This is a genomic window from Nonomuraea sp. NPDC001699 (genome assembly GCF_053596455.1).
Window position 1 is genome coordinate 560,601 of the sequence record NZ_JBSFGF010000002.1, and the last position, 228,535, is coordinate 789,135.

The 228,535-nt window shown below is 72.6% G+C and carries 205 protein-coding genes (2 of these 205 only partly in view); 113 read left to right on the forward strand and 92 right to left on the reverse strand.

Annotated elements, in window-relative coordinates; translation table 11 throughout:
• The 8 genes from ACWCSU_RS08125 to ACWCSU_RS08160 all read right to left on the reverse strand — a co-directional run.
• Window positions 1-68 carry the start of an MFS transporter gene (locus tag ACWCSU_RS08125; RefSeq protein ID WP_449934391.1) on the reverse strand. It extends 1,198 nt beyond the left edge of the window, so only the first 68 of its 1,266 coding nucleotides appear in the window; it begins with the start codon at window positions 66-68; the stop codon falls past the left edge of the window.
• A gap of 77 nt (window positions 69-145) precedes the next feature.
• The gene (locus ACWCSU_RS08130; RefSeq protein ID WP_449934393.1) at window positions 146-961 is read right to left on the reverse strand and encodes an MOSC domain-containing protein; all 816 of its coding nucleotides are present in this window, start codon (window positions 959-961) and stop codon (window positions 146-148) included.
• Window positions 962-976: 15 nt separating this feature from the next.
• A complete protein-coding gene (locus tag ACWCSU_RS08135) occupies window positions 977-2,167 on the reverse strand; it encodes a Cmx/CmrA family chloramphenicol efflux MFS transporter (protein ID WP_449934395.1) in 1,191 nt (396 codons plus the stop codon).
• 66 nt (window positions 2,168-2,233) lie between these two features.
• On the reverse strand, window positions 2,234-2,806 hold the full coding sequence (locus tag ACWCSU_RS08140) for a TetR/AcrR family transcriptional regulator (RefSeq protein WP_449934397.1): 573 nt from the start codon (window positions 2,804-2,806) through the stop codon (window positions 2,234-2,236).
• Window positions 2,807-2,854: 48 nt separating this feature from the next.
• A complete protein-coding gene (locus tag ACWCSU_RS08145) occupies window positions 2,855-5,026 on the reverse strand; it encodes a serine/threonine-protein kinase (protein ID WP_449934399.1) in 2,172 nt (723 codons plus the stop codon).
• 178 nt (window positions 5,027-5,204) lie between these two features.
• Complete coding sequence (locus tag ACWCSU_RS08150) at window positions 5,205-6,575, reverse strand: YlbE family protein (protein WP_364089855.1); 1,371 nt, start codon at window positions 6,573-6,575, stop codon at window positions 5,205-5,207.
• A 55-nt stretch (window positions 6,576-6,630) separates the two neighbouring features.
• Window positions 6,631-7,884 carry an FdrA family protein gene (locus ACWCSU_RS08155; protein WP_449934771.1) on the reverse strand — a complete coding sequence of 418 codons (1,254 nt, stop codon included), beginning with the start codon at window positions 7,882-7,884 and terminating at the stop codon, window positions 6,631-6,633.
• An 80-nt stretch (window positions 7,885-7,964) separates the two neighbouring features.
• A complete protein-coding gene (locus ACWCSU_RS08160; protein ID WP_449934402.1) occupies window positions 7,965-8,813 on the reverse strand; it encodes a DUF2877 domain-containing protein in 849 nt (282 codons plus the stop codon).
• A 130-nt stretch (window positions 8,814-8,943) separates the two neighbouring features.
• Between ACWCSU_RS08160 and ACWCSU_RS08165 the strand changes: the two genes are divergently transcribed.
• From ACWCSU_RS08165 to ACWCSU_RS08205, 9 genes are all read left to right on the forward strand, one after another.
• On the forward strand, window positions 8,944-10,554 hold the full coding sequence (locus ACWCSU_RS08165; RefSeq protein WP_357698205.1) for a PucR family transcriptional regulator: 1,611 nt from the start codon (window positions 8,944-8,946) through the stop codon (window positions 10,552-10,554).
• Between the two features lie 11 nt (window positions 10,555-10,565).
• Window positions 10,566-10,775 (forward strand): RNA-binding S4 domain-containing protein, encoded by a 210-nt coding sequence (locus tag ACWCSU_RS08170; protein ID WP_352363868.1) that lies wholly within the window; start codon window positions 10,566-10,568, stop codon window positions 10,773-10,775.
• A 102-nt stretch (window positions 10,776-10,877) separates the two neighbouring features.
• Window positions 10,878-12,206, forward strand: coding sequence for a uracil-xanthine permease family protein (locus ACWCSU_RS08175; RefSeq protein ID WP_357698207.1), 1,329 nt, complete (start codon window positions 10,878-10,880; stop codon window positions 12,204-12,206).
• Between the two features lie 150 nt (window positions 12,207-12,356).
• Window positions 12,357-13,769: a uracil-xanthine permease family protein gene (locus ACWCSU_RS08180; protein ID WP_357698209.1), complete on the forward strand. Its 1,413-nt coding sequence runs from the start codon at window positions 12,357-12,359 to the stop codon at window positions 13,767-13,769.
• The gene (locus ACWCSU_RS08185) at window positions 13,766-14,638 is read left to right on the forward strand and encodes an FAD binding domain-containing protein (protein WP_357698211.1); all 873 of its coding nucleotides are present in this window, start codon (window positions 13,766-13,768) and stop codon (window positions 14,636-14,638) included. Before ACWCSU_RS08180 ends, ACWCSU_RS08185 begins: the two co-directional genes overlap by 4 nt.
• Entirely contained in the window at window positions 14,628-15,104 is a 477-nt protein-coding gene (locus tag ACWCSU_RS08190) for a (2Fe-2S)-binding protein (RefSeq protein WP_357698213.1), read from the forward strand. The genes ACWCSU_RS08185 and ACWCSU_RS08190 overlap by 11 nt, the downstream gene beginning before the upstream one ends.
• 37 nt (window positions 15,105-15,141) lie before the next feature.
• Window positions 15,142-17,493, forward strand: a complete 2,352-nt coding sequence (gene cutA / locus ACWCSU_RS08195) for an aerobic carbon-monoxide dehydrogenase large subunit (RefSeq protein WP_449934406.1) — start codon at window positions 15,142-15,144, stop codon at window positions 17,491-17,493.
• 8 nt (window positions 17,494-17,501) lie between these two features.
• Window positions 17,502-18,515 carry a leucine-rich repeat domain-containing protein gene (locus ACWCSU_RS08200; RefSeq protein ID WP_449934408.1) on the forward strand — a complete coding sequence of 338 codons (1,014 nt, stop codon included), beginning with the start codon at window positions 17,502-17,504 and terminating at the stop codon, window positions 18,513-18,515.
• A gap of 32 nt (window positions 18,516-18,547) precedes the next feature.
• Window positions 18,548-18,964: a hypothetical protein gene (locus ACWCSU_RS08205; protein WP_364089828.1), complete on the forward strand. Its 417-nt coding sequence runs from the start codon at window positions 18,548-18,550 to the stop codon at window positions 18,962-18,964.
• Window positions 18,965-18,970: 6 nt separating this feature from the next.
• Here the strand turns inward: ACWCSU_RS08205 and cydB are convergent, their stop codons facing one another.
• The 3 genes from cydB to ACWCSU_RS08220 form a co-directional block, all read right to left on the reverse strand.
• A complete protein-coding gene (cydB, locus tag ACWCSU_RS08210) occupies window positions 18,971-19,852 on the reverse strand; it encodes a cytochrome d ubiquinol oxidase subunit II (RefSeq protein ID WP_357698220.1) in 882 nt (293 codons plus the stop codon).
• Window positions 19,853-19,864: 12 nt separating this feature from the next.
• The gene (locus tag ACWCSU_RS08215; RefSeq protein ID WP_357698222.1) at window positions 19,865-21,208 is read right to left on the reverse strand and encodes a cytochrome ubiquinol oxidase subunit I; all 1,344 of its coding nucleotides are present in this window, start codon (window positions 21,206-21,208) and stop codon (window positions 19,865-19,867) included.
• 172 nt (window positions 21,209-21,380) lie between these two features.
• On the reverse strand, window positions 21,381-22,292 hold the full coding sequence (locus ACWCSU_RS08220) for a polysaccharide deacetylase family protein (protein WP_449934411.1): 912 nt from the start codon (window positions 22,290-22,292) through the stop codon (window positions 21,381-21,383).
• 96 nt (window positions 22,293-22,388) lie between these two features.
• Between ACWCSU_RS08220 and ACWCSU_RS08225 the strand changes: the two genes are divergently transcribed.
• The 4 genes from ACWCSU_RS08225 (at window position 22,389) to ACWCSU_RS08240 (ending at window position 25,148) form a co-directional block, all read left to right on the forward strand.
• A complete protein-coding gene (locus ACWCSU_RS08225; RefSeq protein WP_357698226.1) occupies window positions 22,389-23,024 on the forward strand; it encodes an SRPBCC family protein in 636 nt (211 codons plus the stop codon).
• A gap of 55 nt (window positions 23,025-23,079) precedes the next feature.
• Window positions 23,080-23,976: a hypothetical protein gene (locus ACWCSU_RS08230; protein WP_397036810.1), complete on the forward strand. Its 897-nt coding sequence runs from the start codon at window positions 23,080-23,082 to the stop codon at window positions 23,974-23,976.
• A 61-nt stretch (window positions 23,977-24,037) separates the two neighbouring features.
• Entirely contained in the window at window positions 24,038-24,709 is a 672-nt protein-coding gene (locus tag ACWCSU_RS08235) for a DsbA family oxidoreductase (RefSeq protein ID WP_357698229.1), read from the forward strand.
• A 34-nt stretch (window positions 24,710-24,743) separates the two neighbouring features.
• Window positions 24,744-25,148 (forward strand): MarR family winged helix-turn-helix transcriptional regulator, encoded by a 405-nt coding sequence (locus tag ACWCSU_RS08240; RefSeq protein WP_357698231.1) that lies wholly within the window; start codon window positions 24,744-24,746, stop codon window positions 25,146-25,148.
• Between the two features lie 43 nt (window positions 25,149-25,191).
• On the opposite strand, the gene ACWCSU_RS08245 is transcribed toward ACWCSU_RS08240, so the two are convergent.
• Window positions 25,192-25,833 carry a thymidine kinase gene (locus tag ACWCSU_RS08245; RefSeq protein WP_449934415.1) on the reverse strand — a complete coding sequence of 214 codons (642 nt, stop codon included), beginning with the start codon at window positions 25,831-25,833 and terminating at the stop codon, window positions 25,192-25,194.
• Between the two features lie 108 nt (window positions 25,834-25,941).
• On the opposite strand from ACWCSU_RS08245, the gene ACWCSU_RS08250 reads away from it, so the two are divergent.
• The 4 genes from ACWCSU_RS08250 to ACWCSU_RS08265 are packed head-to-tail and all read left to right on the forward strand — an operon-like array spanning window position 25,942 to window position 30,700.
• Complete coding sequence (locus ACWCSU_RS08250; RefSeq protein ID WP_364089812.1) at window positions 25,942-26,280, forward strand: hypothetical protein; 339 nt, start codon at window positions 25,942-25,944, stop codon at window positions 26,278-26,280.
• A 6-nt stretch (window positions 26,281-26,286) separates the two neighbouring features.
• Window positions 26,287-28,287 (forward strand): hydantoinase/oxoprolinase family protein, encoded by a 2,001-nt coding sequence (locus ACWCSU_RS08255; protein WP_449934418.1) that lies wholly within the window; start codon window positions 26,287-26,289, stop codon window positions 28,285-28,287.
• The gene (locus ACWCSU_RS08260) at window positions 28,280-30,088 is read left to right on the forward strand and encodes a hydantoinase B/oxoprolinase family protein (protein ID WP_357698237.1); all 1,809 of its coding nucleotides are present in this window, start codon (window positions 28,280-28,282) and stop codon (window positions 30,086-30,088) included. Before ACWCSU_RS08255 ends, ACWCSU_RS08260 begins: the two co-directional genes overlap by 8 nt.
• A gap of 45 nt (window positions 30,089-30,133) precedes the next feature.
• Complete coding sequence (locus ACWCSU_RS08265) at window positions 30,134-30,700, forward strand: hypothetical protein (protein ID WP_449934420.1); 567 nt, start codon at window positions 30,134-30,136, stop codon at window positions 30,698-30,700.
• Window positions 30,701-31,053: 353 nt separating this feature from the next.
• Here the strand turns inward: ACWCSU_RS08265 and ACWCSU_RS08270 are convergent, their stop codons facing one another.
• The gene (locus ACWCSU_RS08270) at window positions 31,054-31,923 is read right to left on the reverse strand and encodes an NAD(P)-dependent oxidoreductase (protein ID WP_449934422.1); all 870 of its coding nucleotides are present in this window, start codon (window positions 31,921-31,923) and stop codon (window positions 31,054-31,056) included.
• A 71-nt stretch (window positions 31,924-31,994) separates the two neighbouring features.
• On the opposite strand from ACWCSU_RS08270, the gene ACWCSU_RS08275 reads away from it, so the two are divergent.
• Window positions 31,995-32,675: a histidine phosphatase family protein gene (locus ACWCSU_RS08275; RefSeq protein ID WP_357698243.1), complete on the forward strand. Its 681-nt coding sequence runs from the start codon at window positions 31,995-31,997 to the stop codon at window positions 32,673-32,675.
• On the opposite strand, the gene ACWCSU_RS08280 is transcribed toward ACWCSU_RS08275, so the two are convergent.
• The 3 genes from ACWCSU_RS08280 to ACWCSU_RS08290 are packed head-to-tail and all read right to left on the reverse strand — an operon-like array spanning window position 32,653 to window position 34,191.
• A complete protein-coding gene (locus ACWCSU_RS08280) occupies window positions 32,653-33,102 on the reverse strand; it encodes a hypothetical protein (RefSeq protein WP_449934424.1) in 450 nt (149 codons plus the stop codon). The genes ACWCSU_RS08275 and ACWCSU_RS08280 overlap by 23 nt on opposite strands.
• On the reverse strand, window positions 33,092-33,613 hold the full coding sequence (locus tag ACWCSU_RS08285; protein WP_449934427.1) for an RNA polymerase sigma factor: 522 nt from the start codon (window positions 33,611-33,613) through the stop codon (window positions 33,092-33,094). Before ACWCSU_RS08285 ends, ACWCSU_RS08280 begins: the two co-directional genes overlap by 11 nt.
• Window positions 33,614-33,660: 47 nt before the next feature.
• Complete coding sequence (locus tag ACWCSU_RS08290; RefSeq protein ID WP_449934429.1) at window positions 33,661-34,191, reverse strand: uridine kinase family protein; 531 nt, start codon at window positions 34,189-34,191, stop codon at window positions 33,661-33,663.
• Window positions 34,192-34,266: 75 nt separating this feature from the next.
• On the opposite strand from ACWCSU_RS08290, the gene ACWCSU_RS08295 reads away from it, so the two are divergent.
• Window positions 34,267-35,424 (forward strand): CaiB/BaiF CoA transferase family protein, encoded by a 1,158-nt coding sequence (locus ACWCSU_RS08295; protein ID WP_449934431.1) that lies wholly within the window; start codon window positions 34,267-34,269, stop codon window positions 35,422-35,424.
• A gap of 73 nt (window positions 35,425-35,497) precedes the next feature.
• On the forward strand, window positions 35,498-36,982 hold the full coding sequence (locus ACWCSU_RS08300) for a carboxyl transferase domain-containing protein (protein WP_364089785.1): 1,485 nt from the start codon (window positions 35,498-35,500) through the stop codon (window positions 36,980-36,982).
• A gap of 4 nt (window positions 36,983-36,986) precedes the next feature.
• Here ACWCSU_RS08300 and ACWCSU_RS08305 read toward each other — a convergent pair whose 3' ends face one another.
• From ACWCSU_RS08305 to ACWCSU_RS08325, 5 genes are read right to left on the reverse strand one after another with little or no spacing between them, the layout of a single operon-like run.
• The gene (locus ACWCSU_RS08305) at window positions 36,987-37,382 is read right to left on the reverse strand and encodes a hypothetical protein (protein WP_357698255.1); all 396 of its coding nucleotides are present in this window, start codon (window positions 37,380-37,382) and stop codon (window positions 36,987-36,989) included.
• Window positions 37,379-37,825 (reverse strand): hypothetical protein, encoded by a 447-nt coding sequence (locus tag ACWCSU_RS08310; RefSeq protein WP_357698257.1) that lies wholly within the window; start codon window positions 37,823-37,825, stop codon window positions 37,379-37,381. The genes ACWCSU_RS08305 and ACWCSU_RS08310 overlap by 4 nt, the downstream gene beginning before the upstream one ends.
• Before the next feature lie 4 nt (window positions 37,826-37,829).
• A complete protein-coding gene (locus ACWCSU_RS08315) occupies window positions 37,830-38,639 on the reverse strand; it encodes a carbon-nitrogen hydrolase family protein (protein WP_449934434.1) in 810 nt (269 codons plus the stop codon).
• Window positions 38,599-39,540, reverse strand: coding sequence for a DUF418 domain-containing protein (locus ACWCSU_RS08320; protein WP_364089779.1), 942 nt, complete (start codon window positions 39,538-39,540; stop codon window positions 38,599-38,601). The genes ACWCSU_RS08315 and ACWCSU_RS08320 overlap by 41 nt, the downstream gene beginning before the upstream one ends.
• A complete protein-coding gene (locus ACWCSU_RS08325; RefSeq protein WP_449934436.1) occupies window positions 39,537-41,207 on the reverse strand; it encodes an alpha/beta fold hydrolase in 1,671 nt (556 codons plus the stop codon). The genes ACWCSU_RS08320 and ACWCSU_RS08325 overlap by 4 nt, the downstream gene beginning before the upstream one ends.
• A gap of 73 nt (window positions 41,208-41,280) precedes the next feature.
• On the opposite strand from ACWCSU_RS08325, the gene ACWCSU_RS08330 reads away from it, so the two are divergent.
• Window positions 41,281-42,450, forward strand: coding sequence for a pyridoxal phosphate-dependent aminotransferase (locus tag ACWCSU_RS08330; RefSeq protein WP_449934438.1), 1,170 nt, complete (start codon window positions 41,281-41,283; stop codon window positions 42,448-42,450).
• A 6-nt stretch (window positions 42,451-42,456) separates the two neighbouring features.
• On the opposite strand, the gene ACWCSU_RS08335 is transcribed toward ACWCSU_RS08330, so the two are convergent.
• Window positions 42,457-43,011 (reverse strand): TetR/AcrR family transcriptional regulator, encoded by a 555-nt coding sequence (locus ACWCSU_RS08335; RefSeq protein WP_357698267.1) that lies wholly within the window; start codon window positions 43,009-43,011, stop codon window positions 42,457-42,459.
• A gap of 89 nt (window positions 43,012-43,100) precedes the next feature.
• Between ACWCSU_RS08335 and ACWCSU_RS08340 the strand changes: the two genes are divergently transcribed.
• Both ACWCSU_RS08340 and ACWCSU_RS08345 read left to right on the forward strand, forming a co-directional pair.
• A complete protein-coding gene (locus tag ACWCSU_RS08340) occupies window positions 43,101-44,117 on the forward strand; it encodes an aldo/keto reductase (RefSeq protein ID WP_357698269.1) in 1,017 nt (338 codons plus the stop codon).
• 77 nt (window positions 44,118-44,194) lie between these two features.
• Complete coding sequence (locus tag ACWCSU_RS08345; protein ID WP_449934441.1) at window positions 44,195-44,398, forward strand: CopG family transcriptional regulator; 204 nt, start codon at window positions 44,195-44,197, stop codon at window positions 44,396-44,398.
• Window positions 44,399-44,573: 175 nt separating this feature from the next.
• Here the strand turns inward: ACWCSU_RS08345 and ACWCSU_RS08350 are convergent, their stop codons facing one another.
• On the reverse strand, window positions 44,574-45,518 hold the full coding sequence (locus ACWCSU_RS08350; protein WP_357698273.1) for a LysR substrate-binding domain-containing protein: 945 nt from the start codon (window positions 45,516-45,518) through the stop codon (window positions 44,574-44,576).
• 95 nt (window positions 45,519-45,613) lie between these two features.
• On the opposite strand from ACWCSU_RS08350, the gene ACWCSU_RS08355 reads away from it, so the two are divergent.
• Both ACWCSU_RS08355 and ACWCSU_RS08360 read left to right on the forward strand, forming a co-directional pair.
• A complete protein-coding gene (locus ACWCSU_RS08355; protein WP_357698274.1) occupies window positions 45,614-46,165 on the forward strand; it encodes a peroxiredoxin in 552 nt (183 codons plus the stop codon).
• Window positions 46,162-46,698: a carboxymuconolactone decarboxylase family protein gene (locus ACWCSU_RS08360; RefSeq protein ID WP_357698276.1), complete on the forward strand. Its 537-nt coding sequence runs from the start codon at window positions 46,162-46,164 to the stop codon at window positions 46,696-46,698. Before ACWCSU_RS08355 ends, ACWCSU_RS08360 begins: the two co-directional genes overlap by 4 nt.
• Before the next feature lie 146 nt (window positions 46,699-46,844).
• On the opposite strand, the gene ACWCSU_RS08365 is transcribed toward ACWCSU_RS08360, so the two are convergent.
• The 3 genes from ACWCSU_RS08365 to ACWCSU_RS08375 form a co-directional block, all read right to left on the reverse strand.
• On the reverse strand, window positions 46,845-47,930 hold the full coding sequence (locus tag ACWCSU_RS08365) for an FUSC family protein (protein WP_449934444.1): 1,086 nt from the start codon (window positions 47,928-47,930) through the stop codon (window positions 46,845-46,847).
• Between the two features lie 34 nt (window positions 47,931-47,964).
• Window positions 47,965-48,612: a TMEM175 family protein gene (locus ACWCSU_RS08370; protein WP_357698280.1), complete on the reverse strand. Its 648-nt coding sequence runs from the start codon at window positions 48,610-48,612 to the stop codon at window positions 47,965-47,967.
• Window positions 48,613-48,702: 90 nt separating this feature from the next.
• Entirely contained in the window at window positions 48,703-49,371 is a 669-nt protein-coding gene (locus tag ACWCSU_RS08375) for an alpha/beta fold hydrolase (protein WP_449934447.1), read from the reverse strand.
• 180 nt (window positions 49,372-49,551) lie between these two features.
• Here ACWCSU_RS08375 and bar point away from each other — a divergent pair, with 180 nt between their 5' ends.
• Both bar and ACWCSU_RS08385 read left to right on the forward strand, forming a co-directional pair.
• Window positions 49,552-50,643: a barbiturase gene (bar, locus tag ACWCSU_RS08380; protein WP_449934449.1), complete on the forward strand. Its 1,092-nt coding sequence runs from the start codon at window positions 49,552-49,554 to the stop codon at window positions 50,641-50,643.
• A 79-nt stretch (window positions 50,644-50,722) separates the two neighbouring features.
• Window positions 50,723-51,259 carry an SseB family protein gene (locus ACWCSU_RS08385; RefSeq protein ID WP_357698286.1) on the forward strand — a complete coding sequence of 179 codons (537 nt, stop codon included), beginning with the start codon at window positions 50,723-50,725 and terminating at the stop codon, window positions 51,257-51,259.
• Between the two features lie 94 nt (window positions 51,260-51,353).
• Here ACWCSU_RS08385 and ACWCSU_RS08390 read toward each other — a convergent pair whose 3' ends face one another.
• Together ACWCSU_RS08390 and ACWCSU_RS08395 are read right to left on the reverse strand one after the other, a co-directional pair.
• Window positions 51,354-51,734, reverse strand: coding sequence for a hypothetical protein (locus ACWCSU_RS08390; RefSeq protein WP_449934451.1), 381 nt, complete (start codon window positions 51,732-51,734; stop codon window positions 51,354-51,356).
• Between the two features lie 25 nt (window positions 51,735-51,759).
• Entirely contained in the window at window positions 51,760-52,143 is a 384-nt protein-coding gene (locus tag ACWCSU_RS08395) for a hypothetical protein (RefSeq protein WP_357701340.1), read from the reverse strand.
• Between the two features lie 267 nt (window positions 52,144-52,410).
• On the opposite strand from ACWCSU_RS08395, the gene ACWCSU_RS08400 reads away from it, so the two are divergent.
• Genes ACWCSU_RS08400 through ACWCSU_RS08425 form a run of 6 tightly spaced genes read left to right on the forward strand, consistent with a single transcriptional unit; the run spans window position 52,411 to window position 57,002 of the window.
• Window positions 52,411-52,992, forward strand: a complete 582-nt coding sequence (locus ACWCSU_RS08400) for an A24 family peptidase (RefSeq protein ID WP_357701338.1) — start codon at window positions 52,411-52,413, stop codon at window positions 52,990-52,992.
• A 43-nt stretch (window positions 52,993-53,035) separates the two neighbouring features.
• Window positions 53,036-54,217: a chorismate synthase gene (gene aroC / locus ACWCSU_RS08405; protein WP_357701336.1), complete on the forward strand. Its 1,182-nt coding sequence runs from the start codon at window positions 53,036-53,038 to the stop codon at window positions 54,215-54,217.
• Between the two features lie 37 nt (window positions 54,218-54,254).
• Window positions 54,255-54,755, forward strand: coding sequence for a shikimate kinase (locus tag ACWCSU_RS08410; protein ID WP_364089746.1), 501 nt, complete (start codon window positions 54,255-54,257; stop codon window positions 54,753-54,755).
• A complete protein-coding gene (gene aroB, locus ACWCSU_RS08415; RefSeq protein WP_357701332.1) occupies window positions 54,752-55,822 on the forward strand; it encodes a 3-dehydroquinate synthase in 1,071 nt (356 codons plus the stop codon). Before ACWCSU_RS08410 ends, aroB begins: the two co-directional genes overlap by 4 nt.
• Window positions 55,819-56,253 (forward strand): type II 3-dehydroquinate dehydratase, encoded by a 435-nt coding sequence (aroQ, locus tag ACWCSU_RS08420; RefSeq protein ID WP_357701330.1) that lies wholly within the window; start codon window positions 55,819-55,821, stop codon window positions 56,251-56,253. Before aroB ends, aroQ begins: the two co-directional genes overlap by 4 nt.
• Window positions 56,250-57,002: an SGNH/GDSL hydrolase family protein gene (locus ACWCSU_RS08425; RefSeq protein ID WP_357701328.1), complete on the forward strand. Its 753-nt coding sequence runs from the start codon at window positions 56,250-56,252 to the stop codon at window positions 57,000-57,002. The genes aroQ and ACWCSU_RS08425 overlap by 4 nt, the downstream gene beginning before the upstream one ends.
• A gap of 175 nt (window positions 57,003-57,177) precedes the next feature.
• On the opposite strand, the gene ACWCSU_RS08430 is transcribed toward ACWCSU_RS08425, so the two are convergent.
• Window positions 57,178-59,151 (reverse strand): ATP-dependent DNA helicase, encoded by a 1,974-nt coding sequence (locus ACWCSU_RS08430; protein ID WP_449934456.1) that lies wholly within the window; start codon window positions 59,149-59,151, stop codon window positions 57,178-57,180.
• Between the two features lie 391 nt (window positions 59,152-59,542).
• Here ACWCSU_RS08430 and ACWCSU_RS08435 point away from each other — a divergent pair, with 391 nt between their 5' ends.
• Window positions 59,543-60,571, forward strand: coding sequence for a hypothetical protein (locus ACWCSU_RS08435; protein ID WP_449934458.1), 1,029 nt, complete (start codon window positions 59,543-59,545; stop codon window positions 60,569-60,571).
• Between the two features lie 63 nt (window positions 60,572-60,634).
• Window positions 60,635-62,242 (forward strand): Na+/H+ antiporter, encoded by a 1,608-nt coding sequence (locus tag ACWCSU_RS08440; protein WP_357701322.1) that lies wholly within the window; start codon window positions 60,635-60,637, stop codon window positions 62,240-62,242.
• 66 nt (window positions 62,243-62,308) lie between these two features.
• Here the strand turns inward: ACWCSU_RS08440 and ACWCSU_RS08445 are convergent, their stop codons facing one another.
• Window positions 62,309-62,566, reverse strand: a complete 258-nt coding sequence (locus ACWCSU_RS08445) for a ubiquitin carboxyl-terminal hydrolase 14 (RefSeq protein WP_357701320.1) — start codon at window positions 62,564-62,566, stop codon at window positions 62,309-62,311.
• A 162-nt stretch (window positions 62,567-62,728) separates the two neighbouring features.
• On the opposite strand from ACWCSU_RS08445, the gene ACWCSU_RS08450 reads away from it, so the two are divergent.
• The 6 genes from ACWCSU_RS08450 (at window position 62,729) to ACWCSU_RS08475 (ending at window position 66,151) form a co-directional block, all read left to right on the forward strand.
• Window positions 62,729-63,913 (forward strand): aminotransferase class I/II-fold pyridoxal phosphate-dependent enzyme, encoded by a 1,185-nt coding sequence (locus ACWCSU_RS08450; protein ID WP_449934460.1) that lies wholly within the window; start codon window positions 62,729-62,731, stop codon window positions 63,911-63,913.
• Window positions 63,914-64,068: 155 nt separating this feature from the next.
• Window positions 64,069-64,455 (forward strand): hypothetical protein, encoded by a 387-nt coding sequence (locus ACWCSU_RS08455; protein WP_357701316.1) that lies wholly within the window; start codon window positions 64,069-64,071, stop codon window positions 64,453-64,455.
• A 47-nt stretch (window positions 64,456-64,502) separates the two neighbouring features.
• The gene (locus ACWCSU_RS08460; RefSeq protein ID WP_357701315.1) at window positions 64,503-64,829 is read left to right on the forward strand and encodes a YidH family protein; all 327 of its coding nucleotides are present in this window, start codon (window positions 64,503-64,505) and stop codon (window positions 64,827-64,829) included.
• A complete protein-coding gene (locus ACWCSU_RS08465; protein WP_352324107.1) occupies window positions 64,830-65,159 on the forward strand; it encodes a DUF202 domain-containing protein in 330 nt (109 codons plus the stop codon).
• 50 nt (window positions 65,160-65,209) lie between these two features.
• Entirely contained in the window at window positions 65,210-65,524 is a 315-nt protein-coding gene (locus tag ACWCSU_RS08470) for a hypothetical protein (protein WP_357701313.1), read from the forward strand.
• A gap of 174 nt (window positions 65,525-65,698) precedes the next feature.
• Window positions 65,699-66,151, forward strand: coding sequence for a hypothetical protein (locus tag ACWCSU_RS08475; protein WP_357701311.1), 453 nt, complete (start codon window positions 65,699-65,701; stop codon window positions 66,149-66,151).
• A gap of 36 nt (window positions 66,152-66,187) precedes the next feature.
• On the opposite strand, the gene ACWCSU_RS08480 is transcribed toward ACWCSU_RS08475, so the two are convergent.
• Both ACWCSU_RS08480 and ACWCSU_RS08485 read right to left on the reverse strand, forming a co-directional pair.
• On the reverse strand, window positions 66,188-68,020 hold the full coding sequence (locus ACWCSU_RS08480; RefSeq protein ID WP_449934464.1) for an ABC transporter ATP-binding protein: 1,833 nt from the start codon (window positions 68,018-68,020) through the stop codon (window positions 66,188-66,190).
• The gene (locus ACWCSU_RS08485; protein ID WP_357701307.1) at window positions 68,017-69,798 is read right to left on the reverse strand and encodes an ABC transporter ATP-binding protein; all 1,782 of its coding nucleotides are present in this window, start codon (window positions 69,796-69,798) and stop codon (window positions 68,017-68,019) included. Before ACWCSU_RS08485 ends, ACWCSU_RS08480 begins: the two co-directional genes overlap by 4 nt.
• 220 nt (window positions 69,799-70,018) lie before the next feature.
• Between ACWCSU_RS08485 and ACWCSU_RS08490 the strand changes: the two genes are divergently transcribed.
• Entirely contained in the window at window positions 70,019-70,498 is a 480-nt protein-coding gene (locus ACWCSU_RS08490) for a nucleoside deaminase (RefSeq protein ID WP_449934466.1), read from the forward strand.
• Window positions 70,499-70,524: 26 nt separating this feature from the next.
• Here the strand turns inward: ACWCSU_RS08490 and ACWCSU_RS08495 are convergent, their stop codons facing one another.
• Window positions 70,525-71,643 (reverse strand): ferritin-like domain-containing protein, encoded by a 1,119-nt coding sequence (locus tag ACWCSU_RS08495; protein ID WP_449934469.1) that lies wholly within the window; start codon window positions 71,641-71,643, stop codon window positions 70,525-70,527.
• 88 nt (window positions 71,644-71,731) lie between these two features.
• On the opposite strand from ACWCSU_RS08495, the gene ACWCSU_RS08500 reads away from it, so the two are divergent.
• Complete coding sequence (locus tag ACWCSU_RS08500; RefSeq protein WP_357701301.1) at window positions 71,732-72,364, forward strand: TetR/AcrR family transcriptional regulator; 633 nt, start codon at window positions 71,732-71,734, stop codon at window positions 72,362-72,364.
• A gap of 43 nt (window positions 72,365-72,407) precedes the next feature.
• On the opposite strand, the gene ACWCSU_RS08505 is transcribed toward ACWCSU_RS08500, so the two are convergent.
• The gene (locus ACWCSU_RS08505) at window positions 72,408-72,719 is read right to left on the reverse strand and encodes an aggregation-promoting factor C-terminal-like domain-containing protein (protein ID WP_357701299.1); all 312 of its coding nucleotides are present in this window, start codon (window positions 72,717-72,719) and stop codon (window positions 72,408-72,410) included.
• A 477-nt stretch (window positions 72,720-73,196) separates the two neighbouring features.
• Entirely contained in the window at window positions 73,197-73,592 is a 396-nt protein-coding gene (locus ACWCSU_RS08510) for an aggregation-promoting factor C-terminal-like domain-containing protein (RefSeq protein ID WP_364089708.1), read from the reverse strand.
• A gap of 187 nt (window positions 73,593-73,779) precedes the next feature.
• On the opposite strand from ACWCSU_RS08510, the gene ACWCSU_RS08515 reads away from it, so the two are divergent.
• Window positions 73,780-74,265 carry a glutathione peroxidase gene (locus ACWCSU_RS08515; RefSeq protein ID WP_449934474.1) on the forward strand — a complete coding sequence of 162 codons (486 nt, stop codon included), beginning with the start codon at window positions 73,780-73,782 and terminating at the stop codon, window positions 74,263-74,265.
• A 6-nt stretch (window positions 74,266-74,271) separates the two neighbouring features.
• On the opposite strand, the gene ACWCSU_RS08520 is transcribed toward ACWCSU_RS08515, so the two are convergent.
• The 3 genes from ACWCSU_RS08520 to ACWCSU_RS08530 form a co-directional block, all read right to left on the reverse strand.
• Complete coding sequence (locus tag ACWCSU_RS08520; RefSeq protein WP_449934476.1) at window positions 74,272-75,489, reverse strand: acyltransferase family protein; 1,218 nt, start codon at window positions 75,487-75,489, stop codon at window positions 74,272-74,274.
• On the reverse strand, window positions 75,482-76,420 hold the full coding sequence (locus ACWCSU_RS08525) for an alpha/beta hydrolase (RefSeq protein WP_449934479.1): 939 nt from the start codon (window positions 76,418-76,420) through the stop codon (window positions 75,482-75,484). Before ACWCSU_RS08525 ends, ACWCSU_RS08520 begins: the two co-directional genes overlap by 8 nt.
• Window positions 76,421-76,560: 140 nt before the next feature.
• Window positions 76,561-77,649, reverse strand: coding sequence for a LacI family DNA-binding transcriptional regulator (locus ACWCSU_RS08530; RefSeq protein ID WP_357701290.1), 1,089 nt, complete (start codon window positions 77,647-77,649; stop codon window positions 76,561-76,563).
• Window positions 77,650-77,823: 174 nt separating this feature from the next.
• On the opposite strand from ACWCSU_RS08530, the gene ACWCSU_RS08535 reads away from it, so the two are divergent.
• On the forward strand, window positions 77,824-79,035 hold the full coding sequence (locus tag ACWCSU_RS08535; protein ID WP_357701288.1) for an ABC transporter ATP-binding protein: 1,212 nt from the start codon (window positions 77,824-77,826) through the stop codon (window positions 79,033-79,035).
• Between the two features lie 111 nt (window positions 79,036-79,146).
• Here the strand turns inward: ACWCSU_RS08535 and ACWCSU_RS08540 are convergent, their stop codons facing one another.
• Window positions 79,147-79,899 carry an SDR family NAD(P)-dependent oxidoreductase gene (locus ACWCSU_RS08540; protein WP_357701286.1) on the reverse strand — a complete coding sequence of 251 codons (753 nt, stop codon included), beginning with the start codon at window positions 79,897-79,899 and terminating at the stop codon, window positions 79,147-79,149.
• 46 nt (window positions 79,900-79,945) lie between these two features.
• Here ACWCSU_RS08540 and ACWCSU_RS08545 point away from each other — a divergent pair, with 46 nt between their 5' ends.
• Window positions 79,946-81,103, forward strand: a complete 1,158-nt coding sequence (locus ACWCSU_RS08545; protein ID WP_449934482.1) for a PQQ-dependent sugar dehydrogenase — start codon at window positions 79,946-79,948, stop codon at window positions 81,101-81,103.
• Here ACWCSU_RS08545 and ACWCSU_RS08550 read toward each other — a convergent pair.
• Window positions 81,063-81,398, reverse strand: a complete 336-nt coding sequence (locus tag ACWCSU_RS08550) for a carboxymuconolactone decarboxylase family protein (protein WP_357701282.1) — start codon at window positions 81,396-81,398, stop codon at window positions 81,063-81,065. The two genes, ACWCSU_RS08545 and ACWCSU_RS08550, sit on opposite strands and share 41 nt — an antisense overlap.
• Window positions 81,399-81,660: 262 nt before the next feature.
• On the opposite strand from ACWCSU_RS08550, the gene ACWCSU_RS08555 reads away from it, so the two are divergent.
• From ACWCSU_RS08555 to ACWCSU_RS08565, 3 genes are read left to right on the forward strand one after another with little or no spacing between them, the layout of a single operon-like run.
• Window positions 81,661-82,338, forward strand: coding sequence for an LptM family lipoprotein (locus ACWCSU_RS08555; RefSeq protein ID WP_357701280.1), 678 nt, complete (start codon window positions 81,661-81,663; stop codon window positions 82,336-82,338).
• A 10-nt stretch (window positions 82,339-82,348) separates the two neighbouring features.
• Entirely contained in the window at window positions 82,349-85,387 is a 3,039-nt protein-coding gene (locus tag ACWCSU_RS08560) for an AAA family ATPase (RefSeq protein WP_449934486.1), read from the forward strand.
• Window positions 85,388-85,414: 27 nt separating this feature from the next.
• A complete protein-coding gene (locus ACWCSU_RS08565; RefSeq protein ID WP_364089685.1) occupies window positions 85,415-86,875 on the forward strand; it encodes an MFS transporter in 1,461 nt (486 codons plus the stop codon).
• Here the strand turns inward: ACWCSU_RS08565 and ACWCSU_RS08570 are convergent.
• Window positions 86,862-88,040, reverse strand: coding sequence for a TerC family protein (locus ACWCSU_RS08570; protein WP_449934488.1), 1,179 nt, complete (start codon window positions 88,038-88,040; stop codon window positions 86,862-86,864). The genes ACWCSU_RS08565 and ACWCSU_RS08570 overlap by 14 nt on opposite strands.
• A gap of 14 nt (window positions 88,041-88,054) precedes the next feature.
• Complete coding sequence (locus ACWCSU_RS08575) at window positions 88,055-89,509, reverse strand: LLM class flavin-dependent oxidoreductase (RefSeq protein WP_449934490.1); 1,455 nt, start codon at window positions 89,507-89,509, stop codon at window positions 88,055-88,057.
• Between the two features lie 206 nt (window positions 89,510-89,715).
• Here ACWCSU_RS08575 and glnII point away from each other — a divergent pair, with 206 nt between their 5' ends.
• Entirely contained in the window at window positions 89,716-90,735 is a 1,020-nt protein-coding gene (gene glnII / locus ACWCSU_RS08580; RefSeq protein WP_357701270.1) for a glutamine synthetase, read from the forward strand.
• Window positions 90,736-90,789: 54 nt separating this feature from the next.
• Here glnII and ACWCSU_RS08585 read toward each other — a convergent pair whose 3' ends face one another.
• The 7 genes from ACWCSU_RS08585 to ACWCSU_RS08615 form a co-directional block, all read right to left on the reverse strand.
• Window positions 90,790-92,301: an aldehyde dehydrogenase family protein gene (locus tag ACWCSU_RS08585; RefSeq protein ID WP_449934493.1), complete on the reverse strand. Its 1,512-nt coding sequence runs from the start codon at window positions 92,299-92,301 to the stop codon at window positions 90,790-90,792.
• 89 nt (window positions 92,302-92,390) lie between these two features.
• On the reverse strand, window positions 92,391-93,281 hold the full coding sequence (locus tag ACWCSU_RS08590; protein WP_449934495.1) for an aminoglycoside phosphotransferase family protein: 891 nt from the start codon (window positions 93,279-93,281) through the stop codon (window positions 92,391-92,393).
• A gap of 83 nt (window positions 93,282-93,364) precedes the next feature.
• On the reverse strand, window positions 93,365-93,607 hold the full coding sequence (locus ACWCSU_RS08595) for a dsRBD fold-containing protein (RefSeq protein WP_449934497.1): 243 nt from the start codon (window positions 93,605-93,607) through the stop codon (window positions 93,365-93,367).
• Window positions 93,608-93,687: 80 nt separating this feature from the next.
• A complete protein-coding gene (locus tag ACWCSU_RS08600) occupies window positions 93,688-94,287 on the reverse strand; it encodes an Rv1733c family protein (RefSeq protein WP_357701263.1) in 600 nt (199 codons plus the stop codon).
• A gap of 78 nt (window positions 94,288-94,365) precedes the next feature.
• The gene (locus ACWCSU_RS08605) at window positions 94,366-95,292 is read right to left on the reverse strand and encodes a hypothetical protein (RefSeq protein WP_449934500.1); all 927 of its coding nucleotides are present in this window, start codon (window positions 95,290-95,292) and stop codon (window positions 94,366-94,368) included.
• A gap of 240 nt (window positions 95,293-95,532) precedes the next feature.
• Entirely contained in the window at window positions 95,533-98,775 is a 3,243-nt protein-coding gene (locus ACWCSU_RS08610) for an NACHT N-terminal Helical domain 1-containing protein (protein ID WP_449934502.1), read from the reverse strand.
• A gap of 27 nt (window positions 98,776-98,802) precedes the next feature.
• On the reverse strand, window positions 98,803-99,354 hold the full coding sequence (locus ACWCSU_RS08615) for a cupin domain-containing protein (protein WP_357701257.1): 552 nt from the start codon (window positions 99,352-99,354) through the stop codon (window positions 98,803-98,805).
• Between the two features lie 125 nt (window positions 99,355-99,479).
• Here ACWCSU_RS08615 and ACWCSU_RS08620 point away from each other — a divergent pair, with 125 nt between their 5' ends.
• Genes ACWCSU_RS08620 through ACWCSU_RS08640 form a run of 5 tightly spaced genes read left to right on the forward strand, consistent with a single transcriptional unit; the run spans window position 99,480 to window position 106,563 of the window.
• Window positions 99,480-100,802, forward strand: coding sequence for an SWIM zinc finger family protein (locus ACWCSU_RS08620; protein WP_364089661.1), 1,323 nt, complete (start codon window positions 99,480-99,482; stop codon window positions 100,800-100,802).
• Complete coding sequence (locus tag ACWCSU_RS08625; RefSeq protein ID WP_449934506.1) at window positions 100,799-102,136, forward strand: DUF5691 domain-containing protein; 1,338 nt, start codon at window positions 100,799-100,801, stop codon at window positions 102,134-102,136. The genes ACWCSU_RS08620 and ACWCSU_RS08625 overlap by 4 nt, the downstream gene beginning before the upstream one ends.
• A complete protein-coding gene (locus tag ACWCSU_RS08630) occupies window positions 102,133-103,197 on the forward strand; it encodes an ATP-binding protein (protein WP_449934508.1) in 1,065 nt (354 codons plus the stop codon). The genes ACWCSU_RS08625 and ACWCSU_RS08630 overlap by 4 nt, the downstream gene beginning before the upstream one ends.
• On the forward strand, window positions 103,194-105,419 hold the full coding sequence (locus tag ACWCSU_RS08635) for a DUF5682 family protein (protein WP_449934510.1): 2,226 nt from the start codon (window positions 103,194-103,196) through the stop codon (window positions 105,417-105,419). The genes ACWCSU_RS08630 and ACWCSU_RS08635 overlap by 4 nt, the downstream gene beginning before the upstream one ends.
• 4 nt (window positions 105,420-105,423) lie before the next feature.
• The gene (locus tag ACWCSU_RS08640; RefSeq protein WP_357701348.1) at window positions 105,424-106,563 is read left to right on the forward strand and encodes a VWA domain-containing protein; all 1,140 of its coding nucleotides are present in this window, start codon (window positions 105,424-105,426) and stop codon (window positions 106,561-106,563) included.
• A 55-nt stretch (window positions 106,564-106,618) separates the two neighbouring features.
• Here ACWCSU_RS08640 and ACWCSU_RS08645 read toward each other — a convergent pair whose 3' ends face one another.
• Complete coding sequence (locus ACWCSU_RS08645; RefSeq protein ID WP_357701247.1) at window positions 106,619-108,067, reverse strand: MFS transporter; 1,449 nt, start codon at window positions 108,065-108,067, stop codon at window positions 106,619-106,621.
• A 100-nt stretch (window positions 108,068-108,167) separates the two neighbouring features.
• Here ACWCSU_RS08645 and ACWCSU_RS08650 point away from each other — a divergent pair, with 100 nt between their 5' ends.
• The 4 genes from ACWCSU_RS08650 to ACWCSU_RS08665 all read left to right on the forward strand — a co-directional run bounded on the left by ACWCSU_RS08650 (window position 108,168) and on the right by ACWCSU_RS08665 (window position 112,128).
• Complete coding sequence (locus ACWCSU_RS08650) at window positions 108,168-108,896, forward strand: TetR/AcrR family transcriptional regulator (protein ID WP_449934512.1); 729 nt, start codon at window positions 108,168-108,170, stop codon at window positions 108,894-108,896.
• A gap of 62 nt (window positions 108,897-108,958) precedes the next feature.
• Window positions 108,959-110,350, forward strand: a complete 1,392-nt coding sequence (locus ACWCSU_RS08655; RefSeq protein WP_364089643.1) for an MFS transporter — start codon at window positions 108,959-108,961, stop codon at window positions 110,348-110,350.
• A gap of 102 nt (window positions 110,351-110,452) precedes the next feature.
• Entirely contained in the window at window positions 110,453-111,457 is a 1,005-nt protein-coding gene (locus ACWCSU_RS08660; RefSeq protein WP_357701241.1) for an enolase C-terminal domain-like protein, read from the forward strand.
• Window positions 111,454-112,128, forward strand: coding sequence for a class I SAM-dependent methyltransferase (locus tag ACWCSU_RS08665; RefSeq protein ID WP_449934516.1), 675 nt, complete (start codon window positions 111,454-111,456; stop codon window positions 112,126-112,128). Before ACWCSU_RS08660 ends, ACWCSU_RS08665 begins: the two co-directional genes overlap by 4 nt.
• A gap of 28 nt (window positions 112,129-112,156) precedes the next feature.
• On the opposite strand, the gene ACWCSU_RS08670 is transcribed toward ACWCSU_RS08665, so the two are convergent.
• On the reverse strand, window positions 112,157-113,131 hold the full coding sequence (locus tag ACWCSU_RS08670; RefSeq protein WP_449934518.1) for a BtrH N-terminal domain-containing protein: 975 nt from the start codon (window positions 113,129-113,131) through the stop codon (window positions 112,157-112,159).
• Between the two features lie 103 nt (window positions 113,132-113,234).
• Between ACWCSU_RS08670 and ACWCSU_RS08675 the strand changes: the two genes are divergently transcribed.
• The gene (locus ACWCSU_RS08675) at window positions 113,235-114,116 is read left to right on the forward strand and encodes an alpha/beta fold hydrolase (protein ID WP_357701236.1); all 882 of its coding nucleotides are present in this window, start codon (window positions 113,235-113,237) and stop codon (window positions 114,114-114,116) included.
• Here ACWCSU_RS08675 and ACWCSU_RS08680 read toward each other — a convergent pair.
• Together ACWCSU_RS08680 and ACWCSU_RS08685 are read right to left on the reverse strand one after the other, a co-directional pair.
• Window positions 114,102-114,374 (reverse strand): hypothetical protein, encoded by a 273-nt coding sequence (locus ACWCSU_RS08680; RefSeq protein ID WP_449934520.1) that lies wholly within the window; start codon window positions 114,372-114,374, stop codon window positions 114,102-114,104. The two genes, ACWCSU_RS08675 and ACWCSU_RS08680, sit on opposite strands and share 15 nt — an antisense overlap.
• A 76-nt stretch (window positions 114,375-114,450) precedes the next feature.
• Window positions 114,451-115,968 carry an LCP family protein gene (locus tag ACWCSU_RS08685; RefSeq protein WP_449934522.1) on the reverse strand — a complete coding sequence of 506 codons (1,518 nt, stop codon included), beginning with the start codon at window positions 115,966-115,968 and terminating at the stop codon, window positions 114,451-114,453.
• Between the two features lie 138 nt (window positions 115,969-116,106).
• Here ACWCSU_RS08685 and ACWCSU_RS08690 point away from each other — a divergent pair, with 138 nt between their 5' ends.
• Together ACWCSU_RS08690 and ACWCSU_RS08695 are read left to right on the forward strand one after the other, a co-directional pair.
• Window positions 116,107-116,982 carry an enoyl-CoA hydratase-related protein gene (locus ACWCSU_RS08690; protein WP_449934524.1) on the forward strand — a complete coding sequence of 292 codons (876 nt, stop codon included), beginning with the start codon at window positions 116,107-116,109 and terminating at the stop codon, window positions 116,980-116,982.
• A 1-nt stretch (window position 116,983) separates the two neighbouring features.
• A complete protein-coding gene (locus ACWCSU_RS08695) occupies window positions 116,984-117,901 on the forward strand; it encodes an alpha/beta hydrolase (RefSeq protein ID WP_449934526.1) in 918 nt (305 codons plus the stop codon).
• Here the strand turns inward: ACWCSU_RS08695 and ACWCSU_RS08700 are convergent.
• The gene (locus tag ACWCSU_RS08700) at window positions 117,874-119,367 is read right to left on the reverse strand and encodes an alpha/beta hydrolase family protein (RefSeq protein ID WP_357701226.1); all 1,494 of its coding nucleotides are present in this window, start codon (window positions 119,365-119,367) and stop codon (window positions 117,874-117,876) included. The two genes, ACWCSU_RS08695 and ACWCSU_RS08700, sit on opposite strands and share 28 nt — an antisense overlap.
• 107 nt (window positions 119,368-119,474) lie before the next feature.
• On the opposite strand from ACWCSU_RS08700, the gene ACWCSU_RS08705 reads away from it, so the two are divergent.
• Window positions 119,475-120,584 carry an exonuclease SbcCD subunit D gene (locus ACWCSU_RS08705; RefSeq protein WP_357701224.1) on the forward strand — a complete coding sequence of 370 codons (1,110 nt, stop codon included), beginning with the start codon at window positions 119,475-119,477 and terminating at the stop codon, window positions 120,582-120,584.
• Window positions 120,585-124,103, forward strand: a complete 3,519-nt coding sequence (locus ACWCSU_RS08710; RefSeq protein WP_449934529.1) for an AAA family ATPase — start codon at window positions 120,585-120,587, stop codon at window positions 124,101-124,103. It begins immediately after the preceding gene.
• Here ACWCSU_RS08710 and ACWCSU_RS08715 read toward each other — a convergent pair.
• Entirely contained in the window at window positions 124,096-125,145 is a 1,050-nt protein-coding gene (locus tag ACWCSU_RS08715) for a LacI family DNA-binding transcriptional regulator (RefSeq protein WP_357701221.1), read from the reverse strand. The two genes, ACWCSU_RS08710 and ACWCSU_RS08715, sit on opposite strands and share 8 nt — an antisense overlap.
• Before the next feature lie 75 nt (window positions 125,146-125,220).
• Here ACWCSU_RS08715 and ACWCSU_RS08720 point away from each other — a divergent pair, with 75 nt between their 5' ends.
• Window positions 125,221-125,415 (forward strand): hypothetical protein, encoded by a 195-nt coding sequence (locus ACWCSU_RS08720; RefSeq protein ID WP_449934532.1) that lies wholly within the window; start codon window positions 125,221-125,223, stop codon window positions 125,413-125,415.
• A gap of 147 nt (window positions 125,416-125,562) precedes the next feature.
• Here ACWCSU_RS08720 and ACWCSU_RS08725 read toward each other — a convergent pair whose 3' ends face one another.
• On the reverse strand, window positions 125,563-126,195 hold the full coding sequence (locus ACWCSU_RS08725) for an HAD family hydrolase (RefSeq protein WP_449934534.1): 633 nt from the start codon (window positions 126,193-126,195) through the stop codon (window positions 125,563-125,565).
• A 123-nt stretch (window positions 126,196-126,318) separates the two neighbouring features.
• Between ACWCSU_RS08725 and ACWCSU_RS08730 the strand changes: the two genes are divergently transcribed.
• Window positions 126,319-127,608: an MFS transporter gene (locus tag ACWCSU_RS08730; RefSeq protein WP_357701215.1), complete on the forward strand. Its 1,290-nt coding sequence runs from the start codon at window positions 126,319-126,321 to the stop codon at window positions 127,606-127,608.
• Window positions 127,609-127,683: 75 nt separating this feature from the next.
• Window positions 127,684-129,000, forward strand: a complete 1,317-nt coding sequence (locus tag ACWCSU_RS08735; RefSeq protein WP_449934537.1) for an NAD(P)/FAD-dependent oxidoreductase — start codon at window positions 127,684-127,686, stop codon at window positions 128,998-129,000.
• A 35-nt stretch (window positions 129,001-129,035) separates the two neighbouring features.
• Here ACWCSU_RS08735 and ACWCSU_RS08740 read toward each other — a convergent pair whose 3' ends face one another.
• The 3 genes from ACWCSU_RS08740 to ACWCSU_RS08750 are packed head-to-tail and all read right to left on the reverse strand — an operon-like array spanning window position 129,036 to window position 134,631.
• The gene (locus ACWCSU_RS08740; RefSeq protein ID WP_449934539.1) at window positions 129,036-132,077 is read right to left on the reverse strand and encodes a chromosome partitioning protein ParA; all 3,042 of its coding nucleotides are present in this window, start codon (window positions 132,075-132,077) and stop codon (window positions 129,036-129,038) included.
• 44 nt (window positions 132,078-132,121) lie between these two features.
• Window positions 132,122-133,435 carry a hypothetical protein gene (locus tag ACWCSU_RS08745; protein ID WP_449934542.1) on the reverse strand — a complete coding sequence of 438 codons (1,314 nt, stop codon included), beginning with the start codon at window positions 133,433-133,435 and terminating at the stop codon, window positions 132,122-132,124.
• Entirely contained in the window at window positions 133,432-134,631 is a 1,200-nt protein-coding gene (locus ACWCSU_RS08750) for a hypothetical protein (protein ID WP_357701208.1), read from the reverse strand. The genes ACWCSU_RS08745 and ACWCSU_RS08750 overlap by 4 nt, the downstream gene beginning before the upstream one ends.
• 212 nt (window positions 134,632-134,843) lie before the next feature.
• On the opposite strand from ACWCSU_RS08750, the gene ACWCSU_RS08755 reads away from it, so the two are divergent.
• The 8 genes from ACWCSU_RS08755 (at window position 134,844) to ACWCSU_RS08790 (ending at window position 145,279) form a co-directional block, all read left to right on the forward strand.
• Window positions 134,844-136,934, forward strand: coding sequence for a fibronectin type III domain-containing protein (locus ACWCSU_RS08755; RefSeq protein WP_449934544.1), 2,091 nt, complete (start codon window positions 134,844-134,846; stop codon window positions 136,932-136,934).
• Between the two features lie 14 nt (window positions 136,935-136,948).
• Window positions 136,949-137,977, forward strand: a complete 1,029-nt coding sequence (locus ACWCSU_RS08760) for an AAA family ATPase (RefSeq protein WP_357701204.1) — start codon at window positions 136,949-136,951, stop codon at window positions 137,975-137,977.
• On the forward strand, window positions 137,978-139,072 hold the full coding sequence (locus tag ACWCSU_RS08765; RefSeq protein WP_449934548.1) for a DUF58 domain-containing protein: 1,095 nt from the start codon (window positions 137,978-137,980) through the stop codon (window positions 139,070-139,072).
• A gap of 152 nt (window positions 139,073-139,224) precedes the next feature.
• Complete coding sequence (locus ACWCSU_RS08770; RefSeq protein WP_449934551.1) at window positions 139,225-141,255, forward strand: DUF3488 and transglutaminase-like domain-containing protein; 2,031 nt, start codon at window positions 139,225-139,227, stop codon at window positions 141,253-141,255.
• A gap of 8 nt (window positions 141,256-141,263) precedes the next feature.
• Window positions 141,264-142,217: a winged helix DNA-binding domain-containing protein gene (locus ACWCSU_RS08775; protein WP_449934553.1), complete on the forward strand. Its 954-nt coding sequence runs from the start codon at window positions 141,264-141,266 to the stop codon at window positions 142,215-142,217.
• A 58-nt stretch (window positions 142,218-142,275) separates the two neighbouring features.
• On the forward strand, window positions 142,276-142,863 hold the full coding sequence (locus tag ACWCSU_RS08780; protein WP_357701196.1) for an RNA polymerase sigma factor: 588 nt from the start codon (window positions 142,276-142,278) through the stop codon (window positions 142,861-142,863).
• Complete coding sequence (locus tag ACWCSU_RS08785; protein WP_449934555.1) at window positions 142,856-143,710, forward strand: hypothetical protein; 855 nt, start codon at window positions 142,856-142,858, stop codon at window positions 143,708-143,710. The genes ACWCSU_RS08780 and ACWCSU_RS08785 overlap by 8 nt, the downstream gene beginning before the upstream one ends.
• A 69-nt stretch (window positions 143,711-143,779) precedes the next feature.
• Complete coding sequence (locus ACWCSU_RS08790; RefSeq protein WP_449934557.1) at window positions 143,780-145,279, forward strand: heparinase II/III domain-containing protein; 1,500 nt, start codon at window positions 143,780-143,782, stop codon at window positions 145,277-145,279.
• A 529-nt stretch (window positions 145,280-145,808) separates the two neighbouring features.
• Here ACWCSU_RS08790 and ACWCSU_RS08795 read toward each other — a convergent pair.
• The gene (locus tag ACWCSU_RS08795; protein ID WP_357701191.1) at window positions 145,809-146,630 is read right to left on the reverse strand and encodes a fumarylacetoacetate hydrolase family protein; all 822 of its coding nucleotides are present in this window, start codon (window positions 146,628-146,630) and stop codon (window positions 145,809-145,811) included.
• Window positions 146,631-147,729: 1,099 nt separating this feature from the next.
• Here ACWCSU_RS08795 and ACWCSU_RS08800 point away from each other — a divergent pair.
• The gene (locus tag ACWCSU_RS08800; RefSeq protein ID WP_357701189.1) at window positions 147,730-148,491 is read left to right on the forward strand and encodes an IclR family transcriptional regulator; all 762 of its coding nucleotides are present in this window, start codon (window positions 147,730-147,732) and stop codon (window positions 148,489-148,491) included.
• A 37-nt stretch (window positions 148,492-148,528) separates the two neighbouring features.
• On the opposite strand, the gene ACWCSU_RS08805 is transcribed toward ACWCSU_RS08800, so the two are convergent.
• The 6 genes from ACWCSU_RS08805 to ACWCSU_RS08830 all read right to left on the reverse strand — a co-directional run bounded on the left by ACWCSU_RS08805 (window position 148,529) and on the right by ACWCSU_RS08830 (window position 154,956).
• Complete coding sequence (locus tag ACWCSU_RS08805) at window positions 148,529-149,065, reverse strand: hypothetical protein (protein ID WP_449934560.1); 537 nt, start codon at window positions 149,063-149,065, stop codon at window positions 148,529-148,531.
• Window positions 149,062-151,116: a hypothetical protein gene (locus tag ACWCSU_RS08810; RefSeq protein WP_449934562.1), complete on the reverse strand. Its 2,055-nt coding sequence runs from the start codon at window positions 151,114-151,116 to the stop codon at window positions 149,062-149,064. The genes ACWCSU_RS08805 and ACWCSU_RS08810 overlap by 4 nt, the downstream gene beginning before the upstream one ends.
• Window positions 151,117-151,124: 8 nt before the next feature.
• Window positions 151,125-151,361 carry a hypothetical protein gene (locus tag ACWCSU_RS08815; protein ID WP_357701183.1) on the reverse strand — a complete coding sequence of 79 codons (237 nt, stop codon included), beginning with the start codon at window positions 151,359-151,361 and terminating at the stop codon, window positions 151,125-151,127.
• A gap of 1,077 nt (window positions 151,362-152,438) precedes the next feature.
• On the reverse strand, window positions 152,439-153,557 hold the full coding sequence (locus tag ACWCSU_RS08820; protein WP_364097967.1) for a magnesium and cobalt transport protein CorA: 1,119 nt from the start codon (window positions 153,555-153,557) through the stop codon (window positions 152,439-152,441).
• Window positions 153,558-153,575: 18 nt separating this feature from the next.
• Complete coding sequence (locus tag ACWCSU_RS08825; RefSeq protein WP_449934566.1) at window positions 153,576-154,064, reverse strand: nuclear transport factor 2 family protein; 489 nt, start codon at window positions 154,062-154,064, stop codon at window positions 153,576-153,578.
• A gap of 4 nt (window positions 154,065-154,068) precedes the next feature.
• Window positions 154,069-154,956 carry an amidohydrolase family protein gene (locus ACWCSU_RS08830; RefSeq protein ID WP_397036914.1) on the reverse strand — a complete coding sequence of 296 codons (888 nt, stop codon included), beginning with the start codon at window positions 154,954-154,956 and terminating at the stop codon, window positions 154,069-154,071.
• Window positions 154,957-154,990: 34 nt separating this feature from the next.
• Here ACWCSU_RS08830 and ACWCSU_RS08835 point away from each other — a divergent pair, with 34 nt between their 5' ends.
• Together ACWCSU_RS08835 and ACWCSU_RS08840 are read left to right on the forward strand one after the other, a co-directional pair.
• Window positions 154,991-155,695: a M50 family metallopeptidase gene (locus ACWCSU_RS08835; protein WP_357701175.1), complete on the forward strand. Its 705-nt coding sequence runs from the start codon at window positions 154,991-154,993 to the stop codon at window positions 155,693-155,695.
• Between the two features lie 48 nt (window positions 155,696-155,743).
• Window positions 155,744-157,294 carry a protein kinase domain-containing protein gene (locus ACWCSU_RS08840; RefSeq protein WP_449934570.1) on the forward strand — a complete coding sequence of 517 codons (1,551 nt, stop codon included), beginning with the start codon at window positions 155,744-155,746 and terminating at the stop codon, window positions 157,292-157,294.
• On the opposite strand, the gene ACWCSU_RS08845 is transcribed toward ACWCSU_RS08840, so the two are convergent.
• Both ACWCSU_RS08845 and ACWCSU_RS08850 read right to left on the reverse strand, forming a co-directional pair.
• On the reverse strand, window positions 157,283-159,418 hold the full coding sequence (locus tag ACWCSU_RS08845) for a thiamine pyrophosphate-dependent enzyme (protein ID WP_357701171.1): 2,136 nt from the start codon (window positions 159,416-159,418) through the stop codon (window positions 157,283-157,285). The genes ACWCSU_RS08840 and ACWCSU_RS08845 overlap by 12 nt on opposite strands.
• Window positions 159,419-159,650: 232 nt before the next feature.
• Entirely contained in the window at window positions 159,651-160,202 is a 552-nt protein-coding gene (locus tag ACWCSU_RS08850) for a TetR/AcrR family transcriptional regulator (RefSeq protein ID WP_449934772.1), read from the reverse strand.
• Between the two features lie 109 nt (window positions 160,203-160,311).
• Here ACWCSU_RS08850 and ACWCSU_RS08855 point away from each other — a divergent pair, with 109 nt between their 5' ends.
• Genes ACWCSU_RS08855 through ACWCSU_RS08880 form a run of 6 tightly spaced genes read left to right on the forward strand, consistent with a single transcriptional unit; the run spans window position 160,312 to window position 169,337 of the window.
• Window positions 160,312-161,880 (forward strand): carboxyl transferase domain-containing protein, encoded by a 1,569-nt coding sequence (locus ACWCSU_RS08855; RefSeq protein ID WP_449934573.1) that lies wholly within the window; start codon window positions 160,312-160,314, stop codon window positions 161,878-161,880.
• 2 nt (window positions 161,881-161,882) lie between these two features.
• On the forward strand, window positions 161,883-163,832 hold the full coding sequence (locus ACWCSU_RS08860) for an acetyl/propionyl/methylcrotonyl-CoA carboxylase subunit alpha (RefSeq protein WP_449934575.1): 1,950 nt from the start codon (window positions 161,883-161,885) through the stop codon (window positions 163,830-163,832).
• Complete coding sequence (locus ACWCSU_RS08865; protein WP_357701165.1) at window positions 163,832-164,737, forward strand: hydroxymethylglutaryl-CoA lyase; 906 nt, start codon at window positions 163,832-163,834, stop codon at window positions 164,735-164,737. The genes ACWCSU_RS08860 and ACWCSU_RS08865 overlap by 1 nt, the downstream gene beginning before the upstream one ends.
• A 2-nt stretch (window positions 164,738-164,739) precedes the next feature.
• A complete protein-coding gene (locus ACWCSU_RS08870) occupies window positions 164,740-165,876 on the forward strand; it encodes an acyl-CoA dehydrogenase family protein (protein ID WP_364097945.1) in 1,137 nt (378 codons plus the stop codon).
• Between the two features lie 55 nt (window positions 165,877-165,931).
• Complete coding sequence (locus tag ACWCSU_RS08875; RefSeq protein ID WP_357701161.1) at window positions 165,932-166,366, forward strand: GNAT family N-acetyltransferase; 435 nt, start codon at window positions 165,932-165,934, stop codon at window positions 166,364-166,366.
• Window positions 166,367-166,424: 58 nt separating this feature from the next.
• Window positions 166,425-169,337, forward strand: a complete 2,913-nt coding sequence (locus ACWCSU_RS08880) for a helix-turn-helix transcriptional regulator (RefSeq protein ID WP_449934578.1) — start codon at window positions 166,425-166,427, stop codon at window positions 169,335-169,337.
• A gap of 18 nt (window positions 169,338-169,355) precedes the next feature.
• Here ACWCSU_RS08880 and ACWCSU_RS08885 read toward each other — a convergent pair whose 3' ends face one another.
• The 4 genes from ACWCSU_RS08885 to ACWCSU_RS08900 form a co-directional block, all read right to left on the reverse strand.
• Window positions 169,356-171,605 (reverse strand): hypothetical protein, encoded by a 2,250-nt coding sequence (locus ACWCSU_RS08885; RefSeq protein WP_449934580.1) that lies wholly within the window; start codon window positions 171,603-171,605, stop codon window positions 169,356-169,358.
• Between the two features lie 82 nt (window positions 171,606-171,687).
• Entirely contained in the window at window positions 171,688-172,617 is a 930-nt protein-coding gene (locus tag ACWCSU_RS08890) for a carbohydrate kinase family protein (RefSeq protein ID WP_449934581.1), read from the reverse strand.
• On the reverse strand, window positions 172,614-173,540 hold the full coding sequence (locus ACWCSU_RS08895) for a pseudouridine-5'-phosphate glycosidase (protein WP_357701153.1): 927 nt from the start codon (window positions 173,538-173,540) through the stop codon (window positions 172,614-172,616). The genes ACWCSU_RS08890 and ACWCSU_RS08895 overlap by 4 nt, the downstream gene beginning before the upstream one ends.
• A 119-nt stretch (window positions 173,541-173,659) precedes the next feature.
• A complete protein-coding gene (locus ACWCSU_RS08900; RefSeq protein WP_449934582.1) occupies window positions 173,660-174,751 on the reverse strand; it encodes a YeiH family protein in 1,092 nt (363 codons plus the stop codon).
• A 70-nt stretch (window positions 174,752-174,821) separates the two neighbouring features.
• On the opposite strand from ACWCSU_RS08900, the gene ACWCSU_RS08905 reads away from it, so the two are divergent.
• From ACWCSU_RS08905 to ACWCSU_RS08915, 3 genes are all read left to right on the forward strand, one after another.
• The gene (locus tag ACWCSU_RS08905; protein ID WP_357701149.1) at window positions 174,822-175,712 is read left to right on the forward strand and encodes a LysR substrate-binding domain-containing protein; all 891 of its coding nucleotides are present in this window, start codon (window positions 174,822-174,824) and stop codon (window positions 175,710-175,712) included.
• Window positions 175,713-175,827: 115 nt separating this feature from the next.
• Window positions 175,828-176,130 carry a hypothetical protein gene (locus tag ACWCSU_RS08910; RefSeq protein ID WP_357701147.1) on the forward strand — a complete coding sequence of 101 codons (303 nt, stop codon included), beginning with the start codon at window positions 175,828-175,830 and terminating at the stop codon, window positions 176,128-176,130.
• An 82-nt stretch (window positions 176,131-176,212) separates the two neighbouring features.
• Entirely contained in the window at window positions 176,213-177,718 is a 1,506-nt protein-coding gene (locus tag ACWCSU_RS08915) for a phytoene desaturase family protein (protein WP_357701145.1), read from the forward strand.
• An 83-nt stretch (window positions 177,719-177,801) separates the two neighbouring features.
• On the opposite strand, the gene ACWCSU_RS08920 is transcribed toward ACWCSU_RS08915, so the two are convergent.
• On the reverse strand, window positions 177,802-178,314 hold the full coding sequence (locus ACWCSU_RS08920; RefSeq protein WP_449934584.1) for a TetR/AcrR family transcriptional regulator: 513 nt from the start codon (window positions 178,312-178,314) through the stop codon (window positions 177,802-177,804).
• Window positions 178,315-178,333: 19 nt separating this feature from the next.
• On the opposite strand from ACWCSU_RS08920, the gene ACWCSU_RS08925 reads away from it, so the two are divergent.
• The 6 genes from ACWCSU_RS08925 (at window position 178,334) to ACWCSU_RS08950 (ending at window position 185,472) form a co-directional block, all read left to right on the forward strand.
• A complete protein-coding gene (locus ACWCSU_RS08925) occupies window positions 178,334-179,461 on the forward strand; it encodes a cytochrome P450 (protein WP_449934585.1) in 1,128 nt (375 codons plus the stop codon).
• Window positions 179,462-179,525: 64 nt separating this feature from the next.
• Window positions 179,526-180,224: a response regulator transcription factor gene (locus ACWCSU_RS08930; protein ID WP_357701139.1), complete on the forward strand. Its 699-nt coding sequence runs from the start codon at window positions 179,526-179,528 to the stop codon at window positions 180,222-180,224.
• Window positions 180,221-181,600 (forward strand): sensor histidine kinase, encoded by a 1,380-nt coding sequence (locus ACWCSU_RS08935; protein ID WP_449934587.1) that lies wholly within the window; start codon window positions 180,221-180,223, stop codon window positions 181,598-181,600. The genes ACWCSU_RS08930 and ACWCSU_RS08935 overlap by 4 nt, the downstream gene beginning before the upstream one ends.
• Before the next feature lie 24 nt (window positions 181,601-181,624).
• Window positions 181,625-182,800 (forward strand): bifunctional glycosyltransferase family 2/GtrA family protein, encoded by a 1,176-nt coding sequence (locus ACWCSU_RS08940; protein WP_357701136.1) that lies wholly within the window; start codon window positions 181,625-181,627, stop codon window positions 182,798-182,800.
• The gene (locus ACWCSU_RS08945; protein WP_449934588.1) at window positions 182,797-184,797 is read left to right on the forward strand and encodes an ArnT family glycosyltransferase; all 2,001 of its coding nucleotides are present in this window, start codon (window positions 182,797-182,799) and stop codon (window positions 184,795-184,797) included. Before ACWCSU_RS08940 ends, ACWCSU_RS08945 begins: the two co-directional genes overlap by 4 nt.
• A gap of 57 nt (window positions 184,798-184,854) precedes the next feature.
• The gene (locus ACWCSU_RS08950; protein WP_449934589.1) at window positions 184,855-185,472 is read left to right on the forward strand and encodes a TetR/AcrR family transcriptional regulator; all 618 of its coding nucleotides are present in this window, start codon (window positions 184,855-184,857) and stop codon (window positions 185,470-185,472) included.
• Between the two features lie 57 nt (window positions 185,473-185,529).
• Here the strand turns inward: ACWCSU_RS08950 and ACWCSU_RS08955 are convergent, their stop codons facing one another.
• From ACWCSU_RS08955 to ACWCSU_RS08975, 5 genes are all read right to left on the reverse strand, one after another.
• Window positions 185,530-185,796, reverse strand: coding sequence for a hypothetical protein (locus ACWCSU_RS08955; protein ID WP_357701130.1), 267 nt, complete (start codon window positions 185,794-185,796; stop codon window positions 185,530-185,532).
• Window positions 185,797-185,865: 69 nt separating this feature from the next.
• Window positions 185,866-186,717 carry a helix-turn-helix domain-containing protein gene (locus ACWCSU_RS08960; protein ID WP_357701128.1) on the reverse strand — a complete coding sequence of 284 codons (852 nt, stop codon included), beginning with the start codon at window positions 186,715-186,717 and terminating at the stop codon, window positions 185,866-185,868.
• A gap of 59 nt (window positions 186,718-186,776) precedes the next feature.
• Window positions 186,777-187,037 carry a hypothetical protein gene (locus ACWCSU_RS08965; protein WP_357701126.1) on the reverse strand — a complete coding sequence of 87 codons (261 nt, stop codon included), beginning with the start codon at window positions 187,035-187,037 and terminating at the stop codon, window positions 186,777-186,779.
• A gap of 86 nt (window positions 187,038-187,123) precedes the next feature.
• A complete protein-coding gene (locus ACWCSU_RS08970; protein ID WP_357701124.1) occupies window positions 187,124-188,137 on the reverse strand; it encodes a phosphotransferase family protein in 1,014 nt (337 codons plus the stop codon).
• A 63-nt stretch (window positions 188,138-188,200) separates the two neighbouring features.
• Window positions 188,201-189,007 carry a GNAT family N-acetyltransferase gene (locus ACWCSU_RS08975; protein WP_449934591.1) on the reverse strand — a complete coding sequence of 269 codons (807 nt, stop codon included), beginning with the start codon at window positions 189,005-189,007 and terminating at the stop codon, window positions 188,201-188,203.
• 48 nt (window positions 189,008-189,055) lie between these two features.
• On the opposite strand from ACWCSU_RS08975, the gene ACWCSU_RS08980 reads away from it, so the two are divergent.
• A complete protein-coding gene (locus ACWCSU_RS08980; RefSeq protein ID WP_449934593.1) occupies window positions 189,056-189,961 on the forward strand; it encodes an ROK family protein in 906 nt (301 codons plus the stop codon).
• Here the strand turns inward: ACWCSU_RS08980 and ACWCSU_RS08985 are convergent.
• The 7 genes from ACWCSU_RS08985 to ACWCSU_RS09015 all read right to left on the reverse strand — a co-directional run bounded on the left by ACWCSU_RS08985 (window position 189,887) and on the right by ACWCSU_RS09015 (window position 200,355).
• On the reverse strand, window positions 189,887-191,605 hold the full coding sequence (locus tag ACWCSU_RS08985) for an acyclic terpene utilization AtuA family protein (RefSeq protein ID WP_449934594.1): 1,719 nt from the start codon (window positions 191,603-191,605) through the stop codon (window positions 189,887-189,889). The two genes, ACWCSU_RS08980 and ACWCSU_RS08985, sit on opposite strands and share 75 nt — an antisense overlap.
• A complete protein-coding gene (locus ACWCSU_RS08990) occupies window positions 191,605-192,366 on the reverse strand; it encodes an enoyl-CoA hydratase-related protein (protein ID WP_357701116.1) in 762 nt (253 codons plus the stop codon). The genes ACWCSU_RS08985 and ACWCSU_RS08990 overlap by 1 nt, the downstream gene beginning before the upstream one ends.
• Window positions 192,363-194,252 (reverse strand): ATP-binding protein, encoded by a 1,890-nt coding sequence (locus tag ACWCSU_RS08995; RefSeq protein WP_449934596.1) that lies wholly within the window; start codon window positions 194,250-194,252, stop codon window positions 192,363-192,365. The genes ACWCSU_RS08990 and ACWCSU_RS08995 overlap by 4 nt, the downstream gene beginning before the upstream one ends.
• Complete coding sequence (locus ACWCSU_RS09000; RefSeq protein ID WP_357701345.1) at window positions 194,249-195,781, reverse strand: acyl-CoA carboxylase subunit beta; 1,533 nt, start codon at window positions 195,779-195,781, stop codon at window positions 194,249-194,251. The genes ACWCSU_RS08995 and ACWCSU_RS09000 overlap by 4 nt, the downstream gene beginning before the upstream one ends.
• Window positions 195,782-195,834: 53 nt before the next feature.
• Complete coding sequence (locus ACWCSU_RS09005) at window positions 195,835-196,464, reverse strand: TetR/AcrR family transcriptional regulator (RefSeq protein ID WP_357701112.1); 630 nt, start codon at window positions 196,462-196,464, stop codon at window positions 195,835-195,837.
• 60 nt (window positions 196,465-196,524) lie between these two features.
• Entirely contained in the window at window positions 196,525-198,831 is a 2,307-nt protein-coding gene (locus ACWCSU_RS09010) for a serine/threonine protein kinase (RefSeq protein WP_449934598.1), read from the reverse strand.
• Between the two features lie 162 nt (window positions 198,832-198,993).
• Window positions 198,994-200,355, reverse strand: coding sequence for an FAD-binding oxidoreductase (locus tag ACWCSU_RS09015; RefSeq protein ID WP_449934599.1), 1,362 nt, complete (start codon window positions 200,353-200,355; stop codon window positions 198,994-198,996).
• Between the two features lie 69 nt (window positions 200,356-200,424).
• Between ACWCSU_RS09015 and ACWCSU_RS09020 the strand changes: the two genes are divergently transcribed.
• Window positions 200,425-200,979 (forward strand): hypothetical protein, encoded by a 555-nt coding sequence (locus tag ACWCSU_RS09020; protein ID WP_357701106.1) that lies wholly within the window; start codon window positions 200,425-200,427, stop codon window positions 200,977-200,979.
• On the opposite strand, the gene ACWCSU_RS09025 is transcribed toward ACWCSU_RS09020, so the two are convergent.
• Window positions 200,976-202,181 (reverse strand): aminotransferase class I/II-fold pyridoxal phosphate-dependent enzyme, encoded by a 1,206-nt coding sequence (locus tag ACWCSU_RS09025; RefSeq protein WP_357701104.1) that lies wholly within the window; start codon window positions 202,179-202,181, stop codon window positions 200,976-200,978. The genes ACWCSU_RS09020 and ACWCSU_RS09025 overlap by 4 nt on opposite strands.
• Before the next feature lie 183 nt (window positions 202,182-202,364).
• Here ACWCSU_RS09025 and ctaD point away from each other — a divergent pair, with 183 nt between their 5' ends.
• From ctaD to ACWCSU_RS09040, 3 genes are all read left to right on the forward strand, one after another.
• The gene (gene ctaD, locus ACWCSU_RS09030) at window positions 202,365-204,098 is read left to right on the forward strand and encodes an aa3-type cytochrome oxidase subunit I (protein WP_449934602.1); all 1,734 of its coding nucleotides are present in this window, start codon (window positions 202,365-202,367) and stop codon (window positions 204,096-204,098) included.
• Between the two features lie 222 nt (window positions 204,099-204,320).
• The gene (locus ACWCSU_RS09035) at window positions 204,321-207,071 is read left to right on the forward strand and encodes an immune inhibitor A domain-containing protein (RefSeq protein ID WP_449934603.1); all 2,751 of its coding nucleotides are present in this window, start codon (window positions 204,321-204,323) and stop codon (window positions 207,069-207,071) included.
• A 79-nt stretch (window positions 207,072-207,150) separates the two neighbouring features.
• Complete coding sequence (locus ACWCSU_RS09040) at window positions 207,151-208,089, forward strand: diacylglycerol/lipid kinase family protein (protein ID WP_357701098.1); 939 nt, start codon at window positions 207,151-207,153, stop codon at window positions 208,087-208,089.
• Window position 208,090: 1 nt separating this feature from the next.
• On the opposite strand, the gene ACWCSU_RS09045 is transcribed toward ACWCSU_RS09040, so the two are convergent.
• Both ACWCSU_RS09045 and ACWCSU_RS09050 read right to left on the reverse strand, forming a co-directional pair.
• Window positions 208,091-208,936 (reverse strand): SWIM zinc finger family protein, encoded by an 846-nt coding sequence (locus tag ACWCSU_RS09045; RefSeq protein ID WP_449934605.1) that lies wholly within the window; start codon window positions 208,934-208,936, stop codon window positions 208,091-208,093.
• Window positions 208,937-208,938: 2 nt separating this feature from the next.
• Complete coding sequence (locus tag ACWCSU_RS09050; protein ID WP_449934607.1) at window positions 208,939-211,839, reverse strand: SNF2-related protein; 2,901 nt, start codon at window positions 211,837-211,839, stop codon at window positions 208,939-208,941.
• Between the two features lie 79 nt (window positions 211,840-211,918).
• Between ACWCSU_RS09050 and ACWCSU_RS09055 the strand changes: the two genes are divergently transcribed.
• From ACWCSU_RS09055 to ACWCSU_RS09075, 5 genes are read left to right on the forward strand one after another with little or no spacing between them, the layout of a single operon-like run.
• Window positions 211,919-212,083: a hypothetical protein gene (locus tag ACWCSU_RS09055; RefSeq protein ID WP_357701092.1), complete on the forward strand. Its 165-nt coding sequence runs from the start codon at window positions 211,919-211,921 to the stop codon at window positions 212,081-212,083.
• Window positions 212,084-212,134: 51 nt separating this feature from the next.
• The gene (locus ACWCSU_RS09060) at window positions 212,135-212,515 is read left to right on the forward strand and encodes a phage holin family protein (RefSeq protein WP_357701090.1); all 381 of its coding nucleotides are present in this window, start codon (window positions 212,135-212,137) and stop codon (window positions 212,513-212,515) included.
• Window positions 212,512-213,147: a DUF3618 domain-containing protein gene (locus ACWCSU_RS09065; RefSeq protein WP_357701088.1), complete on the forward strand. Its 636-nt coding sequence runs from the start codon at window positions 212,512-212,514 to the stop codon at window positions 213,145-213,147. Before ACWCSU_RS09060 ends, ACWCSU_RS09065 begins: the two co-directional genes overlap by 4 nt.
• Window positions 213,148-213,149: 2 nt before the next feature.
• The gene (locus tag ACWCSU_RS09070; protein WP_449934610.1) at window positions 213,150-214,106 is read left to right on the forward strand and encodes a YihY/virulence factor BrkB family protein; all 957 of its coding nucleotides are present in this window, start codon (window positions 213,150-213,152) and stop codon (window positions 214,104-214,106) included.
• Entirely contained in the window at window positions 214,103-214,549 is a 447-nt protein-coding gene (locus ACWCSU_RS09075; RefSeq protein WP_449934612.1) for a protease inhibitor I42 family protein, read from the forward strand. Before ACWCSU_RS09070 ends, ACWCSU_RS09075 begins: the two co-directional genes overlap by 4 nt.
• Here the strand turns inward: ACWCSU_RS09075 and ACWCSU_RS09080 are convergent.
• Window positions 214,536-215,120: a TetR/AcrR family transcriptional regulator gene (locus tag ACWCSU_RS09080; protein ID WP_397036972.1), complete on the reverse strand. Its 585-nt coding sequence runs from the start codon at window positions 215,118-215,120 to the stop codon at window positions 214,536-214,538. The two genes, ACWCSU_RS09075 and ACWCSU_RS09080, sit on opposite strands and share 14 nt — an antisense overlap.
• A gap of 5 nt (window positions 215,121-215,125) precedes the next feature.
• Window positions 215,126-216,682: an MFS transporter gene (locus tag ACWCSU_RS09085; protein ID WP_397036974.1), complete on the reverse strand. Its 1,557-nt coding sequence runs from the start codon at window positions 216,680-216,682 to the stop codon at window positions 215,126-215,128.
• Between the two features lie 52 nt (window positions 216,683-216,734).
• On the opposite strand from ACWCSU_RS09085, the gene ACWCSU_RS09090 reads away from it, so the two are divergent.
• From ACWCSU_RS09090 to ACWCSU_RS09115, 6 genes are all read left to right on the forward strand, one after another.
• Window positions 216,735-217,442, forward strand: coding sequence for a DUF1838 family protein (locus ACWCSU_RS09090; RefSeq protein WP_449934615.1), 708 nt, complete (start codon window positions 216,735-216,737; stop codon window positions 217,440-217,442).
• Window positions 217,439-217,855, forward strand: a complete 417-nt coding sequence (locus ACWCSU_RS09095) for an HIT family protein (protein WP_357701076.1) — start codon at window positions 217,439-217,441, stop codon at window positions 217,853-217,855. Before ACWCSU_RS09090 ends, ACWCSU_RS09095 begins: the two co-directional genes overlap by 4 nt.
• 69 nt (window positions 217,856-217,924) lie before the next feature.
• Entirely contained in the window at window positions 217,925-219,103 is a 1,179-nt protein-coding gene (locus tag ACWCSU_RS09100; RefSeq protein ID WP_357701074.1) for a sensor histidine kinase, read from the forward strand.
• Window positions 219,104-219,212: 109 nt separating this feature from the next.
• Window positions 219,213-219,962 carry a LytR/AlgR family response regulator transcription factor gene (locus ACWCSU_RS09105; protein WP_357701073.1) on the forward strand — a complete coding sequence of 250 codons (750 nt, stop codon included), beginning with the start codon at window positions 219,213-219,215 and terminating at the stop codon, window positions 219,960-219,962.
• The gene (locus ACWCSU_RS09110) at window positions 219,959-220,405 is read left to right on the forward strand and encodes a hypothetical protein (RefSeq protein WP_357701071.1); all 447 of its coding nucleotides are present in this window, start codon (window positions 219,959-219,961) and stop codon (window positions 220,403-220,405) included. Before ACWCSU_RS09105 ends, ACWCSU_RS09110 begins: the two co-directional genes overlap by 4 nt.
• A gap of 19 nt (window positions 220,406-220,424) precedes the next feature.
• A complete protein-coding gene (locus ACWCSU_RS09115; protein ID WP_357701069.1) occupies window positions 220,425-221,912 on the forward strand; it encodes a sodium/solute symporter in 1,488 nt (495 codons plus the stop codon).
• 66 nt (window positions 221,913-221,978) lie between these two features.
• On the opposite strand, the gene ACWCSU_RS09120 is transcribed toward ACWCSU_RS09115, so the two are convergent.
• Window positions 221,979-223,319: a hypothetical protein gene (locus ACWCSU_RS09120; protein ID WP_449934617.1), complete on the reverse strand. Its 1,341-nt coding sequence runs from the start codon at window positions 223,317-223,319 to the stop codon at window positions 221,979-221,981.
• A 73-nt stretch (window positions 223,320-223,392) separates the two neighbouring features.
• A complete protein-coding gene (locus ACWCSU_RS09125; protein ID WP_449934618.1) occupies window positions 223,393-224,385 on the reverse strand; it encodes a LacI family DNA-binding transcriptional regulator in 993 nt (330 codons plus the stop codon).
• A gap of 11 nt (window positions 224,386-224,396) precedes the next feature.
• Between ACWCSU_RS09125 and ACWCSU_RS09130 the strand changes: the two genes are divergently transcribed.
• The 4 genes from ACWCSU_RS09130 to ACWCSU_RS09145 form a co-directional block, all read left to right on the forward strand.
• Window positions 224,397-225,575, forward strand: a complete 1,179-nt coding sequence (locus ACWCSU_RS09130) for a trans-sulfuration enzyme family protein (protein WP_449934619.1) — start codon at window positions 224,397-224,399, stop codon at window positions 225,573-225,575.
• A gap of 165 nt (window positions 225,576-225,740) precedes the next feature.
• The gene (locus tag ACWCSU_RS09135; protein ID WP_357701062.1) at window positions 225,741-226,070 is read left to right on the forward strand and encodes a DUF485 domain-containing protein; all 330 of its coding nucleotides are present in this window, start codon (window positions 225,741-225,743) and stop codon (window positions 226,068-226,070) included.
• Between the two features lie 17 nt (window positions 226,071-226,087).
• Window positions 226,088-227,707: a solute symporter family protein gene (locus tag ACWCSU_RS09140; RefSeq protein WP_357701343.1), complete on the forward strand. Its 1,620-nt coding sequence runs from the start codon at window positions 226,088-226,090 to the stop codon at window positions 227,705-227,707.
• A gap of 128 nt (window positions 227,708-227,835) precedes the next feature.
• A protein-coding gene (locus ACWCSU_RS09145) for a SpoIIE family protein phosphatase (RefSeq protein WP_449934621.1) crosses the window boundary here: on the forward strand, window positions 227,836-228,535 show its start. Its footprint extends 2,723 nt past the window's final position; 700 of the gene's 3,423 nt are visible here — the first part of the coding sequence; the start codon lies at window positions 227,836-227,838; its stop codon lies beyond the right edge, outside the window.

Below are 228,535 nucleotides of genomic sequence, written 5' to 3' on the forward strand. Positions count from 1 at the left end.
AGGGTCCGGCGTTGGACGTTGACGAGGTCAGGCAGGGAGACGGGGGGTTTCGTGGGGGTGCTGGTCACCTGTGAAGTCTCGCATATACCCCGACATCACCCTAAAGAGGACAGGCATCCATTTCTCTTGGGAAAGGTGCCTTCTATCAGAAGATGGTGACGGAATCCCCCACGGTGATCGTGCCGGGGGCGTCCGGGATCAGGTTGACGCCGAACCAGACCTTGCCGTCCCACTTGCGGTGGCGGGACAGCGTCCTGATGGGCTCCTTGCCCTTGGCGTAGGTCGCGGTGTCGATCGTGGTCAGCACGCAGCGGTCGCAGCCCTTGGTGACCCGGAAGGAGACCTCGCCGATGCGCAGCCGCCGCCACTCGTCCTCGGCGAACGGCCGTTCCGCCCCGTCGATCACCACGCTGGGCCGGAAGCGGCCCATGGGCAGGGGCGGCCGGACCTCCTCGCCGCGCTCGGCCGCCGTCTCGGCGATCCAGTCGTTGAGCCGGTCGAGGGACGCGGTCGTGGTCAGCAGCAGGGGGTAGCCGTCGGCCAGGCTCACCCGGTCGCCGGGCAGGCCGTACTCGGGGTTGACGGGACGGCGGGTCGGGTCGTCGAGCCAGGCCAGCCGCGCCGGACGGCCGATCAGGTCCGACAGCCAGCGGGCCGCGTCGTCGCCGCAGTCGGTGAGCTCGACCGGCGTGCGCCAGACGGTCACCGTGGTCAGGGTGTCGGCAGGGGTGACGCGCAGTGGGGGCGCGTGCGGGCCGGTCAGGGTGAGGGTGTCGCCGTCCAGCTCGGCGACGCAGGCCAGCAGCATCGGGTGCTCGCGGGCGGTCAGCAGGCCGCCCTGCCCGTCGGTCACCAGGTACCGCCGGTCGCCGGCCAGCCCCCACGGCTGCACCTCGGCCCGGTGGACGTCGTGTCCGGCGGTGGACTTGACGGGATAGAAGTGGATGCTCGCCAGTTCCATGGCCAGGACGGTACCTCACGGCCTCGGGACGGCCTCGGCCCGGTGGGCCGCGGCGACCGGCTCCCGGCGCGTACGGGCGGACAGGGCCACCGTGCCCAGGGCCGCGACGCCGAGCACGGCCCCGATCCAGCCCACGGACGGGTACCCGGCGCCCGCCCCGATGGCCAGCCCGCCGAGCCACGGGCCGACGGTGATGCCGACGTTGAAGGCGGAGACGTTCATCGCGGCGGCCATCGTGGGGGCGTCCTTGGCCAGGGTGAAGGCGCGGGTGTTCAGCGTCGGGTTGGTGGCGAAGCCGAACGCCCCGAGCAGCACGATCAGCGGGACGGCCAGCACCGCGACCGGCGCCGCCAGGGCCAGCAGGACCGAGGTCACGACCAGGCCGGCGATGCCCGCGTACAGGGTCGGGAACGGGCGCGCGTCGGCGGTGCGCCCGCCGATGGTGATGCCGATCGTCGCGCCGACGCCGTACAGGGCCAGGACGGCGGGCACCCAGGCCGCCTCCATGCCCGTGGTGTCCACCAGCATCGCGCTCAGGTAGCTGAAGGAGACCAGCAGCGCGCCGGTCGCCAGCGAGGTGGTGGCGAGGGCGATCCACAGGCGCGGGTTCAGCGTCGAGCGCAGTTCGTCGGCGATGCGCGGCGCGTTCTCCCGCTCCGGCCGGTCGCCGGGGATCGTGGCCAGAACGCCCACGGCCGCCAGCGCCGACAGCGCGGCCACGGCCCAGAACGCGGCGCGCCAGCCGAGGTGCTGGCCGATGACCGTGCCCAGGGACAGCCCGAGGACGGTGGCCACGGTCAGCCCGCCCACCAGCACGCTCATGGCCTTGCCCCTGGCGTTCGGCGGCACCAGGCCGATCGCCGTGGAGGCCGCGACCGCCCAGAACCCGGCGTAGACGACCGCGCCCGCCACGCGGGTGGCGAACAGCAGGCCGTAGCTCGACGTCAGGGCCCCGGCCACGTGCGTCAGCGTGAAGACCAGCATGAACGTCAGCAACGCCGTACGGCGCGGCCACCGCAACGTGACCACCGCCAGCACCGGCGCCCCCACCAGCATCCCGATCGCGAACGCCGAGATCAGCAGCCCCGCGTCCGGGACGGACACGCCGAGGTCGGCGGCCATCTCCGGCAGCAGTCCGGCCAGCATCAACTCCGAGGTGCCCTGGGCGAAGATCGCCAACCCCAGGATGAACACCGCCAAAGGCATGATCGACACTCCTGTTTTAGAACGTTCAGTACAAAATTCGGGCACCAAAAAAAGAACGACGCGAGGTCAGAAGGCGGTCAGCGCGGTCGTGGCGATGGATTCGAGCACCGCCCGGTCGGCCCCGCCCCTGGCCGCGACGCGCAAGCCGCTGATCGTGGCCACGACGAAGTGCGCCAGCGCCAGGGCGTCCTTGTCCGCGTCGATCTCGCCGAGGGCCTGCCCGCGCTCGATCGCGCCGCGCAGCGCCTCCACCCGTCGCTCGCCGTCGCGGCGCAGCAGGGCGGCGATGCCGGGATCGTGCGGGGCCACCTCCACCAGGGCGTTGACCACCAGGCAGCCGGCCGGGTCGTCGGCCTCCGGATCGACCGCCTGCCACAGCACGGTCCGGATCTTCTCCACGACCGGCAGGCCGGAGTCCATGAGCTCGATCAGCGCGGACGTGCGCTCCTCGTGGTAGTGGCGAAGGGCCCGCTCGTAGAGATCGCGCTTGCTCGCGAAGGTGTTGTAGATGCTGCTGCGGCCGAGGCCGGTGGCCGCGCACAGGTCCTGGGTCGAGGTGCCTTCGTAGCCCGCGTCCCAGAACGCGCGCATGGCTGCCTCGACGGCGCGGTCCTCCTCGAACGTGCGTGGTCGTGCCATGACGAGCACGCTAGCACGTTTTGGACTGATCGATACAAATATGGGGGGTCAGGTGGTCTGGCGGAACGTGTCCAGGAACACCTTGCGGGCCTCGGCCTGGTCGTCCCACTTCAGCTCGGGCATGTCGAACGAGATCGTGAAGGCGGTCTTGTCGTCGAGCGTGACGTACCGGGTCAGGGCGTGCATCGGGACGCCGTCCGCCGAGGTGTAGGTGTACTCCCAGTCGGCGGCCTTCCAGCCCCGGTAGTCCGTGGCCTGGAGCTGCACCTGGATGTAGCCCTCCACGCCGCCGTCGGCCTCGCGCCGGCTCAGCTCGGCGAGGCCGTCGGCCTGCGGGGCGGCCTGCTCGACCGTGATCCGCGTGCCGGAGTCCCTGGGGCCGGTGAACGTGGCTGCGTCCCCCGAGGTGGCGAGCTTCCAGCCGTCCGGCGCCGCCGCCGCGAAGCCGGGCGCGGTGTGCTCCTTGTAGCCGTCGGGCACCGGGGACGGTCCGGCCTTGCTCGGCGCCGCGCTCGCGGAGGCGCCCGGCGACGCGACGGGCGAGACCTGGGGCGAGCCGCCGGACAGGATGACCGCGATCGCGCCGATCACCACGGCCACGCCCGCGACCGCGCCGGCGATCAGCAGCGGCGTGGGCCTGCCGTCACGCGTCCAGGGGCCGCCGCCCTCCTGGGCCCGGCGGCGGCTCGTGCCGGAACGCGAGGAGCCGGAGCGCGAGGGACCCGTCCGCGCGGAGCCGGTTCGCGTCGAGCCGGTGCGTGTGGAGCCGGTGCGTGTGGAGCCGGTCCGCGACTGGCCGGTGCGCGTGGCGCCGGAGCGCGGCGAGGAGCCGGGCAGGGTCGCCAGGCGGCTGTGGCTGATGTCGTGCGACAGGTCGCGCGAGTGCTCGCGCAGGTCGTCGGCCGAGGCCAGCGGCCACGGGGCCGAGGTGGCCGCCGCCCTGCTGTCCGAGGTCAGCGGCAGGATCGGCTGCGGCGCGGGCGGGACGGGCGCGTCGAGGTCGTCGGGGTCGTCGGCGGGCGGCTCCATCCGGTGCGGCCCCGAGGGGCCGCCGAAGGCGTCGAAGCCGCCGGCCGGGGACGGGAGCTGGTCGGTGCGGTGGCTGCCCGACGGGCTCGACAGCCCGTCGTAGGGCGGCATCGCGTACCCGCCCGCCGGGCCGGCCAGCGGGTCGTACGGCACCCGCACCGGCCCCGAAGGGGTCTCCACGATGCGCGACGGCATCGGCCCGGACGGGAACTCCAGCGGCGGCATCAGCCCCAGCGGCGTCTGGTCCGGCTCGCCCGGCAGCGTCTCGACCGGGCGCGGCCGGGCCGAGCCGTGGGCGCGCAGCACCGCTTCGAGCATCTCGGCGACCTGCTCGGAGGCGAGTCGTTCGGCCGGGTTCTTGCGCAGCAGGCCCTCGATCACCGGCAGCAGCGAGCCGGCCCGCTGCGGCCTGACCGGCTCCTGGGTGAGCACCGCGCCCAGCACGGCGATCGCGTCCGGCCCCTCGTACGGCGGCCGCCCCTCCACGGCCGCGTACAGCGTCGCGCCGAAGGACCACAGGTCGGCCGCCTGCCCGATCGGCTGACCGGACAGCCGCTCCGGCGGCACGTACGCGGGCGAGCCCATGAGCAGCCCGGTCTGCGTGATCGTCACGTCGCCCTCGATGGCGGCGATGCCGAAGTCGGTCAGCACCACCCGGTCCGAGGTCAGCAGCACGTTGCCCGGCTTGATGTCGCGGTGCAGGATGCCGGACGCGTGCGCGTGCCGGAGGGCGTCGAGCACGCGGATGCCGATCTCGGCGGCCTGGATCACCGGCAGCGGCCCGCTCTGCCGTACGGCCTGCTCCAGCGACCAGGCGCGGACCAGTTCCATCACGATCCACGGACGGCCGTCCTCCTCGACGACGTCGTGGACGGTGACGATGCCCGGATGCGTCAGCCGCGCGGCCGACCTGGCCTCGCGCAGCATGCGCCGGTGCGCCGTCTGCGTGCCCGCCTGATCCAGCCCGTACGGCAGGATCAGCTCCTTCACCGCGACGTCCCGGTCGAGCAGTACGTCGTGGGCGTGCCACACCATCCCCATGCCGCCCCTGCCGACCGGCGACATCAACCGGTAACGCCTGCCGACCAGACGCCCCTGGCTCTGCGGGTCACCCCCCGGTGCACCCTGGTCCGGGCCGGGCCCGCCGAGCAAGCGGTCGGCTGCCATCTTGCCGCCCCCATTCAGCCTCATCTGTCACATCAGAGCGTGACCACTTCGTGCGGTAGATCGCCGTACGCGACACCGTGCGCCATGCGCTACTTGCAGATTATGAGGTTCGCCACGATATCGGCGGAAAATCGGTAATGGAAGGCGATGGCCCTTTACAACTGTCCTGACCTGCCGATATACGGCTTTTCAAACTGATCACTTACTCAGCGGCGAGCGCGATCAAGGCGCTGGTGAACGCCTGTGCGGGCGGCTCGACCAGCCCCGCCCCGACCTGACCGGTGCCCGCCACCCGCCCGGCGATCCCGGTGTTGACGACCGGCAGAATGCCCGTCCTCGCGACGAGCGTCACGTCGATGCCGACGGGCGTGCCGCGGAATCCGAGCCCGGGAATCTGGTAGGCGGGGTGCTCGGCGAGCGTGATCTCGTACATCGAGCGGGTGGCCCGTACCGCGTCGGCGACCTCGCCGCCGACGAAGCGCACGATCGCGGGGGCGGCGGCCATCGCGAAGCCGCCCAGCCCGGAGGTCTCGGTGATCGTGGAGTCGCCGATGTCGGGGTTGGCGTCCTGGGGGCCGTACGCGCCGAGGTAGAGCCCGTCCGGCACCCCGGCGGGGCCGGTGAACCAGCGTCCGCCGAGTCCGGAGACCTGCACGCCGAAGTCGGTGCCGTTCCTGGCCATGGCCACGACCAGCGACGAGCCGGGGATGTCGCGGGCGGCGTCCGTGCTCACCTTGCCCGCGGCCATGCCCGCGTTGAGGAAGAAGTGGTCGTTGCCGTTGATGAAGCGCAGCACCTGCGCCGCCTGCGCGGGCGCGGCCTCGACGACGGCCGGGGCCAGCTCGCGCAGCAGCAGGGAGGTGGCCGCGCGGTTGCGGTTGTGCAGCTCGTCGCCCATCTGCAGGGCCTGGGCGATCAGCGAGCGCAGGTCCACCGGGCCGGTACGGGCCAGCGTCGCCGCCAGGACCGGGCCGAGCACCTCGTCCATCCAGCGCAGCCGGTCGAGCACCTCGGGGCCGTACGCGCCGTACCTGAGCACCTTGCCCAGGCCCTCGTTCAGCGAGCAGTAGGCCGTGCCGCCGTGCTCCTCGTCGCGGACCTCCAGCAGCCACATCGACGGGCTCACCACGCCCGCCATCGGCCCCACCGTGGCGTGCTCGTGACAGGGCCGCAGGGCGACCGCGCCCGCCGCCAGCCCGGCCTCGGCCTCCCGCTCGTCGCCGGCCAGGCCCTCCAGCAACATCGCGCCGATCAGCGCGCCGCGCATCGGGCCCGAGGCGCGTTCCCACTCGATCGGCGGCCCGGCGTGCAGGAACGTGCCCACGGGCAGCACCTCGGCGGCCCGCCGCAGGCCCACCAGGTACGGCCGCGCGCCGGTGAGCCGGCGCACGGCCAGCTCGTTGGCGGCCGTCCTGCGCGGGTCGGCCAGCACCTTGGCCAGGGCGTCGGCGGTGCCGGGCAGCGGCGGACGCCAGGCGACGGGCGTCGTCGGCACGGCCTGGGCCGCCAGCGCCTCGTCGAGCAGCCCCGCGCCGACGGTGATCACCCGCGGCGGCCCCGACAACAGGCTCACGACACCCTCCCGGCGACACGGCGAACGGCAACGGACGGAACCAGGGCGGCGGGGGTCACAGGAGGCTCCGGGCGTGTCGGGCGGCCTCGGCGTTGGAGACGAACACGGCCGCCCCGGCCTCGCGCAGCGCGGCGGCCTGCCGGTGCAGGTCCTGCGGGTCGCCCGCGCTGCCGACGAGGGCCACCACGACGGTGGCGGGCGTACGGGCGACGGCCGGCGCCAGCGACGCCGCCGGGTCGGGGTCGGCGACGTGGCCGAGCACGACGTCCAGGAGCACCACCTCGTCCGCCCGGACGCGTGACAGGGCCTCCAGGCGCAGCGTCGGGTCGATCATCGGGTGCGCCCTGCCCCTGGTGTAGGCGTCGTCCCCGAAGTCGGTGAACTCGCCGGGCCCGGCGAGGACGGCGGCCTCCGCGCACAGCGTGCCGCCCGCGTACAGCCCCCTGACGCTCCGCGGCTCCCCGCGCAGCGCCCCCGGCCACGACGGCCACTCGGGCACGCTCCGGCCCAGGGCCCGCAGCGTCCGCGCGGCGGCCTCGGTGAGGTCGGTCTCCGGCAGCATCGCCTCCACCACCGGCGTGCGCATCCCGGCGGCCACCTCCCGGACGGCCCGCGCCACCTCCGGGTCCGGCGGCTTGCCGACCAGCACGACCAGCTCGGTGGCCGGATCGTCGTCGAGCAGCCGCAGCGCGCGCATCGTGGACAGCCCGCCGACCTCGGCCGACAGGTCCCTGCCGCCCACGCCGATGATGTGGCTGACGCCCGCCTCCGCCCAGTCGAGCAGGCACGACACCTGCTGGGCGCCCGTGCCGGAGGCGGCGACCAGGCCGACGGGCCCCGGCCGCAGCACGTTGGCGAAGCCGAGCCCGACGCCCGCGACCACGGCGGTGCCGCAGTCGGGCCCCATGACCAGGACGCCGCGCTCCTCGGCCAGCTCCTTGAGCCACCGCTCCTGGGCCGGGGGCACGCCGTCGCTGAAAATCATCACCGGCAGCCCGGCCTCGACGGCGTCGTACGCCTCGCAGAAGGCGTGCTCGCCGGGCACGGACACCAGGACCAGGTCGGCCGGCGTCCTGGCGGCCGATCGGGTGGTGCGCGGCGGCTGCTCCCCGGCGGTGGTCGTACCGGCGGTGGTCCGGGCGGCCAGGCGGGCGTCCAGCTCCTCGACGGCCCGCGTGGGATCGCCGCCGCGGACGGCGATCAGCAGGTCGCCGGGCCCCGCGGGCGGGGGAGTGAACCCGAGGTCGCGCACGATGGCGAGGTTGAGCTCGGTGGCCATGGCCACCATCGCCACCTCCACGCCCGGCATTTCGGTCAACGTACGACTTATTCGCATCAGGGTGACTGAGTCGTGGTACGTCCCTTTTCGGAGCTGGATCAGGTCGTCGCTCACCGGCGCCCGCTCAACGCCCGGACCGAGTCCAGCCCGATCGAGATGCCCTGCGCGAGATCGGCGCCCGAGGTGTGGCCCAGCCGGTGCAGCCGCCGCAACGCCGGTTCGAGCGCCTGCCTGCCCGCGATGCCGCGCAGCACGCCGGTCACCTCCGGGCTGGCCTCGCCCCTGGCCGCGCAGTGCAGCAGCGTCGCCGAGATCGGCGTCGTACGGGTGCGCGCGTCGAAGGTGACGGTGGCCGCGAGCCAGTCGGCCAGCCAGACCGCCCGTTCCGTGCCGGTCGCCGCGCCGAGGTGCCTCAGCGTCACCAGCAGCCCGGCCAGCACGTCGTCGCCGCTCGGCGTGAGCCCGGGACCGAGCCCCACGAGCCGTTCCGCCGCCGTCACCGCGCCCAGCAGCCGGGCCTGCGCGCAGCTGCTCGCCAGCAGCTCGACCGCGTCGTTCCCGGTCAGGCCGGGCCGTCCCGGGCCGTCCAGGACGATGCCGGCCAGGCTGAGCGGGTCCACCGGGCCCAGCGCGGGAGCCGGGTCCCACCAGCGGCGTACGCCGAGGCTCAGCGAGCCCAGCTCGACGCCGCGGTCGCCCACGGAGGCGTCGTCACCCACGGTGACATGGGGGAGCGGCGTGGCCATCAGCACCGAGTTGGGCAGCCGGGCCGCCTCGCCGGTGATGAGGGCGATCACCGACGGCTCGCAGTCGGTCCTGACCTCCAGGTATATCCCCGCCGAGAACGCCGCGAGCACCCGGGCAGGGCTGCGCGGCCCCTCCAGCACGGGACGCACGGCGGTGCTCGCCGCGCCCGTCACGCGGACGCGGGAACGCCGCGCATGAGTACTGACGGTCACCGAACCTCCCATCGGACCCTGGTCCTGACCGTAGAACGGCCGGAGAACCCTCCGTACGGAGAAATTTGCCAACAGTCAGCGGGAAGGTTGGCTCTTCCTGACAGACCACCTGTGGAGTCACAATCACCACATGGAGCCCCCCGTGCGTCTGGCCAGCACCGGAACGATCATCCACGGCGTCTCCGTCGGAGAGGTGCTCGGCGTCTCGACACTGGCCGAGGCCAGGCTGATCGCGGGGGAGAGCGGGCTCGGACGCATCGTGCAGCGGCTCAACGTCATGGAGGTGCCCGACATCCTGGCCTGGGTCAAGCCGCACGAGCTGCTGCTGACCACCGGCTACCCGCTGCGCAACACGCCGCAGTCGCTCGGCCGCCTGGTCGCCGACCTGGACGAGCGCGGCCTGGCCGCCCTGGCGATCAAGCTCGGCCGGTACGTGGACGAGCTGCCCGCCGAGATGACCGAGCAGGCCGACCGGCTCGGCTTCCCGCTCATCCTGCTGCCCAACGACGTCGGCTTCGACGACATCCTCAACCAGGTGCTCACCGACATACTCAACCGCCAGGCCGCCGTGCTCGCCCGCGCCGAGGAGGCGCACCGGGCGCTGGTCCACGTGGTGCTGGCCGGCGGCGGGCTGAACGAGGTCGCCGCCGAGGTGGCCCAGCTCCTCGACGTGGCCGTGGCCGCCGTGGACGGCTCCGGCCGGGTCCTGGCCACCGCCGGGGCGGCCGAGCACGTCGCCGCGCTGCGCGAGTCGATCTCCCGCGAGGGCCCGCCGCCCGCGCGGACCGCCGACGCGTCCGGGCGCGGCAGGTCGTTCGCCTCGGCCCCCGTGCTGGCCGGCGGCCACCACCACGGCCGGATCGTCGCCTACAGCGCCACCGGCGCGATCAGGGACAGCGACATCGGCATCCTCGAACGCGCCGCGACCGTCGCCGCGCTGGTGGTGACCCGGCAGGAGGCGGTCAACGCCGTCGAGAGCAAGTACCGGGCCGACTTCCTGCGCGACGTGCTCACCGGCCGGGCCGGGACGGCCGAGCGGGTCGACGCCAGGGCCAGGGCGTTCGGCTGGGACCTGGCGCGGCCGGTGATCGTGCTGGTGGCCGAGCTCGACCCCGACGGCGACGAGCGCAGCGCCCAGGACCGGCTGGTGTCCTGCTGGACGGCGGCCGTCCGGCGGCACGACCCGCGCGGCGCGGTGGCCGGGTTCTCGCACGAGGTCGTCGCCGTGGTGGACGCCTCGCTCGACGCCGCCAGGGTGGCCAAGGACGCGGCCTCGGCGTTCGCCGACGTGCCGCCCGCGACGTTCTCGACCGGGACCTCGCGGCCGAGCCCGGGGGCCGGGACGCTGCCGGAGGCGTACTCGCAGGCGCTGAAGGCGGCCCGGGTGGGCCGGCAGCTCCACGGGCCGGGCGCGGTCGCGCACTTCGATCAGCTCGGCGTCTACCGGCTGCTGTCGCTGGTGAACGACACCGGCGAGCTGCACGCGTTCGTCCGCGAGACGCTGGGCCCGCTGGCCTGGGACGAGGACGCCGAGAACGCCGACCTGCGGCGCACCCTCCAGGTGCTCCTGGAGACCAATCTCAACGTCGCCGAGACCGCCCGCAGGCTGCACTTCCACTACAACACGCTGCGCTACCGGATCGGGAAGCTGGAACGCCTGCTCGGCAACTTCACCGACGACCCCCACCTGCGGCTCAACCTGACCCTGGCCCTGCACGTGCTGCGCATGCGCGGCATCTAGGCTTGGGGCTCGTGGATCTGGATTTCGAACTGCGTTCCGAGTACATCCCGCTGTGCGACCTGCTGAAGTACTGCGGGGTCACCGAGACCGGCGGCATGGCCAAACATCTCATCGCCGAGGGCCTGGTCCAGGTCGACGGCGAGGTCGAGCTGCGGAAGACGGCCAAGATCCGCACGGGCCAGGTGGTCAGCGGCGACGGGTTCACGATCCACGTGCAATAACGGCCCGCCGTATCCGGATGGTCGCGACACCCCTTATTGTGCTCTCCGACATGTTCGGAAGACGTCGCCGCTGGTCAGGCGGAAGATTGAGGTGGGTTCGCGGTGTTCAGGTGGAAGCTGCACGGCGACGGGAAACATCTGACGCCGGGAGAGGTCGTCAAGCCTGACGAGCGGCTCTCCTGGCCCAGGATGGTGGGCATCGGCGCCCAGCACGTCATCGCGATGTTCGGCGCGACGTTCGTGTTCCCGCTGGTCATGGGGCTCGACGCGAACCTGGCCGTGATGATGTCCGGCGTCGCGACGATCCTGTTCCTGCTGATCGTCAAGGGCAGGATCCCCAGTTACGTCGGGTCCAGCGCGTCCTTCGTGGGGGCCGTGGTGGCGATCCGGGCGGCCGGGGGCGGCGACGCGACCGTCACCGGCGCGCTGCTGGCGGTCGGCGTCGTGCTGGGCCTGTGCGGGCTGGCCATCCACCTGCTGGGCGTGCAGATCATCCACCGCGTCTTCCCGCCGATCGTCACCGGCGGCGTGGTGATGCTGATCGGGTTCGGCATGGCCTACGTCGCGGCCGACGTCTACTGGCCCAAGGACCCGTGGGTGGCGCTGCTCACGATGGCGGCCACGTTCGTGTTCATCGGGGTCTTCAAAGGCTTCCTCGGGCGGATCGGCGTGCTGCTCGGCCTGGTCTTCGGGTTCGTGCTGTCGTGGGTCTGGGACCTGGTGGGCGGCAAGATCCTGTCCCCCGACGCCACCGGCAAGGTGACCGAGCACTTCCGCGTCGACCTCCAGGGCGTCGCCAAGGCCGACTGGATCGGCCTGCCGTCGCTGCACGGGCCCGTGTTCGAGGTGTCGGCGATCGTGCTGGTGCTGCCGGTCGTGATCGCGCTCATCGCCGAGAACGTCGGCCACGTCAAGGCCGTCGGCGAGATGACCGGCGCGGACGTCGACGGCTACATGGGCCGCGCCATCATGGCCGACGGCGTCGGCACCGTGGTCGCCACCTCGGTCGGCGGCCCGGCCACCACCACGTACGCCGAGAACATCGGCGTCATGGCGGCCACCAAGGTCTACTCCACGGCCGCCTACTACATCGCGGCGGTCATCGCGATCCTGTTCGGCCTGTGCCCCAAGTTCGGCGCGCTCGTGGCCGCGACCCCCGACGGCGTGCTCGGCGGCGTCACCACCATCCTGTACGGCATGATCGGCCTGCTCGGCGCCAAGATCTGGATCGAGAACAAGGTGAACCTGTCCGACCCGGTCAACCTGGTCCCGGTCGGCGCGGGCATCATCATCGCCATCGGTCCGGTCGCGTTCCCGATCACCAGCACGTTCTCCCTGAGCGGCATCGCGCTCGGCACGATCGTGCTGCTCGTCGGCTATCACCTGCTGCGCGCCACGCGCCGCGAACCGGTGCCCGAAACCGGCCGATAACCCCTCTCTTTCCGGCCGGCGACCCTCCCGTACGAGAGGTTCGCTCTGGTGACCGCGGGATGTTTGGCAGATCATGCCCGTGTAGCCGCCTTGCGGCGGTCCTAATGTGCCCGCAAAGGCACGGTCGCCGGCCCGGAAGAGAGGGCGCAGATGGTTTTCGGATGGACCAGACACGGTGACGGCAGGCATCTGGCGCCCGGCGAGGTGGTCAGGCCCGACGAGCGGCTGAGCTGGCCGCGCATGGTCGGCTTCGGCGCCCAGCACGTGATCGCGATGTTCGGCGCCACGTTCGTGTTCCCGCTGGTCATGGGGCTCGACCCGAACGTCGCCGTGATGATGTCGGGCGTCGCGACGATCATGTTCCTGCTGATCGTGAAGGGCAAGGTGCCCAGCTACCTGGGCACCAGCGCGTCGTTCGTCGGCGGCGTGTTCGCCATCAGGGCCGCCGTCGGCACCGACCAGTCCGTCGCGGACGCCCTCGTGACCGGCTCGATCCTGGTGGCCGGGCTCGTGCTGGCGCTCGCGGGGCTGGCCGTGCACCTGCTCGGGGTGCAGATCATCCACCGGATCTTCCCGCCCGTCGTCACCGGCGCGGTGGTGATGCTCATCGGGTTCGGGCTGGCGTACGTGGTCGCCGACGTCTACTGGGGGCAGGACCAGTGGGTGGCGCTGGTGACGATGCTGGTGACGTTCGTGGTGATCGTGGCGTTCAAGGGGTTCGCCGGGCGCGTCGGGGTGCTGATCGGGCTGGTCGCCGGGTTCGCGCTGTCGTGGGTGCTGGACCGGGCGGCCGGTCCGGTCACCTCCGTGCTGCCCGGCCAGAACCTGCGCGACGCGGCCGGCGCGGCCTGCCCGGCGGAGGGCACGTACTGCGTGGCCACGGCCTTCCCGCACGACCGGGTCAGCTTCGACGCCGTGGCCAAGGCCGACTGGTTCGGGCTGCCGGACTTCCACGCGCCCGACTTCCGCTTCTCCGCGGTGCTGCTCGTGCTGCCCGCGGTGATCGCGCTCATCGCCGAGAACGTCGGTCACGTCAAGGCCGTCGGCGAGATGACCGGCACCGACGTCGACCCCTACATCGGCCGGGCGATCATCGCCGACGGCGCCGCCACCGTCGTCACCAGCGCCGTCGGCGGCTCGCCCACCACCACCTACGCCGAGAACATCGGCGTCATGGCCGCCACCAAGGTCTACTCCACGGCCGCCTACTACATCGCCGGCGTGATCGCGATCCTGTTCGGCCTGTGCCCGAAGTTCGGCGCGCTGGTCGCCGCCACGCCGGGCGGCGTGCTCGGCGGCGTCACCGTCATCCTGTACGGCATGATCGGACTACTCGGCGCCAAGATCTGGATCGAGAACCGGGTGGATTTCGCCGACCCGGTCAACATGGTCCCGATCGGCGCGGGCATCATCCTGGCGATCGGACCGGTGACGCACATGATCGGCGGAGACTTCTCCCTTGAGGGCATCGCGCTCGGCACCGTCGTGGTGGTGGGCGGCCACCACCTGCTGCGCGTCATCGCCGGACGCTCCCCGCGGCCGGTCCAGGGCGAGGCCGGGTGAAGCCGCCGCCGTTCGCCTACCACGCGCCCCGCGACCTCGGCGAGGCGCTGCGGACGCTCGCGGAGGTAGACGGCAAGGTGCTGGCCGGCGGCCAGAGCCTGATCCCCATGCTCAACATGCGGCTGGCCGCCCCCGGCCACGTCGTCGACATCAACCGCCTGGCCGTCCTGGACACCGTGGAGGCGGGCGGCGACGGGGTGCGCGTGGGCGCGCTGGCCCGGCACTCGCGGGTGGCCCGGTCCGGCGCGCACCCGCTGCTGACGAAGGCGCTGCGGCTGGTCGCCCACCCCGTGATCCGCAACCGGGGCACGGTCGTCGGGAGCCTGGTGCACGCCGATCCGGCCGCCGAGCTGCCCGCGGTGCTGGCCGTCCTGGGCGGCTCGGTACGGCTGGCCCGCTGGAGCGCCGCCGGGATCACCGAGCGGGACGTGCCGGCCCGGGAGTTCTTCGTCGGGCCCATGGAGTCCGACGTCCGCCCCGGCGAGCTGGCCGTGTCGGCGTACTTCCCTGCGCTCGGCGGCCGGGCCGGGACGGCGTTCCAGGAGGTGTCCCGGCGGCACGGCGACTACGCCCTGGCCGGCGTCTGCGCCGTGGTCACGCTCGACGACGACCTGCGCATCGCCGCGGCCCGGGTCGCCTGCGTCGGCGTGGGCCCGGTCCCCGTCCTGATGGACGTGACGCGCGAGTGCGGCCACCGGCCGGCCGCGAGCGTCGACTGGCCCGCCGTCGCGCGGACCGTGCGGGAGGGCACCGACCCCGAGGGGGACATCCACGCCACCGCGGCCTACCGGCGGCACCTGGTGGGCGTGCTGGCCGAACGGGCACTGCGCGAAGCGGCACGGGAGGGGACGGCGACCGGTGGAACATGAGATCACGCTGACCGTGAACGGCACGGCCAGGCGGGTCAGCGTCCCCGGACGCCGCCTGCTGTCCGACTGCCTGCGTCACGACCTCGGCCTGACCGGCACCCACGTCGGCTGCGAGCACGGCGTCTGCGGCTGCTGCACGGTGCTGCTCGACGGCGAGCCGGTCCGGTCGTGCCTGACGTTCGCGGTCACCGTGGACGGGCGCGAGATCACCACCGTCGAGGGCCTGGCCGGCCCGGACGGGCTCTCGCCGGTGCAGCGGGCCTTCGCCGAGTGCCATGGCCTGCAGTGCGGCTTCTGCACCCCGGGCTTCCTGTGCACGGTGACCGCCCTGCTGGCCGACAACCCGGCGCCCACCCACGAAGAGGTGCTCGAAGGCGTCTCCGGCAACCTGTGCCGGTGCACCGGCTACCAGAACATCATCAAGGCCGTCCACCGCGCCGCCGAGCTGCTGGCGGAGGAGTCATGAGCCTGGTTCCAGCCGGTGGGCCGTGTGTGGAGGTGTCGTGAGCACCAGACTGTTCGGTGAGCCGGTGCAGCGGCGGGAGGACCCGAGACTGCTCACCGGCCAGGGCCGCTACCTCGACGACCTCGGCGGCGACGCGCTCGCCGCCGCGTTCGTCAGGTCGCCCCACGCCCACGCCCGCGTCGGCGACATCGACGTGTCCGCCGCGCTCGACGTGCCGGGCCTGGTCGCGATCTACACCTGGGAGGACCTGCCCGAGCGGGTCGGCCGGCCGCTGCCGCTGCTCATCCCGCACCCGGCGCTCACCCACGGGCGCACGGCGTACCCGCTGGCCAGGGAGGTCGTGCGGCACGTGGGCGAGCCCGTGGTCATGGTCGTGGCCGCCGACCGGTACGCCGCCGAGGACGCCTGCGCGCTCATCGAGGTCGCCTACGAGCCGCTCAAGCCGGTCGTCGGCCTGGCCGAGGCGGTGCAGGGCGCCCAGCTCGTGCACGAGGACGTGCCGGGGAACGTGGGGGCGCACCTCGTCCAGGAGGTGCCGGGGGCCGACGGCAGGGGCGCGCGCGAGGCCGTCGAGGGCGCGCCGCACACGCTGGCCTTCCGGCTCGACATCGAGCGCAGCGCCAGCACGCCCCTGGAGGGACGCGGCGTGCACGCCCGCTGGGACGGCCGCGACCTGCGCGTGCACTCCAGCACCCAGACCTCCACCAGCGTGCGCATGGCCGTCGCCGCCGCGCTCGGGCTGCCGCTGCCGCAGGTCGAGGTGATCGCGCCGGACGTCGGCGGCGGCTTCGGCGTCAAGATCGTGCACCCGTGGCCGGAGGAGATCCTGGTGCCGTGGGCCGCGATGACGCTCGGCCGCGAGATCAAGTGGACCGAGGACCGCAGGGAGCACTTCATCTCCTCGGCCCACGAACGCGCCCAGATCCACCACGTGCGCGTCGGCTTCGACGACGACGGCCGCGTCCTGGGCCTGGACGTGACGATCCTGCACGACCACGGCGCCTACACGCCGTACGGGATCATCGTCCCCATCGTTACCTCCACGCAGTTGCTGGGGCCGTACAAGCCGGGGGCCTACCGGGTCGAGTTCACCGCGGTCTACACCAACACCGTGCAGGTCACGCCCTACCGCGGGGCCGGCCGCCCGCAGGGCGTGTTCTGCATGGAGCGGACCATGGACAAGATCGCCCGCTACCTCGGCAAGGACCGGACCGAGGTGCGCGCGGCCAACTTCATCCGGCCCGAGGAGTTCCCGTACGACCAGGGGATGATCTTCCAGGACGGCCGCCCGCTCGTCTACGACAGCGGGAACTACCCGGAGATGCTCCGCATGATCAAGGAGCTGATCGGCTGGGACACCTTCGAGCGGCGTCCCGGCCGGGGGATCGGCATCGGGTGCTACGTCGAGGGCACCGGGGTCGGCCCGTACGAGGGCGGGCACGTGCAGATCACCTCCGACGGCCGGGTGCACGTCTCGACCGGCCTGACCTCCCAGGGGCAGGGCCACGAGACCGCCTTCGCCCAGATCGCCGCCGCCGAGCTGGGCGTGCCCATCGACCGCGTCAGCGTGGTCACCGGCGACACCCGCAGGTTCGGGTACGCGGTGGGCACCTTCGCCTCCCGGGCCGCCGTCGTCAGCGGCAACGCCATCGCCCTGGCCTGCCGGAAGGTCAAGGAGAAGGCCCTGCGCATCGCGGCCGAGGCGCTGGAGGCCGACCCGGCCGACCTGGAGATCGACGACGGCATGGTGCACGTCGTCGGCGCGCCGACCGCCGCGATCCCACTCTCGACGGTGGCCGTGCTGGCCAACCCGCTGCGATACGCCTTCGACGAGGAGACGGCCAGGGCGACCCAGTTCTCCGGCGTGGCCGACCCGTCCCGGCCGCCGGTGGCCGAGGGCGACGAGCCGGGCCTGGAAGGGCGCGGCTACTACTCGCCGATCAGGTCCACGTTCGCCTCCGGCATGCACGCGGCCATCGTGGAGACCGACCCGGACACCGCCGAGATCAAGGTCGTCAGGTACGCCGTCGTGCACGACTGCGGCCGGCTGATCAACCCGATGATCGTGGAGGGCCAGATCCACGGGGGAGTGGCCCAGGGCATCGGCGGCGCCCTGTACGAGCGCATGGAGTACGACGTCCACGGCCAGCTCGTCAACGCCTCCTTCATGGACTTCCTCATGCCGTACGCCACCGAGATCCCCCCGATCGAGACCGCCCACCTGGAGACGCCCTCGCCGCTCAACCCGCTCGGCATCAAGGGCGCGGGCGAGGCCGGCGTGATCCCGGTGTCGGCGGTCATCGCCTCGGCGATCGAGGACGCCGAGGGCATCGAGATCGACCGCATGCCCATCTCGCCGTCCGACCTGTTCGGGCTGCGTATGCGATGATCTGCGGCATGCTCGCTCCCGGCGCCGGCCTGACCGCCTTCCCCAACGTGCCCGACGACGTGCGGACGATCGACCTGGCCTGGAACGGGATCACGCACGTGCCCGACCGGGTGGCCGGGCTCGGCTCGCTGGAGGAGCTGCGGCTCGACGGCAACCGGCTGCGCGAGCTGCCCGGCCTGTCCGGCCTGACCGCGCTGCGCGCCCTGCACCTCGACGGCAACGAGCTGAGCGAGGTCCCCGCCTGCCCGCCCGGGCTGGAGACCCTGTTCCTCTACGGCAACCGGATCGAGCGCCTGCCCGGCGACCTCGGCCCGCGCCTGCGCCACCTGGCGCTCGGCGGCAACCGGCTGACCTCCGTGCCCGCCGCGTTGTGGAAGCTGACCGCGCTCGAATCCCTCAACCTCGCCGAGAACGCCCTCACCAAGATCTCCCCGGACATCGGCGGCCTGACCCGGCTGCGCATGCTCGACCTCGGCCACAACCGGCTCGCCTCGATCCCGCCCGAGGTGGGCGACCTGCCGCTCACCGACTACCTCTACCTGAGCGACAACGGCTTCACCGACGTCCCCGCCGCGCTCGGCCGCCTCGACCGGCTGGCCTACCTCAACCTGACCGACAACCGGCTGACCAGGCTCCCGGACGCGCTCGGGTCGATGACGTCCCTGGTGGAGCTGCGGCTGTACAACAACCGGCTGGAGGCGCTGCCCGAGACCGTCGGCGGGCTCGGCAGCCTGCGCGAGCTGCACCTGCAGGGCAACCGGCTGACCCGGCTGCCCGCCTCCCTCGCGGCGCTGACCGGGTTGCGCGTGCTCGACCTGCGCAACAACCACCTGAGCGAGCTGCCCGTGCTGCCGTCCGGGCTCACCCATCTCGACCTGCGCAACAACCGGCTGCGCGAGCTGCCCGACTCGCTCGCGGCGCTGACCGGGCTGCGCAAGCTCGACCTGCGCTGGAACAAGCTCTACGACGACCCGCCGGTGCTCGGTCTCCTGCGCGCCCGGGGCTGCGTCGTCCTGCGCTGAACCGGCGCGGGCGGCCGTGCGTACCTCCGCACATGACGACATTTCCACGTCTGGCCGCTCTCGCGCTGCTGGCCGGGCTGGTCGCCGCCTGCTCCTCCGGGGGCGGCTCCGCGGCGCCCGGTCCAAGCGCCCCGCGGGCGGCGGCGCCGCAGACCGTCGAACAGCTCGCCGCCAAGGTCGGCTGCAAGCCGCGCATGCAGGTGGACGCCGCCGAGATCCGTACGGGCTACTGCCGCACCCCCGACGGCCAGTTCTTCGTCACGACGTTCGCCAGCCAGTCCGGCAAGGACGCCTGGATGGACGCCGCCCCCGAGTACAACCCCCACCTGGTCGGCAACCTGTGGACCGTGCTGTCCAGCCGCAAGGTGCTGGAGCTGCTGAAGGAGCGGCTCGGCGGCGACCTCCACCTGAAGGACCACCGCACGAACCAGATGCGCAAGGTCGGTTAGCGGGCCCTACGCCGCCGTCAGGATGACCCGCTTGCGGAACACCCAGTACGTCCAGCCCTGGTAGACCAGCACGAACGGCAGCGTGATCAGCCCGATCCAGCTCAGCATCGTCAGCGTGTACGGCCCCGAGGCGGCCTGCGCCAGCGTCAGCCCCGGCAGCGGCGCGACGCGCAGCTCTATGAAGACCGCCAGCGTGGCCAGCACGATGCCCGCGGCCGTCGCGCCGAACGCCCAGCCCTCCCTGCGCCGCCAGATCAGCGCGGCGGCGGCGGCCAGCGCGGCCATGGCGGCCAGGGCAGGCGGCGAGCCCAGGTTCGACAGGGCGAGCACAGCCACCGGGATGGCCACCGCCGCCGCGGCCATGGCGGCGGTCCTGGCCCGGCGGCGCACCGGGCCGGTGGTCCGCAGCGCCAGGAAGACCGCGCCGTGCAGCACGCAGAGCGTCAGCGTGAACGCCCCGCCGACCAGGGCCGCCGGGCCGCTGTCGAACAGCACGTCGGCGAAGATCGCGCCCCACAGGAACGCCGGGAGGCCGCTGCCGACCAGGATGCCGACGTCGCACCAGATCGGATTGGCGACCTTGCCGCGCCATTCGAGCCCGACGCCGCGCACGATCAGGCCGACCAGGATGAGCGTGACGGGCAGGTAGAAGGCGCTGAACAGGCCGGAGTACCAGGCGGGGAACGCGGCGAACATGGCGCCGACCGCCGTGATCAGCCACACCTCGTTGCCGTCCCAGACCGGGCCGATGGTCTGCAGGCTCTGACGCTGCTCGGCGGCGTTCCTGCTCAGGAGCGGCGCCAGCAGGCCCACGCCGAAGTCGAAGCCTTCGAGGACGAAGTACCCGGTCCAGAGGAAGGCGATGATGACGAACCACAGGTTGATCATGGTCTGGTCCCTCTAGTACATCAGCGACGGTTCGAGCGGCTGCGCCTCGGGAGCCGGCTGCGGCTCCTCGACGCCCTTGCGTACGTGCTTGGCCAGCAGGACGACCTCGGCCACGGCGAGGCCGCCGTACAGGAGCGTGAAGACGGTCAGCGAGATGGCGACCTCGGCCAGGGTCACGCCGGGCGAGACGCTGGAGGCGGTCAGCAGCTCGCCGGCGACCGTCCACGGCTGCCGGCCGATCTCGCTCAGCAGCCAGCCCGCGATCACCGCGGCGAACGGCAGCGGCAGCGCGAGCAGCAGCGCCCGCGCCAGCCAGGACGGCACCTCGCGCCTGCGCCGGGTCAGCCAGAGCCCGAGCAGCGCCAGCCCCGCCGTGGCCATGCCGAACACGATCATCACGCGGAACGACCAGAACACGATCGTCTGGTCGGGCCGGTAGTCGCCGGGGCCGAACTGCTGCTCGAAGCGCTTCTGCAGGTCCTCGGTGCCCTGGACGGTGGCGTTGAGGTCGTTGGTGGCCAGGAAGCTGAGGACCTTCGGGATCTCGATGCCGGGCGCGAGGGAGAAGGCCGCCCCGGCGGTGTCGCGCTCCAGGCCCTCGGCGGAGGCCAGCTTCATGGGCTGCTGCTCGTACATCAGCTTGGCCGACATGTCGCCGGTGCCCGCGACGACCGCCCCCGCGATCGCCGTCATGACCAGCGCGCCCCGGGCGGCGCTGCGCCACATCGGCGCGCGCGTCCTGAGCAGCCAGTAGCCGCTGACCGCCAGCACGAACCCGCCCGCCACGATGAACGCCGCCCCGATGACGTGGGGGACCTGCGCGACCGCCGTGGAGTTGGTCAGCACCGCCCACAGGTCGGTCATCCTGGCCTTGCCGTCCACGACCTCGTAGCCGACCGGGTGCTTCATCCAGGCGTTGGCCGCGAGGATGAAGTAGGCCGACAGGTTCGATCCGATGGCGGCGGCCCAGATGCTGGCCAGGTGCGCCTTCTTCGGCAGCCGGTCCCAGCCGAAGATCCACAGGCCGAGGAACGTGGACTCCATGAAGAAGGCCAGCAGCGCCTCCATGGCCAGCGGGGCGCCGAACACGTCCCCGACGAACGTGGAGTACTCACTCCAGTTCATGCCGAACTGGAACTCCTGCACGATGCCGGTCACCACGCCCATGGCGAAGTTGATCAGGAACAGCTTCCCGAAGAACTTCGTGAGCTTGAGGTAGTGCTCCTTGCCCGTACGGTGCCAGGCCGTCTGCAGGCCCGCCACGAAGATGCCCAGACCGATGGTCAGGGGTACGAACAAGAAGTGGTACACGGTGGTGACCCCGAACTGCCACCGTGCCAGGTCAAGCGCGTCCATCTGTTCCCCACCCGCTCATCGCTCTACAGGCTGTAGTACTTCTACCTGTAGTAGTACTACAGGGCGTAGAGCATCGCGATGCGACCTTGGTCACATCCCCCGTTTTCTGGCTACTCGTCGAGGATTCCGTACGGGTACGTCCCGGCGCGTCACCCGCCGGGCGGATCGTTCTCTACCCCGCCCGGCGGACCCCGCCGGAGGCGTCCAGGTAGGCCTGGAGATTGCCCAGCTCGAACCCGCGCCGCCGGATCTTGTCGATCAGCACGCGGAAGTCCGCCGCCAGGTTGGGGCGGAAGTGCAGGAGCAGGATGTCGCCGGGACGCAGGCGCTTGTCGGGCACCTGGTAGGCGATCTTGCCGCCCGGCTGGACGGTGGCCGTCCACAGCAGCACGGCCTTCATCCCGCAGCGCCGGGCGGCCCGCAGCGTGTCGGTGTTGTAGCTGCCGAACGGCGGCCGGAACAGGGACGGCCGGGCCCCGATCTCCCTGCCGACCACCTGGGCCGAGCCGCAGATCTCGCGGCGCTGGCCGTCGAAGGGCAGGCGGCGCAGGTCGGGGTGGGTCAGCGTGTGGTTCTCGATGGGCACGTGGAGATCGCGGAGCTGGCGGAAATATCCCCACTTGCCGGCGCCCACGTAGCGGCCGGGGCCGCCCGCCGGGTCGGGGCTGCCCTTGGCCTCGACCGCGTCGCGCATGGCGAAGGCGGTGATGGGCACGCGCCGGTCGCGTACCAGCTTGACGAAGCCGGGGTCCTGCTCCCAGCCGTCGTCGATGGTCAGGAAGACGACCTTGCGCTTGGTGGGGATCGAGCTGATCACCGGGGGCAGGCCGTCCTCGCCCCTGATCGGGCCCACCTCGCCCGCGCGCGGCAGCGCCCCCGGCGCCCCCGGCGGGCCCTGCGGGGTGGGCCGGGGAGTGCGCGCGCCGGTCGCGGACGGCTTCGCCGACGGCTCCGGCTCGACGTCGCCGGTCGTGCCGCCCTGCGCGCACCCGGCGACCAGCGCCGACAGCACCCCGGCGAGCACGACGGGACCCAGCCCGCCACGCCCGGCCCCGCCCCAGACCGTTCCACGCCCCCAGCACATGGAGCACCATCTTGCCAGCCCTGATCCGCACGACGCGTCGCGCGACTGGCAGGTCTTGCCCTTAACCAGCCGCTCACCGGTGCCTAGAGTGGCCGCATGAAGGTGGCGGGCAGCGCCGTGATCGGCGTACAACGTGATCGAGTGTGGGCCGCGCTCCAGGACCCGGCGGTGCTCGTACGCACCATCCCGGGCTGCGAGCGCCTGGAGGAGACCGGGCCGGACACCTACAGGATGACGGTCAACGCGGGCGTGGCGTCCGTCAAGGGCGTCTACCAGGGGGAGGTGGCGCTGGCCGAGCCGCACGCGCCGGAGAGCTTCACCCTGCGGGCGCGCGGCCAGGGCGCGCCCGGCACGGTCGAGGCCACCGTCCAGGTGCGCCTGAGCGAGATCGACGGCGGCACCCGCGTCGACTACGACGCCGACGCCGTGATCGGCGGGATGATCGGCGGGGTCGGGCAGCGCATGCTCGGCTCGGTGGCCCGGCGCACGGCGGGGGAGTTCTTCTCCGCCGTCGAGGGCCACCTCTGCGCCCCGCTCCCCGCCGCCCAGGCGCCGGCCGACGCCGCACCCGCCCAGGCCGCTCCCGCGGTCTTCCAGCGGCCGCCCGGACGGGCCGCCGAGACCCGCCCGTGGGCGCTGCTGGCCTCCTTCGGCATGGGCGCGGGCGTCGCCCTCACCGGCGTCGCCGTCGGCTGGCTGCTCGCCCGAGGCGGACGCGGCCGGCGCGGCTGAGGGACGCGCCCCGACGACCCTCGCGGAAAAGGATCTCCGGGCGTAGCGTGGCGGTATGCGGCAGGCACACGCTGAAGACGCACGGACCGAAGCCAGGCGCATCGTACGCAACCTGCTGGGCGACGAGCGCCCGACCGCCGAGACCCTGGTCGCCGACGTGCGGCCGGTGCTCGGCGACGAACGGACCGACCGCGCGCTCGGGCTCGCGCTCGGCGCCTCCCTCACCCGCAGATCGGCCGAACTGGCCGCCATCGCCGCGCTCCTCGTCGGCACCCGCGAGCTGGGCGACGGCTGGTGGACGCGGCCCAGGGGCGGCAAGCTGCCCTCTCCCGACGAGGTGCTGCGCACGGCCGTCGCGATCGAGCCGTGGACGGACCTGACCGCGCTGGAGATGCTGGCCGCCTGGAGCGCCGACGACGCCGCCGACCAGCTCTGGGGCCGTCCCGCCGCCGCGGTCGACCTCAACTCCTGGCAGGCCGAGGACCGCTTCTCCCTGCCGCCGGGGGTCAGGCCGGGCCAGCGGCTCGTGGTGCACTTCGACGCGGGCGGCCGGCTCGACGCGGTCGTCGCCCGCCGTTCCGACGACGCGCTCGGGTCCAATCTGGACTTCCAGTCGCTGCGCTACTCCAGGCCCGCCGAGGCCCAGTGGAGCTGGGGGGTGGCGGCCGGGCTGGGGCCCCACCGGCTCCCCGGCGAGAAGCCCGACCCCTACGCCCGCGAGATCCCGGCCGCCGCCGCGGGCGTCCTGCGGGCCTGGGCCGTACGCCACGGCGTCACCCGGGAGGAGCTGGGCGAACGCTGGGGGACCGTGGGCGACGTGGTGGCCGCCATCGAGCGGGTCGACTGGATGTGGCGCAGCGGCGAGTGGTTCGGATGGTGGCGCGGCGCGTCCGCGCTGGTGGACGACTCGGCCTACCTGCCCTACCGCCTGGAGGAACTGGCCGCCGGCTGATCGGCTCCTTGCGGGAGCGGCCCGCAGGAATCGCCGTGCGGGCCGCGTGGTTGTGGCTGAGGTGAAAGTCGAGATTTTCTCCGATGTCGTGTGCCCTTGGTGTTACATCGGGCATGTCAGATTCGCCCGCGCCGCCGAGCGCTTCCGGGCCAAGGGCGGCACGATCGAGGTGACCATGCGCCCGTTCCAGCTCAATCCCGACGCCCCCGCCGAGGCCGAGCCGCTGATCCCGGCCCTTGAGCGCAAGTTCGGGCCCGGCGCGCGGCAGATGACCGAGCGCGTCGGGTCCGTCGCCGCCGAAGAGGGCCTGGCGATGGACTACGAGCGGGCCGTCAGCGCCAACACCTTCGAGGCCCACCGGCTCATCGAGGTCGCCACCGCCCAGGGGCTCGGCAAGGAGATGGCCGACCGGCTGTTCGGCGCGTACTTCGGCGAGGGCGCGGACGTGGGCGACCCCGGCGTGCTGAGCCGCCTGGCCGCCGAGGTCGGCGTCGAGGACACCGGCGAGGGCGCCGAGCAGGTGCGCGAGCAGCTCGGCCGGGCCGGGGCGCTGGGCATCAGCGGGGTGCCGCTGTTCCTGTTCGAGGGCAAGTTCGCGGTGTCGGGCGCGCAGCCCGAGGACGCCTTCGCGGCGGCCATCGACGAGGTCGCCGAGCGTACCGGGCAGACGCCGATCACCCAGCTCGCGCCGCCGGCCGACGGGTGCGACGACGACGGCTTCTGCGCGGTCTGAACGGCCCCGCCCGCGGCGGTGCGAGAATCGGGGGGTGTCCAGCCGTCGCCTTGGTTACCTGCTCAAGCATGCCGCGCTGCGCCTGGCCGAGTTCACCGGCCCGGCGCTGGAGCCGTACGGCCTCGACGGGCGGGAGCTCGCCGTGCTGGCGGTGATCGACGCCCCCGAGCCGCTGTCGCAGCAGGAGCTGGCCCAGCGGCTCGGCATCGACCGCACGACCATGGTCGCCATGGTCGACGCGCTGGAGGCCAAGAAGCTGGTGGCGCGGCGGCCCCACCCGGGCGACCGCCGCAAGAACGCGGTGGAGCTGACCGACGGCGGCCGCGAGACCATGCGCCTGGCGGTGCCGGCCGTGGAGGCCGCCGAGCGCGCCTTCCTCTCCACCCTGCCGGAGGACGAGCAACGCCTGTTCAGGGACGCCCTGCACCGGCTGGTGTGAGACCGGAGCGGCGCCCTGCGCCGGCTGGTGTGCGGCGCCGGGGTCAGGCCGGGGTGGCGCCCTCGCCGAGCTGGCCGGAGCGGTGGTGGCGGCGGCAGAGCACCTGGTAGCGCACCGCCGAGGCGTCGGTGTCGCCGATCACGACCTGCTCGCCCGTCCGCGCCAGCACGCCGCCCACCACGCGCGCGTTGAGCTGCCCGGGGCGGCCGCACCAGCACAACACCTCGACCTGCAGCCGGCACACCTCGTCGGCCAGCTCGAACAGCCGCTGCGCGCCCGGGAACATGACCGACCGGAAGTCGGAGGCCAGCCCGAAGGCGTAGACGTCGATGCCGTGCTCGTCCACCAGGTCGGCGAGCTGCTCGATCTGCTCGACCGTGTAGAAGCAGGCCTCGTCGCAGATCAGGTAGTCGATGCGCTCGTGCGAGGTGACCAGGCGCACGAGGTCGAGGGTGTCCTCCACCTCGATCGCCTCAAGGCCCAGCCCGATCCGGCTGGTGACCTTCGGGCCGCCGGAGCGGTCGTGCTTGGTCAGGACCAGCCCGCGCCGCCCTTGGCGGCCGTGGTTGTAGTTCATCTGGAGCGCCAGAGTGGACTTCCCGCAGTCCATGGGGCCGAAGTAGAACTTCAGCACGGCGTCCCGCGCTCCAGAAGGCACGGCAGACAAGGCAGACAGTTCGGTCACGGGAGGCCAGCTTAGCGGCTTGGCTTGTCCCATGACCTCGTGGGACATTTCTCCCCTGGACTATCAGGAGGAACTGTGGTCACCGACAATCCACCGACGCTCGACGCGATGCTGACACAGGACGACGTGACGGCCGCCCAGGCCGACGCCACCCGATGGCGGTACGGTTTCCTGGTCGTCGTGGCGGGCATCGTCGCGATCCTGATCGCCTTCGGCGCCGCCGTGTTCGCCACCAAGGAGTTCGCCGCGCTGTTCGCGGGCGTCGCCGGGGTGGTGGGCACGATCATGGGCGCCTATTTCGGCGTGCAGGCGGGGCAGTCGGGGAAGGCCAAGGTCGAGGCCGAACTGGCGAAGTCCCAGGAGCTGGTGGTGCGCCTGGCGGCCTATGTCGGCACCCAGAACGCGCCCCGGGTCATCGACGAAGTTCTCGGCCGTCGCCGAAGCTGAGGAGCCATGCGTAGCGTCCGTATCGGAGTGGACACCGGGGGCACGTTCACCGACGTCGTGGCGGTGGACGAGCAGACCGGTGAGATCGTCACCACCAAGACCCCCTCGACCCCCGCGAACCCGGCCGACGGGTTCGTCGCGGGCATCGGGAAGCTGGGCGAGCTCGACGTCGCCTCCATCGTCCACGGCACCACCGTCGCCACGAACCAGTTGCTCGAAGACCGCATCGCGAACCTCGGGTTCATCACCACCGAGGGCTTCGAGTACGTCCTGGAGATCGCCAGGCAGAGCGTGCCGGACGGCTACGGCAACTCCTACTTCTGGGTCAAGCCGCCGCGGATCGTCCCCGTGCATCTCGTCAGGACGGTCGGCGGGCGGCTGGACCACCTCGGCAACGAGGTGCGGCCCTTCTCCGAGGAGCAGGCCGTCGAGGCGGCGCGCTGGTTCAGGTCGAAGGGCATCAACGCGGTCGGCGTGTGCTTCCTGCACTCCTACGCCAACCCCGAGCACGAGCGCCGCATGCGCGAGGTGCTCTGGCGCGAGCACCCGGAGGCGGTGATCTCGCTGTCCAGCGACGTGCTGCGCGAGTACCGCGAGTACGAACGCTCGATCACCACCCTGGTGGACGCCGCCGTCAAGCCCGCCATGCGCGGCTACATCGCCAACCTGTCCAACCGGCTGGGCATGCCGTTCTCGGTGATGAAGTCCAACGGCGGCGTGCTGTCGGCCCGCGAGGTCGTCAACCAGCCGATCACCACCGTGCTGTCGGGCCCGGCGGCGGGCGCGCTCGGCGCGGCGCTGATCGCCTCCACCGCCGGGCACCCCTCGGTGATCACCCTGGACGGCGGCGGCACCTCGACCGACGTGGCCGTGGTGATCGACGGCGAGCCGTCGCTGACCACCGAGGGCACGGTCGGCCGCTACCCGTGCAAGATCCCGATGATCGACATCGTCACGGTCGGCGCGGGCGGCGGCTCGGTGGCCTGGATCTCGCCCGAGGGCACGCTCAAGGTCGGCCCCCGCTCCGCCGGCGCCGATCCGGGGCCGCTCTGCTACGGCAAGGGCGGCTCGGAGGTCACCGTCACCGACGCGCACGTCTTCCTCGGCCGCATCCCGCCCCACCTGCTCGGCGGCGAGATCCCGCTCGACGTGGAGGCCGCCCGCCAGGGCGTCGAGGCGCTGGCCGCCAAGCTGGGGCTCACCCCCGAGCGCACCGCGACCGGCATCCTGGAGATCAGCGCGTTCAACCAGAGCAACGCGATCCGGCAGCTCACCGTCAAGCGCGGCCTCGACGTACGCGACTTCCCGCTGGTGACGTTCGGCGGGTCGGGGCCGCTGCTGGCCTGCCGCCTGATCGACATCCTGGGGCTGCCGACCGTCGTCGTCCCGCGCGACCCGGGCAACGTCTCGGCGTTCGGCCTGCTCACCGTGGACGTCAAGAACGACTACGTGCGCACGTACGTCACCCGCGACCTCGCGCTCAAGACCGCCGCGCAGATCTTCCAGGAACTGGAGGGCCAGGCCGCCGAGGCGCTCGACCGCGAGGGCTTCGACGACCCGGTCTACGTCCGCAGCGCCGACCTGCGCTACTACGGGCAGGCGTTCGAGGTGCGCGTCGCCGCCCCGGCGGGCCCGCTCGACGACGACTGGAAGCGCACGGTGATCGACGGCTTCCACGACGCCCACGAGAAGCTGTACGGCTACGCCTACCGGGACGACCCCCGCCACGGCGTCGAATGGGTCAACCTGCGCGTCTCGGGAATCGGTCCGATCACCCGTCCGGCCGTCCGGCGGCTGGAGGGGCCGGGCAGCGGGGCCACCTCGGTCCGTCCCGTGCATTTCGACGAGACCCGCGACACGCCGATCCACCAGCGCGCCGCCCTCGGCCCCGGCGCCACCGTCCAGGGCCCGGCGGTCATCGAGGAGTACGGATCGACGATCCCCGTGCACCCGGGCTTCACCGCGAAGGTGGACGAATACGGAAATGTGGAGATCCGACGTGATTGATCCGATCCTGGTGGAGATCGTCGAGGGCACGCTGGCCTCCGTCGAGCAGGAGGTCGAGACGGCCATCGCCCGTACCGCCCGCTCCCCGATGATCCGCGACGCGCACGACTTCCGCGCCGGCATCCACGACGCCCGCCTGCGCAAGCTCACCGGCCGCTCCTACAGCGCGCTCGTCCAGCCGATCGTGCGCGACTTCCCGATCGAGACGATGAAGCCCGGCGACGTCTACTTCCACAACGACGTCTACCTGTCCGAGGGCGGCATCGGCCACCTGCCCGACCTGTGCGTCACCGTGCCGGTCTTCCACGACGGGGCGGTGGTGGCGTTCGTGCAGGCGTTCGGCCACCACGACGACATCGGCGGCGCCGTGCCCGGCTCGATGCCCTCGCACGCCCGCTCGGTGTACGAAGAGGGCCTGATGATCCCGCCGATCAAGCTGTGGGACCAGGGCGTCCCCAACGAGACCGCGCTGCGCATCATGACCCGCAACTCCCGCATGCCCGACTCCCTGGCCGGCGACCTCGACGCCGAGTGCTCGGCCTGCCTCATGGGCGCCCGCCGCCTCGGCGAGCTGTTCGACCGGTACGGCAGGCAGGCCGTCGAGGAGTGCTTCGACGCGATCGTCTCCAAGACCACCGAGACCTTCCGCAGGGAACTGCTCGCCAAGATCCCCGAAGGCACGTACGTCTGGGAGGACTACGCCGAGCACGACGGCGTCGACGAGCCCCGCCTGCACGCCCAGCGCATCACGCTCACCGTCGACCACGCCGCCGACGCGCCGCTCACGATCGACTTCACCGGCACCTCGCCCCAGGCCAAGGGCCCGATCAACCACGCGGGCGACTACGCCGACGGCGTCTTCCTGAAGAAGTGGCTCGCGCCCGTGCTGCGCAACCTCGCCGACACGCCCGAGCGCATGGCCGAGCTCGACGTCAACGAGGGCGTCGTCCCGCTGATCAAGATGGTCTTCCCGGAGAAGGGCACGCTGCTCACCCCGGTCTTCCCCGCCCCCACCAACGCCCGCACGTTCGTCATCCTGCGCCTGCTCGGCGTGCTGGCCGGCGTGCTGGCCAAGGCCACCGGCGGACGCATGCCCGCCGACCAGGAGACCATCCGCTACACCGGCGTGTACGGCACCGACGCCGACGGGATGCCGTACCTGATGCGCGAGGTCCTGGGCGGCGGCTCGGGCGGCCGCTGGTACGCCGACGGCGAGGACACCATCCACATCGTCCCCGACTCGCGCAACATCCCGGTCGAGTTCGCCGAGGCGCGCTGGCCGTTCCGGGTGGAGCGGCTGGGGCTGGCCTGCGACTCGGGCGGTCCGGGCATGTTCCGCGGCGGGCTGGGCTACGACAAGCACATCAGGATGCTCCGGGACGCGTCGTACATGTCGATCGCCGACCGGTCGATCCTGTCGTGCTGGGGCGTCAACGGCGGCCTGGCCGGGCGCCCGTTCCGGGTGGAGATCGCGGGCAAGGAGATGGACGGCCTGGTGGACGACCACCCCGTCCAGGCCGGCGACCTGATCCGCATCCGCACGACGGGCGGCGGCGGCTGGGGCTCCCCCTACGACCGCGACCCGAGGGCGGTGGCGGCCGACGTCCGCGACGGCAAGGTCTCGATCGCCGGCGCCCTCGGCGACTACGGCGTGGTCCTGGACGGCGACCGCATCGACGAACGCGGCACCGCCGAACTCCGCGCCCGCCTCCGTCCCCCCGCGGACCGCTTCTTCGACCGCGGCCCCGGCTACCCGAGGCTGTCCGGCGGAAGAACGTTCGCCGAGGTGGACGAACTGTAAAGACATCATCACTCTTCGTTATGAACAGGGCTACCATGGCCCCTCGTGAACCCCCCGTCCTCGGCGTACGTCGACGAGTCCATGCTGCTCACGCATGGTGTGTACCTGATGGCCGCGATGCTCGTGGCTCCCCATCAGGCGGACCACTGTCGGACCGAGTTGCGCGCTTTTCTGTTCCGGAGGCAGCCACGGCTGCACTGGCGCGACGAGAACGACAAGCGGCGGATGCAACTCATCGAGGCGGTGGCTGCGCTGCGGCCCGCGGGCATCGTCGTGGCGTCCACCGGCCTGGACGCCAAGCGACAGGAGCGGGCCCGGCGCAAGTGCATGGAGTGCCTGCTCTGGGAGCTGGGCGATCACCACGTGAATGACGTGGTCTTCGAGCGTCGGGGCCAGCTTGATCGGCGGGATCACGAACTGGTCGCCGCCCTCCAAGGTCGCCACGCCATGCCGTCGAAGCTGGTCGTGTCGTGGTGTGACCCCATGATCGAGCCGTTGTTGTGGTTGCCGGACATCGTCGCGGGGGCGAAGTCTCTGGCCGAGCGCGGCGATCACCGCTTCTGGAGCCAGGTGGAGAGCGGAATGCTCGTGAGAGCCATCGACGCCCGTTGACATGCGCGAGCCCGGGCTTCCGTCGTCCGGCGGCCTACCCGGGCTCACTTCCGATCCCCCCGCAGGAGGTCGGCGTTGTCTTGCCGGCGCGAGGTCCGGGCTCCTGTCAATTCCGGCAGTACACCCGGTTCACTTCCACCTCCCCGTAGGAAGGCGGCGTGCTCCTACTGTACCTGGATGCGCACACAGTGTCACCCTCGATCTCTGGGCAGGGAAGCCGCCTGGTGGGGGAGCGGGACCGTCGGGACGGTGCCGGGGGAGCAGACGTGGGCGATCCTGGAGGTCCGGGTCTCAGAGCGGGAGCAGGACAGGACCGGCTGACGGCGGCCGAGGCCCGCCTCCCGGCCTGAGGCTCACTTCTCCTCGAAGCTCGCGAAGTACGTGGCCGCCATGTCCTGGTCGCCGTGTCCCTGGGCCTCGGCGCGGCGCAGGCGTTCGCCGGCCGCCGCCACCATGTCCAGTCGCACCCCGGCCGACTCGCCCGCCTGGGTGATCAGCCGGGTGTCCTTCTCGGCGTTGTGGACGGTGAAGGACGGCTCGAAGTCGCCCTCCAGGATGGCCTTCGACTTGGCCTGGAAGTAGACGTTGTCCATCGGGCCGCCGGTCACCACCTCGCGGACCAGGCCGGGGTCGAGGCCGAGCCCCTTGGCGAGGGCCAGGGCCTCGGCCACGATGCCGGTCATCGAGATGCCGTAGCTGACGGCGGCCATCTTGAGCTTGGTGCCGGTGCCCTGAGAGCCGTCCTCGCCGAGCCAGAGCGTGCGCGAGCCGACGGCGTCGAAGACCGGGGCGAGCGCCTGCCGGGCCTGTTCGGGGGCCGCCGCCAGGATGACCAGCTTGCCCTGCTCGGCCGGCTGCCTGGTGCCCTGGACGGGCGCGTCGGCGAAGGTCAGCCCGTGCTCGGCGGCCAGCGCGGCCAGGCGGTCCACCGCGGCCACGCCGACCGTGCTCATCTGCGCCCACACCTGGCCGGGGCGGAACGCGGGCGCGGCGGCGGTCATCGCGTCGTGGACGGCGTCGCCGTCGCTGAGCATCGTGACGATCACGTCGGCGCCCTCGACCGCCTCGGCGGGGGAGCCGGCGACGAGCGCGCCGTCGGCCGCCAGCGGCTCGGCCTTGTCCCGCGTACGGTTCCACACCCTGACCGACAGACCGGACTTGAGCAGGTTGCGGGCCATGGGGGCGCCCATGAGCCCGGCCCCGAGCACTGCGACTTCAGTCATGAGATCACCCTACGACGGGCCGTTCCGGCGACCCCGGCCAGGTGCGGCCTCCGGATGCGAGGATGTCCGGCATGGGACCTTCGCGGATCATCGCCGTACGACACGGGGAGAGCCAGGCGAACCTGGCGCACGCGCAGGCCGGCGACCGGCCGCTGGTCTACGAGCGGGGCGACGACGAGGTGTCGCTGACCGACCTCGGCCTGCTCCAGGCGCAGGCGCTCGGCCGCAGGCTGGCCGGGCTGCCCGACGGCGAGGCGCCCGAGGTGGTGTGGTGCTCGCCGTACCTGCGGGCACTGGACACCTGGAACGCCGTCCGGGAGTCCTGGGGAGCCGCCGCGCTGCCGGTGACCGTGGACGAGCGGCTCAGGGACCAGGAGTCGGGCGCGTTCGCGCCCTTCAACCTGGCCGCCATCAGCGAGCGCTTCCCCGGCGAGGTGCGGCGGATGCGGGCCGAGGGCCCCTACGCCTACCGGCCGCCCGGCGGCGAGTCGCTGGCCGACGTGGTGGTCCGGCTCAAGGACTTCCTGGCCGGGCTGCGCGAGGCGGCCGACGGGCGGCGGGTGCTGATCGTCGCCCACGACTCGGTGGTGCTGGGGCTGCGGCACGTCATGGCCGGGCGGGACGACGCCGCGCTGGCCGACGTCCTGCGGTTCGCGCCGGTGCTGAACGCGTCACTGTCGGTCTGGCGGGCCGCGGGCGGAGGGTTCGAGGTGGTGGCGTTCAACGACGTCACCCACCTAGATCCCGCTTGAGCCGCAGCAGCCGCGCCCGCCGCGCGTGGGCCTGCCCGGTCAGCACGGCGCTCGCCGCCACGAACGCGAGCCCGAGCACCAGCGCGCCGGTGGCCACGGCGGCGACGAGCGCGGTGGTGAGCAGGGCGGCGGCCAGGGCGATCCAGCCGGCGATCACCCGGTCGCGGGCGAACAGCGGCGTCCTGCGCGTGCTCAGCCAGCCGCCGTAGCAGGCCCAGGCCAGGCAGAACGCGGTGAGGGCGGCGAAGGCCAGGTGGGTGCGGCCGGGCAGTGGGCCGGGCTCGGTCCACCACAGGGCGCAGACGAAGACCGTCCCGGCGGTCCCCGCGAGCAGGGCGGTCAGCGCGCGCACGCGCCGCCACGGCGACAGCGACGGTTCGAGGCGCTCGATGATCTCGTCGGCGGTCAGGCGCGGCTCATCGGTCATGGTCGATCTCCTTCAGGTGGTCGCGCAGGAGGCGGCGGGCGCGGCTGAGTCTGGACTTGACGGTTCCGGCGGGGATGCCGCAGATCTGGGCGCACTCCTCGACCGGCAGGTCCTCCAGGTAGTGCAGGACGAGGATCTCCCGCTCGGGAAGGGGCAGGGCGGACAGGGCGGCCACCAGGCCGGCGCGGTCCACGACGGCCCCGGCGGGGTCCTCGGTCACCGGCTCGGGCTCGGCCGCGCTCTCCGCCCTCGCGTACTCCTCGCGCAGGCGGTCGGTGACCGCCCGGCGGGCGATGGTGAACAGCCAGGGCGCGAACCGTCCGGGGGCGCGCAGCCGGGGCAGGCCGCGCACGACGGCCGCCCAGATCTCCTGGGCGACGTCGTCGGCCCGTTCGGCGTCCAGCATGCGCCGGACGTAGGTCCAGACCGGGGTGTGCCACCGGTGCACGAGTTCGGCGATCGCCGTACGTTCGCCCAGCTGGGCGCGTACGACGAGCAGCTCATCTGTCATGTCGTCCTTCCGTCACCCTGCTCAGTCGGACGGGAGGGCGACCCGGTTCACGTCTCGACGGCGAGATCGGCGCGCTCGCGGGTGCGGTCGGCGGCGAACCAGGCCCGTTCGGCCGCGAACCACTTCCGCCAGCGGGGTTCGAGCTCCGGGCCGTCGCGGTCGAGGACGCGCCGCAGCCGCACGGCTTCCGGGGCCTCGACCCAGACGGTGAAGGCCAGCAGGCCGGCGGCCGACCGGCGGGCGGTGCCGACGCCCTCGACGACCAGGACGGGCCCGGCCGGCACGGCGACGTGCTCGGCATAGCGCTCGCCCAACCAGTCGTACCTGCGGAAACCGGCCGGGCGGCCGTGCCGGAGCGGTTGCAGGACCTGCTCGTCCAGCAGGCGGAACCAGGCGCCGGGGCCGTCGTCCCAGTGGACTGGGAAGTCGTCGCTGTGGATCACCTGGCAGCCGAGCGCCGCGCCGAGCCGGCCCGCGTACGTGGTCTTGCCCGAGCCCGCCGGGCCGTCGACGGCCACCAGGCGGACGGGCCCGCAGGAGGGCGGCAGGGCCTGGATGCGGCGGGCCAGGGATTTCACCGGACCAGGGTAGGCGATGGGCGACGGCCGCCTGAGAGAATATTCTTCCGGCCCAACGCAAGCTGGAGGTTGACCTTGCTCGGACCCCTCGGCGACGTCGTCGTGCTCGATCTGTCCAGGGCCCTCGCGGGGCCGCACGCCGCGCAGATGCTCGGCGACCTGGGCGCGCGGGTGATCAAGGTGGAGCATCCCGACGGGGGTGACGAGTCGCGCGGCTGGGGGCCGCCCTTCGTCGGGCCCGACCATGACATCTCGACCTACTTCCTGGCGGCCAACCGCAACAAGCAGTCCATCGCGGTCGATCTCAAGTCCGCCGAGGGCAGGGAGCTGATCGAGCGGCTCGTCCGGCAGAGCGACGTGCTGATCGAGAACTTCCGCACCGGCGTGCTCGACCGGCTCGGCTTCCCCGTCGAGCGTCTTCACGAGCTCAACCCGCGCCTGGTCGTCCTGTCGATCACCGGGTTCGGCCACGACGGGCCCGAGGGCGGCCGGCCGGGCTACGACGTGATCGCCCAGGGCGAGGCGGGGCTGATGTCGCTGACCGGGCCCTCGCGCGAGGAGCCGTACCGGGTGGGGGCCTCGATCGCCGACCTGCTGGCCGGCATCCACGGCGCGTACGGCGTGGCGGCGGCCCTGTACGAGCGCGAGCGGACCGGCCGGGGCCGGGTGGTGCGCACGTCCCTGCTGGCCGCGGTCACCGGCGTCCACTCCTACCACGGCACGGCCTGGACGGTCGGCGGCCAGGTCCCCGGCGCCAACGGCAACCACCACGCCTCCATCGCCCCCTACGGCGCCTTCCGCTGCGCCGACGGCCTGCTGCAGATCGCCGTGGCGAACGACGGCCAGTGGAAGAAGGTCGCCCAACTACTCGACATCGACCCTGATGTGGCGAAATATGCGACCAACAGGCAGAGATTCGCGCACCGGGATGAGCTGATCGCCGACATGGAGAAGGCCCTGGCCGACCACGACCGCGCCCACTGGCTGGCCAGGCTGGGCGAGGCCGGCGTGCCCGCGGGCGCGATCAGGTCGATCGACGAGGTCTACGCCTGGGAGCAGACCCGCTCCCAGGGGCTGCTGGTCGAGGTGGACCACCCCGTGCTCGGCCCGATCGAGCTGCCCGGGCCGCCGCTGCGCTTCGACGGCCTGCCCGCGGCCGAGCACACCGCGCCCCCCGCGCTCGGCCAGGACGGCGAGGCCGTGCTCGCCTGGCTCGAAGAGCGGGAGGGATGATCGGCAATTCCCGGCTCCGGCATGTACCCTCGTGCGTCACCATGGCATCATCGGTTGATCGTTAGGAGCGATAGTGAGCCGTCCGGACGCGCGCACACTGATCGAAGCGGTCCTCGACAGGGGGTCGTGGAAATCGTGGGACGCGCCGCCCGCCGACCCGGCGGAGCCCGGCTCCTCCTATGCCGAGGAGCTGGCGGCGGCCCGCGCGAAGTCCGGCTACGACGAGTCGGTGATCACCGGCGAGGGGTTGCTCGACGGCCGCAGGGTCGCCGTCGTGGTCTGCGAGTTCTCCTTCATGGCCGGATCGGTCGGGGTCGCCGCGGCCACCCGCATCGCGGCCGCGATCGAGCGGGCCACGCGTGAGCGGCTGCCGTTGCTGGCCTCCCCGGCCTCGGGCGGCACGCGGATGCAGGAGGGCGCGCTGGCGTTCGTCCAGATGGTCCGGATCACCGTCGCGGTGCAACAACATCGCGCGGCGGGGCTGCCGTACGTCGTCTACCTGCGCCACCCGACGACCGGCGGCGTGCTGGCCTCCTGGGGGTCGCTCGGGCACGTCACCGCGGCCGAGCCGGGGGCGCTGATCGGCTTCCTCGGGCCGCGGGTGTTCGAGGCGCTGCACGGCTACCCCTTTCCCGAGGCCGTCCAGGTGGCCGAGAACTTCTACGACCACGGCCTGGTCGACGCCGTGGTGTCGGCCGACGACGCCCGCAGGGTCGCGATCAGGGCCCTTTCCGTGCTGTGCGCGGGCCGCGCCCCCGTCGAGGCGGGCGAGCCGCCCGAGGAGGACCTGCGGCCCGTCGAGGCGTGGGAGGCGATCACCCGCTCGCGCCGCGACGACCGTCCGGGCGTGCGCACGCTGCTCAAGCTCGCCGCCACCGACGTGACGCCGCTCAGCGGCAGCGGCGCCGGCGAGAACGAGCCGGGGCTCGTGCTGGCGCTGGCCAGGTTCGGGTCCGCGCCCGCCGTGGTGCTCGGCCAGGACCGGCGCAGGCAGCGCCAGCGCTCGCCGCTCGGCCCGGCCGGGCTCAGGGTGGCCAGGCGCGGCATGCGCCTGGCGGCCGAGCTGGGGCTGCCGCTGGTCACCGTGGTCGACACCGCGGGGGCCGACCTGTCGAAGTCGGCCGAGGAGGGCGGGCTGGCCGCCGAGATCGCCCGCTGCCTGGCCGAGCTGGTCACGCTCGACGCCCCGACCGTCTGCCTGCTGCTCGGCGAGGGCGCGGGCGGGGCGGCGCTGGCGCTGCTGCCGGCCGACCGGGTGCTGTGCGCGCAGCACGCCTGGTTGTCGCCGCTGCCGCCGGAGGGCGCCTCGGCCATCCTCTACCGGTCGGTCGACTTCGCCCCCGAGATCGCCCAGGCGCAGCGCATCCGCGCCACCGACCTGCGGCGTGACGGCATCGTCGACCGGGTGATCCCCGAGCTGCCCGACGCCGCCTACGAGCCCAGGCAGTTCTGCGAGCGCGTGGGGCGGGCGCTGGAGCACGAGATCGCCGAGCTGCTGAAGGTGGGCCCGGCCGACCGCCTGGCGGCCCGCCTGGCCCGCTACCGCGGCCTCGGCTGAGAGGCTACGGCACGGGCACGCGCTCGACGCGGATGGAGAAGACCTCCTCGCGCGGCACGACGACCTCGTACGCGCCGTGGTCGACCATCCAGTAGCCGAGCGCCTCGGCCTTCATGCCGCTGTGGCCGGTGTAGGCGATGTGCAGGCCGTCGTCGTCCTCGTCGAGCACGATGCACGGCTCGCCGCCGAAGGCGCCGACGGTGCGGATGAGCACCAGCCACTCCAGCTGCGACCTGGCCACCACCCGCCGCCAGTAGCCCGAGGAGGGCTCGAAGCCGTCGAGGTCGACCTCGCTGAACAGCACGACCTGGTCGTTGTCGGGGCCGAGCGCGGCCGGCAGCGTACGCTCGCCGAAGCGGGCCACGAAGCCGGAGGCGACCGGCGTGATCTCCTCGCTCATGCGGCGGGCCGCCAGGTCAGGCCGTCGTAGCCGGCGAAGGGCCGCTCGCCCTCGCCGGTGACGTGGACGATCTCCGCGCCCGCCGGGATCGGCATCGGGACGGTGTGGAACTGCGGCACCACGTGGTCGGGCGAGGTGGTGAACCCGTTGCCGGCGAACGGCGGCACGTCGCTCCAGTCACCTCCCATGTGCGGGCCGTAGGGCACCGCGTAGGTGTCGACGTCGCGGGCGTGCCAGCGCATGACGTAGAGCTCGGGGACCTCGGGGAACAGCTCCGAGCCGTCGAAGGACAGGTCGAGGCCGTAGTAGAGGGCCGCCGGCGTGGTCAGCCTGACGCAGTCCTGGACCCGGTAGACGTAACCGGAGATCACGGTGCGCTTGCCCGACAGGTACGGCACGAGCAGACGCGGCGGCACGACCTTCTGCATCTGCGTTCCGCTCATGGCTCTACTTTACGGTCGGTTGACCCTTGAGCACCCGATGATCCAGACACGGGAGCATGGCCCTGGCGGTGGCCGTCCATTCGGTGTCGAGGCGGACGAGCTGGACCCCCGGGCCGGTGCCGAGGTCGGCCCGTACCACCCCGAGCGGGTCGACCAGCATGCTGCGCCCCACGCCGAACCTGTCCTTCGACTCCTCCGGGTTGGGCGCCTGGCCGACGGCGGCGGTCCACATCGTGTTCTCCAGGGCCCGTGCGCGGACCAGCGTGACCCAATGGTCCTCCTTCAGCGGGCCCGACCCCCAGGCGGCGATCACCGCGAACAGGTCGGCGCCCTTGTCGACCAGCGCCCTGGTCAGCTCGGGGAAGCGGATGTCGTAGCAGGTGACCAGCCCGACGCGCAGCCCGGCCAGCTCGACCACGGTCGGCTCGGCGCCCGGCGCCACCATGTCGGACTCCTTGGAGCCGAAGGAGTCGAACAGGTGGATCTTCCGGTACGCGGCCTTGATCGCGCCGTCCGCGCCGATCGCCACGGCCGTGTTGTGCACCTTGGACCCGGCCGGGCCCTCGCCCGGCTCGAACACCCCGGCGATCACCGCCAGGCCGTGCGTGCGGGCCGCCTCCGACAGCCCCGACACGAACGGCCCGTCCAGCGGCTCGGCCAGCTCGGTGACGCGCCTGCCGTAACGGGTGAGCGTGGCCTCGGGGAAGATCGCCAGGTCGGCCCCCTCGGCGCGGGCGAGCGCCTCCCTGGCCCTCTTGAGGTTGGTGGCGGGGTCAGGAGAGACCGGAATCTGGCAGAGGGCGATTGTGGTCACGGCCCGACTCTAACCGGTTGGGCACCAGTCGAAACCAGGTCAGGCACCGCCAGATCCACTCAAGGGGGCCGTACCGAAATCTGGTGAGCCACCACCCGCTGATCAACGTCTGCGCCACCACGGTCGTCAGCGCCACCGCGAGCACCGGCCAGCGGGTGGCGCCGGTCTTCAGCGGGACCGTGCACAGCGCGATCACCGCCGTGCCCGTGACGTAGTTGGTCAGCGCCATCCGGCCCAGCGGTTCCAGCAGGGCCGACAACCACGGCCGCAGCGCCAGCAGCAGCCCGCTGGTGTACGCCGCCGCCCCCGCCAGCGCGGCCACGCTGTAGACGGTCCAGTCGCCCGCCCCGGGCACGTCGGCGACGCCCGCCCAGGTGGCCGTCAGCACCAAGGACGTCAGCGCCGAGCCCGCGAACACCGGCGCCAGCAGGCTCCGCGGCGGACGCAGCCGCATCAGCCCCATGCCGACCAGGAACAGGCCCGGGATGAGCGTCGGGCCCGCGCCGTGCCAGGTGGCCCAGACGGTCGCCACGACGCCGAGCGCCAGCACCGGCAGGCCGCCCGGCAGGAAGGAGGCGGGCAGCAGCACCACCAGGCCGTAGAGGGCGTAGTCGGTCAGCACCTCGCCCTCGTAGAAGGTGTGCTGGAGCAGGCCGAAGCAGGCCAGCCAGGCCAGCCGGCGGGCCAGCGCCCAGCGGCTCTTCGAGCGGTCGAGGAACAGCACGAAGCTGATCCCGAACAGCAGCGAGAAGATCGGGTAGAAGCGGCTCTGGAACAGGGCCTCGATCGCGCGGTCGATCCCGGTGTACGGCTCGTGGCTCGCGTGCTGCCAGGTGTTGACCAGCATGATGCCGCCCACCGCGAAGCCGCGGAGGGCGTCCAGCTCACGGATGCGCGTCACAGGAACCAGGTGAACCACCATACGAGGAATCCGGCGCCGGCGACCGCCGCCACGATGTGCGGCCACCGCCGATCGTGGAACAGGGCCGCGACACTCAGCACGGCCGAGGCCACCGCGATCCACGTGTACAGGCCGATCGTGCCCGGGACGCCGACGGCCAGGGCCGTCTCGTTCCTCTGGGCCATGCCGTAGACGGCCTGGCCGGTCAGCCCGGCGAACGCGACGCCGGCCAGCCCCGCGAAGGCGGTCACCGACCGGCCGCGCAGCGCGCCGGCGGCGAGCTGGACGAGCGAGACGAGCGCGAACAGCCCGAAGGGCGCGGCCAGCCAGGGAGCCTTCGAGATCAGGTACGGCGCGCCGGTGACGTGCGTGTCGGCGAGCCGCAGCGTGGGCGGCTGGGCCGGGTCGTGCTCGCAGGGCTTCGGCCAGGCGCGGTCGGGGGCCTCGACGAACTCCGCGATGTGCTTCCTGGCGCACGCGCTGGTGAGGAAGACGGCGTGGCTGCCGCGGAACGTCTCGAAACGGGCGCCGGGGATGGCCCTGGCGGCGGCCCCGGCGGTCCGCGCGGGGGTGGTGGGATCCCGGTCGCCGCCGACGACGTAGACGGGGGCCTTGGGGACGGCGTTCACGGGGGTGGACTGGGGGAGCCGCCAAGCATCACACACCGCTTTGTCCACATTTACCGTGAAAAGTCGGGATCTGGTGGTGAAGGTGTTGAACGGCACCTCGTCCTGGCACTGCACCGCGTGGTACAGCCCGAACTCGTGCGACACCAGCCCCTGGCCCACCGCGTCGGCCAGCGGCCGCAGCAGCTCGTCGTGCCCCTCGGCCAGGCCGCCGACCAGCGCGGGCGCGACGGCCGACACGTCCGCCTCGTGCAGCGCCTCGGCGAGCACCGTGGCCACGTCGTCGCCGGACATCGTGGCCGTGAACGGGCGGCCGAGCAGCGGATCGGTGGCCGGCACCCGGGCGGGGGCGCGGTTGAGCCGGGACACCAGCCGGTCGAAGGCGTCGCCCGTGCCGAGCGCGGCCATGGTGTCGCGCAGGTTGCGGTCGGCGTCGTCGTACCAGGCCACGGACTCGGGCAGGAACGAGTCCAGCACGACCGCGCGCACGCCGTCCGGGTCGGCCGCTGCGGCGTCCGTCATGACGCGGGTCGAGTAGCTGACGCCGAACAGGTTCCAGGAGGGGTAGCCGAGCGCCTGGCGCAGGGCGACCACGTCGGCGGCGATCTCCTTGGTGTTGTAGCCGCGCAGGTCGATGCCCTGCTCCTGGAGGCGGGCCCGGCAGCGCCGGGCCGCCGCGGCGACGTCGGCGCGCGGCCTGCGCAGCCGTCCGAGCATCGCCTCGGCCGTCTCGGGGCAGCCCAGCACCGGACGGGAGTACTTCCCGCCGCGCTGCTCGATCGTCACCACGTCGCGGTCGGGGAACATCTGGCTCAGGAACCCGGTGAGCTGCAACGACGACGACGCGGGCCCGCCGCCCATGTACACGATCGGGTCGGGCCTGCGGGCGGGGGCCGTCGAGGTGTGGACGGCGTACCCGACCTTGACCGTCCGGCCCGGCGTGTCGCGGCGCTCGGGCACCGCCAGGAAGCCGCAGACGGTGTGCTCCGGCACGGCGACCGGGCAGGGCGCGGCCTCGACGGGAGGGGGCGTGTCACGCATGGGAAGGGGAACGCTCAGGGCGAGGGCTAGCACGACCCGGATGATCACGAGACGAGACTAATAGTGTGGGGGCGTGACGGAACCACTTGTTTCCAGAATGCGCGCCTTCGGCACGACGATTTTCGCCGAGATGAGCGCGCTCGCCGTGCAGACCGGGGCCATCAACCTCGGACAGGGCTTTCCCGACACCGACGGCCCGGCCGCCATGCTCGACCGCGCGGTGCAGGCGATCACCTCGGGCGCCAACCAGTACCCGCCGGGGCCGGGGGTGCTGGAGCTCCGGCAGGCGGTCTCGGAGCACCGGATGGCCCACTACCGGCTCGACTACGACCCCGCGGGCGAGGTGCTGGTCACCGTGGGCGCCACGGAGGCCATCGCGGCGAGCGTGCTGGCGCTGTGCGAGCCGGGCGACGAGGTGATCGCCTTCGAGCCGTACTACGACTCCTACGCGGCCTCGATCGCGCTGGCCCAGGCCAGGCTCGCGGCAGTGACGCTGCGGCCGGTGGACGGCAGGTTCACCTTCGACCCCGACGAGCTGCGCGGGGCCGTCACGCCGCGTACCCGGGCGATCCTGGTCAACTCGCCGCACAACCCGACGGGGACCGTCTTCACCAGGGACGAGCTGACCGTCATCGCCGAGCTGTGCCAGGAGCACGGCCTGATCGCGATCACCGACGAGGTCTACGAGCACCTCACCTTCGACGGCGTCGAGCACGTCCCGCTGGCCACGCTGCCCGGCATGCGCGAGCGCACGGTCATGATCTCCTCGGCGGGCAAGACGTTCTCGGTCACCGGCTGGAAGACCGGCTGGATGTGCGCGCCGCCCGAGCTGGTACGGGCGGTCTCGACGGTCAAGCAGTTCCTCACCTTCACCGCGGGCGCGCCCTGGCAGCTCGCGGTGGCGTACGGGCTGCGCACCGAGCTGGAGTGGGTGGCCGCCCTGCGCGCCGGGCTCCAGGACAAGCGCGACCGGCTGATGGACGGGCTCGCGGCGGCGGGGTTCGAGGTGCTCAGGCCGGCGGGCACGTACTTCGTGCAGACCGACATCCGGCCGCTGGGCTTCACCGACGGCCTGGAGCTGACCCGTCGCCTGCCGGAGCTGGCCGGGGTGGTGGCCATCCCCACGCAGGTCTTCTACGAGCACCCCGAACGCGGCAGCCACTTCGTCCGCTTCGCCTTCTGCAAGAAGGACGAGGTCATCGACGAGGCCGTCACCCGGCTCAAGCGCCTGTCCCAGGGGTAGCCGGGCTCAGGCGCCTGACGCAGAAGTGGGTCTGCGCAGGCCGTCGAACATCACGGCCAGGGCTCTGGTCCGCAGGTCGTCGCTCCAGTTGTTGTGCTGCGCCGCCAGGCAGGCGGCGCTGAGCAGGGCGAGCAGCTCCGCCATGCCCACGTCCCCCCGCACCGCCCCGGCCTCCTGCGCGCGCACCAGCAGCGCGCTGATCGCGCCCTTGATGTCGGGCGCGCCCGCCTTGGCGTCGATGCCGGCGCTGGCCAGGGCGTCCACCAGGATCCTCTTGACCGTCGAGTGGGCCACGATGCGGTCGAAGAACTCGAAGAAGGCCGCACCCGCGTCGGCGGCGCCGGCCAGTTCCTCGGCCATCGCGGCCAGCCGCTCCTGCCGGTCGGTCACGATCGCCTGGTACAGGGCCTCCTTGGTGGGGAACTGGCGGTAGATCGTCCCCACGCCCACCCCGGCCAGTGTGGCGATCTCGCGCATCGAGGCGTCGAGCCCGTCGCGGGCCAGCACGACCTCGGCCGCCTCCAGCACGCGGGCACGGTTGCGCCGGGCGTCGGCACGCATGGCTCCTCCTCGCGTTGACATCCGGAACCGTTGTTCCGTATCGTTCCCGGCATCCAAGCGGAACAGTCATTCCGATTCTAGGGGCTTTCGTGGACTTCCAGACCATGGGACGTTCCGGGCTGCGCGTCTCCCGCGCGTGCCTCGGCACCATGAACTTCGGCACCGAGTACGGCCTGGCTGCGGGCGACGAGGCCGAGGCGGGCCGCGTCATCGACGCCTACCTCGACGCGGGCGGCAACTTCATCGACACCGCCGACCTCTACCACCGGGGCGAGACCGAGGAGATCGTCGGCCGGGCGCTGCGCGGCCGGCGCGAGTGGGTCGTGCTGGCCACCAAGGGTGCCATGCCGGTCGGCCCGGAGGGGCGGGGCCTGTCCCGGCGGCACCTCACCCGCGCCCTGGAGGCCAGCCTGCGCCGCCTCGGCACCGACTACATCGACCTCTACCAGTGCCACCAATGGGACCCTGGCACGCCCATCGAGGAGACGATGGCCACCCTCGACGGCTTCGTACGCTCGGGCAAGGTGCGCTACCTCGGCTGCTCCAACTTCACCGCCGCCCAGCTCGTCGAGGCGCAGTGGGCCGCCGAACGGGTGGGCGGCACGCCGTTCGTGAGCCTGCAACCGCAGTACTCGCTGATCCAGCGGGTCGTCGAGGCCGAGATCCTGCCCGCCTGCGCCCGGTTCGGCCTCGGCACGGTCGTGTACGGCGCGCTCGGCGGCGGCGTCCTGACCGGCCGCTACCGGCGCGGCGAGATCCCCGACCCGGACAGCCGCATGGGCCGCCTGCTCGGCGCCGCGATGCCCGGTGCGACCCGCTGGGCGCAGTCGCTGCTCAACGACCGCAACCTGGCCGTCGCCGAAGGGCTGGCCGAGGTCGCGTCCGGACTCGGGGCCGACCCCGCCGCGGTCGCCCTGGCCTGGGTCGCGGGCCGTCCGGGCGTCACGTCGGTGCTGCTCGGGCCGCGCTCGGTACGGCAGCTCCAGGAGAACCTGGCCGCCTTCGACCTCGCCCTCCCGTCCGACGCGACCACCCGCCTGGACGACCTCTCCGACCCCACCCCCACCCCCACCGACGGCTCCTTCTTCCACCTCGTCCCCCGCTGACCCCGAACCGACGTAACCGGAAGGTCGCGGAGAGTGGAGTATTCGCCGTAATGCCGCCCCTGACCTGCGATGAGGGCATGGCCATGACCTTTCGCCTGAACGACGAACAGATCGAGGCGCTGCGCAAGCGTGCCGAGTCGGAGGGGCGCAGCATGCAGCAGATCGTGCCGTGTGAGATCGAGGAGCACCCGGAGCGCGCCTCTGACGACGAGATCACCGACGCTCTGGCGGAGAAGGGTGCCAAGCGATTCGCGGACCTGTTGCGCAGGCTGGGCGAGTGATCCGCCACGTCAGCCTCGAACAGGGGCTGCGCATCGCCCGTGTCGCGGTGGGCGGCCTCGTTCAGGTGTGCGACCTCGGGCTCCTGGAGGCCGCGGACCTCGCTGTTCGGGCGTGACGCCCATCCCGACCTGATGACCAAGGCCGCGGCGGAGATCGCCGCGGCGCTGCGTGGGTTCAGGAGGTGAGTTTGACCGGGAGGCGGCGTTGGCGGATGGCGGTGCGGATGGCCTTGGCGAGCTGGGCGTACTCGCTCACGCGGGCCGAGGAGGCGCGGTAGGCCAGGCCGATCGTGCGGCCCGGGGCCGGGGCGGCGAAGCGGCGCAGCGACAGGCGTACCCGCTTGCCGGTCTCCACCGGCACGGCCGACTCCGGCAGCAGCGTCACGCCCAGACCGCCCGCCACGAGTTGCACCAGCGTCGGCAGGCTGGTCGCGTACGTGGTCGCGGTGGCTCGCGCGCCCACCTCGCGGCACACGTCGATGGCCTGTTCGCGCAGGCAGTGGCCCTGGTTGAGGAGGACGATGTCCAGGCCCTTGAGCGCGTCGCGGTCGAGCGGGGCCGGGTCGGCGGCCAGGGGGTGGTCGCGGGGGAGGGCCAGCAGGAACTCCTCGTCGTAGAGCGGCGCCTCCACCAGGCCGCCCACGTCCGTCGGCAGGGCGAGCAGGACCAGGTCGAGCCGCCCCTCGCGGATCTCCTCCACGATCGTGTCCGTCTTGGCCTCGTGGACGGTCAGCTTCAGGTGCGGGAAGCGCTGGGCGAACATGGGCAGCAGCGCGGGCAGCACGTACGGCGCCACGGTGGGGATCACGCCGAGGTGGGCCGGGCCGCTGAACGGCTCGCGGTTCTGGGCGGCCTCGCCCATCAGGTCCTCCACGGCGGCCAGCACCCGCCAGGCGTGCTCGGCCACGCGCTCGCCGGCGGGGGTGAGCAGCACCTTCCGGGTGGTCCGCTCCAGGAGCTGTGTGTCCAATATCTCCTCCAATGAGGCGATATTTCCGGACAGGGTGGGTTGGCTCATCCTCAGTGCCGTCGCCGCCTCCCTGAAGTGGAGATGCTCGGCCACGGCGAGGAAGGAGCGCAGCTGAGCGAGGGTGGGCGTGGGCTCACTGATAGGAATCACCTCTCAGATTGGTTCGACTGCTCGATTTCTCGAATCAATGGTAGGTGCGGCAACGTAGGTGCCCTGACCCGCACTTCCTCCAAAGGAGAAGGAACTTGCTCACCGTCGGTGACCGCTTCCCCGAGTACGAACTCACGGCCTGTGTCGACCTCGACCCCGACAAGGCGTTCGCTGAGATCAACCACAAGACCTACGAGGGCAAGTGGCGCGTGGTGTTCTTCTGGCCGAAGGACTTCACGTTCGTCTGCCCGACCGAGATCGCCGAGTTCGGCCGTCTCAACGGCGAGTTCGCCGACCGTGACGCCCAGGTGCTCGGTGTCTCCGTCGACTCCGAGTTCGTGCACCACGCCTGGCGCAAGAACCACGACGACCTGCGCGACCTGCCCTTCCCGATGCTGAGCGACATCAAGCGCGAGCTGTCGGAGGCCTGCGGCGTTCTCGGCCAGGACGGCGTCGCCCAGCGCGCCACGTTCATCGTCGACCAGAACAACGAGATCCAGTTCTCGATGGTGACCGCCGGTTCCGTGGGCCGCAACGTCAAGGAGGTCCTGCGGGTCCTCGACGCCCTGCAGTCCGACGAGCTGTGCCCGTGCAACTGGAACAAGGGCGAGGCCGGCCTCGACGCCCAGAAGCTGCTGGCCCAGTGAGCGTCGACAACCTGAAGTCGCTCCTGCCCGACTACGCCAAGGACACCAGGCTCAACCTGGGCTCGGTCACGACCACCTCGTCGCTGACCGACCAGCAGCTCTGGGGCGCGGTCCTGGCGTGCGCGCTGGCCACCAGGTCGGCGCGGGTCATCGCCGAGCTCTCGCAGGACGCCGCCGACCACCTGTCGGCCGAGGCGTTCACCGCCGCCAAGGCGGCCGCGTCGATCATGGCGATGAACAACGTCTACTACCGCGCCACCCACCTGATCGGCGACGAGACGTACGCGACGCTGCCGGCCAGGCTCCGGATGTCGGTGATCGGCAACCCGGGCGTGGACAAGACGGACTTCGAGCTGTGGTGCCTGGCGGTCTCCGCGGTCAACGGCTGCGGCCGCTGCCTGGAGTCGCACGAGCAGGTGCTGCGGGGCGCGGGCATGCCGCGTGAGCAGGTCCAGGAGGCGCTGCGGGTGGCCGCGGTGATCAACGCCACCGCCGCGACCCTGGAGGCCGAGGCCGCACTCCTGACGGTCTGACCTCCTCGCGAGACCTCGAAGGCGGGCGCCCGTACGGGCGCCCGCCTTCGACGTGCGGGGGCCCGACGTGCGGGCTGGACGCGTGGGGGCGGACGTGCGGGCCCGACTTGCGGGGCTGGACGTGCTGCGGGGGCGGACGTGCGGGGCTAGCCGGCCTGGGGCTCGTCGAGCGGTGTGAGCGCCTGGCTGGCCTCCTCGTGCTCCAGGCCCGTGGCCTGCAACAGGTCCACCGCGATCGAGCGCAGCTGCGCGATGATGACGTGCGCGGAGAAGCCCAGCCGCTCGGGCCGTTCCCGGCCGGCCACCGCGAGCAGCGCCTGCCGGGCCAGCAGGGGATCACGCCCGGCGGCCAGCTCCAGTTGCAGCAGCAGCGCCGCCTCCGAGACCTCCCGCATCGCCTCGGCCAGCGCCGTGGGCGGCGGGCTCGCCTCGCCCAGCGCCGCCAGCGTGCGGCGGACCATCACCCGGGCGTTGCGCAGGGCCAGGTCGACGGGCACGGCGGCGGTCTCGTACCGGGCCAGCGCGGCCCGGCGGTGCCAGTGCAGCGGCGAGATCATGGTGATCTCCTTGCTGGTCTCCAGCGCCATCGCGAACTCCTCGACGGCCGCCTGCGTCGTGCGCGCCTCGTCCAGCGCCTCGGTGGCCAGGTCGACGTCCCGCTTCTCGATCGCCTCGGCCGCCTGCTCCAGGACGGTCGACAGCGCGTCCAGCACGCCGGACAGATGCTTGGCCGCGATCGTGAACGGGCTGGCGGGCATCAGCGCGACCGCTGCGACGCCGATGACACCCCCGGTGAGGGCGTCGGCCATGCGGTCGAGGCCGCCGGCGTTCTCGCCGGGCAGCAGCGTGGCCACCAGCACGGCCGAGGACCCCGCCTGCGCGACGAACAGCGCCCCTCCGTTGAGCAGCAGCGCGACGGCCATGGCCAGCCCGACGACCAGCGCGAGCTGCCAGGGCCCCGAGCCGATCCACGACACGAGCAGGTCGCCGACGCCGACGCCGAGGCTCACGCCGACCACCAGCTCGGCGACGCGCCGCAGCCGCTGGCCGAGCCCCACGCCGACGCAGATCAGCACGGAGATCGGCGCGAAGAACGGCCGGGCGTGCCCGAGCAGGTCGACGGCGACGATCCAGGCCAGTGCCGCGCCCACCGCGCACTGCACGATCGAGGGCGCCATGAGGCCGAACGTGCCCAGTCGTTCCCTTACGTGATCGCTGAGCCTCGTTCGCACCTTTCCACCTTGGCGGATCTTTGTGACATTGGGGTCACGTTTGCCCCGTAACACCCGGCTGAATCGCGGCCGGCGCGAGCCGCCTGCGGACGAACACGATGACCGCGACCACGACCGGCGTGGCCATCCACGCGTACGTGGAGTTCTCGCCGACGCCGAAGGCCAGGACGGCGCTGGCCGCCCACAACACGCCGCACCCCCAGTACACCCAGGCCGAGGTGCCCATGCGCCGCCTGTTCGCGTTGCCGTTGAGCAGCCCCTGCGACAGGGCCAGCGTGAACAGCGCGCCCTGGCAGAACATCAGGATCGCCTCCGTCCCCGCGAACAGCGCCAGCGCGACCCCCTTGGACGCCTGGACGTCGACGTCCGCCGCCGACATCTCGCTCCACAGGTTCATCGTGTACGGCAGGAACGCCGAGAACAGCAGCAGCGGCACGTGCAGCAGCAGGACCGGCTGGGAGACCCGGTGGAGCTGGTCGAAGAGCGTGTGGTGGGCCCGCCAGCTGAACCACAGCATGAGGAAGGCCAGCACGAACGCCACGAAGGAGCCCTGGTGGTGGCCCAGGAAACCGGCGAGGTCACGGAAGTCCTCCTCGGCCGGGCGGGGGATCTCCAGGACGAGCAGCGTGATGGCGATCGCGAACACCGCGTCGCTGAACATCCCGACCCGCTCCGGGGTCATGCCGGGACGGGGGGCCGGTGGGGGGCTGGACACAGCGGGTCTCCGAGAATCGTGGGGGGTGACCAGCATAGAGCTCCGGACGTCCGGGGCTCACCCGTCCAGGAAGGCGTCCACCGCGTCCAGGAAGGCGGCCCGCTCGGTGGCGTGGACGAGGTGCCCGGCCTCGATCGTGACCAGTTCGGCGCCGGGGATCAGGCGGGCCAGCGCGGGGGCGTCGAACGGGCTCTGCCGCCCGCCCGACAGCACCAGCGTGGGCGCCGTGATCCTGCCCAGCTCGGCGGCCAGCGCCGGGTCGGGATCGACGATGTACGGCTCGGTCTGGTGCATCATCCGCCAGTCGAACGCGGTGGAGTCGTCCTCCACGAGAGGCTGCCGCCCCTCGATCGGGTACGGCGGCGTGACGTCCTCCAGCACCAGCCGCTCGACGCGTCCCGGGTGGCGCATGGCCACGTGGTAGGACACCATGCCGCCCAGCGAGTGCCCGACCAGCCGGACGCGGCCGAGGCCCAGATGGTCGAGGAGCGCCACGATGTCCTCGGCCATCGTGCTCACCGCGTACTCGCCGGGCCGGTCGCTGGCCCCGTGGCCGCGCAGGTCGGGGGCGAGGACGTGGTGGCGGGCGGCGAAGTGCTGGGTGATGCCGTTCCAGTCGTTGTGGTTCGCGGTCCTGCCGTGGACGAGGACCAGCGGGGGAGCAGCGGGGTCGCCCTCCTCGCGGTAGACGAGCTTGATGCCGTTGACGTGGGCTTCGCGAATCACATCCGGGAACACTACCTTCGGTGCTTTTGTGAGCTTCGAGGTTCCGCCGAGAGCTTGAGAGGCGAGCGCACCTTGACATCGCGGCGGCCGTTCATGGGCAGACATTGCCCATGAACCTCGCCGGGCCGCTCGGCTAGCGTCGCGACGGTGGGGAAGCCGGTACTGGAGAAGGGGCAACGCATGCCGGACCCGATTGAAGTGCGAAAGGTGCCGATCGAGAGCGTGACCGACGCCTCCGGGCTGTCACGGCTCATCGCGGACGGGGTGATCGAGGCGCGCCGGGTGCTCGCGGTGATCGGCAAGACCGAGGGCAACGGCGGCGTCAACGACTACACGCGCATCCTGGCCGACCGCGCCTTCCGCGAGGTCCTGGCCGAGCACGGCCACCCGTCCCCCGAGAGCGTGCCGCTGGTGTGGTCGGGCGGCACCGACGGCGTCCTCAGCCCGCACGCCACCGTCTTCGCCACCACGGCGGACGCCCCGGCCGGCGACGAGCCGCGCCTGTCGGTGGGCGTGGCGATGAGCGAGGTGATCCTGCCGGAGGACATCGGCCGCCCGGCGATGGTGGAGAAGGTGGCCGCCGGGGTGCGGGAGGCCATGAAGATCGCCGGCATCGACGACCCGCGCGACGTGCACTACGTGCAGACCAAGACGCCGCTGCTCACCCTGGCCACGATCACCGAGGCCAGGAGCCGCGGCCAGGACACCGCCATCGAGGAGACCGGCCCGTCGATGGACCTGTCCAACTCCACCACCGCGCTCGGCATCGCGGTCGCGCTCGGCGAGATCGACATACCGGCCGCCGACCAGATCCACAAGGACCTGTCGCTGTACTCGTCGGTGGCCTCGTGCTCGTCCGGGGTGGAGCTGGACCGGGCGCAGATCGTGCTGGTGGGGAACGTGCGCGGCATCGGCGGGCGCTACCGCATCGGGCACAGCGTCATGAAGGACGCGCTCGACGCCGACGGCATCTGGGACGCCATCAGGGACGCCGGTCTGCCGCTGCCCGACCGCCCCCACCCCTCCGACCTCGGCGGGCGGCTGGTCAACGTGTTCATGAAGTGCGAGGCCGACCCGTCGGGGCGGGTGCGCGGGCGGCGCAACATCATGCTGGACGACTCCGACGTGCACTGGCACCGGCAGATCAAGGCGGCCGTCGGCGGGGTGGCGGCCTCGGTCACCGGCGACCCCGCGGTGTTCGTCTCGGTGGCCGCCGTGCACCAGGGGCCCTCGGGCGGCGGCCCGGTCGCGGCCATCGCCGACCTCGGCTAGCGCCAGGGCATCACGCCCCGCACCGGCAGGACCACGCCGGGAACCGGGGCGTGGGCAGCCGCGGGTAGTCTCATTCGCTGTGCCGACCATCCCGCAACCACTCGACCCCGACGACGACGGCAGCGCCGCCCCCGCGGTGGCCGCCGCCCTGGCCGCCTACGAGGCGGGCACGTGCGGCCCCGCCGACGTGCTGGCCGCCCTGAGCGGCGCGCGGCTGCTGGTGCCGGTGGTCGCCCTGCTGACCGAGTCCGAGGTCGGCGAGCACGGGCTGCGCCAGGAGAAGGAGAGCGAGATGGCGCTGCCCAAGCTCGTCGGCGCGGACGGCAGGCACGCGGTGCTCGCCTTCACCGGCACCGACGCGCTGACCAGGTGGCGCGAGGACGCCCGGCCCATCCAGACCGGCACGCTCCAGGTCTGCCGGGCGGCCGTGCACGAGGAGGCCGCAGCGGTCGTGGTCGACGTGGCCGGGCCGGTGCAGTTCGTGATCGAGGGCGAGGTGCTGCGGGCGCTGGCCGCGGTCGAGTCCGGCACCGTCGACCAGCTCAGCGGCGTCACCGTCGCCAGGATGGAGCCGGCCCCGCCCCGCCGCCGCTGGTTCTCCCGCAGAAGCGGCTGACGCCGCCCTCCACGCGCCCGTCCCCGCGGACGGCCGGACGCGCCGACGCCCCCGGCCGGTGCAGGTCACCGGCCGGGGGCGTCCGCGGACGTCCTCAGGAGACGGTCAGGTAGAACCCGGTGTCGGCCGCCACGCCGTTGGCGAGCTGGCTGTAGACGGCGACCGCCCGGTAGTGGCCGCCGCAGATCGCCGCCCCACGCTGCACCGCCAGCGAACGCGGGTAGGTGGCCCGGCCCGTCGGCGTCACGTGGATCACCACGGCGCCGTCGTAGTCGATGTCCTCACCGAGGATCACGCAGTACGTCCCGCGGAACAGGCGCTTGACCTCCTCGACGTTCTTGCCGTCGGCCACCGTGCCGTCCGCCTCGACGACGGCCGAGGCCTGGGCGTACGGGGTGTCCGCGTGCGCCGCCGCCGGAGTGAGGACGGCGGCCGCGGCGAGCGCGGCGACTGCGGCGCGCCGGATGATGTTCATATCGGGTGCTCCTTCGGTTCTCGGATCAGGAGATGGTCAGGTCGAAGCCGCCGTCGGCGAGCCGGCCGGTGCTGGTGTCGTAGACGCCGACGGTGATGGTGTTGGTCTCGTGGCAGGTCGCCGACGGGCTCCGGTAGGCGATGAACGGCAGGCGGCGGGGCGCCCGCGGAGTGATCTGGATCACCGCGGCGGACGTGGTGACGTGCTTGTCGACCATCACGCAGTAGCGGCCGGTCGAGGCCCGCCACGTCTTGAGGATGTTCTTGCCGTTGTTCAGCTCGCCGTCCGCGTCGACGATCGCCGCGGCCCGCGCGTACGGGGCCTGCAGGTCGGCGTACGCGGCGGGGCCGGTCATGATGAGGCTTGCGGCGCTCAGCGCGAGGCCGCCGGCCAGGATGCCACGGAACATGGGTCTTCCTCTCGGTCACTCTTCCGGGGGGGCCACGACAGAAAGTAGGTTCCCGACGACCCTCCGGAGCGCGTGCCACCCCGGCCCGGACGATCAAAGTTCCTTGGGGGATCGCCCCCGAACCCATGACCGCCGGAGTGCGTCGTGGCCCACCGTCCGGAGCGCGAAGGCCCGCCGGGGCGCGGCTTCGCGCTTGGCGAGCGCCATACCCGGACCGCCCGGCGCGATCCCGGGACGGCCGCCGGGCCGCCGCATTAAGGTCGGCTCGTGGTCGCACTGATGGCGCTGCTCGGTCTGGTCGCCGGACGCCAGGTCAGGGCCCTGGCCGACTCCTACGACGACCTCGCGCCCCCGCCGCCCTGGCCGCCCGGCGTGGAAGTGCTGACCGCCGCCGTGACGGCGCTGACCGCCTGGCTCGCCGGGCCGCCGTACGCCGGTCTCGCGCTGGCCGGCACGGCGCTGGCGGTCATCGACTGGCGCACCACCCTGCTGCCCGACGCGATCACGCTGCCCGCGTACCCGATCATCGCACTGACCCTGCTCCCCACCGGGGAGCTGCCGCGCGCGCTCCTTGGCGCGGCGGCGCTGGCGGCCGTCTACGGCCTGCTGTGGTTCGCCCGGCCCGACGCGATGGGGCTCGGCGACGTCAAGCTGGCCGGTCTCATCGGCATGGCGGCGGCCGCGACGAGCTGGCAGGCGTGGGTGGCCGCGGCGTTCGCCGGGCAGGCGCTCGGCGCCCTGTACGCGGTCGCGCTGCTGCTCACCCGGCGGGGCGACCGGCACACCCAGTTCCCTTTCGGGCCGTTCATGCTGCTCGGGGCTTTTGTGGTGCTCTGTCTCGGCTGGTGAACGACGGACATCCCACCCGGCCGCACGTGGAAGACTTGGAGTCATGTTGCGCTGGTTGACGGCCGGAGAGTCCCACGGCCCCGAACTCGTTGCCATCCTCGAAGGACTGCCCGCCGGGGTCGAGGTGACCACGGCCGCGATCGACGAGGCCCTGCGCCGCCGCCGGCTCGGCTACGGCCGCGGCGCCCGGATGAAGTTCGAGCAGGACCAGGTCACGATCGTCGGCGGCGTACGCCACGGCCGCACCATGGGCAGCCCGGTCGCCGTCCGCGTCGGCAACACCGAGTGGCCCAAGTGGGAGAAGGTCATGTCGGCCGACCCGGTCGACCCGGCCGAGCTGGAGGGCCTGGGCCGCAACGCGCCGCGGTCCCGCCCCCGCCCCGGCCACGCCGACCTGGCCGGCATGCAGAAGTACGGCTTCGACGACGCCCGCCAGGTGCTCGACCGGGCCAGCGCCCGCGAGACCGCCGCCCGCGTCGCGCTCGGCGAGGTCGCCAGGCGCTTCCTGAAGCAGGCGCTCGGCGTCGACATCCTCAGCCACGTCACCTCCATCGGCGGCGCGCAGACACCCACCGAGATCCTGCCCGGCCCCGGCGACCTGTCCAGGATCGACGAAGACCCGGTCCGCTGCTCCGACGCCGAGGGCAGCGCCGCCATGGTCGCCGTGATCGACCAGGCCCACAAGGACGGCGACACGCTCGGCGGCGTCGTCGAGGTGCTCGCCTACGGCCTGCCGCCCGGCCTGGGCAGCTACACCCACTGGGACCGCCGGCTCGACTCCCGGCTCGCCGCGGCCCTCATGGGCATCCAGGCGATCAAGGGCGTCGCGGTCGGCGACGGCTTCGAGACCGCCCGGCGGCCCGGCTCGCGCGCCCACGACGAGATCGAGTACACCGCCGCGAGCGGCGTCAAGCGCGTCACCAACCGCGCGGGCGGCGTCGAGGGCGGCATGACCAACGGCGAGGTTCTGCGGGTCAGCGCCGCCATGAAGCCCATCTCCACCGTGCCGAGGGCCCTGGCCACCATCGACGTCAAGACCGGCGAGGCCGCCAAGGCCCACCACGAGCGCTCCGACGTGTGCGCCGTCCCGGCCGCGGGCATCGTGGCCGAGGCCATGGTCGCGCTGGTGCTGGCCGACGCGGCCCTGGAGAAGTTCGGCGGCGACTCGGTGGAGGAGGTCGCCCGCAACCTGTCCGGCTACCTCTCCTCGATGGTGATCAAGTGACGGCCTCGCGGCGCGAACGAGAAGAGGTGAGCGACCAATGACCAGAGCCGTGCTCATCGGCCCGCCCGGATCCGGCAAGACCACGCTCGGACGGCTGCTCGCCGAGCGGCTCGGCGTCGCCTTCCGCGACACCGACGCCGACGTCGAGGCCGTGGCCGGCAAGCCGGTCGCCGACATCTTCGTCGAGGACGGCGAGGCCCGCTTCCGCGAGCTGGAGCACGAGGCCGTGCGCCGCGCCCTGGCCGAGCACGACGGCGTCCTGTCGCTCGGCGGCGGCGCCGTGCTCAACGAGGAGACCCAGGCCCTGCTCGCCGGTCACCACGTGGTCTACCTCCAGGTGGGCCTGGCCGACGCGGTCCAGCGGGTCGGCCTCGCCTCGGCCAGGCCGCTGCTCGTGCTCAACCCGCGCAGCCAGCTCAAGAAGCTGATGGAGGAGCGGCGGCCGGTCTACGAGCGGCTGGCCGTCGTCACGCTCGCCACCGACAAGCGCGAGCCCGGCGAGCTCGCCGACGAGATCCTGGAGGGCCTGCCGGCATGACCGCGACGCGGATCTCCGTCTCCGGCGACAGCCCCTACGACGTCGTGGTGGGCAGCGGCGTGCAGGCCGAGCTGCCGGGCCTGTTCAGGCCGGGTGTGCGCACGGTCGCCGTCGTCCGCCCGCAGGGCCTGCCCGAGCTGTCCCGCCCGGTTCTCGCGGCGCTGGCCGAGGCCGGCTACGAGGTGGCCGACCTGCCCGTCCCCGACGGCGAGGCGTGCAAGACGCCCGAGGTGGCCGCCGGCCTGTGGTCCGCGCTCGGCCGCCACGGCCTGACCCGCTCCGACGCCGTCGTCGGCGTGGGCGGGGGCGCGACGACCGACCTGGCCGGGTTCGTGGCCGGCACCTGGCTGCGCGGCGTGCAGGTCGTGCTCGTGCCGACGACGCTGCTGGCCATGGTCGACGCCGCCGTCGGCGGCAAGAACGGCATCGACACCCCCGAGGGCAAGAACCTGGTGGGCACGTTCCTGCCGCCCGCCGGGGTGCTCTGCGACCTGGCCGTGCTGCCCGGCATGCCGAAGGCCGACTACGTGGCGGGGCTCGCCGAGATCGTCAAGGGCGGCTTCATCGCCGATCCGGAGATCCTCGCGCTCGTCGAGGCCGACCCCGAGGGCGCCACCAGGCCCGACGGCCCCCACACCCGCGAGCTGATCGAGCGCAAGATCCGCGTCAAGGCCGACGTCGTGGGCGCCGACCTGCGCGAGCAGGGCCTGCGCGAGATCCTCAACTACGGCCACACGCTCGCCCACGCCATCGAGCGCGACGAGCACTACACGATCCGCCACGGCGAGGCCGTCGCCGTCGGCATGGTCTACGCCGCCGAGCTGTCCCGGCTGTCCGGCCGCGCCGACCTGGTGGGCCGCACCCGCGCGATCCTCACCTCCGTGGGCCTGCCGGTCTCCTACCGCGCCGACGCCTGGCCGCGGCTGCGCGACCACATGCGGCTGGACAAGAAGAACCGCGGCGCCAAGCAGCGCTTCGTCGTCCTCGACGACCTGGCCAGGCCCGCCCGGCTCGAAGACCCCGCCGAAGAGCTGCTCGAAGCCGCCTACAAGGAGATCGCGCGATGATCCTCGTGCTCAACGGCCCCAACCTGAGCAGGCTCGGCACCCGCGAGCCCGACGTCTACGGGGCCGAGACGCTTGAGGACCTCGCCGAGCTGTGCCGCGACACCGGCCGCAAACTCGGCGAGCACGTCGAGGTGCGCCAGACCGACGACGAGGCCGAGCTGATCGGCTGGCTGCACGAGGCCGCCGACGGCCGCATCCCCGTCGTGCTCAACCCGGCCGCCTTCACCCACTACTCCTACGCCGTGCGCGACGCCATCGCCCAGCGCACCGCCCCGCTCGTCGAGGTGCACATCAGCAACCCCGCGGCCAGGGAAGAGTTTCGCCACACCTCGGTCGTCGCCGGGGTGGCGACGGGCACGATCGCCGGATTCGGACTACAGTCCTACGTCCTGGCGCTACACGCTATCGCGGAGATGAACAGCAGCTCATGAGGCAATACAAGTCCTTCGTCGCCCTCGGGGACAGTTTCACGGAAGGACTGAACGATCCAGGCCCCGACGGGCACTACCGCGGCTGGGCCGACCGGGTCGCCGAACGGCTCGCCGCGGACGACCCGGCGTTCCGCTATGCGAACCTGGCCGTCCGCGGCAAGCTGCTCGACCAGATCATCGCCGAGCAGGTGCCGAGGGCCGTCGAGATGGGCCCCGACCTGGTGAGCTTCTGCGCGGGCGGCAACGACCTGCTGCGGCCGGGCAGCGACCCCGACGTGATGGCCAAGCGCCTGTCCCGCGCGGTGCGCGACCTGCGGGCCGGAGGCGCGGACGTGCTGCTGTTCACCGGGGTCGACCCGCGTGACACGCCGCTGATGCGGCGGCTGCGCGGCCGGTTCGCCATCTTCTACCTGCACATCCGCTCCATCGCCGACCTCTACGGGTGCCGGCTGGTCGACCAGTGGTCGATGCAGGGGCTGCGCGACTGGCGGGCCTGGAGCGCCGACCGCCTGCACATGAACGAGGACGGACATCGGCTGGTGGCCGCCCGCGTGCTCGACGTGCTGGGGGTGCCGTTCGACGACTGGCGCAAGGAGTGGCCGGAGCGCATGGTCGACCCTCGGGCGCGGCGCCGCGAGGACGCCCTGTGGATCCGCGAGCACCTGATGCCGTGGATGTCCCGCCGCCTGCGCGGCACCTCCTCCGGCGACGGCCTCACCCCGAAGCGCCCCGACCTCACCCCGTTCTAGCTCTCCCGCCGCCGGGTCAGGGCCTTTTTCCCGTACGGCTTCGCCTGGTCGGCCCACCCGCCGTACTCCGGCCCGGGGCCGTCCAGGAAACGCCCGCTGACCCTTCACCGGCGGGCCGCCGCGACGCGAGCCCGCCTTGCCCCTCTCCGTGGTGTGCCGTGACCTGCGTGAAAGGTCAGGACTCGGTGGACAGGCGCTTGAGGGCGGCGCGGGGGACGGCCGGGTCGGTGGTGCGCCAGAAGGGCGGCAGCGAGCCCAGGAGGAAACCGCTGTAACGGGCCGTGGCCAGGCGCGGGTCGAGGACCGCGATGACGCCCTTGTCGTTCTGGGCGCGCAGCAGCCGGCCGGTGCCCTGGGCCAGCAGCAGGGCCGCGTGGTTGGCGGCCACCGCCATGAATCCGTTGCCGCCGCGCGCCGCCACGTGGCGCTGGCGGGCCGAGGTGAGCGGGTCGTCGGGACGCGGGAACGGGACCCGGTCGATGATGACCAGCCGCAGCGACGGCCCCGGGACGTCGACCCCCTGCCACAGCGACAACGTGCCGAACAGGCAGGTCGGCTCGTCCTCGGCGAACTGCTTGACCAGCAGCATGGTGGAGTCGTCGCCCTGGCACAACAGCGGCACGTCGAGCCGCTCGCGCAGCGCCTCGGTGGCGGCCTTGGCGGCCCGCATCGAGGAGAACAGCCCCAGCGTGCGCCCGCCGGCCGCCTCGATCAGCTCGGTGATCTCGTCGAGATACTGCTCCGGAAGCCCGTCGCGGCCCGGCTGGGGGAGGTGTTTGGCGACGTAGAGGATGCCGGCGCGCGGGTGGTCGAACGGCGAGCCGACGTCGATGCCCTGCCAGCGCTTGCTGTCGCCCAGCCCCCACTGCGCGGCCAGCCCCTCGAACGTGCCGCCGAGGGCGAGCGTGGCGGAGGTGAGCACCACCGTGCGCTCGCCGAACAGCCGGTCGCGCAGCATGCCGCTCACGCTCAGCGGCGCGACCCGCAACATGGGCGGACGGCGGTCGGTGGCGCCGTCGAGCCAGACCACCTCGGCGCGGTCGGCCTCGGAGGCGTGGCCGTAGGCGTCGAGCATGCGGACGGCGGTGTCGTGCACCTCGTCGAGCGCGGTGAAGGCGGCCTTGCGCTGGCCCGCCTTGTCGGGGTCGTCCTTGTCGGCGTTGCGCGGGCCCATGGCGGTGACGCAGCGCCAGGCGGTGTCGCGGATGAGCTGCAGCGTGAGCCCGAGCACCTGCGGCAGCTCGTCGATGCGGCCGGGCGGTGCGGCGGCCAGCAGCGCCTTGAGGTCTTCGCCCGCCTCCATGAGCTGGTCGGCGAGCGGCTGCTCGATCAGCCGGCCGACGCGGCGCACGGCCAGCATCACCGACGCCTCCGACAGCTCGGCGGTGACCACCGAGGTCACCCGGTCGACCAGCTCGTGGGCCTCGTCGACGACGACGACGTCGTGCTCGGGCAGCACCGGCAGGTCGCCCATGGCGTCGATGGCCAGCAGCGCGTGGTTGGTCACCACGACGTCGACCTCGCCCGCGCGCGCCCTGGCCAGCTCGGCGAAGCACTCAGGGCCGCTCGGGCAGCGGGTGGCGCCCAGGCACTCCTGCGCGCTCACCGAGAACTGCCGCCAGGCCTGCTCGCTCACCCCGGGCACCAGCTCGTCGCGGTCGCCCGTCTCGGTCTCGTCGGCCCACTCCTGGATGCGCTGGACCATGCGGCCGGTGGCGCTCACCTCGCGCGGGTCGAAGAGCTGGTCCTGCTCGTCCTCCTCGGGCCAGCCCGCCGTCGCCTTGTAGCGGCACAGGTAGTTGCGCCGGCCCTTGAGGATGGCGAACGTCGGCTCGTGCGGCAGCTCCTTGCCCAGCGCCTCGGCCAGCCGGGGCAGGTCGCGGTCGACGAGCTGGCGCTGCAGCGCGATGGTGGCCGTGGAGATCACGACGGGCGTGTCGCTGTCCATGGCGTGCCGGATCGAGGGCACCAGGTACGCCAGCGACTTGCCGGTGCCCGTGCCCGCCTGGACGGCCAGGTGCTCCTCGTCGTCGATGGCCTTCTGGACGGCCTTGACCATGGTGATCTGGCCTTGCCGTTCGCTCCCTCCGAGAGCGCCGACCGCGATGCTGAGCAGTTCGTCCGTTGACGGGAGATGGGAGTCCGGCACGGTCGTCAACGGTACCCGCAATCCCGGGCCGACGCGCCGGACGCGGTGTGTTCGGCCATGCGCATCCCGGCGTTCACGGGCCCCTTTCGCGGGTCGCGTGGCACACTGTCGATCGGAACTCCAACTGGTCAGGACGATCTTGCTCGTGTGGTCAGTGGGGTTTACGGTCTCAGTGGTGAGACCGTTTAGGTAGGGTTTTCCGGGGTTGAGTGGACGAATAAAGGCTGGTTAAAGCAGTATGTCTGCCATGTCGGAAGTTGTCCCGTTGCCGTCGTTCGGCGAAGTCTTCTTCGATGCACGAGGTCAGGAGCGGTGCCTCCGGGTCACGTGGCATGAGGGCACATTGGTCCTCAGCCTGTGGCGAGGGGAGATGTGCACAGCGAGCTTCCGCATGCCGATGGAGGACGTCGGCAGGCTGCTCGACACGCTCGACGACGGCTTCGCCGAGGCCACGGGCGAGCAGCCCGCGGTGCCCGCGGCCGATCCGGGCACCGAGGTCATGCCGGGCACCGGCACGTACCACCGGCCGTCCCACCATGCCCAGCAGCAGCCTCCGCCCGCGCTCGACGAGCGGCCCACCGCGTCGTTGTCGCCCAACGACGTGCTGGTCGCGCGCGGCCCGGCGCCGCAGGACAAGCTGGTGGCCTCCTACAGCGAGACCACCGGGCCCAGGGAGACGCCGTCGTACGGCGAGCGCAACCCCTTCACCGGCCCCCAGTACGTCGAGCAGCCCGCCGCCCAGTACCCCGGCGACCCGCACAGCGGCGCCCACTACACCGGCGACCCGTTCAGCGGCCCGCAGTACACGGGCGATCCGCTGAGCGGCCCCCAGTACACGGGTGACGCCTACAGCGGCCCGCAGTACACGGGTGACCCGCTGAGCGGCCCCCAGTACGCCGGCGACCCCTTCACCGGTCCCCAGTACGTCGACAGCAGCGAGCCGATCTACCAGCTCCCCGGTGACCAGCGCCGCCCGCAGCCGCTGAGCACCGACCCGCTCGGCTTCCCGTCCCAGGCCGCCGACCCCTTCCCGCCGGCCCAGCAGTACCACTCGGACTCGTACGGCTCCTACCAGCAGCCGGCTTCCCCGTCTCCGTCCCAGCCGCAGGCCCAGGCCCAGAGCACGGCCGGGCTCGGCACGCCCATGCACGGCATCCCCGGCGCGGGCCGCAGGCACAACCCCGCGCCCGCCCAGGACTCCTACCGCGCGGCCGACACCTACCAGGGCTACCAGCAGTCCCCGCCGCCCAACCCGGTGGACCCGCTGCTGGCGCTCGGCCGCCAGGAGTACCCGCCGCAGTCGTCCGACCCGAACATGGGCCGCCCCTACGTCGGCGACCCCCTGTTCTCGACCGGCGAACGCCTGCGCCCCGACCAGCAGCAGGACTACGACGACGGGCGCGACCGCCGGGAGTGGTGACACCCTCCTCCCGCCCGCCCGGTACGCTCTCGGCATCCACCCGGGTGAGCTGGAGGAGCGTCCTTGAATCCGACCATGGGCCTGCAACTGCTGCTGATGGCCGGTGGCGCGGTCGCGGTGGCGGCCGTGGCGCGGCGGCGGGGCTGGCCGGCCCCGTTGTTGCTGGTCGCGGCCGGGTTGCTGGTCTCGCCGCTGGTGCCGTCGGTGCCGTTGCAGCCCGAGCTGGTGCTGTTCGTGTTCCTGCCGCCGCTGCTCTACTCGGCCGCGCTCGACAGCTCCTACCTGCGCCTGCGTGACGTCAAGCGGGCCGTGGCGCTGCTGTCGATCGGCCTGGTGCTGTTCACCACGGCCGTGGTGGGGCTGGTCGTCCACCTGCTGCTGCCGCAGCTCCCGCTCGCCGCCGCCTTCGCGCTCGGCGCGATCATCGCGCCGCCCGACGCCGTGGCGGCCGTCGCCGTGGGCCGGCGGCTCGGGCTGCCGCGCAGGTCGCTGACGATCCTCATCGGCGAGAGCCTGTTCAACGACGCCACGGCGCTGACGGCCTACCGGGTGGCCATCGGGGCGGCCGTGGGCGGCAGCATCGACCTGCTCCAGGGCGTGGCGCAGTTCCTGTTCGCGGCGCTGGGCGGGGTGGCGATCGGGCTGGCGCTGGCGTTCGTGTTCGCGTGGGTGTTCCAGCACACCCGCGACTCGCTGGTCGAGAACACACTGATGTTGCTGATCCCGTTCGCGGCCTACCTCGCGGCCGAGTCCGTGCACGTCTCCGGGCTGGGTCCCGAGCCGGTGCACGCCTCGGGCGTGATCTCCGTCGTGGTCGTCGGCCTCTACCTGGGCAACCGCATGCACCAGCGGGGGTTCGGCACCCGGCTGGTGTCCGACGCCGTGTGGAAGGTCACCGACTTCTTCCTGGAGTCGATCGTCTTCGCGCTCATCGGGCTGCAGCTGGTGACCGTGGTCAAGGGCATCACCGGCTACGGCCCCTGGCAGGTGGCCGGATACGCGCTGGCGGTGCTCGGGGTGACGATCGTGTCCAGGTTCGTGTGGGTGTTCGCCTTCACCCCGCTGGTCAAGCTCGTACGGCGGGGCGCGTCGCCGCCCAGCCCGCAGCAGACGGTGATCCTCGGCTGGGCCGGCATGCGCGGCGTGGTGTCGCTGGCGGCGGCCTTCTCCATCCCGCCGGAGATCCCGGCCCGCGACCGGGCCATGCTGCTCTTCCTGACGTTCACCACGGTGATCGGCACCCTGCTGATCCAGGGCATGACGTTCCCCGCGCTGATCAGGAAGCTGCGCGTGTCGAGCGAGCAGGAGCGCTACGAGGACACGCTGGCCGAGGCGGCCGCCCAGCAGGCCGCGCTGGAGGCGGGCCTGGCCGAGCTCGAACGGCTGGTACAGCAGGAGGGCGAGCCCGACGAGATCAAGAAACAGGTCATCGACCAGCTCAAGGAGAAGTCGTGGCGGCGTTCGCTGACCGCGTGGGAACGTCTGGGCGGCGGCACCGCCCAGGGCGGCGCCGAGACCCCCAGCAGCCTCTACCGGCGGCTGCGCCGTGACATGCTCACGGCCGAGCGCGAGGTGTTCGTGCGGCTGCGCGACGAGCGCCGCCTCGACGACGAGGTGCTGCGCGAGGTGATGGCCCAGCTCGACTTCGAGGAGGCCATCCTCGAACGCTGACCCCGACAGACGCCTTCCTCAGAGCCGCCGCCCTGCGCGTGCAGGGCAGGGCAGGGCCTCGCGAGGTCAGCCCATCTGGTTGTCCACGAAGCACCAGCGCCAGCTCTCGCCCGGTTCGTACGACTGCATCACCGGGTGCGTGGTCTCGTGGAAGTGCTTGGTCGCGTGCTTGTTGGGCGAGGAGTCGCAGCAGCCGATGTGGCCGCACTCGAGACAGCGCCGCAGGTGCACCCACCGGCTGCCGATGGCCAGGCACTCCTCGCAGCCCTCTGGGGTCTTCGCCGCCGGGTCGTCGGCCTGGGAAAGATGCTCGCACATTGCCATGAACCAGATCCTAGAACGCGGGCGTCGTCCTCTGCCGTCCGGACCTCTTGTGCGTGTCCTGACCAGCGACGACATCCGGAGGACCGCTGCCAGGCGCGCGGTTCGCAGGGTGGTCGATCAGACTTCTTCTCAGGGGCCCGCACCCAAGGGGAGCGAGAAGTCATGACCGATGTGTTCGCGAAGTGTCGTCTGCCCGAGTATCGGCCGGTCAAGGATCTGGGCGTCTATCCCTACTACCACCCCGTCGAGGAGCGGCCGGGCGACGGGGAGGTGGTGGTCGGCGGGCGGGTGCTGGTGCAGGCCGGGTCCAACGACTACCTCGGGCTGTCGGGGGATCCCCGCGTCAAGGAGGCGGCCGTCGCGGCGGTCCGGCGATTCGGGACGGGCAGCGGCGGGTCGCGGCTGGCGAACGGCTCCCTCGCGCTGCACGAGGAGCTGGAGGCGCGGCTCGCCGCGTTCCTCGGGCGTCCGGCGGTCATGGTGACCAGCGCGGGCTACCTGGCCAACCTCGCACTGGGCGCGCTGCTGGGGCCGGGCGACGTGGTGATCGGCGACCGGCTGGTGCACGCCTGCCTCATCGACGCCGTATGCCTGGGCGGGGCCCGCTTACGCCGCTACCGGCACAACGACCTGGACCACCTGGAACGCCTGCTGGACGCGTGCGACCCGGACGCCGGACGGATGATCGTGACAGAAGGCATGTTCTCCACCTCCGGGGACGTGTGCGACCTGCCGGGCATCGCCAAGCTCGCCCGCGCGTACGGCGCCCGCGTCGTGATGGACAGCGCGCACGACGTCGGCCTGCTCGGGGACGGCGGACGCGGCGCCGCCGAGGCGCACGGCCTGGAGGAAGCCGTGGACGTGCAGACCATCACCTTCTCCAAGTCGCTCGGCACGGTCGGCGGCGCCGTCGCGGGGCCGGAGGAGATCATCCTCTACCTGCGTCATCACGCGCGGTCCATGGTGTTCACCGCCGCGCTGCCCCCGGCCTGCGCCGCCGCGGCGCTGGCCGCCCTGGACATCGTCGCGGCCGAGCCCGAACGGCGACGGCGGCTGCGCGCGGCGGCCGGGCGGCTGAGCGGTGAGCTGGCGGGGCTGGGGTACGCGGTCGTGCCGTCGGAGCGTCCGGTCATCGCCGTGGCGGTGGGGGAGGACCTGCTGTGCTTCCGGTTGTGGCGGGAGTTGTTCGACGAAGGGGTGTTCACCACGGCCATGGTGTCGCCGGGGGTGCCGCCGGGGCAGGCGCTCATCCGGGTCAGCATCACCGCCACCCACACCGACGCGCAGCTCGACCGCATCACGGCCGCCTTCGCGTCCGCCGGCCACCGAGCGGGCCTCCTGTCCTGAAGGTCCGGACGCCTCGACCCGGGCCCTCCCGGGAGATACAGCCGTGATCCAAGGGCGGCAGGGCTGGCGTGTCGGGGGTGGTGTGGGTGGAGATCAGGGGATTCCCAGGGTTTCGGGGCCGCCGCGTGCCCAGGAGCGCTGGGTAAGGTCGAGGTATGCGACTCATCAAGAGCCGGTTCGTTCCCCTGGCGCTCTTCGCCGTATGCGTCCTGGCCGCCGGGTGCGGCGAGGTCAACGACACGATCGACAAGGCCCAGGCGTGCCTGGAGGCGCCGAAGATCGTCACCGACCTGGCCGCCAAGGTCAAGGACCTCACCGACGACCCCAAGGCCATGGACAAGGCGCTCGACGACGCCGCGGGCAAGCTCAACGACGTGGCCGACAAGGCCGCCAACACCACGCTCAAGCAGGCCAGCGAAGATCTTGCCAAGACTTTGAGCGGGATCGACGTGCAGAACGTCAACGACGCCGTCGACGCGGCCCAGAAGGTGGCCGGCGAAGCGGTCGACTACGCGCAGCAGGTCGCCAAGGCGTGCAGCTGAAATCCCGGCTTCTCTAGGGGAAAAGGGGACGAATTACCATATAAGGCATGGAGCCCGACCCGCGTTTCACCTTGGCCAACGAACGCACCTTTCTCACGTGGCTGAGCACGGCGCTGGCGCTCAGCGCGGGCGGGGTGGCCATGGCGGCGGTCCCCGCGGACGTGTTCGTGCCATGGGTCCGCACAGTGCTGGCCGTCATGCTCGTGTCGCTGTCCGCGCTGGCCGCGGGCATGGCCTATCCGCGCTGGCGCAACATCCAGCGCGCCCTGCGCAACCAGGCGCCGCTCCCGCCGCCCGCCCTCGCGGCCGTCTTCGGGTACGGCGTCGCCACCGTCGCCGTCATCGCCCTCGTCCTCATCATCCTGTCGGTGTAGATGTCACAGGAGATCTGGGACGAGGGCCTGCAGAGCGAGCGCACCCGGCTCGCCTGGGTGCGTACCGCCGTGGCGCTGGCCACGGGCGGGCTCGGCGCCGCCGGGCTCGCGGTGCGCCACGGCCTGCCCGCCGTGGCCGTCGCGGGGTTCGCGCTGGCCGCACTCTGCGGCGCCGTCCTGCTGATCAGGACCGGGGTGCGGTTCCGCCGGGTCCAGGAGGCCCTGCACGGCGGACGGCCCATCGACGCGGGTCTCGACGCGTTGTTCGCCTGGCTCGGCACCCTCAGCGTCGTGCTGGGGGCCGCCACCTTCGTGCTCACGGTTCGGTGACCCCCGGCTTGCGGCAGGCGGGAGGGGAGGCGGACACTCGAAGGGAGGGGGTGACCTCAGTGGAGGAAGAACGCAGGACCCTGCCCTTGGAGTGCCGCGGCTGCTGGCACGTCTGGGAAGAGGACTACCTCGTCAGGCACGTCGACGACGAGCACGGGAACGCCGCCGAGATCTGGCTCAGGGACGGGTTGGTGGTGCCGCCGCCGTCGTCCGGGGTGATCTGCCCGCATTGCGGCTGTCAGCAGACCACCACGTTCCCGGCCGGGTATCTGGCCCGTCATCCGGAGCTTTTCCGGGCGGCCGAACCCGGCGTGCCGGACGCGACGCCGCTGCTCAGCCCGGTTCCGCCGCGACGTCCGTACTGACGCCGGTCCCGGAGGTGGGCGGACAAGTAGCGAAAATCGCCGGTAAACCATGACACTTGGTGAGCGTTTCGTAGCTTGAAGTGTCATAAGTTACGCCTTGCGGAGGCGCGCGGTCAGGCGCAGACTCAGGTCTAGACCACCTAGACCACCGAATCCCAGCCGGGGGTGATCCTCGTGCGCGACGGGTTCGAGACCCGCGAGACCTGGCCCTTCGAGTGCCTTCGCTGTCTGCGTGTCTGGGAGGAGGAATTCGTCGTCCGGCATTTCGCCGACGACCACGGCAACGAGGTCGAGATCTGGCTCAGCTCCGGCGTTGCCGTGCAACCTCCCTCGTCGGGCGCGTGCTGCCCGGGATGCGGCGGCTATCACGTGACGTCGTTCCCCAGCGGTTACCTGGCCAGGCACCCCGAGCTGCGGCCTGAGCCGGAAGTGCTGCCCGCGCTGCTGCCCGAGCTCACGCCCGGGTTCGGCACCGCGTCCGGCCCGCCGCTGGAGGAGCGGAAGGCGCCCCTGCCCGGGGCGCCCCTGGCCGGCCGGTTGCTCGTCGCGATCGGGGTGCCCGTCGCCCTGTTCATCGGGTACGAGCTTTACCGGAGCCTCGTGGCCGTCACGCCCGTCCACCATTAGCCCGCCGCCCGCGCGGCGGGCCGATGGTGTCCCGGATCACTGACTCAGGCTCTCCAGCCAGGCCCGATGCAGCCCGGCGAAGCGGCCCGAGGCGGCGATGAGCCGGTCGGGCGGCCCGTCCTCGACGACCTGGCCGGCCTCCATCACCAGCACCCGGTCGGCGATCTCCACCGTCGAGAGCCGATGGGCGATGATCAGCGCGGTGCGGTCGGCGAGGATCGTGCGCAGCGCCCGCTGCACCAGCCGCTCGCTCGGCACGTCGAGGCTGGAGGTGGCCTCGTCGAGGATGAGCACCGCGGGGTCGGCGAGGAACGCCCTGGCGAACGCGATGAGCTGCCGCTGGCCCGCCGACATGCGTCCGCCGCGCTTGCCGACCTCGGTGTCGTAACCGTCGGGCAGGCCGGCGACGAACTCGTGCGCGCCGATCGCCTTGGCCGCCTCGCGGACCTGGCGGTCGGTGGCGTCCGGCCGGCCGAACCTGATGTTGTCCGCGACCGTGCCGCTGAACAGGAAGTTCTCCTGCGTCACCATGACCACGGCCTGGCGGAGCGTCGTCTCGTCCAGGTCGCGCAGATCGACCCCGTCGAGCAGGACGCGGCCCGCGGTCGGGTCGTAGAAGCGGGAGATCATCTTGGCCAGCGTGGTCTTGCCCGCGCCGGTCGCGCCGACCAGCGCCACGCTCTGCCCGCCGGGGATCGTCAGGTCGAGGCCGGGCAGGATCGGCATCTCCTCGACGTAGGCGAACCGGACGTCCTCGAAGCGGACCATGCCGCGGGCCGGCTGGGGCAGCGCCTCGGGCCGCCGCGGCTCCGGCACGCCCGGCTCCTCCTCCAGCACCCCGGACAGCTTCTCCAGGGCCGCGCCCGCCGACTGCAGGGTGTTGTAGAACTGGCTGAGCTCCTGCATCGGCTCGTAGAACTGCCGCAGGTACAGCAGGAACGCGGCCAGCACGCCGACGGTGACCTCGTCGTTGATGGCCAGGTAGCCGCCGTAGAGCAGCACCCCGCCCACGGTCAGGTTGCCGATCAGCTTGATGCCGAACATGAACTCCGCGCCCAGCAGCATGCTGCGCGCGTTGGCGTCCCGGTAGTCGTCGTTGAGCTGGGCGAAGATCTCCTGGTTGCGCGGCTCCCGGCGGAACGCCTGCACCGCGCGGATGCCGGTCATCGACTCCACGAAGTGCACGATCACCAGGGCGACCGTCTCCCGCGTCCGCCGGTAGACGATCACCGACTGGCGCCGGAACCACCGCGTGAACAGCAGCAGCAGCGGCAGCGGGACCAGCGCCACCAGGCCGAGGTGCACGTCGAGGATCAGCAGCAGGCCGGCCGTGCCGAACATCGTCAGCACCGCCTTGACCAGCCCGTCGAAGCCCGACTGGAGCAGCTCGGAGATGGCCTCGATGTCGGAGGTCAGCCGGGAGATGACCCGGCCCGAGGTGTACTTCTCGTGGAAGCTGAGCGACAGCCGCTGGAAGTGGTCGAACACCCGCCTGCGCAGCTCCAGCAGCACGCTCTGGCCGATCTTCCCCGACAGGCGCAGGAACGCCTTCCGGGTGAGCGCCTGCGTGACGGCCGCGGCCAGGATCACCCCGACCACGATCAGCAGGATTTCCGGCCCGGACCCCCTGGTCATCGGCGGGATGCCGTCGTCGATCCCCACCTTGACCAGGTACGGGATCGCGAGCGCAGCGGCGTTCGAGACGACGATGATCGCCGTGAGCAGCGCGATGGGCTTGCGGTACGGGCGCAGCAGGTCGCCGAGCAGCCTGCGGGAGCGCTCCCGCAGAAGCACCGAGACCTTCTCCGGCAGTTCGTCCTGCTCCTCGGAGGCGACGCCGCGCCAGGAGGAGACGGGGGCGGTGGTCATCGCAGCGCTCCTTCCGAGGGGTCGAAGTCGGCGTCCTGGGCCAGCAGCTCGCGGTACTCGGGCACGTCGGCCAGCAGTTCGTGGTGACGTCCGACGTGGGTGATGGTGCCGTCGCGCAGCAGCGCCACCTTGTCGGCCAGCAGCACGGTCGAGGCGCGGTGGGCGACCACGATGCCGGTCGCCTCGCGCAGGACGTGCCGCAGCGCCTCCTCCACCAGCGCCTCGGTCTCCACGTCGAGCGCGGACAGGGTGTCGTCGAGGACGAGGACCCGCGGCCTGCTCAGCACCGCCCGCGCCAGGGCGAGCCGCTGCCGCTGCCCGCCGGACAGCGACAGGCCCTGCTCGCCGATGCGGGTGTCGAGGCCCCAGGGCAGGTCGTACACGAAACCGGCCTGCGCGGTGCGGATGGCGTCGGCCAGCTCCTCCTCTGTGGCGTCGAGCCGGCCGAGCATGAGGTTCTCGCGCACGCTCATCGAGAACAGCGTCGGCTCCTCGAACGCGGTGGCCACCAGCGAGCGCAGCGTGGTCAGGTCGAGGGCGCGCACGTCCTCGCCGTCGATCGTGACGCGGCCCACGGTGGGGTCGATCAGCCGGGGCACCAGCGCGGTCAGCGTGGTCTTGCCGGCGCCGGTCGCGCCGACGACGGCCACCGTCTCGCCGGGGTGCACGTCCAGCCAGACGTCCCGCAGCACCGGCCCGTCCGCGCCGGGGAAGGTGAACCCGACGCCCTCGAACCGCAGGTGGCCGCGGGGCAGCTCGATCGTGCGGGTGCCGCTCTCGATGGCCGGGACGGTGTCCATGACCTCCATGACGCGGTCGGCGGAGGTCATCGCCTCCTGGGCCATGGCCAGGATGTAGCCGAGGCTGGCGATGGGCCAGACGAGCTGGAGCATCAGGGTGGTGAAGGCGACCAGCGTGCCCAGCGTCATCGAGCCGGAGCCCACCGCGAGGGCGCCGAGCAGCAGCACCAGGGCGAGGGTGACGTTGGGGATCACTTCGAGGAAGGCGAAGAACTTCGCCGACAGGTTGGCCTTGTCGACCGAGCTGCCGTACACCTTGCGGGCCGCCTCGTCGTACCGGTCGTAGACGTGGTGGCGGCGGCCGAAGGCCTTGATCGTACGGATGCCGATGGCCGACTCCTCGACGAGCGTGGCGAGGTCGCCCTGCTCGTCCTGGACCTGCCGGGAGATCTTGATGTACCGCTTCTCGAACCGCAGGGACGTCCACACGATCGGCACGGCCGAGGCCAGCACCAGCAGCCCGAGCGGCCAGTACTTGTTCAGCAGCAGCACGGTCACGGTGATGAGCTGGAGGACGTTCATCACCAGGAAGAGCATGCCGAAGCCGAGGAAGCGGCGGATCGTGGACAGGTCCGTCGTGGCCCGCGACAACAACTGGCCCGACTGCCAGTCGCCGTGGAAACCCATCGGCAGGCGCTGAAGGTGCTCGTAGAGGTCGTCGCGGATCGCGGTCTCCAGCCCGAGGACGGGCTTGACCTGGGTCCAGCGCCGCAGGAAGATCAGCCCGGCCTCCACGACGCCCACGCCCAGGGCGATGAGCCCGAGCGGGAGCAGCCCGTCGGAGTCGCCCCGCGTCACGGGGCCGTCGATGACCTTCTCACTGATCAGGGGCAGCGCGATGCTCGCGGCGATGCTGAGTATCGCGGCCAGCCAGATGAGCACCAGTCTGGCGGCGTACGGGCGGAGGTAGGACTTCATCCGCCACAGGGAGTTGGAGGAGAGCAGGGGACGGCGAGGTGTGTCAGTATCGGGAGGCATCCCATCCAGGTTAATACGTGGGATCAACCCATTTTTTGCGGTAAATGTGGGGGTTTCTGCAGGTAACGTGCGGAAACGAGACCCCCATGACCTGCCCGCCGGCCCCGCCTCCGCCACCGTCGCGGCGGCCGGGCAACACGTCCACCTGCGGCTCGGGTGCGGCGTAGGCCAACGGGGCTGTCCTTTCCGCTCACCATTTCTCACCGGACAGGAAGTCGTGATGATCGACCAGAGTGAACTGCCGTACCTGCGCCGCTGTGTCGAGCTGGCCGCCGAGGCGCTTGAGTCGGGCGACGAGCCCTTCGGGTCGGTGCTGGTCGCCGGGGACGGCGCCGTGCTGGCCGAGGACCACAACCGGGTGGCCGGCGGCGACCGCACCCGGCACCCGGAGTTCGAGCTGGCACGTTGGGCGGCGGCCAACCTGACCCCGCCGGAGCGGGCGGCGGCCACCGTCTACACCTCCGGCGAGCATTGCCCGATGTGCGCGGCGGCCCACGCCTGGGTGGGGCTGGGACGCATCGTCTACGTGGCGTCGTCGGCCCAGCTCGCCGACTGGCTGGGCGAGCTGGGCGTGCCGGCGCCGCCGGTGAGCACGCTGCCGGTCAACGCCGTCGCGCCGGGCGTGACGGTGGACGGGCCCGTCCCCGAGCTGGCCGACGAGGTGCACGCGCTGCACCGGCGTTTCCACGGCGGACGCTGAGGTCAGGCCGTTCGGCCCGCCGCCGGTCAGGGGGGGGTCGAGCCGAGGGCGATGGTGTCGGCGACCTCGGCGTGCCGCTCGGACTCCTCGGCGGCGAAGCGGGCCGCGTCCAGCTGGTCGGCGATGTCCTCGTCCTGCTTCATGAGGGCGTCGAGCGACTGGCCGGCCATCTCCAGCACGCCCATGTCGGCGTACGCCTGCTGCAGCCGGGGGCTCCACAGCCCGATGTCCTTGACGCACGGCACGATCCTGCTGAACAGCAGCGAGCGGAACAGCCGCAGGTACTCCGACTGGTCGGTGGCCCGCATGACCTCGTCGGTCTCCGCCCTGGACAGGCCCAGGTGCTCCCAGGACTCCGCGCCGCGCAGCCGGTCGCGCATCAGGTAGCAGCCCTCGATGACGAAGTCCTCGCGCTCGCGCAGCTCGGACTCCGACAGGTTCTGGTAGTAGTCGCGCAGCGCCATGCGGCCGAAGGCGACGTGCCGGGCCTCGTCCTGCATCACGTACGCGAGGATCTGCTTGGGCAGCGGCTTGGTGGTGATGTCGCGCATCACGCCGAACGCGGCCAGGGCCAGGCCCTCGATGAGCACCTGCATGCCGAGGTAGGGCATGTCCCAGCGGGAGTCGCTGAGCGTGCTCTCCAGCAGCGCCTTGAGATGCTCGTTGATCGGGTAGGCCAGGCCCACCTTCTCCTGGAGGAAGCGGGCGTAGGTCTCGGCGTGGCGGGCCTCGTCCATGGTCTGGGTGGCGGCGTAGAACTTGGAGTCGAGGTCGGGGACCGACTCCACGATCCGGGCCGAGCAGATCATCGCGCCCTGCTCGCCGTGCAGGAACTGGGAGAACTGCCAGGCCGCGCCGTGCAGCCGGACGTCCTGGCGCTGCTGGGGGCCGAGCCGGTGCCACAGCGGGGTGTCGTAGATGGCGATCGTGGTGTCGGGGATGCCGAGCACGTTGTACGGGTCCACCTCCAGGTCCCAGTCGATGCGCTTGGTCGAGTCCCACTGCTTGTCCTTGCCCTTCTGGTACAAGGCCAGCATGCGATCGCGGCCCTCGTCGTACTCCCAGGTGAACCGGCTGGCGCCGGCCATCCCGACGTCCCAGGTGGAGAGCTCGGCGGGGAGGGTGTAGAGATCGTGCGTCGACATAGGGACCTCCGCGAGGGGGATTACGTACGGTGTACGTCCACGGCTCGACCCTTGCACGTACGGTGTACGTGCGTCAATAGAATGAGCTATGACCACCGAGCCCTTGTCCAGGCCGCGCATCGTGGCCGCGGCCATCGACCTCATCGAGCGTGAGGGCGCGGACGCGGTCTCCATGCGCCGCATCGCGGCCGAGCTCGGCGTCGGCGTGATGTCCCTGTACAACCACGTGCCGAACAAGGACGCCCTGCTCAACGGCGTGGCCGAGAGCGTGCTGAGCGGGATCGAGTTCACCGACGACCCCGACGCCCACTGGACCGACCGGGTGCGGGCGCAGGCCCGCGCCTTCCGGCAGATCGCCCATCACCATCCGCGCTCGACCATGGTGGTGGTCAGCCGTCAGCTCCACTCCCACGCCGGGCTGCTGCCGGTCGAGCGGGCGCTGGCCACGCTGCGCGGCGCGGGCTTCGACGGGCCGGACGCGGTCCGCATGCTGCGCATGTTCATCGCCTTCATCGTGGGCTCGCTGCTGCGCGAGGTCGGCGTGACGCCCACGTTCGCGCCCGTCCACAGCCGCACGGTCGAGGCCGCCGAGGTCGATCCGGCGCTGTTCCCCGAGGTGAGCGCGCTGGCGCCGCTGCTGACCGAGTGCGACCACGAGGCGGAGTTCGAGTTCGGGGTCGAGCTGCTGATCCAGGCCATCGCGGTGCACGCGGGCCAGTAGGAGGGCACCCGAGGCGGGCCCGGGTGCCCTCCGGAGCGGGAGATCAGTACCAGTTGTGCGATCTCCAGTGTCCCCAGGCGCCGCAGGGCCTGCCGTACCTGCCCTTGATGTAGGCCAGGCCCCAGCGGATCTGCGTCTCGGGGTTGGACCTCCAGTCCTTGCCCGCGCCGCTCATCTTGCCCGCGGGCAGCGCCTGCGGGATTCCGTAGGCGCCCGACGATCTGTTGAGCGCGTGGTGGTTCCAATTGCTCTCTCTGGTCCACAGGTTGTCCAGGCAGCGGAACTCCCGGTAGTTCCACGCACGCTGGACGACCTGTCCCAGGGCGATCTTCTTGTTTCTTCCGGCGGGCCTCACGGCCGCGATCTTCGGTTGCGCTGACGTTGTCCAGGTCCGCATCTTGATCATCGGTGGCTGGGACTCCGCCCAGGCCGCACCGGTCGTGACGCCGAACGCGCTGATAGTGAGAAGAGTGCCGCTGAGCACGCGTTTGCTGTCCAAGGCGATCCTTGCTTCCGGGTCGCGTGCGGACGGGCGCCCCCGCGGGGGCGCCCTGCCGTCCGGCGTCCGTGGCTCGGACGCGGAGGGTCCGCGCGGCCCCCCGGGATCCTGTACCGCCCGATCGTGCTGGACGGCCCGGAAGGCGCCACGACGTGTCCTCTAGCACGATTCCTATTACGGGCCGTGACCGCGGGCCGCGATCGCGACACGCGAAGGACAGGAGTTTGCGCGCTCAATTCGGATAAAAGGCGATCTCGCTGGGCCGGGATTGCCCTGCCCGTCGCCCATATGGCATGTCCTTGAGGAAAAACGCGGACATACCTGGGGTTTGACTCAGTACCAACTGTGGGATTGGAAGTGCGCCCACGCGCGACACGGCGAGCCGTACCGCTGCTTGATGTAGCCCAGACCCCACCTGATCTGGGTACGCGGGTTGGTGCGCCAGTCGGCGCCCGAGGAGGCCATCTTGTGGCCCGGGAGTGCCTGCGGGATGCCGTAGGCGCCCGACCGGTTGCCGGCCCTGTGGTTCCAGCCGCTCTCTCTGGCCCAGAGTCTGACCAGGCAGCCGTAGCTCGCGGCACCCCAGCCGCGCTGGGCGAGCAGGGACTTGGCGATGGCTTTGTTCCTGCCGCTGCTCTGGGAGGTCTGCGCCTGTGCGGCCGTGGTGCCGGTCGCCGCCACGAGAGTGGCGGCCAGGACCAGGACACCGGTACGGCGGAGCATGGGCATGCGGATTCCCTTTCGAAGGTGACGGGGACCGCGTCACCCTGCCTGACAAACGACCTTCTTTCCTAATTGACCATGAAAAATCGGAAGAAATTACAAGATCACGAATAGTGGATATTCAGGGGTTTTAGGGGAAAAATGAGGAATAGGTCACAATCTGCGGCCGGCGTCGTTCTGTAAGCTTCAGATCATGAGCCTTCGCGACATCCCGCTCCGCACCCTCGCGGACGACCCCACCACGCTCGGCGACCTCGCCGGGGACAAGGCCGTGCTCCTGGTCAACGTGGCCTCCCGCTGCGGCCTGACCCCCCAGTACACCGGCCTGGTCAAGCTTCAGCAGGACTTCGGCCCGCGCGGCTTCAGCGTGGTCGGCATGCCCTGCAACCAGTTCGCCGGCCAGGAGCCCGGCACGGCGGAGGAGATCCAGGAGTTCTGCTCGGCGACGTACGGCGTCGACTTCCCGCTGCTGGCCAAGGCCGACGTCAACGGCCCCGACCGGCATCCGCTCTACGCCGAGCTCACCCAGGCCGCCGACGAGGAGGGCGCGGCGGGCGACGTCCAGTGGAACTTCGAGAAGTTCCTGCTCGACCGCCAGGGCAACGTCGTGGGCCGCTTCCGTCCCCGCACCACCCCCGACGACCCGGCCGTCGTCTCGGCCATCGAGAAGCTGCTCTAGCGGGCTCTAGCGGGCGCCGCGGCGTTCGTAGGCGTGGAAGGCGGCGCAGCACACCAGCAGCGCCACCGCGAACGCCGGCAGCCAGGCCAGCCGGGCCGCCAGCCAGCCGAACCCGTCGGGAACCGTGTGCAGGCCGGGCAGTTGGGTGCCGCCCGGCGGGCCGGGCAGCACCCGGCTCGCCAGCAGGCCCAGCTCGGTGACCACGATCAACGCGGTCTGGTGCCACAGGAAGATCGTCATGGCGGCCAGGTTGGCGACGGCCACGGCCGCCCACACGGCGGGGCGGCGCAGCAGCCTGCGCAGCGGGCCGAGCAGCAGCAGCGCCGCGCCGCACTGGGCGAGCCCGTAGGCGACGGCCGCGAGCGAGGGCGGGTCCAGATTGGAGATCGGGGCGCCCGGCACCCCGACCATGGTCGCCGGATAGCCGCCCCACACCACCAGCGCCACGGCCCCGGCTCCACCGCCGGCCAGCAGCGTCCAGCCGGTGGCCCGGCTCCGCAGCTCCCCGCGGGCCCAGGCCGCGCCCAGGCAGTACGGCACCAGCCATCCGGCCGCCACGTTCACCCACCAGAGCCACGCCGGGCCGCCGGGCCCGAACCGCAGCACGTCGGCGACCACGACCGCCGCGAACGGCCAGACCGGGTGCAGCCGGGCGACCAGCGGCGTGGCCGCCGTCAGCGCGGCGAACACCAGCAGGAACCACATCGGGGCCACGGCCATCCTGACCAGCACCCGGACCTCCTCCAGCGACACACCGGAGGCGAGCATCGCGACCGCCGCCGCCGCCCACACCGCCAGGACGACCGCGGCCGGGCGGAACAGCCGGCCCAGCCGGCCGCGCAGCCACGGGCCGTACCCGATGCCCGCCGCCCGCGCCGACGTGTAGCCCTTCGCCGCGACCAGGCCGCCGACCAGGAAGAAGATCGCCAGCATCTGCAACGCCCATGACACCGGGGCGAGCTGCGGCAGGGCCTTGAGCGGGCTGGTGACGCGCAGGCTGCCGCTGTCGGTGACCACGGCGGTCACCAGCCAGTGCCCGGCGACCACCCCGAGGATGGCCAGGGCCCGCAGGGCGTCGAGTGCCCGGTCGCGCTCCGGCGGCGTCCCGGCCTCGATCCGCGCGACGAGCCCCCGCCGACCGTCCGACGGGCGGCCGCGCAGGGCGCGGGGCGCGCGGTGGGAGGGGGTGGACAGGGGGGAATCGGGCAGGGAGGAGTCAGCCATCGTGGGCGGCCTTTCCGGAGACGATGCGGGCGACGGCCGTCAGTGCGGGGGAGCCGGGCCGCAGGTAGTCGCTGTGGCCGCCGTCCCCCGCCGGGAAGACGCGGGCGCCGAACCCCGGCGAGACCGGGTCGGCCCCCAGCCCGAACGTGACGAACGGCAGCTCGACCAGCGTGTGCGGCACGCCGCCGATCCAGTCGCCGCCGCCGCGCCCGGCCCACACGGCCGCGCGGGTGCGCATCGCGGCGACGTCGGGGACGCCCGCGCCGGGGCTGCCCATCAGGACGATGTCGGCCACGTCCAGGCCGGGCGCGGCACGTCCGCACATCACCGAGCCGTAGGAGTGGCACACCAGCGACAGCCGGGCGTCGGGCTTGAGCGCGCGCAGCTCCCGGACGAACGCCCGCAACCCCGGCACGGCCTCGTCGGCCCGCGCGGGCGTGAGCACGTCCAGGCTGAGCGTGCTGGGCGTGCGGTACCCGGCCCAGGCGACGACCGCCGAGCCGTCCCCGAGCGCCTCGCGCAGCCGGGTCGCGCCGGCGCGCAGGAGGCCGTACCGGTCGAGGTTCGTGTCGGAGCCGGGCACCAGGACGGCGATCCGCCGGGCGGTGGCGAGGTCGCCGAAGACCTCCACGGTCCGGCCGCCGTCACGCCCGTCGAAGGACAGGAACGTGCGCGGCGGGTCCGCCATCGCCCGCAGCGCCGCCGCCCGCAGGTGGTGCCCCCGCGCGGCGGCGGTGTGCTCGGCGGCCAGGACGGCCGTCCGGCCGGCGGCGTACCGCTCGGCGAGCGCGGCGGGGGTCGCGGCGCGCAGCGGCGCCACGGCGGCGGGAACGGGCGCGGGCACCCCGGCGGACCCGCCCGCGCCGGACGCCGGCAGCGCCACCGAGGCGGTGACGAGCGCGGCGAGCAGACGGTTCCTGAGCGAGGCCATGGCGGATATCCCTTTCGTGCCGGTTCTTCCTTCCGGCACCGAAGGTAGGGATCACGCCTTGTAGTCGGCTTCCCGCTGGAGGATGCACCTTCCGCGTAGCTCTGAGGTACTACGGGGTTGAGAGGTACGGGAGCCCTCGTTCACCTGCGAGGGCCGCAGCTCCCCCGGATGATCAGCTCGGTGGGCAGGACCACCGAGCGGGCCCGCCGGGTGCCCTCGCGCAGCACCAGCTCGCACGCCCGGTACCCCATGTCCCGCCCCGGCTGGGCGATCACGGTCAGCGGCGGGGCGCACAGCTCGGCCCAGGGCACGTCGTCGTACATCACCAGCGACACGTCCCGCGGCACCCGCAGGTCCAGCTCGCGGGCGGCCAGCACGGCGGCCTCGCCCAGGACGTTCCCGCCCGCGACGACGGCCGACAGGTCGGGACGGCTCTGGAACAGGCCCGAGGCGGCGGCGTACGCCGAGTCGCGGCTGCCGGTGCCGAAGACCACCAGCTCCTCGTCGACCGGCGCGCCCACGGCCTCGCGGAAGGCGTCGGCCCGCCGGTCGTGCCCCGGGCCGCCGAGGAAGGCGATGCGCCGGTGGCCGAGGCCCCTGAGGTAGCGCACGGCCGTGCGGATGCCGGCGCGGTCGTCGGCCAGGACGGCGGGCACGTCCGGCGGACGCGCGGCGACCTCGGGGACGCGCCCCCGGGGGGACACGCCGTCGAGGAGCATGAGATCGTCGAGCGCGCTCTCGGCGGGGTCGCGGTCGTGCTCCTCCTCGCGTCCGGCCTCGGGCGGCAGGCGGTCGGCGAAGACCACCGTCATGCCCGCCCTGATCACCGGCGCCCACGTCTCGGCGTCGCCGGAGGGCACCGCGATGACCCGGTCGACGCTCTGTTCGAGGAGCATGCCGATCAGCTCGGCCTCCTGCTCGGGGTCGCCGCCCGTCGAGCCCAGCACGACCGGCTCGCCCGCCGACCGGGCGCAGGCGAGCACGCCCTCGGAGAGCTGGCCGTAGAAGGTGTCGGTGAGGTCGGGCACGAGCAACCCGAGGCCGCCGGTGCGGCGCTGGCGCAGGTTGCGGCCGAGCGCGCTGGGCCGGTAGTCGAGCTGGGCGGCGACGGCCAGGACCCGTTCCCTGGTGCTGGGGCTGGCCGAGCCGCCCGACAACACCCGGGACACGGTCGCGACGCCCACGCCGGCCGCCTCGGCCACATCCTTGATCGTCGCCCGCTTCTCCATGGAAACGATTCCATCATGGATTCCGTCCCACTGGAAGGTCACCGTTCCCACAAGGGCTGGTCACGCGGTACCCCTTGACACCGATGTCCGTTTCGGGTGAGATACGTGAAAACGTATCCACGGGAACCGAGAACCAACATCCGGGCCGATCGCCCTGGAGCGCGAAGGAATGTCATGGCATCCATCGTTCTGACGAACGTCGACAAGATCTACGCCGGTGGCGTGAAGGCCGTGAACGGGCTGAACCTTGAGATCAAGGACGGCGAGTTCATGGTGCTGGTGGGCCCATCGGGTTGCGGTAAGTCGACCGCGCTCCGGATGATCGCCGGCCTGGAGGACATCAGCGGCGGCGAGATCGCCATCGGCGACAAGGTGGTCAACCACCTGCCGCCCAAGGACCGCGACATCGCGATGGTCTTCCAGAACTACGCGCTCTACCCGCACATGACGGTCGAGGAGAACCTCGCCTTCGGCCTCAAGCTCCGCAAGATGCCCAAGCCGGAGATCCAGAAGCGGGTCAACGAGGCCGCCAAGATGCTCGGCCTGGAGACCTACCTCAAGCGCAAGCCGGCCGCCCTGTCCGGTGGTCAGCGCCAGCGTGTCGCCATGGGCCGCGCCATCGTCCGCGAGCCGCAGGCCTTCCTCATGGACGAGCCGCTGTCGAACCTCGACGCCAAGCTCCGCGTCTCCATGCGCGCCTCGCTCAACACCCTGCACGAGCGCCTCGGCGTCACCACCGTGTACGTCACCCACGACCAGGTCGAGGCCATGACCCTGGGCGACCGCGTCTGCGTCCTGCGCGACGGTCTGCTCCAGCAGGTCGACACCCCGCAGAACCTGTTCGACAAGCCGGTCAACCTGTTCGTCGCCGGCTTCATGGGCTCGCCCTCGATGAACTTCGTCACCGCCGAGCTGGTCCGCGACAACGGCGCGGCCGTGCGCTTCGCCGACATCAGCCTGCCGATCCCCGACTCGGCGTTCGCCGACAAGCCGGGCCTCGACCAGTACATCGGCAAGAAGGTCATCCTCGGCATCCGCCCGTCCGACTTCGAGGACGCCAACTCGGCCGGCAACCACGCCAACGGCTGGGCCACCCTGCCCGTCAAGGCGGAGGTCACCGAGGAGCTGGGCTCCGAGATCAACGTGCTGTTCCTGATCGACGCCCCGCCGGTCGAGCACAAGGACACCGTCGCCGCCGCCGACACGGGCGACGACGAGGAGGCGGCGCTGCCGCTCGTGGGCGACAAGTCCCTGTGGACGGCCCGCGTCAACGCCCGCAGCCACGCGCGTCCCGGCCAGCGCATCGACCTGGTGCTGGACACGCACAACCTGCACTTCTTCGACCCGACGAGCGGCCTGGCCATCGGTCACGAGGCCAACCGCTAGCAGGTCCAGCCGGATCTGCCGGTTCCCGGCCGTGAGTTTCTCACGGCCGTCCCGGGCCCCCACCGCGACCCCCTCCCGCGGCGGGGGCCCACTTTGTCGTACGCCCCGGCGTCAGCGGCGGCCGAGCCTGGCCGACACGCGCCCGGCCAGGTTGTGCGGCACCAGCTTGCCGATCGCGACGATGGCCTTGTAACGCAGGTCGGGCACCGAGACCCGCTTGCCGAGCGCGAGGTCGCGCATGGCGTCCCTGACCACGTTGTCGGCCTTCAGCCACAGGAACCCGGGGATGCCCGAGGTGTCCATGGACGCCCGCTGGTGGAACTCGGTGCGCACGAAACCGGGGCACAGCGCCATGATCTTGATCCGCGGGTTGCGCACGTCGTTGGCCGCGGACTCGCTGAAGTTGACCACCCACGCCTTCGACGCGCTGTAGGTGCCGCGCGAGAAGAACGCCGCGACCGACGCCACGTTGATCACCGCGCCCCGGTCGCGCTTGCGCATCGCGGGCAGCGCCGCCAGGGTAAGGCGCAGCACGGCCTCGCAGTGGACCTTGAGCATGCGCAGCTCGTCGGCGACCGGCACCTTGAGGAAGTCGCCGGGGTGGCCGAAGCCGGCGTTGTTCACCAGCAGGTCGACGCCGTCGCGGAGCCTCGACTCGACCTTGGCCAGGCCCTCCTCGGTGGCCAGGTCGGCGGGCAGCACCTCGACGTTCACGCCGTACCTGAGCTTGAGCTGGTCAGCGGCCTGGACGAGCCGCCGCTCGTCGCGGGCGACCAGGACGAGCGAGCAGGCGTCGGCGGCCAGGCGGCGGGCGAAGGCGGCGCCGATGCCGGCGGTGGCGCCCGTGATCAATGCGGTAGGCATGCTCTGAACCTTAACGTCCCCGATCAGGCGTGCGAGTATGGACGGCGTGCGCCCCCTCGCGGCCGTGCTCCTCCTGGCCCTCACCGCCTGCTCGGCCGCCTCGCCGCCACCCGGCCCGGCCACCGTGTCCTCCGCCCCGCCCGCCCCGCCGGCCTCCGCCCGGGCCTCCACGCCGGCGAGCCCGGAACCGAAGAGCGCTCCCGGGCAGGTGCGCTTCCGCGAGCTCGGCCGGTTCGAGCGGCCGGTCGCCCTCGCCGTGCGCGTGGGCGACGAGCGGCTCTACGTCGCCGAACAGGGCGGCCGGCTGCGCGCCACCGACGGCGACGTCGTCGTGGACCTGTCGGGCGAGGTGAGCGGCGGCAACGAGCAGGGCCTGCTCGGCGTGGCCTTCCATCCCTCGGGCCGCTGGCTCTACCTCGACTGGACCGACGCGCGCGGCGCCACCCACGTCACCGAATGGGCCTTCGACGGCCGGCGCGCCACCGGCCGGCGCGACGTGCTCACCCAGGAGCAGCCCTACGCCAACCACAACGGCGGCCAGCTCGCCTTCGGCCCCGACGGCCACCTCTACGTCGGGCTCGGCGACGGCGGCAGCGCGGGCGACCCGCAGGGCAACGGCCAGGACCTCGGCACGCTGCTGGGCAAGATCCTGCGCATCGACCCGCGCGGCAGGCCGTACAAGGTGCCCGAGGACAACCCGTTCGTCGGCAAGGACGGCGCGCGGGCCGAGATCTGGGCCTACGGCCTGCGCAACCCCTGGCGGTTCGGCTTCGACCGGCGGACCGGCGACCTGTGGATCGGCGACGTCGGCCAGGACTCGGCGGAGGAGGTCGACCACCAGCCGGCCGCCTCCAAGGGCGGCGAGAACTACGGCTGGAACCTGCGCGAGGGCGAGCGGCCCTTCCGTGGCGGCACGGGCCGCGGCCTGACCGAGCCGGTCATCACCTACCCGCTGCACAAGGACGGCAACTGCTCGGTGATCGCCGGGTACGTCTACCGCGGCGCCGCGCTGTCCTGGCTGCGCGGCAGCTTCCTGTACGGGGACTTCTGCGCGGGCTGGGTCAGGGCCGCGCCCGCGGGCGAGCCGTCGAAGGCGGCCGAGATCGGCAGGGTCGAGCAGCTCTCGTCGTTCGGGGAGGGGCTCGACGGCGAGCTGTACGCGCTCAGCCTGCGGGGTCCGCTCTACCGGATCGAGCCTGCCTGACCCGCTCGATCAGCTCCTCGACCTGGTCGTTGAGCCGCGATCCGCGCGTCCATCCGGCGTAGTGGGTCAGGAACACCACCACCTCGCGCAGCTCGGTCTCGCTCAGGTCGCCCGCACGCAGCGCGACGTCGAGCTGCACGCCGGTCATGTCGTCGAGCCCCTGTCCGACGAGCAGCCCGAGCAGGAGCAGCCGGCGCTCCTTGACCGACAGGGCGGTCCTGGACCACAGGTCGGCGAACTGCCGCTCAGCCGTCATGCCGAAGGAGTCCACGGTCTCCGTCGCGGGTTCTTTCATGGTGCGCTCCGAGGCTCGGGATGGGCGTCCTCATATCCTTTGCTACTTCCTGTGGTGAACCAATGGGGGTTGCAGGAACGTTGTATCCCGGGCGACCGTAGAGTGTGGCGGCCTGGCGCATACCATGTTTTGTCGATCTGTAACAAGTAAAGCCAATCAATGGCCAAGATTTGGTCAAGATTTCTCAGCGCGCATCCGGCCTCATTCCGCATGAAAGCGGGCACAACAACTGCGTTGGTCCGTAAAGCGGAGGTAAGCCCTGGTGAAAAAGACACGGGCTTGGATCGCGCTCATGGTCGCGATCCTCATGCTGTCGGCCTGCGGGCAGCCGGATTTCACCTACGTACGGGACAGGGAAGGCACCACCTATTTCAAGGTGCCCGCCTCGTTCACCCAGCTCAACGCCTATCCGATCGAACTGTATCTGACGGGTGACCAACCCGGTTCGCTGGCGGCGGCGACACGCGCGCAGCGGGTCTGGTCCACGGCGTTCGACCAGTCGTCCGAGCCGTCGGTCAACCACCTGCTGAGCTCGTCCGACCCCTTCGTGTACGCCACCGTGCACAAACTCACCGAGCAGCAGCGCGACGCGATCTCGCTCAACCGGCTGCGCGACTTCGTCCTGCCGGTGACCGACACGATGCGCGAGCTGTACGAGCAGAAGGTCACGACCACCGGCCGGCCGCCGATGTTCGCGAACTTCGAGCTCCTCAGCGACGACGTGCTCATTCTGGACGACGGCGCCAAGGGCGTACGGGTGCGCTTCAACTACCAGATCGGCCTCGGCGTCCAGACGTTCGACCAGACCGCGATCCTCGACGAGAAGGGCGCGACGGTCTCGGTCATGCTCATCGGCTGCCAGGCGACCTGCTTCCGCGACCGCGGCGCCGAGTTCGACAAGATCGCGGGTTCTTTCAAGCTGCTCCGGGTGCCCGGATGAGGGAGCGCCAGTGACCACCACCGTTCAGCACGAAGGGCTGCGCGCCCCCGGCAGCGGGCCCTCCGACCCGGACTCCGTGACCAGGAAGAAGATGCAGTTCTGGGACCGGAGCAAGTTCCTCGTCGCGCTGGTCCTGGCCTACCTGATCCTCACCTGGAAGGTGATGGCCGACTGGACGGGCGTGGTGACCTTCCCCGAGGCGGCACAGAAGATCGGCTACGAGTACCAGTGGATCTTCTGGCTGCTCGGCGCCGAGGCCGCGCGGCAACTGCACTTCCTGGTCAGTGAGCACTGGTCGGGCTACCACCGGTTCTGGAGCCAGAAGGTCTTCGGCGGGTTCGAACGGTGGACGCACCGGCGCTTCGACGACTGGACCAGGTACCGCATCTCCAGAGCCCTGAAGATCGCCTTCTTCGTCACGCTGACCGCGCTCGTGGCGGGGGCGGTGCTGGACGTCAGCCCGTTCGTCGCCCTGTTGCAGGCACCGACGCTGATCTGGCAGGCGCTGCCGTTCCTGATGCAGATCGTCTTCCTGTTCTTCTTCGTCATCATCCAGTTCGTCGGCCTGTTCTGGTTCCTGTCCAGGGGCGGCGTGGAGACGTACTTCCCCGACGACATCAAGACCCGCTTCGCCGACGTCTGGGGCCAGGACCACGTGGTCGAGCGGGTGCAGGAGAACATCGTCTTCCTGGAGCGGCCCGACGAGATCGAGCGACGCGGCGGATACGTGCCCAGCGGCCTGCTGCTGTGGGGCCCGCCCGGCACCGGCAAGACCCTGATGGCCGAGGCCGTGGCCGGCGAGACCGGCAAGCCGTACGTGTTCGTGGATCCGGGAGCCTTCACGAACATGTTCATGGGCATCGGCATCCTGAAGGTCAAGGGCCTGTTCAGGAAGCTGCGCAAGCTGGCGCTGCGGTACGGCGGCGTGATCGTCTTCTTCGACGAGGCCGACTCGCTCGGCAAGCGCGGCAAGCTGGCCCAGCAGGGGCCTCCCGGGCAGGGCGGCTTCTCGGCGCACTCCGGCTGCCACGGGATGACGTACCTGTCGGAGGAGACCCGCTCGGTGCTGGCCTTCAAGGGGCGGCGCGAGGCCGACGACCCGCCGGGCACCTGGCGCGAGCGCTTCTTCGCCGGTGGCGGCATGATGAACAGCGGCGACCCCGGCACCCTCCAGGCGCTGCTCACCGAGCTGTCCGGGCTCAAGAAGCCGCGTGGCTTCTTCAACCGGCTGGTCAGGCGGCTGCTCGGGATGCGGCCCAAGCCGCCGCCCAAATACCGCATCCTCGTCATGATGGCCACCAACCGGCCCGACGCGCTGGACGAGGCGTTGCTGCGGCCGGGCCGCATCGACCGCATCTACAAGGTCGGCTACCCGTCCAAGGCCGGACGGGTCCGGACGTACCAGGGCTACTTCGACAAGGTCGAGCACGAGCTCACCGAGGAGCAGGTCGACAAGCTGGCCACGATCACGCCGTACGCGACCGGGGCCACGATCAAGGACCTGGTCAACGAGTCGCTGATCACCGCCATCCGCGACGGGCGGGAGGTCATCACCTGGTCGGACGTGCTGCGCGCCAAGCGGCTCAAGCAGCTCGGCCCGCCCGAGGACGTCGAGTACATCGAGCGCGAGCGGCACGCGGTGGCCGTGCACGAGGCGTGCCACGCGGTGGTGGCGTACGTGACCCGGTTCCACCTGGAGATCGACATCGCCACCATCGAGAAGGGCGCCGACTACCTGGGCATGGTCGCCTCGATCAAGCCCGAGGACCAGTTCACCCGCTGGAAGTCCGAGTACGAGGCCGACATCATGGTCTCCCTGGCCTCGCTGGCCGGCGAGCGCATGTTCTTCGGCGAGGACAACTCCTCCGGCGTCTCCGGCGACCTGCACGCGGCCACGTTCCTCACCGCGCTGATGGAGTCGTACTGGGGGATGGGGTCCGGCGTCACCTCGCTGCCCGCGCTCCAGGAGCTGGACATCCACGGCGGCAAGTCCGTGCGCGGCCGGGGCGGCGCGGGCGGCGGCATCGGCATCACCGAGCGCGAGCCGGTGCGCGCCCAGCCCGACCTGACGCCCGACGTGCTGGGCGAGCGGATCGAGTTCAACCTGGTGCGGCTGCTGGAGAAGACCGAGCGGCTGCTGGAGGAGCACCGCAGGGAGGTGCTGTGCCTGGCACACGCGCTGGAGACGCACAAGACGCTCAATGGCGACGACGTGGTGGCCGTCATCCGCAGGGAGCCCGGACCGCTCGTCAACGGCACGATCTACGCCTCCGACGAGCTCTACGAGCAGCTTGAGGACTACCACCACGACGCGGCCAGGGCGCACAAGGAGCACAGCCGCATCGATCGCGAGCTGCCCGGCCCGGTGGAGGAGCGGGCCGAGCCACGGGCGGCGGCCTTCGCCGCTCCGGCGGCGGGCGCCGGCACGGCGGTGGCGCAGGTGATCACGGCGGAGGTCGCCCGGCTCGACCAGGGGGTGGCGCAGGCCGTGGACCGGCCCGAGTTCGTGCCCTGGTCGCCCGGCCCGAGACCCGCCGCGGTCCCGGTAGCGGGTGTGGCGTCGGCCGCGGTTCCGGGCACGGTTCCGGGCACGGTTCCATTGGTGGGCTCCCCGGTGGCGGTCCCCGGGCCCCGGCGGCGGCGGCGTGCCGGGCGGGTCTGGCTGGTCGTGGCCAGCCTGCTCGGCCTGATCGCGCTGGCCCTCATCGCGGGGCTCGCGGTGACCGGCACAGTGTTCGGCACGGTGTTCGGCACAGCGCCTATCACAGGGTCCGGCACAGCGCCGGGCGCGGGCGTCGCGGCGGCTCCCGCGCTCGCCTCGCCGGCCCTGCTGCTCCTGCTGTTCGTCGTGGTCGTCGGGGTGATCGTGGGCGCCGGGCTGGCGTTCGTGGCGGTCAGGGGCGTACGGACGGCGCAGGCCAAGGCGGAACGCGAGCGCGACGAGGCCCACCGGCGGGCCCAGCTCCTGGCCGCGGCCATGGACCCGGACACGGCCATGCGACTGCTCGGCTACGACGGCAACGGCAACGGCGCCCGCGCCGACGGGTGATCGTCCGGTCACCTAGAGTAGGGAGACATGAGCAAGGACGGCGTCGTGCGCAGCCTGGTCCCCGCCCGGATGGACCGCCTGCCGTGGGCGCCGTTCCACACCCGCCTGGTGATCGCGCTCGGCGTGGCCTGGGTGCTCGACGGGCTGGAGATCACCATCGCCAGCAACGTCGGGGCGTTCCTGCAGCGCCCCGACACGCTCGGCTTCACCTCCACGCAGGTGGGCCTGTCGGCCACCGTCTACCTGATGGGCGAGGTGGTCGGCGCGCTCTACTTCGGCTGGCTGTCCGACCGGCTCGGCCGCAGGAAGCTGTTCATCCTCACCCTCGGCATCTACCTGGTCGCCAGCGGCCTGACCGCGCTGTCGTGGGACCTGTGGAGCTTCCTGCTGCTGCGTTTCGTGGCCGGGGCGGGCATCGGCGGCGAGTACGCGGCCGTCAACTCCGCCATCGACGAGATGATCCCCTCCCACTACCGGGGCCACGTCGACCTGGCCATCAACGGCACGTACTGGCTGGGGTCGCTGCTGGCGACCTCGGCCACGTTCCTGCTGCTGCACCCGGGCGGGCCGCTGGACCCCGACTGGGCCTGGCGGCTGGGGTTCGTGGTCGGGCCGGTGATCGGCCTGGCCATCTGGCGGCTGCGCAGGCACCTGCCGGAGAGCCCGCGCTGGCTGATGACGCACGGCCGCGAGGAGGAGGCCGAGGAGGTCGTCGGCCGCATCGAGCGGGAGGTCGAGCGGGAGGACCGGGTCAGGCTGGAGCCGGTGCCGCAGGACCAGGCGCTGGAGGTCGTCCCCGAGCACCACGCGCCGCTGTCGCAGGTCGCCAGGACGTTGTTCCGCACCTACCCGCAGCGTTCGGTGCTGGGGGCGACGCTGATGATCTGCCAGTCGTTCCTCTACAACGCCATCTTCTTCACGTACGCGCTGGTGCTGACGCACTTCTACGGCGTCCCGGCGGGTTCGGTGCCGCAGTACATGTTCGCCTTCGCGGCCGGGAACCTGCTCGGGCCGCTGCTGCTGGGGAGGCTGTTCGACACGGTCGGGCGCAGGCAGATGATCTCGGGCACGTACATCGCCTCAGGGCTGCTGCTGGCGGTGACCGGGTGGCTGTTCAAGGAGGGGCTGCTGACGGCGGTCACGCAGACCGTGCTCTGGTCGGTGATCTTCTTCATCGCCTCGGCGGCGGCCAGCTCGGCGTACCTGACCGTGAGCGAGATCTTCCCGATCGAGCTGCGGGCCCAGGCCATCGCGATCTTCTTCGCGCTCGGGCAGGTCGCGGGGGCGTTCGGCCCGACCGTCTTCGCCTCGCTCATCGGCGACCAGCACAACCCCGACCCGACCAGGCTGTTCTACGGCTACTGCTTCGGCGCGGCGATGATGGTGGCGGCGGGGCTGGTGGAGATCGCGTTCGGGGTGAAGGCGGAGCGCACCCCGCTGGAGCACATCGCGGCGCCGCTGACCTCCCGTCAGGTCACCCAGACGTAGAAGCGTCGTGCTCGGCGTGCGCCCGGGCCACCAGGGCCGCCAGCGACTCGTCCCGGGCGGCGTGGGCCCGCTGGCGGTCCGGCAGCTCGCCCAGCCGCGCCTCGGCCGCGAGCAGGTCGCGGTAGACCTCCTCGCGCCGCGCCGGGTCCTTCTCCACGTCGAGGTAGTCCTGGGCGTGCCGGCGCACGGCCGACAGCACGTTCTGCGCCCGGCCGCGGGGGCTGGCCAGCGAGGCGGCCACGGTGACGAGCAGCACGCCGACGATCACCGACAGGGACAGCCCGGTGCTGATCTCGGTCACGTTCACCGGCTCGCCGTCGTTGACGAACGGCACGTTGTTCTCGTGCAGCGCGTGCAGCCCGAGCTTGACGCCGATGAAGGCCAGGATGACCGCCAGCCCGTAGGCGAGGTAGATGAGCCGGTCGAGCAGGCCGTCGATGAGGAAGTAGAGCTGGCGCAGCCCCAGCAGGGAGAAGGCGGTGGCGGTGAAGACCAGGTAGACGTTCTGGGTGAGGCCGAAGATGGCCGGGATGGAGTCGAGCGCGAACAGCACGTCGGTGCCGGCCAGGGCGACCATGACCAGCAACATCGGCGTCATCACCCGCCTGCCGTCCCGCACCGTGAACAGCCGGTCGCCGTCGTAGGTGTCGGAGGCGCGGAACACCCTGCGGGCCAGGCGGACCATGAAGTTGTCGGTGTGGCCCTCGCTGCCCTCGGGCCGCAGCAGGTTGCCCGCGGTGAGCAGCAGGATCAGGCTGAAGACGTAGAACACCCAGGCGAACGTCTCGATCATCGCGGCCCCGATGAGGATGAACCCGGTCCGGGCGATCAGCGAGAACACGATCCCGAACAGCAGGGCCTTCTGCTGGTCGGCGCGCGGCACCCGGAAGCTCGCCATGATGACGAGGAAGACGAACAGGTTGTCGACCGACAGCGCCTTCTCGGTCACGTACCCGGCGAAGTACTCCGCGCCCGGCTCGGCGCCGCCGAACGCCCACACGCCCACGCCGAACAGCAGCGCGATTCCGACGTACAGGCTCGACCAGACGGCCGCCTCGCGCAGCGTGGGGACGTGCGCCCGCCGTACGTGGAAGAAGAAGTCGAACAGCAGCAGGCCGGCGATCCCCAGGATCGTCAGCCACCACACGGGCGCGGACACGTCCACGACGGCTCCTCGGGTTAGAGGCCGATCTCCAGGTGGCCGACGGCCTCGGCCAGTTCCTCCTCCTCGTAGGCGAAGTGCGAGGCGAGGGCCTGCGAGAGCCGTTCGACGCCGGCCCGCACGCGGTCGATCCTGGCCGGGTCGGCGATCAGCTCCGCGCACGCCCGGTCCAGGCGGGCCAGCAGTTCGGCGATGACCTCGTGCTCCTGCTCCAGCTTCTTGACCACCGGCTCCAGGGCGGGGTCGTGCTCGGTGAGGGCCGGGAAGGTCCGGTCGTTCTCGATGTCGTGGTGCACGGTCAGCAGGCGGCGGAAGGTCGCGCAGAACACGCCGAGCGTCCAGTGGTTCTGGCGCACCGCGAGCCGGCCGCCGTCCGGGTGGGGGGCCGCCGTCTCGGCCGCGACCTGCTCGACGGCGTCCCTGACCTGGCGGAGCTGGGCGCGGTAGCCGTCGTGCACGTCCACCAGGCGGCGGCAGGGGCGGGCCTGGCCGGGCGGCAGGGGGCCGGGGGCGCGTTCCGCCGTCCTCGGGCGGCCGGCCTCGTCCAGGTCGGGGATCAGCACCGGCCGCCGGACCGGTTCCGGCGCGGGCCGGCCGCGTTCCCCGGCCACGGCCTCCCGCACGGCGGGCGCGACCTCCTCGGCGAACACCCGCAGGTCCCGCTCGGCCTCCACCCCCGGGGCCAGCACGAACCCGCTCATGCCCGCCTCGAACACCAGCTCCGTGAGCTGCTCGGCCCACAGGGCGGCCGGGCCGTCGAGGAAGCCCGCACCACGCAGCGGCGACAGGCTGCCGCAGAGGTTGTAGACCTTGCGGATCGAGGCCGGGTCGCGTCCGGCGTTCTCGGCGGCCGTGTCGATGATCTTGGCCTGCGCGGTCACGGCGTCGGGCGGGCTGTGGAAGGAGGAGGTCAGCCAGCCGTCGGCCGTCCGTCCGGTCAGCTCCAGCATCCGCCGCCTGGTCGCGCCGATCCAGATCCCGATCGGGTGCGGCGGGAACGGGCCGGGCCGCGCGCCCTCCAGGCGGTGGTGGGCGCCGGAGAAGGTCACCGGGTCGCCCGGCGTCCACAGCGCCCTTATGACGGTGATCGCCTCGGCCAGCGCGTCGATCGACTCGCCGGGGGAGAGGCGGCGCCCGCCCATGGCGGCGATGGCGTCCCAGAGCGCGCCCGCGCCGAGGCCCAGCTCCACCCGGCCGCCGCTGAGGACGTCGAGCGAGGCGGCGGCCCTGGCCAGCACGGCGGGCGGGCGCAGCGGCAGGTTGGCCACGTCGGGCACCAGCCGGACGCGCTCGGTGCGCTGCGCGATCGAGGCCAGCAGGGTCCAGGAGTCGAGGAAGCCCGCCTGGTAGGGGTGGTCCTGGACGCCGACCAGGTCCAGGCCCAGCCGGTCGGCCAGCTCCGCGTGGCGCATCACCCGGTCGGCGCCCGCCGCCTCGGGCGCGAGGAACGCGCCGAACCAGACATCCTCCATGATCATCATCCCCCGGCCTCGATCGTCGTACGGCCGCCGTCCCCCGGACGGCCGACCTGCCCCAGCTAACCGCCCTTATTGGATTTACCCCCTAATAAGGACACGGTTGGCGGCACGATTAACACGGCGTTCACATTCGGGCAAAAACCGGGAAATGGCCGTCCATAAGACTCGGCGTGGCTGAGAGAAATCCCGAAAGGAACACCGTGAGCTACAAGGCTGAGTACATCTGGATCGACGGCACCGAGCCCACGGCTCTGCTGCGCTCTAAGACGAAGATCCTGGCCGACGGTGCCGAGCCTCCGGTCTGGGGCTTCGACGGCTCCAGCACCAACCAGGCCCAGGGCCACGCCTCCGACCGCGTGCTCCGCCCGGTGTTCACCTGCCCCGACCCGATCCGCGGCGGCGACAACGTGCTCGTCCTGTGCGAGGTCGAGGAGATCGACGGGCAGGCCCACTCCAGCAACACCCGCGCTCTGCTCCGCCCGATCGCCGAGCGGTACGCCGACCAGGAGTCCTGGTTCGGCATCGAGCAGGAGTACACCTTCTTCAAGGGCAGCCGCCCGCTCGGCTTCCCCGAGGGCGGCTTCCCCGCCCCGCAGGGCCACTACTACTGCGGTGTGGGCGCCGAGGCCGTGTTCGGCCGCGACATCGTCGAGCTGCACCTCGACCGCTGCCTGACGGCCGGCCTGGCCGTCTCCGGCATCAACGCCGAGGTCATGCCCGGCCAGTGGGAGTTCCAGATCGGCCCGGCCGGCCCCCTTGAGGTCTCCGACCACATGTGGGTCGCCCGCTACCTGCTCTACCGGACGGCCGAGGAGTTCGGCGTCGAGGCCACCCTCGACGCCAAGCCCGCCCGCGGCGACTGGAACGGCGCCGGCGCGCACACCAACTTCTCCACCAAGGCCATGCGCGAGAGCTACGACGCCATCATCACCGCCTGCGAGTCGCTCGGCGAGGGCGACAAGCCCATGGAGCACGTCTCCCAGTACGGCGCCGACATCGAGCTGCGCCTGACCGGCCACCACGAGACCGCCCCGTGGAACAAGTACACCTACGGCGTGTCCAACCGCGGCGCGTCCGTACGCATCCCGTGGCAGGTCGAGGTGGACAAGAAGGGCTACATCGAGGACCGCCGCCCGAACGCCAACGTCGACCCGTACGTGGTCACCCGCCTGCTGGTGAACACCTGCTGCGCGGCCCTGGAGAAGGCCGGGCAGGTCTGATCCGCCCGTACGCGTGACAGCCGCCCCCGGCGCCCGGGGGCGGCTTCGCCTTTCTCAGATCCGGAACTCCAGATCCGGGACGATCTCCGCCACGTCCATCTGCGCCTTCTGCAGACGGCCCGAGAAGTCCCAGTTCATCGCCTGCCAGCGGGTGAACTGGTCGAGCACCCACACGCCCGACTGGCGGCTGCCGTTGCCCGACTTGCCGTTGCCGCCGAAGGGCAGGTGGGCCTCGGCGCCGGAGGTGGAGTTGTTGACGCTGACCATGCCCGCCGAGATGCCCTCGCGGAAGCGGAAGGCGTGCTTGGGGTTGGTCGTGTAGATCGAGCTCGACAGGCCGTAACCGGGGCGGTTGGCCAGCTCGACGGCCTCGTCCAGGGTGGTGAAGGTGGTGACGCCGACGAGCGGGCCGAACGTCTCCTCCAGGAACAGCCGGTCGCCGGGGCGCACGCCGTCGACGATGACCGGGTGGTAGTACAGGCCGCCGTCGCCGTCGAAGTCGCCGCGCGGGTTGTCCTTGGTGATCCTGCCGGTGCGGCCCGAGACGACCTCGTGGTGCGGCTGGATCCAGGTCAGGTACTCCTCGTACCGGTCGGCGAACTTCTGGTCGAGCAGCGGGCCGGCCAGCACGTCCTGCTCGGGGTCGCCGATCCTGGCCTCCCCGGCCGCCCGCGCGAACCGCTCGACGAACTCGTCGTGCACGCTCTCGTGCACGATGACCGTGCCGAGGCTGGTGCAGCGCTGGCCGGCGGTGCCGAAGCCGGAGAACAGCGCGCCCTCGACGGCCAGGTCGAGGTCGGCGTCCGGCATGATCACCATCGGGTTCTTGCCGCCGAGCTCCAGGCACGCCGACTGCAGGTGGCGTCCGGCCAGCTCGCCGACCTTCCTGCCGACCTCGCTCGACCCGGTGAAGCCGACCTTGTGCACGCTGCCCTCCTCCAGGGCCAGCTCCAGCCCCGCGAAGGTCTGGGCGCCGTCGGCGAAGACCACGTTGAGCACCCCGTCGGGCAGCCCCGAGGCGGCGAACAGCCGGTACATGGCCTCGGCGGAGGCGGCGGCGTACTCGGCGGGCTTCCACACCACGGCGTTGCCGCACAGCAGCGCGGGCACGAGGTACCAGGAGGGCACGGCCACGGGGAAGTTGCCCGCCGTGATCACCGCGGCCACCCCGACCGGGTTGCGGAAGGTGAACAGGTTCTTGTCCGGCATCTCCGAGGGGACGGTCTGACCGTAGAGCCTGCGGCCCTCGCCCAGGAAGAAGTCGCAGGTGTCGACGATCTCCCGCACCTCGCCCAGCGCCTCGGCGTACGGCTTGCCGATCTCCCGGGTGACCAGACGGGCCAGGCTCTCGGCGTTGGCCTCGACCAGCCGCCCGATGGAGGCGATCACCCGTCCGCGCACCGGCGCCGGCACCTTGGCCCACTCGCGCTGGGCCTCCTTGGCGGTGCGGCAGGCGGCGGCGAACGCGGCGGCGTCGGCCAGGCCGACCCGGGCCACGACCTCGCCGGGGCGGGCGGGGTTGGTCGACTCGTACACGCTCTCGCCGGTGGTGTCCTTCCCACCCACGATTGAAACGATCTGACGGCTCACCGGTGGCCTCCTCGTAGTTCCTCCGGACAGACAATCATCTCGCCGGAAAAAACCCAAGAATCCCGTCAGCGTACGGGCCGGCCGAGCACCTCGCGGATCACGTGCCGGGCGTTGGCCGCCATGGCCGGGTTGGTGTCCTTGTAGTAGGGGAGCTGGATGAGCGCCATGGACAGGGCCCGGCCGCGCCCGCGGGCCCAGGTGGCGTCGTCGACGCCGAGCGCGGCGCGGAAGACCTCGCGCGCGGCGGGCGGCAGCAGGTTCCAGGCCGGGATCAGGTCGCAGGCCGGGTCGCCCGCGCCGAGCGTGCCCCAGTCGATGACCCCGCTCAGCCGCCCGTCGCGGACCAGCAGGTTGCCCGGCATCAGGTCGGCGTGCACCCAGACGGGCCCGCCCTGCCATCCGGGCGCGCTCAGCGCCTCCTTCCAGGCCGCCGTGGCCGCGGCGGTGTCGATCAGGCCGTCGAGCTCGCCGATCGCGGCCCGGGTCGCGTCGTCGAGACGGGCCAGCGGGCCGCCCCGGTAGGCGTCGGGGGCGCCGGCGGGATCGACCTCGCGCAGCGCGGCGACGAACGCCGCCAGGTCGGCGGCCAGCGCCTCGGCGCCGGAGAGCGCGCCCGCCTCCGGGTTCTCGCCGTCGAGCCACCGGCACACCGACCACGGCCAGGGGAAACCCTCTCCCGGCGAGCCCTGGCCGAGCACCGAGGGGATCGGGACGGGCAGCGCGGGGGCCAGCAGCGGCAGCCACCGCCGCTCCTTGGCGACGTCGCCGACGCCGTTCCCGACGCGCGGCAGGCGGACGGCCAGGTCGTCGCCGAGCCGGAAGACCGCGTTGACGGTGCCGGAGGAGGGGAAGCGGCGCAGCGGGAGGCCGGCCCAGCGCGGGAACTGCGCGGCCAGCAGCCGCCGCACGAGGGCCTCGTCGATGTCGGCCTCGTCCGCGTGCATCCTGCCGCCCATGCGCTCCCCCTCGGTCCGTACAGTCCGGCCCATGTCAGCGGGCCGGGGGCGGGCGCGTCAAACCGTTTTCGCCGCCTCCGCCCTCACCAGGACCGGGTCGGCACCGGGCCGCCGTCACCCAGTTCGTGCCGGGCCTCGCCGGCCAGCCGGCCGGCCAGGTCGGCCAGCGCCCGCGCGACGGCCAGCTCGTCCCCGACCACCGGCATGGACGGGTCGGCGGGGTTGCGGCGGGCGTGGCCCGCGCCCTCGGCCGTCGTGCCCTCCGGGGTGGTCAGGACCGCCCGTGCCGAAGTGTCGTCGCCGTCCTCGGCGAGTCGGATCCGCACGGTCCACTCCTTGGCTTCCATCTCTCGCCTCCTCCGCCGTACGGCTGCCCGGACGTACGGCGGTAAACCGGATGGCCCGGCTACGGGCGGCGAGGACGGCGCCACCGGTCGTCGGCGCGCAGCCAGGCGGCGTCCCAGTCGGCGTACCTGCGCCGGTCCAGCAGCCGGCGCAGCCCCGCGACCGCCCCCAGCACCAGCAGGCACGCCAGCACCTGGACGAACGCCGCCAGGCCCACGCCGCGCAGGACCACGTCGGTGTGGCGGGCCGGCGGCGTCGTCGGGTCGCCCTCGGGGTCGATCCACAGGGGCACGGTCTGGCCCGCCCGCGTACCGGCCGGGACCTGGACCTGCCCGGTCCTGACCGAGCCCGCCGGAGTGGTCCAGCTCGCCGGCACCGTGGAGGTCGCGGCCTCGCCGAACCCCGGCCGCACAGGCCGCGGCTCCCGCAGCACCGTCGCGGTCACCTGCTGGCGGTGGCCGGGGCCCACGCGGGCGTCGCGCAGGCCGCCCTCGTAGGCGACCCGGCCGGCCAGCACCGCCGGCCAGACGCTGAGCAGGACCAGGAGCACCGCCACTGCCAGCCCGGCGCTCTCCAGCCGGTCGGAGCGGCGGCGCAACGGGTTGCGGTCCGGCCGGTGCCTGCGGATCCGCAGCATCGCGGCGTTCATGACGGCCCTCATCGCGCACCTCCCACGGTCACCTTCCTCCTTCCCGCAGAAACGGCGGGTAGCCCGCCAGGAAGCGGGCTGCCGCGCCGCTCAGCTCCAGGGCGCCGTCGGGTACCAGATGAGGTCGCGGCGGGCCAGGATCCGGACGTCCCAGTACAGAAGGGTGAAGACCCCGGCCACGACCAGCGCCGCGCCGGTGATGAGGGCCAGGCGGGCCGGGGTCGCGGTCAGCCAGCGGTGCGCGCGGCCCCCGGTGGCCAGGGCGAGCAGCATGAACAGGACCGCCATGACGACGATGTTGCCGGCCGACTGGAGCATGAAGGCCAGCGCGCCGTACAGGGGGTAGTGGCTCTCGGCGGCGTCCCTGAAGAGCTGGCGGAACAGCGGGAACGGGCGGCCGATCAGGAAGCCGCCGATCAGCGCGCCCATGACGGCCATGCGGGCGCTCGGGTGGCGGGACAGCGGGTCGGGCAGGTAGCCGAGCGCGGCCAGGCCCAGGTAGAGGAAGGCCAGCCCGATCAGCCCGAACGTGACCATCGCCTGGACCAGGCCGGGGGACAGGGTGCCCGGCGCGGGTCTGGCCGTGGCGAACTGTGGCATGGAGGTGCCGACGATGCCCACCACGACGCCGTACGCGCCGGACACGGTCAGCGCGCCGGCCGCCAGCCAGCCGAGCGGGCGCAGCGTCCCGCGGATCCGGGCGCCGACCGACGGCCTGGCCCCGACCAGGGGCGCGACCGCGCCGAGCGCGGCGATGTTGCACGCGGTGAACGAGCCCGCCAGGCCGGAGGCGAAGGCGAACACGATGCCGGAGAGCGTCCCGGCGATGGGGGTGGCGTCGGCGTCGTGGCCGAGCATCGTGTCGGCGACCGTCGAGCCGATCGTCTGGTCCACGAACTCGGCCGACCACACGACGGTCAGCAGGAATCCGGCGAGGGCGCTGAGCAGCAGCACGAGCCCGCGGCGGCGGGCGGGCGCGGGTTCGACGGCGGGGGTGGCGGCGAGGGGCAGGGTCATGGTGGTTCCCCTTCTCGTCCAGCAGGAGGCGGCGCCCGCACGCGGGCGGGCGCCGGGCGTCCTGGGGGGGTGAACGCGTACGCCGTGCAAGTTCTGTGACGTTCTGTGACGACGGCCTGGACGGTGATCAGAGCAGGGCGCCAGGCCGGCATGGCCGGTTGATGGGAACTCCGAACGGGATATTGCCACGTTTAGCACGAAATTCCGGGTAGTTAAAGCGGCCCCACCGACCGCCGGGCGTCACAGCCTCCTGACCCTGACACCGTCCCCGTTGACCACCCGCTGCGTACGCCCGAGCTGGACGGTGAGCCCCGGCATCCCGGCCAGCGGGCTCACGTCGAGGTCGGCGGGCATGAGGAACAGATTCAGGTTGCGCAGCCCGGGCAGAGCGGCGAGCGGGGACAGGTCGGTGACGCCGGGGCACACGGCCAGGGTCAGGGAGGAGAGCCGCGTCTGCCCGCACAGCGGGGTGAGATCCGTCAGGGCGGGGCAGTGGCGCAGGCGGAGGCGGGTCAGGGAGAAGCGGCCGAGTGCCGCGAGATCGAGCCCGCCGACCTCGTCGAGGGACACGTCGGCGACGGACGGGCAGGTCAGGGAGGCGGCGTCGAGGCAGGCGCCGGCTTCCGTGACGCCGTCCAGCCACAGCTTCTCCAGTCGCCGCATCCCGGCGAAGACCGTCCCGGGGATCGGCAGGCCGTCGCGCCGGAGGTGCAGTGACTCCAGCTGGTCCTGCCGGGCGAGCGGCGCGTGCCAGGCGTCCCGGTCGTCGTCGCGCAGGTCGAGGACGAGCTCCCTCAGGCGCGGCAGACGGTCGAGGAAGGCCGGATCGTCGAGCCGGACTCCCCAGAGCCGCATGGTGCGCAGACGCGGCGACCCGTCCAGGGGGCCGAGGTCCACGGCGTGAGGCGTGGTGTAGAAGTGCAGGCCGAGTTCGGTCAGCCGGGGCAGCGACGCCACCCCGTCCAAGGAGCGGATCGGGGCGTCCTGCACGCTCAGCAGTTGCGTCTGGGGCATGTCGCGGAGGAATCGCAGGTCGGGGAGAGGGGTGGGCACGGTGACGAGCACCTCGGACGCCTTCAGGAGGGCGGCGCTGCGGAGATGGCGGGCGCTGGAGAAGGTGACGTCCTCCATGTCGGCCAGGACCCGCCGGGCGTAGACGTCGGCGTCGAAGTACTCCCAGCCCTGGCGGAGCTGCTCCCGCACCTGCCACCGCGGGTCGGACGCGTAGCCGGCCAGGCGGTCCAGGGCCTCCGGGCCGTTGATCAGAAACGTCGTGCGGACCGTCCACGCCGCGCGGCTCGCCGGCAGGCCCGTCAGGTCGCGGGGCAGGCGGCGCAGGATCTCCTCGCCCGCCGCCGCCAGCAGGGTCGCCTCCTCCTCCGTGCGCGGCGGGACCACCTGCGCCAGGCACGCCTCGAACCGGTCGCGCACCCCGGCCGGGATCTCCTGGACGGTCTCCAGGCACGCCGCCACCAGCAGCCGCAGCCTGCGGGCGTGCTTGCCGCCCTGGTCGGCGCGGTCCAGCAGGCCGCTCAGCAGCTCGCCGCGCAGCCGGCCGTTCGCGTGCCCGGCGGCCATCACCACGACCTCGCGCCACTGGTCCAGGTGCGCCCGCTCGACCGCCGCCTCGACGTCCTCGTCCTCCACGAGCTGCCCGGCGGCCAGGTACTCCTGGACGGTCCGGTGCGCGAAGTCGATCCGGCCGGGCACCGGCTCGCGCAGCACGCCGCTCCGGCGTAACAGGTGTTCGAGCACGTCGGAGGCGGTGTGCGAGACGCGGGTCATCGAGCCGAGCTTCTGCTCGACCCGCCGCAGCGCGGTCGCCTTCGACAACTCGGAACGGCCCATCGACACCAGCCGCCAGGCCAGGTCGCGCAGGATCCACACCTTCTGGCCGGGGTCGAGGGACACGTCGTCGTCGATCCGCCGCTCGGCGTCGCGGCGTTCGAGCAGCAGGCCGAGCACGGCGTCGTAGAAGCCCATCCGGCTGCGCGGGAGCTGGGTGCGGCGGTCGAGGTTGAGCGCGCACAGCATGGCGGCCAGCAGCGGGGTCGAGGCGACCACGCCCAGGTGCGGATTGGACTCCATCCTGGCCAGCAGGGCGACCTCGTAGCCTTCCAGCTCGCCGGGGTCGCACGGCAAGCTCGGGCAGTCGCGTATCGCGACGTGCCACTGACGGATCAGCTCCCGCTGGTCGTCGGGCGTCATGGGCTCCAGCGTGGCCGCCGCGAACCCCTCGTCGGCCAGCCAGCGGGCGTCGGCGGCGGTCGGGCGGGAGGTCACCACGACGCGCAGCTCCGGAAAGGCCGCCAGCAGCCGCGACAGCCACTCCCGTACGGCCGGCCGGTGCCGTACGAGCAGCTCGTCCACGCCGTCGACCAGGAGCAGCCCGCGGCCGGACGCCAGCACGCGCTCCACCCAGCCGCGCGGCATGCGGCCGGCGACCTCCCGCGCGACGTCGTCGAGGAAGTCGGCGGGCGCGGGCAGCCGTCCTGACGAATGGCTCCTCAGCTTGATCATCAGGGGCACACAGCCGTTCCAGGCGGCCAGGTCGCCCGAGAAGCCGCCGCGCGCGGCGGTGACCGCCAGCCAGCGCAGCAGCGTGCTCTTGCCCGAACCCGCGTCGCCGCGCAGCAGCGTGAGCCTGGAGCGGCCGAGCGCCGATTCGATGCGCTCGGTGCCGCGCTCGGCGGGGTGCCCGCCGGTGAGCGCGGCGACCGACAGCCGCTCCGGCGTGCGCGGGCCGCGTTCGCCGGAGGAGACGTTGAGGCTGATGTAGGCGACGCTCAGCGACGTGCGCGGACGGTAGGTCTCCACCCGGACGCCGAACAGCTCGACCTCGTCGAGGGTGCGGCTGGCGAAACCGAGGTAGAGGCGGGCGAACGCGGCGTCGTCCTGGGTGCCCTCGGGGGCCTCCAGCGTGCGTTGCGGCATCCTGGCGAGCAGGCGTTCGACGCCCTCGGCCAGGCTGCTGAGCCGGCCCAGCGTCTCGGTGGCGGCGCGCGGCAGGTACTGGGGGAGCTGACGCATGAGGCCGACCAGGCAGTCGACGGACTCGGCGAGCAGGACGGCGTACAGGCGGTCCTCGGCCTCCCCGAGGCGGGGTTCCGGAAGGGCCGCCAGGATGCGTCCGGCGAGTTTGGCGGGGTCGGCGTCCGACTCGAACAGGGCCTCGTCCGACAGGTCGGCGGCGCGCAGCGCGGCCACGGCCTCCAGCAGGACGGCGGCCCGCGCGGACTCGTCCAGCCCGCGGAACTCCTGCTCGACGAGCCGCGACAGCCGGCCCTCGACGGCCAGCGCGATGCCCTGGAGCTGGTTGTCGATCTTCCGTGGCGCCAGCCGGTCACGGAACCCGCTCTGGACGAGATCCTTCAGCTCACTCGTACGGTCCTTGCGCGCGGCCCGGGTGGCCAGCCATTCGCGCATGGCACGTTCAGCGATGCTCTTCCCAGCAGCGGTCAGGGCCGCCTCGATGCCCGGCATGCCTTCTATATAAGACGATCTTTCCGGTCACGCGGTGAAATCGGCGAAGTCGAACCCCGGCGACACGACGCAGCTCACCAGCACCGCCTCGTCCCCGGCCGGACGCGCGGACTGCCACACGCCGCCGGGCACGACCGCCTGCGGCACCTGCCCCCGCTCCACCAGCGGCCCCAGGACGACGTCCCGGTCGCCGACGGTCAGGCTCAGCGGGCCGCCCCGGTGCCACAGCCACACCTCGTCCGACCTCACCATGTGCGGGACGGACTCCTCACCCGGCTGGAGCAGGAAGTAGATGCCGGTGGCGCTGGCGCGCGGGCCCGGGTAGCCGTCGGGCCGGATCGTGACCGGCGACCGCCAGGTCTCGCGGTACCAGCCGCCCTCCGGATGGGGGAGCAGGTCGAGCTCGGCGGCCACGGGCGGCCGGGCGACGAACGCGACGGGCGCGCCGGTGACGTCGCGCCGCAGGAAACGGGCGCCGTCGAGGACGGCCTGCCCGTCGAACGTCGCGGCCAGCGCCAGGGCGGCCGCCTCGTCGGCGACCTCGGTGGGCGCGCCGTCGGGAAAGATCCTCAGCTCCACATGGCCGATCTTACGAGGAACCGGGAGCGCGGGCCGACCACCTCGCCCACGCCCGTGTTCGCCGGCGCCCGTCGGCGGGGTGCTCGCCGCGCGAACTGTCGGTCGGCCTGGCTAGTCTGCGGCAGGTGATCGAACGGTGGAGCCGTGATCAGGTGCTCGCCCTCGCCCCCGACGCCTCCTCCCAGAAGGCGGCCCAGGGCGTGGCCGCGGCGGGCAAGTGGTCCTCGCGCGGCACGACGGGCAGCGTCCTCTACGGCGAGTGCAAGGGCAGCGGGTCCAAGCCCTACCTGGCGTGCGTCGACCTGAGCGAGCCCGCCTACCGGTGCAGCTGCCCCAGCCGCAAGTTCCCCTGCAAGCACGCGCTGGGCCTGCTGCTGCTGTGGTCGGCCGACGGCGTGCCCGCCGAGGAGGCCGCGCCGCAGTGGGTGACCGAGTGGCTCGACGGCCGCGCCGAGCGCGCCGCCAGGTCCGCGGCCCGCGTCGAGGCGTCCCGCGCCGATGCGGCCGGGGTGGCCGATGGCGAGGCGGCAGGGAAGGAACGGGTGGAGCGGGCCGAGCGGGCGGAGTCGGTGCGGCACGCGCGGGTGGGGGCCGGGCTGGCGGAGCTGGAGCGCTGGCTGGCCGACCAGATCCGCCAGGGCCTGGCCTCCTCCGCCGAGCACGACTGGGACGGCCTGGCCAAGCGCCTCATCGACGCCCAGGCCCCCGGCGTCGCCGGCCTGGTGTCCCGGCTGACCCAGGTGCGCGCCGAGGACGACTGGCCCGGCCGGCTCCTGGAGGAGTACGCGCTGGTCAACCTCCTCGCCGTCGCCTACCGCCGCCGCGCCGACCTTCCCGGGCCCCTGGCGCAGACCGTCCAGATCCGCACCGGTTTCCCCGTCACGAAGGAAGAGGTGCTGGCCGGGCCGGCGGTGCGCGACCACTGGCACGTGCTCGGCGGGCGCGATGACGAGCACGACCGGCTGACCGCCCGCCGCGTCTGGCTCAAGGGCCGGGCGACCGGCCGGGCGGCGCTGATCCTCTCCTTCGCCCCTCAGGGCCAGCCGCTCGACGCCTCCCTGGTCACGGGCACCACGATCGACGCCGACCTCGCCTTCTACCCGGGCGCCGCCCCCCTGCGCGCCCTCGTCGCCGCCCGCCACCCCGCCACGCCTCTCGCGGCAGGGGCCGCCGGGCCGGTCGGGGTGTCGGCCGACGAGGCGCTCGACGAGGTGGCGCGGGTGCTGGCCGAGGATCCCTGGACCGAGTCGTGGCCGGTCGTGCTGGCCGGCGTCGTCCCCGGCCGGGCGTCGGTCGGGGGGCTGCCGTTGCACCCCCGGGCCCGTGACCCCTGGCGGCTGATCGCCGTCTCGGGCGGCCACCCCGTCACGCTGGCCGCCGAATGGACCCCGCAGGGCCTGCGCCCGCTCACCACCTGGGACGACGAAGGAACGGCGGTGATCCTGTGACCTGGGACGACCTGGCCTCCACGGCCCTCGTGGGCACTGACCGCAGGCCGTACGGAGGAGACCTGCTGGCGGCCGCCGCCGTCGAGACGGCCCGGCGGCGCGCGGGCCGCCGCCCGGTCGGGTCCGCGCCGCCGGCGCCCGCCCCCGCCGAGGAGCTGCCCGCCGTCGACCGGCGCGCGGCCGAGCGGCTGGTCCGCATCATGGGCGGCGAGTACGCCCGCCTGCTCCCCGAATGGCTGGCCGCGGCCGCCGCGACCGGCCGCCGGGTGCCCTGCGACGTGCTGCCCGACCTGCTCGAAAGAGGCAGGCGCGACCGCTCGATCCGGGCCCATCTGGGCGTCCTGGCCGGGCAGCGCGGCCGTTGGCTGGCCGGGCTCAACCCGGCGTGGGGCTACCTGCTGGAGGAGCCCACCGGCGAGACGTGGGAGCTGGGCGGCGCCGCCGACCGCCGCGCCCACCTGCGCGCCCTGCGCGCCGCCGACCCCGCCGGGGCCAGGGAGCTGCTGGAGAGCACGTGGGAGCGGGAGACGCCCGACGACCGGGCCGAGTTCGTCGAGCTGCTGGCCGACGGGCTCGGCATGGGCGACGAGCCGTTCCTCGAGGCGGCGCTCGACGACCGCCGCCGCGAGGTCCGCCAGGCCGCCGCCAACCTGCTGACCCGGCTGCCCGGCTCCCGCCTGTCCAGGCGCATGGCCGAGCGGGCGCGGGCCTGCGTGTCGATCTCCGGCTCGACCATCGCCGTCGAGGCGCCCCTGGAGTGCGACCGGGCGATGGAACGCGACGGCGTGCGTCCCAAGCCGCCGCGCGGCATCGGCGAGCGGGCCTGGTGGTTGCAGCAGATCCTGGCCCGCGCCCCGCTGGGCGTCTGGGGCCGGCCGCCGTCCGAGCTGCTCACGATGCGCGTCCCCGAGTGGGACGCCGAGGTGAAGGCCGCCTGGGTGCGGGCCGCGGTGCTGCAGAAGGACCCGGAGTGGGCGCGCGCGATGTTCGGCTGGGACCCGATCGCCGACCTGCTCGAAGCACTCCCGCCGGGCGAGCAGCAGGAGCTCGCCGCCGGCTTCGTCGTCGAGCACGACCTGGACAGCCAGTTGATCATGGTTCTCGGCGGCGTCTCGTCCCAGTGGGGGGAGGGGCTGGCGACGGCCGTCCTCCACAAGATCGTCAAGGTGGCGGCCGTCCAGCCGTGGAACCTCGGCGAGCTGGTCAAGCTGGCGGGCGAGCACATCGACCCCGCCCTGTTCCCGCTGGCCGAGAGCTACTCGCCGGTGGCGCCGATCCAGCAGGTCGCCGCCCTCCTGCGTTTCCGTGCCGACATGTACAAGGAGCTCGCATGACCGTCCTGCGTCCCCACGCCGAAGACCAGTACGCCGAGGAGCTGGCCTACCTGGCCAAGGACGACGACCGTCCCCGGCCCCCCGGCTGGAAGCTGTCGCCCTGGGCGGTGACCCGGTACATCATGGGCGACGGCGACCGCGTCACCCCCAAATACGTCGGCGCCCGCCGCATCGTCGAGGTCGCCGTGGCCACGCTCGCGACCGACCGCGCGCTGCTGCTGCTCGGCGTGCCCGGCACGGCCAAGACGTGGCTGTCGGAGCACCTGGCCGCCGCGGTCAGCGGCGACTCGACGCTGCTCGTCCAGGGCACCGCGGGCACCGCGGAGGAGGCCGTCAGGTACGGCTGGAACTACGCCAGGCTGCTGTCGGAGGGCCCGTCGTTCGAGGCGCTGACCCCCTCGCCGGTGATGCGGGCCATGGCCGAGGGGCGGGTCGCCCGGGTCGAGGAGCTGACCCGCATGCCCTCCGACGTCCAGGACGCGCTGATCACCGTCCTGTCGGAGAAGACGCTGCCGATCCCCGAGCTCAACCGCGAGGTGCAGGCCGAGCGCGGCTTCAACGTCATCGCCACCGCCAACGACCGCGACCGGGGCGTCAACGAGCTGTCCAGCGCCCTGCGCCGCCGGTTCAACACCGTCGTGCTCCCTGTGCCCGCCGACGCCGAGGAGGAGGTGCACATCGTCGCCCGCCGCGTCACCGATCTGGGCCGTGCGCTGGAGCTGCCGGAGACCACCACCGGCCTGGCCGAGATCCGGCGCGTGGTGACCGTCTTCCGCGAGCTGCGCGCCGGCGTCACCGAGGACGGCCGCACCAAGGTCAAGTCGCCCAGCGGCACCCTGTCCACGGCCGAGGCGATCTCGGTGCTCACCAGCGGCATCGCACTGGCCGCCCACTTCGGCGACGGCGTGCTGCGGCCGTCCGACGTGGCGGCCGGGATCGTGGGCGCGGTGGTGCAGGAACCGGTCTCCGACCGGGTGGTGTGGCGCGAGTACCTGGAGACCGTGGTGCGCGAGCGTCCCGACTGGCGCGACTTCTACCGCGCCTGCCGCGAGGTGTCATGAGCACCGTGTCCGTCCTGGGCGTGCGCCATCACGGCCCCGGCTCGGCCCGCGCGCTCCGGCGTGAGCTCGAACGCCTGCGCCCCGACGCGATCCTCGTCGAGGGGCCGCCGGAGGCCGACGCGCTCGTGGCGCTCGCCCCCGACCTGGAGCCGCCGGTCGCGCTGCTCGCGCACGTGCCCGGCGCTCCGGCGAAGGCCGCGTTCTGGCCGTTCGCGGAGTTCTCCCCCGAATGGCAGGCGATCCTGTACGGCGTCGCCGCCGGCGTCCCGGTGCGTTTCTGCGACCTGCCCGCCGCCCACTCCCTGGCCGACGAGGCCGAGGGCGAGGAGGAGGCCGAGGCGGGGGGCGACGGGCTGCGTACCGACCCCATCGGCGCGCTGGCGGCCGCCGCCGGGCACGACGACCCCGAACGCTGGTGGGAGGACGTCGTCGAGCACCGCGGCGACACCCCCTTCGAGGCGATCGCCGAGGCCATGGCCGCCGTGCGCGAGGGGCACGAGCCGACCGGCCGGGAGGCCAGGCGCGAGGCGTACATGCGCAGGACGCTGCGCGCGGCGATCAAGGAGGGGTTCGGCACGATCGCGGTGGTCTGCGGCGCCTGGCACGTGCCCGCGCTGACCGGTCCGCTGCCCCCGGCCTCGGCCGACAACGCGCTGCTGCGCGGGATGCCGAAGGTGAAGGCCGAGCTGACCTGGGTGCCGTGGACGTACGGACGGCTGGCCTCCTGGAGCGGCTACGGCGCGGGCATCACCTCGCCGGGCTGGTACCACCACCTGTTCGCCGCCCCCGACCGGCCGGTCGAGCGCTGGCTCACCGAGGCCGCCGCCGTGCTGCGCGAGGAGGGCCTGCCGGTCTCGTCCGCGCACGTCATCGAGTCCGTGCGCCTGGCCGCGACCCTGGCGGGGCTGCGCGGCAGGCCGCTGGCCGGGCTGGGCGAGGTCACCGAGGCGGCCAGGGCGGTGCTGTGCGAGGGCGACGACCTGGCCGTCGAGCTGATCCAGCGGCGCATGGTCGTCGGCGACCGGCTGGGCCACGTCACCGACGGCACCCCGATGGTCCCGCTCCAGCGCGACCTGCGCGAGCAGCGGCGGCGGCTCAAGCTCCGGCCCGAGGCCCTCGACCGGGAGCTCGACCTCGACCTGCGCAAGCCGCTCGACCTGGAGCGCAGCCACCTGCTGCACCGGCTGCGGATGCTGGAGGTGGGCTGGGGCGCGCCGGGCCAGGCGCGCGGCAAGGGCACGTTCAGGGAGTCGTGGACGCTGCAGTGGCGGCCCGAGCACGACCTCGCGCTCATCGAGCACGCCGCCCTCGGCACCACCGTCGCCGCCGCGGCCGCGCAGCGGGCCCGCGACCTGGCCGGGGCGGCGTCGGCGGCGCTCGCCGACCTGACCGCGCTGGTGGAGCTGTGCCTGCTGGCCGACCTGCCGAAGGCGCTGCCCGGCGTGCTCGCCGCGCTGTCGGCCAAGGCGGCGCTGGACACCGACGTCACGCACCTGATGGCGGCGCTGCCCGCGATGGTGCGCGCCCACCGCTACGGCGACGTGCGCGGCACCTCGGCCGAGGGGCTGGCGGTGATCGTGCGCTCGATGCTCGACCGGATCTGCGTCGGGCTGCCGGTGGCGGTCACCGCGCTCGACGACGACGCGGCGGCCGGGCTGCTGAAGCACGTCGACGCCGTCCACGCCGCCGTCGCCCTCCTCACCGAACCGGCCGCCGAGGCCGCTGATGACGCGGCCGGTGAGGGGGCGTCGCCGCGCGGGCGGTGGCTGGGCACGTTGCGGGGCATCGCCGACCGGCCTGACCTGCACGGTCTCATCGAGGGCCGGCTCACCCGCCTCCTGCTCGACTGCGGCGAGCTCGACGACGCGGGCGACCGCATGTCCAGGGCCATGTCCCGGGGCCAGACCCCGGTCAGGGCGGCGGCCTGGGTCGAGGGCTTCCTGTCCGGTGGCGGCCTGCTCCTGGTGCACGACCCGCGCCTGCTGGGCCTGGTCGACGCCTGGCTGACCGCGCTGCCCGCCGACCAGTTCACCGACGTGCTGCCGCTGCTGCGCCGCACGTTCGGCGGGTTCGCCGCGCCGGAGCGGCGGGCCGTCGGCGAGCGGGTGAGCGCGGCGGGCCGCACGGGCGACTCCGGCGGCGCGGAGCCGGACGTGGACGAGCGGCGCGCGGCGGGAGCCGTGGCGACCGTGCTGGCGATCATCGGGAGAGACCGTGGATGAGCGCATGCGCAGGTGGCGGCTGGTGCTCGGGGGCGGCGACGCCGACGGCACCGGCCGCGCCCTGGAGGGTGCCGACGCGCAGATGGACGCGGCCCTGGCCGCCGTCTACGACCAGGACGGCCGCGAGGGGCAGAGCCGTCGCGAGGGCGGCCTCGGGGCGTCCGCGCCGCGGGTGGCCCGCTGGCTGGGCGACATCCGGACGTACTTCCCGTCCACGGTCGTCCAGGTCATGCAGAAGGACGCGATCGAGCGGCTGAACCTCACCAGGCTGCTGCTCGAACCGGAGATGCTGGAGGCCGTCGAGCCCGACGTGCACCTGGTCGGCACGCTGCTCGCGCTCAACCGGGTCATGCCCGCCCAGGCCCGCGAGTCGGCCAGGGCCGTGGTGCGCAAGGTGGTCCAGGAGCTCGAACGCCGCCTCGCCGACCGTACGCGGGCGGCGGTGACGGGCGCGCTCGACCGTTCCGCGCGTACGCACCGGCCCAAGCGGGTGGCCGACATCGACTGGGACCGCACGATCCGGGCGAACCTCAAGAACTACCTGCCGGAGCGGAACACGGTCGTCCCGTCGCGGCTGGTCGGCTACGCGCGCAGGCAGCGGTCGGTGCAGCGCGAGGTGGTGCTCTGCATCGACCAGAGCGGTTCGATGGCGGCCTCGGTGGTGTATTCGAGCGTGTTCGGGGCGGTCCTGGCCTCGATGCGGTCGCTGAAGACGTCGCTCGTGGTGTTCGACACGGCGGTGGTCGACCTGACCGAGCAGTTGCACGACCCGGTCGAGCTGCTGTTCGGCACCCAGCTCGGCGGCGGCACCGACATCAACAGGGCCATCGCCTACTCCCAGGGTCTCATCACCCGTCCGGCCGACTCGATCTTCGTCCTGATCAGCGACCTGTATGAGGGCGGTGTGCGCGAGGAGATGCTCCGCCGGGTGGCGGCGATGACGCAGGCCGGCGTGCAGGTGATCGTGCTGCTCGCGCTCTCCGACGAGGGCGCGCCCTTCTACGACCACGAGAACGCCGCCGCGCTGGCCGCGATGGGCGTGCCCGCCTTCGCCTGCACCCCCGACGCCTTCCCCGACCTGATGGCCGCCGCCGTCGAACGCCGCGACCTCACCCGGTGGGCCGAGCGTCACGCCGGCGGCTGAGAAAGGCCGAGGCCGCGGCTCCACCCCCGCAGGGGAGCCGCGGCCGGGTCAGCGCTCAGTGGCCGGCCTGTTCGGGGCGGGCCTTGCGCGGCATGAGGAAGGACAGGGCGAAGGTGATCGCCAGCAGCCCGATCTCGACCCAGACGGTCACCTGCATGGCCGAGCCGAAGCTCCACTGATCCTTGAGCAGGTTGAAGAAGAGCGTGCCGAGGACGGCGGTGCCGAGCGCGCCGCCGAGCTGCTGGACGGCGGTCATCGTGCCCGAGGCCGACCCCGACTCGTGCGGCTCGACCCCGGCCAGCACGATGTCGAAGAACGGCGCCATGGTCAGGCCCATGCCGATGCCGACCAGCGCCAGCCCGGGGGCGAGCTGCCAGACGCCGACGTCGGTGCCGGCCAGGTGGATGGTCACCCCGAGCACGGCCGCGCCGGCGGCCATGACGACCACGCCGATCTGCAGCAGGCCGCGGCCCAGCTTCTCCTGGAGCCCGGACATGGCCAGGCCGAAGCCGATCACGCCGCCGACCGCCTGGGGAAGGCTGGCCAGGCCGGCCTTGAGCGGGCTGAAGTGCAGGCCGGCCTGCATGTAGATGCTGAAGACCAGGCTGAGGCCGATCATGCCGGAGAAGAACGCCAGGCCGGCCACCAGGCCGCCGGAGAAGGCCCGCTTGCGGAAGAGGCTGGGGGTGACCAGCGGGTCCTTGCCGGAGGCGGCGCGGCGCGACTCGTACCTGCCGAACAGGGCGAAGACGACCAGCGAGGCGGCCATCGAGACGAACGTCCAGGCGGGCCAGCCGAGCTCGCGGCCCTGGATCAGCGGGTAGATCAGCAGGAATCCGGCGACCGAGACCAGGCCGACGCCGACCAGGTCGAGCCTGGTGGCGTTCGAGAGGCGGTACTCGGGCAGGAAGCGGATGCCGGCCAGCGCGGCGGCCAGGCCGAGCGGCAGGTTGATCAGGAAGATCATGCGCCAGCCGGTGCCGAAGAAGTCGGCGTCGACCAGCCAGCCGGCCAGCACGGGGCCGCCGACCGACGAGATCGTCATGACGGGCCCGAACATGCCGAACGCCTTGCCCATCTCCTGCGGCGGGAACATCTCCTTGATCAGGCCGAGGCCCTGGGGCAACATCACGGCGCCGAACAGGCCCTGCAACACCCGGCTGGCGATCAGCATCTCGGGGCTGCCCGCCACGCCGCACAGCAGCGAGGCGGCGGTGAACCCGAAGGCGCCGATGAGGAACATGCGCTTGCGGCCGAACAGGTCGCCGAGCCGTCCGCCGGTGACCAGGCCGACGGCCATGGCCAGCGTGTAGCCGGCGCCGAGCCACTGCACGAGGCTGTCGCTGCCGCCCAGGTCGGCGCGGATGGTGGGGGCGGCGATCGTGGTGATCAACGCGTCGAGCAGGTCCATCACCTCGGCGGCGAGGATCACGAAAAGGGCGGCCCAGCGCCACCGGTAGGGCGCGACGGCCTCCGTGGCCTGCGCCGAGTTGGTCACTGTCATCGGGGGAACTCCTTAAGAACGCTGTTCTTGATACGAACACTGTTCGTTACGAACACCGTTTTAGTAGCGAACGCCGTTCGTGTCAAGTACAGTGTTCGCCATGGGGAGCAAGGAAGAAGCCGTGCCGGTGCCGCCGTGGCGCAAGTCCCGCAAGCCCGCGCCGATCAGGCGGCAGCTCAGCCAGGACCTCATCGTCGAGGCCGGGCTGCGCGTCCTCGACGCCGAAGGGCTCGACGCGCTGAGCATGAGACGCGTCGCCCAGGAGCTCGACACCGGCCCCGCCTCCTTGTACGCGCACGTCGCGAACAAGGAGGAGCTGCTCGAACTCGTCTACGACCGCGTCCTCGGCGAGATCCGGCTGCCCGAGCGCGACCCCGGCCGGTGGAAGGACCAGCTCAGGGCGTACGCGCTGGAGGTCTACCGGGTGCTGAACAAGCACGCCGAGGTCGCCAGGGCGGCCCTGGCGAACATCCCCACGGGCGAGAACTCGCTGCGCACCGGCGAGTTCGTGTACGGGCTGATGGTGGAGGCCGGGATGCCGCCGCGCGAGGCCGCCCTGTGCCTCGACCGCCTGTCCCTCTACCTCATCGGCGACGCCTACGAGGGCTCGGTGCACATCAGCCGGCTGCGCGCCTCGGACATGTCCACGCCCGAGGAGTACTTCACCGCGTTCGCGACCCAGATCGCCGACTACTACCGCGCCCTGCCGCGCGACCGCTTCCCGTACCTGGTCGAGCACATCGACGACCTGATCGCCGCCGACGGCGAGGAACGTTTCCGCTACGGCCTCGAACTGCTCCTCGACGGCATCGAGTCCCGCATGCCTTAGGCCCAATTGCCTAGGCCCCGCGCCCGATGTGCCGACGCGCGGTTCCCCCTACTTTTACGGTCATGACAACGACTGTTGAACCGATCGAAGACGTCGCCCCGGCCCCGGCCGGCGTGCTGTCCGCGCAGTACCGGGCGCTCAGCGTCGGCCTGGTCGCGCTCGTCATGCTGGTGGCCTTCGAGGCGATGGCGGTGGCGACCGCGATGCCCATCGTGGCCGGCGACCTGGGCGGCATGGCCCTGTACAACCTGGCCTTCAGCGCCACCCTGGCGGCCAGCGTGATCGCGACCGTGCTCGGCGGCCGGTGGAGCGACGTGCGGGGGCCGGTGCAGCCGATCGCCGTCGGCGTGGCCACCTTCGTGGCCGGGCTCCTGGTGGCCGGATTCGCGCCGACGATGGAGGTGCTGGTCGCGGGCCGTTTCGTGCAGGGGCTCGGCGCTGGGTTGATCCAGGTCTCCCTGTACGTACTGGTCGCCCGGGTCTTCCCGGGGGCCATGCATCCCAAGGTGTTCGCCTTGTTCTCGGCCGCCTGGGTGGTGCCCTCCATGATCGGCCCGGCCATCGCCGGGTTCGTCGTGGAGAACGTGAGCTGGCGGTGGATCTTCCTCGGCGTCTCCGCCCTGGTCATCCCCTCGGCCCTGCTGTTGTGGCGCGGCACCGCCGGCCGTTCGGCCGAGCGCGGCTCCGCCGAACCCGCCCCCGGCCTCGGCCGCAAGCTCGTCTGGGCCATGCTGACCGCCGTCGCCGCCGCCCTCATCCAGTACGGCAGCGCCCTGGAGCTGGCCGGCCTGCCGCTGCTCGTGGCCGGTATCGTCCTGCTGGTCGTGGCCCTGCCCAAGCTGCTGCTGCCCGGCTCGCTGCGCGCCGCCCGCGGCCTGCCGACCGCTCCCGTGCTGCGCGGCCTGGCCTACGGCTCGCTCATGGCCGCCGAGGTGCTCATCCCGCTCATGCTGATCCACGAGCGCGGCCTGACCGCCACCGGCGCGGGCGTCGTCCTCACGGTGGGCGCGCTCGGCTGGTCCACCGGCTCCTGGATCAAGGGCCGCGGCACGATCAGCCACATGACCGCCATCCGCGGCGGCGCCGCGATGATCGCCGTCGGCATCACGCTGGTGTCGCTCGTGCTCGTCGACTCCCTGCCCATCGCGGTCGCCTACGTCGCCATGGCCATCTCCGGCCTCGGCATCGGCGCTCTGCACCCCACGGTGTCCGTGCTGGTGCTGGAGATGTCCAAGGAGGGCGAGGAGGGGCAGAACAGCGCGGCCGTGGGCGTCGGTGAGTCGGTGTTCACCGTGGTCGCCGTCGCGGTCAGCGGCGCCCTGTTCACCGCCACCGGCGAGAACTACGCCGTGGGGCTCGGATTCACCGTCGTGCTCGCCGTCCTGGCCTTCGTGCTGGCCCCCCGTTTTGTGCAGTCCGCCAAGGCAGGCACTATGGAAGGGACCGCGTCATAGTGATGAGAACGTCAAAGTGCTGAGAACGCTGCCAAACGCATCGGCGTGGACGGCCTTCACCAGGCGCGACGACTCTCTCGTCATGGCTAAAGGGGGGTTCTCATGCCGCGAGTGCGGGAGCTGGAGGTCTTCCGGCTGGTCCTGCCGTACGGCGCGAGGACGGAGAGCCTGCTCGTCAAGCTCACCGACCACGGCGGCATGACCGGCTGGGGCGAGGCCGTCTCACCCGAGCCCAAAGCCTGGTCGCGGCTGGAGGAGTCACTGGCCGCGCTGCTGATCGGCGTCGACTGGGAGCACCCCGACGCCGTGCCGAGCGGCGACCCGGCCGTCGACATGGCCTGCTGGGACCTGTGGACCAGGATGCGCGGCGTGCCGCTCGCGCACGCCATCGGCGGCACCCGAACCTCGGTGATGGCCACCGTGCGGCTGGCGCCCGACCCGTCCGTCGAGAGCCTGGTCGCCCGCGTCAACCAGCAGGTCTGCGCCGGTTACGGGCACGTCACCCTCGACATCAGGCCCGGCTGGGACGTCGAGCCCGTACGCGCGGTGCGGCAGGCCTACCCCGCGCTGACCCTGGCCGTCGACGGCGGCAACGCCTACTCCGACCTCGGTCAGCTCGTCGCCCTCGACTCCTACGGCCTTGAGGTCATCGAGCGGCCCTTCCCGCTCGGCGACGTCCACGCGCACGCCGCGCTGCAGGACGACGTGTCCGCCTCGGTCGCCGTCGAGGTGCGCTCGACCGCGGAGCTGGACGACTACCTGACCCTGCGCGCCGCCAGGGTCCTCCTGCTGCGGCCCACCGCCTTCCCGTCGCTCTCGGAGGCCCGCCGGGCGCACGACCGCGCCGCCGCCGCGGGCTGGGACATCCAGTGCACGGGCGGTCAGGGAGCGGGCCTGGCCAGGGCGGCCACGGTGGCGGTCGCGAGCCTGCCGGGCTGCACGCTGCCGTGCGACGTCACCCAGCCGCCCAAGCAGAACCAGATCGTCACGCCGCTGGTCGGCGCGAACGCGGGCGTCATCGCCGTCCCGCTCACCCAGCCCGGCCTGGGCCACACGATCGACGAGAGCCGCCTGAGCCGCCTCGCCAAGGAGTCGTTCCACGCATGACCGCCCCTGACCCCGCCGCCGACTCCGACCCCGACTCCGACGCCCGGCGGCTGGCCGCCCGGTCGCTCGCGGACGGCGATCCGACCGGCTGGTTCGAGCGCCTCTACGCCGAGTCGGCGACCGGCGACGCGATCGTGCCGTGGGACACGCGTACCCCGCACTTCCTGCTCGTGGAGTGGGCCGCCGACCGGAAGCCCGGCGACGGGCGGGCGCTCGTGGTGGGCGCGGGCCTGGGCGACGACGCCGAGCACGTGGCCGCCCTCGGTTACGCGACGGTCGCCTTCGACGTCAGCGAGTCGGCCGTGCGCCTGGCCCGCGAGCGTTTCCCGGACAGTGCCGTCGAGTACGTCACCGCCGACCTGCTCGACCCGCCCGCCGACTGGCGGCACGCCTTCGACCTGGTCGTGGAGATCATGACGGTGCAGGCCCTGCCCGAGGCGCTGCACGCCCCCGCCACCGAGAGCGTCGCCGCGTTCGTCCGTCCCGGGGGCACGCTGCTGGTGATCGCGTCGGGCCGCGAGCACGGCGGCCCGGTCGGCGGCCCGCCGTGGCCGCTGACGCCGTCGGAGATAGCGGCGTTCGCGACCGGCGGGCTGACGGCGGAGCGGATCGAGGACCTGCGCGACGGCGGTCGCCACCGCTGGCGCGCCACCTTCCGCCGCCCCCGCTGACCCGCGTCCTGAGCGTCCGGCGGGATTCTCAGGACACCTCGTACAGCGTCTCCATCGCCAGCCGCTCGCGTTCGGCCAGGTCGTACAGCAGCGACCCGGCCTCGTCGAGCGGCTGCTGCCGGCCCGTCTCCCCGGCCTGGGCCAGCAGGTCCGCCACCTGGCTCCACTTGGGCGCCAGCGCCATGTACGCCTGGCAGGCCGTCTCCAGGGCCTTGCCGGGCGCGATCGTCTGGGCCTCGGCCAGGAACTCGGTGTAGAGGTTGCGGAAGAACGCGCCGCCGGTGCCGCCCCGCTCCATGAGGTTGGCCGTACGCGTGAGCTGCGCGGTCGGCCCGCGTTCCAGCCAGGTGGGGACGAGCGCGGCGGCCTGCTCGATGCCCCGGTAGCCGACGTTCCTCATCGCCGGGTTGAGGAAGGCGGCGGCGGTGGACCGGACGGCCTCCTTGATGGCGTACGGCAGGTCGGGCTCGGCGCACGGCCCCACCGTGTACGACAGGTTGTGCGCCGTCATCGGCCCGGTCGCCGCGCGGGCGCGTTCGAGCGAGTCGAGCGGCACCTGGTTGCGGGTGCCCTGCTGGGCGGTGTCCACGAGGTGGGCGTGGCCCTCGTCGTAGCCGACCATCGCGACGTAGTGGCCGCCGAAGTGGTAGGGCGTCCTGATGTAGTCGAGGTGGTAGCAGTCGAGCCGGAGCCCGACGGGGGTGCCCTCGTCGAGGTGGCGGCGTACGTTCGACCAGGCCGTGATGGGGGAGGACGTCTCCTGCGTGTCCAGCGTGAACCCGAGCGCCGAGGCCAGCTTCTCGGTGATCGCGTGCGGCTTGACCCGGCCGCCGATCAGCGGGACGTCCAGCGAGCCGCTGTCCCAGTAGACGAAGCTCAGCCCCTCGCCCAGCCCGAACAGCATCGACTCAGACAACTCCACGCCCGCGTGCCGCAGCAGGGTGCCGGCGGTGGTCGTCTCGCAGTGACGCCCTTCAAAGGGCGGGACCAGATCGATGAGCACAAGCCAAGTGTGCCGGATGACCTGCGGATTCACCCGTCGGCGGCTCCGGCGCGCCCGGAAAACCGGTGGATGCCCCCCGAGGTGCTCACGCGATGATGGGCGCATGACCACGTTGATCGAACGCCCTGCCCGCACCGGCGCGGAACGGCTGCCCGGCGGCCGGCTGCTGGGCTGGGCCGAATGGGGGCCGGCGGACGGGACGCCGGTCCTGCTCTCCCCGGGGGCCGCCACGAGCCGCCGGCTCGGCATGGGCGCGGCGGCGCCCGGCGACCTCGGCGTGCGCCTGATCTCCCTCGACCGGCCCGGGCTGGGCGCCTCCACCCCCGCGCCGGGCCGCACGTTCGCGGACTTCGCCGCCGACGTGGAGGTCTTCGCCGGGCGTCTGGGCCTCGGGCGTCCCGCCATGGTCGGCAACTCGCAGGGCGCGCCGTTCGCGCTGGCCTGCGCCGCCGCCGGCGTGGTCGGCGCGCTGGCCCTGGTCTCCGCCGCCGACGAGGTGGCCGCCCCGCGCTTCGCCGACGCGCTGCCCGACGAGCTGCGGCGGCTGACGGAGCTGTCCACGCACGACCCGCAGGCCGCCGAGCAGGTCTTCGCGGGCTTCACCCCGCAGGCCATGTGGGACCTGGTGATGGGCGGCAGCCCCGCCTGCGACCTGGCCGTCTACCAGGGCCCGGAGTTCGCCGACGGGTACCGCGAGGCGCTGGGGGAGGCGTTCGCACAGGGGCCGGCCGGTTACGCCCGCGACACCGTCCTGGCGATGGGCCGCTGGGGCATCGACCTGTCGTCGATCACGGTGCCGGTCGACGTCTGGTACGGCGAGCATGACGCCACCCACTCGCCCGACCAGGGGGAGGGGCTGACCGCCCGCATCCCGGGAGCCGTGCGGCACGTCGTGCCCGGCGTCGGCGGCGCCCTGCTGTGGACGCACCCCCACCGGATCCTGCGCGCCCTCCTGGAACGCCTTCCGGCCTCAGCCGCCCGTTGAGCCCTGACCGAAGGTGATCACCATGTACCGGCCGTTAGAGTAGCTGACGACGGGCCGCCCGAGCAGCTCGCCCACCTTGCGGGCGACCTCCTGGAACACCTCCACCAGCTCCGGGGTGTCGGCGCTCACCCTGAACCGCCCGTTCTCGGTGAGCTGCTGGGCCACCAGGGGGACGAAGCCGGCCTCGGCCCGCGCTCTCTCGTCGGCGTCGAGAGGGGTGTGCCGGATGGCGGGTGACGTGCCGAGGGGGTGGGACATCGCGAATCTCCTCCAGATTTGCCGGTCCGTCCAGGATGCCATCGGTGACCGGGGCTCCGGAGCGTCTCGCGCGGACTCAGCCCGCCCCGCACCCCTCGGTGAGCCCCTTCGTCGGCGGCCCGGACTTCCCCGGTTCGGCGGACTTGCCGGGCTTGGGGGAGGACGTGCCGTCCGACGCCGACGGGCCGGCCGACGGGGTCGCCGAGGCCGCGACGTCCGAAGGGGGCGCCGAGGCCGCGACGTCCGAAGGGGTCGCCGAGGCCGCGACGGCGGACGTGGCCGCGGTCGAGTCGCGGACGGCCTTGGCGGTCAGCTCGCGGATCTTGTCCCAGTCGGGGTAACCGGTGCTGATCAGCGGCGGCACGAACTGCAGGCTCGTCACCTTCGCGTTCTTGACCTTGAGCGCCAGCGGCACCAGGTTCGTCAGCATCGAGCGCGGGATGTCGGTCCTGATCAGCTCCTTGGCGGCCAGCGCGATCCGGTTGAACCGGGCCAGCACGGTCGCCGGGTCGGCCTGGCCCAGCAGCGCGCCGAGCACGCAGCGCTGCCGCCGCATCCTGGTGTAGTCGTCGCTGAACGTGCGCGAGCGGGCGTACCACATCGCGTCGGCGCCCTTGAGCTTCCTGGTGCCGGCCTTGACCAGGCCCTCGTTGTACTTGCCGAACACGACGTCCTGCTCGACGGTGATGGTGATGCCGCCGATGGCGTCGATGAGACGGGCGAAGCCCCACATGTTGACCAGGGCGTACCAGTCGATCTCCAGGCCGAGGGTGTAGCCGATGGTCTCCATGAGCACCTGCGGGCCCTGGTGCCGGCGGCCGCCGAAGATCTCCGGGTGGGCGTCGGCGTACTCCCAGACGCTGTTGAGCAGGTCGCTGCGGCCGCCGCCGGGGTCGGCCGGCAGGCGGAAGCCGCCGGGGAACCGCTGGGCCATGGGCGTGCCGGGGCGGAAGCGCACGTTCTCCAGGTTGCGCGGCAGGCTGACCAGCACGGTGTTGCCGGACTTCACGTCGATGCTGGCCACGTTCATGCTGTCGGTGCGCACGCCGGTGCGGTTGTCGTCGGCGTCGCCGCCGAGGAGCAGGAGGTTGACCCGCTCCCGCCCGGTCCACGGGTCCTCCGGCGGCTTCTGCCCGGCCTGGACGGGGGACTCGACCGGCTCGGGGCCGGTGAAGATGTCGCCGAGGGTCTTCTGGTAGGTCCACACGTTGTTCGCGACCACCCCGAACGGCACCACCACCACGACGGCGAGCAGCCCGGCCAGCGTGCCGGCCAGGATCTGGCCGCTCTGCGGCAGCCGTCCGGGACGCAGCACCACGAAGGAGTGCACGATCACGACGAACCAGGCGACGCCCAGCGACACGGCCCCGACGACGATCGCGGTCAGCCACGAGTCCTGGGTCAGCGAGCCCAGCAGGTTGTCGGTCGTCAGGGCCACCGCCAGCAGTGCGAACAGCCCGGCGACGTAGCACGAGAGCAGGATCAGGCCGGTCCGGCGCCGGCCGGCGCGCAGATGGGCGGCCCCGGGCGCCAGCGCCGAGAGCGCCAGCCAGCCGAGGACCGCCGCCGCGCTCACCGGTCTCCTGCCCTGCATGCCATCCTGCACGCCATCCCCGTTTCCCCGAAGTCCACCGTAACCCGCAGGCACGAACAGCGCGGGCAGCCTACGCATTGGATGCGAAATATGTCTTTATCGGAGGGTGAACATCGGTAACCGAATAAGATTCGGGTCATGGCCTTCTCCGAGATCGAGTACCACGTGGCCGATCGCGTCGCCACCATCACACTGTCTCGCCCCGAGCGGCTCAACGCGTTCACCTTGACCATGCGCGCCGAGCTGATCAGCGCGTTCGACCTCGCCGACGCCGACGACGACGTGCGCGCGGTGGTGGTCACGGGGGCCGGACGCGCCTTCTGCGCCGGGGCCGACCTGAGCGGCGGCGGCGACACCTTCGACCACCGGGCGCCCGGCCATGGGGAGAAGGCCGAGCTGGTCGACGGCGCGCCGCGCGACGGCGGCGGCACGGTCGCGCTGCGGATCGCCGCCTCGCTCAAGCCCGTCATCGCCGCGATCAACGGCCCGGCGGTGGGCGTGGGCGTCACGATGACACTGCCCATGGACGTGCGGCTGGCCGCCGAGAGCGCCAGGTTCGGGTTCGTGTTCGCCCGGCGCGGCATCGTCACCGAGGCGGCGTCGAGCTGGTTCCTGCCCCGGGTGGTCGGCATCTCCCGGGCCATGGAGTGGGCCGTGACCGGCCGGATCTTCCCCGCCGCCGAGGCGCTGGAGGGCCGCCTGGTGTCACGGGTGCTGCCCGACGACGAGCTGCTGCCCGCCGCGTACGCGCTGGGCCGCGAGATCGCCGGCAACACCTCGGCCGTCTCCGTCGCCGCCGTGCGCAGGCTGATGTGGTCGGGCCTGTCGGCGGCCTCGCCGTGGGAGGCGCACGCGGCCGACTCCAGGCTCATGGCCGAACTCGGCGGCGCGGCCGACACGGTGGAGGGGGTGACGGCGTTCCTGGAGAAGCGTCAGGCCGACTTCCCGATGAAGGTAAGCACCGACCTTCCGCCCGGCATCCCCTCATGGCCGGACAATCCATATTCTGTCTGATATGTACGAGATCACCGTTCTCCCCATGCAGCCCGACTTCGAGGGCGAGGTCGTCGCGACCCTGATCGCCAGGAAGGCCGGTTCGCGCAGGGCGGTGCTCTACGTCCACGGGTTCACCGACTACTTCTTCCAGGACCACCTGGCCGATTACTACGTCCAGCGCGGCATCGACTTCTACGCCCTCGACCTGCGCAAGTACGGCCGCTCACTGCTCCCGCACCAGACCAGGGGGCTGATCAGGAGCATCACCGACTACTTCCCCGAGATCGACGAGGCAGTCCGCCTCATCCGCCGCGACCACGACGAGCTGACCGTCAACGCCCACTCCACCGGCGGCCTGATCGCCGCGCTGTGGGCCGACCGCGTCCGCGGCCGGGGGCTGGTGCAGGGGCTCGTGCTCAACAGCCCGTTCCTCGACCTCAACGTGCCCGCCCCGCTCCGGCTGGCCGCCGACCTGCTCAAGACCCCGATGTCCTACGTCCGCCGCCCGCTGCCCCTGGGCGTCAGCACCGCCTACGGCCAGAGCCTGCACCGCACCGAGCAGGGCGAATGGGACTACGACCTGGAGCTCAAGCCGCTGGTCGGGTTCTCCGTGCACGGCATGTGGCTGGCCGCCGTCCGGCGGGCCCAGCGGCGGCTGCACCGGGGGCTGGCGGTGGACGTGCCGGTGCTCGTCCTGGCCTCCTCGACCGGCCTGCGGGTCCGCGACTTCGTGCCCGAGGCGCGCTCGGCCGACATCGTGCTCGACCCCGCCCACATGGCCCGCTGGGCCACCTCGATCGGCCCCCACGTCACCTGCGTGCGGATCCAGGACGGCCTGCACGACCTGGTGCTGTCGGCCGAGCCCGCGCGCAAGCAGGTCTTCGCCGAGCTGGACCGCTGGATGAACGCCTACCAGGGGAACGCGAACAGGCCGTAGTAGGCCGCCGCCACCAGCAGCAGCCCGGTGCCGCCGAGCACGCCGCCGATCGCCACGTACTGCCACCGGGTCGGCTGCATGCCCTCGCGCAGCGCCGACACGTACGCGGCCACCGCCGTGACCTCCTGGACCAGCATGAGCACGGCCAGCACGCGGACCACCAGCCAGCCCGCCAGCACGGCCGGCCAGGCGCCCGCCTGGTTCACCGAGAACAGCACCAGCAGCGTGATGAACGCCACGACCGACGCCAGCAGGCCGAGGCCCGTCCACGCCATCCTGCGCAGCCTGCGCCGGATCGGCGGCCACAACCGGGCGTTGGTCTCCACGGGCGGCCTGCCGTGGCCGCGCAGCCGGACGACCATCGCCGCCACCGGGCCCGCCACGTACCCGACGGCGGCCAGGCAGATGGTCAGCCCGAGCATCGTGCCGCCGGCGTACCAGGGGGCCGCGGGCACGTCGCTGGCCTCGAACCGCTGGACCGGCGTGCTGCCCGCCATGTGCACGGACGGCCTGGCGGTGGCGGGCAGGCCGGTGATCCAGTTGGCCAGGGTCTCCAGGTAACCCCTGGTGAACGGGCCGCCGTTGACCCGCATCGCGTGGTCGCCCTGGTCCATGAAACGGATCGTGTACCGGTCGTTGCCCGCCTCGGTGAGCGCCGTGACCAGCGCCCTGGTGGACTCCACGAAGGGGATCGAGGGGTCGGTCGTGCCGTAGAACGCCAGGACCGGCTGCCTGACCTGCCGTAAGGCGGGCATCGCGTCGTAGCGCAGGAAGTTGAAGCCGACGCCGCCCATCGCCCTGGTCAGCAGGTCACGGGCGCCGATGGGGGCGTGCAGCCGTACCAGCTGCTCGTTCAGGGCCCAGGCGACCTGCCGCAGCGGCGAGACGTTCGGCGAGGAGACCAGCACCGTGAAGCCCACCGCCGCGCTCTTGGCCGCCGCGATCGGGACGACCCAGCCGCCCTCGCTGACCCCCCACAGCCCGACGCGCGCGGCGTCCACCTCCGGCCGGGTGCGCAGGTACTCCACCATGCGCAGCGCGTCGTCGGCGAGCAGGCCGAAGTCGCGTTCCCGGAAGTCGTAGCCGACCGTGCGCTTGTCGAACGCGATCGTCGCCACGCCCGCCCTGGCCAGGAACTCCGCCTGCGGCGTGAACTCCGTCCGCGACCCGTTGCCCGATCCCGACACGAACACCATCGCCGGGTGCGGGCCGGGCGTGAGCGGCACGCGTAAGGTGCCCTCCAGACGCTGGCCCTCGGCCGGCAGCGAGATCTCCTCCCGCCGCACGGGGTCGGCGGAGACCACCGGGCGCAGCTCGTCCGCCGGTTGCGCCGGGATCGCCGCGAACGCCGGGTCCGCCTTCAGGGGCGGCGGGTCGAACGCGGGCGGCAGCACGTAACCGACTGACGCAAGAGCCACCAGCACCAGGCCGGCGGCGACGCTCAAGGTGCCACGGCCCGTGCGCATCGGCCTCCCCATGTGCGTTGGTTTGCCCGCCGATCATCCAGCCTACTCCCGGCTTCTGTGACGGGAGGGGCCGCATTTGTCGGTGAGAGATGTTAGCTTCCTGCGACATGCGGATCCTGCACACCTCCGACTGGCACCTCGGGCGCTCCTTCCATCGGGAGAGCCTGCTCGGGGCGCAGGCCGCGTTCGTGGACCACCTGGTGGAGACGGTGCGCGCCGAGCGGGTCGACGTCGTGGCCGTCTCCGGCGACGTCTACGACCGCGCCCTGCCGCCGGTCGACGCGGTGGCCCTGCTCTCCGACGCGCTCGCCCGCCTGCGCGCCGCCGGGGCGCGGGTGGTGCTGATCAGCGGCAACCACGACTCGGCGCTGCGGCTGGGGTTCGGGTCGGCGCTGTTCGAGTCCTCGGGGGTGCACGTCCGCACCGAGCCCGACCGGTCGTGGGAGCCGGTGCTGGTCGGCGACGTCGCCTTCTACGGCATCCCCTACCTGGAACCGGAGCTGGTGCGCGCCCCCTGGCAGCTGCCCGACCGCGGCCACACCGCCGCGCTCTCCCACGCGATGAGCCGCGTCCGCGCCGACGCCGTACGCCATCGGGCCGCCGTCGTGCTGGCCCACTGCTTCGTGACCGGCGGGCAGGCCAGCGACAGCGAGCGCGACATCAGCGTGGGCGGCGTCTCCCACGTGCCCCTGTCGGCCTTCGACGGCGTCGACTACGTCGCGCTCGGCCACCTGCACGGCCGCCAGCGCATGTCCGAGACCGTCCGCTACTCCGGCTCCCCGCTGGCCTACTCCTTCTCCGAGACCGGCCACGTCAAGGGCTGCTGGCTGGTCACACTCGGGTCGGGCGCGGAGTTCGTGCCCGCGCCCGTGCCCCGGCCGGTCGGGCGGCTCCGCGGCGACCTCGACGACCTGCTCACGCAGCCCGCCTTCGCCTCCTACGAAGACCACTGGCTGCAGATCACCCTGACCGACGCCGTCCGTCCCAAGCAGGCCATGGACCGGCTGCGCGCCCGCTTCCCGCACGCCCTCGCCCTGTCCTTCGAGCCGGTGGGCGCCGCGCCGGCCGCCGGGCCGGTGAAGGTCAGCGGGCGGCCCGAGGCGGAGGTCGCCCTCGACTTCGTCCGCGAGGTGCGCGGCGAGCCCGCCGCGCCCGAGGAGGAAGACCTGCTCAGACGGGCGATCGAGGCGTCGCGGGTGAAGGAGGTGATGGCGTAGATGCGACCCCACCGGCTCTCCCTCACCGCCTTCGGCTCCTTCCCCGGCACCGAGACGGTCGACTTCGACGCCCTGACCGAGGCCGGCCTGTTCCTCATCCACGGGCCCACCGGGGCGGGCAAGACCACGATCCTCGACGCGCTCTGCTTCGCCCTCTACGGCGTCGTGCCCGGCCAGCGCAACAGCGCCCGCAGCCTGCGCTGCGACCACGCGCCCGCCGGCACCGGGCCGTCGGTGACGCTGGAGGTCTCGATCCGGGGCCGGTCGCTGCGCATCCGGCGGTCGCCGTCGTGGCAGCGTCCCAAGTTGCGCGGCGCCGGGTTCACCGAGGAGAAGGCCAAGGTCGTCGTCGAGGAGCGCCACGGGTCGGCCTGGCAGGGGCTCACGACCCGGCTCGACGAGGCGGGCGACCTGGTGGGCGGGCTGCTCGGGATGAACGCCGAGCAGTTCTGCCAGGTGGTGATGCTGCCGCAGGGCGACTTCGCCAAGTTCCTGCGCGCCGACGGCGACGACCGCTCCCGGCTGCTGGAGCGGCTGTTCACCGTCAAGGTGTTCACCCAGGCCGAGTCGTGGCTGGCCGAGCTGCGGCGGGCCACGGGGCGAGAGGAGCAGGAGCTGGGGCGGGAGGTGGCCTTCGCCGTCAAGCGCCTGGAAGAGGCCGCCGGCCCCGCCCTCTTCGACGTGCTCGCCGTCGGCGGGCCGCCGTCGGCGGACGACGATCCGCTCGCGTGGGCGGGCGCGCTGCTCGACGCGGCGCGGGCCGTCGTCCACCGGTGCGAGGAGCGGCACGCCGCCGCGGGCGAGGCCGCGCGGGCGGCGCGGTCGCGGTTCGAGCAGGCCGCCGCCCTCGCCGAACGCCGGCGCCGCCACGCCGAGGCCCTGACCCTGCGCCGCACCCTCGACGAGCGCGCCGACGAACGCGCCGACCTCCAGGCCGTCCTCGACGACGCCGTCCGCGCCGACCGGGTGCTCCCGCTGGTCACGGCCGCCGGGCAGCGCGCCGAGGCCGCCGCCAAGGCCCGCGCCATGGTCGCCGACGCCCTGGCCCGCGCCCGCCACCTCCTCACCCCACCGGCCCGGCGCGACGGCGGGCCCGCGGGCGGCGGGGAGCCGTCGGTGGAGGAGCTGGAGAGCCTGGAACGGGAGCGGCGGGCCGAGCCGGCCCGGTTGTCCGAGCTGCTCACCGAGGAGGCCCGGCTGTCGGTCGTCCGGCGCGACCTGCTGCGGGTGGAGCAGGAGCTGGCCGAGCTGGTCGGAGCCGACGAGGCCGTGGCCGCGCGGCTCGGCGTCCTGCCGGGGCTGATCGAGGAGGCCGAGGGCAGGCTCGCCGGCGCGCGGGTGGCCGCGGCGCGCATCCCGGCGGCCCAGGCCGTACGCGACGCCGCCGCCGACCTGATCGACGTCGACCGCGAGCTCACCGCCCTGGCCGGCGAGCTCGAAACGCTGGCGCGGCGCGAGGCCGAGGTGTCGGCCGCCGAGGCCGAGCTCCCCGCCCGGCTGGCCGAGGCGAGCGCCGCCCTGGCCGAGGTACGCGCCGAGGCGGCGGCCGTCCCCGCCGCCGCCGCGCAGCTCGACGCCGCCCGTTCCGCCCTGGAGGCCGCGCACCGCCGCGACGCCCTGGCCGCCGAGCTGGAGTCGGCCGCCGCCGCCCACCAGGCCCTGGTCGACCGCGCCCAGGAGACCCGCGAACGCTGGCTCGACCTGCGCCAGGCCAGGATCGACGGCATGGCGGCGGAGCTGGCCCGCGACCTGGCCGACGGGCGTCCGTGCGCGGTCTGCGGCTCCGAGCACCACCCCATGCCCGCCTCACCGGCCCCCAGCGCCCCCTCGCCCGAGGACGAGCACGCTGCCGAGATCGCCCACGAGTCGGCCGCGGCCGACCGGGAGGCCGCCGAGCGCGCTCTGGCCTCGATCGAGTCCCGTATCGCCGACGCCTCGGAGGCCACCGAGGGGCTGTCCGCCGACTCCGCCTCCGAACGCGTGCTCGCGGCCGAGCGGGAGCTGGCCCGGCTGCGGTCGGTCGCCGACCGGGAGCCCGTCCTCGCCGACGCGCTCGACCGCCTCGAAGGCGAGCGCGACCACGTCAGAGACCAGGCCAGGGAGATCGCCGAGGCGCTCGCCGCCCACCACGCCCATCGCACCCGGCTCACCGCCGAGCGCACCCGGCTGCACACCCGGCTCGCCCAGACCCTCCACCCCTCCCAGCCGGACGGCCCCCTCGCGGCGGACGGGCCCGGGGCGGCCGACGCCGACACGGGTTCCGAGGTCGACGGGGTGCGGGTGCTGAGGGCAGCCGAGGAGGAGCTGCGGCGGCTGGCGGCGGTGGCGGCCAAGGAACCGGGCGCGGCGGCCGAGGTGGCCGCGCTCGGCCGCGAACGTGCCGAGCTGGAGGAACAGGGTCGGCGCGTCACGGCGCGGCTGGCGGCCGGACGCACCAGGCAGGAGGAGTTGAGCGGCGACGCCGGGCGGCTGACGGCACGGCTCGACGCGGCCCGGGGCGGAGACCCGACCCTGACGGCCCGCCTGTCCAGGCTCCACGACGAGGCCGAGCTGTTGCGGGAGGCGCTGGAGGCCACCAGGGCGTCGGTCGCGGCGGCCGGCGAACTCGACTCCGCCGTCGAGGCGGCCGAGCGGGCGGCGGCCGAGGCCGGGTTCGCCGACGCGCGGGAGGCGGAGGAGGCGTACCGGAGCCCGGCCGACCGGGAGGGCAGGGCGGAGCTGCTGCGGCGGCTGGACGACCAGCACGCCGCCGTCACCGCCCTGCTGGCCGACCCCGAGCTGGTCGCCGCCGCCGCCGAGCCCGAGCCGGACCTGGCGGCGGCCGGGGCCGAGCGGGACACGGCGGAGGAGGCGTACACGCGGCTGGCCAGCGAGCGCGACCGGGCGGTGGCCAGGGCCGGACGCCTCGCCGAGCTGCGCGAGGAGCTGGCGGCGCGCATCGAGCGGTGGCGCCCCGCGGCCGAGCGGCACCGGCTGGCCGAACGCATGGCGGCGCTGGCCTCGGGCACGTCCGGCGACAACCAGTGGAACATGAGCCTGACGTCGTTCGTGCTGGGGGAGCGGCTCAGGCAGGTCGTCGACGCCGCCAACGAACGCCTCGACCACATGTCGTCCGGCCGCTACCTGCTCCGGCACGACCTGCGCAAGACCGCCGGATCGCGGGCGCGTTCGGGCGGCGGGCTGGGCCTGAAGGTGGCCGACGCCTGGACCGGCGTCGACCGCGACCCGGCGACCCTGTCGGGCGGCGAGAGCTTCATCACCTCGCTCGCGCTCGCGCTCGGCCTGGCCGACGTGGTCACGGCCGAGGCGGGCGGCGCGGAGGTCGGCACGCTGTTCGTGGACGAGGGCTTCGGCACCCTCGACGAGGACACCCTCGACGACGTGCTCGACATCCTCGACGGGCTGCGCGACGGCGGCCGCGCGGTCGGCATCGTCAGCCACGTCGGCGAGCTGCGCACGCGCATCCCCGTGCAGCTCAAGGTGGGCAAGACCCGCAGAGGCTCGACACTGGTCAGCTAGCCGGCGGCGCGGTCGAGGCCCGCACGATCAGCTCGTACGGGAACAGCCGCCGCTCCGGCCGGGCCGCGGCCCCCGACAGCAGCAGCCGCCCGGCCGCCTCCCCGATCTCCTGCTTGGCCTGCCGGATCGTGGTGAGCCCCGCCTCCTCGGCCGCGCTGTCGGAGAACCCGACGACCGACAACTCGCCCGGCACGTCGAGGCCCAGGTCGGCGGCGGCGTCGAGAACGCCGAGGGCGAGCACGTCGGTGTTGGTCAGGATCGCCGTGGGGCGGGGGTCCAGCCGCAGCAGCGCGTGGCCGGCCTTCCTGCCCGCCTCCCGCGAGTTCCTGGCGACCTCGTAGCAGGGCACGTCGTCCCAGTCGAGGCCGGCCTGCTCGCAGGCGGCCTGGTAGCCGCCGCGCCGGGCGCGCATCGCCGCGAACACCGCGCCCTCCTGGCGGGCGCGGTCGGCCCAGCCGGTGTGGCCGTCGTCGTGCAGGCCGACCATCGCCACCGCGACCCGCCGGTGCCCGAGGCCGAGCACGTGCGCGGCGGCGGCGGCCCCGGCGGCGGGCTCGTCGATGCCGACGAAGGGGTGGCCGGGCACGTACGGCTCGTCCACCACGACGACGGGCAGCTTCCTGGCCAGCACCTCGGCCAGCGCCGGATGGCCGTCGGGCAGCGAGACCACGCAGAACGCGTCGACCACCGCGTCACGCACGGTGTCGCTGCGCCGGTCGCCGTGCGGCAGCGGCAGGATGAGCAGGCCGACGCCCGCCTCCTCGGCCGCCGTGGCGAGCCCCCGGAAGAACCCGAGCGCGTACGGGTCGGCGAAGGCGTAGGCCAGCGTCTCGCTGAACAGCAGGCCGAGCGCGCCGGCGCGGCCGAGCCGGAGCGAGCGCGCCGTCGGGTTGGGGCCCGCGTAGCCGAGTTCGTCGGCCACCTCCAGGATGCGCCGCCGCAGCCCGTCGCTGAGCTGGTCGGGCCGGGAGAAGGCGTACGACACGGTGGCGCGGGACACGCCGAGCCTGTCGGCGATCGTCTGCAGGGTGACCCTTGCCATCGTCCAACCGTATCGAACGGCCTTGCCGGTGCGTTCTTAATTGATTAAGGTCTTAATTGATTAAGGAGGAGAGACATGGATGCCATGCAGGTTCTCGCGCACCGGACGGCGATGGGGTTCCGCGACTCGCTCGACGCGGCCCTGCCGGGGGCGCCGCGCAGACGGGGTCCGGAACGGGTCGCCGTACGGGCCCGGCTCGCACACTCGCTGCGCCGCACCGCCGACCGCCTCGACCCCACCTGCCCACCCGCCCGATACGGCGAGGCGTGACGCCCTGCTCGTGCACCCCGGGCACCCCCGATATGCCCACCCACCAGTCGCTCCGCCTCCGCTGGGGTAGCTGGGGAGGTGGGCGTCAAGTTGGGGCGGGCCGGGAGCTGGTTCGGGCGTCGCGAGGAAGGGGGCCGGTCCGGGGCGTCAGGGGAGGGTGGCGATCAGGTCGGGGATGGTGGTGGGGTCGTGGAAGAGGGTGGCGCCCAGGCCGGTGAGGCGCGAGGGCGGCGTCAGGCCGCCCGCGAACGCCAGGCACCGCATCCCCGCGCTCATCGCCGCCCGCACGCCGAACGGGCTGTCCTCGATCACCACGCACCCCTCGGGGGCCGCGCCCATCGTGGCCGCCGCGTGCAGGAACAGGTCGGGGGCGGGCTTGCCGCGGGCCACGTCCTCGGCGCTGAAGACGCGGCCGTCGAAGTGCCGGGCGAGGCCGGTCAGCTCCAGGCTCTTGCGGACGTTGGCGTACCGGCCGTTGGAGGCCACGCACTTGGGGATGTCCAGGCGGTCGAGGGCGGACTCGATGCCCTCGATCGCGCACAGTTCGGTCGCCATCGCGGCCAGGTACTCCTGGGTGATCTGGTCGCGCCAGCCCGGGGGCGTCTCGCCGACCTGCTCGTCCCAGTATTCGTTGCTGCAGCCGACGAAGCGCTCGGCGTACTCGGTCTCGTCGATCGTCCAGCCCAGGCGGCGCAGGGCGGCGGTGCCCACACGTACCGAGATGCGCTCGCTGTCGACGAGCACCCCGTCACAGTCGAAGATGACCAGTTCGACGGCCAAGGTGTGAACCTCCCAAGAAGTGACGTTTGCGGTCGAATCTATCGGGCGGCTGTGTGACATTGCGCAGGTGGTAGCGTCGTTGTACCGCTTGACAAGATGTCAGTCCGGATAGTGAGAAGCGATGTGAAGACCTCCCCCCGGGCCGCGGCGCCCAGCACGACCAGGATCGCCATGGCCAGCCTCATGGGCACCGCGATCGAGTTCTACGACTTCTACATCTACGGGACCGCCGCCGCGCTGGTGCTCAACACCGCGTTCTTCCCCGGCATGGACCCGGTGGCCGGCCGCCTGGCCGCGTTCTCGACGTTCGCGGTGGCGTTCGTCTCGCGCCCGCTCGGGTCGGCGGTGTTCGGCCACTGGGGCGACCGCGTGGGGCGCAAGTCGATGCTGGTCGTCTCGCTGCTGGTGATGGGCCTGTCCACGGTGGCGATCGGCCTCCTGCCCGGCTACGCCGCCATCGGCGTGGCCGCGCCCGTGCTGCTGGTGCTGCTGCGGTTCACCCAGGGCATCGGCCTGGGCGGCGAGTGGGGCGGCGCGGCGCTGCTGGCCACCGAGCACGCCCCGCCCGGCAAGCGCGGCCTGTACGCGATGTTCCCCCAGCTCGGCCCGTCGGCCGGGTTCATCGTGGCCAACGGGCTGTTCCTGATCCTCGGCGAGACGCTGACCGACGAGCAGTTCGGCGACTGGGGATGGCGGCTGCCGTTCGTGGCCAGTCTGCTCCTCGTCGTCGTCGGCCTCTACGTGCGCCTGAGGATCTCCGAGACGCCGGTCTTCCGGGCCGCCATGGACGAGCGCCGCATCGCCAAGGTGCCGTTCGCCGGCCTGATGCGCCACCAGTGGCGGCGGGTGCTGCTCGCCGCCGGCGCGATGACCGTCGCCTACACGCTCTTCTACACCGCCACCACCTACTGCCTGTCCTACGGCACCGCCACCCTCGGCATCCCGAAGACGACCATGCTGAGCCTGACCATGATCGGCGTGCTGTTCATGGGCGCCGGCACGGTCGTCTCGGCGGTGGTCAGCGACCGGCTGGGCCGCCGCCGCACCCTCCTCGCCGGCACGGCCGCCGCCGTCGCGTGGGGGCTGGTGATGTTCCCGCTGATGGAGACCGGGTCGGTCGTCCTGGCCGGGCTGGCGCTGGCCGGCGCGCTCGGGCTGATGGGGTTGATCTTCGGGCCGATGGGGGCGTACCTGCCCGAGCTGTTCAGGACGGAGTTCCGCTACAGCGGCGCGTCGGTCGCCTACAGCCTCGGTGGCGTCCTGGGCGGCGCGGTGCCGCCGCTGGTCGCCACCAGCCTGCAGACGAGCGCCCTCGGCGTCATGGGCGTCGGCCTGTACGTCTCGGCGATGGCCCTGCTGAGCCTGCTGTGCCTGCTCGCCCTGCCGGAGACCGGCGGCACATCACTCAAATAACTCTATTTTTCCGGTCACATTCGCCGGGGCTGTCTCGTCCTCCTGATGCAGAACCTGATGAAGGAGGAGCGGGCGATGAGCAAGCACATTCTGATCGTCGGCGGTGGATATGTCGGGATGTACACGGCCCTCGGGCTGCGGCGGCTGATCCGGTCGGGCGAGGTGACGGTCACCGTGGTCGATCCGCGGGGGTACATGACGTACCAGCCGTTCCTGGCCGAGGCGGTCGGCGGGACGATCGAGCCCCGCCACGTCGTCGCCCCGCTCAACCGGGTGCTCAGGGGCGCGCAGGTGCTCACGGGCCGCGTCACCCGCGTGTTCCACGAGAACCGCACCGCGCGGTTCCAGCCGGTCCAGGGGCCGGCCAGGACGCTCACGTACGACATCCTCGTGATGGCGGCCGGGTCGATCACCCGCGCGCTGCCCATCCCCGGGCTGGCCGAGCACGCGGTCGGGTTCAAGAGCCTCGGCGAGGCCGTGCACCTGCGCAACCACGTCCTGACCCAGCTCGCCGCGGCCGCCTCGACCGACGACCCGCAGGTGCGGCGCAGGGCGCTGACGTTCGTGGTGGTCGGCGGCGGGTTCTCGGGCGTCGAGGCACTGGCCGAGATGCAGGGGCTGGCCGACGAGGCGCTGCGCTACCACGACGGGATCGCGCCCGCCGAGCTGAGCTGGACACTGGTCGAGGCGACCGGCGGCATCCTGCCCGAACTCCACCCCGGCCTCGGCCGCTGGACCGTGGACGCGCTGCGCGCCCGGGGCGTGGACGTGCGGCTGGAGACCCGGCTGGCCTCGGCCGAGGGCGGCGTGGCGACATTGTCGGACGGCACGTCGCTGGAGGCCGGGACGCTGGTGTGGGCGGCCGGCGGCCGGCCCAGCCCGCTCGCCGCCGGCAGCGGGCTGCCCGTGGACGCCGCCGGACGGTTGCAGGCCACCGAATACCTCACGGTGGCGGGCCTGGAGGACGCGTTCACGGCCGGCGACGGCGCGGCGGTGCCCGACCTGACCAGTCCGGGACGGTTCACCGCGCCCAACGCCCAGCACGCGGTGCGCCAGGCCAAGCTGCTGGCCCGCAACCTGGTGGCCTACGTCAGGGGGCGGAAGCTGAAGGCGTACCGGCACGCGTACCTGGGGTCGGTGGCCGGGCTCGGTCATCACCAGGGCGTGGCCCAGGTGTACTCGATCAGGCTGACCGGGTTCCTGGGGTGGCTGGCGCACCGGGCCTACCACCTGGCGTGGGTGCCGACGTTCAACCACAAGGCGCGGGTGCTGGCCGACTGGGGGCTGTCGATGATGTTCCGGCGGGAGGCGGTGCAGCTCGCCGCCATCGAGCACGCGGAGGAGGACTTCCGCCAGGCCCTGGCCCCGGACGACCTCGACCGCGCCGCCTGACCCACCCGCCCCCGCGCACCTGCCCCGCGGGCCTGCTAGACCGCGTGCTCGACCGGCTGACCCCGGTCGACGTACGCGGCCAGCGAGCGCACCCGCTCGGCGTGCTGGTCATGGCCCACGATCACCGGCGGCTCGTTGTACGGCATCGCGTCCGACGACCGCCGCAGCTTGACGTACTGGCCGCAGGCGTCGATCGCGTACGGCTCCATGTCGTCCTGCAACGCCCCGATCACCGTGATCCCGTACGTCTCGCCGATCCGCCGGAACAGCGCGACCGCCTCCCTGCGGTGCTCCTTGCCCAGGTTGCGGCCCAGCTCGTCGAGCACCAGGCACAGATGGCCGCCGCCGGAGGAGGCGATGGCCGCCGCGCACACCAGCTTGACGGCCTTCTCGTCCATGAGCGCGGTGTTGGCCCGCCGGTTGTACGGCACGAACCCCTGCCCCTCGCCCCGCCGCCACTTCGGCGTCACCCGCCACTGCCAGCGCTGCTCGGGGTCGGCGGGTGCGGGCGGCACCGGGAACTCCAGCGTCGCGCCGTAGCCGCCGTAGGAGGTGTCGAGCTTCTCGAACTCCTCGGCCACCCGCGTCAGCCGCGCCTTGATCGCCGCCGTCAGCGCCGCCCGGTGCACGGCCGTCGACTGCGCCGCCTCCTCCGCGCCCCGGGCCGCCGCCGCCAGGTCGCGCTGCCGGGAGACGACCTGCGCCTCGATCTGCCGCCGCTGGTGCTTCTCGTACTCCTCCTGGCCGCGCAGGTAGGAGGCCAGCGCCCCGCACACCGCCGCGAACGTCGCCTGCTCGCGCGCCGTGCTGCCGCCCCGCTCGGACAGCAGGAACGCCAGCTCCTCCGGGACCTCCGCGTCCTCCTCGGGGAAGGTGTCGCGCAGCGCCTGGTCGAAGTGGCGCTCGGCGATCCGCCACCACTCCTCGGCCGCCCGCGGACGCTCCTCCTCGGGCAGCGCCGCGATCCACTCGCGGGCCGTCTCCACCGTGCCGCCCCAGTCGGCGGCCAGCGCGTCGAGCCTGAGCGCCTCGCGCTCGCCCGTGACCTTGGCCTCCTGCTCGCGGGCCTGCGCCCGCTCGCTCTCGTGCCGCTGCCGCCGCCCGTCGAGCCGCTCGATCTCCATGTCCCGGGTACGGGCCCGGAAGTCGAGCGCGCCCGCCTGCCGCTCGGCCTCGGCCACCTTCGGCGCCAGCTCCTCGATCGCCGCGTTGAGCCCGACGAGCCGCTCACGCCGCTCAGCGAGCCGGTCCTCCAGCTCCGCCAGCCGCACCCCGGCCCGCGCGCCCTCCAGCCGCCGCTGCGCCTCGGCGACGGCCTCCTCGGCCTCGCGCACCACCTCCGCGGCGCTCTCCTGCGCGTCCTCGGCCCGGTTGAGCCGCTGCCCGGCGGCCTTGATGCGGGCCTCCCGCCCGGTCGCCACCCCGTCGAACGCCCCCACCACGCTCACCCCGGCCGCGCTGACCAGCACGGACCCCGGCAGGCCGGCCAGGGCGCGGGCCGCCTCGCCGAGCCGCGCGGCGTCGACGATGACGGCGTGCTCGTGCGGCCAGCCGCGCAGGCCACCGCCGGGAAGGGCGGCGTCGCGGGCCTGCTCGGCCACGTCGAGGGCGTCGAGCAGGCCGGTCGCCCCGACGCCCGCCGCCGACAGGGCGTCGAGCTGGGCCGCGGCCGGGCCGCCCTCCGCGTCGTCGAGCGCCGCCCGCGCCGAGGCCACCTCCTGGTCGGCCACGCCGAGCGCCTTGAGCGCCTGGTTGAGCCGGAGCCCGGCCTCCCGCAGCTCGCCCTCGGCGGCGGGCACGTCGCGCCCGTCGGCGAACCTGCGCGTCTCCTCCAGCGCCGGGATCGCGGCCCGCAGCTCGTCGGCGGAGTTCTCGGCCACCGCGCGGTCGGCGTCGAGCTTGGTGGTACGGGCCTGCAGGGCGGCCAGCTCCTTGCGGGCCTGGGACACCTGGCGGTCGAGGGTGTCCTCGCGCAGCGTGGTGATCTCGGCCTTGACCAGCGCGATCGCCTCGGCCGCCGACTCGCCGGCCGCGCGGTGGCGTCCGAGGTCGGCGGCCAGCAGCTCGTCCTTGGCGGCGGCGTCGGCGAGCTTGCGCGCCTGCCTGCCGCGCCAGCAGCGCAACGCCTCGGCCAGGCGCACCCGGGCCTGGTCGCGCCGGTCGAACGTGCCGAGCAGCGCCTTCGACTCCACCTCGAACTCGGCCAGCCGGTCGGCCGCCTGCGCCGCCCGCACCCGCTTGGCGTGCTCGTCGCGGCGGGCCTCGCGCTCCTGCTCCAGCTCGGCGTCGAGGCCGGTGAGCGCGGCGATGGCCTCGAAGACGCGCTCGGGGGAGATCTCGTTGAGCGGCTGGGAGAGCAGGTTGGTGGCGACCTTGCTGCGCACGGACGTGGACAGGAACGACACGCACCTGACCCGGTCGCCGTAGAGCACTTTGGTCAGGTCGCGGGCCACGACGTCGCGCTTGCCGGCCGACCTGGGCAGCGACGCCCAGATCTCGTCGGCCCGCGCCACCCGCTCGGCCTCGGACGGCGAGGCGGCCAGGTGGACGCCCTCCCGCCAGCGGATCTCCAGGTGGGGGGCCTCCTGGTTGACCTTGAGCCACACGGTGATCGCCCCGCCGGAGGTGTCGGGCACCTCGAACAGCTCCGCGCTGTCCTCCTCGCCCTCCTCGCCCTCCTCGGTCAGGGTGAGGTCCTGCCCGGCGACCTGTTCGACCGGAGCCGGGGCGGGCGGCGGGGAGAAGGAGTCCATGCCGGGCGGGCCGAAGACGCCCACGATGTAGCCGTGGTCGGCGCTCGCCCACTGACGGGCGCCCGCGCCGCTGGCCAGCTCGGCGTTGAAGAGCAGCTCGGAGACCGCCTTGGCGCCCGAGGCGAAGCGCCACTGCTCGTCGCCGAGCAGCGCCGTGATCGAGGCGATGAACGACGACTTGCCCGCGCCGTTGGAGTCTTTGGGGCCCGCGCCCGCGACGACGATGAGCGTGCCGGGGACCGTGGGCACCGGATGGGTCGAGAGCCGTGAGATGTTGACCGCCTGCACGGCGATCAGCACCCGGTCTCCGACGACGTTCTCCATCTGCGACACCCGAACCCCCGTAACCCTTCCATCTGTCATGACGTTCACTGCGCCGACCTGCGGGCGCGTACGGCCGCCGCGAGCGGCGTGTGCGGGCCGGCGGCCAGGATCAGCTCCTCCTGCAACCGCCGCCTGGCCGCCGGCGTGAGCCGGTGGAACTGCGGCCCCGGGACGTAGCCGCCCGCCTCTTCGCCGGCCTTCACCTGGGCCAGCAGGCCGGCGTGCCGCAGCGTGCGCAGCGCCGACTCCAGCTCGCCGATCGGGACCTGGGTGTGGCGGCGCAGCTCGTCGACCGGGGTGGGGTGCGGCGACAGCCACGAGTCCTCCGGCAGCAGGCCCTCGGCCCTGGGGATCGCGACCGAGTGCACCAGCACCAGCGTCAGCACCGCACGCTCACTGACCCCGAGCCCCGCACTCCCGGCATCCGCCGACCTCTCGGCCTCTTCCTCGGGCGCGGGCGGATCTCCGGCCGGGGAGACGGGCGGGGGCTCGGGGGCCTGGGACCGGGCCAGGGCGGCCGTGTGGGTGTCGTCGTAGCCCGAGGTCCAGCGTTCGCGGAGCTGGATGAGGGCGCGGCCGCGGCGGGCCAGCATCTCGCCCAGCGTGTGGCGCAGCGCCGGATCGCGCAGCGCGGCGAATCGGCCCTCCGGGACCGGATCGGCCGCGTGCTCGACCACCATGAACGCCGCCACCAGCTCGGCCCGCCGCCGCTCGTCGTAGGCCCCCAGCAGGTCGTCGAACTCCGCCAGGCCGGGCTCGGCCCGCCCACCGGCGCCGGGCAGAGGCAGGACCGCCGCGGCCACGATGTCGGCGTCGGCCACCACGGTGAGCTCCGGCCGCTCGGGCTCCGGCAGGCGGCGGACCAGCTCCTGCAACTGGGCGTGCGACTCCACCGGCCACAGCGCGCAGCGCGGCCCGAGCGTCACCACCCCGTCGTCGAGGACGATCCACGCCGAGTCGTGCAGCCGCCGTAGCGCGCCCCGCGCCCAGTTGCGCATCAGGTCGTCGGTACGCCCGATCAACGCCCGGTACGTGTCGAGCACCAGCTCGACGGGCGCCGGATCGCCCGGCCAGGGATCGACGGAAAGATCGTTCCAGCAGCACTTGAGCGTGGCCGCCAGCACCCGCCGCGTCTCACCGGCCCGCTCCACCGGCACGGCGGCGACCTGGTACTCCTCCAGCAGCGACGGTGTCACCCCGTCGGGCCACACCGGCAGTGCGTGCCCGGTGGAGTCGGGACGGGTCAGCCGGGTCATCCCGGCGGGCGCGGGCACCCCGGCCCCCAGCCGCAGCGGCCCGCCGGAGCGCGCCCGCGCGTGGGCGAGCGCCTGGCCCGCGGAAGAACCGGTGGACGTCATGAGGTGCGCTCCAGGTAGCCGTGGGAGAGCCACGCGGGCTCGCCGTCGGGATCGACGGTCAGGCCGTCGGACCAGGCCAGCCGGTAGGGCAGCTCGGGGCGCAGGTCGGCGGTGGTCAGGTCGGCGAGCAGGCGGCGGGCCGAGGGCCAGTCGGAGCCGATCACGTCGGCCAGCGCGACCCGCGAGGCCGTGCCGAGCAGCGACTCGGCCACCTGGGTGAGGCGCTCGACGGCGGCCCCGGGCGAGGAGTCGAGCGAGCCCTCCGGCCCGGGGTCGGGCAGCGCCGAACGCGGGGGAGTGGGCTGGACGGGCGCCGGCCGCGGCGCCTCGTCGACCGCCCGCGCGACGGCGGCCGGATCGTGCCACGGCGCGGGCGCGTCGAAGACGAACCCGTCGAGGACCGAGGCCAGGCGTTCCTTGGAGGCGGTCTGGGAGAACGTGCGCCACGTCTCGGTGGGCAGCAGCGTCAGGTTGCGGGTGGTGCCCGCCGAGTCGGCCAGACGGCCGGCGGCGCGGCGCGAGGCGTCGCTGTAGGAGTAGATGGACGCGCGCAGGTCGGTACAGACCCGGTCGAGCTCGGGCCAGCGGGTCAGGATCGTGCCGTGGAGGCCCTGGGCACGCCGGGCGATCTCCTCGGTGCCCCACAGCTTGGGGGCCTGCTCGCGCAGCTCCTCGATCGTGCCCGTGGTCAGCGTGATCAGCTCCAGGGCCCACAGGCGGAACGCGCGGGCCAGGTTGACCGCGCTCTGCCGGGCCTCCTCCATCGTGGTGCGGGGGTCGGCGACGTTGAGGTCTTCCAGGGCGAGCAGGCGGTGCATCTCGGACTGGCCGCCGTCGTCCATCATGCGGCGGATGAACATCAGGCCGACCACGCTGGTGAACGAGGCGCGGTAGCGGAGCTGGTTGGGCTTGGGGAACACCTCGCGGATCGCGCCGAGCCCCTTGAGCACCCGCAGGCGGTTGTCGAACTGGTCGCTCGGGTAGGCCCGGCAGGCGAAGCGCATCTGCTCGTGCGTCAGCCACTCCTCGCCCGCCTCGGCGAACGCCGCGAACAGCGTCTCGGCGATGTCGACCAGGGCGGGGTCGTCGACCACCGCGCCGCTGTCACGGGCCAGCGCGGCGAACATGCGGCGGTAGGTCGACAGGACCGCCTCCTCGGAGAGGGCGGCGTCGAGGGTCAGGGGCTGTTCGGACACGCGCACTAAGGTACGGCTTCACACCGACAGACTCGGAACCCGACGCGGGCTACCAGTCGGTACGGGCGCAGATGGGACTCCTGCCCGCTAGGGTGATCCCCGGTAAAAGCGGGGCAAACTCTCTGTGATCGTACATACGGGGTGAGTGACGGTTGTCCATCCGTGTGCTCCGAGGTGACCGGGCGACGGCCTTGATAGCCGGGGGAGCGGCCGTGGTCCTGGTGGCCGCGGCGGCGTGGTTCGGCGTGGGCGTCTCCAGCGCCAATCCCAAGCTGGCCGACGTCGGCGCGTGGCTGTGGACCACGGCCCGGGGCAAGGTCGTGCACGTCAACGGCCTGTCCGGCGAGGTGGACGGCTACCTCGACGACAAGGCCGGCAAACGGCTGCGCGTCGTCCAGGACGGCACGAACGTGCTGCTCGTCGACGACCGCACCGGCTTCGTCAGCCGGGTCGAGCCCAGCCAGCTCACCGTCACCCAGACCCGTGACCTCGGCGCGGCCGGGATGCAGCTCGCCGTCTCCGGCGGCACCGCGTACGCCGTCGATCCGGCGGCGGGCCGCGTCCAGCGCATCGACCCGGTCACGCTGCACGCCGTGGGCGCGCCGATCACGCTGCCGGGACCGCTCGGCGCGGCCCGCATCGACGGCGGCGGCCGGCTGTGGGTGCCGGTGACCGCCAGGGGCGAGGTCGTGCCGGTGTCCGGCGGCGCCGCCGCGCCCCCCGTCAAGGTGGGCGAACCGGGCGAGGAACTGGCCGTCACCATCGCCGGCGGCCTGCCCGTCGTGGTCAACACGCGGGCCGCCACCGCCGTCACCATCGGCTCGGACGGCGGCGTCGGCGAGATCACCCTGCCCAAGGAGGTCGCGCGGGCGGCCAAGGGCGGCGTGCTCACCCCGGCCACGACCGAGGGCCCGCTCGTCCCGGTGCTGACGCCGGGCGACTCGGGGCTGCTCGTCGTGATCGACACCTCCTCGAACGCCGTCCTCAGCACCAAGTTCGCGATCGACGACCCCGCGGGGCTCGGGGTGCCGCAGGTGCTGGGGGCGAAGGTGTACGTACCGGACAAGGGCCGGGGCGCGCTGATCGTCTGGGACAGCGCCGCCGGCGGGCAGCCCACCACGCTCCAGGTGGCGGACCGGCCGGGCCCGGTGGACGTGTTCGTCAAGGACGGCCTGCTCTGGGCCAACGACGAGAACGGCGACAAGGCCGTGGTCATCGACCCCGAGGGCCGCAAGCACGACGTGGACAAGGACGACTCCGACGTACCGGGGCCGACCAACACCCCCAAGCCCAAGCAGACCCCGCGCCCCGACCCCACGAACACCGATCCGCCGCCGCCGGACGACCCGCCCGAGACCAGCGAACCCGACCCGACCAGGACGAAGGACGCCGAACGGCCCCGCCGCCCGGCCAGGACGGCCACGCCGACCCCCACCCCGACCCCGACGTCCACACCGACGTCCACACCGACGCCCACCACCGGCACCGCGCCCGGCGCGCCCGGCGCGGTCACCGCGCGGTCGGGCCCCGGCCGGGTGATCGTCACCTTCAGCCCGTCCGCCGGCGGCGAGGTCGAGCGCTACACGCTCAAGGCGTCCGGCGAGGGACGGCCGGAACCGGAGTCGGTGGCCGGCGACGGGCCCTTCCAGTTCGAGTTCACCGGCGGGGACTGCGCGCGGGAGTACACCTTCGTCGTCGTCGCCCACTGGAAGGGCGGCGAGGTGGAGTCGGAGCAGAGCGCCGGGGCCAGGCCGTGCGTGGCGCCGGGCGCGCCGTCGAACTTCGCCGCCAAGCCCAGGAACCGGGGCGCCGAGCTGACCTGGAACGCCCCCGAGAACGGCGATCCGGACGTGACGTACCAGCTCAGCGGCGGGGCCGCGAACGACGCGATCAAGGGCACGTCGTTCACCGTGGACGGGCTGAAGAACAACGCGAAGTACTCCTTCAGGCTCAAGGCCACGAACGCGGCCGGGGAGAGCCCCGACGTCGCCACCGCCGACGTGGACCTGGCCTATCCGAGGCAGCAGTACAAGAACGCCAACAACAACCGGGTGGACACGCTGGTCCGCCCCGCCGCGACGAAGACCGGCGAGGCGGGCCGCATCCCCAAGGGGCAGTACCTCACGATCACCGTCATCTGCCAGGTCAAGGGCCAGAGCGTGACCGAGGACGAGAGCAAGGAGACCAGCGTCGTCTGGAACAGGATCGAGTGGAACGGCGGTGTGGCCTACCTGAGCGAGACGCTCATGACCACGCCCCGCGGCTCGTTCCCGGCGCCACCGCTCTTCGAGTGCACCGACTGAGGAGGGGGACTCGGTTGACCCAGTACAACTACCAGGACCAGTTCGAGCAGACCGCCCACGCCCACCCGCAACAACCCCCGCCGCAACAGTCCGCCGCCATGGCGGGCCAGTTCGCCCAGCGGTTCCAGCTCCTGGCCGGCAACATCGAACGCGTCATCCGCGGCAAGCACGAGGCCATCGAACTGGCCCTGATCTGCCTGTTCGCCGAGGGCCACCTGCTCATCGAGGACGTCCCCGGCACCGGCAAGACCACCCTGGCCCGCTCGATAGCCGCCAGCGTGGACGCCGAGTGGCGGCGCATCCAGTTCACCCCCGACCTGCTGCCCAGCGACATCACCGGCGTGTCCATCTTCAACCAGGCGCACCAAAGGTTCGAGTTCCATCAGGGGCCGGTGTTCGCCAACATCGTGCTCGCCGACGAGATCAACCGGGCCTCGCCCAAGACCCAGTCGGCCCTGCTGGAGGTCATGGAGGAGCGCCGCGTCACGGTGGACGCCGAGCCGCACCCGGTGCCGCGGCCGTTCCTGGTGGTGGCCACGCAGAACCCGGTGGACATGGACGGCACGTACCCGCTGCCCGAGGCCCAGCTCGACCGGTTCCTGATGAAGATCTCCGTCGGGTACCCCGACCACGTGTCGGAGGTCGAGGTGCTCAAGGGCGGGCCGACCGGGCCGCAGGTCGAACGGCTGCCGGTGGTGGCGCGGGCGACGGACGTGGCCGGGATGATCGACTTCGCCTCCCGCATCCACGTGGCCGACCCCGTCTACGACTACATCGTCGGGCTGTGCGGGGCCACCCGTACCAGCCCGCACCTGCGGCTGGGCGCGAGCCCGCGGGGCAGCCTCGCGCTGCTGCGCGCCGCCCGCGTCAAGGCGGCCGCCGCCGGACGGCACTACGTGGTGCCCGAGGACGTCAAGGCGCTGGCCGTCCCGGTGCTGGCCCACCGGCTGATCCTGACGCCCGAGGCCGAGCTGCGCGAGGTCGGCGCAGCGTCGGCGCTCGGCGAGATCCTCGCCGGGACGCCGGTGCCGCAGGCGGCGTAGATGCGGCTCACGGCCCTGTTCACCCCGCTCGGGTGGGCCACGCTCGCGGGCTCGGCGGCGCTCTACGCGGCGGGGTTCGCGCTGGGCTACCCCGAGCCGGTCGTGCTCGCCACCGGCGGCGTGCTCGCGCTGGCCGCCGCGCTCGCCTGGACGGCCCCCGCGCCCGACCTGGAGGTGCGACGCGAGGTGACGCCGCTCAAGGTGCCGCGGGGCGAGGCGGCGGTCGCCGTGCTGCACGTGGTCAACCGGGGCCGGCGCGGCCTGTCGGGGCTGCGCGTCCAGGACCGCGTCGGGGCGTCGGAGCACCTGATCGGCCTGCCGCGGCTGCCCAGGAACGCCGCGCGCACGGTGTCGTACCCGCTGCCCACCGACGTGCGCGGGGAGATCCCGGTCGGGCCGCTGCTGCTGGTCCGGGCCGACCCGTTCGGCCTCACGCGCCGGGTGCGCCGGTACGGCGACGCCGTCACCCTCCTCGTCCGCCCGCGCACCGTCGCGCTGCCCGTGCCGCCGTCCGGCAAGGCCCACCACCTGGAGGGGCCCACCAGCGACAACGCCCCCAGCGGCACGGTCACCTTCCACACCCTGCGCGAGTACGTCGTGGGCGACGACCTGCGGCACGTCCACTGGCGCTCCAGCGCCAGGACCGGCACGCTGATGGTCCGCCAGCTCATCGACGCCAGCCTGCCCACCACGACCGTCGTCCTGGACACGCGGGAGCTGACGGAACTGGCGGTGGACGCGGCGGCGTCCGTGGCGGTGGCGGCGGCCCGCGCGGGGTTCCCGGTGCGGGTGCAGGCCGGAGAGGGGGTCGCGACCGACGCCAAGGCCGATCCCGACACGATCCTCGACCGGCTCGCCCTCGCCCGGCCCGGCCCGGCGGGCGTGGCGGAGACGATGCGGGTGGCGCGTGGGGGCGGGTCGCTGGTGCTGGTCACCGGTGACGCGGCCGAGGTGGGACGGGCGGCCGGCGTCCGGCGGCGGTTCGACCGGGTCATCTGCGTCCACACCGGGCCGGGTACGGCGGTCGCGCCCGGCGTCACGGTCATCCCCCTCACCGACCTCGCCACCCTCCCCTTCGCCTGGACCCCCCGATGACACCCCCGGACCCCGCGCCGAGGGCACACCGCACCAGAACCCCCGAATCCCCCGCGCCTGTCGTCTCCGCGCCTGTTGCTTCTGCGTCCGTTGCTTCCGGGGCCGTTGCTTCCGGGGCCGGGGTGGGGTGGCGTGGGGGTGTCGGGCTTGGGGTGGTGGCCGCGGTCTGCGGGGTCGCCGGGTGGGGGTTTCACCGGGTCTTCCCCGGCGGCGACCTGCTGCTCGCCGTCGTCCCCGCGGCCGTCGCCCCGGCCCTGGTGGCGGCGCTCACCGCGCGACGCCCCCTGTGGCCGGCGCTCGCGCTCGACCTCGTCGCCTGGTTCGCCGGGACGATCCCGCTCTACCACGGCCTGGCCCCCGGCGTGCTCGCCGACGTGGCCAACGCCTGGCAGGCACTGCTCACCACGCTGCTCCCCGCCCAGCCCGAGCCACGCCTGCTCGTCCTCGTGCACACGCTCGTCTGGGCAGCCGCCGTCATCGGCGCCGAGACCCTCACCCGTACCCGCACGAGGATCGCCGCCGCCGTCCCCGCCCTGGCCGTGTACGCCGCCGCGCTGCTGCTCGGCGTGCACGGCGAGGGCTCGAACCTGCCGGTCGCCGCCGCCCTGTTCGTGCTCGTCGCGGCCCTCGCCCTGATCCGCGACGACCGCTCACCGCTCTGGCTGCTCGGCGGCCTGCCGGTCGCCGCCGCGCTGGCGGCCCTGGCCCTGGTGCTGGGCCCGCTGCTGCCCGTGGCGGCGCAGCCGTACGACCCGAGGCAGGACGCGGACCTGCCGCCGCCCCGGCGGGTGGACAGCGTCAGCCCGCTGGACCGCGTGTCGGGCTGGCTGCAGATCCCCGACAGGGAACTGTTCACCGTCCGGGCGGACAAACCGCTCAACTGGCGGCTGGCCGTGCTCGACCGCTACGACGGCGTGCGCTGGACGTCCGGGGCCCGCTTCCAGCCCACGGGCGGCCGGATCCCCGAGGGCGAGTGGACGGGGGCCGCGCGGCTCGTACGCCAGCGGGTGACCTTCGCCGGGCTGCCGGGGACGTGGCTGCCCGCCGCCGAACGGCCGGTCGAGGTCACCGGGGTACGCGGGCTGGCCACCGACCCGCGGAGCGGCGCCCTGCTGGCCGACCCCGCCCCGGGGACGGGCCCGAGCCCCGGCAAGGGCTTCACCTACGAGGTGACCTCGAAGGTGCCGCAGCCGTCCAAGGAAGACCTGCTGGCGGCCACCCCGGCGCACGACGACCCCGAGTTGACCGCGTTCCCGCCGGGGCCGCAGGAGGCGCTGTTCCGCGAGCTCGCGCAGGAGGCGACCAAGGGGGCGGACGCGCCGATCAAGCAGGCGTACCGGTTGCAGAGCTACCTGCGCACCAGCGCCTCCTACGACGTCACCGCGCCGCCCGGTCACTCGCTCAAGGGCCTGGAGTTCTTCCTGCGGACCACGCACCGGGGCACGTCGGAGCAGTTCGCGGCGACGTTCGCGCTCATGGCCAGGACGCTCGGGCTGCCGTCGCGGGTGGTGGTGGGCTTCCGGCCGGGGCAGGCGTCCGGGGGGATCTATCGCGTCAAGTCGGGGCACGTCATGGCCTGGGCGGAGATCAAGTTCGAGAAGCTGGGCTGGCGGCCGTTCTACCCCACGCCGGGCCGCAGCGGCACCAAGGACGATCATGACGTCGTCTCCTCGGCGATCGAGGAGAGCGAGCAGCTGGAAGGCGAGTTCACGCGTGGGGACGGCGACCGGTCCGGCACGTCGCGGCCGAAGGCTCGCAGCGAGGACGTCCGGCCCGGCGGCGGGCCGTCCCCCTGGGTGCTCGGCGCCGCCGTGGGCGGGGGCCTGCTGGTGGCGTACGCGGTGACGGCCGCCGTGCTGCCCTGGTGGCGCAGGCGGTCCAGGCGGAGCGGTGGAGCGCCCGGTGAACGCGTGCTCGGCGCCTGGCGGCAGACCTGCGACGACCTGCGGCTGGGCGGCAGGCGGACGCTGACCGCCGAGGACGTCCTGACCGGCCAACCACCCGACATCACCCCCCATCTCAGGCCGTTGGCCGAAATTTCGAACTTTGTCCGGTACGCCCCCGACGACGTCACCGACGCCGACGCCGCCCGCGCATGGGACCACAGCGACGCCGTCCGCCGCGCCGCCCGGTCGCGCACCCCCCTCCCCACCCGCCTGCGCGACCGCCTCCTCCTGCGATGATCCAGACCATGAGAAGCGCCGAGGCCCAGCTCCTGCACCGCCCGCCCGGCCTCGCCGCGGCCGACGTCGTCAGGCACCTGACCGCGATCCAGGCCCAGGACGTGCCCTCCGCCCTGCTGGCCTTCCGCGCCCGCTCGGCCACCCTCACGCCGTCCGCCGTCGAGGACGCCTGGCAGGCCCGCGAGATCGTCAGGACGTGGGGCCCGCGCGGCACGCTGCACTTCGTGCACGCCGACGACCTCCCCTGGATCCACACCCTCACCAGCAGCGACACCAGTGCCCTCCGCCGCCTGCGCCAGGAGGGCGTCACGGGCGACGACCTGCTCCCGCTCGCCGAGGGGGCCCTCGCCGGCCAGGGCCCGCTGACCAAGGCCCAGCTTGAGGAGCGCCTCGCCGGACGGGCCCGAGGCCAGGGCGTCGTGCACCTGATGGCCCTGGCCGCCCATCACGGCCTGGCCGTGCTCGGCCCGTCCCGGGCGGGCAAGCCGACGTACGTGCACGCGGGCGACTGGCTCGGCGCGCCCGTCGTCCCCGAGCCCGACCGCGGGAAGGCGCTGAAGGAGCTGGCGGTGCGCTACCGGCGCGCCCACCACCCGGCGACCCCCGAGGACCTGGCCGCCTGGTCGGGCCTGCCGCTCGGCGAGGCCCGCACGGCCTGGCGGACGAGCGCCGCCCAGGACCCGCCCGAGCCGGGCGAGCCCGTGCTGCGCCTCGCGCCCGCCTTCGACGAGTACCTGATGGGCTGGCGCGGCAGGGACGGCGTCCTGGCCCCCGAGCACGCCGCGAAGGTGTTCCCCGGCGGCGGCGTCCTGCGGCCGGTCGTGCTGGCCGGCGGGATGGTCAGGGGCGTGTGGTCCAGGAAGGGGGCGCAGGTGAGCGTGCAGCCGTTCGACGAGCTGCCCGAGGGCCCGGTCCAGGACGAGATCGCGGACATCCGCCGCTTCCTCGCCGAACTTTCGTGAAAGTGATCCGGCGCGTCGGGTGATAAGAGATGAACCACTTGACGCACGGAGGCTGGACATGACGGGGGAGACCATCGCGACGGCGGTGCCGTGGGCCGCCCGCGCACCCGGCGAGCGCACGCTCGACGAGCGCTTCGAGGAGGTGTTCGACCAGTACTTCGGCGAGATCCACGCCTACGTCGCCCAGCGGCTCGGCCCCGACCACGCCGAGGACATCGTCGCCGAGACCTTCCTGACGGCCTTCCGCAAGCGCGCTCACTACGACCCGTCGCGGGCGGGCGTACGCGCCTGGCTCTACGGCATCGCCACGAACCTCATCGGCAAGCAGCGCAGACTGGAGGCCCGCACCCTGCGGGCACTCGGCCGGTGCGGTCCCGACGCCGACGCGCCCGGCCACGAGGAGGCCGTCGCCCTGCGGGTCAGCGCCCAGAGCCTGCGCCCGAACCTGGCCGCCGCCCTGGCCGAGCTCGACCGCCGCGACCGCGACGTGCTGCTGCTCGTCGCGCTCGCCGGGCTGAGCCACGACGAGATCGCCACCGCGCTCGGCATCCCTTACGGGACCGTCGGGTCACGCCTCAGCCGCGCCCGCAGGAAGCTGCGCGGCCGGCTCGGCACCCACGTCCTGGAGGAGGCCACCCATGCCTGACCCCCACCTCCGCACCCCCACCCCGCCTCCCGCGCCCGACGACCTGGGGGCCGTTCGTGACCTGTACGGGCATCCGGCGCCCGCACCCTACGCCCAGGCCAGGGTGTGGCGGCGAGTGGCGGCCGCGCGCCGCCGCAGGCGCCTGGCCCGGCTGTCGGCGCTGTCCCTGGCCACGGCCGCCGCACTCGCCGTGGCGCTCATGCTGGTCCGGGGCACGCCGTCCGCCGCGCCGGGCCGCTCGATCCTGCTCGCGGCGGCCAGTACGGCGGCCTCCGGGCAGCAGGCCGCCTACTGGCACATCAGCCGGCTGCACGACGGCGACCGCCTGACCGAGCTCTGGGCCACCAGAACCGGCCAAGCCTGGACCTGCACCTCGCGTTCGGCCGCCGAGGGGAGTTGTGCGGGGCGTGCCGTGCCCGTGACCGGCCGGGCGCCGTTCAGCATGGGGGGCCGCGACCTGACGTTCCGGCAGATCCAGCAGCTGCCCGACGACCCCGTGGCCCTCAGGGAACGGGTCGCCTCGATGTTGCCCACCGGCTCGTCGGACCTGCTGGCCGACGCGCTCAGCGGCCTGCTGTGGAGCAAGCCGTCACCGCCCGCCGTCCGCGCCGCCGCCTACCGGGCGCTCGCCGACCTGCCCGACGTCCGCTACCTCGGACGCCGCGCCGACCCCAGGGGACGCTCCGGCGAGGCGTTCAGCTATCCGCTCCCCGCCGGAGTCCGGCGGACGTTGATCATCGATCCGGCCACCTCCCAGGTCCTCGCCGGCACCGACACGGGCGGGACGGGCGGCTCGCAGATCGTCCTCGCGGCGGGCTGGACCGACCAGGCCCCCGACCTGCACTGATCCCACCCTCGACAGGTGCGTGACCCGCCACGCGGCGAGTTCGGCGCGCCCGAAAACAGGAGTCGCGACGTGTTCTGGCGTGCCCGCACGACCACCGGCAGGGCCATCTGCCTGAGCGACCAGTTCCCCGCCGCAGACGTGGCGGAGGTGATGGACGGACGTGTCAGGTTCGCCGGCCTGCCGCCCGCCGACCTCGGCACGGAGATCGACTGGACCGCCGACCCGTACGGCAACCGCTCCTGGTCGCTGAACCTGCACACGCTGCGCTGGGCCGGCCGCCTGGTCACCGCGTACGAGCGCACCGGCGAACGGGCGTACCTGGAGCGCGCCGCCGACGTGACCGCGCAGTGGATCAGCCGGAACCCGCGCGGCGGGCGCGAGGTGAGCGAGTGGGCGTGGGCCGAGCACGCCGTCGCGCTGCGCGCCCCCGTGCTGGTCTGCCTGAGCGAGCACGTACGCACCCCGCTGCTGTGGGAGAGCCTGGCCGAGCACGGCGAGATCCTGGCCGACCCCGCGCTCTACCGCGCGGGCCACAACCACGGCCTGGACCAGGACATCGGGCTGCTGGTCATCGCCTGCCGCCTCGGCCGCGCCAGGTGGCGCGACCTGGCCGTACGCAGGATGACCGGCTCGGCCGAGCTGGCCGTCGACGCCCAGGGCGTCCTGCACGAGCAGGCCCCCCGCTACGGCCTGTACGTGCACCGCCGCCTCGGCGTGGCCCTGCGCGCCATCAGCGAGAGCGGCGCCCAGCCCCCCACCCGCCTCACCGACCGCAGAACCGCCCTGGAGAGCTACGTCGCGCACGCCACCCAGCCCGACGGCTGCCTGACCCCCATCGGCGACAGCCCGGCCGGCACCCGCGCCCCCGGCTTCCCCCACGACGGCCCCCTCGTACGGGTCTTCGACGCCGGCTACGTCTTCGGCCGGACCGCCTGGGACGACCCGCGCTCGGCCCACTACTCGATCAGGTTCGGCCCCGGCCGCCGCCTGCACGGCCACGAGGACCACCTCGGCGTCACCTACTCCGCCCAGGGCCGCCGCATCCTGGTCGAGGCCGGGTTCCACTCCTACGAGCGGACCGACTACGCCGCCTGGACCCGTACCCCGCAGGCCCACAACGTGCCGATCCCGGACGGGGACTTCCGTCCCGGCACGGACACCCACCTGCTGAGCGCCGACCTCGGCCCGGAACGTCAGGTGTTCGAGCTGGCCGACGACGCCTACGGGGTGACCAGGACCCGCCGCGTCCTGGTCGGGCACGGCGACGACGTGATGGCCGTACGCGACTCGGTGCCGTCCGGGACGCTGCGCAGCCTGTGGCACTTCGACCCCGCGCTGCGGGTGGTCGAGCGGCGGGCGGGCGCCGTGGTGCTCGGCGACGGCGACTGGCGGGTCACGCTGCTGCAGTGGCCCGCGACGGGAATGGAGGTGGGGACGGCCACCGTCTCCTCCGGCTACCTGCGCACCGAGGAGGCGGTGACGGTCACGTCAGGGAAGGCGTCCGAAGTGCTGACCGCCGTCGTGCCGGGGACGGCCGATCCCGACCTCGAACGCCTTCGCCTGCCGTAGAGCCGGCCGAGGGGAACGCGGGTCCCCGGCCCTGAACGGTTCGTCACGCATGGGCCCGCGCCGTCCACTGGCGAGCGTCTGGAGAACCAGCTCGTACGCCCCCTCGACGACCAGACGGATAGGTGCTGCGGCATCGAACGCGCGGCGTCGCGGAGGGGGAGGCGGCCGTCGCGTCCGAACCCCTCGCATCGACCGCCGAAGTCGACCCATGCACGGACACCTCCCACACCCGCAGCCACACCACCTCTTCAGCGGTCATGTCGCCGCCCCCATGCGGCGGCGACGCCCTGCCCCTACGTGTCGGCGGCGTCCCGCCCCTTCGCGGTGCGCACCCGCGCCGCCCACCGCCCCGCGGCCATCCCCTGAGCGCCGCCCCGGCGCGGTTCGCGTCGGCAGCCACGCACCGCCCCGTCCATCGAGGTACGGGACGGCCACGTGCGCGGCAACGCCTCAGCCCGAGAGCCGATCGAGGTCGGCCAGACGCAACCGGTCCAGGAAACAGCCGGTGCCACCATCCAGCATGAACAGGTCAGACAAGGCGTCGCGCCGTGTTCACCAGCTCACCGACCCCGGCGATTCGCGTGACGACCTTGCTCCCGTCCGCCAGATACCGGGGCGGCCTACGGGCGTGCCCCACGCCTCCGGGCGTGCCGGTCGCGATGACGTCGCCCGGCCGCAACGTGAGGATCTCCGACAGGTACACGATCAGCTCGGCCGGCGGGAACACCAGACCGGACGTGTCCGCCTGCTGCACGACCTCCCCGTCCACCTCGCACTGCAGGGTCATCGCCCCGCCGATCTCGTCCGGCGTGACCAGGAAGGGCCCGAACGGCGTCGTCCCCTCGAACGTCTTGCCCTGCAGCCACTGCGCCGTACGGTTCTGGTAGTCCCTGGCCGTCACGTCGTTGAGCACCGAGTACCCGGCGATGGCCGCCTCGGCCTCCTCCCGCGAGGCACCGCGCACCTCGGCCCCGATGATCACGGCCAGCTCGCCCTCCCAGTCCATCGCCTCCGAGACCGCCGGCAACTCGATGTCGTCGTACGGCCCGATCAGCGCCTCGGCGAACTTCGCGAACACCGTCGGGTACCGCGGCAGCTCCCGTCCCATCTCCAGGATGTGGTCACGGTAGTTGAGCCCGACACAGATGATCTTCCCCGGCACCGGCACCACGGGCGCCAGGTCGGCCGTGGACAACGGATGCCGCGCACCGTCCGCCGCGGCCGCCACCTCCCGCCAGCGCGGGTCGGCCAGCAACATCCCGACGTCGGGCGCCCCGACCTCCACGGCATGCTCCCCGTCGATCCGGACGGCGGCCGTACGGCGCGGCAGTCGCAGCGTCGCGAGCTTCACACGAGCCCCTCTCGAAACTGATCCAAGCCCTCAAACGGGCGTGCCGGAAAACAAACAACTGAAGACGACCACCACCACGACGACGAGATCACCACGCGACAGAACACGCTCACCGCCGTCCAACGTGACCAACCCCCGCCGCCGAACCCCTCGCAACCCAACCCCAACCCCCACCCGCGACGGTCGTCACCCCGTCCCGCAGCCGGCAGAGCTCGGCCCCAACCGACGGCAGCCGACCCCGCCGACCGCCGATTCCCCGAACCGGGCAACCACATCCCCAACCCGGCCACACCCCGCAGCCCCTCGCCCAGAGCCCGGCAGGCGCGCTCCCAGCGACAGCCGACGATCAGCAAGCCGAGACACGCCCCGAGCCCCGACACCGCCCGCAGCCCCGGACCTGCACCGAGCCTTGAAACGGCCCGGAGCCGCAGACCCGCCCAGCGCACCGACACCACCCGCAGCTCCGGACATGCACGCAACCGCTCGGACCGCGACACATCCGACATCGAGGCGTCGCTCACCTGCTCCGATCCGAGCACAAAGAACGACGCGTGGTGCACAAATGGGATACCGAGCCCATCGACCCCCACCATGGGGAAGCCCATGGTGCTGTGGCGGCGCGGGAACCGCCGGCCGGGCGCGAACCAGGAAGCCGCCGCGCCGCACCACAACCGACCCGCCGTCGACGACCACGACCGTTCCCACGCCTATCCGTCCCCCCACGAGGCGGAAGGCGTTCCGGGGGCGAGCGCTGCTCGGGCGCGACCTCGCGCGGGCCTGGCACCGCACGCCGGCCCAGAAGATCAGGATCGTGTACGGCAACCCGCCCAGGCCGAGATCAGCCGACGCGCCGGCCCGCCGCTCCCCGCCCCCGCCAACCGAGCCGAGCTCACCCGCCCGTCCGCCCGGCGGATGGAACGCCTTCCACTCCCGCCCAAGCCTCCGGCCCCCAGACCTGGGACGTACGAACATCAAGTCGCCGACCTGGGCCCAGAACGGGATCAGACGCTCGACGGCGAAGCCCGCACCCAGCCTCTCCTCCGGGTTCATGCTGCCCCACGCTAGGGAGTAATTCCGCATACTGCACTAGCGTTCTGCTGTGAAGAACAAGCCCGCGTACCCCCTGGGCTCGGTCGACAACGTGCTGCTGCTCCTCCACATGCTGCGCGACCAAGGACGACTCAAGGTCACCGACGTCGCCAAGGAACTCGGCATCGCCCGCTCGACCGCGCACCGCCTGCTGGCGATGCTGGTCTATCGCGACTTCGCCGTCCAGGACGAGCACCACGCGTACCTGCCGGGCCCCTTCCTCGCCTCGGCCGCGGGCGACGGCGGCGGCTCGGCCCTGCGCGAGTTGCGCGCCCGCGTCCGGCCCGCCATGGAGGGCCTGTGCGCCCGCGTCCAGGAGACCGTGAACCTCATGGTCAGAGTGGGCGCTGAAGTACGCTTCCTGGACAGCATCGAGTCCCCGCAGATCCTGTACGTCGGCGACCGCCGCGGGACGATCCTGCCCGCCCACCGCGCCTCCGGCGGCAAGGTCCTGCTGTCCGCGCTGCCGAGCGACCAACTCGCCGACCTCTACCCGGACCTGCCCGACCACGAACGAACGTCCCTGCTCCGCGAACTCGACGAGATCCGCCCCCGCGGCTACGCCCTCAACCTCGACGGCACCGAAAAGGGCGTCTCGGCCATCGGAGCAGCGCTGCGCAACGGCCGCGGCACCCCCGTAGGAGCCTTTTCCATCTCGATCCCCTCAGCCCGCTACACCCCCGCCCGCCTCCCTTCCCTCCTCACCGACCTCCGCCAATCCATAACCGAAGCCGAACCCCACCTGACCGACTTCCCCACCTGCCCCCCATGAGCCCTCCCACCGAGGCCCCCAAGGCGGCGCCCCCCCATCAGGCCGGGACAAGCAAAATCGGCTTGAGCTGCCGAAAAAACTCCACCGCATCCGCCAATGAATCCCTCCCCGGCGCCCCCTCCATGATGTTCACGCTGAGCAGCCGCTTGTAATCAGCCGTCCACCCATAAACAAAGGCAATACTCTGCCCCTGAGCATTCCTACGCCGGGCCGCAAAACCGGGCCCCAGGCCACCAGGCAGATCGATCCCGTTGGTGGACTGCCTGGTGTTCTCCAGATCTTCCGCATCATCAGGCGACGGGTCGAACACTTCGATTAGCAGACCCTGGCGATGTTCCGCATCTGACTTCCCGGTAACCGTGCATGACTCAAAGCTGTGGCCCATATCCATCTTTGTGCCGAATGCGTGGTACTCGTTGAGGCCCGTCGCGATCATAATGGCATCTGCTGAGATCAAGTTGCATTCACGTGGGGCGATGGTGACGTTTCCGAGCACTCTGCCGTCTGGGGGCGGAGTCGATGAGCACCCTGCCAGAATGAGCGCACCAAAAGCAATCGCTCGACTGACCTTCATGATCCACTTCCGGCATGGTAATCAGTAGCCTTATTGAATCCGATCTCGATGGCCGCGTCTGGGCGGTCGAATACTCGGCCGGTTTCGTTCAGGTGTAGCCACTCGTCGTAAGACTCCCGCTCGTCCGAATTCATCTCATCCCAAGGTTTGATCTCTCCGTTGACCAGGAAGTGTCCACTCGCTCCCGGTGAGAAATCCTTGTGTCGGTACGGATGGGTCCTGGCCGGTACGGAACCGTCCCCGAACAGGCCGTGGCGCATCATGGTGGCCGCGGTCAGGTCCGAGAACATGTGCTTGGCGGCTCCCAGCGCATCGTCGGCGTTCATGCGGGCCTGTTCCTCCCGGCCGGTCTTGACCTTGCCGAAGATCTCTCCCTTGGCCGTGTCGACCAGCAGGCCGATGAACTTACCGGGTGGGCCCGGAGCAAGCCCCACGATCGCCTCCGTCATCTCCTTGAACGCGGAGAAACGGGCGTCCTCCGCCCTGGCTTCCTCGATGCCGGAGATGTTGGCCGCATTAGTGATCATCCACGTCGTCACACTGAGACCGCGCGCCGCCCGGGCGAACTCCGCGCCTCCACTACGGCTCATCCGTCCCTCGAGGATGTCCTGTCGTGCGGCGTCCAGTTGCTGCCTAGTGGCACCAGGGTGCGACTCGCGCCATGCCGTGACATCGGCCTTGACCTCCGCCGCGATCTTGCCTGCCAACTCGTCCAGCATTCGGGCGGCGTACAGGCCGTGGGCGGCGGTCACCTTCCGGAAGGCGTTGTCGTCCTCGAACGTCCAGGCCATGGCCTGTTTCATGTCCCTGGTGTTGAACTTGGCGCCGTAGGGGGCGCCGCCGAGGAGATTCTTGTCCGCATGGGCGTCCGTCTCCACGCCCGGCCGCTTGTCGATGAACGACTGGGCATCGCGGTGCACGTCGGCGATGTACTGGCTGAGGAGGGTGCCGAGGTGGGGGCGGGTGGAGGGGAGGTTGGACTGGACCTTGGGGTCGCTCCAGAAGCGGACCGCCCACGACGCGATCAGCGCGGACTTGTAGCCGCGTGATCCGCCGGGCGGCAGGTCGTGGTCGCGGAACTCCGTGGTGGCGGCCTGGAGGGCCCAGCCGAGGTCGGCGTCGGCGTCGCCGAGCCAGGGGTGGGTGCGCATCAGGTAGGCGAGGGGTTTGCGGGCCGGGTCGGTGAAGAAGTCCTGGGCGACGGCGGGGTGATGGGCTAGGGCGATCAGGGCGGTGCCCATGGGGCTGAGGTCGCCGGGGGAGACGTCTCTGGGGCCGGGGAGGGTCCAGGGGTCTCGGGGGAGGGACAGGTCGGGGGGATGGGCCAGGTCCTTGTCGTGGAGTTTGCGGACCAGGGTGAGCAGGAAGGTGTGGTCGAAGTCGCCGTCCTGCAGGAGCCTCTTCACGGCGAACGCGTCTTGGGGGTGGTCGATGTCCTCGATCAGCCGGTCGGCGTAGTCGGCGGCCAGGCGCATCCGTCCGACGCCGTGGGAGGCGGTGCCGAGCAGGGTGCTGAGCAGGGTGAGGAACCGGTCCTGGACGGCCGTGTCATAGAGGAGGGGGCGGTCGCCGGGCGGGAGGTCCGAGCAGTATGTACGGGCGATGAGAGATTTGAGTTCGCGTGGCGGCACCAGGGTGAGGAAGGCCACGGCGAAGAACGGGTCGTTCTTGTGGCGTTCTAGTTCGGCGACGGATTCTGCGTCGAGCGAATGGGATGCGATCTTCGTACGGAGTTGCGCGGCCAGTGCGGTGGCGGCGGTCGTGCCTTCTGCGGGGGATTTCGACAGCCATGGGGATTCATCCGCCCAGAGGAGGCCGCGTTCGCCGAGACGTCGGTCGGGGGTGGCGAGGATGAGGTCGAGACGGCCCTGGAGTGTGGGGACGCGGTCGTTCAGCTGGCGGCCTATGGATGACAGGTGGACCGGCCCCCATAGGGATATGCCGAGGTTGGTGAGGGTTCGTTCGACTTGGAGGCCGATGTCGGGGAGTGTGTGGCTTGCTCGTTTCATGCCGTTGATGAGCTGGGTCATCAGGGCGGGGTCGATGCCCACGGGAGGGGTCATGAGGCCGGCTCGGACGGGTGCAGCGTGTCGAGCAGCCTCAATGCCCGGGCGAAGAGGTCTTTGTAGCCGCGGTCCCAGGTGCGCAGGTCGGCGGCGAGGCGGTCACCGGCCGGGCCCTTGAGCGCGCCGCCGTCCACCAGGTGGACGAGTGCGGTCAGGTCGTTGGCGTGTTCGTCGCGCAGTCGTTCGATGTGACGCCGGGCGGCGGTTATTTCTTGCTGCGTCGCCATCATCACCCGATTTCGTTGCGCTTGGGGGAGGGGTGGGTCCATGAATATTAGCCCGCCGCGTCGGTGCAGGCGAAGTGGAAATTGAGGCATCGTGCAATTCGGCTTTGATGGTGATGAATTGCATTGGAGGGTTGTGGCGGTAAATGCGCAAAAGCGCTTGATGTCGTTGTATTTGCTGAATGAGAGGGAGAGGGAAAAGGGGGAGCAGGGGTGGGGGGCGGGGGTACGCGGCTTCGACGAGCATGGCTGCTGGCGTCTGCGGGCGTCTGCGGGCGTCTGCGGGCCTGAGGCATGCGGGCCTGTTCCTGATGGCTGCACCGGAGGGGGCGACCGTACCCTGCGGCCCTTCAGGAACAGTGGCGCGGACCGGCGCGCATTGCCACGGCGACCGGCGGGCCCGAGCGGGCCCTCCCGCCGATCCTGCGCCTCCCGTTGCGAGGCGCCAGGCCTGGCCGAGTGCGACCTACTGACCGGGACGATGATCCGGGCCGGCCGCAACCGTGGCGTCTCCGCGGCGGTTGGTGAGGGCCGGCCCGCACACGGCCGCAGACAACAGGGCCGATGTTGCGGACGCGGCATCGGCAACGCCCACCTGCACGTTCTCGCCATTTTGCCATGCGCACTGCGGCCGGACCGGCGGGTGACGGGCGGCGAGCCGGCCGATGGCGGCGGCGAAGGGTGGCCCGGCAGGGGTGGACCCGGCGCGTCGCCGGTCATCACCGGCTCGCCGCAGGTGATGCCCCAGGTAATACCTGAGGTGATGCCGCAGGTGGGACGACCACGGCAATAGTGGTGACGGTCTCATCGGACCAGATTTCGGCGTAGGCCGGCCGGGCGTGGTCAGGTCTTCGTCGGCTGGTCGGGCAAGATCGGACGCTTCAACGACACCCGGCGGATCGAGCGGGCCTACCGGCAGGGGGTGCACCAGCAACACCGCACGCACCGATGCCCAGCCCCATGACCGGAGAACCGCAACACCCGAGCACGCCCCAGCGCACCAGCCGACCTCCGAGCAACCAGCCGACCGCCACCCACCTCACGGCCGAGCAGACCGCACCAAGCGCACCAGGCCAAGCGCACCTACAGCCAGTCGCGGCGTTTGAAGACCATGTAGAGCACCATGCACACCGCCGCCATCAACAAGATCGCGAACGGATACCCGAACACCCAATGAGTCTCGGGCATGAAGTCGAAGTTCATCCCGTAGATGGTCCCGACCAGCGTCGGCGCGAACAGGATGGCCGCCCACGCCGAGATCTTCTTGACCTCCTCGCCCTGCTGGATGCTGGCCTCGGTCATGCGGGCCATCTCCGCGTTCTGGGCCTGGGTCACCAGTGTCGAGTTGACCACCAGGATGTTCTGCAACATCTGGCGGAAGGCCGAGATGCGCTCGGTCACCGTGATCGCGTGGTCGGCGACGTCCCGCAGGTAGCTCTGCAGTTCGTCGTTGACGCCGTACTTGGCGGCTCCGGCGATGAAGGCGTGGATCATGCCCACCAGCGGCGCCGTGGCCCGCTGGAACTCGATCACCTCGCCGGACAGCTCGTAGACGCGCCGCGACACCGAGGGGTCGCCGCTGAAGACCTCGACCTCGATCTCCTCGATGTCCTTCTGCAGCCCGGCCACCACCGGGGCGTAGCCGTCGACCACGGCGTCGAGGATGGCGTACAGGACGGCCTGCGGGCCCTGACGCAGCAGCTCGGGGTCGGACTCCATGCGCTTGCGCACGCCCTGCAGGTCGGGGGCCTCGGCGTGGCGCACGGTGATCACGAAGTTGGGGCCGATGAAGACGTGCAGCTCGCCGAAGGCCACCTCCTCCACGTCGTCGAGGTAGCGGGCGGCGCGGAGCACCACGAAGAGGGTGTCGCCGTAGCGGTCGGCCTTGGCCCGTTGGGAGCCGACGATCGCGTCCTCGAGCGCCAGCTCGTGCAGCTCGAACTCCTCGGCGAGCTTGACGAGCTCCCATTCCTTCGGACGGTAGAGGCCGATCCAGGCCATGCTGTCCGGCATCTGCTTGAGGCGTTCGAAGGCGTCGGCGAGCGAGCCGGGATTGTCGACCCGCTCGCCGTTCTGGTAGATCGCGTTGTCGATGACGGTGGGCCGATAGGGGTGCTCCTCGGTGGCACGCGGGTCCATCGAGTGCTCCGGCGCCTCCTCGCGGTTGTCACCGCTGCGCCTGAACCCCTTCACCCTGGCCATGCACCCCTCCGATCCGGTCTACTGCGTTGACTGTCCGGTCGCCGCGAAGCCGTTGAGCTCCTGGGTCGCCCGATCCCTGATGGTCTTGCGCCACATCGGCGTCCAGCCGAACAGCAGCCCCTGCGGTCTGCCGAGAGCCATTCTGGACCAGCGCCTGAAGTCGAACTCGTCGTGGTGGCGGACGATGAGGTCGTCCTCGAACCTGAACAGCGCGTCGATCTCGTTGACGACCGCCCGGCCGGTGCTGGAGAAGGTGTAGCTGGCCGTCCAGTGGGCCGAGCCGCTGAACTCGTCGGCCTGGACGTCGCGGTAGCCGGATCTCAGCCCGTTGCGCACGCCGAGCTGCAACCGCCACATCGCCATCACCCGGTCCCGGCCCTCGACCTCCTGGAAGATGGGGTCGCCGAAGCTGACGTCGGGGTGATAGCAGCGCTCCATGGCCGCGAAGTCCCCGCGGCCGAGAGCGTCGTAGAAGGCGCTGATGAGCGCCACGTGCCGATCGTTCACCTTGCTATCGAATCATGGCCGCACCGTTGTCCCAGCACACGGCCCGCAGCCACTCCTCGCCGAGATCCAGGCGGGCGAGGGCGTCGAGCTGGTGCGCGTAGGGGTACGGGATCGTCGGGAAATCGCTGCCGAGCACCACCTTCCCCGAAAGTCCGAGATCACGCAGAACCGGGCGCAATCGGGTGGGAAACGGCATGCCGCGCTCGGAGAAGTCGGTGAAAGCCATGGTGGTGTCCAGCGCGACCCGCTCATGGCGGACGGCCAGCTCGAAGAACGGCTCGTACTCGGGCATGCCCAGGTGCGCGATCACCACCCGCAGCCGGGGATGGGCGGCCAGCACCGCGCCGATCGGCCCCGGCCCCACGTGGCCGCCGGGCACGGGCACCGAGCTGGCGTGCACGACCACGGGCACGCCCGACTCCGCCAGCAGCCCCCAGACCCCGGCCAGCTCCGGCGCGGCCGGGTCGAAGCCGCCGACCTGGAGGTGCACCTTGAAGATCTTGACGCCCTCCGCCAGCGCCGCGCGCACGTAGTCCGCGACGCCGGGCTCGGGGTAGAACGTCGCCGACGGCAGGCAGTCGGGGTTGCGGCGGGCGAAGTCGAGGGTCCAGGCGTTGAGGTCGCGCGCCATGTCCGGCTTGTGCGCGTACGCCAGGGCCGGGAAACGCCGTACGCCCATCTCGCGCAGTCGCGTCAGCCGCTCCTCGACCGGCCATTCGTACTCGATCTTCCAGCCGGCGCCCATCAGCGGGCCGCCGTGGTTGAAGTGATGCCAGACCCGGCGTTCCATGCGTCCGGGCAGGAAGTGCACATGCAGGTCGATCAGGCCCGGCAGCCCGAGCTCGCGCCACCACGCCGGAACGCCCGCGTCAGAATGCAGTTCTGCGGCCACAGCCGGGACTTTACCCGGCTAGTGTTTCTCCTCGATGGACATGCTCTGGGCCCACCTGATCAAGGTTCAGCCTGACCCCGACCCCTGGGTCGTGCTGGTCTCGGCTCTGGCCGCGCTCGCGGTCGTCGCGTTCCGCACACCCTGGCAGGTGTCCAGGGGCCTGATCACGATCGCCCACGAGGGCGGTCACGCGGTCATGGCGCTGCTCACCCGGCGCAAGCTCGAAGGCATCCGGCTCCACTCCGACACCTCCGGCGTCACGCTGACCAGGGGCCGCCCCAACGGTCCCGGCATGGTGCTGACCGCGCTCGCCGGCTACCTGGCGCCGTCGCTGCTGGGGCTGGCCGCCGCGTGGCTGACCGAGCAGGGCCGCATCACGCTGCTGATCTGGGGCGTGCTGCTCTTCCTGGTGTGCATGCTGCTGCTGATCCGCAACCTCTACGGCGCGCTGATCCTGCTGGTCACCGGCGGCGCGGTGTTCGCCCTGTCCATGTACGCCCCCGCCGAGGTCCAGCAGGCCGTGGCCATGGTCGCGACGTGGTTCCTGCTGTTCGGCGGCGTCCGGCCGATCGTCGAGCTGCAGCGCAAGCGGCGCAGGCGGCAGGCCAGAGACTCCGACGCCGACCAGCTCGCCCGGCTGACGTTCCTGCCCGGCGGCTTCTACGTGTTCTTCTTCCTGCTGGTGGCCGCCGTGTCGGTGGTGTTCGGCGCGTACTTGATGAACCCGCTGACCCCCTGAAAGCCGAAATTTCACATTAAACTCACCGGCAACAGGGGGGTGTGTGCCGTGCTGCCAGCCGAGGACGCGCCCGGGTACCGGGTGCTCGATCAGGCGGGCCAGGGCGGGTTCGCCGTCGTCTACCGCGCCTACCAGGAGCGCCTCGACCGGGTCGTGGCGCTGAAGGTCCTGTCGGTCGACCGGGTCGACCAGCGCACCATGCGCCGCTTCCAGCGCGAGCTCCAGCTCACCGGCCGCCTGACCGGCCATCCCAACGTCGTGACCGTCTTCGACACCGGCGTGACGCGCTCGGGCAAGCCGTACATCGCGATGGACTTCTTCGAGAACGGCTCGCTACGCGACAAGATCCGCAAGGAGGGGCCGCTCGGGGTGCCCGACGTGCTGCGCGCGGGCGTCAAGCTCGCCGGCGCGCTGGCCGCCGTGCACGAGGCCGGGGTGCTGCACGGCGACATCAAGCCGCAGAACATCCTCATCTCCCGCTACGGCGAGCTCGCCGTGGCCGACTTCGGCGTGGCCAGGGTCGTGGACGCCGCCGAGATCTCGGCCACCTCGCAGGCGTTCACCCCGCTGCACGCCGCCCCCGAGGTGCTCACCGGGCAGCCGCACTCGGCCGCGAGCGACATCTACTCCCTCGGCTCGACGCTCTACCACCTGCTGGCCGGACAGCCCGCCTTCCACAACCCCGCCGACCCGTCGATCGCGCCGCTGATGTACCGGGTGCTGAGCCTCGACCCGCCGCCGATCAACCGGGCCGACGTGCCGCCGGTGGTGTTCGGGACGATCCTGCGGGCGATGTCCAGGCAACCCGGGTCGCGGCCCGGTTCGGCCAGGGAGCTGGCGCGGCGGTTGCAGGAGGTGCAGGCGGAGCTGGGGCTGTCGGTGACCGACCTGGTGGGCCAGGACCCGGGGCCGGGGCCCGCGATGTCCACCGTCCCACGCCGCCCGCACGGCGGCCCGGACGCCCCACCGCACCCCGGCGACCCCTCCCTGCCCGCGACCGGCAGCCACCTGCCTCCGGGCCCTGGCCCCGGCTCCGGCCCCGGCCCGTACTCGCCCGGCGTTCCGGGCCACCCCGGCGGCCCCCGGCCGGAGGCCCCCACGACGCCACCCACCGGAGCGGGGAGCCTCAGGAAACGCCTGCTGATCGGCGGGACGGTCGCGGTCGTGGCGATCGGCGGCACGGCCCTGGCCATCCACCTGTCGCTCCGGCAACCCACCGGCCCGACCCCCGCCGCCACGCGACAGCCCGAGGCCAGGACCGCCGCCACCACCCCGCCGCCGATCAGCAAGCGGGACGTCGCCGCGCTCGCCCCCCGCAGGCTCAAGGTCACCGCCGACCGCGGCGCCCTGGTGGAGCTGAGCTGGACGCTCCCGGCCGACGCCCGCCGCTACCCGGTCGTCCTGCAACGTTCGCCGGCGGGCGCGGGCGAGCAGGCCGTCACCGCTCTCGGCCAGGGCGCCACCACCACCCGCGTCGCCGGTCTCGACCCGGACACCGGCTACTGCTTCCTGGTGGGCGTGCCGCTGCGCATCTCGGCGGACTCCACGGTCGCCTGGTCGAGACCGGCCTGCATCAGAGGGGCGCGCTCAGCCCAGTAGCTTGCGCGCCGCCTGCTCGATCTCCTCCTCCGACAGCAGCACGTGGTTGGCCGCGTCGCCCAGCGGGATGAAGCTGTCGGCCGAGGTCACCCGGGCCACCTGCCCGGTGAACCCGGCGTCGAGCAGCTCGGTCGTCACGCCCTCGGACACGCCACCGGAGTGCCGGGTCTCGTCGGCGATCAGCACCTTGCCGGTCAGCTCGGCCGCCCGCAGCAGGTCGTCCACCGGCAGCGGCGCCAGCCAGCGCAGGTCGAGGACGCGGCAGCCGTAGCCCTCCTGGGTGAGCCGGACGGCGGCCCGCAGGCTCATGCGCAGCCCGTTGCCGAACGTCACGATCGTCAGGTCGCGGCCCTCGCCGTACGAGCGCGCCCGCCCGACGGGCACGTGCGTCTCGCGCCAGCGTGCCGGCGGCGTGTACGACGCCAGCCAGCCGCCGTCGCCCTCCTCGAACAGGTCACGCGTGTGGTAGAGCGCGATCGGCTCCAGGAACACGCAGACCGATCCGGCCGTACGGGCGGCGGCCAGGCAGGTGCGCAGCATGGCGGCGGCGTCGTCGGGACGCGCGGGCGAGGCCACGACCAGGCCCGGGATGTCGCGCAGCGCGGCCACCGCGTTGTCGTTGTGGAAGTGGCCGCCGAAGCCCTTCTGGTAGGCGTAGCCGGCGACGCGGACGACCATGCCGTTGGTGTAGGCGCCGCGCGAGAAGAACGACAGCGTGGCGCCCTCGCCGCGGATCTGGTCGAGCGCGTTGTGCAGGTAGGCCAGGTACTGGATCTCCGGCACCGGCAGCTGGTTGGACACGGCCGAGCCGAGCGCGAGGCCGAGGATGGCCTGCTCGTCGAGGAGCGTGTCGAACACCCGCGAGCCGCCGAACCGCTTCTGCAGCCCCCGGGTGACGCCGTAGACGCCGCCCTTCCTGGCGACGTCCTCGCCGAAGACCGTCATCTCGGGGTAGACCACCAGCGCGTCGGCGAGCGTGCGGTTGATGGTCTGCGACAACGTGAGCGGCTTCTCCAGCTCGGGCAGCGAGCCCGCGAACGCCTTCTCCCTGACCGGGCCCTCGCCGGCGGTCGGGCTGATGTTGGCGATCAGGTCGGGGCGGCGCGGCGCGATCGGCTCCATGACCTCCGCGGCCGAGCCGAGCCGCGGGGCGCGGGTGGTCTCCAGGGCGATGCGCAGGATGTGCTCGCGCGCCGACTCGTACGCCTTGAGCAGGTCCTCCGGGGTCTCGAGCCCGGCCTCGACCAGCAGCCGCGCGGTGCGCAGGAGCGGGTCGCGCTCCATGTCGGCCCGCAGCTCCCGCTGGGTGCGGTAGGCCGACTCGACGTCGGACCCGGCGTGACCCATCAGCCGCACGGTGGACAGGTGCAGGAACGCGGGGGAGCGGTTGGCCCGGACGTGCTGGACCGCGAGCATGGCGGCGTCGTAGGCGTCGGGCAGGTCGCAGCCGTCGGCGGCGAAGTACGCGATGCCCGGCCGCCGCGCCGCCGCCTCCACCCACCCCTTGGGGGTGCGGACGCTGATGCCGATGCCGTTGTCCTCGCACACGAACAGGATGGGCAGCGGCTGCCCCTGGAAGGTCGCGTAGGAGGCGGTGTTGAACCCGGACAGGGCGCTGGCGTGGTTGATCGAGGCGTCGCCGAAGCTGCACACGGCGATGGCGTCGGGCGGCCAGGCCGACCGGTCGCCGAGCGCGGCGGCCCGCTCGATGGCGAAGGCGACGCCCACGGCGCGCGGCAGATGGCTGGCGATGGTCGAGGTCTGCGGGATGACGGCCAGGTGGGGGTGGCCGAACACCTTGTGGCGGCCGCCCGCGATCGGCTCGTCGGCCGCCGCGGTCAGACCCATCAGCACGTCGCGCAGCCCCTGCTCGGGCAGCCGCCCGGCCTGCTCGGACCTGGTCAGGTAGAAGGCGCCGGACCGGTAGTGGAGCAGCGCCGGGTCGCTCGCCCTGGCCGCGGCGGCGACCGCCGCGTTGCCCTCGTGGCCGGCCGACCCGATCGTGTAGAAGCCTTCGTCCTGCTCGCGGAGCCAGCGGGCGGCGATGTCGAGCAGGCGGCTGTCGAGCTGGCGCTGGAACAGGGTCCTGCACCGGTCGCCGGTCAGCGACGTGCCCTCGCGCACCGGGCCGCCGGGATCTCGGGCGGGGCCTGCCTTCAGCGCCGCAACGGATTGGATGAAATGTGTCTCAACAGTGTCGCGCGCCACACCCCTGATTATGTCTGTCATCGCCGCCGCCGTCTGCCGGAGTCCATGACAGATTGTGGTCCGTCCGTTTAACCCTGATCCATGGTCGTTTGTCAGAGTTCACGGGCTTTCGTGGTGCTGTGTGCGGTGTGAAACGCGGGCCGGTCAGTTAGTGGTCGTTAACACTGGCTTCGATCGCGGCGCGCGCCATCGCGTGCAGTAGGGGGCGCATGGCGTGCGCGGGCAGCTCGCCCGCGCTGTGGGGCGTGGAGTTGAGCAGCCCGAAGACCGCGTGGGTCGCCGCGCGCAGCCGGGCCGGCGGGCACTCCGGGTGCAGCTCGGCCAGCACGGTCACCCACTCCTCGACGTAGAGGCGTTGCAGCCGCCTGATCCCGCGGCGCTCGGGCTCGGGCACGTTGCCCAGCTCGCGGTCGTGCACGGTGATCAGCGCGGGCTGGTCGAGCGCGAACGTGATCTGCACGTCGAGCAGCGCGTCGAGCGTCTCGGCCGGGCTCCGGGACGAGGTCGCCACCGCCACCGCCGACTCCCGCAGCCGCGAGCTGACGTCGAGCAGCATCTCGGCGAGCAGCGCGTCCTTGCCGCTGAAGTGGCGGTAGAGCGCGGGGCCCGAGACGCCGACCGCGCCGCCGATGTCCTCGATGGAGACGCCGTGGAAGCCTCGCGCGGCGAACAGGCGGGCGGCCGCCGCGAGGATTTCCATGCGCCTTCTGCCGCGCTCGCGGGTAGGTGGGGAGGCAGTGGTCACGTCTCACATGCTAGACGGTTACGTTAATGATGACTAACATCTCGGCCATGACGAGAGGGGACTCATGAGCGACTGGCCGGTGCTGAGGTCGGCCGTGGAGCCCGGGAGCGAGGCGTACAAGCGCAACTCCGAGCTCAACGAGCGCCTGGCCGCCGAACTGCTCGAACGGCTGGCCACGGCGGCGCTCGGCGGTCCCGAGCGGTCGCGGCTGCGGCACGTCGAGCGGGGCAAGCTGCTGCCGCGCGACCGCGTCGACGGGCTGCTCGACCCGGGATCCCGCTTCCTGGAGCTGTCGCCGCTGGCGGCCGGCGGCCTCTACGACGACCAGGCGCCCGCCGCCGGGATCATCACCGGCGTCGGCCGGGTGGCCGGGCGCGAGTGCGTGGTCGTGGCCAACGACGCGACCGTCAAGGGCGGCACGTACTACCCGATGACCGTCAAGAAGCACCTGCGGGCCCAGGAGGTGGCCCTGCACAACCACCTGCCCTGCGTCTACCTGGTCGACTCCGGCGGCGCGTTCCTCCCCAAACAGGACGAGGTCTTCCCCGACCGGGAGCATTTCGGGCGCATCTTCTACAACCAGGCCACGATGTCGGCCCGCGGCATCCCGCAGATCGCCGCGGTGCTCGGCTCGTGCACCGCCGGCGGCGCGTACGTGCCGGCCATGAGCGACGAGGCCGTCATCGTCCGCGGCCAGGGCACGATCTTCCTGGGCGGCCCGCCCCTGGTGAAGGCGGCCACCGGCGAAGAGGTCACGGCCGAGGAACTGGGCGGCGGCGACCTGCACTCCCGGGTCAGCGGCGTCACCGACCACCTGGCCGAGGACGACGCCCACGCCCTGGCCATCGTCCGCGACATCGTCTCGACGCTGGCCCCCAGGGCCTCCCGCCCCTGGGACACCGTCGCGCCCGAGGAGCCGCACCACGACCCGCGCGACCTGTACGGCATCGTCCCCGCCGACACCCGCCAGCCCTACGACGTGCGCGAGGTCATCGCCCGCCTGGTGGACGGCTCGCGCTTCCTGGAGTTCAAGGCCGAGTACGGCTCCACCCTCGTCACCGGCTTCGCCCACCTGCACGGCCACCCGGTGGGCATCGCGGCCAACAACGGCATCCTGTTCAGCGAGTCGGCGATGAAGGGCGCGCACTTCATCGAGCTGTGCGACCAGCGCCGCATCCCGCTGGTGTTCCTGCAGAACATCAGCGGGTTCATGGTCGGCAAGGCCTACGAGGCGGGCGGCATCGCCAAGCACGGCGCCAAGATGGTGACGGCCGTGTCGTGCGCGCGGGTGCCCAAGTTCACGGTCGTGATCGGCGGCTCGTTCGGGGCGGGCAACTACGCCATGGCCGGACGGGCCTACTCGCCCAGGTTCCTGTGGATGTGGCCCAACGCCCGCATCTCCGTCATGGGCGGCGAGCAGGCGGCGAACGTGCTGACCACCGTCGGCGACGCCGACCCCGACGCCATCCGCGCCCAGTACGAGTACCAGGGCAACCCCTACTACTCCACCGCCCGGCTCTGGGACGACGGCGTGATCGACCCGCTCGACACCCGCACCGTCCTCGGGCTGGCCCTGTCCGCGGCGGCCAACGCGCCGCTCGAACCCGCCGGCTACGGCGTCTTCCGGATGTGATCATGCTCTTCGACCGTGTTCTCATCGCCAACCGGGGCGAGATCGCCGTCCGGGTCGTCCGGACGCTGCGCGCGCTCGGCATCGAGTCGGTGGCGGTGTTCACGCCGCCCGACGCGGGCGCCAGGCACGCCCGCGAAGCAGACATCGCCCTCGAAGTCTCGAAATATCTAGACATCGAGGCGATCGTGGAGGCGGCGCTCGCCTCCGGCGCGCAGGCCGTGCATCCCGGCTACGGCTTCCTGGCCGAGAACGCCGCGTTCGCGCGGCGCTGCGCCGAGGCCGGGCTCGTCTTCGTCGGCCCGTCCCCCGAGGCCATCGACGCCATGGGCGACAAGATCCGGGCCAAGGCCACCGTGTCGGCGGCCGGCGTGCCGGTCGTCCCCGGCGGGGCCGAGCCGGGCGACGACCTGGCGGAGTGGGCCGAGTTCCCGGCGCTGATCAAGCCGTCCGCGGGCGGCGGGGGCAAGGGCATGGTGCTGGTGCGCTCGGCCGCCGAGCTGCCCGACGCGCTGGAGTCGGCCCGCCGTACGGCGCGGGCGGCGTTCGGCGACGGCACCCTGCTCATCGAGCGGTACGTCGAGAACCCCCGGCACATCGAGATCCAGGTGATGGCCGACGCCCATGGCAACGTCGTGCACCTGGGCGAGCGCGAGTGCAGCCTGCAGCGCCGGCACCAGAAGATCATCGAAGAGGCGCCGTCGCCCTTCGTGACCCCCGACACGCGCGCCCGCATGGGCGCCGCGGCCGTCGAGGCCGCCCGCTCGGTCGGCTACGTCGGCGCCGGCACGGTCGAGTTCATCGTCGACGGCACCACCGGCTCCTACCACTTCATGGAGATGAACACCCGGCTCCAGGTCGAGCACCCGGTCACCGAGCTGGTCACCGGCCTGGACCTGGTGGAGCTGCAACTGCGCGTCGCGGCCGGCGAGCCGCTGCCGTTCGGCCAGGAGGCGGTGCGGCTGGACGGCCACGCCGTCGAGGCCCGCGTCTACGCCGAGGACCCGGCGCGCGGCTTCCTGCCCAGCGGCGGGCGCGTCCTGGCCCTGCGCGAGCCCGGCGGCGACGGCCCGGGACGGGTGCGGGTCGACTCCGGCCTGGCCGAGGGCGGCGTCGTCGGCAGCGACTACGACCCCATGCTGTCCAAGGTGATCACCTGGGCGCCGGACCGCGCCTCGGCGCTCAGGGCGCTGGACCGGGCGCTCGCCCGCACGGCGGTCCTCGGCGTGGTCACCAACGTGCCGTTCCTGCGCGCGCTCGTCCGGCACCCGGCCGTCGAGGCGGGGGAGCTGGACACCGGCCTGGTCGAACGGGTGCTGCCCGAGCTGCTGCCCCGGGAGGGCGTGCCCCGGGAGGTGGCCGCCGCGGCGGCGCTGGCCTTCCACGCGCTCCCGCAGGGCCCCGACCCCTGGCAGGTCACCGACGGCTGGCGGGTCGGCGAGCGCGCCTGGACGACCTGGCGGCTGGAGTCGCGGGACGGCGTGCACGCGGTGCCCGTACGCGGGCTGCCCGGCCGTTCGGCCGAGGTGCGGCTCGACGGCGAGGTGGTCCCCGCGCGGATCGCGACCGGCGGCGGCGGGCTGACGGTCACCCTGGGCGGCCGGACCACGCGTTACCTGACCGCCCGCCACGGCGACACGCTCTGGCTCGGCCGCGACGGCGAGTCGTGGGCGTTCACCCGCCACCTCATCGGCGACCCGGGCGACCGGCCCGGAGCCGCGGGCGCGGGCGACGGCGTGGTCCGCAGCCCCATGCCCGGCACCGTCCTGCTGGTCAAGGTGCAGCCCGGCGACCGGGTGAGCGAGGGGCAGCCGCTGGTCGTCGTCGAGGCCATGAAGATGGAGCACACGGTCACCGCCCCCTGTGACGGCGTGGTCGCCGAGCTGCCCGTCCAGCCGGGCAAGCCGGTCGACATGGACGCCGTGCTGGCCGTGGTCACCGGTGAGGAGGCGTGATGCCGTACCGCATGGAAGGGCTTCCCGAGCGGGTCACGGTCTACGAGGTGGGCCCGCGCGACGGCCTGCAGAACGAGTCGGCGATCGTGCCGGTCGAGGTGAAGGCCGAGTTCATCGACCGGCTGGCCGACGCCGGGCACCGGGTCATCGAGGCGACCAGCTTCGTCCACCCCAGGTGGGTGCCGCAGCTCGCCGACGCCGGTGAGCTGCTCGGCCGCCTCGACCGCAGGCCCGGCGTGCGCTACCCGGTGCTGGTGCCCAACGAGCGCGGGCTCGACCGCGCGCTGGAGCTGGACGTCACCGAGATCGCGATCTTCGCCAGCGCCACCGAGACCTTCGCCGCCAAGAACCTCAACCGCACGCTGGAGAGCCAGTTCGACATGTTCGAGCCGGTCGTGGCCAGGGCGCTGGAGCACGGGCTGCGGGTGCGCGCGTACGTGTCGATGTGCTTCGGCGACCCTTGGGAGGGGCCCACGCCGGTCGGGCAGGTCGTCGAGGTCGGCGAGCGGCTGCTCGGGCTCGGCTGCTACGAGCTGTCCCTCGGCGACACGATCGGCGTCGGCACGCCGGGCCACGTGACCGAGCTGATCGGCGCGTTCGGCGGGCCCGACCGGCTCGCCGTGCACTTCCACGACACCTACGGGCAGGCGCTCGGCAACACGCTCGCCGCGCTGAGAGCGGGCGTGACCACCGTCGACGCCTCCACGGGCGGCATCGGCGGCTGCCCGTACGCCGAGTCCGCCACCGGCAACCTCGCCACCGAGGACCTCGTGTGGATGTTGCGCGGGCTCGGCATCGAGACCGGGCTCGACCTGGACAAACTCGTGTCCACCAGCACCTGGCTGGCCGAGCGGCTGGGCCGGCCCAGCCCCTCGCGCGTCGTCCAGGCCCTCGCGAAAGGCTGATCATGCTGAACGACGAATACCAAGAGCTGCGCAAGACCGTCGAGGCGTTCGCCCGTGACGTGGTGGCGCCCGTGATCGGCGACTACTACGAGCGCGAGGAGTTCCCGTACGACATCGTGCGCAAGATGGCCGACATGGGGCTGTTCGGCCTGCCGTTCCCGGAGGAGTTCGGCGGCATGGGCGGCGACTACTTCGCCCTGTGCCTGGCCCTTGAGGAGCTGGCCCGCGCCGACTCCAGTGTGGCGATCACCTTGGAGGCCGCGGTCTCGCTGGGCGCGATGCCGATCTACCGGTTCGGCACCGACGAGCAGCGCCAGGAGTGGCTGCCCCGGCTGGCCTCGGGCGAGATGCTGGGCGCGTTCGGGCTGACCGAGCCGGGCGGCGGCTCCGACGTGCCGGGCGGCATGCGCACGACCGCCGTGCTCGACGGCGGCGAATGGGTGATCAACGGGACGAAGGCGTTCATCACCAACTCCGGCACCGACATCACCGGCGTGATCGGCGTGGCCGCGCTCACCGGCGAGCGGGAGATCTCCACGATCCTCGTGCCGAGCGGCACGCCGGGGTTCACGGTCTCCAAGAAGTACTCCAAGGTCGGCTGGAACGCCTCCGACACCCGCGAGCTGTCCTTCTCCGACTGCCGGGTGCCGGCCGCCAACCTGCTGGGCGAGCGGGGCCGCGGCTACGCGCAGTTCCTCCAGACCCTCGACGAGGGCCGCATCGCCATCGCCGCGCTCAGCGTGGGCCTGGCGCAGGGCTGCGTGGACGAATGCCTCAAGTACGTCAGGGACCGCAAGGCGTTCGGCCACCCGATCGGCCACTACCAGGCCATCCAGTTCAAGATCGCCGACATGGAGGTGCGCGCGCACACCGCCCGCCTGGCCTACTACCACGCGGCCGAGAAGATGCTGGCCGGGGCGCCGTTCAAGAAGGAGGCGGCGATCGCCAAGCTGGTGTCCTCGAACGCGGCCATGGACAACTCCCGCGACGCCACCCAGGTGTTCGGCGGGTACGGCTTCATGAACGAGTTCCCGGTCGGCCGCTTCTACCGCGACGCCAAGATCCTGGAGATCGGGGAGGGCACCAGCGAGGTGCAGCGCATGCTCATCGCCCGTCAGCTCGGCCTCGGCGACCTCTGACCCGCCAGAACGCCATGATGGACGAAAGGGCACAGAGGTTCTAGTGTCGTACCTCATGACAGCGGACGATCTTCTCATCAGGAGGGCGGAGAAGGCGGACGCGGACGAGGTGTTCGCGTTGGCGCGCGAGTTCGGGCTGACCTTCAGGCCGGAGCGCGGGGCCTTCGACGCCGCGCTCCCGCAACTCCTGCGCAACGAGGACGCCCTGCTGCTGACGGCCGTCGTGGGCGGCCGCGTCCACGGATACCTGCTGGGGTTCGTGCACCTGACGCTGTTCGCCAACGGGCCGGTCGCCTGGGTCGAGGAGGCCATGGTCCAGTCGGGCTCGCGCCGGCAGGGCATCGGCCGCCGGCTCCTGGAGGAGTTCGAGGCGTGGGCCCGTACCCGGCAGGCCGGGTACGTGGCGATGGCCACCCGGCGGGCGCCGGAGTTCTACCACGCGCTGGGTTACGAGGCGTCGGCCACCTTCTTCCGCAAGGTTTTGCGCTGACAGACGATTGCTCCGAGTAACGGTCCGTTTTGTCGGTGTTTGATGGCATCCTTGGGGCGTGAGCATCCACGCCGTCAGCCCACTGTTCGTCGGGCGGGCCCGCGAGCTGAACGCTCTGGGAGACGCCCTGGCCAGAGCACGCGCGGGCGCGTCGTCCACCGTGCTCGTCGGCGGCGAGGCGGGGGTCGGCAAGACCCGCCTGGTCAACGAGTTCACCGACCGGGCCGGCGAGGCGCGGGTGCTCGTCGGCGGCTGCCTGGAGCTGGGCACCGAGGGCCTGCCGTTCGCGCCGTTCACGGCCGTGCTGCGCGGGCTCGTGCGCGAGCTGGGCCGCGACGGCGTGGCGGCGCTGGTGCCCGGCGGCACGACGCGCGGGCTGGCCCGGCTGCTGCCCGAGTTCGGCGAGCCGGACAAGGACGGCGCCGAGGCGCGGGCCCGGCTGTTCGAGCAGGTGCTTGGGCTGCTGGAGCGGCTGGCCGAGGAGCGCCCGGTGCTGCTGGTGGTCGAGGACGCCCACTGGGCCGACCGCTCCACCCGCGACCTGCTCTCCTTCCTGGTCCGCTACCAGCGCACGGCGGCCCGGCTGATGATCGTGGTCACCTACCGCACCGACGAGCTGCACCGCACCCATCCGCTGCGTCCGATGCTGGCCGAGCTGGGCCGCATCGAGTGGGTGAGCCGGGTCGAGCTGCGCCGGCTCACCCGCAGGGAGGCCGTCGCGCAGGCGGCCAGCATCCTGCGGCGCGAGCCGTCCCCCGCCGCGATGGACCTGATCTACGCCCGCAGCGAGGGCAACCCGCTGTTCGTCGAGGCGCTGCTGAGCGAGGCCGACGGCGGCGACATGCTCCCCGAGTCCCTGCGCGACCTGCTGCTGGCCAGCGTCGAACGGCTGCCCGACGAGACCCAGGAGCTGCTGCGGGTGGCCAGCGCGGGCGGCCAGCGCATCGAGCACGACCTGCTCACCGCCGTGGCCGGGCTCGACGACACCGCCCTGTCGCGGGCGCTGCGCCCCGCCGTGGCGGGCAACGTGCTGGTGGTCGACGGCGAGGGCTACGGCTTCCGGCACGCGCTCATCCGCGAGGCCCTCCACGACGACCTGCTGCCCGGCGAGCACACCCGCCTGCACACCCGCTACGCGCAGGCCCTCGAACGCGACCTGTCGATCCTGCCCGCCCCGCGCGGCGCGATCGAGCTGGCCCACCACTGGCACTCCGCCCACGACTCAACCTGGGCGCTGGTCAGCGCCTGGCGCGCGGCCGCCGCGGCCCGCAAGTCCACCGCCTACGACGAGCAGCTCCGGATGCTCTCGCGCGTGCTGGAGCTGTGGGACCAGGTGCCCGACGCCGCCGAGCGCATCGGCTGCGACCGCCTCGACGTGCTCAGGCAGACCGCCACGGTCGCCCACCTCGCCGGCGAGTACGAACGCGGCCTGGCCCTGGCCGGGGCCGCGCTCGCCGAGGTCGACCTCGACGCCGACCCGATCAGGGCGGCCACCCTGCTGCGCCAGCGCGGCCTGACCCGCTACGACCTGGGCCGCGCCGGCTACCTCGACGACCTGCGCAAGGCGGCCGAGCTGGTGCCCGCCGACCCGCCGTCCAAGCTGCGCGGCCAGGTCCTGGAGACGCTGGCGCGCATGCTGCACCGTCCCGAGGACTGGCCGGAGAAGCTGGCGACGGCCCAGCTCGCCATGGAGATCGGCCACCAGACGGGCGACGCCAACGTCGAGGCGCACGCGCTCATCAGCCTGGCCTGGGCGCGGTCGTGCTTCTCCGACATCGAGGCCCAGCTCCCGCAGTTCGCCGAGGCGCGCAGGGTCGCCCGCGCGCAGGGGGCCTACAACGCGCTGATGCGCTGCGCGATCTCCGAGTCCGACGCGCTGGAGGGCGCCGGACGGCACGAGCGGGCCGCGCAGGTCGCCCGCGAGGGCGTCCAGGAGGCCGGGAACTACGGCCTGGCCCGCACGTCCGGCACGTTCCTGGCGATCAACCTGACCGAGCCGCTGCTCTCGCTGGGCCGCTGGGACGAGGCGCTCCAGGTGGTCGAGCAGGCGTTCGACCTCGCGCCGCCGGCCCCCTACCGGGCCAGCCTCCAGGGCTTCGTGATGGACATCGCGCTCGCGCGGGGGCAGATCGACCGGGCCGACAACCTGCTGTCGTCGTCGGCCAGCGTGTTCGCCCGCGGCACCTACCGGGATCAGACCATGCTGCCGCACCTGCGCAGGCAGGTCCTGCTGCTGCAGGCGCAGGGACGGCTCGGCGAGGCGCTGGAGGCCGCGGCCCGGGGGCTGGAGACGCAGGACCTGCTGCCCTCGCCGCGCTACTCCTGGCCGGTGCTGGTGACGTTCGCGCAGCTCGCGCGGCCGGTGCTCGGCGAGAGCGGCTCGCCGTACGCCGGGGTCGCGGCGTCCGTCGTCGCGCGGCTGCGGGAGGTGGCGCGGGAGCTGGCGGTGGACGGCGAGCTCCAGGAGGCGCAGCGGCTGACGTTCGCGGCGCTGACCGGGCCGGAGGAGGGGCTCGGCGGGGCGGCCCAGCTCAAGGCGTGGGAGTCGGCGGTGGCGGCCTGGGCGGGGTTGCGGCAGCCGTACGCGGAGGCGCAGTGCCTGATGGGCGCCGCCCACGCGGCGCTGGCCGAGGGGGACCGGCGGGCCGCGGCCGGGATGCTCGCGCGGGCGCGGGAGCTGGCCGGGCAGCTCGGGGCCACGCCGCTGCTCGAACAGCTCGACGTGTTCGGCCGGCGGGCCCGCATCGGCGGCACCGACGAGCCCGACGGGCCGCCGCTGGGGCTGACCGCGCGCGAGCTGGAGGTGCTGCGCGAGGTGACCAACGGGCGCAGCAACCGGGAGATCGCCGAGGTGCTGTTCATCTCGGTCAAGACGGTGAGCGTGCACGTCTCCAACATCCTGGCCAAGCTGGGCGTCGCCACGCGCGGCGAGGCGGCGGCGACGGCCCACCGGCTGGGCCTGTTCGGCTGAGACGCGCGGGGACGGCCGTCAGCCGGTGAGCTGGGCCTCCAGGCGGTAGCCGTCCACCGTGACGTAGACCTGGTCGCCGGGACGGGCGTTCAGGCGCATGAGCACCGGCTGGAGCGAGTCGAAGACCGGCTGGTGGCCCTGCCAGACCAGCACGATGGCGTTGTCGCCCGGGCCGGTCACCGACAGCAGGGTGCCGGGACGCATGCCGAGCTGGGCCGCGTAGCCCTCCGGCACCGGCACCGGGCCGCCCCTGAGGTGTTCCGGGGTGACCTCGATGCGCTGCCAGCGGCGCGGGTCCGACGACGGGCTCGGCAGCGGCGGAGGCGGCGTGGACGGCGTTCCGGCCAGGGCGCCGGGCATCATCCCCGGCCGGCCGCCCGACAGCCCGCCGGACAGCGCCGACAACGTGGCCAGGGCCGCCGAGGGGTCGATGGAGTTGGCGTTCGCCGCGGGGATGGGCTGGCCGCCGCGGTGGTGGTGGCCGTTGGCGCCCGGCGTACGGCGGGGGAGGGGCTGGGCGGGCTGCGGCGAGGCGTCCATCGGGCCGGGGGCCGACTCCGACGGCAGGGCGTCGAGCCACGCCTTGGCGGAGTGGGCCCGAATGCCCAGCTCGGTCAGCAGCTCCACGACGTCGGTGTCCGGCGGGGCGGCGGCCAGGAGCTGCCGCGTACGGGCCTGGAGGCCGTGGATGTCGCCGACGACGAGCCAGCCGTCCTGGAGGCGGCGGTCGGGCATGAGCGTCACCAGGACCCGCCACAGGGGCGTGCGCAGCGACGGGACCATCGCCGGGTGGGCCGGGTCGGCGCCGATCAGCTGCTCCTCGGTGGCCGCCGCGCCGAGCCATTCGGTGAGCCGGAACATGTGGCCGGTCACCGGCGCGGACTCCGACGAGCGCAGCCAGTGCAGGACGCGCTCCTCGGCGGTGCGCTGCGCCTGGGAGAGCACGTCGCGGTCCACGAGCAGCTTGTGGGCCAGGGTCCGCAGGCTGACCGGGTCCTCGGCGAACAGCCGGTGCACGGCGACGGCCAGCTCCAGCTTGTCCAGGCCGCGGAACAGGCCGTCGACGACGCGGACCATCGCGTGGTCGGGGTCGGCCGGGACCTGGCCGGAAGCGGCGGCCCCGGGCACAGCGGCACCGGGGACTGCGGTGCCGGGGACTGCGGTGCCTGGGACGGGGGCGCCTGGGACGGGAGCGGCGTACGCGGGGCCGTCGGTCTGCGGGCCGCCGTCCGGACGGCCGGCGGTGGGCCGCTGCGGAAGCCGAGCACCGCCCTGCGCCGGGAACGACCCGGTCTGCGGGCCGCTGTTCGGCTGGGCCGGGAACGAGCCCGTCTGGCGTCCCTCGGGCTGCGCCTGGAAGGAGCCGGTCTGGCGGCCCGGATCGGGCTGGGCGGCGAAGGAACCCGTCTGGCGGCCCGGGTCGGGCTGGGCGGGGAACGAGCCGGTCTGGGGGCCGCCGCCACCCTGCGCGGGGAAGGAACCGGTCTGGCGTCCCTCGGGCTGCGCCTGGAAGGAGCCGGTCTGATGCCCCGGGGCGTTCTCGGGCGGCGGGGGGAACGAGCCGGGCTGCTGGGCGGCCGGGCGGGACGCGGCCGGACGCTGCGGAAGGGGGCCCTCGCCGGTCGGTCCCTGCCCCGAGGCGGCCTGGGGCTGGGCGGGGAAGGCGTCGCTGTGCGGGGTGAAGGCGGCGGGCCGGCGCTGGGGGCCGCTGCCGGGCTGGGCGGCGTACGCACCGGATTCGGCCGCCGGGACGGCCGGGAAGGAGCCCGTCTGACTGCCCGAGCCGCGTACGAGCGGACGGGTGACGTCCGGCGACCCGGACTGCTGGGCCGGTACGGCCTCCCGCTGCGCCGGGATGCGCCCGAGCACCTCACGCAGGACCGAGCCGATCACCACCTCGGGCGTCGCCGACGGGGTGCCGAGCTCGCCGGGCGCCAGGCGGCGCAGCCGCTGCCAGCCGCCGAGCCCCGTGACCGCCGTACGGGTGGCCTCCGGCCAGCCGGGCAGCGCCGGATCGACCTGATGGACGGCGAGCGCGGGAAGCAGGTCCATCAGCGGCAGATGGTCCCAGCGGGCGGAGATCAGCCGGGCGAGCCGTTCGCAGACCCAGTCGAGACCGGCCGTGCCGAGCGCCCTGGACACCGCGAGGGAGGACCACCACCCCGCCGGCAGCCGCGGATCCCCCAGCACCTCGGCCACCTGCTGAGGGCGGCTCCAGCGCAGAGCAGGGACGAGGTCGCTCAGGCAGATCGATGACTCGACTTCCATCGGCGGACCTTATCCTCCCCAGTGGGCCGCGTGGGCAACCCGGTACGCATGTGGCTAATGGTGCAGCCTACGCGGCAAGCTATCAATCAGTGTGAATAGGGTAAAGACGGTTCAGATCCAAACCGTACCGTGGACGGCCGCCCACCTGGGCCACACATTCCGCCCCGGCACGGCAACCCGCCTCCAGCGCGAGCGCGGCGCCCGCTCCCTGGAGGATGGCCGCGAGGTACCCGGCCGCGAAGGCGTCGCCCGCGCCCGTGGAGTCCACCACCTCGGCGGACACGCCCGCGCACGTGGCCGTGAGCTCGCCGTCCACCGCCACCAGCGCGCCCTCGGCGCCCATCTTCACGACCGCTGTGCCGTACGTCTCACTCAGCAGGACGGCGGCCCGCTCCGGCGCCGGGACGCCGGTCAGGACCAGGGCCTCGTCCAGATTCGGGATGATCAGGTCGGCCGCGGACGTCTCCCGCATGAAACGTTCGACGCCGAAGTCCCGCAGCGGCCCCGTCGAGGCCGGGTCGACGCTGATCGGCACCCCGGCGGCGACGGCGTCCCGGACGGCGGCCCTGACCATGCGGAGACCGGGCGCCGCGAACAGGGTGTACCCCGACAGGTGCAGCCGCCCGACCCCGTCGAGCAGGGACGGGTCCCAGTCGGCCTCGGAGATCAGGCCGCCCGCGCCGCGGTTGGTGAGCATGGACCGTTCGCCGGTCTTGTCCACCATGGCGATGACGACCGCCGTGGGATGCTCCCGGTCCACCGTCACGTGCGGCCGGACCCCGGTCTTGACCAGCTCCGTCGTGTGCCACTCGCTGCTGTCGTAGCCGAGTTTGGCCAGCAGCCGCGAGTCGGCCCCCAGGTGGGCGGCCCAGGCGGCGGTGTTCGCCCCCGAGCCGCCGGGTCGCAGCACGATCTCCGCGGCGGTGTCGGTGCCCGCCATGACCGGCGAGCCGTGCAGCGCCACCACATCGGTGACCACGTCACCGATGACCAGGAGGCCCGTGTCACTCACGCCCGCGACCAGGCCACGGCGATCTCGGCGGCCAGCGCGGTGTTGCCGCGCACGGCGGCCAGGTTGGCCTCCAGCGAGGCGCCGGCGGTGCCGTTGACGAGGTAGCTCAGCAGGAACGGCGTGATCGCCTGGCCCTTGACGCCCTCGCGCTCGGCGGCGGCCAGCGCCTCGGCCAGCACGCGGTCGTGCAGCGCCGGGTCGAGCTGCTGGTCCTGCGACACCGGGTTGGCGACGATGAACGCGGTCTCCGGGCCGGCCAGCGCGTCCTGGCCGCGCATCACGGCGGCGGCGTCCTCGGGCGTCTCGATGCGCCAGTCGATCGGCTGGCCGGAGGAGTTCAGGTAGAAGCCGGGGAAGGTGTCGGTGCGGTAGCCGGCCACGGTCACGCCGCGCGTCTCCAGCCGCTGCAACGTCGCCGGCACGTCGAGGATCGACTTCACGCCCGCGCAGACGACCGTGATCCGGGTGCGGGCGAGGGTGTCGAGGTCGGCGGACTCGTCCTGGTCCTCGGTCCAGCCGCGGTGCACGCCGCCCAGGCCGCCGGTCGCGAAGATCCGGATACCGGCGCGGGCGGCCAGGAACGACGTGGCCGACACGGTCGTCGCCCCGCTCGCCTTGAGCGCCGAGGCCAGCGGCAGGTCACGCTGGCCCAGCTTGCGCAGCCCGGACTCGGTCGCGATGCGCTCCAGCTCCAGCTCGTTCAGGCCGATCCTGGCCACGCCGTCCAGGACGGCGATCGTGGCCGGCACCGCGCCCGCCGCGCGGACCACGCCCTCCAGCTCGCGGGCCACCTCCAGGTTGCGCGGCTGCGGCAGACCGTGGGAGATGATCGTGGACTCCAGGGCCACGACGGGCGCGCCGCCCGCCAGGGCCTCGGCGACCTCGTCGGACGGCTGGAGAAGGGGAACGGTGGTGCTGCGCATGGTGGGTTTCAAGCTCCTTGAGTGGTGCTGGCCGGTTCAGGGAGAACGGCGTGCCTGTCGGAATTTGTTCCGAACGGAGCAGCGTACGGGGGCCCGGCCAGGACGTCCACTCAGGCGGCTCACAGCAGCACGGCGACCCCGGTGAGCGAGACGGCGGCGATGAGGCCGGTGGCGAGGGCGCCGAGCAGCACGGCCCGGCCGCCCTTGAGGAGTTTCCGCACGTCGATCCCGGTGCCCAGGCCGAACAGGGCGGCGGCCATGAGCACGTTGGTGACCTGCGGGACGGCCTGCGTGACCGCGTCCGGGACCCAGCCGGTGGCGCGTACCGCCACCATGGCAAGGAACGCCGCCACGAACAGCGGCATGACGGGCGTCCGGCGTCCCTCCCGCCGGTTCGCCGCGGGCGCGTCGGCGCGGGCACGGCGGGCACGCAGGGAGGTCAGGGCGACGATCGGGGCCAGCAGGATCACGCGGGCCAGCTTGACCGTCACCGCGGCGGCCAGGACGCCCGACGCGGCGCCGATCGCGGCCACCTGCGCCACCTCGTGCACGGCGGCGCCCGTCCAGACGCCGAGCTGGGCCGGCGACAACCCCAGCAGCGCCGCCAGCGCCGGGACGGCCACGATGGCCGCGCTGCCGTACAGGACGACCACGCTCAGGGCGGCGGCCGCGTCGTCGTCGTCGGCGTCCTCCGCGCTCTCCCGCATGGCCGCGACCGCCGCCGCCCCGCAGATGGACACGCCGGTCGCGACCAGCAGTGACGTGCCGGGCGACAGGCCCAGCCGGCGGCCGATCAGCGGCGTCACCGTGAACGTCACGCCGGTCGCCGTCACCACGATCACCAGCGTCTGCCAGCCGAGCGCGAACACCTGCGGCAGCGCGATCTGGAGCCCGAGCAGCGCGATCGCCACCCGCAGCACCCTCTTGGCCACGAACGCCAGCCCCGGCCTGAACCGCTCCCACACGGCCCCCGTCCCGCTCCACCGCGCGGACGAGGACGCCCATGCCGCGAGGTTGGCCAGCACCGCCCCCGACAGGACCGCGATCACCGCCGGGCTGAACGCCGGGGCGGACCGGTTCACCACCATGGCGACCACCACGGCGACGGCCGCCAGCCCGATCCCGGGCCACGTCGATGCTCCGGTCGGCGTGCCGCCCTGGGGGCGGGCGGGTGCGGTGAGCTGGGGGAGCTGCTGGTCGGGGAGAGGCATGATCCCAGTCTTCGGGGCCTTCGTACCGGCCGGTAGACACGCGTTGCCTGGGAGGCCATAGCCTGTGGCTATGAGTGCGCTGCCGGACCTCGACTCGCTGAAGCTGCTGGTCGACGTGGGCGAGCTGGGCAGCCTCGGGCAGGCGGCCAAGGCGGCGGGCATGGCCCAGCCGTCGGCCAGCAAGCGGGTGGCCATGCTGGAACGCCGCCTCGGCGTCCCCCTGCTGGAGCGCACGCCGCGCGGGTCCACGCTCACCGCCGAGGGCAGGATGGTGGCCGGCTGGGCGGCCCACGTGCTGGCCGCGGCCGAGGAGCTGATGCGGGCCGTGGAGGCCGTACGCCACAGTGAGGCGGCCCATCTGCGGGTGGCCGCCAGCATGACGGTCGCCGAGTACCTGGTGCCGCGCTGGCTGGGCGAGCTGCAGAACCGGGAGCCCGAGGTCCAGGTGGGGCTGGACGTCGTCAACTCCACCGACGTCGCGGCCAGGGTGCTGGGCGAGGAGGTGGAGCTGGGCTTCGTCGAGGGGCCGAGTGTGCCCGAGGGGCTGGACAGCCGGGTCGTGGGCACCGACCGGCTGGTCGTCGTGGTGGCCCCCGGCCATCCGTGGGCCCGCCGCCGGACGGCCCTGCGGGGCGCCGAGCTGGCCGCCACGCCGCTCGTGGTCCGCGAGCCGGGCTCCGGCACGCGCGAGACGCTGGACGTGGCGTTCAAGAGCCTCCACCGGGCCAGCCCGCGCCTGGAGCTCGGGTCGAACTCGGCGGTCAAGGGGGCGGCGCAGGCCGGGGCCGCGCCCGCGGTGCTCAGCGGCTACGCGGTCGAGGCGGACATCGCGACCGGGCGCCTGGTCGAGGTGCCGCTCGCCGGTCTCAACCTGGTCCGGAACCTGCGCGCGGTGTGGCGGCGCGGACGTTCGCTGACCGCCCCGGCCGCCACCCTGCTCGCCATCGCCAGCCGCCCCTGAGAGGGCCGCCGAAAAGGGGCCGTTGACGCCGCCTTGAGCACGATCTAGCTTTCCCTTAGGAAAGTTTCCTAAGAGTAAGACGCGTGTTCACCCCCCGAACCTCTGGAGACTCCGTATGAGCCTTCGTCGTCCTCTCGTCGCCCTGGCCGGATCGGCCGTGTTGTGCCTGGCGGCGGCGGGCCTCGCGCCGTCGCCCGCGCTGGCCGCGCCCACCGACTGCACCGCCTGGGTCAGCAACGGCTACGCCTACAGCAGCTGCACCTCCGGCACCGGCCAGCACGCCGTCGGCGTGGAGCAGTCGCACCCCTACGCCGGGCCCATCGTGCTCACCGGCGGCTGGACGGCCGTCGGCGGGGTCTCCTCGGTGCGGCTCACGCCGTGGCCGGTCAAGCGCGTCTGGGTGAACAAGACGGGTTGACCGTCCCGCGGGCTCACCGGGAAGCGGCGCCTTGCCCCGAAACCGTTGACGAATGGCACAGGTCGGGTCATAAGGTGCGGGGATGGGTGCGTATGACGTCGTCGTGGCAGGTGGCGGGCACAACGGGCTGGTCGCGGCCGCCTACCTCGCCGGAGCGGGCCGGCGGGTCCTGGTGCTGGAGCGCCTCGGGCACGTCGGCGGGCTGGCGATCTCCACGCGGGCCTTCCCGGGCGTGGACGTACGCCTGTCCCGCTACTCCTACCTGGTGAGCCTGCTGCCCGCCCGGATCGTCCGCGACCTCGGTCTCGACCTCGACCTGCGCCGCCGCCGGTACGCCTCCTACACCCCCAAGGGCGACACCGGCCTGCTCGTCGACAACGAGGACGAGGCCCGCACCGCCGCCTCCTTCCGCGCCGTCACCGGCGGCGAGCACGACCACCGGGCCTGGCGCGACTTCTACGCCATGACGGCGGACGTGGCCCGCGTCCTGGCCCCCACTCTGCTCGAACCGCTGCGCACCCCCGCCGAGATCGAGCGCCTGGTCGGCCCGGAGGCCTGGCGCGACCTGTTCGCCCGGCCCGTCGGCCAGGCCGTGGACGAGCGGTTCGCCGACGACACCGTGCGCGGCGTCGTGCTCACCGACGCGCTCATCGGCACGTTCGCCGACCCGGCCGCCGACCTGCTGGCCAACAGGTGCTTCCTCTATCACGTGATCGGCGACGGCACCGGCGAGTGGAACGTCCCGGTGGGCGGCATGGGCGCGGTCTCCGGCGCGCTGGAGCGGGCGGCCAGGCGGGCGGGGGCCGAGATCAGGACCGGCGCGGAGATCGTCGGCATCTCGCCGTCGGGCGAGGTCACCTACGTCGCCGAGGACGGCGAGCACACCGTGGACGGCCGCCACGTGCTGGTCAACCTGCCCCCGGCGGTGCTGGACCGGGTGCTCGGCCGGCCCGCGACCGTGCCCGAGGGGGCGCAGCTCAAGGTCAACATGGTGCTGGCCCGGCTGCCCCGGCTGAAGGACCCGTCGGCCGACCCCTTCGCCGCCTTCAGCGGCACCTTCCACATCAACGAGGGACGCGACCAGCTCGCGAAGGCGTACGAGCAGGCGGCGCGAGGGGAGATCCCGGAATTGCCGCCCGCGGAGGTCTACTGCCATTCCTTGACGGACCCGTCCATTCTCGGCCCGGAACTCCGGGGGAAAGCCGAGACGATGACCCTGTTCGGCCTGCACATGCCCGCCCGACTTTTCCGGAAAAATCCAGAAAAAGCGCGTGAAGAGGCGTTGCGGGCCACATTCGCCTCCATGAACGCGGTGCTCGCCGAGCCCATCGAGGACTGCCTGCTCCGCGCCCCCGACGGCACCCCGTGCGTCGAGGTCAAGACCCCCGTCGACCTGGAGAAGGACGCGGGACTGCCGGGCGGTCACATCTTCCACGCCGACCTGAGCTGGCCGTACTCGGAAGAAAAGGGATGGGGCGTCGAGACCGGGCACGAACGCATTCTGCTGTGCGGCGCCGCGGCCCGCAGGGGCGGCGGCGTGAGCGGAATCGGCGGCCACAACGCGGCCATGGCCCTCCTGCGCCCGTGAACCGTGCCGGGAACTGTGCCGTGAACTGTGGCGGGAACTGTGCCGTGAACCCGGTGTGAATCAACCGGTGAATCGGGCGTGAATCACCGGGAGATCAGTTTCGTGGCCACCGTGAGCGCCACATCCGTGCGGTCGGCGTCGGGCAGTTGCAGGTCGAAGAGGAAGGGGATGCTCCCCAGGATCACCGCGAACACCGCGAGCCTGGCCTCGAACTGCTGAACGGGATCGTCCTCCGGCGCGCTCAGCACCGACACCATGGAGATGAGGCCCTCCTGCATCCGCGAGCCGGACGGCAGGTCCTGCATCACCCCCTGGTTCACCTGCGCGAACCTGAACAGCGGCCGCCACCTGTCCTCCAGCAGCCCGGAGATGCGGCGCAGGATCTCCTGCCGGGCCTCCAGCGTGCGCGGCTGCTCGCCCGCCCACGCCACCAGCTCGTCGATCGAGACCACGAGGTGGTCGACGACGCCGGTCAGGATCTCCTCCTTGGTGCGGAAGTGGTAGTACAGCGCGGGCCTGGTGATCCCCAGGCGCTCGGCGACCTCCTGGAGGGTCGTCTTGTCGTAGCCGCGCTCGGCGAACAACTCCAGCGCCACCCGCTGGATCCGCTCACGAGTGTCCGTCCGCCGCCCCGCGCTCCCCGGCGGCGAGGTGTGGCTCGTCACCCGGCACGCCGAGGCCCAGCGGGTGTTGTCGGGTGAGGGCATCAGCACCAACCCCGCCACGCCCGGCCACCCCAACACGCTGCTCACGCCCGAGCCGCCCTCGCCCGAGCAGGCCGAGACGCTGCGCGAGTCCGCGACCGGGCACTTCATCGACCTCGACCCGCCCGAACACACCCGCTTCCGCAGGCTGCTCATCCCCGAGTTCACCGTCCGGCGGGTCAGGGAGCTGCGGCCGTCCATCCAGCGGCTCGTGGACGAGCTCATCGACGACAGGCTGGCCAAGGGCCCGGAGGCGGAGCTGGTCGAGGCGTTCGGGCTGGCGCTGCCGTCCCTGGTGATCTGCCGGCTGCTGGGCGTCCCGTACGCCGAGCACGAGTTCTTCCAGTCGCGCACCCGCCTGATCGTCTCGGCCACCGAGGACCCCGCGGCGGGCTACACGGCAATGATGGAGATCAGGAGCTTCCTGGACGAACTGGTCACCGCCGCCGAACGCGCGCCGAAGGACGACCTGCTCGGCCGCCTGGTCACCGGCGGGCAGCTCACCCACCAGGAGCTCGTCGGCGTGATCTTCCTGCTGCTCGTCGCCGGCCACGAGACCACGGCCAACATGATCCCGCTCGGCGTGCTCACGCTGCTGCGCCACCCCGCCCAGCTCGCCGCCCTGCGCGCCGACCCCGCGGGCTGGCCGATGGCGGTGGAGGAACTGCTGCGCTACCACTCGGTCGTCGACTGGGTGGCCTTCGACCGGGTGTCCACGCGGGACCAGGAGATCGGCGGGCAGCGGGTCGGGAAGGGCGAGGGCATCTTCGTCCTCGGCGCCTCCGCCAACAGGGACGAGCGCGTCTTCGACCGGCCGGACGAGTTCGACGTCGCCCGCGGCGCCCGCCACCACGTGGCCTTCGGCTACGGCGTGCACCAGTGCCTCGGCCAGAACCTGGCCAGGGCCGAGCTGGAGATCGCCCTGCGCACCCTCTTCGAGCGCGTCCCCGGCCTGCGCGTCACGGTCGCCGACGAGGACGTGCCCGCCAAGTACGACGGCGTCATCTTCGGGCTCAAGGCCCTGCCCGTGGCGTGGTGATTCTCAGCGGACACCGGTGAACCCGTTCATCGTGTTCTCATAGTGGGCTCATATCTTGTGAGACATGACTGAGCCCGCACGGTTGCTGGTGGTGGACGACGAGCCCGCGTTGCGCGAGGCGCTGCAGTCGAGCCTGGAGTTCGAGGGCTACCGGGTCGGCACCGCCAACGACGGCCAGGCGGCGCTGGAGGCGCTGGCGGGGGAGCCGTACGACGCGGTGCTGCTCGACGTGATGATGCCGCGGCTCGACGGGCTCACCGCCTGCCGGCGGCTGCGGGCGCAGGGCAACCACATCCCCGTCCTCATGCTCACCGCCCGCGACGCCGTCGGCGACCGGGTGTCCGGGCTCGACGCGGGGGCCGACGACTACCTGGTCAAGCCGTTCGAGCTGGACGAGCTGCTGGCCCGGGTGCGCGCGCTGCTGCGCCGCGGCGCGCTCAGCACCGGCGCCGCCGACGGCGGCACGCTCTCGTACGGCGACCTGCGCATGGACCCGGCCACCAGGGAGGTCACCCGCGGCGCCCGCGGGCTCGACCTGACCAGGACCGAATACCTGCTGATGGAGCTCTTCCTCGCCCACCCCCGCCAGGTCCTGACCCGCGACCAGATTCTCAACGAGGTGTGGGGCTTCGACTTCGAGCCGACCTCCAACTCCCTCGACGTGTACGTCATGTACCTGCGCCGCAAGACCGAGGCCGGGGGAGAGCCCCGGGTGATCCACACGGTCCGCGGGGTGGGGTACGTCCTACGGGCCACACCATGATCCGCAACAGCCTGCGCGCCCGGCTGACGCTGCTCATCACGTTCGCCGTGGCGCTGGCGGTCGCGATCAGCGCCGGCGCCTGCTTCCTGATCATCCGCCACCAGACCTACGAGCAGGCCGACCGCCAGCTCGGCTCCCAGCCGGACAAGGACCCCGACAACGACCTGGTCTGGATCCGCGAGAGCTGCCGCGCCACCCCCGCGCCGAAGGACCACTACGGCCCGCCGCACTCCACCCAGCTCATCTTCGCCAACGGCACCCCGCCCTGCTACGTGGGCCCCGCGCTGGTGGTGACGCCCGAGGACCTGGCGGTGGCCAAGGGCGAGTGGCCCGAGTCCAGGCACTTCCACAACGGCGTCACCGCGGACGGCACCGAGATGCGCGTCCTCACCCAGCAGATCGCGCCGGGCGTCGCGGTGATGGACGCCGCCCCCCTGCGCGAGCTGCGCAACACGCTGAAGGTGGTGGCGCTGCTGCTGGGCGGCGTGGCGCTGTTCGGCGTCCTGCTGGCGGCCTGGGTCGGGCTGCTCATCGCGCGCGCCGCGCTGCGTCCCGTCGTCCGGCTGACCAAGGCGGCCGAGCACATCGCGGAGACCGAGGATCTCAACACGCGTATCCCCGTCCAGGGCAACGACGAGATCGCCCGGCTCGGCTCCTCCTTCAACGCCATGACCGCCGCCCTGGCCGGCTCCCGCGAACGGCAGCAGCAGCTCGTCGCCGACGCCGGTCACGAGCTGCGCACCCCGCTCACCACCCTGCGCACCAACATCGACCTGCTGCTGCGCAGCGAGCAGACCGGCAGGCAGCTCGACCCGGGCGCCAAGGAACGCCTGCTGGTCAACGTCAAGGCCCAGTTCGCCGAGCTGTCCACGCTGGTCGGCGACCTGCTCCAGCTCGCGCGCGGCGACACCGACCACGAGCCGCACGTCGAGCTGGCCCTGCACGACGTCGTCACGGCCGCCGCCGAACGCGCCCGGCTGCGCGGCGCCGACGTGGCCACCGACCTGCACCCCTGGTACGTCGTCGGCAGCCCCGCCTCGCTCGAACGCGCCGTGCTCAACCTCATCGACAACGCCCGCAAGTTCAGCCCCGAGGGCCAGGTCGAGGTCTCGCTCAAGGACGGCCGCCTGACGGTCCGCGACCACGGCCCCGGCATCCCCGAGGAGGAGCTGCCGCACGTCTTCGAGCGCTTCTGGCGCTCGCCCTCGGCCCGCGGCCTGCCCGGCTCGGGGCTGGGCCTGGCGATCGTGGCGCAGGCGGTGTCCGAGATCGGGGGCAAGGTACGGCTGTCCAACGCGCCCGGCGGCGGCGCGATCGCGACGATCGAGCTTCCCGGAACTCTCATTCGTCACTCAGAATCGGATAAGTCCTCTTAAAGACCCGAATCGTGAGCTGGCTGCATGGAGACAACAGCAGTAAGGACGCGCCTGGTCGAGGTGGTCGTCCCGGTCCACAACGAGCAGCGGGCGTTGCGCGAGAGCATCGCCCGGCTGCACGACTACCTCGCCACGACGTTCCCGTACGGCTTCCGCATCACCATCGCCGACAACGCCAGCACCGACGACACCTGGCGGCTGGCCACCGAGCTGGCCCGTGAACTGCCGCAGGTCCAGGCCGTGCACCTGGAGGAGAAGGGCCGCGGCCGGGCCCTGCGCCAGGTCTGGTCCACCAGCGAGGCCGACGTCGTCAGCTACATGGACGTCGACCTGTCCACCGACCTGGACGCCTTCCTCCCGCTGGTGGCACCCCTGCTGTCGGGGCACAGCGACCTGGCCATCGGCACCCGCCTGGCCAGGGCCTCGCGGGTGGAGCGCGGGCCCAGGCGGGAGTTCATCTCGCGCTCGTACAACCTGCTGCTGCGCTCGGTGATGGGCGCCGGGTTCTCCGACGCGCAGTGCGGGTTCAAGGCCGCGCGCACGGAGATCGCGCAGGCGCTGCTGCCCGCCGTCGAGGACGAGCAGTGGTTCTTCGACACCGAGCTGCTGCTGCTGGCCGAACGGCACGGCCTGCGCATCCACGAGGTCCCCGTCGACTGGGTGGACGACCCCGACAGCCGCGTGGACCTCCTCCGGACCGCCCTGGACGACCTGCGCGGGCTGGCCAGGGTGGCCCGCAGGACCCTGTCGGGCGCGGCGGGCCTGCCGATGCCCGCCCGGGTGCGGCGGGCCGAGCTGCCGAAGGGGATGGCCAGGCAGCTCCCCAGGTTTGCGATCGTGGGCGTGGTGAGCACGCTGGCCTACCTGGCGCTGTTCTCGATGTCGCGGCAGGTCGTCCCCGCGCAGTTCGCCAACGCGGTCGCGCTGCTCGTCACGGCCGTGGCCAACACGGCGGCCAACCGCCGCTTCACGTTCGGCGTCAGGGGCTCGGGCGGGGCGCTGCGCCACCAGTTCGAGGGCCTGATCGCGTTCCTGGTGGGGCTGGCGCTGACGTCCGGGAGCCTCGCGCTGCTGCCCGACGGGGTCGCGCACGAGGTGGAGCTGATGGCGGTCATCGCCGCCAACGCCGCGGCCACCCTCGTACGGTTCCTGCTGCTGCGCGTGTGGGTGTTCAACCCCAGGCGCAGGAGCGCGCGATGACCGCCGTCGCCGCGCCCGCCCGCGTCCGCCTGCTCGCCGGGGCCGAGGGCGACCCCCGCTGGTCGCGGCCCGCGATGTGGACGGTGCTCGCCGCCGCCTTCGTCCTGTACGCCTGGGCGCTCAGCGGGGACGCCAACGAGTACTACGCCGCCGCCGTCCTGTCGGGCACGCAGAGCTGGAAGGCGTTCTTCTTCGGCGCGATCGACGCCGGGTCCTTCATCACGGTGGACAAGCCGCCGCTCGCGCTGTGGGTGATGGGGCTGTCGGCGCGGATCTTCGGCTACAGCACGTACAGCATGCTGTTGCCGCAGGTCCTCGCCGGCGTCGCGGCCGTCGGCACGGTCTGGTCGGCGGTCCGGCGGTCCTTCGGGCAGGGCCGTCAGGGGCACGTCGCGGCGCTGGTCGCGGCCGTGGTGATGACGCTCACCCCGATCACCGTGGCCATCAACCGGGACAACAACCCCGACACCGTGCTCGTGCTGCTGCTGGTGCTGGCGGCCTGGTTCTGCCTGGAGTCGCTGCGCACGGGACGGCCGCGGCCGCTGCTCCTCGCCGCGCTGTTCGTGGGGCTCGGGTTCAACGCCAAGATGTTGCAGGCGTACCTGGTCGTGCCGGCGTTCGGGGTGGCGTACCTGGCGTGCGCGCGGCACGGCCTGGCCCGGCGGGTGGGGCACCTGCTGGCGGCCGGGGTCGTGATGGCGGTGTCCAGCGCCTGGTGGATGGTGGTCGTCGACCTGTGGCCCGCCGGCTCGCGGCCCTACGTCGGGGGCTCGACCGACAACACCGTCCGGGACCTGGTGATCGGCTACAACGGGCTCGGCCGGATCTTCGGCCAGGACCGGGCCGGCGGCGGGTTCGGCGGCGCGAACTTCGGCGGGCAGGCCGGGGCCGGGCGGCTGTTCAACGACGTCATGGCCGGGCAGATCTCCTGGCTGCTGCCGTTCTGCGCGGTGGCCCTGGTCCTCGCCGTGCTGCTGCGGCTGCGCGGGATGCCCTTCGACGGGGCCGCGTGGCTGGTGTGGGGCGGCTGGCTGGTCGTGCACTACGCGGTGTTCAGCTTCTCCAGCGGTACCTTCCACCCCTACTACACGACCGCGATGGCGCCCGCCGTGGCCGCGCTGACCGGCATGGGGGTGACCGTGATGTGGCAGGCGTACCGCAGGTCGCGGGGGTGGGCGTGGGCGCTGCCGCTGGGCGTCGCGGTGACGGGCGGGTGGGCGTTCGCGGTGCTGCGCCGTACGCCGGAGTGGCTGCCGTGGCTGGCCTGGGTCGTGCTCGGGGCGACCTCGGCCGCCGTGGCGGTGCTCGTACCGGCCAGGTCGCGAATGGTGGCCAGGTCGCGGACGGCGGGCAGCTCGCGGACGGCGGGCGGGGTGACCGCCGTGGCGCTGGCGGCCGTCCTGGTCGCGGGGCTCGCCGGTCCGGCGGCCTACGCCGTCTCGCCTCTGGGGTCGCCGGTGAACGGCACCAACCCCACGGCGGGCCCGTCCACGGGCCGCATGGGCGGCTTCGGTGGCCCCGGCGGCCCACCCCCGGGCGGCGAGTTCCCCGGCGGCCCGCCTCAGGGCGGCGAGGCGCCGGGCGGTGAGTCGGCTCAGGAGCGGCCGGGCGCTCGTGGCGGCGGCTTCATGGGCGGCGTGGCCGACTCCACGGTGAAGTACCTGGTCGCCAACCAGGGGAAGGCGACCTGGCTGGCGGCCGTGAGCAGCGCCCAGCAGGCGTCCTCGATGATCCTGTCCACCCGCCGCCCGGTGATCGCCATGGGCGGCTTCACCGGCTCCGACCCCGCCATGACCGTCCCCCGCCTCCGCGGCCTCGTCGCGGCGGGACGACTCAGGTACGTGCTGTCCGGCGGCGGCAGAGGCGGCCCCGGCGGCGGCGACACCGAGGTCACCGGCAGGGTCACCGGCAGGGTCACCGGCAGGGTCACCGCCTGGGTCACCGCCAACTGCGCGGCCGTGGACGGCCACACCGGCCTGTACGACTGCGCCGGCTGACGAACGAGCGAGAGCGGCCGCGGGGATCATTCCCGCGGCGCGCTATAGGCTGATCGGGTGGCGAGTACGACCCGAGCCGATCAGGCCGACCAGCGCAGAGCAGAGCTGCTCGAGGCCACCCGCAAGGTGGTGCTCGAACGCGGCCTGGCCCACACGCGCATCGCCGACATCGCCAAGTCCATCAATGTCAGCGGCGGCCTGATCCACTACCACTTCGCGACCAAGGACGAGCTGATCACCGCCATGTTGCGGGCCACGCTCGACATCGAGAGCGCCCGGCTCAAGGAGCTGGCCGACGGCCCCGGCACGGCGGTGGAGCGCCTCGACCGGGTGCTGCGCTACTACATCCCCGAGTCGCGCTCCGACCAGAGCTGGCTGCTCTGGATCGACGCCTGGAACACGGCGCTGCGCGAGCCCGCCGTCAACACGATCATGCTGGAGCTGGAGACGGCCTGGCTCGACGCGCTGGCCCAGGTGCTGTCGGCGGGCACCGACGCGGGGGAGTTCGCCTGCGCCGACCCGGCGGGCGCGGCCGAGCGCATCGACGCCATGCTCGACGGCCTGATCATCCGCTACACCCTGCATCCCAACGTGCTCGACCGGGCGCGGCTGCTGGCTCACGCGCGCACGGCCGCCGCCAGGGAGGCGGGCATCGCGGAGGAGAGCTTCGGCTGACCCGGCGGGCAGGCTTGCGGGTCAGGCGGGCTTCCCGGGTCAGGCGGGCTTCCCGGGTCAGGCGGGCAGGGCGGCCAGCAGGAAGGCCAGGCGGGCCGCCGCCGACTCGACGTCCTCGGCGGTGCCGAGGCGGTAGCCCCACGAGGTGATGTACGCGCCCTCGTCGGAGCAGGTCACGGTCTCGGCCAGCGTCGCGGAGAAACGATTGCGCACCGACACGTACGCCGGGTCGCTGGCCAGCGCGACACTCTGCACCGAAAGATCGGCGTGACGGCCCGCGTGCCACGCGAACCGCTCAAGGCAGAGCGCGGTATCCAGCATCATGCGTCACCTCCGCAACGTCTCGCGACAGAATTGCACGATCTTGCTGCGGGTGGCAAGCAATTGCTGAGGTTAATGTGGAGTTTGTTGCAGGTATTCGCGAAGAATACGGATGATGACTTCTCGCCCCGGCTCCCCGAACTCGGCCACCTTGGCGTAGTCGTCGAAGGCCCGGACGTAGAAGGCGATGTCGTCGGGGTCGCGCAGCACCAGGTCCTTGGTCATCGTGGCGACGCCGACCATGGCCTCGTTGTAGATCCAGAACCCGTTGATCGGCGCGGACGGCAGCTCGGTGCCGAAGGGGATCACGCCGAACTCCACGTTGGGCAGCGTGCTGACGGCCAGCAGCCGGTCGAGCTGGCCGCGCATGACGTCGGCCGGGGCCAGCGCGCTGCGCAGGGCCGACTCCGGCACCACGAACCGGAACGTGCGCGTGCGGTCGTAGAGGATCTCCTGGCGCTGCATGCGCACGCGGACGGCCGCGTCGATCTGGTCGGCCGCGCTGTAGAGGCGCTTGACCTTGCGGAACACGTGCCGGGCGTACTCGGAGGTCTGAAGCAGGCCGACCACGATGCCGGGCTCGAAGACGCGGAACAGCTTGGTGCGCGCCTCCAGGTCGCGGATGTCCTCCTGGATGGCGGCCAGGCCGCTGCGGTGACGCTGCTTCCAGTCGTCGTGCCGCTCCAGCAGCGCGATGGCCTGCCTGATGAGCTCGTCGGCCGTGTCGGGCGAGGCCCCCACGGCCTGCGCCCACACGACGACGTCGTCCTCGGTCGCCGTCTGCCTGGCGTTCTCCAGGCGCGAGACCTTGGACGGCTGCCAGCGCAGCCGCTCGGCCAGGTCCTTGCCCGACAGGTGGGCGGCCTCGCGCAGCTGTCGAAGCTGGCCGCCGAGGTCGATCCGCGCCTGCTGATAGGACGTCACGCGGCAAGAGGCTAGCCTCGCGGGCACCGATCATGCCAGGCCCAGCCGCGCAATCGTGATCAAGCGGTTGCCGACGGTGTCCCGTCGCTGGTGGGCCGGACACCGGCTGACCCGTCGGGCAGGACCCGGCGGGCGATCTCGGTCAGGAGCTCGCGGGGCACCTCGACGGCGGCCTCGCCGTCGAGCACGTCGCGGAGGTCCGCGAGCGCCTCCGGGTCGGTGACGTGAAGCCCCTGGACGACGATGGTGCCGCGATCGGTCTCGTACAGGGTGGGGCAGGCGCCCGCCTCCGAGGTGGAGCCGAGGAACCGCATGCGCATGACGATCCTTTCCCCGAATGCCAGATGCAATTGCGCGCAATTGTACGCATCTGGGGCCTCGGCGTGATCCTTTTCCCGCATCGGGTTCAGCGCAACAAACCTTCCATGATGTCGTGGGCACGGGCGAACAGACCGAGGGTGGTGGCGTGCAGCACGTCGCCGATCTCGCGGGGCGCCTTGCCGGCGAACGCCCGCGCGTGCGTGCCCTCCAGCACGATGCCGAGCTTGAAACAGGCCATCACCGCGTACCAGTCGATCGCCGACAGGTCGCGCCGCGACAGCTCCGCGTAGTACGCGACCAGCTCCCGCTCGCCCGGCAGTCCAGGCACGTGCCCGTTGTTGACCGGCCAGGTGGCCAGCAGCCAGCCCAGGTCGAGCAGCGGGTCGCCGATCGTGCACATCTCCCAGTCGACGATCGCGGCCACCCGGGGCCCGTCGAGGGCGAACATCAGGTTGGCGAAGTGGTAGTCGCCGTGCATGATCCCCGGGACGAACGTGGCCGGACGGTGGCGGGTGAGCCAGCCGGCGGTCGCCTCCAGGCCGGGGATGTCGGGGCCGGGGTAGCCGTCGAGCTCGCCGTAGGAGTCGAGCTCCTTCAGCCAGCGCGGCACCTGGCGTTCGAGGAAGCCCTCGGGACGGCCGAAGCCGGGCAGCACGTCCGGGTCCACCCGTCCCAGCTCGGCCAGCGCGGCGGCGGCCTCCAGGCCCATCCGGTGCCGGATCGCCGGGTCGGAGGCGTGCGGCTCGGGCAGCCCGGTCGAAGGGTTGAACCCGGCCACGGGTTCCATCAGGTAGAACACCGGCTCCCGGGCGGTCTGCGCGGCCACCAGGCGCGGTGCGGGCACCGCCGTGCCGCTCAGCGCGGCCAGCAACCGCGCCTCGCGGCGCAGCACCTCGTTGCTCCTGCGCCGGGCGTGCAGGGGCGGCCTGCGCAGGACGTACGGCCGGCCGCCGCGTTCGAGGCGGACCATGACGTTCTGCGTGCCGCCCGGGATCGGGGCGACCTCCGTGATCGGCCCGCCCGGCAGCCCCTCGGCGTCCATCCACGCGCCGAGGTCGTCGAGGTCGATGGCGCTGACGTCGATGTGGGTGGAGGTCATGGCCGCCCTTTGACAGAACGATATTCTGGAGAGCTTCAACCTATGAGAGCCTCCGAGCGCCGGTCAACCCAGGGCCAGCATGAACGGCAGGAACTGCCGCGAGCGGTCGCCGGGCAGGTCGCCGCGCCACACCATCTGCGAACTCGTGAACGCCTCGGTCAGGCCGTGCCCGTCCGCCCAGCGCGTCAGGTCCTCCCTGGCCAGGTCGAGGTCGATCCTGACCTTGCGGCCGGAGTCCAGGGCCAGGTCGCCGATCAGGTCGCGGGCGGTCCGCTCGTCCTGGGCCACGACCGGGCCGATGGTGGCGGTGCCGTCGTTGTCCCAGCGGTGGGCGTAGCCGCCGTCGGTGATTCTGACGCCCTCGCCGAAGCCGAACATCCGGCGCAGCACGGGCGACCGGTCGGTGCCGAACACCTCGGCGTCCAGGGCGAGGATGGTGTCCAGGTCGTCCGGGGTGGCCGGGCGGGTGCGGCCCGACGGCTCGCCGTGGAAGATGCCGGTCCTGGTCGCGGTCCGGTTCGTGACGCGGAAGCCGAACTCCTCGTAGAGCGGGCGGCCGTGCTCGGTGGCGTGCAGCGAGACGGTGCGGCCGCCCGCGCGCTCCAGCACGTGCCGCATCAGCGTGCGGCCCAGGCCCTGCCGGGCGAACCTGGAGGCGGTCAGGACCATGCTGATCACCGCGTGGTCGTCGCCGTAGAGAGTGAGGATGTTCGTGGCGGCCAGGCCGTCGCCGTCGGGGGCCTCGATGCCGTACGGCTCCCCGACCTCGAACAGCAGGCGCCACTTGTGCCGCTCGGCGCCCCAGCCGCGGTCCTCGGCGAGCCGGATGCAGTCCTCCAGGTCATCAAATGTCAGGCGACGTAGCGTCATGTCAGACATCATCCCGCATTGGGAGAATATGGGTTGATGAAGTGTGTTGTGGCGATTGATGTGGGCGGGACCACCCTGAAAGGCGGATTGATCGCCCAGGACGGCACCATCCTCTACCGGGAACGCCGTCCCACTCCCCGCTCCGAAGGGCCCGAACGCGTCATCGCGGCGATCTCCGCCTTCGTCGCCGACCTGACCCCGCCGCGCACGGTCTCCGGCGCCCTCCTGCGCCCCCAGGCCGTGGGCCTGGCCGTGCCCGGTCTGGTCACGCCCGAGCGGGCCGTCTTCTCGGCCGCGTTCGGCTGGCGGGACGTCCCCGCCGCCGCCTTCACCGACGGGACGCTCCCGCTGGCCCTCGGCCACGACGTGCGCTCGGCCGGCGAGGCGGAGCTGGCCTACGGATCGGCCGCCGCCGACGCGCTGTACGTGCCCATCGGCACCGGCATCGCCGGAGCCGTGGTCCTGTCCGGCTCCCTGTACGGCGGCGCCGCCGGGTGGGCCGGGCAGATCGGGCACGTCCCCGTGCACCCCGGCGGGCTCCCGTGCCCGTGCGGGCAGCGCGGCTGCCTGGCGGCCTACGCCTCGGCCGCCTCCGTCGCCGCCCGCGCCGGCGAGGCCTCCGCCGAGGACGTCGTCCGCCGGGCCGCGGCCGGGGACGAACCGGCCGCCCGGGTGTGGGCGGAGGCCGTGGAGGCGCTCGCGCTGGGCCTGGCCACGTACACGCTGGTGCTGGACCCCGCGGTGATCGTCGTCGGCGGCGGCCTCTCCCTGGCCGGGGACGCCCTGCTGACCCCGCTGCGGACCCGGCTGGCCGCCCGCCTCGCCTTCCGTCCCGCGCCCGAGGTACGGGTCTCGGCGCTCGGCGTGGACGCGGGCCTGCTAGGCGCCGGCCTGCTCGGCCTGCGCGCCCTGCGGGAGCAGGGCGGCGGGGACGTCGGCCACCTGGGCGCGTAGCTCCTCGCCCAGGGCCTTGGCCTGCGGGTCCATGCGCGGGCTGGCCGCCACGCCCCTGCCCAGCAGACCGTGGACGACGAAGTTGAGCGCCCTGATGTTGGGCAGCTCGTGCCGGTCGACGCGGTGGGCGGCCAGCTCCGGGAGCAGGACCTTGAGCCGGTCGGCGGTGAGGGTGGCCGCCAGCCAGGCGTACTGCTCGCCGGTCGCGGCCCACACGCCGAGGTTGGCGTCGCCGCCCTTGTCGCCGGAGCGCGCGCCCGCGACCCGTCCCAGGGGCACGCGCACGGTGGGCCCGCCGGTCGGCGCCGGAACGGACGGCTCGACCGGCGGCTCGATCGGCTCGCCCGGGGAAACCGGAGGCGTCTCCCGGAGGAGCAGCTCCACGCCGTCCAGGAAGACGCGGGGCCGCACCTCGGACGCCGGCACCAGGGCCGGCCGGTACACCCCGTACGGGGAGGCGTCGCCCGGAGGGATGAGGCCGTAGAAGCCCGGGTAGCTGGACAGGCCCGTCTCCACCACGGCCGAGGAGAAGACCCGGCCCGCGGTGCGCCGGTCGGCGTCCATGACGGTGATCCGCAGCAGGCCCGCGCCCGTCAGGGTCACGTCCACCTGGTCGAAGGTCTCGCGCGGCACCCGTGCCCAGATGGCCTCCTCGGCGACCCGCGCCTTGGCCTCGACGTCCAGGCCGGTCAGGACCAGCGTCATCGTGTTGCGGTAGCCGGCGGGGTAGTTGACGGCGACCTTGAGCGTGTCCGGCGGCGGCTCGCCCCGGACGCCGGAGATCAGCACCCGGTCGGGGCCGTCGTCCGAGAGCGTGATCGTGTCGAACCGGGCGACCACGTCGGGGCCCAGGTAGCGCGGGCCGCCCAGTTCGTAGACGAGCTGCGCGGTGACCGTGCCGACCGAGACCAGACCGCCCGTGCCCGGATGCTTGGTGATCACGGACGAGCCGTCGGCGCGCAGCTCGGCGATGGGGAAGCCGCAGTGGGCCAGGTCGGGCACGTCCTGGAAGAAGGCGTAGTTGCCGCCCGTGGCCTGGCAGCCGCACTCGATGACATGCCCCGCCACGACCGAGCCGGCCAGCGGGTCGAGGTCGCCGGGGGCCCACCCGTACCGCCAGATGCCGGGGCCGGTGACCAGGGCGGCGTCGGTCACGCGGCCGGTCACCACGACGTCCGCGCCCGCCGACAACGCGGCGGCGATGGGACGGCCGCCGAGGTAGGCGTTGGCGGTCAGCGGCGCGGCCGGCGCGCGCTCGCCGGTGTCGGTGCCGGTGTCGATCAGGTCGAGCGGGCGGCCCATGAGGTCGTCGCCGGTGACGTGGGCGACCTTGGGCGACAGGCCCAGCCGGGCGGCCAGCTCGTGCACGGCCTCGGCGCACCCGGCCGGGTCGAGCCCGCCCGCGTTCGTCACGATCCTGATGCCGCGGTCGAGGCAGGCGCCGAGGACGTCCTCAAGCTGGCGCAGGAACGTGGGCGCGTAGCCGGGACGGCCCTTGAGCCGGTTGCCGGCCAGGATCAGCATGGTCAGCTCGGCCAGCCAGTCGCCGGTGAGCACGTCGATCGGGCCGCCCTCGACCATCTCCCTGGCCGCCGAGAGCCGGTCGCCGTAGAAACCGCTGCAATTGGCGACGCGCAACGCCATCACGGCACCCACTTGGGCGGCCGCTTGTCCATGAACGCCGCGATGCCCTCCTGCCCCTCGGCCGAGGTGAACCGCTCGGCCGACAGCTCGCTCATCCGCCGCAGCCCCTCCTCGAACGACACCGCCGGAACCTCCCGCACCAGCCGCTTGGTGATGGCCAGCGCCTCGGGGCCGCCCCTGACCAGCATCCCCGCGTAGTGGCGCACGGTGGGGTCGAGCTCGTCCTCGGGCACGGCCCTGGTCAGCAGGCCGATGCGGGCCGCCGTGGCGGCGTCGAACACCTCGCCGGTCAGGAAGTACTCGGCCGCCGCCCGCGGGTCGAGCCGGCGCAGCACGGGCACCGAGATCATCGCAGGCGCCACCCCGAGCCGCACCTCGGTGAACGCGAACGACGCCGTGTCCGGCGCGATCGCGAAGTCGCACGCGGCGACCAGGCCGAGGCCGCCCGCGCGGGCCGTGCCGTTCAGGCGGCAGATCACCGGCTTCGGGCTCTCCCAGAGCAGCGTCATGATCTCCGGGAAGGACGCCGTCACCGGCGCGTCGGAGTCGCCGCGCTGCTCCTTCAGGTCGGCGCCCGAGCAGAACACCCGGCCCGTGCCGGTCAGCACGATCACCCGGGCGTCCGGCTCGGCCAGCGCCCAGCGCAGCTGCTCGGCCAGCTCGGCCAGCAGCCGCCTGGACAGCGCGTTGCGATTGGCCGGCGAGTCGAGCGTGACGGTGGCCACGCCCTCCGCCAGCTCCCTGTGCACCAGGCTCGTCATGGGTTCTCCTCCTGGATGATCGCCAGCACGGCCCCGGCCTCGACCTGCTGTCCCTTCTCGACGCGTACGTCCGACACCACGCCGCCCGCCGGGGCCACGATGCGATGCTCCATCTTCATCGCCTCCAGCACCAGGACCGGCTGGCCCTGGACCACCGTGTCGCCCTCGGCCACCTCGACCCGCAGCACGCTGCCCGGCATGGGCGCGAGCAGGGAGCCGGGGGCGACGTGCTCGACCGGCTCGGGCAGGCGCGGCACCGGCGTCAGCACCGCCGCGCCCGCCGCGGAGTCGACGTAGACGCGGTCGTCGCCGTCGTACCGGGCGACCTGGAACGTCCGCCGCAGGCCGTCGCTCTCCAGGACGACCTCCTCCGGCCGGGCCGAGACCACGCTGACGCCCGGGGGCAGCGGGTCGTGGACGACGTCGGCCTCCTCGAAGCGGGCGCGGGCGGGCTGCGAGCGCACGTTGCGCCAGCCGGCCGGCAGCCCGGCCAGGACGCGGGCGTCGCGACGGTTGGCGGCGGCCATGGCGAGCGCGGCGGCCAGCGCCGGCAGCCCGCCGTCGCCGGAAGGCGGGGACGACGGCGCCGACAGTGGCGACAGCGGGCCGCCGGGGGAGAGGAAGGCGGTGTTCGTCTCGCCCGCGAGGAAGGCCGGGCTGGTCACGATCTCCAGCAGCAGGTCGCGGTTGGTGGTGACGCCGTGCAGCCGGGCCCGGCGCAGGGACGCGGCCAGCTTCCGCGCCGCCTCCGCCCGCGTCGCCCCGTAGCCGACGATCTTGGCCAGCATCGCGTCGTAGTGCGGCGACACCTCCGACCCGGACTCGACGCCCGAGTCCACCCGCACGTCACCCGGCACCTCGAACCGGTGCAGCACGCCCGTCTGGGGCACGTAGGCGGCGTCCTCGGCGTACAGCCGCGCCTCGATCGCGTGGCCGCGCGGGCCGGGCGGCTCCGGCGGCAGCGCCGCGCCCTCGGCCACCTCAAGTTGCAGCCGTACGAGGTCGACGCCGAAAACCAGCTCGGTGACCGGGTGCTCGACCTGGAGCCGGGTGTTCATCTCCAGGAACGCCACCCGGTCGTCCTTGACCAGGAACTCGACCGTGCCGGCCCCGACGTAGCCGATCCGGCGGGCCGCCCGTACGGCCGCCGCGCACAGCAGCTCGCGGGTACGCTCCGAGATCCCCGGCGACGGACACTCCTCGACGACCTTCTGATGCCTGCGCTGGACGCTGCACTCGCGCTCGCCCAGCGCCCACACCGTGCCGTGGACGTCGGCCAGCACCTGCACCTCGACGTGCCGGGCGGCCTCCAGCAGCGGCTCGGCGAACACGGCGCCGTCGCCGAAGGCCGCCGCGGCCTCCCGCCGCGCCGACTCCACCTCGGCGGCCAGCCCGCCGGCGTCCCGGACGATCCGCATGCCGCGCCCGCCCCCGCCCGTGGACGCCTTCACCAGCAGCGGGAACTCGCCCGGCGCGGCCAGGTCGAGCGAGGGCAGCACCGGAACCCCGGCCTCCGCCATCAGCCGCTTGGCCGCGATCTTCGAGCCCATCGCCTCGATCGCCGCGGGCGGCGGACCCACCCACGTGAGCCCGGCCTCCAGCACGGCCCGCGCGAACGCGGCGTTCTCCGACAGGAAGCCGTAACCCGGGTGCACCGCGTCGGCGCCGGAGGCCCGGCACGCCTCGATGATCCGGTCCACCGCCAGGTACGTCTCGGCCGGGTGGGACCCCGGCAGGCGGACGGCGAGGTCGGCCTCCCGGGCGTGCGGCGCGCCGGCGTCGGCGTCGGAGAAGACGGCGACCGTGGAGACGCCGAGCGAGCGGCAGGTGCGGAAGACCCGGCGGGCGATCTCGCCCCGGTTCGCGACGAGCAGACGGGTGATCACGGCCGGAACACCCCGAACCCCGCGGCCGGCGGCACCGGCGCGCTGTTGATCGCCGACAGGCACATGCCCAGCACCGTACGGGTGTCGCGCGGGTCGATCACCCCGTCGTCGTAGAGCCGCCCCGACAGGAAGAACGGCAACGACTCCGCCTCGATCTGGGACTCCACCATGGCCCGCATCGCCGCGTCGGCCTCCTCGTCGTAGACCTGCCCCCTGGCCTGCGCCGCGGCCCGCCCGACGATCGACAGCACCCCGGCGAGCTGGGCCGGGCCCATCACCGCCGACTTGGCGCTCGGCCAGCTGAACAGGAACCGGGGGTCGTAGGCGCGCCCGCACATGCCGTAGTTGCCGGCGCCGTAGGAGGCGCCCATGACGACGGTCAGGTGGGGCACGGTCGAGTTCGACACGGCGTTGATCATCATGGCGCCGTGCTTGATGATGCCGCCCTGCTCGTAGTCCTTGCCCACCATGTAGCCGGTGGTGTTCTGCAGGAACAGCAACGGCGTGCGCGACTGGTTGGCGAGCTGGATGAACTGGGTGGCCTTCTGCGACTCCTCGCTGAACAGCACCCCGCGCGCGTTGGCCAGCACCCCGACCGGGTAGCCGTGGACCCGCGCCCAGCCGGTGACCAGCGACGGGCCGTACAGGGGCTTGAACTCGTCGAACTCGCTGCCGTCCACCACCCGGGCGAGCACCTCGCGCGGGTCGAAGGGGATCTTCAGGTCCTCCGGGACGATCCCCAGCAGCTCCTCGGCCGGATAGGCGGGCTCGCGGGCGGGCAGCGGCGTCACGCCCTGTTTGCGCCAGTTGAGCGAGCGCACGACGGCGCGGCCGATGCGCAGCGCGTCGTGCTCGTCCTCGGCCAGGTGGTCGGCCAGGCCGCTGGTCCTGGCGTGCATCTCGGCGCCGCCCAGCGACTCGTCGTCGGACTCCTCGCCGGTGGCCATCTTGACCAGCGGCGGGCCGCCGAGGAACACCTTGGCGCGGTCGCGGACCATCACCACGTAGTCGCTCAGGCCGGGCACGTACGCGCCGCCGGCCGTGGAGTTGCCGAAGACCAGCGCGATCGTCGGGACGCCCGCCGCTGACAGCCGCGTCAGGTCGCGGAAGACGCGGCCGCCCGGGATGAAGATCTCCTTCTGCGTCGGCAGGTCCGCGCCGCCGCTCTCGACCAGGTTCACGTACGGCAGCCGGTTGGTGAGCGCGATGTCGGCCGCGCGCAGCGTCTTGCGCAGCGTCCACGGGTTGGACGCGCCGCCCCTGACCGTGGGGTCGTTCGCGGTGATCAGGCACTCGACGCCCTCGATCACCCCGATGCCGGTCACGATGCCCGCGCCGACCTGGAACTCGCTGCCCCACGCGGCCAGCGGCGACAGCTCCAGGAACGGCGAGTCGGGATCCACCAGCAGCTCGATGCGCTCCCTGGCGAGCAGCTTGCCGCGCCGGCGGTGACGTTCGACGTACTTCTCGCCGCCGCCTCCCACCGCCTTGGCGTGCTCGGCGTCCAGCTCGGCCAGCTTGGCGAGCATGGCCTCGCGCCGGGCCCGCTGTTCGGCGCCGCGCGGATCGAGCCGGCTCCTGATCACGAAGCCTCCTGTGACGAAGTCGACGTGGGCGTCAACCCGATGGCCCGCGCCCACAGCCGGGTCAGGTGGTCGACGGCGTCCTGCTCGCCGGCCTGCTCACCGAGGTCCAGCCACACGTGGGCGAAGTGCTCGACCATGCCGCCCAGCATGACGGCCGTCAGCCGCGGGTCGAGCGAGGGGTCGGCCAGGCCCTGTTCCTGAAGGCGGCGCAGCCCGTCGGCGCCGCGCCGGACGAACGCCTCGCGCAGCTCCAGCAGCAGCCGCCCGAACCGGGGGTCGGCGTCGGCGGCGTGCTCCACCATGCGGACCAGGCGCGAGTTCGCCGCCCAGGCCCGCAGGTAGAGGCGGTTGGCGGCCTCGACGCGGGCGTAGGGGTCGTCGGGGGCGGCCGCGCCGACCGCGCTCGCCGCGAACATCTCGCCGACCACCGCCTGCGCCACCTCCCCGAACAACGCCTCCTTGGAGTCGAAGTACGTGTAGAAGGTGCCGTGGGAGACACCCGCCCGCGCGCACACGTCGTCGATCCGCACGGCGTCGTACCCGTGCTCCTCGAACGCCTCGCGCCCGGCCGCGAGCAACGTGGCCCGCGTGCGCTTGCCACGCAGGGTCAGGGACCTGACGATCACGTCAGTCACGGTAGCGACCGGGGCGCGCGGAAGGAAGGGGTCCCGCCGCGCGCGGCCGCGTCAGGTGCAGTGGCTCCAGCCGGACTTCCAGCTCAGCGAGTTCCACGAACCGCCCCAGATCACGCACTTCTTCACGGCCGCCAGTCGCACCGGCCCCGCGTACGCGGTGAACTTGCCCGGGTTGCTGCCGCTCGCGCCGCCCTGGACCTGGAGGGTGGCGTTCATGGAGACCTTGCCGGGATAGACCAGCTTCGACATCGTGACCACGCAGTTCTTGCCCGCGCTGGTGTTGTAGAGCAGGTAGATCGTGGCCGAACCGCCCAGCGCGTGCGAGTCGATCACCTTGAAGCCCGAGCCGCAGACGGTCACCACGTTGAAGGTGTTCGGCTTGAGCGTGGCGGTCGGCTTGGCCGTGGGCTTGGCGGTGGGCTTCGTGGTGGGTTTGGTGGTGGGCTTGGTCGTCGCCGGCTTCTTCGTCGGGGCCGTGGCCGAGAGGCCGGAGGTCGGGTCGGCCGTCGGCTCGTCCTCGCCGTCGACGAGGCCGGTGGGCTTCTTCGTCTTGGTGGGGGTCGGCTTGGCCGTGGGGGCCTTGGTGGTGGTGGGGTGGGTCGTGGGCACGTTCGTCACCGGGTTCGGGACCGCGATGACGGGTTCCTTGGTGTGCTTGGCCTTCTTGGGCGGATCGGCCTGGCCGACGTCCAGCGTGGGGACGGGCTCGCCGGTGTCCGCCGTCAGGATCGGGTCGGGGGTCACCTCGGCGACCGGCGGCTCGCCGGGCTGCCCGGCGCCCTGGCCGTCACCCTTGGGGTTCTGGGAGGCGTTGCCGGTGGCGGTGATCGCGACGTCGCCGCTGTTGGCCTGCACGACGACGGCCCCGGCCACCACGAGCAGCGCGGCGGCGGCCGCGCCGGAGAGGGCGAGCGTCAACGTCCGCCGCTGCTTGTCCGGCGCTCCACCGGACGGCTCGCCCTGCGGACCACCGGCGGTTCCGATCCGGGTCGCCCCCGGGTTCCCGCCGGGATGACCCGCCTGGGGTCCGCCGGGATGACCCGCTTGAGGGCCGCCGGCGGGTCCCGCCTGAGGGCCACCGGGCATGCCGCCGTGCGGGTGCCCGTGCGGGGCCGCACCCGGCGGGCCGCCCTGCGCGGCCGGTCCGCCCATGGCGCCGGCCTGCGGGCCGCCGTGCGCGCCGTGCTGGGGTGCGCCGGTTTGGGGTGCGCCGTGCTGAGGTGCGCCGGGAACGCCGCCCTGAGGGCCGTTCGGCGCGCCGCCCTGGGGCGCGCCCGCCTGAGGGCCGCCCGGTGCGTGCTGGCCGCCGGGCGCACCGGCGTGGGGGACGCCCTGGGGAGCGCCGGGCATGGCGCCCGCCGGTCCCTGCGGGGCGCCGGGGGCGGGGCGGTTGTGCGGCCCGGCCTGCTGCGGGACGGGATTGGTCCCGGACATCTGGGTCCACGGCCCCGGATAGGCGTCCTGCCCGGCCCCGGACGGACCGGCCTGCTGCGGGACGGCGGGAGTGACCGTGGCGCCGGTGACCGGTTCGACGGCGGCCTTGGGCGCGGGCTGCCCCGTGAGGCGGACGATCAGCTCGTCGGCGCTCGGCCGCTGCGCCGGGTCCTTGGACAGGCACAGCCCCACCAGCGCGGCGAGCTCGCCCTCCATCCCGCCGAGCTGCGGCTCCTCGTTCAGGATGCGGTTCATCACCACGGGGATGGAGTCGGCCCCGAACGCGGGCTTGCCGGTGGCCGCGTACACCATCGTGACGCCCCACGCGAAGACGTCGGCGGCCTCCGACACGGCGGCCCCGCTGAGCTGCTCGGGCGCCAGGTACGACGGCGTCCCCATCGCCATCCCGGTGGCCGTCGCCCCCGGCGAGTCCAGCGCGCGGGCGATGCCGAAGTCGATCACGACCGGCCCCTCGGGGCCCATGAGCACGTTCGCGGGCTTGAAGTCGCGGTGCAGGATCCCGGCCCGGTGGATGGCCGCCAGCGCGGTGGCCGTGCTGATCGCCAGCCGTTCCAGCGCCGCGCCCCGCCGCGGGCCCTCGTTGATGACGAGCTCGCGCAGGGAGGGCCCCGGCACGTACTCGCTCACGATGTACGGCCGGCTCCCGTCCAGGTCGGCGTGGAGGACGGGCGCGGTGCAGAACCGGGCGACCCGCTGGGCCACCGCCACCTCGCGCAGGAACCTGGTCCGCGCGTCGGCGTCGGCCACGAGGGCGTGGTGCAGCAGCTTGACGGCGACCTGTTCACCTGAGTCACTCTTGCCCAGATAAACGACGCCTTGACCACCCTCGCCGAGCCGGGCGACGATGTCGTACGCCCCCAGCCGCCGCGGGTCGTCCCCTGCCAACGGCTGGAACTGATTCACGTCGGACCCCCATCACAACCAACAGATGGGGCAAAACGCTACCAGCGTGACAAGTGGGGCGTCTGCCGGACGTGTAAGTAACTTCCACTTTCTGACGAAAGATGTCAGTGTCTCGTCGCAGGTCGTGTCCGTGTCGGAGGCCAAGGTCACGGCTTGGCAAATTCAGATGGCCTTGCCCGGGTTCATGATCCCCAGGGGGTCGAAGACCGCCTTGATGCCCTGCTGCACCTCGGTCGCCACCGGCCCCGACTCCAGTCCCAGCCAGCGCCGCTTGAGCACGCCCACGCCGTGCTCGCCGGTCAGGGTGCCGCCGAGCGACAGCGCGTGCCGGAACACCTCGTCGGCCGCGGCCCACACCTCGGCGGGCGGCTCGGCCGTGCCGTGCTCGAAGATGAAGACCGGGTGCAGGTTGCCGTCCCCGGCGTGGGCGACCGTGCAGATGCGCACGCCGTGCCGGACCGCCGCCGCCTCGATCGCCGTGATCATCTCGGGCAGCGCCGAGCGCGGCACGCACACGTCCTCGACCAGGCACGCCCCCAGCCGCTCCTTGGCCTGGTAGGCCATCCTGCGCAGCCCGACCAGCTCCGCGGTCTCCTGCGGGCTGGAGGAGACGGCGACGAACGAGGCGCCGTTGTCCAGGCAGAGCCGTTCCATGCGGGCGGCCATGTCCTGGCTGTCGGTCGCGTCGGACTGGCCGATCAGCATGGCCTGCGTGGCGGGTTCGAGCCCGATGTTGCGCCAGTCGTCGATGGCCTCCAGCGTGGCCCGGTCCAGCAGCTCCATCAGCGAGGGCTGGCAGCCCGCGGCCATGATCGCCGACACGGCCGCGCCCGCCTCGCGCAGCGAGCCGAACTCGGCGGCGAACGTCGCGGGCGGCGCGGCAGGTGCCCTCCTCAGCCGCACGGTGGCCGCGGTGATCACGCCCAGCGTGCCCTCCGAGCCGACGAACAGCCCGGTCAGGTCGTAGCCGGTGACGCCCTTCATCGTGCGCCGGCCGGTGTTCAGGACGCGCCCGTCGGCCAGCACGACCTCAAGGCCGAGCGTGGCGTCCCTGGTGACGCCGTACTTCACGCAGCGCAGGCCGCCGGCGTTGGTGGCCAGGTTCCCGCCGATCGTGGAGATCTCGTACGACGAGGGGTCCGGCGCGTACATGAGCCCGTGCTCGCGGGCGGCGCGGTCGAGGTCGGCGGTGATGACGCCCGGCTCCACCACGGCGATCTCGTCGGCGGGGGAGAGCTCCCTGATGGCCGTCATCCTGGCCAGCGACAGGACGATCGTCCCGTCGCCCGCCGTGGCCGCGCCCGCCAGGCCCGTCCCGGCGCCGCGCGGAACGACCGGCACCCGGTGCTCGGTGGCCCACCGCAGGGTCGTCACCACGTCCTCGCGGGAGGCGGCGAGCACCACGCCGAGCGGCTTGCCGGGCTCGACGAACGTGCGGTCGCGGGCGTAGGAGTCGATCACGTCCGGGTCGGTCAGCACACGAGCTTCGGACAGCGAGTTCACCAGGGCATCAATCGGTCTCACACCTGCACCTTACGGTTTGCGCGGAACGTGCCTTAAGGCCAGACTGCCCGGGTGGAAGTCAGGTGCCCGGTGTGTACGCAGGCTGACCAGCTCGTCTCGGTTCCGGGGGCGGTCGCCGCGGGGACGACATACCGGATCGGCAGGGTCCGGCTGCCCGGGCAGCGGCAGATCGCCGACCTGCCGACGGCGCCGTCGATGGGCGCGTCGAAGCACGTCATGAGCCGTACGCAGCTCGCGGTGTGGATGTCGTTCCCCAGCCGCCACTACACGCCCTGGGCTAGGAACCAGGGGTGGATCATGCTCGGCGCGGCGGCCCTGGTGCATCTCGTCGTGTCGCTGGTGATCGCGATGGGCAAGGACTCGCGGTGGACCGAGGTGCTGCTGGCGCCGTTCTGCCTCACCGGGCTGTTCTGGGGGCTCGGGCTGCTGTTCGTGCTCGGCGCGCGCGGCGCCCGCAGGCGCGACCACGCCGAGGCCCCGGCCCGGGACAAGGCGCTGGCCGTGTGGGAACGGCTGTACTACTGCGCCCGCGACAACGTCGCGTTCGAGCCGGGGGTCGGCGTCTCGTTCCATCCGGGCGAGACGCGCGAGTACATCTTCGGCTTCAGGGGCCGGGCGATCTAGCCGCGCTCCTCCGCCACCAGGCGGACGCAGACGGCCAGGCCCTCGATGGCCTGCTCCAGCTCGTCCAGCTCGGGGAAGGTGGGGGCGATGCGGATCGTGCTGTCGGCCGGGTCCTGGCCGTAGGGGTGCGTGGCGCCGGCCGGGGTGAGCGCGATGCCGGCGGCCTTGGCCCTGGCCACGACCTCGGCGGCGTGCGGCACCTCCAGGCTGATGAAGTAGCCGCCCCGCGGGCTGGTCCAGCTCGCCAGGTCGCCGAGCCGCTCGGTCAGCACCTTGTCGACCAGCTCGAACTTCGGCCCGATCAGCGCGGCGTGCCGCCGCATGTGCGCGGCCACGCCCGCGGCGTCGCGCAGGAACTCGACGTGCCGGAGCTGGTTGAGCTTGTCGGGGCCGATGGACTGCTTGGCGGTGTTGGCGAGGAACCACTCCACGTTCGCCGGCGAGGAGCCGAAGAACGACACGCCCGAGCCCGCGTACGTGACCTTCGAGGTGGAGGCGTAGACGAACACGCGGTCGGCGTTGCCGTGCTCGGCCGCCAGCGCGAGCAGGTCGGCCAGCTCGTCAGGGGTGTCGGTGAGGTGGTGGACGGCGTAGGCGTTGTCCCACATGATCCGGAAGTCGGGGGCGGCCGTCGGCATGGCGGCCAGCCTGCGCACGGTCTCGTCGCCGTAGGTGATCCCGGAGGGGTTGCTGTACTTCGGCACGCACCAGATGCCCTTGACCGTCGGGTCGGCGGCGACCAGGCGCTCGACGACGTCCATGTCGGGGCCGTCGCCGTCCATGGGGACGGCCGTCATCTTGATGCCGAGCCGCTCGCAGATGGTGAAGTGCCGGTCGTAGCCGGGCACCGGGCACAGGAACGTGATCTCCGGCTCCTCGACCCAGCGGCGCTCGGCCCCCGGCACCTTCGACAGCAGCGCGTGCACGATCGTGTCGTGCATCAGCGTCAGGCTGGAGTTGCCGCCCACGACGAGCTGCCCGGCGGGCACCTGGACCAGCGGCGCGAAGATCTCGCGCAGCTCGGGCAGGCCCTGCAGGTTGCCGTAGTTGCGGCCGTCGGTGCCGTCGGCGGCCTTGACGGAGGAGGGCAGCCCGAGCAGGCCGTCGGAGAGATCGAGCTGGCGCGGTGACGGCTTGCCCCTGGTGAGGTCGAGCGAGAGCCCCCGCTGGACGAGGGCGGCGTAGTCACTCTGTGCGGTCACGAGATCTCTCCTCCGGGTCGGTTCGGTCCAAAGGATAGAAGAAATCCACAGGGGGACCGGTAATCGCCCGGCATGTGGGACACCGCTTCAAAGACGTTCTAAAGAAGCGCTTCCCGTCCGGCGTTGGTTGGCGTGGAATGGACGGCATCGGGCAGGCACAACTCCGCGAAGGAGGGAGCAGCCGTGACGACTGTTCGGGACACCTCGATCGAGCAGGTCAGGCGCCGCCGTACCGGGACCGTCATCGCCTCCTGGCTCTCGACGACCGATCACAAGGTCATCGGGTACCTCTACCTGATCACCTCCTTCGGCTTCTTCCTGGTCGCGGGCATCATGGCCATGATCATCAGGGCCGAGCTGGCGCAGGCCGGCATGCAACTGGTCAACCAGCACGAGTACAACCAGCTGTTCACCATCCACGGCACGGTGATGCTGCTGCTGTTCGCCACGCCGCTGTTCGCCGGGTTCGCCAACGTGGTCATGCCGCTGCAGATCGGCGCGCCCGACGTCGCCTTCCCCCGGCTGAACGCGGTGGCGTACTGGCTGTTCCTGTTCGGCGGGCTCATGGTCCTGGCGGGCTTCCTCACCCCCGGCGGCGCCGCCGACTTCGGCTGGTTCGCCTACACGCCGCTGTCGAACGCGATCCACTCGCCGCAGGTCGGCGGCGACCTGTGGATCATGGGCCTGGTGATGTCCGGGCTCGGCACGATCCTGGGCGCGGTCAACTTCATCTCCACGATCATCGGCATGCGGGCGCCCGGCATGACCATGTTCCGCCTGCCGATCTTCACCTGGAACGTGCTGCTGACCAGCATGCTGGTGCTGATGGCCTTCCCCGTGCTGGCCGCCGCGCTGCTGGTGCTGGAGTCGGACCGCAAGCTCGGCACGCACGTCTTCGACGGCGCCAACGGCGGGCCGCTGCTGTGGCAGCACCTGTTCTGGTTCTTCGGCCATCCCGAGGTCTACATCATCGCGCTGCCCTTCTTCGGCATCATCACCGAGGTGATCCCGGTGTTCAGCCGCAAGCCGATCTTCGGCTACATGAGCCTGATCGGGGCCACGATCGCCATCGCCGGGCTGTCGATGACCGTGTGGGCGCACCACATGTTCGCGACCGGGCAGGTGCTGCTGCCGTTCTTCTCGTTCATGACGTTCCTCATCGCGGTGCCGACCGGGGTGAAGTTCTTCAACTGGGTCGGCACGATGTGGCGGGGGCATCTGTCGTTCGAGTCGCCGATGTTGTTCTCGGTCGGCTTCCTGGTCACGTTCCTGCTCGGCGGCCTGACCGGCGTCATCCTGGCTTCGCCGCCGCTCGACTTCCAGATCAGCGACACCTACTTCGTCGTCGCCCACTTCCACTACGTGGTCTTCGGCACGGTCGTGTTCGCCATGTTCGCCGGCTTCTACTTCTGGTGGCCGAAGATGACCGGCAGGATGCTCGACGACCGGCTCGGCAAGGTGCACTTCTGGACGTTGTTCGTCGGCTTCCACACGACGTTCCTCGTCCAGCACTGGCTCGGCCAGCTCGGCATGCCGCGGCGTTACGCCGACTACAGCGCGGCCGACGGCTTCACCATGCTCAACGAGATCTCCTCGGCCGGGGCGTTCCTGCTCGGCGCCTCGACGCTGCCGTTCCTCTACAACGTCTACAAGACGACCAGGCACGCGCCCAAGGTCACGCTCGACGACCCCTGGGGCTACGGCAACTCGCTGGAATGGGCGACCTCCTGCCCGCCGCCGCGGCACAACTTCACCAGCATGCCGCCGATCCGCTCGGAGCGGCCCGCGTTCGACCTGCACTACCCGCACGAGGACGCCACGCACAAGGACGCCCCGCACGACGACGAGCCCGCCGTCGAGCCCTCGGTCGAGCCGGACGCCGGCCCCGAGCCGCCCCCGGTGCTCGCCTCCGACTGACCTTCCCGGAGGGCCGTGCGGCCGGCATTTCATGATCGCGTTGTCGCGTTTATCCGAGGGCCATTGCGGGCGGTACCGCCGCCGCAATTCTGCTGGTTGAAATGTCGTAGTTTGATCACGTTTCAACAACGTACTTTACGACCCGTTTATCCACCCTCTAGCGTCCGGCATTGCACACCCTATGGCCATGCGCCCGGCGACCCCGGGCAGAGAGGGTACCTGGTGCCAAGCTCAAAGCGCCTGTTAGTCGCGTTCCCGGCGGTCGCCCTCCTCGGCGCCGCGCTGACCGTCCCCGCGGCCCAGGCCACGTCAGTGGCCAACTACCAGCCCACGGCGGCGGACTACTACATCAACTACGCACCTCCGCGGGTCGAGAAGGAGCCGCAGGAACCCGGGCTGAACAAGGGCAAGGCCCGCTCGCTCTCACCGGCGGAGAAGTTCGACAGGAAGTTCGTCACCGGCAACCCCGCCGCGGCCCGCGTTCTGGCCGCCCGGGAGAACCAGGCGATCAGGACCGGCCGCAACCCGGCCGAATGGATCTTCAAGAACTCCAAGCAGGTCAAGACCGCCAAGCTCCTGACCGTGCTGGTCGAGTTCAACGACCAGGCGAACGACGACTTCTCCGGCTTCAACCGGCTGCGCACGACCGACAGCGCGCCGGACGACTGCGTGGTCGAGCCGGCGGGCACGTTCAAGAACGGCCCGCTGCACAACAACATCCCCGACCCCGCGACGCTGCCGCAGAAGGACAACAACTCCTTCTGGCTCAAGGACTTCAGCACCGACCACTTCAACAAGATGCTCTACAGCGACAAGGGCATCACCGAGCGCGTGCGCAAGGACCTCAAGGACCCCCGCGACGGCAAGCCCGGCATCGACATCTCCGGCTACACGATGAAGAAGATGTACGAGGAGCTGTCCAAGGGCGCCTACTCCGTCACCGGCTCGGCCGTCGGCTGGATCAAGGCCCCGCACTCCGAGGCGTACTACGGCGCCGCGGCCTGTGGCGGCCAGCCGCAGGACATGTCGGGTCACCCCAGTAACCCGACCGGCGCGGGCCAGCTCGCCATCGACACGGTCGACGCCCTCGCCAAGGCGCAGCCGAACTTCCCGTGGGCCGACTACGACGTCGAGGACGTGGCCGACTCCGACGGTGACGGCAACTTCGACGAGCCCGACGGCGTCATCGACCACCTGGTCATGGTGCACGCCGGCAAGGACAAGTCCTCCGACGGCGGCGCCGAGGGCACCTACGCCATCTGGGCGCACTCCAGCGCGGTCGCGGGCGGCTACAAGATCCCGGGCAGCGACAAGAAGATCTCCAACTACATCGTGCAGCCCGAGGACTCCGGCGTCGGCGTCTTCGCCCACGAGTACGGCCACGACCTCGGCCTGCCCGACCTGTACGACACCAGCGGCCAGGCCAGCTCCGCGGTGGACTTCTGGGACCTGATGTCCAGCGGCTCCCACTCCGGCCCCATCTTCCAGTCCATGCCCACGCACATGGGCCTGTGGGACAAGTGGGTGCTCGGCTGGGCCAACCCGAAGACGTTCAACCCGGGTGACGCCTCCAGGATCGTCACGGTCGGACAGTCCTCGCGCACACCCAAGCTCACCGAGGACGGCGTCCGGGTGAACCTGGCCTCCACCCCGCTGAAGATGATCGACCCGCACAGCGGCACGAAGGCCTGGTGGTCCAACCTGGACCAGGACTGGGCCAACCAGACCCTGACCCGCGAGGTCCCGGTGCCCGCCGGCTCCGACGTGCGGTTCTGGATGTGGAACAACTACGAGATCGAGCAGGACTGGGACTTCGGCTTCGTGGAGGTCTCGACCGACGGCGGCCAGACGTGGAGCCAGCTCAAGGTGCGCGACGAGGCCGGCAACGAGGTCACCACGCCCGACGGCTACCCGGACCCGAACAAGAACCTCAAGACGTTCGGCAACAAGAAGTACGGGCTCACCGGTGACACCGGCGGCCAGTGGCGGCACGACTACGTCGACCTGACGCCGTACGCCGGCCAGTCCGTCAAGCTGCGTCTGGCCTACAACACCGACGCCGCCTTCGAACCGCGCGGCTGGCACGCCGACGACTTCTCGCTCACCAACGGCGGCACCACCGTCTGGAGCGACGACGTCGAGAACGGCGACAACGGCTGGAAGGCCACCGGCGGCACGTTCACCAACACCAGCGGCCAGGGCTGGACCGTCAACAACGGCTCCCGCGAGATCGCCCGCTTCTACCTCGCCGAGTGGCGCAACTTCGACGGCTTCGACAAGGGCCTGCAGTACGCCTACGACACCAACTACTCCCGCGACGGGGCGTGGAAGGTGGAGAAGGTCAAGTACAACGCGCCCGGCCTGCTGGTCTGGTACCGCGACTCGACCTTCACCAACAACTCGGTGGTCAACAACCTGACCCTGCCGCCGAGCATCGGCTCCAAGGGCAGCCTGCTGGTCGTGGACTCGCACTACGACCCGCTGCGCCGCAACGGCACCGCCGCCCAGAAGGACCCGAGCAGGCACAAGAACCTGGAAGGCCGTACGCAGTCCTCCAACGCGGCCTTCTCCTTCAACAACACCTACCCGCTGAAGGAGTGCCTGGAGGCGCCGGACGAGCCGTTCAGCGAGTACTGCTCCACCATCCCCGCGCTCAAGGGCGTGCCGAACTTCACCGACGCGAAGACCTGGGTTCCGGGCTTCGAGCTGCAGAACGGCTCGCTCTACTACCGTGACTTCGACGCCTCCACGGTGGTGCCGAGCAAGGGCGACCAGCCGTACAGCACCCGCGTGGTGCACGTGGACGGCACCCCCGCCACCGAGCTGTATGGGACCGACCTCGGCGACGGCCACGTGGCCGGCACCGGCAACCCGGGCGACGAGGGCAAGGCGCTGGGCGTGCAGTTCAAGCTGATCAGCCCGCTGCCGGGCAACCTGGGCGCCATCGTCCAGGTCGTCCCGCCGAAGAAGTAGGGCGACGAGGGGCCGCCGCATCCCGGCGGCCCCTCGTTCCAGCACGGAACGGCGGATCCAGCGCCTACGATTGATGACCATGAGCGAACTGCGCACCAAGATCGAGCACACTGAGGCGATCCGGCGGGATCGCCGGGTGGCGGTGGTGGTGAACACTCGCTCACGCCGCGGCCGCCGCCACTACTTCGAGGTCATCGAGCAGCTGCACAACCTGGGGTTCGAGCCGCTGGCCGAGCTGTCGGTCTACAATCCCAAGCGGCTGCGCGACCTGCTCGACACCGCCCTCGCCACCGACCCCGACCTGCTGATCGTGGGCGGCGGCGACGGCACCCTCTCCTCGGCCGTGCGCCACGTCGCCCACCGCGACGTGGCGCTCGGCGTGTTGCCGCTCGGCACCACCAACAACTTCGCCAGGAGCCTCGGCCTGCCGCTCGACCTGGCCGGGGCCATCAGGGTGTTCTCCACCGGCAAGGTCGCCGACATCGACCTCGGCATGGCCGGCGACCGGCCCTTCGCCAACCTGGCCAGCTTCGGCGTCTCGGTCGAGGTGGCCGGCCGGGTCAAGCCGTGGCTCAAGCGCATCGTGGGCCGTCCGGCCTACCCGATGACCGCCCTCACCGTCCTGCCGGGGCACCGGCCCTTCCGGGCGTACATCACCGTCGAGGGGCGGCGGCACGAGCTGCTCACCCACCAGCTCAACATCGCCAACGGCCGATTCCACGGCGGCTGGCAGGTGGCCAAGGACATCAGCATCGACAACGGCATGCTGGTGGCCTACCAGCTCGGCTCCGGCAAGAAGCTGCGCCTGCTCGGCGAGACGCTGCTGCGGGCGACCACCGGCCGCTGGCGCAGCCTGGCGGGCGGCCCGTTCGTGGTCGGCCGGGAGATGCTGCTGGAGACCGACCCGCCGATGGCCGCCGACGTCGACGGCGAGGTGCGCCTGCGCACCCCGATCACGCTGCGCGTGGTGCCCAACGGCGTGCGCGTGATGGTGCCCGACTCCTTCGAGGACAACTGACTCAGCCGCCGCCCAGCGACCGGTAGAGGGGGATGAGCGCGTCCGCCAGGCCGGCGGGCGGCGGGAAGACCCGCGGCAGCAGGTCGGGCGCGTCCGCGGCCGGGCGGCGTTCGGGGCGGTGCGCGGTGGCGCCGGGCGCGTAGAAGTCGGCCAGCCGGTCGGCGAACGGCACGTCGGACACCTCCAGCGGATCGGGCGCGGGCGGGTCGTCGGCCAGCGAGCCGAGCAGCTGCTCGCGGGTGCGCCCACGCCAGGCCAGCACCAGGAACGGGTCGTCGTCGAACGACTCGGCCAGCAGGTAGAGCACGGCCGACAGGTGCTTGCACGGGAACCCCCAGTCGGGGCACGAGCACTCCATGTCCAGGTCGCGCGGGAACAGGTCGACGCCCTGCGCGGCGAACAGCTCCTCGATCTCCACCGGCATCTCCCCGGCCAGCAGCCTGGCCCGGTGGACGGCCTGCGCCGCGACGGCCTCCTCCAGCCGCGTCCACACGTCCTCGCCGTAGGCGTCGATGCGCACCACGACGTCGTACGGCGCGGGCCGCGACCCCTGGACGGAGGCCCGTACCAGCCCTGCGGACAGGTCGATCGAGAGCACCTGGCCCTTGCGGGCGTAGGCGCGGCCCCGGCCGAGCCGGCCCTTGTCGCAGACGCGTTCCAGGATGTCCACGAAACGCCTGGACCACCAGGCCGAGCCGATGCTGCCGCGCCGCGAGCGGGCCCGCAGGCCGCCCTCGACCTCGACGGGCCCGCCGCCGTCGTACCAGTCGGGCCAGTCGGGCCGGTCGGGCCGGTCGGGCCGGTTGGGCCGGTTGGGCCGGTTGGGCCGGTTGGGCCGGTTGGGCATGGTCAGGCCCCTCCCGTGAGGCGGAACGCCTCGCGCAGCTCGTCGGTGGACAGGTCGGTCAGCCACTCCTCGCCGGTGCCGACCACCCGCTCGGCCAGGGCCTTCTTGCGCTCGATCATCTGGTCGACGCGCTCTTCGAGGGTGCCGGCGCAGATGAGCTTGCGCACCTGGACGTTCCTGCGCTGGCCGATGCGGTAGGCGCGGTCGGTGGCCTGGTCCTCGACGGCCGGGTTCCACCAGCGGTCGACGTGGATCACGTGGCCGGCGGCCGTCAGGTTGAGCCCGACGCCGGCCGCCTTGAGCGACAGCAGGAACAACATCGGCTCGGGGTCGTGCTGGAACCGGTCGACCAGCCGGTCCCTGGTCTTCTTCGGCAGGCCGCCGTGCAGCCACAGGACCGGGCGGCCGAGCCGCTGGGCGAGGTAGGGCTGGAGCATGGTGCCGAACTCGGCGTACTGCGTGAACAGCAGCGCCTTCTCGCCCTCGGCCAGGATCTCCTCGGCCAGCTGCTCCAGCCGGGCCAGCTTGCCCGACCGGCCGGCCAGGCGGGAGCCGTCCTTGAGCAGGTGGGCCGGATGGTTGCAGACCTGTTTGAGCCGGGCCATGGCCGACAGCACCAGGCCGCGCCGCTCGATGCCCTCGCTGTCGTCGATCCTGGCCAGCATGTCGTCGACGACGGCCTGGTAGAGCGTGGCCTGCTCGGGGGTGAGCGGGCACCACTCCTTGACCTCCATCTTCTCCGGCAGGTCGGAGATGACGGACCGGTCGGTCTTGAGACGGCGCAGGATGAACGGGCCGGTCGCCCGCTTCAGCGCCTCGGCGGCCTGCTCGTCCTGGTGGGCCTCGATGGGCTCCTGGAAGCGGGTGCGGAAGCGGGAACGCGGCCCGAGCAGGCCCGGGTTGGCGAACTCCATGATCGACCAGAGCTCGGCGAGGTGGTTCTCGACCGGCGTGCCGGTCAGGGCCAGCCGGGTGCCGGTGGGGATCGAGCGTACGGCGCGGGCCTGGAGGGTGCCGCTGTTCTTGATCGCCTGGGCCTCGTCGCACACCACCCGGCGCCACTCGTGCCCGCGCAGGGTCTCCAGGTCACGGTGGGCGGTGCCGTACGTGGTGATCACCAGGTCGGCCCCGGCGATCCGGGCGGCGTCCCGGCCGGCGCCGTGGTGGACGTAGACCCGCAGCCCGGGGGCGAACCTGGCCGCCTCCCGCTGCCAGTTGCCCACCAGCGACATCGGGCAGACCAGCAGCGTGGGCGTGGCGGCCCGCTCGTGGACGAGCAGCGCCAGCGTGGTGACCGTCTTGCCCAGCCCCATGTCGTCGGCGAGCACCCCGCCGAGGCCCAGCTCCGACAGGAAGCTCAACCACGCCAGCCCGCGCTCCTGGTAGGGCCGCAGCACCGCGTCGAGGCCCGGCGGGGTCGCGAGCGGGACGAGCCGTCGTTCGGCCTGGCCGGACAGCAGGTCGCCGAGCACCCCGTCGGCGTCGACCTCCAGCAGCGGCAGCTCGTCGTCGCCCTGGACGATGTGACGAAGCAGGTCGGCCGCCGCCGCCTCGCCCGCGCGCACCCCCTCCACGGCCCGCAGCGCCGCCTTGAGCTGCCGGTCGTCCAGCTCCACCCATTGGCCGCGGACCCGGACCAGCGGCACCTTGAGCCTGGCCAGCTCGGCCAGCTCCACCTCGCTGATCGTCTCCTCGCCCACGGCCAGGTCGACGCGGAAGTCGACCAGCTCGCGCAGCCCGAAGCCCTGGCTGACGGCCGCCGTCTGCGGTTTGGTCCTGGTGGTGAGCTTGAGCCCGAGCCGCGTACGGCCCGCCCAGCGCGGCAGCTGCACCCCGAACCCGGCCGCCTGGAGCAGCGGCGCGGCCTGACGCAGGAAGCCGAACGCGCCCGCCGTGTCGAGGGCCAGCTCGCTCGGCTCCGGGACGCGCAGGGCCCGGTCCAGCTCCGGGTAGAGCCGCACGGCCCGGCCGAGCCCGGCCAGCAGCTCGCGTTCCGGCCGGCCGGGCAGGCCCTTCTCGCCGCTCCAGACGCGGGCGGCGGGGACGTACAGACTGGGGTCGTCGGCGGCCTGCAACGCCAGCTCGACCCGCCAGTCGTCGCCCTCGGCCGGTTCGAGCAGGCGGAAGCACACGCGGGTGGCGCCCTCGGCCGCCGTGACGGCCGCCCGCCAGCGGTCCAGCTCCTCGCGCAGCGCGGGGTCGTCGGGGCAGGCCGGGTCGCCGGTCAGCGCGGCCAGCCACCGCTCCCGCGGCGTCCTCGGGCCGGCGACCAGGGGAGCGGCCACGGCCCGCCGGACGAGCGCGTCGGTGAACGCCTCCAGAGCCTGGAGCTGCACGACGGCGGCCGGGCGCTCGGCGGCCCAGGTGCGGCAGGCGGGCGGCATGGCGAGCGCCAGGTCGCGGAAGTAGGCGGCGTCGGCCCCGGTCGGCACGGGCCGCCACAGGGCCAGCGCGCCGCCGTCCTCGGGGCTCCCGGGAATGAGCTGGGGGACGACCCGGCCGCGGCGTACCAGGTCGCGGGCGAGGGCGGCGACGGCGGCCCAGTGGCGCACGGTGGCGGTGGCCTCGCCCGGATGCTCCTCCAGCGCCTGAAGGGCCTCGGCGGGCGGCAGGACCACCGCGGGCACCTCCCACGGCAGCAGCCGCGGCCGGACCACCTCCGTCAGCAGCCCGGTCTCCGGCGAGGGCAGCGGGCCCCTGGCCGACCCCGGCAGCAGCAGCTCCAGCACCCTGGACGGCGGCCCGCCCACCCCGAGCCCCGCCACGCCGGCGAGCTCACCCGGCGACGCGGCGAACGGATGGGGGCGCGCGCCCGCCCCACGCGGCACGGCGGCGCCGGCACGACCGGGATCCTCACCCCAGAAGGCGAGCCCGTCACCCGCCCAAACCCCGTGTACCAGCACCTCGGCAGATTACCGCCGCCCGCCGGGCGGCCGATCCCGAGGCTTAGCCCAGCCGAACCCGAAGTTGTAGCATGAAGGTATGAATCCTCCCGGATCGTGGTGTGAGCGGCCCGAGCCGCAGGCTCCCTCGTGCGAGCTCCCCTCTCCGTGGAGCAGGCCGAAGCAGCCTGACAACTGGTGCGACGTGCCCAAGTCGCCGGTGGTGTCCGTCCTGGGGTTCCTGCTGAAGGCCGCCAAGAGGTAATAACCGGCGGTCAGCTGGGTAGTCGCCTTCCGCAGCGGAGGAGGCGACGTCGTGAACGATACCCACAAGCTGGTCAGTGATCTCTCCGACCAGGTCTCCAGGCTCGTCAAGGACGAACTGCGCCTGGCCAGGATGGAGCTGGCCGAGAAGGGCAAGCGCGCGGGCTTCGGCGCGGGGCTGTTCGGCGCGGCCGGGATGGCCGCGTTCTTCGGCGGTGCCGCGCTGGTGACCGCCGTCATCCTGCTCCTCGCCCTGGTCCTGCCCGGGTGGGCGGCCGCCGCGATCGTGGGGGCGGTCCTGCTCATCGCCGCCGCACTGCTCGGCCTGACCGGCAAGAACCAGGTGAAACAGGCCGGGCCGCCGGTCCCCGCGGAGACCATCGCGAGCGTCAAGGCCGATATCGACATGGTCAAGGAGAGGGCACGCCGATGAGCGAGACGGATCCCGGATACAGCGAACAGCACGCCGGTGACGTGGGCGCCCGCAGGGCGACCGTCGGCACGCCGACCGAGCGCGAGTCGATCAACGTGCCCCCGACGAGACCCGGGGCGGCGGAGAACGCCAGGCGCGCCGAGCTGGCCCGGCAGGAACACGAGACCTTCATCCCCGAGACCCCCGTGCCCGACGACCGGACCGAGGCGGTGGAGAGCCGCGCGGTCGAGGAGGAGTCGTTGACCGGGGGACGCGGGGAGGACGAAGACGAAGACGAGGAGGACGACGACGTGCGAAAGAGCATCAAGGAAACCAGGAACGAACTGGGCGACACGGTGAGTGCCCTGGCCCACAAGGCCGACCTCAAGGGCCGGGCCGCCGAGGCGGCGGGCACGGCCAAGGGCAAGGTCGCCGAGGTGACCGGCGTGGCCAAGGGCAAGGCCGCGGAGGTGACCGGCGTGGCCAAGGGCAAGGCCGGCGAGGTCGCGGACAAGGTCCGCGAGGCCACCCCCCACCAGGTCAAGGACGCCGCCACGGGGGCGAGGAAGCGTCCTGTGCTGCTGATGGCCGCGGCGGCGGCGGTGACCGCCATCATCGTGCGGAGCCTCAGGAAGCGCAGCAGGACGAAGTAGGCGTGCGTTCCCCCGAAAGACCCGCTGAACTGCCGCGCAGGGCCTGGTGGAGCGTCCTCAGGAGGACCGTCGTCGAGTTCCGGAACGACGGGGTCCAGGATCTCGCGGCAGCGCTCACCTACTACGCCGTCCTGTCCATCTTCCCCGCGCTGATCGTGCTGGTTTCGGTGTTCGGGCTGCTCGGGCGGCGCGACACCGCCAGCCTGGTCGGCAACCTCGTGGTGCTGGCGCCCGACGAGGTGCGTTCCCTGATCGTGTCGGGCGTCCAGTCGGTCCAGCAGAACGCGGCCTCGGCCGGCCTGGTGGCGGTCATCGGCCTGCTGGTCGCGCTCTGGTCGGCGTCGGGCTACATCGGCGCCTTCATCCGGGCCGGCAACACCATCTACGACATCGACGAAGGACGCCCGTTCTGGAAGGTGACCCCGCTCCGGATCGGGCTCACCGTACTGGCCACCGTGCTGCTGGCGCTCGGCGCGATCTCCGTCGCGCTGACCGGCGATCTGGCCAGGACCGTCGGCAGGGCGCTCGGCCTGGGCAGGGCGCTCGGCCTGGGCAGCGCGCTGGTGACCGCCTGGGACATCGTGAAATGGCCGGTGCTCGCGCTCGTCGCGGCCGGGCTGATCATGGTCCTCTACTGGGCCGCGCCGAACGTGCGCCAGCCGGGCGTGCGCTGGATCAGCCCCGGCGGGCTGCTCGCCGTGGTGCTCTGGGTCGTCGTCTCCGGCGGCTTCGCCCTGTACGTGGCCAACTTCGGCTCCTACGGCAAGACCTACGGCACGCTGGCCAGTGTCGTGGTGTTCCTGATCTGGCTGTGGTTGTCGAACATGGCCCTGCTGCTGGGCGCCGAACTGGACGCCGAGCTGATCAGGGAACGCCGGATCGCCGAGGGGGAGCCCGCCGAGCGGGAGCCGTACGTGGAGCCCCGGGACCCGCCGAAGGCGGATAGCCTGCCGGAGTGAAGCGTGGGAGGTTCGTCGTCGCGATCGCCCTGTTGACGTCGGTGTCGACATCGGGCCTGGTGGCCGGCTGCGGCGACGGCTCGGCGGTCAGCGACTTCGGCACGGTGGTCAAGGGCGCCAAGGGCACCACCGTGCGCGCCGAGCTGCGCGCCGGGCAGCGGTTCTCGCTGGCAGTGCCGGACAACCCGTCGGTGGGCGACAACTGGCGGCTGGTGGCGGTGCCCGACGCCAAGGTGGCCTCCTACATCAGCGAGGAGCGCAAGAGCGCCGGCAAGGGCCCCGGCAGCGGCGGCACCGCCTACTTCGTCTTCAACACCAAGAGCCCCGGCAGCGCCCGGATCACGCTGCGCGACTGCTGGCGCTGCGGGCAGGGCTCGACGCCGCCCGACGAGGAGAGCAGGCGGCAGTCGGGCGAGGCGGTCTTCGAGATCACCGTGCGCTGAGCACGGCGCGGCACAGCACGTCGAGCGTGGTCGTCGTGACCACGTCGGCGTCGGTGTCGGCGCCCGCGGCCAGGCGGCGCTGGCCCTCGCCCAGGATGCTCCACCCCAGGTGCGCCACCAGGTCGGGATGCGGCTGCCCGGCCTCGGCGAGCAGGCCGCGCAGCGGCTCGATCATCGTCTCGTGCAGCTGGTCGAGCCGGTGCCGGCACTCGCCGGGCAGGTCGACCGAGGCCACCGCGCGCAGCAGCGCGTAGTCGGGGCTGGTCACGAACGCCAGCGACACGGTGCCGAAGGCGCGCACCCGCTCCTCCAGGCCGCCGTCGCGGGTGGCCGTGACGAGCCGTTCGGCCCACCGGGGGATCGCGTCCTCCACGAGCTGGGACAGGATGTCGGCGGTGGAGGAGAAGTAGCGGTAGACGCTGGAGCGGGCCAGCCCGACCCGCGCGCCCACGGCCGCGGGGGTGAGCCCGGCCGGGCCCTCGGCCACCAGGATCTCCATGGCGGCCGCCAGCAGGGCCGCGTGCTGGCTGGCCCGATGGTCGGCCACCGTCGCCGCGCTGATCCTCGGCACCGGGCTCACTCCTCCTCGCGTCGTCTCCTCCCAGTATCGGGCAGCAGGAACGTCGCCCCGACGCCGCCGAACAGCACGATGCCGGTCACGATCGTGACCCGGCGGGTGGCGTCCGCGCCCGCCGCGACCGCGGCGGCGTGGTCGGCGGGCTCCCTGATCGCCGCGATGGCCGCGCCGCCGCTCTCCCGTACGGCGTGCCCGAGGGCGGGCTTGTCCGGCAGGCGTTCGGCCATCGCCGCGTCCAGGCCGGTGACCAGGACGGCGCCCAGCACCGCGATGCCGACGGCGGCGCCCAGTTGGCGGATCGTGCTCTGGAGCCCGGAGGCCACCCCCGAGCGGCGGGCGGGGACGTCGGCGAGCATCACGTTCGGGAGCTGGGCCGAGGCGAAGCCGACGCCGACTCCGTACAGGACGAGCCAGGGGACCAGCGTCCACGGGCCGAGCGAGGGGGAGACGGCCAGGCCGATGGCGATCGCGCCGGCGGCCTCCAGCACGAGCCCCAGCCGCACGATCAGCCTGGGCGCCAGGTTGAGCCGGGGGACGACGCCGCCCGCCAGGAACGTGCCCCCGGCCAGCGAGGCGATGATCAGGCCGGTGGTGAACGGGGTGAACCCCATGGCCGCCTGGAGGAACAGCGGCAGCACCAGGATCAGGCCGAACTCGCCGAGCGTGATGATCATCGCGGCGGCGCCGCCGTACCTGAAGGAGGGGATGGAGAACAGGGACAGGTCCAGCACGACCGGGCGGCCGGCCCGCGCCCGCGCGCGCTCGACCAGCAGCAGCGCCACCAGCGCGAGCACCGCGAGCGCGAAGGCGAACGGGATCGGCGAGACGCCGCCGAGCGGCCAGGTCCACCCGAACAGGGTGGCCTCGCCGGTCGGCGTGAACCAGCCGTAGCGCTGGCCCTCGATCAGCCCGAACACCAGCGCGGCCGGGCCGATCACCGACAGCAGCACGCCGGGGACGTCCGAGCCGCCCGCCGCCGGGTCCTTCGACTCGGGCACCTTTGCCGCGCCGAGCAGCACGAGCAGGCCGATCGGCAGGTTCACCCAGAACGCCCACCGCCAGCCGAAGTCGGTCACCACCCAGCCGCCGAGCAGCGGGCCGAGCGCGGCCATGCCGCCGATGATCGAGCCCCAGACGGCGAAGGCGATCGTCCGGCGCGAGCCCGTGTAGAGGGAGTTGATGATCGCCAGCGTCATCGGGACGACCATGGACGCCCCGACTCCCTGGACGACCCGGGCGGCGATGAGCAGCGCGCCGGTCGGCGCGGAGGCGGCCAGCATGCTCGCGGCCAGGAACACCACCAGCCCGGCGGCGAACATCCGGCGCCTGCCGTGCACGTCGCCGGTCCGGCCGAGGGGGATGAGCAGGGCGGCGAAGGCCAGCGAGTAGATCGAGTTCACCCATTCGACGTCCGTGGCCGACAGCCCCAGATCGCCCATGATCGCGGGGACGGCGACGTTCACGATCGTCGCGTCGATGATGATCATCGACATCCCGACGCCGAGCACGAACAGCGGGAGCCAGCTCTGCCGGGTCCGCTCATTTAGCGACACCATGTCCCTAAACATAGCAACATGCTGTCGCGAAACAAGGGGTAAGCTCCGGATCATGGACTTCATCCGGGTGCGTGCCTCGGCCGACGGCGCCGAGACGATCTCGTATTGGACCGGCGACGTCTACGGCTGGCAGGACGACGACGGCCCCCACCACCTGTTCGGCTTCGAGGGGCTGAACGTGGCGCGGGCGCGTCCGGCGGACGGCGGCTGGGAGTTGCTGACCAGGGAGGCGGCGCTCTACCTCGACCCGAGGACCAGAGAACCGCTCGACGTGTGGGACAACCCGCTCACCGGGCGGTCCGTGGAGGTGATGCACGTCTTCAACGACCCGGTCAACCAGCGGCTCGGGGCGTATCCGGTGCCGGTGACGCGGTTGGGGGAGCAGGTGGTCTTCAACGCCGATATCCGCCTTTCTTACCCTTCACCGCTGCCTGTCGCGAAATATCCGGATAACTCGGCTCGGGACATGTACCGGGCGCTGGAGCTGTTCCAGTTCTTCGCCTCCGCCGCCGACGTCGAGTCCGGGATGCCCGACGTGCCGGCGGTCTTCTCCTGGTGCCGGGTCTCGCCCTGGCTGCCCTGGATGGCCATGGGAGAGCGTCCGGGCGGGCTGGTCTACCACTGCAGGGGCGCCAAGGTCACCGACGTGCCCCAGCGCCTGCGCGACCGCGTCGGCGAGCACTTCCTGCACGCCCCCACCGAGTGGACGGCGCCCAACATGACGAGCTGGACGGCCTTCGCCGATAAGGTCGGCCGGTGAGCACCGACCTGTTCTGCGAGATCGTCGCGGGTGAGCGTCCCGCGTACGTGGTGAGCGCCGACGAGGTGGCCGTCTCCTTCCTCGACACCCGGCCGGTCTTCAAGGGGCACGTGCTCGTCGTGCCCCGGGTCCACGTCGAGACGCTGGCCGACCTCGCCGACGTGGGGCCGTTCTTCGCGCGCGTCCAGGCCGTGGCCAGGGCCGTGGAGGAGGGGCTGGAGGCGGCCGGCACGTTCGTGGCGATGAACAACCGGGTCAGCCAGAGCGTGCCCCACCTGCATGTGCACGTCGTGCCGCGCAACCGCAAGGACGGCCTGCGCGGCTTCTTCTGGCCGCGCACCACGTACGAGTCCGCGCAGGAGGCCGAGTCGTACGCGGCGGCCGTCGCCAAGGCGCTGACGGCGGCGGAATGAGCGCCGTGGGGGAGTGCGGGCCGGTGGGGGAGTGAGGGCCGGGAGGCGGGGGCGCTAGGCTCGGGGCGCGTGGAGTACCTGGTCGGCGTCGCCGTCGTGGCCGTGCTCGTGGGCGTGCCCGCGATCGTGCTCTGGCGCGTCATGCGGGGCCGTCGCGAGCTGGGCACGAGCCCGGCCGAGCGGGCCACGTTCGAGACCCTGCACACCGCCTCCATGGCCGGCCCGCCGCTGCGGGCCGGGCTGACCGCCGAGGGCGCCGAGCGTGCCTCCCGCCACCTGCGCGCGCTCCTCGGCTCGGCCGCGCTCGCGATCACGGACCGGGAGCGCCTGCTCGTCTACGACGGCGCCGGCGACCACCACGCCGCCCAGGCGTTCGAGCACGCCGCCGCCACCCTGGAGGACGGCCGTACCCAGGTGCTCACCATCGACTGCGAGCTGCTCGAATGCCCGATCCGGCACGCCGTCGTCGTGCCGCTCACCACCGACGACCGGCTCGTCGGCGCGCTGGCCGCCTACGGGCAGAACGCCTCGGCCGGGCTGGTCAGGGCCGCGCAGGAGGTGGCCGGCTGGGTGAACTCGCAGCTCGAACTGGCCGAGCTCGACCGCTCGCGCACGCTGCTCATGGAGGCCGAGGTCCGGGCCCTGCGCGCGCAGATCTCGCCGCACTTCATCTACAACTCGCTCACCACGATCGCCTCCTTCGTCCGTACGGACCCCGAACGCGCCCGCGAGCTGCTGCTGGAGTTCGCCGACTTCACCCGCTACTCCTTCCGGCGGCACGGCGAGTTCACCACGCTGGCCGAGGAGCTGCACTCGATTGAGCGCTACCTCACCCTTGAGCACGCCAGGTTCGGCGACCAGTTGCAGGTCACCCTGCGCATCGCGCCCGAGGTGCTGCCGGTCGCGGTGCCGTTCCTGTGCCTGCAGCCGCTCGTCGAGAACGCCGTACGGCACGGCCTGGAGAGCCGCAACGGCGTCGGCCGCATCACGATCATCGCCGAGGACGCCGGCGCCGAGTGCCGCATCAGCGTCGAGGACGACGGGCTCGGCATGGACCCCGAACGGCTGCGCCGCATCCTGGCCGGCGAGATCGCCCCCACCGGCGGCGTCGGCCTGGCCAACGTGGACGAACGGCTGCGCCAGGTCTACGGCGACGAGTACGGCCTGGTCGTCGAGACCGGACCGGGCGCGGGCACGAAGGTCAACGTGCGCCTGCCGAAGTACCACCCCGGCGTCTCGGCCCGCTGACCCGCCCCTCACACACACCTGCCCCCACCTGTGACCCTGCCGTGACGGCCTTGACGTTTGGTGCCGGTTTCATCACTGTCTAATGCATTCGAGGTGTGAGGAGTCACGTGTGACCGGGCTGCGCGTCCTGGCGGTGGACGACGAGCTACCCGCACTTGAGGACCTGTCCTACCTGCTCCGCGCCGACGCCCGCATCGGCGAGGTGATGACGGCGCGCGACGGGGCGGCCGCGCTGCGCCTGCTGGACCGGGGCATCGCCGAGGGCCGCCCGATCGACGCCGTCTTCCTCGACATCCGCATGCGCGGCCTGGACGGCGTCGTGCTCGGACGGCTGCTGTCGCAGTTCGCCAACCCGCCGCGGGTCGTGTTCGTCACCGCGTACGAGGAGCACGCGGTGGACGCCTTCGAGATCAAGGCCGAGGACTACCTGCTCAAACCCGTACGTCCGGAACGGCTGGCCGAGGCCATCAGGCGCGTGGCGGTCTCGGCCGACGTGCCCGCCGAGACCGGTGAGACCGACACGATCCCCGTCGAGCTGGGCGGTGTGACCAGGTTCGTCTCCAGCGCGGACGTCCTCTACGTGGAGGCCCAGGGCGACTACGCGCGGCTGCACACCGCGACCGGCAGCCACCTCGTCCGCATCCCGCTCGCCACGCTGGAGGAACGCTGGGCGCCGGCCGGGTTCGTCCGGGTGCACCGCAGTCATCTGGTCGCCGTCAGGCACATCGAGGAGCTGCACATCGACTCGGGCCGGTGCAGTGTCCGGGTGGGCGACACCGAGCTGCCGGTGAGCCGGCGGCACACCCGCGAGCTGCGCGACCTGCTGGTCCGCCGGGCCAGGAAGGGCAGGACGGAATGACCTCCGACCCCCGTCCGGGGCGCCCCGCCGGGGCGCCGCGCACCGACGCCGCCCGCCGCATGGACGCCTTCCGCCGGTCCGAGACGCCGCGCCGGGTCAGCGTCACCAGCCCGCGCGCCGCCGCCCGCCGCCCCCGCTACCCGGCCACCAGGGAGATCGACGAGCAGACCCGCCTCGGCGAGGTCTACATGCGCTCCCTGCTGCGCACCCAGTTCCGGCTCGCCCTGTTCGTCTGCACCGTGCTGGCCTGCGTGGTCGGCGGCCTGCCGCTGCTGTTCCTGCTCATCCCCGAGCTGCGCGAGGTGGACGTCCTCGGCGTCTCCCTGCCGTGGGCGGTGCTGGCCGGGCTCATCTACCCCGCCTTCGTCATCGGCGCCTGGCTGTACGTCCGCCAGGCCGAGCGCAACGAACGCCACTTCGCCGAGCTGGTGGAACGCCGGTGACCGGCGCTGAGGGCCCGTCGTGAGCCTCGCCGCGGTGGTCGTCGTGATGGCCGCGGCCGTGCTCATCGGCGCGTACGGCATCAGGTTCTCCCGCACCACCTCCGACTTCTACGTCGCCTCCCGGACCGTCAGCCCCCTGTGGAACGCCTCGGCCATCGGCGGCGAGTACCTGTCGGCGGCCTCCTTCCTCGGCGTCGCCGGGCTGATCCTGTCCTACGGCGTGGACATGTTGTGGCTGCCCGTCGGGTGGACCGGCGGCTATCTGGTGCTCCTGGTGCTGGTGTCGGCGCCGCTGCGGCGCTCGGGAGCGTACACGCTGCCCGACTTCGCCGAGGCCAGGCTGGAGTCGATGACCGTGCGCAGGACGGCCAGCGTGCTCGTCGTCCTGATCGGGTGGCTGTACCTGATGCCGCAGTTCCAGAGCGCCGGGCTGGTGCTGCGCACGATCACCGGCGCGCCGGTGTGGGCCGGCGGGCTGCTGGTCGCCGGCGTGGTGGCGGTGAACGTGCTGTCCGGCGGCATGCGGTCGATCACGTTCGTGCAGGCGTTCCAGTACTGGCTCAAGCTGACCGCGCTGGCCGTGCCGCTGGTGTTCCTGCTGCTGGCCTGGAAGGGCGACGGCGCGCCCGCCCTCAGCGTCCAGGACGCGGTCACCTGGCAGATGCCGCTGGCCGGGGCCAAGGAGTACGGGCTCTACTCGACGTACTCGCTGATCCTGGCCACGTTCCTCGGCACGATGGGCCTGCCGCACGTGCTCGTGCGCTTCTACACCAACCCCGACGGACGGGCCGCGCGCCGGACGACGCTGGTCGTGCTGACCCTGCTCGGCGCGTTCTACCTGCTGCCCGCCCTGTACGGCTGGCTCGGCCGCCTCTACGCCCCCGACCTCGTGCGTACCGACGCCGTCGTGCTCACGCTGCCCAGCCGCATGATCGGCGGCACGCTCGGCGACCTGCTGACCGCGCTGGTGACGGCGGGGGCGTTCGCGGCCTTCCTGTCCACCTCGTCCGGGCTGACCGTGTCCGTCGCCGGTGTGATCGCGCAGGACCTGCTGAAGGGCGGGGTGCGCTCGTTCAGGATCGCCACGCTCATGGCGGTCGCGGTGCCGCTGGCGCTGGCGCTGTGGGCGCGGGCGCTGCCGGTCGCGGACGTCGTGGGGCTGGCGTTCGCGGTGGCCGCCTCGTCGTTCTGCCCGCTGCTGGTGCTGGGCATCTGGTGGCGGCGGCTCACCACGACCGGGGCGCTGGCGGGACTGTTCGTGGGGGGCGGGCTGGCGTGCGCGGCCGTGCTCGTCACGATCACCGGCGGGCCGTACGAGGGGCTGCCGGGGGCGCTGCTGGCCCAGCCGGCGGCCTGGACGGTGCCGATCGCGTTCACGGTGATGGTGTCGGTGTCGTTCCTGACGCCGCACCGCGTACCGCCGGGGGTGGCCCGCACGATGGTCCGCCTCCACACCCCGGAGAACCTGGACCTGGACCGCGGCGACTGGCACCCCCGCTCCCCCTGACCCGTGGGGGACGGCCTTCCGAGCCTTCCCGGTGCTCTGGGACGCGAGCCGGTGCGCCTCCTCGGCTCACGACCAGCCTGCGGCGACGCCTCCCAACCGCTCCGACGCCACCCTGTCCCCACTCGCACCCTCGTTCTCCGCCACGGTCCCAGCCCCGCTTCCGGCCCCGGCCTTGGTGGCGGATTCGGTTGCGCGGTCGTGTCCGGCCGGGGCCTCGCGGGTGCTTCGCGCGTGCCGAGGAAGCCGGGCCTGGTCGTGGGGCCGGCCGCTCTGTGGCGGCGGGTCCAGGCCGGGGCGGTAGAGGGCGGGGCCGGGTGGGGTCGGGGCGCGGCCGGGGCGTGGTTGGGCCGAACCTTGCGGTGTCCGGTCGTGATGGGGTGGTGCGTGTGGGGGAGGGCCGGGTTGGGCCGGTATCCGGTGGGCGAGGCTCGGGTGGGGCGGCTCAGGCGGTGGAGGGTCCAGGCCCGGACGCGGGCCGACGTCGGTGGGCGGGGTCTTGGAGCGACCGGGGCCCGGGTCCTGGGCGGAGGGCTGAGGCCGGCGGGAGAGGCCGTCCGTGGGAGACGGCCGGGCGGTCCGGCCGGGACGCTGAGCGCGCGTGCCGTACTGCGTGGTGCCGGCAGGGTCGTGCGGGGTGGTGTCGGAGGGATCGTCCGGGGTGGTTCCCTCGTCGGGGGCGAAGTACGGTCTCGTGGGAGGCGTCGGGCGGGGGACGTCGCCGTGCCGGGTGGCCTGTTCGGTCATGGGTCTGGCGTCCGTGCCCGCGTGGGTTTCGACGTCGAGCACCTCGTGTCCGGGGACGGTGTGCAGGGGCTCCTCGACCGGGGGCGGGTGGTGGACGGTCCGGCCGGTGGCCGCTCCCAGGTCGCCCGCGTGCTTGCGGCCCGGTCGCCAGGAGGGGGCTCCGCCTCTCGGCCAGTCCCGCAGCGTCCCGCCCTCGCGTGCCCCGGTCTCGCGTGCCCGGTCGACGCCCGTCCCGGGCTCTCGTGCCCGGCCCATGGCCGCTCCGCCTTCATGGGCCGCCGACGCGGGCGTTCCCGGGGCGGACGTGCCCGCGGTGCGCAGGGCGTGGCGGGGCGGGGAAGCGGGGAGGTGGTCCAGGAGGTGGGGGTCGGCGTCCAGGAGGCGGTCGATGAGGTGGGCCACGTCGTCCAGCCGTATCCGGAGCGTCGCTCGCGCCCGGGTGCCGCCGAGCCGCGCGTGCAGGTCCTCGCCCTCGACGTCGAGCTCCTCCACCCGTACCTCGGAGATCTCCAGGCGGACGTCGGGAGCGCCCGGCCCCGTCGAGGTGTCGCGCGCCCGCGGCAGCCGCCCGTCGGGGCTCGGGCAGGCGGGCGCGGAGGCGTCGGAGCCGAGCGCCCGCTCCTCGGGCGTACGGTCATCGCGGTGCGGGCTGCTCTCGGACATGACCTGCGATTACCCCTCGCGTATCCCCTCAGGCCCCGACATGTGGGGACTTGGGGGAGGTTTGACCAGAAGGTCAGGGAGGCGGGAGCTCCCCGGACCCCCGGGCGACCAGCTCGACGGGCACCCTGATCCGGCGCGGCTCGCGTACGGGATCCAGCAGCAGCTCCACCGCCCCGCGCGCCAGGCGGCCGATGTCGTAACGCACCACCGTCACGCCGGGGCTGAACAGGTCCGCCAGCGCGAAGTCGTCGAACCCCACGTACGCCGGCCGCTCGGGACGCCCCCGCAACGCCTGCAGGACGCCGATCGCCGCCCGGTTGTTCGTCGCGAAGAACGCCGTCGGCGGGTCGGGCAGGCCGAGCAGCCGCCCCACCTCGTACGACACCCGCCCCGGATCGAACACCCCCCGCACCACCAGCGCCTCGTCGGCCGCCACCCCCGCCGCGCCGAGCGCCGCCCGGTAGCCGCGGGCCCGGTCGTGCACCGAGCTCAGCCCGTCGTCGTCGGAGATCAGCGCGATGCGGCGGTGCCCGTGGGCGAGCAGGTGCGCGGTCGCGGTCCGGCCGCCGCGCTCGTCGTCCAGCATGACGACGTCGGCGTGGTCGAGGCCGCGCGGGACGCGGTCGACGAAGACCGTGCGCGGGCCGCCGTGCTCGGCCAGCCACGCGTGGTCGGCCGGCGACGGCACGACGATCAGCGCGTCCACGCCCCGCGCGTGCATCGACTCGATCAGCATGCGCTCCTTGTCCGGCCGCTCCTCGTACGAACCGAACACCACCAGCGCCTCCTGCTCGGCCGCCGCGGCCTCCACCGCGGCGGCGAGACGGGCGTAGAACTCGTTGGAGATGTTCTCCATGACCAGGCCGAGCGTCAGCATGGTCGCGCCGCGGGCCAGCCGGGCGGCGGCCTCGTTGCGGCGGAAGCCGAGCGTGCTGATCGCGTCGTGCACGCGCTGCTGGAGCGACGCCCGGACGTGCGGCTCCTGGTTGACCACGCGGGACACGGTCTTCAGGCTGACGCCCGCGTGCCGGGCGACGTCCGCCATGGTGGGTTTCCGGTTTGTCATAGTCTCCCCCCATGGAGGATGAATGGATCTGCGGCCGGATGGGCGAGGACGAGCCGTGGACGCTGGGCGCGGTGAACCCGCCGGTGTTCGAGAACTCGTTGTTCACCTTCGCCACGGCGGCCGAACTGGGAGCCGCGATCCGCGACGAGGACGAGCGGTACGTCTACGGCCGCGGCACCAACCCGACCGTCGACGTGGCGCAGCGCAAGCTGGCCGCGCTGGAACGCGGTGAGCGGGCCAAGTGCTTCGGCTCGGGGATGGGCGCCATCTCGGCGACGATCTCCTCGCTGGTCTCCGCCGGTGACCACGTGCTGGTGCTCGGCGCGGTGTACGGGCCGACCACGCAGTTCCTGCGCTACCTGGAGAAGTTCGGTGTCACGCATACGCACGTCGACGACCTCGCGGGATGTGACAGCGCTATCAGGGCGAGCACGCGCCTACTCTACTTCGAGTCGCCCTCCTACATGGCGTACGAGATCGTGGACATCGCGGGGGTGACCGACTGGGCGCGCGGGCGCGGGCTCGTCACCGTCATGGACAACACCTGGTCCACCCCCCTGTTCCAGAAGCCGCTGACGCTCGGCGTGGACCTGGTCGTGCACTCGCTGTCGAAGTACGTCGGCGGGCACAGCGACCTGGTCGGCGGCGTGGTGGTCGGGCCGTCCCGGCTGATCCGGCCGCTGGCGCTGACGGAGTACCAGCTCTACGGCGCGGCCATGTCGCCGCACGACGCGGCCAAGGTGATCAAGGGGCTGCGCACGCTGCCCGTCCGGATGGCCGCCCACCAGGAGCGGGGGCTCGCGGTGGCGGCGTTCCTGGAGGGGCATCCGGCCGTACGCGCGGTGAACCATCCGGGGCTGCCCTCCCATCCCGGCCACGCGATCGCGTTGCGCCAGATGTCCGGCTTCTCCAGCCTGTTCAGCATCGAACTCGCCACCGACGATCGCCAACAGGCCGCACTTTTCCTCGATAAATTGCGACATTTCAGGATTGGTGTTTCCTGGGGTGGCTTCGAGAGCCTGGTCAACGCGCCCGCCCTCACCATCGAGGAGAGCGTACGGGCCACCATGGGCATCCCCGTCGGCCTGGCCCGCCTGTCGATCGGCCTGGAGCCCGCCCAGACCCTGATCGAGGACCTGGCCCAGGCTCTGGACGCCCTGCCCGGCAACGCCGGCCCGATATCGGGGTGAACGGAATACCCGACCGCTCATCGCGCTGAACAGACCTTTCACCGCAGGCCATCCCCAACTAATCGCGGTACGCGAGCGGCTCGCCGAACAGCGCCCCCGCGGCTCTCCACGACGGGTAGGTTGCGCTCTTACGTTGGGCGTGATCCGCATCACAGTGGAGGTCTCGTGACGACCAGAGAACATGACGCGTCTGTCTATGAACAGGTACAGGAGAGCACTGAGTTCCAGGAGTTGAAACGGCGTTTCCGCCGCTGGACCTTCCCCATGACGGTGGCCTTCCTGCTGTGGTACCTGCTGTACGTGGTGCTGTCCGGCTGGGCCCGTGACTTCATGGGCATCAAGTTGCTCGGCGACATCAACGTCGGGCTGGTCTTCGGGTTGTTGCAGTTCGTCTCGACGTTCCTCATCGCGTGGGCGTACGCGCGGCACGCCGAGAGGAAGCTCGACCCGATCGCCGACAAGCTCCGCCACGAGGTCGAGGAGAAGACGCAGTGAGCTCTACGACGCTGGGGATGATCCTCTTCCTCACCTTCGTCGCCGGCACCCTGGCCATCACGTTCTGGGCCAGCCGCCAGACCAAGACGGCCGCCGACTACTACGCCGGCGGCCGGTCCTTCAGTGGCGTCCAGAACGGCCTGGCGATCGGCGGCGACTACATGTCGGCCGCCTCCTTCCTCGGCATCGCCGGCATCATCGCCGTCTCCGGCTACGACGGGTTCCTCTACTCCATCGGCTTCCTGGTCGCCTGGCTGGTGGCGCTGCTGCTGGTGGCCGAGCTGATGCGGAACTCCGGCAAGTTCACCATGGCCGACGTGCTGGCCTTCCGGATGAGCCCGCGTCCGGTGCGCACGGCGGCGGGCGTGTCCACGATCGTGGTCAGCATCTTCTACCTGCTGGCCCAGATGGTCGGCGCGGGCGCGCTGGTCGGCCTGCTGCTCGGCATCACCAGCGAGGCCGGCAAGGTCTGGACGATCATCGGCGTGGGCGCCCTGATGATCGTCTACGTGGTCTTCGGCGGCATGAAGGGCACGACCTGGGTCCAGATCGTCAAGGCCGTGCTGTTGATGACCGGCGCCGCGCTGGTGACGCTGATGGTGCTGGGCAAGTACGGCTTCAACCTCTCGTCCCTGCTCGGCGAGGCCGCCGCCACCAGCGGCCCGAAGGCCAACCCGGGCAACTTCCTCATCCCGGGCCTGAAGTACGGCACCGAAGCCCAGGGCCTGGCGGGCAAGATCGACCTGATCAGCCTCGGCCTCGCGCTGGTGCTCGGCACGGCTGGTCTGCCGCACATCCTCATCCGCTTCTACACCGTCCCGACCGCCAAGGACGCCCGCAAGTCCGTCCTGTGGGGCATCGGCATCATCGGCGTGTTCTACCTGCTGACGCTGGTGCTCGGCTTCGGCGCGGCGGCGATCGTCGGCAAGACCGACATCCTCAAGGCCGACAAGGCGGCCAACACCGCCGCCCCGCTGCTCGCTGAACGGATCGGCGCGCAGATGTTCGGCGACGTCGGCGGCACGATCCTGCTCGCGCTCATCGGCGCCGTCGCCTTCGCCACGATCCTGGCCGTCGTCGCGGGCCTGACCCTGGCCTCCTCCTCCAGCTTCGCCCACGACCTGTACGCGCACGTCTTCAAGCGCGGCGGCGCCAGCGAGCGGCAGGAGGTCGTCGTGGCCCGCGTCTCGGCCCTGGTCATCGGCGCCATCGCGATCGGCCTCGGCATCCTGGCCCAGGGCCAGAACGTGGCGTTCCTGGTCGCCCTGGCCTTCGCCATCGCGGCCTCGGGCAACCTGCCGGCGATCCTCTACAGCCTGTTCTGGAAGCGGTTCAACACGGCGGGCGCGGTCGCGGCCATCTACGGCGGCCTCGGCTCGGCGCTGATCCTGGTGATCTTCTCGCCGGTGGTCTCGGCCCCGCCGCCGCCCGCGGGCGGCGCGGTGACCGCGCTGATCCACGGCGTGGACTTCCACTGGTTCCCGCTGAGCAACCCGGGCATCGTCTCGATCCCGCTCGGCTTCCTGTTCGGCTGGCTGGGGACGATCCTCAGCAAGGAGTACAACGCCGCCAAGTACGCCGAGATCGAGGTGCGCTCGCTGACCGGCGTGGGCGCCGAGAAGGCCACCGAGCACTGACCCACCCCCCGCGTGAACGGGGCCCGGCCTGTCACCGGCCGGGCCCCGTTCACGTGCGTACGGCAGGGGGAGGCGCGCGGCGAGCGAACAAGCATAATCTGGACGCCTCCGAGCGTATGGAGGTTGAGATGGACGCCATTCGGCCTTCAGGCAAGCCCTCCGGCGGCGCGTCCGACCAGCCACCCGACCGGCTGTGCGAGGACCGGTCCGCCATGGACGCCGTGCTCGGCGCGGGCGGGGCCATGGGGGCGCTCATGCGCAGCCATCCCTGGGAGCGCACCCCGCTGGGCCCGCCGGAGAGCTGGCCGCAGAGCCTGACCGGCCCGGTCGGCATCTGCCTGTCCTCCCGCTTCCCCATGATCATCTTCTGGGGCCCCAAGCTGGCGCAGCTCTACAACGACGCCTACGTCCCGATCCTCGGCGGCAAGCATCCCGGCTCGCTCGGCCAGCCCGCCGACGAGTGCTGGCGGGAGATCTGGGACGTCGTCGGCCCGATGCTCCACCAGGTGCTCGACCGGGGACAGGCGACGTACTCCGACGACCTGCACCTCGTGCTGCGGCGCAGCGGGTACACCGAGGAGTGCTGCTTCACCTTCTCCTTCAGCCCGATCCGCGACGAGTCCGGCGGCGTGGGCGGCGTGTTCTGCGCCGTCACCGAGACCACCGGCCGGGTGGTGGGCGAACGCAGGCTGGCCGTGCTGAGCGACCTCGGCGAGCGGACCATGACCGCCACCTCCGCCGCCGAGGCCTGCGCGCAGGCGGCCGCCGTCTTCGCCCGGCACCGCGACGACGTGCCGTTCGCGCTGCTCTACCTGCTGGACGCCGACG

Coding starts and splice junctions, on each gene's coding strand:
- ACWCSU_RS08785 (WP_449934555.1), top strand. CDS start 142,856: ATGCCTGACCCCCACCTCCGCACCCCCACCCCGCCTCCCGCGCCCGAC.
- ACWCSU_RS08410 (WP_364089746.1), top strand. CDS start 54,255: ATGACCAGAGCCGTGCTCATCGGCCCGCCCGGATCCGGCAAGACCACG.
- ACWCSU_RS08130 (WP_449934393.1), bottom strand. CDS start 961: ATGGAACTGGCGAGCATCCACTTCTATCCCGTCAAGTCCACCGCCGGA.
- ACWCSU_RS09110 (WP_357701071.1), top strand. CDS start 219,959: ATGACCTCCGACCCCCGTCCGGGGCGCCCCGCCGGGGCGCCGCGCACC.
- ACWCSU_RS08535 (WP_357701288.1), top strand. CDS start 77,824: ATGGCATCCATCGTTCTGACGAACGTCGACAAGATCTACGCCGGTGGC.
- ACWCSU_RS08510 (WP_364089708.1), bottom strand. CDS start 73,592: ATGCCCATGCTCCGCCGTACCGGTGTCCTGGTCCTGGCCGCCACTCTC.
- ACWCSU_RS08325 (WP_449934436.1), bottom strand. CDS start 41,207: ATGCGTGACACGCCCCCTCCCGTCGAGGCCGCGCCCTGCCCGGTCGCC.
- ACWCSU_RS08280 (WP_449934424.1), bottom strand. CDS start 33,102: ATGACCGATGAGCCGCGCCTGACCGCCGACGAGATCATCGAGCGCCTC.
- ACWCSU_RS08910 (WP_357701147.1), top strand. CDS start 175,828: ATGAGCCTTCGTCGTCCTCTCGTCGCCCTGGCCGGATCGGCCGTGTTG.
- ACWCSU_RS08530 (WP_357701290.1), bottom strand. CDS start 77,649: ATGGAGAAGCGGGCGACGATCAAGGATGTGGCCGAGGCGGCCGGCGTG.
- ACWCSU_RS08270 (WP_449934422.1), bottom strand. CDS start 31,923: ATGACTGAAGTCGCAGTGCTCGGGGCCGGGCTCATGGGCGCCCCCATG.
- ACWCSU_RS08715 (WP_357701221.1), bottom strand. CDS start 125,145: ATGGCAAGGGTCACCCTGCAGACGATCGCCGACAGGCTCGGCGTGTCC.
- ACWCSU_RS08735 (WP_449934537.1), top strand. CDS start 127,684: ATGAGCAAGCACATTCTGATCGTCGGCGGTGGATATGTCGGGATGTAC.
- ACWCSU_RS09090 (WP_449934615.1), top strand. CDS start 216,735: ATGGACTTCATCCGGGTGCGTGCCTCGGCCGACGGCGCCGAGACGATC.
- ACWCSU_RS08490 (WP_449934466.1), top strand. CDS start 70,019: ATGATCGACCAGAGTGAACTGCCGTACCTGCGCCGCTGTGTCGAGCTG.
- ACWCSU_RS08610 (WP_449934502.1), bottom strand. CDS start 98,775: ATGCCGGGCATCGAGGCGGCCCTGACCGCTGCTGGGAAGAGCATCGCT.
- ACWCSU_RS09045 (WP_449934605.1), bottom strand. CDS start 208,936: ATGCCCAACCGGCCCAACCGGCCCAACCGGCCCAACCGGCCCAACCGG.
- ACWCSU_RS08665 (WP_449934516.1), top strand. CDS start 111,454: ATGACCGCCCCTGACCCCGCCGCCGACTCCGACCCCGACTCCGACGCC.
- ACWCSU_RS08900 (WP_449934582.1), bottom strand. CDS start 174,751: ATGCCTCTCCCCGACCAGCAGCTCCCCCAGCTCACCGCACCCGCCCGC.
- ACWCSU_RS08975 (WP_449934591.1), bottom strand. CDS start 189,007: ATGACGCTACGTCGCCTGACATTTGATGACCTGGAGGACTGCATCCGG.
- ACWCSU_RS08565 (WP_364089685.1), top strand. CDS start 85,415: ATGAGCAAGGACGGCGTCGTGCGCAGCCTGGTCCCCGCCCGGATGGAC.
- ACWCSU_RS08390 (WP_449934451.1), bottom strand. CDS start 51,734: ATGAACATCATCCGGCGCGCCGCAGTCGCCGCGCTCGCCGCGGCCGCC.
- ACWCSU_RS08820 (WP_364097967.1), bottom strand. CDS start 153,557: ATGGCCAGGGTGAAGGGGTTCAGGCGCAGCGGTGACAACCGCGAGGAG.
- ACWCSU_RS08480 (WP_449934464.1), bottom strand. CDS start 68,020: ATGACCACCGCCCCCGTCTCCTCCTGGCGCGGCGTCGCCTCCGAGGAG.
- ACWCSU_RS08145 (WP_449934399.1), bottom strand. CDS start 5,026: ATGAGGCTGAATGGGGGCGGCAAGATGGCAGCCGACCGCTTGCTCGGC.
- ACWCSU_RS08230 (WP_397036810.1), top strand. CDS start 23,080: ATGCGGCAGGCACACGCTGAAGACGCACGGACCGAAGCCAGGCGCATC.
- ACWCSU_RS08635 (WP_449934510.1), top strand. CDS start 103,194: ATGAGCACCGTGTCCGTCCTGGGCGTGCGCCATCACGGCCCCGGCTCG.
- ACWCSU_RS08650 (WP_449934512.1), top strand. CDS start 108,168: ATGGGGAGCAAGGAAGAAGCCGTGCCGGTGCCGCCGTGGCGCAAGTCC.
- ACWCSU_RS08395 (WP_357701340.1), bottom strand. CDS start 52,143: ATGTTCCGTGGCATCCTGGCCGGCGGCCTCGCGCTGAGCGCCGCAAGC.
- ACWCSU_RS08600 (WP_357701263.1), bottom strand. CDS start 94,287: ATGAGGGCCGTCATGAACGCCGCGATGCTGCGGATCCGCAGGCACCGG.
- ACWCSU_RS08525 (WP_449934479.1), bottom strand. CDS start 76,420: ATGGCCTCGCTCAGGAACCGTCTGCTCGCCGCGCTCGTCACCGCCTCG.
- ACWCSU_RS08955 (WP_357701130.1), bottom strand. CDS start 185,796: ATGATGCTGGATACCGCGCTCTGCCTTGAGCGGTTCGCGTGGCACGCG.
- ACWCSU_RS08640 (WP_357701348.1), top strand. CDS start 105,424: ATGCGCAGGTGGCGGCTGGTGCTCGGGGGCGGCGACGCCGACGGCACC.
- cydB (WP_357698220.1), bottom strand. CDS start 19,852: ATGATCAACCTGTGGTTCGTCATCATCGCCTTCCTCTGGACCGGGTAC.
- ACWCSU_RS08895 (WP_357701153.1), bottom strand. CDS start 173,540: ATGCGCAGCACCACCGTTCCCCTTCTCCAGCCGTCCGACGAGGTCGCC.
- ACWCSU_RS08930 (WP_357701139.1), top strand. CDS start 179,526: ATGACTGAGCCCGCACGGTTGCTGGTGGTGGACGACGAGCCCGCGTTG.
- ACWCSU_RS08515 (WP_449934474.1), top strand. CDS start 73,780: ATGAGCCTTCGCGACATCCCGCTCCGCACCCTCGCGGACGACCCCACC.
- ACWCSU_RS08335 (WP_357698267.1), bottom strand. CDS start 43,011: ATGCGTGCCGACGCCCGGCGCAACCGTGCCCGCGTGCTGGAGGCGGCC.
- ACWCSU_RS08775 (WP_449934553.1), top strand. CDS start 141,264: ATGAGAAGCGCCGAGGCCCAGCTCCTGCACCGCCCGCCCGGCCTCGCC.
- ACWCSU_RS08225 (WP_357698226.1), top strand. CDS start 22,389: ATGAAGGTGGCGGGCAGCGCCGTGATCGGCGTACAACGTGATCGAGTG.
- ACWCSU_RS08285 (WP_449934427.1), bottom strand. CDS start 33,613: ATGACAGATGAGCTGCTCGTCGTACGCGCCCAGCTGGGCGAACGTACG.
- ACWCSU_RS08220 (WP_449934411.1), bottom strand. CDS start 22,292: ATGTGCTGGGGGCGTGGAACGGTCTGGGGCGGGGCCGGGCGTGGCGGG.
- ACWCSU_RS08450 (WP_449934460.1), top strand. CDS start 62,729: ATGACCGATGTGTTCGCGAAGTGTCGTCTGCCCGAGTATCGGCCGGTC.
- ACWCSU_RS08685 (WP_449934522.1), bottom strand. CDS start 115,968: ATGCAGGGCAGGAGACCGGTGAGCGCGGCGGCGGTCCTCGGCTGGCTG.
- ACWCSU_RS08205 (WP_364089828.1), top strand. CDS start 18,548: ATGACGACATTTCCACGTCTGGCCGCTCTCGCGCTGCTGGCCGGGCTG.
- ACWCSU_RS08985 (WP_449934594.1), bottom strand. CDS start 191,605: ATGGCGTTGCGCGTCGCCAATTGCAGCGGTTTCTACGGCGACCGGCTC.
- ACWCSU_RS08905 (WP_357701149.1), top strand. CDS start 174,822: ATGAGTGCGCTGCCGGACCTCGACTCGCTGAAGCTGCTGGTCGACGTG.
- ACWCSU_RS08520 (WP_449934476.1), bottom strand. CDS start 75,489: ATGGCTGACTCCTCCCTGCCCGATTCCCCCCTGTCCACCCCCTCCCAC.
- ACWCSU_RS08705 (WP_357701224.1), top strand. CDS start 119,475: ATGCGGATCCTGCACACCTCCGACTGGCACCTCGGGCGCTCCTTCCAT.
- ACWCSU_RS08345 (WP_449934441.1), top strand. CDS start 44,195: ATGGCCATGACCTTTCGCCTGAACGACGAACAGATCGAGGCGCTGCGC.
- ACWCSU_RS08680 (WP_449934520.1), bottom strand. CDS start 114,374: ATGTCCCACCCCCTCGGCACGTCACCCGCCATCCGGCACACCCCTCTC.
- ACWCSU_RS08870 (WP_364097945.1), top strand. CDS start 164,740: ATGCTGAACGACGAATACCAAGAGCTGCGCAAGACCGTCGAGGCGTTC.
- ACWCSU_RS09120 (WP_449934617.1), bottom strand. CDS start 223,319: ATGTCCGAGAGCAGCCCGCACCGCGATGACCGTACGCCCGAGGAGCGG.
- ACWCSU_RS08155 (WP_449934771.1), bottom strand. CDS start 7,884: ATGCCGGGCGTGGAGGTGGCGATGGTGGCCATGGCCACCGAGCTCAAC.
- ACWCSU_RS08445 (WP_357701320.1), bottom strand. CDS start 62,566: ATGGCAATGTGCGAGCATCTTTCCCAGGCCGACGACCCGGCGGCGAAG.
- ACWCSU_RS08465 (WP_352324107.1), top strand. CDS start 64,830: ATGTCACAGGAGATCTGGGACGAGGGCCTGCAGAGCGAGCGCACCCGG.
- ACWCSU_RS08500 (WP_357701301.1), top strand. CDS start 71,732: ATGACCACCGAGCCCTTGTCCAGGCCGCGCATCGTGGCCGCGGCCATC.
- aroQ (WP_357701330.1), top strand. CDS start 55,819: ATGATCCTCGTGCTCAACGGCCCCAACCTGAGCAGGCTCGGCACCCGC.
- ACWCSU_RS08165 (WP_357698205.1), top strand. CDS start 8,944: ATGGAGCCCCCCGTGCGTCTGGCCAGCACCGGAACGATCATCCACGGC.
- ACWCSU_RS09065 (WP_357701088.1), top strand. CDS start 212,512: ATGAGCGAGACGGATCCCGGATACAGCGAACAGCACGCCGGTGACGTG.
- ACWCSU_RS08875 (WP_357701161.1), top strand. CDS start 165,932: ATGACAGCGGACGATCTTCTCATCAGGAGGGCGGAGAAGGCGGACGCG.
- ACWCSU_RS08590 (WP_449934495.1), bottom strand. CDS start 93,281: ATGGGCGGCAGGATGCACGCGGACGAGGCCGACATCGACGAGGCCCTC.
- ACWCSU_RS08135 (WP_449934395.1), bottom strand. CDS start 2,167: ATGCCTTTGGCGGTGTTCATCCTGGGGTTGGCGATCTTCGCCCAGGGC.
- ACWCSU_RS09130 (WP_449934619.1), top strand. CDS start 224,397: ATGGAGGATGAATGGATCTGCGGCCGGATGGGCGAGGACGAGCCGTGG.
- ACWCSU_RS08935 (WP_449934587.1), top strand. CDS start 180,221: ATGATCCGCAACAGCCTGCGCGCCCGGCTGACGCTGCTCATCACGTTC.
- ACWCSU_RS09085 (WP_397036974.1), bottom strand. CDS start 216,682: ATGGTGTCGCTAAATGAGCGGACCCGGCAGAGCTGGCTCCCGCTGTTC.
- ACWCSU_RS09140 (WP_357701343.1), top strand. CDS start 226,088: ATGATCCTCTTCCTCACCTTCGTCGCCGGCACCCTGGCCATCACGTTC.
- ACWCSU_RS08540 (WP_357701286.1), bottom strand. CDS start 79,899: ATGCCTACCGCATTGATCACGGGCGCCACCGCCGGCATCGGCGCCGCC.
- ACWCSU_RS08855 (WP_449934573.1), top strand. CDS start 160,312: ATGAGCGACTGGCCGGTGCTGAGGTCGGCCGTGGAGCCCGGGAGCGAG.
- ACWCSU_RS08550 (WP_357701282.1), bottom strand. CDS start 81,398: ATGAAAGAACCCGCGACGGAGACCGTGGACTCCTTCGGCATGACGGCT.
- ACWCSU_RS08700 (WP_357701226.1), bottom strand. CDS start 119,367: ATGCGCACGGGCCGTGGCACCTTGAGCGTCGCCGCCGGCCTGGTGCTG.
- ACWCSU_RS08630 (WP_449934508.1), top strand. CDS start 102,133: ATGACCGTCCTGCGTCCCCACGCCGAAGACCAGTACGCCGAGGAGCTG.
- ACWCSU_RS08990 (WP_357701116.1), bottom strand. CDS start 192,366: ATGACGAGCCTGGTGCACAGGGAGCTGGCGGAGGGCGTGGCCACCGTC.
- ACWCSU_RS08455 (WP_357701316.1), top strand. CDS start 64,069: ATGCGACTCATCAAGAGCCGGTTCGTTCCCCTGGCGCTCTTCGCCGTA.
- ACWCSU_RS08720 (WP_449934532.1), top strand. CDS start 125,221: ATGGATGCCATGCAGGTTCTCGCGCACCGGACGGCGATGGGGTTCCGC.
- ACWCSU_RS08250 (WP_364089812.1), top strand. CDS start 25,942: ATGCTGACACAGGACGACGTGACGGCCGCCCAGGCCGACGCCACCCGA.
- ACWCSU_RS08460 (WP_357701315.1), top strand. CDS start 64,503: ATGGAGCCCGACCCGCGTTTCACCTTGGCCAACGAACGCACCTTTCTC.
- ACWCSU_RS08835 (WP_357701175.1), top strand. CDS start 154,991: ATGGACATGCTCTGGGCCCACCTGATCAAGGTTCAGCCTGACCCCGAC.
- ACWCSU_RS08645 (WP_357701247.1), bottom strand. CDS start 108,067: ATGACAGTGACCAACTCGGCGCAGGCCACGGAGGCCGTCGCGCCCTAC.
- aroC (WP_357701336.1), top strand. CDS start 53,036: ATGTTGCGCTGGTTGACGGCCGGAGAGTCCCACGGCCCCGAACTCGTT.
- ACWCSU_RS08695 (WP_449934526.1), top strand. CDS start 116,984: ATGTACGAGATCACCGTTCTCCCCATGCAGCCCGACTTCGAGGGCGAG.
- ACWCSU_RS08970 (WP_357701124.1), bottom strand. CDS start 188,137: ATGACCTCCACCCACATCGACGTCAGCGCCATCGACCTCGACGACCTC.
- ACWCSU_RS09125 (WP_449934618.1), bottom strand. CDS start 224,385: ATGACAAACCGGAAACCCACCATGGCGGACGTCGCCCGGCACGCGGGC.
- ACWCSU_RS08575 (WP_449934490.1), bottom strand. CDS start 89,509: ATGGAGGATGTCTGGTTCGGCGCGTTCCTCGCGCCCGAGGCGGCGGGC.
- ACWCSU_RS08370 (WP_357698280.1), bottom strand. CDS start 48,612: ATGACCCCGGAGCGGGTCGGGATGTTCAGCGACGCGGTGTTCGCGATC.
- bar (WP_449934449.1), top strand. CDS start 49,552: ATGCCGGACCCGATTGAAGTGCGAAAGGTGCCGATCGAGAGCGTGACC.
- ACWCSU_RS08850 (WP_449934772.1), bottom strand. CDS start 160,202: ATGGAAATCCTCGCGGCGGCCGCCCGCCTGTTCGCCGCGCGAGGCTTC.
- ACWCSU_RS08215 (WP_357698222.1), bottom strand. CDS start 21,208: ATGGACGCGCTTGACCTGGCACGGTGGCAGTTCGGGGTCACCACCGTG.
- ACWCSU_RS08435 (WP_449934458.1), top strand. CDS start 59,543: ATGCCGATGGAGGACGTCGGCAGGCTGCTCGACACGCTCGACGACGGC.
- ACWCSU_RS08945 (WP_449934588.1), top strand. CDS start 182,797: ATGACCGCCGTCGCCGCGCCCGCCCGCGTCCGCCTGCTCGCCGGGGCC.
- ACWCSU_RS08305 (WP_357698255.1), bottom strand. CDS start 37,382: ATGAGCGAGGAGATCACGCCGGTCGCCTCCGGCTTCGTGGCCCGCTTC.
- ACWCSU_RS08255 (WP_449934418.1), top strand. CDS start 26,287: ATGCGTAGCGTCCGTATCGGAGTGGACACCGGGGGCACGTTCACCGAC.
- ACWCSU_RS08655 (WP_364089643.1), top strand. CDS start 108,959: ATGACAACGACTGTTGAACCGATCGAAGACGTCGCCCCGGCCCCGGCC.
- ACWCSU_RS08140 (WP_449934397.1), bottom strand. CDS start 2,806: ATGGCACGACCACGCACGTTCGAGGAGGACCGCGCCGTCGAGGCAGCC.
- ACWCSU_RS08605 (WP_449934500.1), bottom strand. CDS start 95,292: ATGACCCTGCCCCTCGCCGCCACCCCCGCCGTCGAACCCGCGCCCGCC.
- ACWCSU_RS08660 (WP_357701241.1), top strand. CDS start 110,453: ATGCCGCGAGTGCGGGAGCTGGAGGTCTTCCGGCTGGTCCTGCCGTAC.
- ACWCSU_RS09040 (WP_357701098.1), top strand. CDS start 207,151: ATGAGCGAACTGCGCACCAAGATCGAGCACACTGAGGCGATCCGGCGG.
- ACWCSU_RS08740 (WP_449934539.1), bottom strand. CDS start 132,077: ATGGAGAACGTCGTCGGAGACCGGGTGCTGATCGCCGTGCAGGCGGTC.
- ACWCSU_RS08275 (WP_357698243.1), top strand. CDS start 31,995: ATGGGACCTTCGCGGATCATCGCCGTACGACACGGGGAGAGCCAGGCG.
- ACWCSU_RS08180 (WP_357698209.1), top strand. CDS start 12,357: ATGGTTTTCGGATGGACCAGACACGGTGACGGCAGGCATCTGGCGCCC.
- ACWCSU_RS08485 (WP_357701307.1), bottom strand. CDS start 69,798: ATGCCTCCCGATACTGACACACCTCGCCGTCCCCTGCTCTCCTCCAAC.
- ACWCSU_RS08885 (WP_449934580.1), bottom strand. CDS start 171,605: ATGGAAGTCGAGTCATCGATCTGCCTGAGCGACCTCGTCCCTGCTCTG.
- ACWCSU_RS08805 (WP_449934560.1), bottom strand. CDS start 149,065: ATGAAGGTCAGTCGAGCGATTGCTTTTGGTGCGCTCATTCTGGCAGGG.
- ACWCSU_RS08495 (WP_449934469.1), bottom strand. CDS start 71,643: ATGTCGACGCACGATCTCTACACCCTCCCCGCCGAGCTCTCCACCTGG.
- ACWCSU_RS08940 (WP_357701136.1), top strand. CDS start 181,625: ATGGAGACAACAGCAGTAAGGACGCGCCTGGTCGAGGTGGTCGTCCCG.
- ACWCSU_RS08310 (WP_357698257.1), bottom strand. CDS start 37,825: ATGAGCGGAACGCAGATGCAGAAGGTCGTGCCGCCGCGTCTGCTCGTG.
- ACWCSU_RS08425 (WP_357701328.1), top strand. CDS start 56,250: ATGAGGCAATACAAGTCCTTCGTCGCCCTCGGGGACAGTTTCACGGAA.
- aroB (WP_357701332.1), top strand. CDS start 54,752: ATGACCGCGACGCGGATCTCCGTCTCCGGCGACAGCCCCTACGACGTC.
- ACWCSU_RS08710 (WP_449934529.1), top strand. CDS start 120,585: ATGCGACCCCACCGGCTCTCCCTCACCGCCTTCGGCTCCTTCCCCGGC.
- ACWCSU_RS09055 (WP_357701092.1), top strand. CDS start 211,919: ATGAATCCTCCCGGATCGTGGTGTGAGCGGCCCGAGCCGCAGGCTCCC.
- ACWCSU_RS09000 (WP_357701345.1), bottom strand. CDS start 195,781: ATGCTCGCCAAGCTGGCCGAGCTGGACGCCGAGCACGCCAAGGCGGTG.
- ACWCSU_RS08200 (WP_449934408.1), top strand. CDS start 17,502: ATGCTCGCTCCCGGCGCCGGCCTGACCGCCTTCCCCAACGTGCCCGAC.
- ACWCSU_RS08865 (WP_357701165.1), top strand. CDS start 163,832: ATGCCGTACCGCATGGAAGGGCTTCCCGAGCGGGTCACGGTCTACGAG.
- ACWCSU_RS08860 (WP_449934575.1), top strand. CDS start 161,883: ATGCTCTTCGACCGTGTTCTCATCGCCAACCGGGGCGAGATCGCCGTC.
- ACWCSU_RS08915 (WP_357701145.1), top strand. CDS start 176,213: ATGGGTGCGTATGACGTCGTCGTGGCAGGTGGCGGGCACAACGGGCTG.
- ACWCSU_RS08745 (WP_449934542.1), bottom strand. CDS start 133,435: ATGACGTCCACCGGTTCTTCCGCGGGCCAGGCGCTCGCCCACGCGCGG.
- ACWCSU_RS08780 (WP_357701196.1), top strand. CDS start 142,276: ATGACGGGGGAGACCATCGCGACGGCGGTGCCGTGGGCCGCCCGCGCA.
- ACWCSU_RS08675 (WP_357701236.1), top strand. CDS start 113,235: ATGACCACGTTGATCGAACGCCCTGCCCGCACCGGCGCGGAACGGCTG.
- ACWCSU_RS08965 (WP_357701126.1), bottom strand. CDS start 187,037: ATGCGCATGCGGTTCCTCGGCTCCACCTCGGAGGCGGGCGCCTGCCCC.
- ACWCSU_RS08690 (WP_449934524.1), top strand. CDS start 116,107: ATGGCCTTCTCCGAGATCGAGTACCACGTGGCCGATCGCGTCGCCACC.
- ACWCSU_RS08815 (WP_357701183.1), bottom strand. CDS start 151,361: ATGATGGCGACGCAGCAAGAAATAACCGCCGCCCGGCGTCACATCGAA.
- ACWCSU_RS08765 (WP_449934548.1), top strand. CDS start 137,978: ATGCGGCTCACGGCCCTGTTCACCCCGCTCGGGTGGGCCACGCTCGCG.